General features: G+C 52.2%; 225 protein-coding genes, 2 pseudogenes and 2 riboswitches (2 of these 229 only partly in view). Of the genes and pseudogenes, 158 read left to right on the forward strand and 69 right to left on the reverse strand.

Annotated features, from left to right (window positions below):
* The 5 genes from NSU14_RS32740 to NSU14_RS32760 form a co-directional block, all read left to right on the forward strand.
* Positions 1-423, forward strand: the final stretch of a protein-coding gene (locus NSU14_RS32740; RefSeq protein ID WP_340948546.1) for an amidohydrolase family protein. Its footprint begins 858 nt before the window's first position; the window shows 423 of its 1,281 coding nt (coding positions 859-1,281); its start codon lies off the left edge, out of view; the stop codon is at positions 421-423.
* Between the two features lie 573 nt (positions 424-996).
* Positions 997-1,563: a TetR/AcrR family transcriptional regulator gene (locus NSU14_RS32745; RefSeq protein WP_336103696.1), complete on the forward strand. Its 567-nt coding sequence runs from the start codon at positions 997-999 to the stop codon at positions 1,561-1,563.
* A gap of 121 nt (positions 1,564-1,684) precedes the next feature.
* Positions 1,685-2,806 (forward strand): ABC transporter permease, encoded by a 1,122-nt coding sequence (locus tag NSU14_RS32750; protein ID WP_340948548.1) that lies wholly within the window; start codon positions 1,685-1,687, stop codon positions 2,804-2,806.
* Positions 2,806-3,483, forward strand: a complete 678-nt coding sequence (locus NSU14_RS32755; RefSeq protein WP_340948550.1) for an ABC transporter ATP-binding protein — start codon at positions 2,806-2,808, stop codon at positions 3,481-3,483. Before NSU14_RS32750 ends, NSU14_RS32755 begins: the two co-directional genes overlap by 1 nt.
* 113 nt (positions 3,484-3,596) lie before the next feature.
* A complete protein-coding gene (locus NSU14_RS32760; RefSeq protein ID WP_042140549.1) occupies positions 3,597-4,049 on the forward strand; it encodes a VOC family protein in 453 nt (150 codons plus the stop codon).
* A gap of 108 nt (positions 4,050-4,157) precedes the next feature.
* Here NSU14_RS32760 and NSU14_RS32765 read toward each other — a convergent pair whose 3' ends face one another.
* Both NSU14_RS32765 and NSU14_RS32770 read right to left on the reverse strand, forming a co-directional pair.
* Entirely contained in the window at positions 4,158-5,867 is a 1,710-nt protein-coding gene (locus NSU14_RS32765) for an ABC1 kinase family protein (RefSeq protein ID WP_340948552.1), read from the reverse strand.
* Positions 5,864-6,214 carry an AbrB/MazE/SpoVT family DNA-binding domain-containing protein gene (locus tag NSU14_RS32770; protein WP_076243708.1) on the reverse strand — a complete coding sequence of 117 codons (351 nt, stop codon included), beginning with the start codon at positions 6,212-6,214 and terminating at the stop codon, positions 5,864-5,866. The genes NSU14_RS32765 and NSU14_RS32770 overlap by 4 nt, the downstream gene beginning before the upstream one ends.
* A 292-nt stretch (positions 6,215-6,506) precedes the next feature.
* Between NSU14_RS32770 and NSU14_RS32775 the strand changes: the two genes are divergently transcribed.
* A complete protein-coding gene (locus NSU14_RS32775) occupies positions 6,507-7,682 on the forward strand; it encodes a discoidin domain-containing protein (protein WP_340948554.1) in 1,176 nt (391 codons plus the stop codon).
* Between the two features lie 146 nt (positions 7,683-7,828).
* Here NSU14_RS32775 and NSU14_RS32780 read toward each other — a convergent pair whose 3' ends face one another.
* Together NSU14_RS32780 and NSU14_RS32785 are read right to left on the reverse strand one after the other, a co-directional pair.
* Positions 7,829-8,605: an isocitrate lyase/PEP mutase family protein gene (locus tag NSU14_RS32780; protein WP_340948555.1), complete on the reverse strand. Its 777-nt coding sequence runs from the start codon at positions 8,603-8,605 to the stop codon at positions 7,829-7,831.
* Complete coding sequence (locus NSU14_RS32785) at positions 8,589-9,659, reverse strand: bifunctional transcriptional activator/DNA repair enzyme AdaA (RefSeq protein WP_340949030.1); 1,071 nt, start codon at positions 9,657-9,659, stop codon at positions 8,589-8,591. Before NSU14_RS32785 ends, NSU14_RS32780 begins: the two co-directional genes overlap by 17 nt.
* A gap of 213 nt (positions 9,660-9,872) precedes the next feature.
* On the opposite strand from NSU14_RS32785, the gene NSU14_RS32790 reads away from it, so the two are divergent.
* From NSU14_RS32790 to NSU14_RS32815, 6 genes are all read left to right on the forward strand, one after another.
* Positions 9,873-11,018 (forward strand): hypothetical protein, encoded by a 1,146-nt coding sequence (locus NSU14_RS32790; RefSeq protein ID WP_340948556.1) that lies wholly within the window; start codon positions 9,873-9,875, stop codon positions 11,016-11,018.
* Between the two features lie 187 nt (positions 11,019-11,205).
* The gene (mqo, locus tag NSU14_RS32795) at positions 11,206-12,729 is read left to right on the forward strand and encodes a malate dehydrogenase (quinone) (RefSeq protein WP_340948557.1); all 1,524 of its coding nucleotides are present in this window, start codon (positions 11,206-11,208) and stop codon (positions 12,727-12,729) included.
* Between the two features lie 146 nt (positions 12,730-12,875).
* Complete coding sequence (locus NSU14_RS32800; RefSeq protein ID WP_340948558.1) at positions 12,876-14,132, forward strand: acyltransferase family protein; 1,257 nt, start codon at positions 12,876-12,878, stop codon at positions 14,130-14,132.
* A 104-nt stretch (positions 14,133-14,236) separates the two neighbouring features.
* Positions 14,237-15,091, forward strand: a complete 855-nt coding sequence (locus tag NSU14_RS32805) for an ABC transporter ATP-binding protein (protein WP_042140541.1) — start codon at positions 14,237-14,239, stop codon at positions 15,089-15,091.
* On the forward strand, positions 15,084-15,740 hold the full coding sequence (locus tag NSU14_RS32810) for an ABC-2 transporter permease (RefSeq protein ID WP_340948559.1): 657 nt from the start codon (positions 15,084-15,086) through the stop codon (positions 15,738-15,740). The genes NSU14_RS32805 and NSU14_RS32810 overlap by 8 nt, the downstream gene beginning before the upstream one ends.
* Complete coding sequence (locus NSU14_RS32815) at positions 15,737-16,102, forward strand: GntR family transcriptional regulator (protein ID WP_042140539.1); 366 nt, start codon at positions 15,737-15,739, stop codon at positions 16,100-16,102. The genes NSU14_RS32810 and NSU14_RS32815 overlap by 4 nt, the downstream gene beginning before the upstream one ends.
* A gap of 181 nt (positions 16,103-16,283) precedes the next feature.
* Here NSU14_RS32815 and NSU14_RS32820 read toward each other — a convergent pair whose 3' ends face one another.
* A complete protein-coding gene (locus tag NSU14_RS32820; protein WP_231575256.1) occupies positions 16,284-16,913 on the reverse strand; it encodes a pentapeptide repeat-containing protein in 630 nt (209 codons plus the stop codon).
* A gap of 151 nt (positions 16,914-17,064) precedes the next feature.
* Here NSU14_RS32820 and NSU14_RS32825 point away from each other — a divergent pair, with 151 nt between their 5' ends.
* From NSU14_RS32825 to NSU14_RS32885, 13 genes are all read left to right on the forward strand, one after another.
* Positions 17,065-17,508 (forward strand): SMI1/KNR4 family protein, encoded by a 444-nt coding sequence (locus NSU14_RS32825; RefSeq protein WP_042140537.1) that lies wholly within the window; start codon positions 17,065-17,067, stop codon positions 17,506-17,508.
* Positions 17,498-18,706 carry a hypothetical protein gene (locus NSU14_RS32830; protein WP_076243700.1) on the forward strand — a complete coding sequence of 403 codons (1,209 nt, stop codon included), beginning with the start codon at positions 17,498-17,500 and terminating at the stop codon, positions 18,704-18,706. Before NSU14_RS32825 ends, NSU14_RS32830 begins: the two co-directional genes overlap by 11 nt.
* A 31-nt stretch (positions 18,707-18,737) precedes the next feature.
* On the forward strand, positions 18,738-19,310 hold the full coding sequence (locus NSU14_RS32835) for a hypothetical protein (protein WP_076243699.1): 573 nt from the start codon (positions 18,738-18,740) through the stop codon (positions 19,308-19,310).
* 68 nt (positions 19,311-19,378) lie between these two features.
* On the forward strand, positions 19,379-20,389 hold the full coding sequence (locus NSU14_RS32840) for a hypothetical protein (protein WP_340948566.1): 1,011 nt from the start codon (positions 19,379-19,381) through the stop codon (positions 20,387-20,389).
* Between the two features lie 14 nt (positions 20,390-20,403).
* Positions 20,404-21,150, forward strand: a complete 747-nt coding sequence (locus NSU14_RS32845) for a hypothetical protein (RefSeq protein WP_340948568.1) — start codon at positions 20,404-20,406, stop codon at positions 21,148-21,150.
* A 42-nt stretch (positions 21,151-21,192) separates the two neighbouring features.
* Complete coding sequence (locus tag NSU14_RS32850; RefSeq protein ID WP_340948570.1) at positions 21,193-21,753, forward strand: DUF4303 domain-containing protein; 561 nt, start codon at positions 21,193-21,195, stop codon at positions 21,751-21,753.
* Positions 21,729-22,781, forward strand: coding sequence for a sigma-70 family RNA polymerase sigma factor (locus NSU14_RS32855; protein WP_256703844.1), 1,053 nt, complete (start codon positions 21,729-21,731; stop codon positions 22,779-22,781). Before NSU14_RS32850 ends, NSU14_RS32855 begins: the two co-directional genes overlap by 25 nt.
* 76 nt (positions 22,782-22,857) lie before the next feature.
* Positions 22,858-23,280 carry a VOC family protein gene (locus NSU14_RS32860; RefSeq protein ID WP_340948572.1) on the forward strand — a complete coding sequence of 141 codons (423 nt, stop codon included), beginning with the start codon at positions 22,858-22,860 and terminating at the stop codon, positions 23,278-23,280.
* 177 nt (positions 23,281-23,457) lie between these two features.
* Positions 23,458-23,847 carry a hypothetical protein gene (locus NSU14_RS32865; protein ID WP_042140528.1) on the forward strand — a complete coding sequence of 130 codons (390 nt, stop codon included), beginning with the start codon at positions 23,458-23,460 and terminating at the stop codon, positions 23,845-23,847.
* A 103-nt stretch (positions 23,848-23,950) separates the two neighbouring features.
* A complete protein-coding gene (locus tag NSU14_RS32870; protein WP_042140527.1) occupies positions 23,951-24,886 on the forward strand; it encodes a LytTR family transcriptional regulator DNA-binding domain-containing protein in 936 nt (311 codons plus the stop codon).
* Between the two features lie 104 nt (positions 24,887-24,990).
* Entirely contained in the window at positions 24,991-25,836 is an 846-nt protein-coding gene (locus NSU14_RS32875) for an ABC transporter ATP-binding protein (RefSeq protein WP_042141821.1), read from the forward strand.
* Positions 25,833-26,543, forward strand: a complete 711-nt coding sequence (locus NSU14_RS32880; protein WP_042140526.1) for an ABC transporter permease — start codon at positions 25,833-25,835, stop codon at positions 26,541-26,543. Before NSU14_RS32875 ends, NSU14_RS32880 begins: the two co-directional genes overlap by 4 nt.
* A gap of 158 nt (positions 26,544-26,701) precedes the next feature.
* Complete coding sequence (locus tag NSU14_RS32885; protein ID WP_340948574.1) at positions 26,702-27,127, forward strand: hypothetical protein; 426 nt, start codon at positions 26,702-26,704, stop codon at positions 27,125-27,127.
* A 76-nt stretch (positions 27,128-27,203) separates the two neighbouring features.
* Here NSU14_RS32885 and NSU14_RS32890 read toward each other — a convergent pair whose 3' ends face one another.
* A complete protein-coding gene (locus NSU14_RS32890) occupies positions 27,204-27,749 on the reverse strand; it encodes a MerR family transcriptional regulator (RefSeq protein WP_042140524.1) in 546 nt (181 codons plus the stop codon).
* Positions 27,750-28,210: 461 nt separating this feature from the next.
* Here NSU14_RS32890 and NSU14_RS32895 point away from each other — a divergent pair, with 461 nt between their 5' ends.
* Positions 28,211-28,768, forward strand: a complete 558-nt coding sequence (locus tag NSU14_RS32895) for an RNA polymerase sigma factor (protein WP_076243693.1) — start codon at positions 28,211-28,213, stop codon at positions 28,766-28,768.
* Positions 28,765-29,709: a hypothetical protein gene (locus NSU14_RS32900; RefSeq protein ID WP_340948576.1), complete on the forward strand. Its 945-nt coding sequence runs from the start codon at positions 28,765-28,767 to the stop codon at positions 29,707-29,709. Before NSU14_RS32895 ends, NSU14_RS32900 begins: the two co-directional genes overlap by 4 nt.
* Before the next feature lie 63 nt (positions 29,710-29,772).
* Here NSU14_RS32900 and NSU14_RS32905 read toward each other — a convergent pair whose 3' ends face one another.
* Positions 29,773-30,927, reverse strand: coding sequence for an MFS transporter (locus NSU14_RS32905; protein ID WP_340949033.1), 1,155 nt, complete (start codon positions 30,925-30,927; stop codon positions 29,773-29,775).
* 246 nt (positions 30,928-31,173) lie between these two features.
* Here NSU14_RS32905 and NSU14_RS32910 point away from each other — a divergent pair, with 246 nt between their 5' ends.
* Positions 31,174-31,755 (forward strand): TetR/AcrR family transcriptional regulator, encoded by a 582-nt coding sequence (locus tag NSU14_RS32910; protein WP_042140520.1) that lies wholly within the window; start codon positions 31,174-31,176, stop codon positions 31,753-31,755.
* Positions 31,756-31,796: 41 nt separating this feature from the next.
* A complete protein-coding gene (locus NSU14_RS32915; RefSeq protein WP_336100057.1) occupies positions 31,797-32,804 on the forward strand; it encodes a phosphotransferase in 1,008 nt (335 codons plus the stop codon).
* Between the two features lie 132 nt (positions 32,805-32,936).
* Here NSU14_RS32915 and NSU14_RS32920 read toward each other — a convergent pair whose 3' ends face one another.
* On the reverse strand, positions 32,937-33,584 hold the full coding sequence (locus NSU14_RS32920) for a glycosyltransferase (RefSeq protein WP_197074312.1): 648 nt from the start codon (positions 33,582-33,584) through the stop codon (positions 32,937-32,939).
* Positions 33,585-33,738: 154 nt separating this feature from the next.
* Here NSU14_RS32920 and NSU14_RS32925 point away from each other — a divergent pair, with 154 nt between their 5' ends.
* The gene (locus tag NSU14_RS32925; protein ID WP_076243689.1) at positions 33,739-34,245 is read left to right on the forward strand and encodes a hypothetical protein; all 507 of its coding nucleotides are present in this window, start codon (positions 33,739-33,741) and stop codon (positions 34,243-34,245) included.
* Here NSU14_RS32925 and NSU14_RS32930 read toward each other — a convergent pair.
* The gene (locus NSU14_RS32930; protein WP_042140516.1) at positions 34,238-34,714 is read right to left on the reverse strand and encodes a VOC family protein; all 477 of its coding nucleotides are present in this window, start codon (positions 34,712-34,714) and stop codon (positions 34,238-34,240) included. The two genes, NSU14_RS32925 and NSU14_RS32930, sit on opposite strands and share 8 nt — an antisense overlap.
* 161 nt (positions 34,715-34,875) lie before the next feature.
* Between NSU14_RS32930 and NSU14_RS32935 the strand changes: the two genes are divergently transcribed.
* The 5 genes from NSU14_RS32935 to NSU14_RS32955 all read left to right on the forward strand — a co-directional run bounded on the left by NSU14_RS32935 (position 34,876) and on the right by NSU14_RS32955 (position 38,563).
* Entirely contained in the window at positions 34,876-35,298 is a 423-nt protein-coding gene (locus NSU14_RS32935; RefSeq protein ID WP_042140515.1) for an Lrp/AsnC family transcriptional regulator, read from the forward strand.
* A gap of 45 nt (positions 35,299-35,343) precedes the next feature.
* On the forward strand, positions 35,344-35,757 hold the full coding sequence (locus tag NSU14_RS32940; RefSeq protein ID WP_042140514.1) for a VOC family protein: 414 nt from the start codon (positions 35,344-35,346) through the stop codon (positions 35,755-35,757).
* Between the two features lie 200 nt (positions 35,758-35,957).
* Positions 35,958-36,635 carry a nicotinamide riboside transporter PnuC gene (gene pnuC, locus NSU14_RS32945; protein ID WP_042140513.1) on the forward strand — a complete coding sequence of 226 codons (678 nt, stop codon included), beginning with the start codon at positions 35,958-35,960 and terminating at the stop codon, positions 36,633-36,635.
* Entirely contained in the window at positions 36,632-37,645 is a 1,014-nt protein-coding gene (locus tag NSU14_RS32950) for an AAA family ATPase (RefSeq protein WP_042140512.1), read from the forward strand. Before pnuC ends, NSU14_RS32950 begins: the two co-directional genes overlap by 4 nt.
* Positions 37,646-37,672: 27 nt before the next feature.
* Positions 37,673-38,563, forward strand: coding sequence for an NUDIX hydrolase (locus NSU14_RS32955; RefSeq protein WP_340948580.1), 891 nt, complete (start codon positions 37,673-37,675; stop codon positions 38,561-38,563).
* Between the two features lie 64 nt (positions 38,564-38,627).
* Here the strand turns inward: NSU14_RS32955 and NSU14_RS32960 are convergent.
* Positions 38,628-39,059, reverse strand: a pseudogene (locus NSU14_RS32960) (MFS transporter); the annotation flags it as partial.
* On the opposite strand from NSU14_RS32960, the gene NSU14_RS32965 reads away from it, so the two are divergent.
* The gene (locus NSU14_RS32965) at positions 39,013-39,303 is read left to right on the forward strand and encodes a TetR-like C-terminal domain-containing protein (RefSeq protein ID WP_445670073.1); all 291 of its coding nucleotides are present in this window, start codon (positions 39,013-39,015) and stop codon (positions 39,301-39,303) included. The pseudogene NSU14_RS32960 and the gene NSU14_RS32965 sit on opposite strands and share 47 nt — an antisense overlap.
* A gap of 60 nt (positions 39,304-39,363) precedes the next feature.
* Here the strand turns inward: NSU14_RS32965 and NSU14_RS32970 are convergent, their stop codons facing one another.
* The 6 genes from NSU14_RS32970 to NSU14_RS32995 form a co-directional block, all read right to left on the reverse strand.
* The gene (locus NSU14_RS32970; protein WP_340948582.1) at positions 39,364-40,743 is read right to left on the reverse strand and encodes a HAMP domain-containing sensor histidine kinase; all 1,380 of its coding nucleotides are present in this window, start codon (positions 40,741-40,743) and stop codon (positions 39,364-39,366) included.
* Positions 40,731-41,393 (reverse strand): response regulator transcription factor, encoded by a 663-nt coding sequence (locus NSU14_RS32975; RefSeq protein WP_336100069.1) that lies wholly within the window; start codon positions 41,391-41,393, stop codon positions 40,731-40,733. The genes NSU14_RS32970 and NSU14_RS32975 overlap by 13 nt, the downstream gene beginning before the upstream one ends.
* A gap of 29 nt (positions 41,394-41,422) precedes the next feature.
* Positions 41,423-42,181: a lantibiotic immunity ABC transporter MutG family permease subunit gene (locus NSU14_RS32980; RefSeq protein ID WP_076243682.1), complete on the reverse strand. Its 759-nt coding sequence runs from the start codon at positions 42,179-42,181 to the stop codon at positions 41,423-41,425.
* A gap of 1 nt (position 42,182) precedes the next feature.
* Positions 42,183-42,911 carry a lantibiotic immunity ABC transporter MutE/EpiE family permease subunit gene (locus tag NSU14_RS32985; RefSeq protein WP_076243681.1) on the reverse strand — a complete coding sequence of 243 codons (729 nt, stop codon included), beginning with the start codon at positions 42,909-42,911 and terminating at the stop codon, positions 42,183-42,185.
* On the reverse strand, positions 42,904-43,620 hold the full coding sequence (locus NSU14_RS32990; protein WP_076243680.1) for a lantibiotic protection ABC transporter ATP-binding protein: 717 nt from the start codon (positions 43,618-43,620) through the stop codon (positions 42,904-42,906). The genes NSU14_RS32985 and NSU14_RS32990 overlap by 8 nt, the downstream gene beginning before the upstream one ends.
* 166 nt (positions 43,621-43,786) lie before the next feature.
* The gene (locus NSU14_RS32995) at positions 43,787-44,044 is read right to left on the reverse strand and encodes a GlsB/YeaQ/YmgE family stress response membrane protein (RefSeq protein WP_039296107.1); all 258 of its coding nucleotides are present in this window, start codon (positions 44,042-44,044) and stop codon (positions 43,787-43,789) included.
* A 220-nt stretch (positions 44,045-44,264) separates the two neighbouring features.
* Here NSU14_RS32995 and NSU14_RS33000 point away from each other — a divergent pair, with 220 nt between their 5' ends.
* The 3 genes from NSU14_RS33000 (at position 44,265) to NSU14_RS33010 (ending at position 47,178) form a co-directional block, all read left to right on the forward strand.
* The gene (locus tag NSU14_RS33000) at positions 44,265-44,963 is read left to right on the forward strand and encodes a response regulator transcription factor (protein ID WP_340948583.1); all 699 of its coding nucleotides are present in this window, start codon (positions 44,265-44,267) and stop codon (positions 44,961-44,963) included.
* A 17-nt stretch (positions 44,964-44,980) separates the two neighbouring features.
* On the forward strand, positions 44,981-46,360 hold the full coding sequence (locus NSU14_RS33005) for a sensor histidine kinase (protein WP_340948585.1): 1,380 nt from the start codon (positions 44,981-44,983) through the stop codon (positions 46,358-46,360).
* A 95-nt stretch (positions 46,361-46,455) separates the two neighbouring features.
* Positions 46,456-47,178 (forward strand): hypothetical protein, encoded by a 723-nt coding sequence (locus NSU14_RS33010; protein WP_340948586.1) that lies wholly within the window; start codon positions 46,456-46,458, stop codon positions 47,176-47,178.
* Positions 47,179-47,180: 2 nt separating this feature from the next.
* Here NSU14_RS33010 and NSU14_RS33015 read toward each other — a convergent pair whose 3' ends face one another.
* Complete coding sequence (locus tag NSU14_RS33015; RefSeq protein WP_340948588.1) at positions 47,181-48,266, reverse strand: GntR family transcriptional regulator; 1,086 nt, start codon at positions 48,264-48,266, stop codon at positions 47,181-47,183.
* A 281-nt stretch (positions 48,267-48,547) separates the two neighbouring features.
* On the opposite strand from NSU14_RS33015, the gene NSU14_RS33020 reads away from it, so the two are divergent.
* The 5 genes from NSU14_RS33020 to NSU14_RS33040 all read left to right on the forward strand — a co-directional run bounded on the left by NSU14_RS33020 (position 48,548) and on the right by NSU14_RS33040 (position 55,057).
* On the forward strand, positions 48,548-50,161 hold the full coding sequence (locus NSU14_RS33020; RefSeq protein ID WP_340948591.1) for a xylulokinase: 1,614 nt from the start codon (positions 48,548-48,550) through the stop codon (positions 50,159-50,161).
* 3 nt (positions 50,162-50,164) lie between these two features.
* The gene (locus NSU14_RS33025) at positions 50,165-50,860 is read left to right on the forward strand and encodes an L-ribulose-5-phosphate 4-epimerase (RefSeq protein ID WP_042140499.1); all 696 of its coding nucleotides are present in this window, start codon (positions 50,165-50,167) and stop codon (positions 50,858-50,860) included.
* A 40-nt stretch (positions 50,861-50,900) separates the two neighbouring features.
* Complete coding sequence (gene araA, locus NSU14_RS33030; RefSeq protein ID WP_340948592.1) at positions 50,901-52,325, forward strand: L-arabinose isomerase; 1,425 nt, start codon at positions 50,901-50,903, stop codon at positions 52,323-52,325.
* A gap of 465 nt (positions 52,326-52,790) precedes the next feature.
* Positions 52,791-52,870: riboswitch (glycine riboswitch) on the forward strand.
* Positions 52,871-53,020: 150 nt separating this feature from the next.
* Complete coding sequence (locus NSU14_RS33035; protein WP_042140498.1) at positions 53,021-54,397, forward strand: amino acid permease; 1,377 nt, start codon at positions 53,021-53,023, stop codon at positions 54,395-54,397.
* A gap of 63 nt (positions 54,398-54,460) precedes the next feature.
* Entirely contained in the window at positions 54,461-55,057 is a 597-nt protein-coding gene (locus NSU14_RS33040; RefSeq protein ID WP_042140497.1) for a Crp/Fnr family transcriptional regulator, read from the forward strand.
* Here NSU14_RS33040 and NSU14_RS33045 read toward each other — a convergent pair.
* Positions 55,014-55,721: a DUF4386 domain-containing protein gene (locus tag NSU14_RS33045; protein WP_340948593.1), complete on the reverse strand. Its 708-nt coding sequence runs from the start codon at positions 55,719-55,721 to the stop codon at positions 55,014-55,016. The two genes, NSU14_RS33040 and NSU14_RS33045, sit on opposite strands and share 44 nt — an antisense overlap.
* A gap of 219 nt (positions 55,722-55,940) precedes the next feature.
* Between NSU14_RS33045 and NSU14_RS33050 the strand changes: the two genes are divergently transcribed.
* Positions 55,941-56,762, forward strand: coding sequence for a methyl-accepting chemotaxis protein (locus NSU14_RS33050; RefSeq protein WP_042140495.1), 822 nt, complete (start codon positions 55,941-55,943; stop codon positions 56,760-56,762).
* A 23-nt stretch (positions 56,763-56,785) separates the two neighbouring features.
* Here NSU14_RS33050 and NSU14_RS33055 read toward each other — a convergent pair whose 3' ends face one another.
* The gene (locus tag NSU14_RS33055; protein WP_042140494.1) at positions 56,786-57,154 is read right to left on the reverse strand and encodes a DUF1304 domain-containing protein; all 369 of its coding nucleotides are present in this window, start codon (positions 57,152-57,154) and stop codon (positions 56,786-56,788) included.
* Between the two features lie 145 nt (positions 57,155-57,299).
* Between NSU14_RS33055 and NSU14_RS33060 the strand changes: the two genes are divergently transcribed.
* The gene (locus NSU14_RS33060; protein WP_042140493.1) at positions 57,300-57,803 is read left to right on the forward strand and encodes a GNAT family N-acetyltransferase; all 504 of its coding nucleotides are present in this window, start codon (positions 57,300-57,302) and stop codon (positions 57,801-57,803) included.
* A 118-nt stretch (positions 57,804-57,921) separates the two neighbouring features.
* On the opposite strand, the gene NSU14_RS33065 is transcribed toward NSU14_RS33060, so the two are convergent.
* The 3 genes from NSU14_RS33065 to NSU14_RS33075 all read right to left on the reverse strand — a co-directional run bounded on the left by NSU14_RS33065 (position 57,922) and on the right by NSU14_RS33075 (position 62,162).
* On the reverse strand, positions 57,922-59,328 hold the full coding sequence (locus NSU14_RS33065) for an S-layer homology domain-containing protein (RefSeq protein ID WP_340948594.1): 1,407 nt from the start codon (positions 59,326-59,328) through the stop codon (positions 57,922-57,924).
* A 103-nt stretch (positions 59,329-59,431) separates the two neighbouring features.
* On the reverse strand, positions 59,432-60,355 hold the full coding sequence (locus tag NSU14_RS33070; RefSeq protein WP_340948595.1) for a phosphotransferase enzyme family protein: 924 nt from the start codon (positions 60,353-60,355) through the stop codon (positions 59,432-59,434).
* A 169-nt stretch (positions 60,356-60,524) separates the two neighbouring features.
* The gene (locus NSU14_RS33075) at positions 60,525-62,162 is read right to left on the reverse strand and encodes a histidine kinase N-terminal 7TM domain-containing diguanylate cyclase (protein WP_340949035.1); all 1,638 of its coding nucleotides are present in this window, start codon (positions 62,160-62,162) and stop codon (positions 60,525-60,527) included.
* A gap of 176 nt (positions 62,163-62,338) precedes the next feature.
* Between NSU14_RS33075 and hprK the strand changes: the two genes are divergently transcribed.
* Both hprK and NSU14_RS33085 read left to right on the forward strand, forming a co-directional pair.
* A complete protein-coding gene (hprK, locus tag NSU14_RS33080; RefSeq protein WP_039296145.1) occupies positions 62,339-63,256 on the forward strand; it encodes an HPr(Ser) kinase/phosphatase in 918 nt (305 codons plus the stop codon).
* Positions 63,257-63,320: 64 nt separating this feature from the next.
* Positions 63,321-63,605 (forward strand): alpha/beta-type small acid-soluble spore protein, encoded by a 285-nt coding sequence (locus NSU14_RS33085; RefSeq protein WP_039296148.1) that lies wholly within the window; start codon positions 63,321-63,323, stop codon positions 63,603-63,605.
* Positions 63,606-63,680: 75 nt separating this feature from the next.
* On the opposite strand, the gene NSU14_RS33090 is transcribed toward NSU14_RS33085, so the two are convergent.
* The 3 genes from NSU14_RS33090 to NSU14_RS33100 form a co-directional block, all read right to left on the reverse strand.
* On the reverse strand, positions 63,681-64,259 hold the full coding sequence (locus NSU14_RS33090) for a class I SAM-dependent methyltransferase (protein ID WP_042140491.1): 579 nt from the start codon (positions 64,257-64,259) through the stop codon (positions 63,681-63,683).
* Between the two features lie 24 nt (positions 64,260-64,283).
* Entirely contained in the window at positions 64,284-65,783 is a 1,500-nt protein-coding gene (locus NSU14_RS33095) for a GNAT family N-acetyltransferase (RefSeq protein WP_340948596.1), read from the reverse strand.
* A gap of 64 nt (positions 65,784-65,847) precedes the next feature.
* Complete coding sequence (locus NSU14_RS33100; RefSeq protein ID WP_039296152.1) at positions 65,848-66,645, reverse strand: AIM24 family protein; 798 nt, start codon at positions 66,643-66,645, stop codon at positions 65,848-65,850.
* A gap of 228 nt (positions 66,646-66,873) precedes the next feature.
* Between NSU14_RS33100 and NSU14_RS33105 the strand changes: the two genes are divergently transcribed.
* From NSU14_RS33105 to NSU14_RS33125, 5 genes are all read left to right on the forward strand, one after another.
* A complete protein-coding gene (locus NSU14_RS33105) occupies positions 66,874-68,100 on the forward strand; it encodes an ATP-binding protein (RefSeq protein WP_340948597.1) in 1,227 nt (408 codons plus the stop codon).
* Between the two features lie 89 nt (positions 68,101-68,189).
* Positions 68,190-68,657, forward strand: a complete 468-nt coding sequence (locus tag NSU14_RS33110; protein WP_076243670.1) for a tetratricopeptide repeat protein — start codon at positions 68,190-68,192, stop codon at positions 68,655-68,657.
* Positions 68,658-68,677: 20 nt separating this feature from the next.
* Complete coding sequence (locus tag NSU14_RS33115; RefSeq protein ID WP_340948598.1) at positions 68,678-69,490, forward strand: sugar phosphate isomerase/epimerase family protein; 813 nt, start codon at positions 68,678-68,680, stop codon at positions 69,488-69,490.
* A 289-nt stretch (positions 69,491-69,779) separates the two neighbouring features.
* Complete coding sequence (locus NSU14_RS33120) at positions 69,780-71,486, forward strand: ABC transporter ATP-binding protein (RefSeq protein ID WP_076243668.1); 1,707 nt, start codon at positions 69,780-69,782, stop codon at positions 71,484-71,486.
* Positions 71,487-71,565: 79 nt separating this feature from the next.
* Positions 71,566-72,141, forward strand: coding sequence for a GNAT family N-acetyltransferase (locus tag NSU14_RS33125; protein WP_076243667.1), 576 nt, complete (start codon positions 71,566-71,568; stop codon positions 72,139-72,141).
* Positions 72,142-72,559: 418 nt separating this feature from the next.
* Here NSU14_RS33125 and infC read toward each other — a convergent pair whose 3' ends face one another.
* Positions 72,560-73,072 (reverse strand): translation initiation factor IF-3, encoded by a 513-nt coding sequence (infC, locus tag NSU14_RS33130; protein ID WP_076243756.1) that lies wholly within the window; start codon positions 73,070-73,072, stop codon positions 72,560-72,562.
* Positions 73,073-73,264: 192 nt separating this feature from the next.
* Between infC and NSU14_RS33135 the strand changes: the two genes are divergently transcribed.
* Together NSU14_RS33135 and NSU14_RS33140 are read left to right on the forward strand one after the other, a co-directional pair.
* Positions 73,265-73,846 (forward strand): RNA polymerase sigma factor, encoded by a 582-nt coding sequence (locus NSU14_RS33135; protein ID WP_042140486.1) that lies wholly within the window; start codon positions 73,265-73,267, stop codon positions 73,844-73,846.
* On the forward strand, positions 73,839-74,684 hold the full coding sequence (locus NSU14_RS33140) for an anti-sigma factor (RefSeq protein ID WP_340948599.1): 846 nt from the start codon (positions 73,839-73,841) through the stop codon (positions 74,682-74,684). Before NSU14_RS33135 ends, NSU14_RS33140 begins: the two co-directional genes overlap by 8 nt.
* A gap of 199 nt (positions 74,685-74,883) precedes the next feature.
* Here NSU14_RS33140 and NSU14_RS33145 read toward each other — a convergent pair whose 3' ends face one another.
* On the reverse strand, positions 74,884-76,134 hold the full coding sequence (locus NSU14_RS33145; RefSeq protein ID WP_340948600.1) for an MFS transporter: 1,251 nt from the start codon (positions 76,132-76,134) through the stop codon (positions 74,884-74,886).
* Positions 76,131-77,303, reverse strand: a complete 1,173-nt coding sequence (locus NSU14_RS33150) for a serine hydrolase domain-containing protein (protein ID WP_340948601.1) — start codon at positions 77,301-77,303, stop codon at positions 76,131-76,133. The genes NSU14_RS33145 and NSU14_RS33150 overlap by 4 nt, the downstream gene beginning before the upstream one ends.
* A 176-nt stretch (positions 77,304-77,479) precedes the next feature.
* Between NSU14_RS33150 and NSU14_RS33155 the strand changes: the two genes are divergently transcribed.
* From NSU14_RS33155 to NSU14_RS33185, 7 genes are all read left to right on the forward strand, one after another.
* Entirely contained in the window at positions 77,480-77,938 is a 459-nt protein-coding gene (locus NSU14_RS33155) for an Lrp/AsnC family transcriptional regulator (RefSeq protein WP_340948602.1), read from the forward strand.
* A gap of 138 nt (positions 77,939-78,076) precedes the next feature.
* A complete protein-coding gene (locus NSU14_RS33160) occupies positions 78,077-79,123 on the forward strand; it encodes a DUF4097 family beta strand repeat-containing protein (protein ID WP_340948604.1) in 1,047 nt (348 codons plus the stop codon).
* Positions 79,124-79,147: 24 nt separating this feature from the next.
* Positions 79,148-79,825 carry a response regulator transcription factor gene (locus NSU14_RS33165; RefSeq protein WP_081956746.1) on the forward strand — a complete coding sequence of 226 codons (678 nt, stop codon included), beginning with the start codon at positions 79,148-79,150 and terminating at the stop codon, positions 79,823-79,825.
* Positions 79,826-79,834: 9 nt separating this feature from the next.
* Entirely contained in the window at positions 79,835-81,214 is a 1,380-nt protein-coding gene (locus NSU14_RS33170) for a sensor histidine kinase (protein ID WP_340948605.1), read from the forward strand.
* 162 nt (positions 81,215-81,376) lie between these two features.
* Complete coding sequence (locus tag NSU14_RS33175) at positions 81,377-81,700, forward strand: ArsR/SmtB family transcription factor (protein ID WP_076243660.1); 324 nt, start codon at positions 81,377-81,379, stop codon at positions 81,698-81,700.
* Positions 81,701-81,719: 19 nt separating this feature from the next.
* Entirely contained in the window at positions 81,720-82,229 is a 510-nt protein-coding gene (locus NSU14_RS33180) for an SRPBCC domain-containing protein (protein WP_042140480.1), read from the forward strand.
* 251 nt (positions 82,230-82,480) lie between these two features.
* Entirely contained in the window at positions 82,481-84,211 is a 1,731-nt protein-coding gene (locus NSU14_RS33185; RefSeq protein ID WP_340948606.1) for an Imm51 family immunity protein, read from the forward strand.
* 87 nt (positions 84,212-84,298) lie between these two features.
* On the opposite strand, the gene NSU14_RS33190 is transcribed toward NSU14_RS33185, so the two are convergent.
* Positions 84,299-85,501: a collagen-like protein gene (locus NSU14_RS33190; protein WP_340948607.1), complete on the reverse strand. Its 1,203-nt coding sequence runs from the start codon at positions 85,499-85,501 to the stop codon at positions 84,299-84,301.
* Between the two features lie 303 nt (positions 85,502-85,804).
* On the opposite strand from NSU14_RS33190, the gene NSU14_RS33195 reads away from it, so the two are divergent.
* Together NSU14_RS33195 and NSU14_RS33200 are read left to right on the forward strand one after the other, a co-directional pair.
* Positions 85,805-86,221 carry a hypothetical protein gene (locus tag NSU14_RS33195; protein WP_336102757.1) on the forward strand — a complete coding sequence of 139 codons (417 nt, stop codon included), beginning with the start codon at positions 85,805-85,807 and terminating at the stop codon, positions 86,219-86,221.
* Between the two features lie 113 nt (positions 86,222-86,334).
* Positions 86,335-86,559: a hypothetical protein gene (locus tag NSU14_RS33200; RefSeq protein ID WP_340948608.1), complete on the forward strand. Its 225-nt coding sequence runs from the start codon at positions 86,335-86,337 to the stop codon at positions 86,557-86,559.
* A gap of 68 nt (positions 86,560-86,627) precedes the next feature.
* Here NSU14_RS33200 and NSU14_RS33205 read toward each other — a convergent pair.
* Both NSU14_RS33205 and NSU14_RS33210 read right to left on the reverse strand, forming a co-directional pair.
* Positions 86,628-86,762 (reverse strand): annotated as a pseudogene (locus NSU14_RS33205) (helix-turn-helix domain-containing protein); the annotation flags it as partial.
* A gap of 19 nt (positions 86,763-86,781) precedes the next feature.
* Complete coding sequence (locus NSU14_RS33210; protein ID WP_340948609.1) at positions 86,782-87,129, reverse strand: helix-turn-helix domain-containing protein; 348 nt, start codon at positions 87,127-87,129, stop codon at positions 86,782-86,784.
* Between the two features lie 157 nt (positions 87,130-87,286).
* Here NSU14_RS33210 and NSU14_RS33215 point away from each other — a divergent pair, with 157 nt between their 5' ends.
* Positions 87,287-87,541, forward strand: coding sequence for a hypothetical protein (locus NSU14_RS33215; protein WP_340948610.1), 255 nt, complete (start codon positions 87,287-87,289; stop codon positions 87,539-87,541).
* Positions 87,542-87,543: 2 nt separating this feature from the next.
* Here the strand turns inward: NSU14_RS33215 and NSU14_RS33220 are convergent, their stop codons facing one another.
* The gene (locus tag NSU14_RS33220; RefSeq protein ID WP_340948611.1) at positions 87,544-87,747 is read right to left on the reverse strand and encodes a hypothetical protein; all 204 of its coding nucleotides are present in this window, start codon (positions 87,745-87,747) and stop codon (positions 87,544-87,546) included.
* A 145-nt stretch (positions 87,748-87,892) separates the two neighbouring features.
* Here NSU14_RS33220 and NSU14_RS33225 point away from each other — a divergent pair, with 145 nt between their 5' ends.
* Positions 87,893-88,264, forward strand: a complete 372-nt coding sequence (locus NSU14_RS33225) for a RidA family protein (RefSeq protein WP_340948612.1) — start codon at positions 87,893-87,895, stop codon at positions 88,262-88,264.
* 114 nt (positions 88,265-88,378) lie between these two features.
* Here the strand turns inward: NSU14_RS33225 and NSU14_RS33230 are convergent, their stop codons facing one another.
* The gene (locus NSU14_RS33230; RefSeq protein ID WP_340948613.1) at positions 88,379-89,512 is read right to left on the reverse strand and encodes an SMP-30/gluconolactonase/LRE family protein; all 1,134 of its coding nucleotides are present in this window, start codon (positions 89,510-89,512) and stop codon (positions 88,379-88,381) included.
* Entirely contained in the window at positions 89,512-90,312 is an 801-nt protein-coding gene (locus tag NSU14_RS33235) for an SDR family NAD(P)-dependent oxidoreductase (protein ID WP_340948614.1), read from the reverse strand. The genes NSU14_RS33230 and NSU14_RS33235 overlap by 1 nt, the downstream gene beginning before the upstream one ends.
* A gap of 299 nt (positions 90,313-90,611) precedes the next feature.
* Here NSU14_RS33235 and NSU14_RS33240 point away from each other — a divergent pair, with 299 nt between their 5' ends.
* Both NSU14_RS33240 and NSU14_RS33245 read left to right on the forward strand, forming a co-directional pair.
* Positions 90,612-91,307: a TetR/AcrR family transcriptional regulator gene (locus NSU14_RS33240; protein WP_340948615.1), complete on the forward strand. Its 696-nt coding sequence runs from the start codon at positions 90,612-90,614 to the stop codon at positions 91,305-91,307.
* Positions 91,304-92,062, forward strand: a complete 759-nt coding sequence (locus tag NSU14_RS33245; protein ID WP_340948616.1) for a nucleotidyltransferase family protein — start codon at positions 91,304-91,306, stop codon at positions 92,060-92,062. Before NSU14_RS33240 ends, NSU14_RS33245 begins: the two co-directional genes overlap by 4 nt.
* A 90-nt stretch (positions 92,063-92,152) precedes the next feature.
* Here NSU14_RS33245 and NSU14_RS33250 read toward each other — a convergent pair whose 3' ends face one another.
* Positions 92,153-92,800: a Vat family streptogramin A O-acetyltransferase gene (locus NSU14_RS33250; protein WP_340948617.1), complete on the reverse strand. Its 648-nt coding sequence runs from the start codon at positions 92,798-92,800 to the stop codon at positions 92,153-92,155.
* 146 nt (positions 92,801-92,946) lie between these two features.
* On the opposite strand from NSU14_RS33250, the gene NSU14_RS33255 reads away from it, so the two are divergent.
* Together NSU14_RS33255 and NSU14_RS33260 are read left to right on the forward strand one after the other, a co-directional pair.
* Positions 92,947-94,212, forward strand: coding sequence for a YncE family protein (locus NSU14_RS33255; protein WP_336102749.1), 1,266 nt, complete (start codon positions 92,947-92,949; stop codon positions 94,210-94,212).
* A gap of 33 nt (positions 94,213-94,245) precedes the next feature.
* Positions 94,246-94,467 carry a hypothetical protein gene (locus NSU14_RS33260; protein WP_042140469.1) on the forward strand — a complete coding sequence of 74 codons (222 nt, stop codon included), beginning with the start codon at positions 94,246-94,248 and terminating at the stop codon, positions 94,465-94,467.
* Positions 94,468-94,549: 82 nt separating this feature from the next.
* On the opposite strand, the gene NSU14_RS33265 is transcribed toward NSU14_RS33260, so the two are convergent.
* Both NSU14_RS33265 and NSU14_RS33270 read right to left on the reverse strand, forming a co-directional pair.
* The gene (locus NSU14_RS33265) at positions 94,550-95,815 is read right to left on the reverse strand and encodes a sensor histidine kinase (RefSeq protein WP_076243653.1); all 1,266 of its coding nucleotides are present in this window, start codon (positions 95,813-95,815) and stop codon (positions 94,550-94,552) included.
* The gene (locus NSU14_RS33270) at positions 95,815-96,492 is read right to left on the reverse strand and encodes a response regulator transcription factor (protein WP_336102748.1); all 678 of its coding nucleotides are present in this window, start codon (positions 96,490-96,492) and stop codon (positions 95,815-95,817) included. The genes NSU14_RS33265 and NSU14_RS33270 overlap by 1 nt, the downstream gene beginning before the upstream one ends.
* A 333-nt stretch (positions 96,493-96,825) precedes the next feature.
* Here NSU14_RS33270 and NSU14_RS33275 point away from each other — a divergent pair, with 333 nt between their 5' ends.
* The 3 genes from NSU14_RS33275 to NSU14_RS33285 are packed head-to-tail and all read left to right on the forward strand — an operon-like array spanning position 96,826 to position 100,651.
* Positions 96,826-97,569, forward strand: a complete 744-nt coding sequence (locus NSU14_RS33275; protein WP_042140466.1) for a polyphosphate polymerase domain-containing protein — start codon at positions 96,826-96,828, stop codon at positions 97,567-97,569.
* Complete coding sequence (locus NSU14_RS33280) at positions 97,562-98,245, forward strand: DUF4956 domain-containing protein (RefSeq protein WP_042140465.1); 684 nt, start codon at positions 97,562-97,564, stop codon at positions 98,243-98,245. The genes NSU14_RS33275 and NSU14_RS33280 overlap by 8 nt, the downstream gene beginning before the upstream one ends.
* A gap of 27 nt (positions 98,246-98,272) precedes the next feature.
* Positions 98,273-100,651 carry a carbohydrate-binding domain-containing protein gene (locus NSU14_RS33285; protein WP_340948618.1) on the forward strand — a complete coding sequence of 793 codons (2,379 nt, stop codon included), beginning with the start codon at positions 98,273-98,275 and terminating at the stop codon, positions 100,649-100,651.
* A 100-nt stretch (positions 100,652-100,751) separates the two neighbouring features.
* Here the strand turns inward: NSU14_RS33285 and NSU14_RS33290 are convergent, their stop codons facing one another.
* Entirely contained in the window at positions 100,752-101,666 is a 915-nt protein-coding gene (locus NSU14_RS33290; RefSeq protein WP_042140464.1) for a phosphatidate cytidylyltransferase, read from the reverse strand.
* A 391-nt stretch (positions 101,667-102,057) separates the two neighbouring features.
* Between NSU14_RS33290 and NSU14_RS33295 the strand changes: the two genes are divergently transcribed.
* The 3 genes from NSU14_RS33295 to NSU14_RS33305 all read left to right on the forward strand — a co-directional run bounded on the left by NSU14_RS33295 (position 102,058) and on the right by NSU14_RS33305 (position 104,316).
* Positions 102,058-102,603, forward strand: coding sequence for a hypothetical protein (locus tag NSU14_RS33295; protein WP_039295040.1), 546 nt, complete (start codon positions 102,058-102,060; stop codon positions 102,601-102,603).
* Positions 102,604-102,713: 110 nt separating this feature from the next.
* Complete coding sequence (locus NSU14_RS33300) at positions 102,714-103,190, forward strand: DinB family protein (RefSeq protein ID WP_340948619.1); 477 nt, start codon at positions 102,714-102,716, stop codon at positions 103,188-103,190.
* A 244-nt stretch (positions 103,191-103,434) separates the two neighbouring features.
* Complete coding sequence (locus NSU14_RS33305) at positions 103,435-104,316, forward strand: phosphotransferase family protein (RefSeq protein WP_340948620.1); 882 nt, start codon at positions 103,435-103,437, stop codon at positions 104,314-104,316.
* A 12-nt stretch (positions 104,317-104,328) separates the two neighbouring features.
* Here NSU14_RS33305 and NSU14_RS33310 read toward each other — a convergent pair whose 3' ends face one another.
* The 3 genes from NSU14_RS33310 to NSU14_RS33320 all read right to left on the reverse strand — a co-directional run bounded on the left by NSU14_RS33310 (position 104,329) and on the right by NSU14_RS33320 (position 106,856).
* The gene (locus NSU14_RS33310; RefSeq protein ID WP_336102741.1) at positions 104,329-105,216 is read right to left on the reverse strand and encodes a diacylglycerol/lipid kinase family protein; all 888 of its coding nucleotides are present in this window, start codon (positions 105,214-105,216) and stop codon (positions 104,329-104,331) included.
* A 144-nt stretch (positions 105,217-105,360) separates the two neighbouring features.
* Complete coding sequence (locus NSU14_RS33315) at positions 105,361-106,320, reverse strand: catalase family peroxidase (RefSeq protein ID WP_340948621.1); 960 nt, start codon at positions 106,318-106,320, stop codon at positions 105,361-105,363.
* A gap of 80 nt (positions 106,321-106,400) precedes the next feature.
* Entirely contained in the window at positions 106,401-106,856 is a 456-nt protein-coding gene (locus NSU14_RS33320) for a GNAT family N-acetyltransferase (protein WP_340948622.1), read from the reverse strand.
* Between the two features lie 166 nt (positions 106,857-107,022).
* Here NSU14_RS33320 and NSU14_RS33325 point away from each other — a divergent pair, with 166 nt between their 5' ends.
* Positions 107,023-107,364 (forward strand): zinc ribbon domain-containing protein YjdM, encoded by a 342-nt coding sequence (locus NSU14_RS33325; RefSeq protein WP_042140457.1) that lies wholly within the window; start codon positions 107,023-107,025, stop codon positions 107,362-107,364.
* A 274-nt stretch (positions 107,365-107,638) separates the two neighbouring features.
* Here NSU14_RS33325 and NSU14_RS33330 read toward each other — a convergent pair whose 3' ends face one another.
* Positions 107,639-108,673, reverse strand: a complete 1,035-nt coding sequence (locus NSU14_RS33330; protein WP_340948624.1) for a C40 family peptidase — start codon at positions 108,671-108,673, stop codon at positions 107,639-107,641.
* A gap of 175 nt (positions 108,674-108,848) precedes the next feature.
* Here NSU14_RS33330 and NSU14_RS33335 point away from each other — a divergent pair, with 175 nt between their 5' ends.
* From NSU14_RS33335 to NSU14_RS33350, 4 genes are all read left to right on the forward strand, one after another.
* Complete coding sequence (locus NSU14_RS33335; RefSeq protein ID WP_340948625.1) at positions 108,849-109,535, forward strand: TetR/AcrR family transcriptional regulator; 687 nt, start codon at positions 108,849-108,851, stop codon at positions 109,533-109,535.
* A gap of 68 nt (positions 109,536-109,603) precedes the next feature.
* Positions 109,604-110,530 carry an ABC transporter ATP-binding protein gene (locus NSU14_RS33340; protein WP_340948626.1) on the forward strand — a complete coding sequence of 309 codons (927 nt, stop codon included), beginning with the start codon at positions 109,604-109,606 and terminating at the stop codon, positions 110,528-110,530.
* A complete protein-coding gene (locus NSU14_RS33345) occupies positions 110,527-111,276 on the forward strand; it encodes an ABC transporter permease (protein ID WP_340948627.1) in 750 nt (249 codons plus the stop codon). Before NSU14_RS33340 ends, NSU14_RS33345 begins: the two co-directional genes overlap by 4 nt.
* A gap of 53 nt (positions 111,277-111,329) precedes the next feature.
* Positions 111,330-112,748 (forward strand): DHA2 family efflux MFS transporter permease subunit, encoded by a 1,419-nt coding sequence (locus tag NSU14_RS33350; protein WP_340948629.1) that lies wholly within the window; start codon positions 111,330-111,332, stop codon positions 112,746-112,748.
* 33 nt (positions 112,749-112,781) lie between these two features.
* On the opposite strand, the gene NSU14_RS33355 is transcribed toward NSU14_RS33350, so the two are convergent.
* The gene (locus NSU14_RS33355) at positions 112,782-113,210 is read right to left on the reverse strand and encodes a MarR family winged helix-turn-helix transcriptional regulator (protein ID WP_042140450.1); all 429 of its coding nucleotides are present in this window, start codon (positions 113,208-113,210) and stop codon (positions 112,782-112,784) included.
* A gap of 119 nt (positions 113,211-113,329) precedes the next feature.
* Here NSU14_RS33355 and NSU14_RS33360 point away from each other — a divergent pair, with 119 nt between their 5' ends.
* Positions 113,330-113,914, forward strand: a complete 585-nt coding sequence (locus tag NSU14_RS33360; protein WP_076243645.1) for an NAD(P)H-dependent oxidoreductase — start codon at positions 113,330-113,332, stop codon at positions 113,912-113,914.
* On the opposite strand, the gene nudC is transcribed toward NSU14_RS33360, so the two are convergent.
* A complete protein-coding gene (nudC, locus tag NSU14_RS33365) occupies positions 113,898-114,800 on the reverse strand; it encodes an NAD(+) diphosphatase (RefSeq protein ID WP_340948630.1) in 903 nt (300 codons plus the stop codon). The two genes, NSU14_RS33360 and nudC, sit on opposite strands and share 17 nt — an antisense overlap.
* Before the next feature lie 229 nt (positions 114,801-115,029).
* On the opposite strand from nudC, the gene NSU14_RS33370 reads away from it, so the two are divergent.
* The 9 genes from NSU14_RS33370 (at position 115,030) to NSU14_RS33410 (ending at position 124,328) form a co-directional block, all read left to right on the forward strand.
* The gene (locus NSU14_RS33370; protein WP_340948631.1) at positions 115,030-115,884 is read left to right on the forward strand and encodes an SDR family oxidoreductase; all 855 of its coding nucleotides are present in this window, start codon (positions 115,030-115,032) and stop codon (positions 115,882-115,884) included.
* A 154-nt stretch (positions 115,885-116,038) separates the two neighbouring features.
* Positions 116,039-117,652, forward strand: coding sequence for a copper amine oxidase N-terminal domain-containing protein (locus NSU14_RS33375; protein WP_340948633.1), 1,614 nt, complete (start codon positions 116,039-116,041; stop codon positions 117,650-117,652).
* Positions 117,653-117,911: 259 nt separating this feature from the next.
* On the forward strand, positions 117,912-119,006 hold the full coding sequence (locus NSU14_RS33380; RefSeq protein ID WP_042140446.1) for an iron-siderophore ABC transporter substrate-binding protein: 1,095 nt from the start codon (positions 117,912-117,914) through the stop codon (positions 119,004-119,006).
* Positions 118,999-120,039: a FecCD family ABC transporter permease gene (locus tag NSU14_RS33385; protein ID WP_042140445.1), complete on the forward strand. Its 1,041-nt coding sequence runs from the start codon at positions 118,999-119,001 to the stop codon at positions 120,037-120,039. The genes NSU14_RS33380 and NSU14_RS33385 overlap by 8 nt, the downstream gene beginning before the upstream one ends.
* Positions 120,036-121,067 (forward strand): FecCD family ABC transporter permease, encoded by a 1,032-nt coding sequence (locus NSU14_RS33390; protein ID WP_340948635.1) that lies wholly within the window; start codon positions 120,036-120,038, stop codon positions 121,065-121,067. The genes NSU14_RS33385 and NSU14_RS33390 overlap by 4 nt, the downstream gene beginning before the upstream one ends.
* Positions 121,067-121,885 carry an ABC transporter ATP-binding protein gene (locus NSU14_RS33395; RefSeq protein ID WP_336102729.1) on the forward strand — a complete coding sequence of 273 codons (819 nt, stop codon included), beginning with the start codon at positions 121,067-121,069 and terminating at the stop codon, positions 121,883-121,885. The genes NSU14_RS33390 and NSU14_RS33395 overlap by 1 nt, the downstream gene beginning before the upstream one ends.
* Before the next feature lie 299 nt (positions 121,886-122,184).
* Entirely contained in the window at positions 122,185-122,499 is a 315-nt protein-coding gene (locus NSU14_RS33400; RefSeq protein WP_340948638.1) for a LytTR family DNA-binding domain-containing protein, read from the forward strand.
* A 16-nt stretch (positions 122,500-122,515) separates the two neighbouring features.
* Positions 122,516-122,950, forward strand: coding sequence for a DUF3021 family protein (locus tag NSU14_RS33405; RefSeq protein ID WP_076243638.1), 435 nt, complete (start codon positions 122,516-122,518; stop codon positions 122,948-122,950).
* A 142-nt stretch (positions 122,951-123,092) separates the two neighbouring features.
* Complete coding sequence (locus tag NSU14_RS33410) at positions 123,093-124,328, forward strand: alpha/beta hydrolase family protein (protein ID WP_340948639.1); 1,236 nt, start codon at positions 123,093-123,095, stop codon at positions 124,326-124,328.
* A 17-nt stretch (positions 124,329-124,345) separates the two neighbouring features.
* Here NSU14_RS33410 and NSU14_RS36100 read toward each other — a convergent pair whose 3' ends face one another.
* The 4 genes from NSU14_RS36100 to NSU14_RS33425 form a co-directional block, all read right to left on the reverse strand.
* Entirely contained in the window at positions 124,346-124,633 is a 288-nt protein-coding gene (locus NSU14_RS36100; RefSeq protein WP_445670107.1) for a GNAT family N-acetyltransferase, read from the reverse strand.
* The gene (locus NSU14_RS33415) at positions 124,551-125,072 is read right to left on the reverse strand and encodes a hypothetical protein (protein WP_340948640.1); all 522 of its coding nucleotides are present in this window, start codon (positions 125,070-125,072) and stop codon (positions 124,551-124,553) included. Before NSU14_RS33415 ends, NSU14_RS36100 begins: the two co-directional genes overlap by 83 nt.
* 151 nt (positions 125,073-125,223) lie before the next feature.
* Entirely contained in the window at positions 125,224-126,162 is a 939-nt protein-coding gene (locus tag NSU14_RS33420) for a hypothetical protein (protein ID WP_042140438.1), read from the reverse strand.
* Positions 126,119-126,721 carry an RNA polymerase sigma factor gene (locus NSU14_RS33425; RefSeq protein WP_445670075.1) on the reverse strand — a complete coding sequence of 201 codons (603 nt, stop codon included), beginning with the start codon at positions 126,719-126,721 and terminating at the stop codon, positions 126,119-126,121. The genes NSU14_RS33420 and NSU14_RS33425 overlap by 44 nt, the downstream gene beginning before the upstream one ends.
* Before the next feature lie 224 nt (positions 126,722-126,945).
* Between NSU14_RS33425 and NSU14_RS33430 the strand changes: the two genes are divergently transcribed.
* Positions 126,946-127,815, forward strand: a complete 870-nt coding sequence (locus NSU14_RS33430; protein ID WP_340948642.1) for an AraC family transcriptional regulator — start codon at positions 126,946-126,948, stop codon at positions 127,813-127,815.
* 379 nt (positions 127,816-128,194) lie between these two features.
* On the opposite strand, the gene NSU14_RS33435 is transcribed toward NSU14_RS33430, so the two are convergent.
* Entirely contained in the window at positions 128,195-129,121 is a 927-nt protein-coding gene (locus NSU14_RS33435) for an AraC family transcriptional regulator (RefSeq protein ID WP_340948643.1), read from the reverse strand.
* A gap of 156 nt (positions 129,122-129,277) precedes the next feature.
* On the opposite strand from NSU14_RS33435, the gene NSU14_RS33440 reads away from it, so the two are divergent.
* Positions 129,278-130,012 (forward strand): SDR family oxidoreductase, encoded by a 735-nt coding sequence (locus NSU14_RS33440; protein WP_340948644.1) that lies wholly within the window; start codon positions 129,278-129,280, stop codon positions 130,010-130,012.
* A 188-nt stretch (positions 130,013-130,200) separates the two neighbouring features.
* On the opposite strand, the gene NSU14_RS33445 is transcribed toward NSU14_RS33440, so the two are convergent.
* Positions 130,201-131,292 (reverse strand): GIY-YIG nuclease family protein, encoded by a 1,092-nt coding sequence (locus NSU14_RS33445; protein WP_042140434.1) that lies wholly within the window; start codon positions 131,290-131,292, stop codon positions 130,201-130,203.
* Between the two features lie 140 nt (positions 131,293-131,432).
* Here NSU14_RS33445 and NSU14_RS33450 point away from each other — a divergent pair, with 140 nt between their 5' ends.
* From NSU14_RS33450 to NSU14_RS33480, 7 genes are all read left to right on the forward strand, one after another.
* Positions 131,433-131,882 (forward strand): YdeI/OmpD-associated family protein, encoded by a 450-nt coding sequence (locus NSU14_RS33450; RefSeq protein ID WP_340948645.1) that lies wholly within the window; start codon positions 131,433-131,435, stop codon positions 131,880-131,882.
* Between the two features lie 93 nt (positions 131,883-131,975).
* On the forward strand, positions 131,976-132,818 hold the full coding sequence (locus NSU14_RS33455; RefSeq protein ID WP_340948646.1) for a MerR family transcriptional regulator: 843 nt from the start codon (positions 131,976-131,978) through the stop codon (positions 132,816-132,818).
* Between the two features lie 125 nt (positions 132,819-132,943).
* Complete coding sequence (locus NSU14_RS33460; protein ID WP_340948647.1) at positions 132,944-134,935, forward strand: FAD-dependent oxidoreductase; 1,992 nt, start codon at positions 132,944-132,946, stop codon at positions 134,933-134,935.
* A gap of 74 nt (positions 134,936-135,009) precedes the next feature.
* Positions 135,010-135,558: a hypothetical protein gene (locus NSU14_RS33465; RefSeq protein WP_340948648.1), complete on the forward strand. Its 549-nt coding sequence runs from the start codon at positions 135,010-135,012 to the stop codon at positions 135,556-135,558.
* Positions 135,559-135,729: 171 nt separating this feature from the next.
* A complete protein-coding gene (locus NSU14_RS33470; protein WP_340948651.1) occupies positions 135,730-137,151 on the forward strand; it encodes a hypothetical protein in 1,422 nt (473 codons plus the stop codon).
* A 78-nt stretch (positions 137,152-137,229) separates the two neighbouring features.
* Positions 137,230-137,511 carry a hypothetical protein gene (locus NSU14_RS33475; protein WP_340948652.1) on the forward strand — a complete coding sequence of 94 codons (282 nt, stop codon included), beginning with the start codon at positions 137,230-137,232 and terminating at the stop codon, positions 137,509-137,511.
* Positions 137,512-138,082: 571 nt separating this feature from the next.
* Positions 138,083-138,925: an EcsC family protein gene (locus tag NSU14_RS33480; RefSeq protein WP_042140427.1), complete on the forward strand. Its 843-nt coding sequence runs from the start codon at positions 138,083-138,085 to the stop codon at positions 138,923-138,925.
* A gap of 141 nt (positions 138,926-139,066) precedes the next feature.
* Here NSU14_RS33480 and NSU14_RS33485 read toward each other — a convergent pair whose 3' ends face one another.
* Positions 139,067-139,390: a putative quinol monooxygenase gene (locus NSU14_RS33485; RefSeq protein ID WP_039294950.1), complete on the reverse strand. Its 324-nt coding sequence runs from the start codon at positions 139,388-139,390 to the stop codon at positions 139,067-139,069.
* Positions 139,391-139,471: 81 nt separating this feature from the next.
* Here NSU14_RS33485 and NSU14_RS33490 point away from each other — a divergent pair, with 81 nt between their 5' ends.
* The 8 genes from NSU14_RS33490 (at position 139,472) to NSU14_RS33525 (ending at position 147,956) form a co-directional block, all read left to right on the forward strand.
* Entirely contained in the window at positions 139,472-140,731 is a 1,260-nt protein-coding gene (locus NSU14_RS33490) for a nitric oxide synthase oxygenase (protein WP_340948654.1), read from the forward strand.
* A 451-nt stretch (positions 140,732-141,182) separates the two neighbouring features.
* On the forward strand, positions 141,183-141,731 hold the full coding sequence (locus tag NSU14_RS33495) for a TetR/AcrR family transcriptional regulator (protein ID WP_042140426.1): 549 nt from the start codon (positions 141,183-141,185) through the stop codon (positions 141,729-141,731).
* A 589-nt stretch (positions 141,732-142,320) separates the two neighbouring features.
* Positions 142,321-143,289 (forward strand): NAD-dependent epimerase/dehydratase family protein, encoded by a 969-nt coding sequence (locus NSU14_RS33500; RefSeq protein WP_340948655.1) that lies wholly within the window; start codon positions 142,321-142,323, stop codon positions 143,287-143,289.
* A 109-nt stretch (positions 143,290-143,398) separates the two neighbouring features.
* Positions 143,399-143,755, forward strand: coding sequence for a nucleotide excision repair endonuclease (locus NSU14_RS33505; protein ID WP_340948656.1), 357 nt, complete (start codon positions 143,399-143,401; stop codon positions 143,753-143,755).
* 474 nt (positions 143,756-144,229) lie between these two features.
* A complete protein-coding gene (locus tag NSU14_RS33510) occupies positions 144,230-144,952 on the forward strand; it encodes a hypothetical protein (RefSeq protein ID WP_336102720.1) in 723 nt (240 codons plus the stop codon).
* 5 nt (positions 144,953-144,957) lie between these two features.
* The gene (locus tag NSU14_RS33515; RefSeq protein WP_081970345.1) at positions 144,958-146,265 is read left to right on the forward strand and encodes a polysaccharide deacetylase family protein; all 1,308 of its coding nucleotides are present in this window, start codon (positions 144,958-144,960) and stop codon (positions 146,263-146,265) included.
* 192 nt (positions 146,266-146,457) lie between these two features.
* Entirely contained in the window at positions 146,458-147,555 is a 1,098-nt protein-coding gene (gene rlmN, locus NSU14_RS33520) for a 23S rRNA (adenine(2503)-C(2))-methyltransferase RlmN (protein ID WP_039294932.1), read from the forward strand.
* Between the two features lie 113 nt (positions 147,556-147,668).
* The gene (locus tag NSU14_RS33525) at positions 147,669-147,956 is read left to right on the forward strand and encodes a DUF6509 family protein (RefSeq protein WP_042140422.1); all 288 of its coding nucleotides are present in this window, start codon (positions 147,669-147,671) and stop codon (positions 147,954-147,956) included.
* 150 nt (positions 147,957-148,106) lie between these two features.
* On the opposite strand, the gene NSU14_RS33530 is transcribed toward NSU14_RS33525, so the two are convergent.
* The 3 genes from NSU14_RS33530 to NSU14_RS33540 form a co-directional block, all read right to left on the reverse strand.
* On the reverse strand, positions 148,107-148,820 hold the full coding sequence (locus tag NSU14_RS33530) for an esterase family protein (protein WP_340948658.1): 714 nt from the start codon (positions 148,818-148,820) through the stop codon (positions 148,107-148,109).
* A gap of 49 nt (positions 148,821-148,869) precedes the next feature.
* Positions 148,870-150,039 carry an ATP-grasp domain-containing protein gene (locus NSU14_RS33535; protein WP_340948660.1) on the reverse strand — a complete coding sequence of 390 codons (1,170 nt, stop codon included), beginning with the start codon at positions 150,037-150,039 and terminating at the stop codon, positions 148,870-148,872.
* Between the two features lie 89 nt (positions 150,040-150,128).
* On the reverse strand, positions 150,129-150,566 hold the full coding sequence (locus tag NSU14_RS33540) for a MarR family winged helix-turn-helix transcriptional regulator (protein WP_340948662.1): 438 nt from the start codon (positions 150,564-150,566) through the stop codon (positions 150,129-150,131).
* Positions 150,567-150,823: 257 nt separating this feature from the next.
* Here NSU14_RS33540 and NSU14_RS33545 point away from each other — a divergent pair, with 257 nt between their 5' ends.
* Positions 150,824-152,308 carry a DHA2 family efflux MFS transporter permease subunit gene (locus NSU14_RS33545; RefSeq protein ID WP_340948663.1) on the forward strand — a complete coding sequence of 495 codons (1,485 nt, stop codon included), beginning with the start codon at positions 150,824-150,826 and terminating at the stop codon, positions 152,306-152,308.
* Positions 152,309-152,404: 96 nt separating this feature from the next.
* Here NSU14_RS33545 and NSU14_RS33550 read toward each other — a convergent pair whose 3' ends face one another.
* Positions 152,405-153,844, reverse strand: a complete 1,440-nt coding sequence (locus tag NSU14_RS33550) for an FAD-dependent oxidoreductase (RefSeq protein ID WP_076243626.1) — start codon at positions 153,842-153,844, stop codon at positions 152,405-152,407.
* A 179-nt stretch (positions 153,845-154,023) separates the two neighbouring features.
* Between NSU14_RS33550 and greA the strand changes: the two genes are divergently transcribed.
* Positions 154,024-154,506 (forward strand): transcription elongation factor GreA, encoded by a 483-nt coding sequence (gene greA / locus NSU14_RS33555; protein ID WP_042140416.1) that lies wholly within the window; start codon positions 154,024-154,026, stop codon positions 154,504-154,506.
* A gap of 490 nt (positions 154,507-154,996) precedes the next feature.
* Complete coding sequence (locus NSU14_RS33560; protein WP_076243625.1) at positions 154,997-155,923, forward strand: AEC family transporter; 927 nt, start codon at positions 154,997-154,999, stop codon at positions 155,921-155,923.
* Positions 155,924-156,186: 263 nt separating this feature from the next.
* On the opposite strand, the gene NSU14_RS33565 is transcribed toward NSU14_RS33560, so the two are convergent.
* On the reverse strand, positions 156,187-157,029 hold the full coding sequence (locus tag NSU14_RS33565) for an aldo/keto reductase (protein WP_076243624.1): 843 nt from the start codon (positions 157,027-157,029) through the stop codon (positions 156,187-156,189).
* Between the two features lie 357 nt (positions 157,030-157,386).
* A complete protein-coding gene (locus tag NSU14_RS33570) occupies positions 157,387-158,592 on the reverse strand; it encodes an MFS transporter (RefSeq protein WP_076243623.1) in 1,206 nt (401 codons plus the stop codon).
* Between the two features lie 170 nt (positions 158,593-158,762).
* On the opposite strand from NSU14_RS33570, the gene NSU14_RS33575 reads away from it, so the two are divergent.
* A complete protein-coding gene (locus NSU14_RS33575) occupies positions 158,763-159,155 on the forward strand; it encodes a winged helix-turn-helix transcriptional regulator (protein WP_042140412.1) in 393 nt (130 codons plus the stop codon).
* A gap of 111 nt (positions 159,156-159,266) precedes the next feature.
* On the opposite strand, the gene NSU14_RS33580 is transcribed toward NSU14_RS33575, so the two are convergent.
* The 3 genes from NSU14_RS33580 to NSU14_RS33590 form a co-directional block, all read right to left on the reverse strand.
* On the reverse strand, positions 159,267-160,442 hold the full coding sequence (locus NSU14_RS33580) for an ATP-binding response regulator (protein WP_042140411.1): 1,176 nt from the start codon (positions 160,440-160,442) through the stop codon (positions 159,267-159,269).
* Positions 160,443-160,450: 8 nt separating this feature from the next.
* A complete protein-coding gene (locus NSU14_RS33585; RefSeq protein WP_340948664.1) occupies positions 160,451-164,056 on the reverse strand; it encodes a response regulator in 3,606 nt (1,201 codons plus the stop codon).
* Between the two features lie 168 nt (positions 164,057-164,224).
* Positions 164,225-164,800: a hypothetical protein gene (locus NSU14_RS33590; protein WP_340948665.1), complete on the reverse strand. Its 576-nt coding sequence runs from the start codon at positions 164,798-164,800 to the stop codon at positions 164,225-164,227.
* Between the two features lie 233 nt (positions 164,801-165,033).
* A riboswitch (purine riboswitch) is annotated at positions 165,034-165,137 on the forward strand.
* Between the two features lie 166 nt (positions 165,138-165,303).
* On the opposite strand from NSU14_RS33590, the gene NSU14_RS33595 reads away from it, so the two are divergent.
* The 20 genes from NSU14_RS33595 to NSU14_RS33690 all read left to right on the forward strand — a co-directional run bounded on the left by NSU14_RS33595 (position 165,304) and on the right by NSU14_RS33690 (position 189,520).
* The gene (locus NSU14_RS33595) at positions 165,304-165,933 is read left to right on the forward strand and encodes a xanthine phosphoribosyltransferase (protein ID WP_076243621.1); all 630 of its coding nucleotides are present in this window, start codon (positions 165,304-165,306) and stop codon (positions 165,931-165,933) included.
* Positions 165,927-167,225, forward strand: a complete 1,299-nt coding sequence (locus NSU14_RS33600) for a nucleobase:cation symporter-2 family protein (RefSeq protein WP_039304744.1) — start codon at positions 165,927-165,929, stop codon at positions 167,223-167,225. The genes NSU14_RS33595 and NSU14_RS33600 overlap by 7 nt, the downstream gene beginning before the upstream one ends.
* Before the next feature lie 140 nt (positions 167,226-167,365).
* Positions 167,366-170,437, forward strand: a complete 3,072-nt coding sequence (locus tag NSU14_RS33605) for an ATP-binding protein (RefSeq protein ID WP_340948666.1) — start codon at positions 167,366-167,368, stop codon at positions 170,435-170,437.
* A gap of 40 nt (positions 170,438-170,477) precedes the next feature.
* Positions 170,478-171,614, forward strand: coding sequence for a response regulator (locus NSU14_RS33610; protein ID WP_042140408.1), 1,137 nt, complete (start codon positions 170,478-170,480; stop codon positions 171,612-171,614).
* Positions 171,615-171,713: 99 nt separating this feature from the next.
* On the forward strand, positions 171,714-173,063 hold the full coding sequence (locus tag NSU14_RS33615; protein WP_042140407.1) for an MFS transporter: 1,350 nt from the start codon (positions 171,714-171,716) through the stop codon (positions 173,061-173,063).
* Positions 173,064-173,089: 26 nt separating this feature from the next.
* On the forward strand, positions 173,090-173,308 hold the full coding sequence (locus NSU14_RS33620) for a hypothetical protein (protein ID WP_167549589.1): 219 nt from the start codon (positions 173,090-173,092) through the stop codon (positions 173,306-173,308).
* Positions 173,309-173,337: 29 nt separating this feature from the next.
* On the forward strand, positions 173,338-174,042 hold the full coding sequence (locus tag NSU14_RS33625) for a hypothetical protein (protein WP_042140405.1): 705 nt from the start codon (positions 173,338-173,340) through the stop codon (positions 174,040-174,042).
* A complete protein-coding gene (locus NSU14_RS33630; protein ID WP_042140404.1) occupies positions 174,039-175,262 on the forward strand; it encodes a glutathionylspermidine synthase family protein in 1,224 nt (407 codons plus the stop codon). Before NSU14_RS33625 ends, NSU14_RS33630 begins: the two co-directional genes overlap by 4 nt.
* Entirely contained in the window at positions 175,249-175,902 is a 654-nt protein-coding gene (locus NSU14_RS33635; RefSeq protein WP_042140403.1) for a hypothetical protein, read from the forward strand. The genes NSU14_RS33630 and NSU14_RS33635 overlap by 14 nt, the downstream gene beginning before the upstream one ends.
* Positions 175,899-176,291, forward strand: coding sequence for a DUF350 domain-containing protein (locus NSU14_RS33640; protein ID WP_042140402.1), 393 nt, complete (start codon positions 175,899-175,901; stop codon positions 176,289-176,291). The genes NSU14_RS33635 and NSU14_RS33640 overlap by 4 nt, the downstream gene beginning before the upstream one ends.
* Before the next feature lie 99 nt (positions 176,292-176,390).
* Positions 176,391-177,407, forward strand: coding sequence for a potassium channel protein (locus tag NSU14_RS33645; RefSeq protein WP_340948667.1), 1,017 nt, complete (start codon positions 176,391-176,393; stop codon positions 177,405-177,407).
* Between the two features lie 184 nt (positions 177,408-177,591).
* A complete protein-coding gene (locus tag NSU14_RS33650; RefSeq protein ID WP_340948669.1) occupies positions 177,592-178,755 on the forward strand; it encodes a hypothetical protein in 1,164 nt (387 codons plus the stop codon).
* A gap of 33 nt (positions 178,756-178,788) precedes the next feature.
* Positions 178,789-180,321, forward strand: a complete 1,533-nt coding sequence (gene wsfD / locus NSU14_RS33655) for a glycan biosynthesis hexose transferase WsfD (RefSeq protein ID WP_340948670.1) — start codon at positions 178,789-178,791, stop codon at positions 180,319-180,321.
* Positions 180,318-181,868: a hypothetical protein gene (locus NSU14_RS33660; RefSeq protein WP_340948671.1), complete on the forward strand. Its 1,551-nt coding sequence runs from the start codon at positions 180,318-180,320 to the stop codon at positions 181,866-181,868. Before wsfD ends, NSU14_RS33660 begins: the two co-directional genes overlap by 4 nt.
* Positions 181,869-181,905: 37 nt before the next feature.
* Positions 181,906-183,156 carry a glycosyltransferase family 2 protein gene (locus NSU14_RS33665; RefSeq protein ID WP_076243612.1) on the forward strand — a complete coding sequence of 417 codons (1,251 nt, stop codon included), beginning with the start codon at positions 181,906-181,908 and terminating at the stop codon, positions 183,154-183,156.
* Positions 183,157-183,199: 43 nt separating this feature from the next.
* Positions 183,200-185,296 carry a cellulose biosynthesis cyclic di-GMP-binding regulatory protein BcsB gene (locus tag NSU14_RS33670; protein ID WP_052422155.1) on the forward strand — a complete coding sequence of 699 codons (2,097 nt, stop codon included), beginning with the start codon at positions 183,200-183,202 and terminating at the stop codon, positions 185,294-185,296.
* On the forward strand, positions 185,286-186,140 hold the full coding sequence (locus NSU14_RS33675; RefSeq protein WP_042140397.1) for a diguanylate cyclase domain-containing protein: 855 nt from the start codon (positions 185,286-185,288) through the stop codon (positions 186,138-186,140). Before NSU14_RS33670 ends, NSU14_RS33675 begins: the two co-directional genes overlap by 11 nt.
* A gap of 49 nt (positions 186,141-186,189) precedes the next feature.
* Positions 186,190-186,978 (forward strand): SDR family oxidoreductase, encoded by a 789-nt coding sequence (locus NSU14_RS33680; protein ID WP_076243611.1) that lies wholly within the window; start codon positions 186,190-186,192, stop codon positions 186,976-186,978.
* 242 nt (positions 186,979-187,220) lie between these two features.
* Positions 187,221-187,469 carry a type B 50S ribosomal protein L31 gene (locus NSU14_RS33685; RefSeq protein WP_039304788.1) on the forward strand — a complete coding sequence of 83 codons (249 nt, stop codon included), beginning with the start codon at positions 187,221-187,223 and terminating at the stop codon, positions 187,467-187,469.
* A 476-nt stretch (positions 187,470-187,945) separates the two neighbouring features.
* Positions 187,946-189,520, forward strand: coding sequence for a histidine kinase N-terminal 7TM domain-containing diguanylate cyclase (locus NSU14_RS33690; protein WP_076243610.1), 1,575 nt, complete (start codon positions 187,946-187,948; stop codon positions 189,518-189,520).
* Positions 189,521-189,612: 92 nt separating this feature from the next.
* Here the strand turns inward: NSU14_RS33690 and NSU14_RS33695 are convergent, their stop codons facing one another.
* Positions 189,613-190,650, reverse strand: coding sequence for a copper amine oxidase N-terminal domain-containing protein (locus tag NSU14_RS33695; RefSeq protein WP_340948672.1), 1,038 nt, complete (start codon positions 190,648-190,650; stop codon positions 189,613-189,615).
* A gap of 147 nt (positions 190,651-190,797) precedes the next feature.
* Here NSU14_RS33695 and NSU14_RS33700 point away from each other — a divergent pair, with 147 nt between their 5' ends.
* The 11 genes from NSU14_RS33700 to NSU14_RS33750 all read left to right on the forward strand — a co-directional run bounded on the left by NSU14_RS33700 (position 190,798) and on the right by NSU14_RS33750 (position 202,392).
* Positions 190,798-193,368 carry a DUF2339 domain-containing protein gene (locus NSU14_RS33700; protein ID WP_076243608.1) on the forward strand — a complete coding sequence of 857 codons (2,571 nt, stop codon included), beginning with the start codon at positions 190,798-190,800 and terminating at the stop codon, positions 193,366-193,368.
* Positions 193,334-194,653: a hypothetical protein gene (locus NSU14_RS33705; RefSeq protein WP_340948673.1), complete on the forward strand. Its 1,320-nt coding sequence runs from the start codon at positions 193,334-193,336 to the stop codon at positions 194,651-194,653. The genes NSU14_RS33700 and NSU14_RS33705 overlap by 35 nt, the downstream gene beginning before the upstream one ends.
* 17 nt (positions 194,654-194,670) lie before the next feature.
* The gene (locus NSU14_RS33710; RefSeq protein WP_042140391.1) at positions 194,671-195,384 is read left to right on the forward strand and encodes an HAD family hydrolase; all 714 of its coding nucleotides are present in this window, start codon (positions 194,671-194,673) and stop codon (positions 195,382-195,384) included.
* 30 nt (positions 195,385-195,414) lie between these two features.
* Positions 195,415-196,527, forward strand: a complete 1,113-nt coding sequence (locus tag NSU14_RS33715; protein WP_042140390.1) for an MBL fold metallo-hydrolase — start codon at positions 195,415-195,417, stop codon at positions 196,525-196,527.
* Positions 196,528-196,596: 69 nt separating this feature from the next.
* Entirely contained in the window at positions 196,597-196,875 is a 279-nt protein-coding gene (locus NSU14_RS33720; RefSeq protein ID WP_042140389.1) for a hypothetical protein, read from the forward strand.
* A gap of 280 nt (positions 196,876-197,155) precedes the next feature.
* Entirely contained in the window at positions 197,156-197,356 is a 201-nt protein-coding gene (locus tag NSU14_RS33725) for a cold-shock protein (protein ID WP_019914790.1), read from the forward strand.
* Positions 197,357-197,552: 196 nt separating this feature from the next.
* Complete coding sequence (locus NSU14_RS33730) at positions 197,553-197,783, forward strand: cold-shock protein (RefSeq protein ID WP_039304815.1); 231 nt, start codon at positions 197,553-197,555, stop codon at positions 197,781-197,783.
* A 207-nt stretch (positions 197,784-197,990) separates the two neighbouring features.
* Positions 197,991-198,239 carry a hypothetical protein gene (locus NSU14_RS33735; RefSeq protein WP_340948674.1) on the forward strand — a complete coding sequence of 83 codons (249 nt, stop codon included), beginning with the start codon at positions 197,991-197,993 and terminating at the stop codon, positions 198,237-198,239.
* 155 nt (positions 198,240-198,394) lie between these two features.
* Positions 198,395-200,170 carry a cache domain-containing sensor histidine kinase gene (locus NSU14_RS33740; protein WP_340948675.1) on the forward strand — a complete coding sequence of 592 codons (1,776 nt, stop codon included), beginning with the start codon at positions 198,395-198,397 and terminating at the stop codon, positions 200,168-200,170.
* Positions 200,154-200,954, forward strand: coding sequence for a response regulator transcription factor (locus NSU14_RS33745; RefSeq protein ID WP_042140387.1), 801 nt, complete (start codon positions 200,154-200,156; stop codon positions 200,952-200,954). The genes NSU14_RS33740 and NSU14_RS33745 overlap by 17 nt, the downstream gene beginning before the upstream one ends.
* A gap of 112 nt (positions 200,955-201,066) precedes the next feature.
* Positions 201,067-202,392 (forward strand): extracellular solute-binding protein, encoded by a 1,326-nt coding sequence (locus NSU14_RS33750; RefSeq protein WP_340948676.1) that lies wholly within the window; start codon positions 201,067-201,069, stop codon positions 202,390-202,392.
* A gap of 91 nt (positions 202,393-202,483) precedes the next feature.
* Here the strand turns inward: NSU14_RS33750 and NSU14_RS33755 are convergent, their stop codons facing one another.
* Positions 202,484-203,086 (reverse strand): class I SAM-dependent methyltransferase, encoded by a 603-nt coding sequence (locus NSU14_RS33755; RefSeq protein ID WP_179093495.1) that lies wholly within the window; start codon positions 203,084-203,086, stop codon positions 202,484-202,486.
* Between the two features lie 103 nt (positions 203,087-203,189).
* The gene (locus NSU14_RS33760) at positions 203,190-204,569 is read right to left on the reverse strand and encodes an MATE family efflux transporter (RefSeq protein ID WP_042140385.1); all 1,380 of its coding nucleotides are present in this window, start codon (positions 204,567-204,569) and stop codon (positions 203,190-203,192) included.
* 288 nt (positions 204,570-204,857) lie between these two features.
* Here NSU14_RS33760 and hxlA point away from each other — a divergent pair, with 288 nt between their 5' ends.
* On the forward strand, positions 204,858-205,490 hold the full coding sequence (hxlA, locus tag NSU14_RS33765) for a 3-hexulose-6-phosphate synthase (protein ID WP_042140384.1): 633 nt from the start codon (positions 204,858-204,860) through the stop codon (positions 205,488-205,490).
* Positions 205,491-205,496: 6 nt separating this feature from the next.
* Positions 205,497-206,054 (forward strand): 6-phospho-3-hexuloisomerase, encoded by a 558-nt coding sequence (hxlB, locus tag NSU14_RS33770; protein ID WP_340948677.1) that lies wholly within the window; start codon positions 205,497-205,499, stop codon positions 206,052-206,054.
* Positions 206,055-206,221: 167 nt separating this feature from the next.
* On the opposite strand, the gene NSU14_RS33775 is transcribed toward hxlB, so the two are convergent.
* Both NSU14_RS33775 and NSU14_RS33780 read right to left on the reverse strand, forming a co-directional pair.
* Positions 206,222-206,542, reverse strand: coding sequence for a cupin domain-containing protein (locus NSU14_RS33775; RefSeq protein ID WP_042140382.1), 321 nt, complete (start codon positions 206,540-206,542; stop codon positions 206,222-206,224).
* A 265-nt stretch (positions 206,543-206,807) separates the two neighbouring features.
* Entirely contained in the window at positions 206,808-209,369 is a 2,562-nt protein-coding gene (locus NSU14_RS33780) for a heparinase II/III domain-containing protein (RefSeq protein ID WP_340949036.1), read from the reverse strand.
* Between the two features lie 297 nt (positions 209,370-209,666).
* Between NSU14_RS33780 and NSU14_RS33785 the strand changes: the two genes are divergently transcribed.
* The 8 genes from NSU14_RS33785 to NSU14_RS33820 all read left to right on the forward strand — a co-directional run bounded on the left by NSU14_RS33785 (position 209,667) and on the right by NSU14_RS33820 (position 218,757).
* Positions 209,667-210,563, forward strand: a complete 897-nt coding sequence (locus tag NSU14_RS33785; RefSeq protein WP_042140380.1) for a carbohydrate ABC transporter permease — start codon at positions 209,667-209,669, stop codon at positions 210,561-210,563.
* Positions 210,564-210,608: 45 nt separating this feature from the next.
* Complete coding sequence (locus NSU14_RS33790) at positions 210,609-211,472, forward strand: carbohydrate ABC transporter permease (RefSeq protein ID WP_042141795.1); 864 nt, start codon at positions 210,609-210,611, stop codon at positions 211,470-211,472.
* Between the two features lie 60 nt (positions 211,473-211,532).
* A complete protein-coding gene (locus NSU14_RS33795) occupies positions 211,533-213,296 on the forward strand; it encodes a sensor histidine kinase (RefSeq protein ID WP_076243604.1) in 1,764 nt (587 codons plus the stop codon).
* Positions 213,271-214,932, forward strand: coding sequence for a response regulator (locus NSU14_RS33800; RefSeq protein ID WP_083705479.1), 1,662 nt, complete (start codon positions 213,271-213,273; stop codon positions 214,930-214,932). The genes NSU14_RS33795 and NSU14_RS33800 overlap by 26 nt, the downstream gene beginning before the upstream one ends.
* A gap of 91 nt (positions 214,933-215,023) precedes the next feature.
* A complete protein-coding gene (locus tag NSU14_RS33805) occupies positions 215,024-216,418 on the forward strand; it encodes an ABC transporter substrate-binding protein (protein WP_042140378.1) in 1,395 nt (464 codons plus the stop codon).
* A gap of 156 nt (positions 216,419-216,574) precedes the next feature.
* Positions 216,575-216,958 (forward strand): winged helix-turn-helix transcriptional regulator, encoded by a 384-nt coding sequence (locus NSU14_RS33810; RefSeq protein WP_042140377.1) that lies wholly within the window; start codon positions 216,575-216,577, stop codon positions 216,956-216,958.
* A gap of 46 nt (positions 216,959-217,004) precedes the next feature.
* Complete coding sequence (locus NSU14_RS33815) at positions 217,005-218,138, forward strand: NADH-dependent flavin oxidoreductase (protein ID WP_445670108.1); 1,134 nt, start codon at positions 217,005-217,007, stop codon at positions 218,136-218,138.
* Positions 218,139-218,349: 211 nt separating this feature from the next.
* Positions 218,350-218,757, forward strand: coding sequence for a winged helix-turn-helix transcriptional regulator (locus tag NSU14_RS33820; RefSeq protein WP_063779850.1), 408 nt, complete (start codon positions 218,350-218,352; stop codon positions 218,755-218,757).
* A 45-nt stretch (positions 218,758-218,802) separates the two neighbouring features.
* Here NSU14_RS33820 and pepT read toward each other — a convergent pair whose 3' ends face one another.
* The 4 genes from pepT to NSU14_RS33840 all read right to left on the reverse strand — a co-directional run bounded on the left by pepT (position 218,803) and on the right by NSU14_RS33840 (position 223,405).
* Complete coding sequence (pepT, locus tag NSU14_RS33825) at positions 218,803-220,035, reverse strand: peptidase T (protein ID WP_042140376.1); 1,233 nt, start codon at positions 220,033-220,035, stop codon at positions 218,803-218,805.
* Positions 220,036-220,131: 96 nt separating this feature from the next.
* Positions 220,132-220,791 (reverse strand): class D sortase, encoded by a 660-nt coding sequence (locus NSU14_RS33830; protein ID WP_052422153.1) that lies wholly within the window; start codon positions 220,789-220,791, stop codon positions 220,132-220,134.
* Positions 220,792-220,819: 28 nt separating this feature from the next.
* On the reverse strand, positions 220,820-221,842 hold the full coding sequence (locus tag NSU14_RS33835) for a hypothetical protein (protein WP_340948679.1): 1,023 nt from the start codon (positions 221,840-221,842) through the stop codon (positions 220,820-220,822).
* Between the two features lie 546 nt (positions 221,843-222,388).
* Positions 222,389-223,405 carry an LLM class flavin-dependent oxidoreductase gene (locus NSU14_RS33840; protein WP_340948680.1) on the reverse strand — a complete coding sequence of 339 codons (1,017 nt, stop codon included), beginning with the start codon at positions 223,403-223,405 and terminating at the stop codon, positions 222,389-222,391.
* Between the two features lie 1,531 nt (positions 223,406-224,936).
* On the opposite strand from NSU14_RS33840, the gene NSU14_RS33845 reads away from it, so the two are divergent.
* The 5 genes from NSU14_RS33845 to pgmB all read left to right on the forward strand — a co-directional run.
* Positions 224,937-225,941: a LacI family DNA-binding transcriptional regulator gene (locus NSU14_RS33845; RefSeq protein WP_042141790.1), complete on the forward strand. Its 1,005-nt coding sequence runs from the start codon at positions 224,937-224,939 to the stop codon at positions 225,939-225,941.
* A 435-nt stretch (positions 225,942-226,376) separates the two neighbouring features.
* Positions 226,377-227,807 (forward strand): ABC transporter substrate-binding protein, encoded by a 1,431-nt coding sequence (locus NSU14_RS33850; RefSeq protein ID WP_336101069.1) that lies wholly within the window; start codon positions 226,377-226,379, stop codon positions 227,805-227,807.
* A gap of 239 nt (positions 227,808-228,046) precedes the next feature.
* On the forward strand, positions 228,047-229,162 hold the full coding sequence (locus NSU14_RS33855; protein ID WP_042140372.1) for a carbohydrate ABC transporter permease: 1,116 nt from the start codon (positions 228,047-228,049) through the stop codon (positions 229,160-229,162).
* On the forward strand, positions 229,162-230,253 hold the full coding sequence (locus NSU14_RS33860) for a carbohydrate ABC transporter permease (protein WP_042140371.1): 1,092 nt from the start codon (positions 229,162-229,164) through the stop codon (positions 230,251-230,253). Before NSU14_RS33855 ends, NSU14_RS33860 begins: the two co-directional genes overlap by 1 nt.
* Before the next feature lie 31 nt (positions 230,254-230,284).
* A protein-coding gene (gene pgmB / locus NSU14_RS33865) for a beta-phosphoglucomutase (RefSeq protein ID WP_336101068.1) crosses the window boundary here: on the forward strand, positions 230,285-230,686 show its beginning. The gene runs 2,715 nt beyond the window's last position; only the first 402 of its 3,117 coding nucleotides appear in the window; it begins with the start codon at positions 230,285-230,287; the stop codon falls past the right edge of the window.

The following is a 230,686-nucleotide window of genomic DNA, read 5'->3' on the forward strand; positions in this document are numbered from 1 at the left end:
GTGAGTTCCAAGCTTAGTCCGGAATGGATCGATACTCTGAATGCCTGCTTCAATACCTACCCGCAAGGCAGTATGGAAGACAACTATCGGAACGTAATGGACCTTCACCATGCAGGTGTTGACATTCTGGTGGGTACGGATGTCTCTGTACCGGTACCAACGCTTGGCGGACTTGCCCATGGAGTAAGCGTACACCATGAAATGCAGCTATTGGTGGAAGCGGGATTCACACCTGTAGAAGCCCTTCAGTCAGCAACTTCGAAGACGGCCCGCCGCTTCGGCTTGGATGACCGCGGTCGTATTGTGGAAGGGGCAAGAGCTGACCTGGTGTGGGTTGACGGCGATCCGACGACCCATATTTCGGATACGTTATCGATCCGCGAAGTATGGCAGCGCGGTATTCAAAAATTGGCGAAGGCCTAAAATCATGAAGGCGCAATCTGAGAATGCACAGGCAGATTTTTCATTGCGAAAGATATTACCATATTATTGACTGTCGCCGCAGGCATGTTCCTGGTTATCCTGGATAGTACGGTGATGAACGACAATGATGCAGATTAACACCCATGTTCTCAAGTCGTCGCCCAAGGAGCTTGTCAGTCGTGTAACGCCGATTACAGCCTCCGCGCAGCAAATTATGTCATCATTCGGAATCACGATAACGACTGCTTACCTCACTAGGCAGATCCGGAATTTACCTGTACAGCACACCATAGAGGATGTGGGGCGGGCATTTGGTCATTCCTTCTGGATTACGTTCTCCTTCGCGCTAGTCGCCTTGGTTTTGTCTTTTGGATAAAGGAATAGCCAGTAAGCTTTGGTAAACTTGGAGTGTTAACTCTATTGGACAAGAAGCACCCGCCTCATAGGTGGTATGTAGTTCACTCGGATCATCTCCACCTTGTGGAGAGCAGTGGTCTTGTTTTTGGGAAATGCTTATAAACATATGCTAAACTGATAATAAATAAAATCAGAGATAGGACAGGAAGAGATTCAATGGGAAGAAAACAGTCTTTCACGGAGACAGAGCTGCTGGATATGACAAAAAAATTAGTGCTTGAGCATGGGTATGACGGTTTTCACCTCAAGCTGCTCTCCCAGCATCTGTCAGGAGCCCGAAGCACGATTTATCAATATTACTCCAATAAGGAAGAGATCGTGGCTGCTTGTATGAAGCGCGTAATGGCAACGGTATTAGAAAATGCATTAGCCATTGATGAGGCTGATCCTATGGACGCCCTCGAACAGCTGCTTCTCGTTTATGTAGAAGAGTCTGCACTACATCAGCTTTTAGGAAATGCCAGTAAAATTAATACTGCTAATTCATCTGCAGCCGCCAGAGATCTTGAATTTATTGAGGAAGCACATATGACCCTGAAAGTTCAATTATCACGCTTATTTGAACGCGCACAACAGAATAATGACCTGAGGAAGGATATCCCACTTCCTGTACTTATTGGCGTATTCTTTAACTTAATTGATACACCTAATATGCTGGAAATCCCAGTACCCGCTTGGGGAAAGCTGTTGTTTCAGATGTGGACCGGAGGAGCCAAGAGCTAACCTCAGTCTTGGATTTAATTTGACACAGGTGTCATTTATACTGTTTAATTAATGTTGTGGCGTGATGGCGAGTCTAAATTGACACTTGTGTCGAAAAAAAGGTCGAGGAGTTGGAAAAGGAATGTTTTTAGCTATGAAAGAATTGATGCACAGCAAAATGAGATTTTTGATGATCATCATTATTTTTGTACTGCTAGCCTGGCTGGTATTTATCTTATCCGGGTTAGGGAATGGCCTGTCTACGTTAGCTGCGTCAACCTTTAAGACGATGAAGGCGGATTATGTCATTTTTGAAGAAGGATCGCAGTCCTCCATGAGCAAGTCACTACTGTCTGATCAATTACTGGCGGAGGCGGAGCTACTACCCAATGTTAGTGCTGCCGCACCTATGGGAAGTACGATGGCAACGGCGTTGAAGGAACCAAGCACCAAGAGTGAAGATAAGCTGGATATCGCAATTATAGGAATCAATCCGGGAAGCTTCTTGGAACCGGCTGTCGTGGAAGGGGAAGGCCTATCTTCTGATAACCCTACCGGTGTTGTAGTGAATTCGACCATGAAGGATGAGGGCTATAACATTGGTGACACTTTTCAATTAGATGGCACGATGGAATCACTGACGATTATAGGCTTTGCCGAGAACCAGACCTATAACCACGTTGCATCCGTATTCACTCCGATGGCGGAATGGCGGAAGATTACCTTCGCGGCTCCGGGTTCGGATAAAGGAGTTGCAGGGCCCGTTAATGCGATTATGTTACAAGGCAAAGATATCGATCCTGATGTAATGAATAGCAAGCTGACCAATACGGACACGGTTACCCGGGCGGCCGCAGTTCAAGGAATGCCAGGGTACAAGGAAGAGAATGGTACTATCTTAATGATGCTGGCATTTCTGCTCGCAATCGCCGCATTCGTGCTTGGGGTATTCTTTTATGTAATGACGATGCAGAAAACTAACCAGTTCGGCATTATGAAGGCTATAGGTGCCAGTAACAGGTTCTTGAGCAAAGCCATTGTATCGCAAGTGTTTGTGCTGTCAGTGACTAGTATTGTAGTTGGGGTCTTACTGACTTATGGAACAGCAGCCATTATGCCGAAGGGTATGCCATTTAAGCTGGAGCCTGGTCTTGTCGTCTCGTATTCTGTTATCTTGCTGGTTATCGCTATGTTAAGTTCGCTGGTATCAGTACGAAAGATTACAAAGATTGATCCGCTCAAGGCGCTCGGGAGGGTTGAATAATGAATAAGGGATTACAAATGAGTGATGTTACCAAGTATTATGCCGAAGGAAGCAATCGGATCGCGGCACTCGACCATGTGTCCATTTCAGTGGACCCGGGGGAGTTTGTTGCTGTAGTTGGACCGTCGGGTTCAGGTAAAAGTACCTTTTTGTCTATTGCTGGAGCACTGCTCAAAGCTTCAGAAGGAGAAGCAAAGCTGAATGGACATCCTATTTCTAGGCTTACTGCACAAGAACTGGCGAATATAAGACTACAAGAAATCGGATTCATTATGCAATCATCGAATTTGGTTCCTTATCTAAATGTTCTTGATCAATTGCTGATCATAAAAAAGATGTCGGGAAAGGTTAAAAGAGAGGACAAGGAGTTCGCCACTAAACTGCTGGCAGAGCTGGGTCTGGGCTCGAAATTAAATAGCTTTCCGGAAGAGCTCTCAGGCGGGGAGAAGCAGCGGACAGCGATTGCCCGTGCCCTAATTAATAATCCCAGCATCATCTTGGCGGATGAGCCGACAGCAAGTCTGGATACCAAACGTGCACATGAAGTGGTCAGTCTAATCGCGCAAGAAGTGAATTCGGGACAGAAAGCGGCGATTATGGTTACTCATGATGAGCGTATGCTTGAATATTGCGACAAGGTCTACCGGATGGAGGATGGAAAATTGTCTTTGCAGTAATGCATATCCGGCAATCCTGCTACTACTATTTGTTGAGAAATCAGTAATTATTAAATAGAATAAATTATTAAGAGGATCGGCTAATAAATTTGTACACATAAGGAGATGAAACTATGGCAGAAAATAAATTACTAAGAATGGACAACGTCGGTATCGTTGTCGAGTCTTTGGACGACGCAATTTCTTTTTTCGAGGAGATTGGCCTGAAGCTCGAGGGGCGAGCCACCGTCGAAGGTGAATGGGCAGGCCGCGTAACCGGACTGGGTTCTCAATACGTAGAGATTGCTATGATGGTTACCCCGGATGGCCACAGCCGAATTGAACTTTCGCGATTTATCAACCCGCCTGCTATATCAGATCACCGGACTGCTCCTGTAAATGCTCTCGGTTATCTACGTGTCATGTTCACCGTTGAAGACATTGACGAAATGGTATCCAGACTCACTAAGTATGGTGCTCAGCTCGTTGGCGAGGTGGTTCAGTACGAGGACTCGTATAAGCTCTGCTACATTCGTGGAACCGAAGGAATTCTGGTCGGTTTGGCGGAACAACTAAGTAATAAATAAAGATAAGAGCGGAGCATAAGCTAACAGCTTTATGCCCCGCTCTTATTTACGTTCACTCGTTTTCATGCGCCAGATCCTCTTCGCTCAAGAAAAATAACCCCCGTTTTGCTAGTGCTTAGACTTCGGCGTTTCCAATCTGCTACGCTCACGCATGGCGTTCATCTGCCTGGCGTGTCTTTCGGCACGGCGGCGTCCTCTTGTTTTGAGTTGGCTAAGCATAATGAGTAGCCCCAAAACCCCCAACCCATAAGAAACAAGATGACTCACTTCATTCCACAGGTTTGCCGCAGTCAGAAGGGATACCGCCCCGATGATTGTTGCAATAATCCGCTGTGTATTTTTATTTTGCGTATCGATCAATTTTTGCTCGAAGGAGCTCGATAGCTTTACCCGTAAATTTCCGCTATCCATTTTATCTACCGCAGATATGAACTTCTTGGTCGTAGGAAGGATTCCTTTGAGAATGCTCTTGCCTTCATCTACAACGTTAGAGAAGACATTTCCCCGCAGATCCCTGCGCACAACCTCTTCGACATAAGGCTTAACGGTCCCAATCAAATCAAGTCCGGGGTCCAGTCCGGTACAAAGTCCATACACCGTGCCTATGGCTTTTCCCAAAAATGTTGTGTTTGCCGGTAACTGAAAAGGCTGAGAATAGAGGAAATCACGTAACTCTTCAGCATTGTCACCTGACGTCACGAAGCTAAGGTCAAACGTATCCCCGTTGATTTGTTCAAATAATAACGTAAGGTTCCTTGCGAATACCTCTAAATCTACATTCCGTCTTAAAAATCTCAAACGGGTAAGGGCGTCGATTGCGCCGTGAGCATCTTTTAAATACACCGCCATCAGAAGTGCTACCATTTGCGTCTTCATATCATCGGCAATTCGTCCGACCATTCCATAATCAATTAAGGCTATGGTGCCGTCAGGCTGGACGAGAACATTGCCAGGGTGCGGGTCTGCGTGAAAGAAGCCTTCTAATAGAATCTGCTCTACGAAAATTTCTATCAGCGATGTCGCTAATTGGGTCCGGTCCACACCCCAGGCATCCAGCTGGGCAAAATCATTGATTTTTACACCCTCCAAAAACTCCATGGTTAGAACTTTCGAAGTGGTATAGGACCAATGAATGCCTGGAACCACGATATCATCCCGATGGATAAACTGCATCTGGAATTCTTCTGCATTTCGCCCCTCTTGCTCATAATCGAGCTCGTCCATAACGGTGTCGTGAAACTCATCATACACCGCATCCAGGTCCATGAAGTCTGCAATCTTCGTCTGGCGTTTCAATAACGAAATAGCAACCTGTATGGATCTCCAATCAATGGCGATAATGTCCTCGACCCCGGGACGCATCACTTTCACTGCGACTTCTTCACCTGTTCGTAAGGTCGCCCGATGTACCTGTCCTAAGGAAGCCGCTGCGATAGGAATTGTATTAAACTCAGCAAAAATCTCACTAATAGATACTCCGAGTTCGGTCTCTACCTTGTGCTTAATCTCGGAATAATCTACGAATTCTACGGAATCCTGCAGCTTGGACAGTTCATCAATAACTTCCTTCGGCAAAATATCCACCTGTGCACTAACATGCTGCCCAAGCTTGATAATTAAGCCACCCATATCCATCGCGGTCTTCGTAAAATACGCTGCCTGTTTTCGATATAAGGCTTTTGTTTTCGCCTCTAAGCGCCGTCCCGGAATAAAATACTTTTGCTTGCCCAGCCACCAGAAATCCCAGGCGAACTTAAAAATCATCCGCATGGTTCTTCTGAACCGGACATCCTTCATCAATTTAAAGAATTCGCTCATTCTTTTTCATCTACCTCAGGTTTTTTTTCAGCGGCTGCCGGCTCCTGATCATCATCTTCATCTTCTGGAATCGTAGTGCTTTTATCAAAAATCGCTTGGGCCATGCTTTCAAACTTTTTCGAAGCGCTCATGAAGAAATCCGCAAATTTATTGAACATTTCGGCTTTGACCAGAATGACAGCCCCCTTGCGCTTATTTCCGAAAACGATGAATTTCTCACCTGGCTTGATATCAAGCTCTTCCCTTGCTTCTCTAGGAATAACTACTTGTCCCCGCTCGCCCATTGAGGTTGTTCCCAGCACTTTGCCATGCCCGAATCCGTGACTATTTTCTTTTTTTTGCTGCATTCTAATCTCTCCTTAGATGATGAATCTGCACCAGTATGATGTTTCATACTAATCATATCATCAATGAATGTTGTTTGCTAAAGTCTGCAATCCGTTATTTGTCTGAAATTTGTCTAAAAATACTGTTCTAGCTCGGCGATAAACAAGCATTCTTCCGCGTTACTGTGAATACCCTTATGAATGGTGCAAAAATCCGTAATCATTAAGGTAGGAGAAAGGGGCTCGAATGATGGAAGGCTCAGGAATTAGTGAGGGAAAGAAAAGGATTAGGGCGAAAATAAGAGGTTACTTGATGGTGGTAGCTATCATCGTTTCGTTAATGACGTTAGGGACTCCTGTAATTGCCGGAGGCGATCAAGGGGGGACTCCCACGCAACTAGTCGTAACTTATGAGACGAACGGAGGCTCCACGATTGCCCCGCAACTTGTATCGGCGTCCGGAGGTAAATTGGTGTTTCAGTATACTCCGGTGAAGGAGTGCTACAGCTTCGCAGGCTGGTACTACGACAGTGCGCTGACGCAAGCCTATAGTGGATCAGATCTAATCACCAGAAATCTAACGCTGTATGCAAAATGGGCGGCTACGGGAGCAAATATGCTGTGCGGCGCTACTACATTGACTCCGAATTTGGCATTGAACAGACCCGCGACGGTTGACAGTACGTGCAACGCCTCGCAGACTGCGGCCAAAGCCGTGGAAGGCAGCGTCATCAATGATAGCAAATGGTGCTCCAAGTCCGGCAACCGCTGGCTGCAGATCGATCTTGGCTCCGTGAAGCAAGTGAACCAATTCGTCATCAAGCATGCAGCAGAAGGCGGGGAGACCCCCTCCTATAACACAAAAGCTTACAATATTCAGGTCAGCACCGATGGTACGAACTGGAGTACAGTAGTCAAAGTGACCAATAATATGAAAAGCGTGACAGTAGATAATATCGCTTCAGTATCAGCAAGATATATCAAGTTAAACGTTACAACGCCTACGCAAACCACGAACCCTGCGGCAAGAATCTATGAGTTTGAGGTATACGGGCCTCCAAATATGGCATTAAATAAACCCGCGACGGTTGACAGTACGTGCAATGCCTCGCAAACTGCGGACAAAGCTGTGGAAGGCAGCGTCATCAATGACAGCAAATGGTGCTCCAAGTCCGGCAACCGCTGGCTGCAGATCGATCTCGGCTCCGTGAAGCAAGTCAATCAATTTGTCATCAAGCATGCATCGGAAGGCGGAGAGACCGCCTCCTATAATACGAAGGCCTACAATATTCAGGTCAGCACCGATGGTACGAACTGGAGCACGGTGGTCAACGTAACCAATAATACGCTTGGTATTACGGTAGACAATATAACAGTAGTATCGGCCCGGTATATTAAGCTGAACGTAACGGCGCCTACACAAACCACGAACCCTGCGGCCAGAATCTTTGAGTTTGAGGTATACGGACCAGGTTCTATTTCACCGTAAGGGATTTTTTCGAGAAGTCGTGCGAAGGATAGTAATATAGTTCGCTTGTTGATCTGTAGAATATTTATTAAAATAATCAAAAAACGGCTGGCTCAGGGAAACCTGACCAGCATTTTTTTTTGGAATCTCCTAGGTTAAGATGATGACTATTCCTGTAAATCCAGGGCTCTCACAGTAGCTTGTTTTAAGGCATCCATCAAAATCAAATAAGGACGCGGACCGTAGCTGATGCGGGCAACGCCTAACGATGCCAGTTTCTGGAGAGGGGGTGAATCCGGGGAGATCATAACGTTAACAGGTAGTGAAGACTCCTGGCATAATTTCTCGATCAGCATTTCATTACACAAGCCCGGCACGAAGAATCCGTGAGCGCCGGCTTCGGCATAGGCGTGTGCCCTTTGAAGGGTAGCTTCCAGGTGAGTCTCATCATGCTCGTGGGCGGCGGTCTGTAAGAAGATATCGGTACGAGCATTAATAAAAAGAGGAATCGATGCCTCCTCAGCGGCTTCCCGCACAGCTGCGATACGCAAGACTTGCTCCTCTATGGAGTGTAGTCCCGGTTCATGGATCTTCCGATCTTCAAGATTGACGCCTACGGCTCCGCACCCGATGATTTTCAACACATTGTTCTTGATAATCTCCGGAGAAGGTCCATAACCGCCTTCTATATCAATGGTAATGGGCAGATCTACACTATTGCTAATCCGCTGAAGATTGGATAGAACCAGCTCGAAAGGAAGCTTCTCCCCATCATCGTATCCATGCGCTGCAGCTACAGACCAACTGCCGGTAGCAATAACCTGGCCCCCCGCTCCTTGAATAATTTGTGCGCTTCCGGCATCCCAGGCATTGACGAGGACTAGCGGGCTGCCGCTTCTGTGCAATTCGTGAAGCTCCCGTGCCTGTTCAAGTTGACTTTTCATTGTATTGACCTCCGATTTTCTCATGATTTAGCAGCCATTCTTTGCGTGCGACTCCGCCGCCATACCCGCCGAGTTCGCCGCTGGTGTTAATTACGCGATGACAGGGAATGACGATGGCTATTGGATTGGCTCCATTCGCTTGTGCTACCGCACGATAGGCGGCGGGCTTGCCAAGCGCCAGTGCGATATCTGCGTAAGAACGGGTATCGCCCGGTGGGATTTTCTTTAGCTGTTCCCACACGCTCTTCTGAAAAGACGATCCCACCAGATGGAGAGGCGTCTTAAATTCGGTTAACGTTCCCTCAAAAAATTGACTCAGTTCTCTCTCAATCGACTGAATATGGGGTGTCTGTCCGGGTATAATCGCCGCCTTCAATCTTGTCCTTAACCGTTCAACCTCGCGTTCCAGACCCCGGCGGTCTACGAACTCCAGGAGATACAGCCCACTGTCGTCCGCTACTGCCATCATGGGGCCGAGCGGCGTGTCCAGCCACGATGCTCTAAGAATAAGGCTATCCTCTAACCGAGTAGGCGCTGCGCCCATAATGCGGGAGAAGGCATCCCGGAATCCGCTGCTGGAATCATAGCCGGAGGCTAATTGTGTATCGATAATCTTCCCTCCCGACCGGATGCTCTTCAAAGCGAGTCCCATTCGACGGGACCTGGCGTACTCAACGAAGGTCATACCAAAGCGCTTTTTAAATTGACGGCGGGCAGTGGATTCATCAATGGATAGCTCTTTGAAGTCTTGTCCCTTCCAGCGCTTCTCCGGGTTCTGCTCAACGGCCTCGACAAGCAGCCGGACGATATCAGAGACATGATTCGGATGCGACAAGGGACGGCAGCGCTGACAGGGGCGGAAGGAGGCCAGTAGTGCCTGCTGCGCGGTCTCGTAGAACTCACAGTTATCATACTTTGGTTTCCTGGCTGGACAAGTCGGACGGCAAAATACCCCGGTGGAAGTGACGCCCACATAGAAGACACCTTCGTAGTCAGATTTTTTCTCGAGCAGAGCTTGATAATATTCGGCTTTACGCTCCTCATTATGGATCATGATCACACCTACATATTTAAGGATGAGATTAGTATACCCCTTGCTAACGATAGCCGTAGCCGAAAATCAGGCACTTATTTTGTATTCGAATGGGGAAACACTGGCTTGTGCGTTTTGCTGCAGCGCTAGTGTCTCTCTTATTTTATGATTAATGGTAATGATTTGAAATTGGTATTTAAGAAATTCTTAACCATGAAAGGTTGATCACTGTTTATGAATGACAACAAGTTTACCTGCTTAACCAAAGTGAAAAAAATGCTTGTACGCTCTTTGCTGGTTGCCTTGATCGTTGCAATGGTGGCCAGCAGCCTTGCAGCCTGTAACAATTCCACCGTAGGTGAGACAGCGAGCGTGTCTGCGCAGCCGACTCAGGAAACGCCTATGGTGACGCAAGCCTCCGGCAGCATCTATCTGTACGGTGAAGCACATGGCAATGCCAAGATTATGGACAAGGAGTATGAATTGTGGTCTGAACATTATCATAACGAGGGCATGAGACACTTGTTTGTCGAGCAGTCCTATTTCACCGCTGAATACTTGAACCTATGGATGCAATCTGATAATGACGAACTTCTGGAGGAAATCTATGACGATTGGGAGGGGACAGCGGGTCACACTCCATATACTAAGACGTTCTTTCAGAAAATAAAAAGCGAGTGTCCTGAGACGATTTTCCACGGCACAGATATCGGGCATCAGTATGATTCGACCGGCAGTCGGTTCTTATCTTATCTTGAGGCAAACGATCTGACAGGATCGGAGAGCTATACTTTAACAAAAGAAGCGATCCAGCAAGGGCAGTTATTCTACAGCAAGGAGGACGGCATATACCGGGAAAACATGATGACGGCAAACTTTATCCGTGAATTTGAAAAGCTGGGCAGTGAGAGCGTCATGGGCATTTACGGATCAGCACATACCAATCTTGATGGAATGGACTATAGTACCCAATCCATCCCATGTATGGCCAATCAGCTACAGAAGCACTATGGCGGCAACCTTCATTCCGAGGACCTCAGCTGGATTGCTAAAGATATTGAACCTACCAGAGTAGAATCCCTCATCTTACAGGGCAAGAAGTATACGGCATCGTATTTTGGAAAGGAGGACTTGAGCGGGTTCAAGGATTACGCCTATCGGGAGTTTTGGCGGTTGGAGGATGCGTATGGAGATGTCAAAGACCTGCCACTGGAGGAAAATGTCCTTCCTTACGATCAATACCCAATGCTGATTGAGACAGGCCAGGTCTTTGTGATCAGCTACACCAGAACAGACGGTTCAGTGGAGACTGAATACCATCTGTCTAACGGAAAGATTTGGGAAGGCATGCATTCAACACAACAATTCATTGCAGACTGAGCGGTTTTCATAGCTTTTCCATAAACATTGTTTTCATAAAATATTAGATAAATCTTAAAATTTATATTCAATAGTGATACACTAAGATCAGAATTGATCCCAAGCAGGTGTGTGGCCAAGTTATGCGTGCCAGAGCAGGAGTGCCTGCATCCTTCCTGCAAATCGTAGGGTAGAAGGACGGTAGAATATGAGCAACCAACAGACCAAAACAGACGTGATTTTAATTGGTGCCGGAATCATGAGTGCAACACTGGGTTCACTGCTTAAGGAATTAGTGCCTGATTGGAGAATCACTGTGTTTGAGCGGCGTGCGGGTGCCGGGGAGGAAAGCTCCAATGAATGGAACAATGCGGGAACAGGGCATTCTTCATTGTGCGAGCTTAACTACACCACGGAGCAGCCGGATGGATCTATCGACATTAGCAAGGCTATCAAGGTGAATGAGGAGTTTCAGTTCTCGAAGCAATTTTGGTCTTATCTGGTGAACAGCAGACGCATACAAGATCCGCAGGAATTTATCGTACCCGTACCACATATGAGCTTTGTCGAAGGACAGACAGACGTAACCTTTTTACAAAAAAGATTTGAAGCGCTTTCAGGACATCCGCTGTTTCAAGGCATGGAATTCTCCGCTGATCCGGTGCAACTGATGAAATGGATTCCGCTGATGATGAAGAACCGGACACTCGGCCAGCCGGTGGCGGCAACCCGGATGGAGTCGGGAACGGATGTTAACTTCGGTGCGCTGACACGCATCCTGTTCGGCCACTTGCAGAGCAACAACGTCGATATCCGGTTCAACCATCAGGTTGAGGACCTTAAGCGCACGAAGGACGGCTCTTGGGAGCTTAAGGTGCGGAATGCCGGCAACGGCGCTGCTGAGCGGCATACGGCGAAATTCGTCTTCATCGGGGGCGGGGGAGGAAGCCTGCACCTGCTGCAGAAATCCGGTATTCCGGAGGGCAGAGGGATTGGCGGATTCCCGGTAAGCGGACTGTTTATGGTGTGCCGGAAGCCGGAGATTGTGGCGCAGCATCATGCCAAGGTATACGGTAAAGCAGCGGTCGGTGCGCCCCCAATGTCTGTTCCGCATCTGGATACAAGGGTGATCGACAAGCAAGAATCGTTGTTTTTCGGACCGTTTGCCGGCTTCTCGCCCAAGTTTCTGAAGTACGGCTCGATGTTCGATCTGGTCACCTCCGTTAAGCCGGGTAATCTCGTCACGATGCTGGCGGCAGGCGCCAAGAATATGCAATTGACCAAATATTTAATCGGGCAAGTCATGCTGTCGAAAGAGCAGCGGATGGAAGCCTTGCGGGAATTTGTCCCGAACGCCAAAATCGGGGATTGGGATCTGGTGGTGGCAGGCCAGCGTGTGCAGATTATTAAAGATACAGCTGCCGGTAAAGGTACGCTTCAATTCGGTACGGAGGTGATCAGCAGTGCCGATGGCTCAATAGCCGCATTGCTGGGCGCTTCTCCTGGGGCCTCTACCGCCGTTTCTGTCATGCTGGAGGTCATCAGCAAATGCTTCCCGCAGCATATTGAAGCCTGGGAGCCGAAGATCAAACGAATGATCCCTTCCTACGGCCTGTCTCTGCAGGGCAACACAGAGCTCTTGAACAAAATCAATACTTTAGCAGCAGAGTCGCTAGGGCTGACGAATGGACCAGGGGAGCCTGTGCAGCAGATTAAGGTAAAGCATTCATAGGAGCAGGTGAGAACTTTCCCGGTGCGGAAGGTTCTTTTTTTGTGCGCGGAATTATTCCCTCGAAGCGTTGCAGGGTTTTTCTATTATTTATGGAAATATGTGAGTGCCTGGAATCAAGTTATTGAGGGAAAGAGGGAATGTAGCTGATGTCCAAGATTCAGTTAGGCCGTACCCGGTTAGCAGGAGCGGATGGCATTCGTGCGATCGCCTGCCTGTCCGTCATCCTGCATCATCTGTCACAAAAGCTGGTGATGCCCGCACAAAAGCCCTGGCTTCAAGAAGTGCAGTCGGTTCTCTTGCTTGGGAACAGCGGGGTCAGCTTGTTTTTCCTGTTAAGCGGATTTTTGCTGTCGTTCCCCTTTTGGAGCGCTTACCTGGAAAATAAGCCGTATCCGTCTATCCGGACGTATGCCGTACGCCGCGCTGCAAGAATTATGCCTGGCTTCTATGTATCATTCCTGGTTTGTCTGTTGCTCGTATGGAGGCTGGACATTCCTACGGAGTACCTGTGGCGGAGAATCATAACGGGGTTCACATTTACGTCAGGCTTCCACTATACAACCTTTTTCCCGTCTGACTTGAATGGGCCGTTCTGGTCGATCAGCTTCGAGGTGTTTAGCTACTTGCTTATGCCTGTGTTTATGGCTGTATTGTTTGTGCTCGGCAAGCGGCGTTCGTTCGGAAAAGCGATCTTGTTCTGGGTAGCCGCGTTTGGGTTGGTGCTTGCCATAAACTCCCTCGTCCATCAGTGGTTTACGCCAAGCGGGCAGGGCCGGGGCTGGGATTATGGCCAGATTGGCGGTGCAAAATACTGGATGCCGAATTACAATCCGGTCGGATTCTTCGGCCACTTCGCTATCGGCATCCTGGCTGCTGGTATAACGACCGCGTTCATGCAGCTTGGTGCTAAGGTGGAGCGGCTACGCAAGCTTGGAGTATTCGACGCAGCCGGAGCCGCCGCTTTGGGTCTTGCCGGTCTGTTGATCTGGCGTATGCGCCACCAGGGCGAATTTGACTTCAGCCTCCAGCACCAGCCCTATTACTTCCCGGCTTATGCCATTTTGTTCGGAATCGTACTGCTGTCAGCACCGTTCAGCGTGATCGTAGGGCGTTTGCTGGATAACCGCTTTTTCCGGTTTACCGCGAAGATTTCGTTCGGCCTGTATATTTGGCATTACTTGTTCATCACACTAATCGAGAAGTACGGCATAGCCGATTATCACTATTCCGGGATTAGGGATGTGTGGCGCTGGCTCGGCATCAGTGTAACCGTACTCGTCATCTCGTATGCGGCGGCGGCAGTCTCTTATTATGTCATAGAGCGGCCGTTCATCCATTGGTCCAAAGGCATGCCGTTCTTCCGGCGCAAGCCCAAGGATGCACCATCGGTTAGTGCAGCATAAGTCAGCTCTCATGCTGTGCTGCTTATTGTGCCCGTTGACTTTTGTCGAAGCCTCGTGATACATTGTGTATGTACGGAATACACAATTTATTGAGGAGGTAGGGTATGCTGGCATTAGATATTCGCAATTTAAATAAAAAATATCCGCACTTTCAGATCAAGGATGTATCTTTTCAATTGGAGAAGGGCTACATTATGGGGTTCATCGGGGCCAATGGCGCCGGTAAAACGACCACGATCAAATCGATCTTGAACATGGTTCATGTCGATAGCGGCGAGATATACATTCTTGGCAAGAATATCGCTGATCACGAGATTGAATTGAAGCAGGAAATCGGATGCGCATTCGGTGATATCGATTTCTATACACGCAGCAAGATCAAGACGCTGACCGATATTACCAGGAAGTTCTATAAGAATTGGAATGATGAAACTTACTACAATTATCTCAAACGGTTCAAGCTGGATGAGAACAAAAAAATAGCGGAGCTGTCCCGGGGAATGAAGGTAAAGTACAGCTTGGCCCTTGCTTTATCGCATGGCGCAAAGCTGCTCATCCTGGATGAACCGACCAGCGGACTCGATCCGGTCTCCAGAGACGATCTGCTCGATATCTTTCAGGAGCTCATCATCGGCGGCGAGATCAGCATTCTTTTCTCTACTCATATTACCTCCGACTTAGAACGATGTGCGGATTATATAACCTTCATTGAACAAGGACAAATTATTGCCAGCTCCGAGAAAAATGAATTAAAGGAGTCCTACCGTTTGCTCAGCGGCAGTGAAGCCCAATTAAGCGAAGTGAAGGAGCAGTTGATTTCCTACAAAATCAACTCGTTCGGCTTTACCGGATTGATTCATACCAAAGACATTGATCCATCCTCCAGCCTGAGGGCAACCACGCCGAGTCTTGATGAAATCATGATCTACTTTGCGAAAAAGGAGAATGTATATGTATAATTTGGTGATGAAGGATTTGAAATTAGGCGTAAACCCGTGGTTCTTCGTATTACCCTTAATTATGGGGGGATTGATGCTTATTCCGGGTTGGGTCTACTTTATCGTCCCGTTGTATTTCTGCTTCATAACGATACCGAACATGTTTGGCGGATTCAAAAGCCAGAATGATCTGATGTTCAGCACGATGATGCCCGTGACCAAAACAGACATCGTGAGTTCCCGGATAATCGTTGTCGTCATTCTTGAACTCATGCATCTTCTCGCTGCCATGGTCTTCAGTATATTTACGTTTCGCTTGTACCCTCATCTGACTTATATTTTCTATCCGCCGCATATGGGTTTTTGGGGCTTATGTTTCATCATGCTGGCCATCTTCAACATCCCATTTATATCCATGTATTACAAGACTGCGTATAAGTATGGCGCGGCAACGACCGCATCCACCACGGCTGCCATACTATTTGCCGGATTGGCCCAATGGGCCGGAATCCAAAGTCCCTGGGTAAATGACATTTTCTATGGCTCAGGGACTGATAATACGGCGCTGCAATTATCCATTCTGATCGCGGGTATTATCATTTTCATTGCATTCACGCTGATTGCCTATAAGATAGCGGTAAAGAGATTTCTGAAAGTGGAGATATTATGAATGTAACAATTTCGAATACATCGGAGAAACCGATTTATCAGCAGCTGTACGAACAGATCAGTGCACAAATTCTGAAGGGAGAGCTGGAAAGCGGATATTGTCTGCCGCCCATCCGGCAGGCAGCCCTAGAGCTGCATGTTAGTGTGATCACCGTTAAGAAAGCCTGGGAAGAGCTTGAGCGAAGCAGTCTGATCAACACGGTAACAGGTAAAGGATGTTTTGTAGCCGAATTCTCGCAGGAGGAGATGCTGCGGATACGCAACGAAATGATCCTGAAGCAAATGGAGAGCGACACCTCCTACTACAAGTCCTTCGGCCTCACCCTGGATGAAGTGATGGGGCTGCTGAAGAAGATTTATTGACAGCTAAAGCCGGTATAAGCAAACGCACAAGCCATTCGCTTGTGCGTTTTGCTGTAGGCTGGAGCTATTGTAACGGAGGTGAATTCACAGTTATTCTACTGATTACGTGCTGGATAAGCTGAAGGGTAACTGGTATGGGATGACGCTGAAATAGCAGGCTGCTCATTGCTTCAAGCAGACATCATTCATGGATTTTGACATTGTCCAGTATCGTATTTCCCCAAACAGGGAGCAGGCCTGCCTCTCCCGTAAAGCGGCTTCCGGCTACCGAGCCGTCCTGAAAGAAAGCTCCATCAAAGCTGCATTCCTCGAACCGGCAGTACAACAATAAGGCACCGCGAAAATTAGCATTGGCAAAACGGCAGCGTGTAAAGGATACATCGTTCGCTATCACTTTACTTAAGTTGCAGCCTGTAAAATCGCAATTGTTAAACTCCTTGCTGATCCTGGCATTATTCAGCTTGGCTCCCCGGAAAGAACAGTGGCTGAAGGTATGAGTCACATATCTGCTATCCAGTTTAACCCCGTCAAAGCAACAATTTGTAAAGGTTGAGGTGTTCAAGCTTGCAGAATCATCGAAACGTGCATAAGACAGATCGGCATCCTGTACTGTAAGGTATTGTATGGTCTCAGTCAGGGTAACTCCCCGGTAATCATCAAGCCCAGCCTCATTTTGTCCATAGGGGGAGGATGGAAAAGAGCGGTCTTTTTGATGCAGATTAGGTTTGCCTGTAACAGCGGAGAGCAACCGGTTCACTTCATTAAGCTGGTCATCGTTCCATCTTGCAATGAGTGACTTCTTGTTCAACATAGATCCTCCTCTGATGCATAGCTCTTATGGCGATTATACGTAATAATGCTGACTTTGCCAAAAAAGGTAAAAAGAGCTCCATATAGTTTATATAATTAGTATGACTGTAGCCAGAGGCGCAGGATTACCTGTGGCTGGAAGGAGATTATCTATGAAGGATGCGTTAATGAAGCGATTGGAAGTTTTTCTCCACCGGGAGGATAACAGATCATTACTAGGTATTCCGGCGAGCCCAGAGGAAATCGTTAAAGCACAGCAGCAGCTGAATGTAAGCTTTCATGAGGACTACATAGACTTTATCAAAATGTTTGGGGGAGCATATGCAGGTCTTGCAATACATGCATTTTCGAATGGCTCTAGCCTCGGGAACGAAACAGTTGTTGATTTGACGCTGGGGTTCCGGGAGCAATTTAAGAACCATCCTTTTGCAGAGCTTCTAGCAACCTGTTATGTTATTTCCATGGATGGCTCCGGCGATCCGATACTCATTGACCCGGCAGGACAGGTTACTATCTGTTATCACGATAGCGGGGAGAGCAAGCTATTAGCAGACTCTTTCGAGGAATTGATCGAGGATAATTTCTATGAATGGTGATAACCAAGCTCGTCCTCCTGCTGGTTCGGTTAGAGAAGCTGGCAGTTATCCCATCGACCTGACAGGCCCCCGCAGTCACACTCTCGCCATTCAGCCTGGGGTGGGCAGTCTTTCCATCGGACCTGCGGAATTGGGGAAGAAGGCCGAGCTTCATGTTGAGCCTGACGCGCAGATCGATTGGACCGTATTCGATGCCTTCGCCACACCGGCCGGCTCGCCCTGGCCGCGATTTCTACACTATACAGGAGATAATACGGGCTTCTTTGACTGGGCGCAGGAACGTCCCGTTGAAGAGCTGACATGGACACCCATCCTGTCTGCAGACATGGCAGCAGACGCCAGCAAATCCTCTATTCACGGCTTGCATATCGTGCTGAAACCGTCCGGGGGGCACCTGACCCTGCGGCTTCCGGAGCGTGATTTCCGCCTGAGTGTGTCCGGTAATCTATCACACTTGTCGGCTACGGGCGGTGTGCCATCTTCTCTGACACTGGCGCCACGCACTAGCAGGCGCAAGAATGATGCTCCATTCTTGCTGCCCGGCCTGGGTGAATTGCACCAAGTGACAAGCCTGACGCTACAGAATGCGCCGCTGGGACAGCCCATCTCGCTGGAGTGTCTGGACCGGTTCCCGGGCCTTGACTCACTGAGTTTGTGGGGGAACTTCTGCGGCCTGGACCTGTTGGCCCGTCATGTCCGGTTAAGAAATCTGGAGCTGCGTTTCATGCCGGATTTGGGGGATTTGCCGCCCTTGAGTGCCTGGCCGCAGCTTAGCAGGTTTATCGCCTACAATGTGGAAGAGATTACGGGCAAGCGCCTCAAGCAGCAAATGAAAGCACGCGCTAACACCCGCCCGTGGACCGAGCATGCTTCGGTGAGCCAATTGCGAAAGCCGGAGTGGTGGACGGCCGAGTATGGCCGCCCGTTCTCGTCCTGGCCTAAACGTCTGGCCAAGCTGGCTAACGAAGCTTACAGCACTGCCCAGGCAGCGTTGGCGAAGGCCCGCAGCTTCCACGATGCAGAGGCTGCCATTACTGCTTTTACCGTACGCTTCAATACCCTCAAGGGCATCGAAACTACAGAACGCGAAGACCTTAGCGAAGCGGTATGGCAACTCAGCCAGTCTGAACATCTAATTGGCCAGCCTGTAACAGAGGAGATGGCCCAGCGCTGGTTCGATGCAGCGCGCGATTACTGAAGAATGAGGAAATGAAGGAGGGGTTCACCCCGTGGGGAGATCATTTGCAAATTTGCATATCAAGTCGAACAATCTTGAGAAGACTGTCGAGGCTTTAAGGGAGCTAAGCGAAGGGCATGCTTCAGTGTTAGGCAAGTCAAAGGACGAGGCTCCAGAGAGCAAAGTTGTCATATATGTAAGCAAAAGTAATGAGAACTGGATCAGCGTGCTCCATGACTATTTTGTATGGGGTACGGTCAAGGAGATCGGCAGAACGCTGTCCCGGCTTACCCGAGAGCCAGTAATGACTGCCGGATATATAAATGAGGAGATATTCGAGTTGTCGTTGTTCGAGAATGGAGACATTCAGGCTGAAAGAATCTTTTGTGAGCAGTGGACGAGGGATGAATATGAACAACTTCAGGAAGAGCGCATCGATGATGACTACTTGCAGCGGGCGCTGGATATCCGCCATGAGGATTTTGACGGCTTTATTGGGATTACCAGCCCGGAACAAGCCGTAGATAAGCTGTCAGAGCTTGTAGGCATGTCTTTGTGGTGCGATTGGGAGTGGGTCCCGTACGAAGAAACGCTCGGAGAACGCTTCAAGAAATATGAATTTTGAAGGAGTGCCGGTGAATCAGAAATGGACAAATGAAAGCATAGCGGATTATATAAATAGGAGGATCACGTGTGCGGAAAATATGGAAAAAACGGATTCTGATCAATAATCCGGCTACGCTGGACCGGATACAGATGGAGCAGGATTTGCGCAGTGGCAATCAGGTCATTGTACAGTTCTCACACCCCGAGTTCTATGGCACTATATTGGAAGAAGTGGATGAGCTTTGTGCGCGCTGGGATGAGAATTTCGGAGTTCGCTTCTATGCCCACTATTCGCTGTCTTTTGATTGTCATACGCTCTTGCGGGTCCCTAATGTCAAAATGCTGCACCTCGATAGCCTCACTCAGGCCCATCACACCGATGCCTTGGACCACTTGGAGCACCTGCGCAGTCTAAGTATAGGCATATACGAGCTGGAGAACCCGGAAATTCTGGGGCTTGATACGTTGCGCACTCTGAATAAATTAACCATTATGTCAGATAAAAAAACGCTCAACCTCCAGCATTTCAAAGAGTACTCCGATCTGGAGGAGCTTCATGTAGGGGGCAAGGTTAAAAACCTTGAGGCTATAGGTGCTCTGGAGGACTTGAATTATCTCGCGCTGCATTCGGTCAGCAAGCAGCCCTTGCATTTCGTTAACCGGCTGAGGAAGCTGGAGCATCTGCGCATTCTGCTTGGAGGCCGGGAGAATATTCAGGAAATCGAAGAGAATACCATCGGGAACCTGGAGATCACCCGGGTCCGGGGATTTCATGATCTGACTAATATTGCAGCCTTTCAGGGGCTGGAGAGACTTGTGATTGAGGATCAAATTCAGCTGCAGACAATCAGCTTTGACCGGCAAATGAATGAACTGGAGGAGCTGTCGATCAGGAATTGTAAAGGCTTAACCCGTCTGACGGGAATGGACCAGCTGCCTTCGCTGCACACCCTTCGCATTCTCGGAACAGCGATCAATTATGATTCCTTTATCCATCAGAAACTTCCGGGTTCATTATCCTCTGTAGAGTTTGCAACGTTCAAAAGTAAAGCAGACCGGGAAATACAGCAATCCCTAGCGGCACTTGGTTATCAATAAAGGGGGAAGTATTTATGTACATCGTATCCCGGCCTAAACCGCTGTCTGAGGGCCAGAACCAGGTGCTTGCGAAGGAAGCTGCTACTGTGTATCCACCAGCCTACCTTCGGTTCTTGCAGCGATTCGGTGAAGGGACTTATAGAGGGTGGATGAATGTCCAGTTTCCGGATGCGGAGGTGCTTAAGCCTTTTGCGGAGTACGGGTTATGGGAGCATGACGAAGAGAGTCCCATTACTGAAGAGCAGATCGGCGAGTGTATTGTTATAGGCACAACGGTGGATGGTGATTTTCTGGCTGTGCATCCCCGGATGGCCGGTCTGCTCTGGCTGCCCCGGCATGCGGAGCGCGTAGAGGCGATTTCCCTGCAGGCACGGGGGCCGGAAGATGAAGCGATGTACGTCTTGGTGCTGGACGAAATATATCGTCAGGTGTATGGGAGAAGCCAGGAGGAGCCCGTCTATTATGAACCGTGGACGGGTACCCGGAGCCATCACTTTCTGCGTTTACCGCAAGGGCAGGGACTGCTTACGCTGCCCGGACTGGCCGAATTATGCCAAAAAGAATTTCCGCCGGATCTGTCCATTGAGAATGCCTATGCCTGCTTCCTGTTCTACCGGCAGTTGGGCGGCTATGTACGATTAAATTATGCCTACCAGCAAGAGGTGGCCGTCTTCTATGAACAGGATGCAGAGCAGGCGTTTGCCGTTATGGAGCAGTGGCTCTTGTCGAATGGGTGCGAAGCGGTTTCAGACAATAACTGATCATCCGGGTGCTGCCCGGCTAACGGAAAGGAGAGTCATGTCATGGAGCCGATGCAAGAAATGGAGTCGCTGGCGTTAGCGATTGCCGATGCTGCCAGAACGTCTTTTCGGACTCTTTTTGAAAATGGTGAACGTTACTATTACTGTACGCTATATACTACCGGCGAGGGACATGCGCCAAGCCTCTCCGCCTGGTCATGGGAGGCTTTGGAGCGGGAAGCAGCCAGACAAGGAGAAGAAAGCGGCGCGCCGGAAGCAACAATTGCGGAGCTCATCAAATGGTCCTACGCCGATTCACCCTATTGTAGCTACGGGGATGAGAACTTTGTCGGCGTCAAACAATTGTTTATGGAGCGCCCTTCCATCTGGGAGCTTGAAGAGGACGAAGGTAACCGCGAGTTTGATATGAGGCTGAAGGCGATGGAGCTGGCTATGAAAATGCTCGATGATCAAGGTGTTTTTACCTTGAATCAACCGCGGGAGTCCATATGCGTCCTTGTCGAGGTCATGCCGCCGGATAAGATCAATACTGAAATCGCCCTGCGCTTGAACCATGCAGATTCTCCGGCTATGCAAGCCTGGCTGGCGGAAGCCGCCGAGTAGCAGCATCTGCTTCCGGCAACTCTAGCCGATCCCAAAGGAGGAAACGTAATATGAGCCAAAAGCATGGAATAGACATGCTTGAGGAGCTGCGCTCCGAACTAACCGGATATTGTTACCGGATGATGGGGTCCATCTTTGAAGCGGAGGATGCAGTGCAGGATACCTTGCTCCGCGCCTGGCAGAGCTGGGACCAGATCCGGCAGGATTCTTCGCGTAAGTCCTGGGTGTACCGGATTGCCACTAATGTTTGTTTGGACAGGCTGAGGAATGCCAAGCGGCGGGCACTTCCGATGGATCTCTCTGAACCCGCGGCTATTATTAGGGAGCCCAGTGACAGCTTGCCCCGGAATTCCTGGATATGGCCGGCCCCCGATAACGCTACCGACCCGGCCAACATCGTGGTCAGCAGGGAAACCGTCCGGTTATCTTTTATTGCGATCCTGCAAATACTTCCGCCCCGGCAACGCGCTGTACTGATCCTGCTTGATGTCTTCCGGTGGTCGGCTAACGAGGCAGCACATGCGATGGGAATGACCACGGCAGCCGTCAACAGTGCTGTGCAACGGGCCCGGTCGGGTATCGCCCGGTCCAATCTCCGGTCCGAGGAGTTACAAGGGGGAGATGCCCAGGCAGATCAACAAGTGCTTGCAAGTTATATGGAAGCCTTCGAACAGTATGATATTGATGCATTGTTGGTTTTATTCCACGAGAACGGCAGCTTGTCGATGCCGCCATTTACGATGTGGGTTCGCGGCACCTCTAATTTGTCGTCATTCTACACTATTACACGCAGCCATTGTTTGGGCTCCAGATTGCTGCCGGTCCGGGCTAACGGGGATTGCCCTGCTTTTGCCCAGTATGTACCCGCCGGTCCGGATGGACGGCTGGTTCCGTGGAGCATTCATATTCCGGAGCTGAAACAGGGGAAGATCGCTCATATCCATCATTTCATTGATCCTGAGTTATTTGTGCGATTTGGATTACCGGCAGATTTGGACGCGAGGCAGAATTTTTCAATCGGCCGATGAGTTTGCGGCGGCCGGATCGTCTATACTAATGAATCACAAATGCGGGTTCAATCCAAACTCAAGGAGGAATAATCTTATGACGGTAAAACTTACCCCTTACATTACTTTGGAGGGCCGGGTAAAGGAAGCCATTCAGTTCTATGAACAAGCCATCGGCGCACAAGTCCTCTCTATGATGACTTACGGTGACATGCCGGACATACCCGGCACGTTCACAGACGATCTGAGGAGTCTTGTAGCACACGCCAAGCTCAAGGTTGGAGGTACGGAGCTTATGTTATCCGATGCTCCAGACGGTTCGCCTGCTGGAAACGGAAAACGGGTTACCATCTGCATTACAACGAATGATGTAGAAGAATCCAAGCGGATCTATGAAGCCTTACGGCAGGAGGGCGAGGTCAATATGCCGTTTAAAGAAGAACCCTTCAGCCCGGGGTTTGGTGATGTAACGGATAAATTCGGCGTGACCTTTCAGATATATACGGAGCTTGAAGATTAAATTACGGATAATGAGCTGCACCCGATGAGGGTGCGGCTCTTTTTTGATAGTTGTGGGGTTATTCTTTGTGAAGTCTGAATTTACGTCAGGCGCATGTACACTGGGCATCCGCCCAAGCGCCTTCTCCGCGAATGCATATGATGATTATGCCTACTCACTTGAAAGGAGCGATCACATATGGGATTTTTTCCAACACCGGGAACCGGCGGCGGATTTCCGGGGATTCCGGGAGGACCAGGAGGACCTGGGTTTCCAGGTGGAGGTCCCGGCGGATTTCCGGGCACTCCGGGACCTCCGGGAGGCGGACCGGGAGGCGTTCAGGCGCCGACGTCCCCTCCGCCGCAATTCGTGCCGCAAATGCCGGTTACCACATTCGCCATCGACCCCGGAGGAATCAGACGATGCCTGTTCCGCAACACATACATTTGGCTGAACAATGGCGAGCAATTCTGGTTCTTCCCGATATTCGTCGGGCGCAGTTCAATTGCAGGGTTCCGATGGACCGGTTTCTTCTGGACGTACTTCGGCATTGATCTGAACCGGGTCAGCTCGTTCACCTGCTTCTAATAAGGCAGACAGCGGAAGAGAACAGCATAAGGGCTGTTCTCTTTGTTGCGGTACTTATATAATTGGCATATATATCTATAGCAGCACTGACCAGGAGGACGGTATGCAATTTCAACCCATGTATGAAGGCGGGGAATTATTCCTGCCGGAGATCGAATTCAATATGACACCGGGCCAGCCGGTTGGCATTATAACGGACTTGAAGCGGAAGCAGCTTGTAATGAATCAATTAGCGGAGCATGCCGGGTTTTATTTATTTCGGGTGCAGCAAGGCGAGTACATGCGTTTAACGGTAGAGGAGCTAATCACATTTTTAATTCATGTGTCGGAGAGGCAGGAGCATGCCGCTTCGCTCATGGAGTATTTTGCATTAAAAGAAGAACGGAAGGTAAAGATCAAGGATCTAAGCTCATCCAAAAGGATGTATGTGACCTTGCTGCGCGTCTTTTTTGCACATCAGCCTGCACTTGTCCTGGAGGAACCGTACTTTTATCTGGAAGAGCAGGACCGCCGTCAATTCAAACGGGTTCTGGATGACCTATCGGCAGACAAGCAGATTATAATCCTAACTTCGAATTTAGAGGATGCTCTGATTTCCTGTGATGTCATTTACCGGTTGAATGAGTCCGGATTCCATCCGCTCGATATCCGGGACTCCGAAGAGGACAAGCAGGATGTACATAAACAGGACGAGCCTAATATCACCTTGCAGAAGATCTCTACCAAACGCAATGACAAGGTGATTTTATTTAATCCGCCTGAAATTGATTTTATAGAAAGTGTAGAGGGTTCGATTCTTGTTCATGTGGGCGGGGAGAATTACGATTGTGCGCTGACGCTGACCGAGCTGGAGCAGAGGTTATTGAATTTCGGGTTCTTCAGGTGTCACCGCTCCTACATCGTTAATCTGCAAAAGGTAAGAGAGATTATTACCTGGACGAAGAATAGCTACAGCCTGCGGTTAAACACAAGCCAGGATGCCGTAGTTCCGTTATCCCGCTCGAAATTGCAGGAATTAAAGGCACTGCTGAACATTTAAATGGTACTATTCAGCCGGTTACAGCTACATTTCGGCGGGTTTTGATGGCAGGAAGCGTGCATTCTTTATATATTTATGCCATCAACGCTAAGGATGTGGAGTTCATGGAGGTTATCCAGGTAGAACGTGTCCGCAAGAGCTTTGGACCAAAGGATGCGTTAGCAGATGTATCCTTTTCTATTCCTAAGGGAGAAATTTTTGGGTTTCTCGGTCCGAGTGGCGCAGGCAAAACAACATTAATCAAGATTCTCACGGCACAGCTAAATCCGACAAGCGGACAGGCAAGTGTATTTAACCAGCCGGCGGAGAAGATGCGGCAGTCTGCCCAGAAGATGCGCTTCGGCATTCTGACGGATAACAGCGGCCTCTATGAGCGGTTATCGGTTGAGGAGAATCTGGAGCTGTACCGTAAGTTATACGATCTTCCCAAAGCTGCGGTCGATAAGGTACTGCAGTTTGTGAACTTAAGCGGGGAGCGCAAAAAGAAAGTTAATCTCCTATCGAAGGGGATGCGTCAGCGTGTTATGCTGGCCTGCGCGATTATCCATGAGCCGGAATTATTATTCTTAGATGAACCTACCTCGGCGTTGGACCCGGTGAACTCCGCGCATATTTATAAAGGCTTGCGCTACCTGAATGAGAAAGGGACAACGATTTTTCTGACTACGCATGATATGGCGGAAGCAGAATTGATGTGCAACCGTGTAGCCATTCTGTATCAGGGACAAATTCAGGTTATCGGCTCACCGAAGGAGCTTAAACGGCAGCACCGGAAGCATGCAGTTAGTGTTGACTTAACCAACGGGGAAGCTTATGAGCTTCCAATCGGTGGGGAAACAGCTGATCGGATCGCGGATTGGATGAAGCGGGGGCTCATTGACCGGATCGAGACGAAAGAGCCCAGTCTGGGTGATATTTTCATTAAAATGACAGGAAGTGAGCTGCTATGAGTATCTCATTGAAACGGGCCCGGGCGATATTTGTGAAGGATTACAAAGAGTTCTCGCGCAATTATGCGATCTCCATTATTCTGGTATTTCCCATAGTCTTCGCATTTCTTTTTCGAAGTGCAGGCTCAGCCTTACCTGGAGCGATCGGTTTTCTTCTGAATACATCGTTAGTGATCCTGACGAGTCTGGCACAAGCCTGCCTGATCGCAGAGGAGAAGGAGCGTAACACTTTAAGGTCATTAATGCTGACTCCGGCCACGACCATGGATGTTCTGATCGGAAAAAGCAGCCTGGTTTTTGTCATGTCCGCTGTTGTTCTGGCTATTTCAACGTATATATTGGGCTATGAGCCAGCTAATATAGGAACGTTTACGGCAGCAATCATTCTTTCGATTATTCTATACACAGCAGCTGGTACAATCTGCGGTTTATTCTCCAAGACGGTGCTTGAAGCCTCATTATCTGTACTCCCGGTGGCGTTCATATTCACCGGTGCACCCTGGGGGGCAGTACTGGCCAAGGATTACCCGGTCTTCAAAGTGCTGGATTACATGCCAAGCAGCCAGCTGGTGCATTTGCTGGGTCTAAGCGATACAGGATATACAACGGGCGATGTATTGAAGCCCCTTCTCATAATTTTGGCATGGACAGTTGTATTAACGGTTGTGTCGGTTGTTCTGTATGTGCGGCGGTTGAAGGACGAGTAAGGGAGCTCTGAAGGGACTTTAGCCAGCCTCCGGTGGGTCTTTGGTAGGGCCGAAACAAGCGGCCGGCTGAGACTATACGACGATTATTGTCCAGTTGCAGTTCTGATGTTGTCATAACGGGGCACGCTGGGTAATAAAGATGATTAGAACTTACGAATTTGGCTGAATTTGGAGCAAGAGCCAAGGAAACGGAGGGGAAGATCATGGCGGCACAGACAGTATCAGGCATTAGCTCCGTACAGCCCATAGCGGCCTATGGCGGTACACAGAGTGATGTCAGTTCCCTGGAGAAACAGCGCAACCAGCTGATGATGGAACTGGATAAAGTGAATGCGGCGCAGGGAAGTCAGATGCAGACTCCGTACCGGCGGGAGCAGCTGCAGCGGCAAATCCGGCTGCTGGAGTCCCAGCTCGTATTGAAGAGCGGAAGCAGGACCCCTGCCAATTTCGTACCGGCATCTCCGCTTCAGGATCACCTCCCCCTCTGGCGCAATGAAGGAACGGGAGGCTTCAAGGGTATCGGTCTCACCGATCCCCGGACGGCCACGGTGGACGCGGAGGGCCATTTCAACGCATTAATTTAAGTTAGAGAGTGAAGGTGCGGCGAGCGTCTGGTGATGAACCGGGCTTGTCGCACCTTTTTTGTGTGAATAGGCGGGCCTATAGGAATGGGAAAAAAGAGCGCAATAGACCGCGCTTCCTTGGCGGAGACGTCAGCCTGCCGGCGGCAACCGGATGAAGCTCTTCATACGTGGAGAGGGATTTACTGCCGGGCTTCTGCATCGTTTCCAGCGTTGCGGATAATTGCTTAATCATTACACGCATATCTTCAAGTTCAGCACGCTGCTGGAGCAACTGAATCGAAACCACCTCGTTTGCTTTCTGATCCAGTGCGTGTTCAATATACCCGATCCGGGACCATATTTTATTCATAGGGTCATCGTCTGTATCCGGGCTTAGCTTCTCTTGCAGCGGACCCCTTGGCAGGTTGTCCTTCGTGAGATCCAGATGGATGCCTTCCAGCGCTTCCCCCTGATTAATACGGTCTTTAATATGATTGAGCTGGCTGATCTCCCGCTTCGAGAAGGTATAGTGTCCAAGACGGTCCTTTGGAAAGAAATCGGGGAACATGGCCGCCCAGCGTTTGATCGTAGTCTGGCTAACGGACAGCAGCTCCGCAGCTTCCTTTGTTTTCAGAATTTCCATTTCAATCCCTCCAGTTTAGTAGTCCTTCTATGAGTAATTCGTTGTTCTTTGGCGGCCCCCTGCACAGGTGACAAAGGAAGTGCTGATTCGCTAAGCAAAGTGTTATTACGACTTTTCCTGCTCTCCAGAGAGCAACATCCCGCCAATCATCAGCGACGAGCGGTATCAACCGTTAGCGTGGAGCTCCACGGAGGCGGGCAAGCCGGGAACGTTTACCATTACTGATGTGGGATATGAGGCCGAGTACCTTCCCTCTGTGGCAGGCGCTGGACGCCGAATGATCACCTTTTAAATTGCTCTAAAGAGGCTGCAACCTATAGATAACTTCACAATCCTGGACAGTAAGAAGCTTATCACTTCTTATATGCCAGGGTTTTTTATGAGAGAATTATAGTATTCGTGCAACCCATTTTACGAACTGTCTACTATATAGATAAGAGCTTTTATAAGGAGAATAGCAGATGGAAGATCAGGCAATAGTCCACCTATACTTACAGCGTTCACAGCAGGCCATTGTAGAGACCAAGAATAAATACGGGGCTTACTGCAGAGTAATTGCCCGAAACATCCTTTCGAATCTCTCAGATATTGATGAATGTGAGAATGATACATATTTGGCTGCGTGGAATGCAATTCCGCCAACGATGCCCGGGAAGCTATCTGTATTTCTAGGAAGAATCACCCGTAATATAGCGCTTGATAGATATAGTTATAATACAGCCAAGAAACGCAACCGTCAGTTTGATGCCATTCTAACCGAACTGGAAGGATGCATAGCTTCCCCGGATACGGTTGAAGGTGAATATGAAGCGGGTGAAACCGCAAGCCTGATCAATGAATTTCTATATGGCATAGAGGAGCAAGCCAGAAATATATTTATTAGGCGGTACTGGTATTCAGATTCCATAGAGGAACTTGCTATGAGATTTCAGATGAGCAGCAGTAAGGTGAAGTCCATTCTTTTCAGAACAAGAAATAGGCTTAGAGTTCATTTAGCCAAGGGGGGAGTTCACCTGTGAAAAGAGAAGAGTTATACCGCGAGATCGGACTCATTGATGAAGATTTAATCGAAGCAGCCGGATCGGGCGGAGCGGAGAAAAGGAAGAAGGGCTTTTCTAAAAAATGGGTGGCTCTGGTTGCCTGTCTTGTACTCTATAGTTCAACCGCTTCTGCGTTATTAGCAACCGAATATTATAAGAAGCAGAACGCAGAGCCGTATATCCGTTATCTGAGAGCTGAAGACATGGAGTTACTGCCCGCTCCCAAGTATGATGGGATGAAATTTCTGCAGGCCCTCACAAGTGATAATGAAGAACATGTATATATTGCTATCAACCGGCTGGTGGAAGGCTTCAATGATCCAAGCTTAAGAGCAAAGGCGTTGAATAAACTTCAGCCGTTTGCACGAAATGAGAATCCCAAAATCGCCGGTGCGGCTGCTTTTGCCATAGATATTCTCTCACAAAGTTACCGGAGTCCGTATATTGTTAAACTGGCAGACGGCAGTATGTTATTTACGTTATTTAATCATTATTCGGATTATGGAAGCCAGAATGTCCTATGGAGGATCAAAGACAATAAGCTGGAGGAATATTCAAGCTTCTCTGCACCCTCTATGTATATCACAGAGATGATTCCTTCCCCCGATAAGAGGTTAGTTGCGGTCGTCACCTGCTCTAATAAAAGTGAATTTGTGCAGATTATTAATGTGGAAGCAGGAAGAACCAGTCCGGAATTAATAGAATCCGCAAGAGTCAAATATGGGGCGGAGCAAGAAATAGACACATGGATCCGCCCGGATTATGAAAATTATAGTGATGCCAGTAACATCGTCTGGAAGGACAATGATACCTTGGAGTTCAAGGGTTCCCTGGCCTATCAGGATACGGAGATTATAGAGAATGTCAGTGTAACGTACCAGTTTAGCAGCAAGGTAATGGAAGTGACCAAACTTAACTAGTCTGCGCAATGCACTGAATATAAGAGAGCCGTGAGCCGCCTGTAAGGGCGGCCTTATATTTATCTATTTAAGGCGGCGGGTTAATGCCCAGAACAGCAAAGCCAGGGCACTGACCATTGCACCTAACAAGCATACTCCGTTCCAGCCTGAGTAAGCATAGATGCTGGTAGATGCGATGGACCCGGTGGCGCTGCCAATGGAATAGAAAATCATATAACCGGCAGTAAGCCTGCTGCGTGCCTCCGGGTGCAAATTAAGAATCATGCTCTGGTTGGTGACATGCACAGCTTGTACTGCCAGATCAAGAAGGATAATACCTGCGACTAATGAGGGAAGCGAATGCTCCGTATAACTTATGGGCAGCCATGACAGAAGCAGCAGAATCAATGCAGCGCCAGTAGTCCTCTGCCCTAAACCCCGGTCGGCAAGACGGCCTGCCCGCGCTGCTGCCAATGCTCCAGCCACTCCGGCGAGTCCAAACGCGCCAATTGCAGTGTGGGATAGAGACAGCGGCGGAGCGCTGAGCGGCAGCACCAGGGAAGTCCATAATATGCTGAACGCGGTAAAAATCAGCAGAGCCAGTACAGCGCGGATGCGCAGAATTCGCTCCTGTGCGAATAACGTGAACAGCGAACGCAGCAGCTGCAGATAGGACAAGGCTTCTCTTGAGGGCTCATCCTTGGGCAGCACCCGAAACAATACGCCAGCCATGATTAGTGTTAATCCCGCAGAGACCAGGTAGACAGAGCGCCAACCGGCTACATCCGTCAATACACCGGCGAACGTCCGTGCAAGCAGAATTCCAATAACGATTCCGCTGGTTACCACGCCCACGGTACGTCCGCGCTCAGCCGGGTCTGCCAAAGTTGCCGCGAAGGCAACCAGTGTCTGTGTGACTACGGCAAGCAATCCAACCGCAGCTATAGCTATGAATAATATCCTGCTGGTAGGGGCGGTGCCAACCACAATCAGAGCCAGGACGGATATTAGCATCTGTCCGGCGATCAGCCAGCGGCGGTTCAACAAATCACCGAGGGGCACCAGCAATAGCAGTCCAAGCGCGTAACAGACTTGAGTAATGGTAATAACAAGGCCAACGGAGGAAGGAGTAATCCCGAATTCTTGTGAGATAGCGTCCAGCAGGGGCTGCGCATAATAAATATTGGCGACTGCCAGTCCGCAGGCGATGGCAAATAAGAGCGCAACACTCCGGGACATTGGAGATACTGGAGCAGATTCGGATGCTGCATGCGGTTGTTCGACTACCTTTTCCAAAGAGACACCTCCTTAAATTCTATGTGGGCAAGAGATTTCATACTGAACGGTATAAAATAATCCCTGATAAATGTAACTCTGATAAATGATAACTGTCAAGATCTATTGCATAATCTCAATTAGATTGACAATGCAATCTGTGAACAATAGAATTATAATATACTGAACGATATGAAAAGAGGGGTTATATTGGCCCGGCAACGTGAATTTGATGAAGACAAGGTGTTGGATGCAGCGATGCAGCTATTCTGGGAGAAAGGATTCGAAGCTACCTCTTTGAGCGATTTGACTTCAAGAATGGGCATTCAGCGCCCCAGCCTATACTCCGCCTTTGGAGATAAAAAAGGACTATTCGAAGCTGCGCTGCGCAAATATACGAGTGCTCACGCTGCCTCTATCCGGGGTAAACTCCAGACTAACTCTTCTGTTAAAGAGGCATTCCGCAGTTTTTTTGAGAATCTGGTGGCAAAGGAATATGGGAAAGATCCGAACTGGGGATGCTTTTGCCTCAACTCGATGGTGGAGCTTGCGCCTCATGATGAGAAATTTGCGATCCTGACCAGAGAACATCAGATGTATCTCTCGGTAATCTTCCAGGAAACGGTTGAACGGGGGTTGCGTTCAGGTGAGCTTGATCCCGGCATTAACGCAAAGAGTCTGGCGCAGACACTGGTCATATCATTAATCGGACTGACTGTGTTCATGAAATCCCGGCCCGAGCGGGCCTTTGTTGATAATTCTGTCAGAGAAATATTGACATTGTTGAGATAGAATCATGAATAGGGGAATCTGATTAGAGGGGTTGGCTTAGAATGCTGCTGACGACTGAGGACCAATTAATTGGCGAGATCGCAGGCTGGCTGAAGAAGCATTTTGAGGCTGAGCTGCTGTCTGCCGGGCGTGTGAATCGCGGACTATTGAACGAGAAGTGGATCATCGGGACGAATAAGGGACGGCTATTCGCCAAAAGCTATCACCCCGGGCGGTTCAAGATGGATGATCCGGAGTTTCGCGGCAAGATTGAGAATGCGCTGCAGCTGCAGCTCCTGTGGTATCAGTCGGGAGGCCCGTGTCCCGAGCCGTTAACGCTGGAAGGGCGCTGCATGCACATCCTGCCCTGCGGAAGATACATGACCGTCATGACATGCTGTCCGGGTGCTATGGTACCCGCCGGCAGAATCGGTGAGCAGGGAATGCATTCACTCGGACGGGCTGCTGCGGATATGCATACCGTCTGGGGTGCCGCGGCGGCATCGGGGGTCGGGGCAGCAGTGCCGGCGGGTAAACCGGCCTGGCAGTTGTCGCGCGAGGAGATGGAGCTCGCCTGGGAGGTAAGCTGGGAGGCAGCCCGCGGCTCGTCCGGGCGTGTCCGGGACGCGCTGCAATTACAGAAGGCGGTTACTGATTCACTTGGAGATCATGACTTTATGCCTCTGACAGCGGGCTGGGCCCACCTTGATCTGTGGGCGGACAACCTGCTGTTCGAAGGGGATGCGCTGACAGCCATCGTTGACTTCGACCGGGCACGCTACTCGTTTCCGGCGCTGGACCTCGGGCGGGCGGTCCTCTCCGGCACACTCGGCGGGAGCGGATTCCGCAGGGATGCGGTTGCTGCTTTCGCTGAAGGCTACCGTAGTGTACACCCGCTGCCGCCGGGCGCTCTTTTGCGGGCAGTCAAGTATGTCTGGTGCATCGAGTCGCTCTGGTGGATCAAGCCGCCGCTCGATTCGTCGAGCAGGGTCCCTGCCCGCTTTGCCGAAGAAATGATTCATACTGCGGAGCATTGGGATCAGCTTGATACACTTCTTGGGGATATTTAGCCTGCTGCATTCGTCTGATATGGGGAGGACATATTTGGCGCCAGACCTTCATCCCCATTAAAAAAGCTTTCCACAACCCCCTCCCGGGCGATTATGAAAAGCTGTCTTACATACGGTGTTTATTAAACTCCCCTAGAATTTCTCCGGGAACTGCTTGATAATGCCTGATGATAGAACATCCGCTAAATGAATCATATGGACCTCATTCTTGTCGGTTGCGGCAATATCTGCTTGCCAGTCTCCCTTGAGGCAGCTCAGCACAATGTCTGTAACTAACTGAAGGTGTGTATACAGCATCTCTTGCACCGCTTTAAACGGCCAGTTTGGATTCAATGCGCTTAAAAAAGTTGCAATCTCATCGGCATTCTTATGCCAATCGTCCTGCAGCTTCTTCACATCAGCCTGATTGCCTGCTTTGGCGGCTGCTACAATCTTGCCTGCAATCCCAATATGCTCTTTCAGCAGCTCCGCAAGCTTGTTGCCGGCAGCCTCCCCGTAATACGGTTTGAATACATCGCCAATGTCCTGCTGGTTTCTCAGCAGCCGGTTCAGTACGTCCTTCTGGTCCGGGTTATTAGAGATGGCACTGACAATATAGCTTCGCGTCCATATGGTATGGTCAATCCATACCTTCTGCATATCGCTTTTCAGCTGAACCATCTTGGGGCTGAAGCAAACCGCTTCTTTCTTGTCGCCAGCCTGTGCCTGTAGGGGTCCTGCTGCTTGCGTCAAGGTGAGCATGAGCACCAATGTTAACGCCAGCAGCCATTTGTTTTTCAAATTCATCTGCTCCTTTATGTGTGCGAATGAAATGGCTTGTATTATTATGGCTGAAGCGTGGGGTTATATGCAGAGAAGACTTGTCCACTCCTCTTTTTGCAAATAGTATAGATTCATAAGCGTCTCATTCTGAAAGGGTCAGGCAGGTGGAGCTATGGGCCGCACTAGAATCGTCTTTATAGGTATTGCAGCTGCAGTGATAATTGTGGCGTTAGGGGTGATCATTAACTATAACCATTCCAGCACGAAATATAATGTTTACAGGGATCATCGTGAGCTGTTTGAGGCTGTGAAGGATGAGACCGGGCTTCTTATGACCAGCCGCGATAACCGGAGTGATATAGGAAATACCTTTATCTACTCCAATAACGGAAATGCTGTGGGCCATCAGTTCCTGGATGGTGCGAATGCGGATCTGCAGGACAAGGTAGGACAGATTATTGCGGTATCAGAGGACAAGCTGAACTTTCTTAGGTACAGCAGACAGGATGGGAAGAGCCTCCTAAGGTTCGTGTTTGACTGGGAAGGCGAGAACGGCAACACCTATCATATCGTGTATTGTGACAGTCAGGATCTGGTCGAGAAGGCTTACAATGAGGAGCCTGCTAACTACAAGCTGGATCAACTGGCGGATGGCTGGTACGGGATAGAGATCAAGTGATCTTGCTCTGGGTAGGGTTAAATCCGGACCTGTCAAAATCAACCTCTTCAATAAATTCGATAATTTCCCCGTTAGGGCTGTGAACGAGCGCGTTCTTCACCAGCAACGGCGGTTCGCCAAGTGACAGGGTATCCGGTTCTACGAAAGTCCTTGCTCCGTGAGCAAGGGCTTTTTGATATATTTCCTCCACATTATCTACATAAAAGGCAAAATGCAATAACGCTCCGTGAGCTATCTCTTCTTCGGATGAAGCTTTCTTTCCCTGAGCAGGAATCACGGCATCGTTATCAAAAATTTCAAGGCAGGTTCTGCCGTCCGGTGAAATCAGCATCGAAGCTTCCTGGATGTGAAATGAGGGCAGACTCCAGTGATGGCCCCGCTTAAACCCCAGAACTCCGGTATAAAATGCAATAGTCGCTGTATAATCTCTAGCTTGGATCGCTACATGTGCCAGACCTTTTACGCCCATCTCATTACCGCCCCCTTATCTGATATAGGTTAATTATAGGTAAAACAAAGCTTGAAATACATGTAAATAACAAGGGATTTATAGTAATATGGGCTTATATTATGAGGTATTTCAGATAATTTGGTTTATTAACTAAGGGGGTGTTCAGGATAGATAATCTTATGGATGACATTGATACAAAAATCATGACCTTACTGCAGTACAACGCACGAATGTCAGTAGCTCAAATCAGTAAAGAGGTGGCCATGTCGCAACCTTCGGTGAAAGAAAGAATGATGAAGCTGGAGGAAAAGAATATCATTTCCGGCTATGTCACTACGTTTAGTCTGCGGGAGCTGCACCGGGGGACGACAACCTTTATCCTATTAAAGACGGAGCATTGCCACGAGCTCACTGACTTTTGCCGGGAGGCTATTGAAGTAACGGACTTATTCCGTATCAGCGGAGAATATAATTATCTCATGAAGGTGCAGACTGCATCGATTGAAGAGCTTGCAGAATTTCAGGATTCGCTGATTAAGTTCGGCCCTTCCAAGTCGCATATCAGTCTGAAGAATATACTGGAGAACAGGGTTTTGCTGTAAGAGTTATTAATATTCCCGGATAAAACGAAAAGGTGGGATTATGGCATGAGGATGAAATTAGAGGGGATTACTGTATTGGCGCTGGATGTTGCCGTATTAACCGGCTTTTATCGGGATGTGCTGGGGTTTAAGATTGTTGTGGAAGAGGAGCATTATGCTGAATTTGAGAATGAGGGAGTTCGTCTGGCGGTCTTCTCGGCACCCCTAATGGCAGACAACACGAATGGCCATCATTCTTTCTTGGAAGAGCGAAAGGGACAAGCCTTCGAGCTCAATTTCGAATGTGATTCTCCCGAGACGGTCCGCGTAAAGTATGATGAATTTGTTGCAAAAGGGGCTACAGGGATAACTGCACCGAAGGTGATGTCCTGGGGGCACACTACGGGATTCTTTGCAGATCCGGAAGGCAATATTCATTCCCTCTTTGCGGTTAACCCCGTTAGAGCAGAGAATACATGAGAGACCCGGCTTGGAGAACCATAGCACAGCAGACCGCTATCCAAACAGGAGGGCGGTCTATTTCTATTTTTTGGCGAGAGGAGAATCGGGCTTGCATCCTGCCGCAGTTTCTGTTATCTTGATATTAACAAAATGTAATTATCAAAATGTTAATAAGTTAATCCCATCAAGAATAGGTGCAGAAAGCGGAGGGATGCAGCGTGAAGAGGATTGCAGGGAACTGGAATGGGTTCGAAATCGTCTGGCTGGTTATATTTACTTTGATTGCAATCGGTTTTACAATTGTTTCCAAGGATTCGTTTCTTGGGTTCACGGTCTTTATTACCGGGGTGCTGTGCGTGGTGCTTACGGCGAAGGGAAAGCTGATGAGCTATGCCTTTGGGATGTATAACACCTTCGGCTACGCCTACCTGGCTTATATTAACGGATTATTCGGAGAGGTTATGCTGAATCTGCTATTCTTCGTGCCGATGAATGTCGTAGGCTTCTATATGTGGAAGAAGAATATGCAGAGCGGCAAGCTGTCCATGCGTCAGATGGAGGCCAAAGGCATGCTCCTCACGATGGCAGTCTGTATTTCCGGGGCGCTGCTGCTGGGGTATAGCCTGTCGTTGATCCCGGCGCAGAACTCGCCTTATATTGATGCCATCACGACCGTGTTATCCGTAGTGGCCACGATTCTGATGGTGCGGAGATTCAAGGAGCAGTGGCTGGTCTATATTGTGCTGAATCTGTTCACGGTGCTGCTCTGGGTGATCCGGACGGTGGAGGGCAGTGGTGAAGGTCTGCTGATGATCGTCATGTGGAGTGCCTATCTGGTTAACGCGGTATACGGCTACTATAACTGGAACAAAGGGGTTAAGGAGGCGCTGGCATGAAGACACTTGGATTAACCCTGGGGAAGTTCGCTCCGCTGCATAAAGGGCACCAGCTCATGATCGAAACGGCGCTGCAGGAGGTCGATGAATTGATCGTGGTGATCTATGAAACGTCCGTCTCTCCGGTCCCGCTGCATATCCGGGCGAACTGGATACGCAGGCTGTATCCCTCATCGGTGCGGGTAATTGAAGCGTGGGATGGTCCGGACGGGTACTCCGATGACCGTGAGCATGAGATCCGGGAAGAACAGTATATTCTCGGGCTGCTGAAGGGCGAGCAGGTGACTCACTTTTACTCCAGCGAGTTCTATGGCAGGCATATGAGCATTGCCCTGGGCGCCATAGACCGGCGGGTGGATGAAGCACGTCAGCAGGTGCCGGTATCGGCCACCATGATCCGCTCTGATCCTTTTAAATACCGGCAATATGTAAGCGGCATTGTATACCGGGATCTAATTACGAAGGTTGTGTTTGTAGGAGCGATGTCTACCGGCAAATCGACGATTACTGAAGCGCTGGCGGAACAGTATAGGACGGCTTTTGCCAGCGAGTACGGGCGGGATTATTGGACGGAGCATCAGGTGGACCGCCGGATCGGCATAGAGGCTTTTGACGACATTGCCGTGGGCCATATCAAGCGGGAGGAACAGGCGCTGCTTACAGCAGACCGGTATCTGTTTGTTGATACGAATGCGATTACCACTTACATGTACGCCCTGGATTACCACGGCCGGGCTCCGGAGCTGCTAACCCGGCTGGCGCTGGAGAATGCACAGCGGTACGATCTGTTTTTCCTGTGTGATGACGATATTCCTTATGACGATACTTGGGACCGCAGCGGGGACCAGAAACGGCATGTTTTTCACAAGCAGATCATAGCAGATTTGAAGGAGCGGCGGATTCCCTACATTACGCTTAGGGGGACGCTGGAAGAACGCATGCGTAAGGTAGACGATGTACTTGCGAAGTTCAAGCCTTATGGGAACTATTTCGGAGAGCTGCAGCACTAGAACAAAGAATCGGGGAGGCGGAGACGCTTGGAATTGTTAGATCGTAATGGACTTACAGAACGTGAATTTCTGGAGCAATACCGGGCGGGGGATTATGAGCGGCCTTCGGTGGCGGCGGATATGGTTGTTTTTACGGTTACGGACAAGGAGGCAGACGACTCTCTCAAGCTCCCGGACAAAGAGCTGCGCATTCTGCTCATCCGCCGGGGAGGGCATCCCTGCCTGGGATGTTGGGCGCTGCCGGGCGGCTTCATCCAGCCGGATGAGACCGGGGAGCAGGCGGCTGCGCGTGAACTGTATGAGGAGACCGGCGTTGCTGATGTATACCTGGAGCAGCTCTATACCGTTACCGATCCCGGCCGCGACCCCCGTACCTGGGTGATGAGCAGCAGCTATATGGCCTTGATTGACAGCAGCCGGTTCCAGCTGCAGGCGGGAGATGATGCCGAAGACGCGGCCTGGTTCACGGTAAGCTACCGGCTTCTAGGAGAGCACAAAGAGCTGCTGGAAGAAGGATACGTCAGAACCTTTACTTACGAGCTTAAGCTGGGTGCCGGAGAAGGAGAGCTGACAGCGGTTATAGACCGGAGGGTGACAGCCAAGCCGGCCTCCAGATCAGTCACTTACTCTATCCAGTCCAATGAGGGGCTCGCTTTTGATCACGGGAAAATCATTGCCCGCGCCATCGAACGGCTGCGCCAAGAAACGGAGCAGACCGGCATCGCGCTGCACTTAATGCCTAAGCTGTTTACCTTAACGGAGCTGCAGCAGGTTTATGAGGTGATTCTGGACAAAGAACTGCCGGAGGCTGTCCTCCGGGACAAGCTGGCGGGTCTGGTGGCTGAGACTGACCACTATACGGACAATACGCTGCAGCATGCTTCCCGCTTGTACCACAGGAATTGGGAAGAGGACTGATAGAGAAGCACTTCTTCAACGTACTGAAGAGGTGCTTCTCTATTCGTTGTGATCACAAGCCCGGTTACAGCAGAGGATCTTCCTTGCTGGCTGCATTCGCTTTTTTATCGGGCAGCAGCTTGCTTTTCACCGGCATGAATAAGGTGATTACAAACGCGGCGGCAGCTAGAATCATCATGAAGTAATAGGCGTCACTTGCCCCCAGCATCGAGGCCAGGGATTTAAGGTGCTCAGCTGTAGTAGAAGGGTTGCTGCGCAGGACTGTTGCTGCATGACTTGTAGTCTGCGCGGTATAGATCGTAATGACGACAGCCGTACCAATGGCCCCGGCGATCTGGCGCACGGTATTATTCACGGCGGTGCCATGCGTACCCAGCTGCCTCGGCAGTGCGTTGAGTCCGGCTGTATTGAGCGGCATGGTAATGAAGCTTAGGCCAATCCGCAGTCCAATGGTACGAATCATCAGATACGTATATGTTGTAGATTCCGATAAATCGGTTCTTGCTGTATTGGTGGAGCATAAGGGCTTCGCCAACCACTTGAGCAGCCTGCTCAAGAATACGATCGAGAAACGGCGGAACGCCAGAAATATAAGCGCCGCCAGGGAAGTGGCTTCCGTTGATATTATTACAGCTTCTTTGCTGGGGATTATCATGTGGTGGATTAAGGAGGGTACAGAGTATAGCGCGGAGTACATAGCGGGGCAGATTACTCTGGTGTATAAGAGAAGGTACATTTGACGGGCGGCTGGCGGCTAAAAAGGGGATTAAACCAAGCAACCCTAATTCTCTCAAGGAGAATCAGGGCCGCTTGATTTGTGAAATGCTCAGGGTCACCTTCCCTCCGCCGGAGGGGGATACATTATCCAGACTAAGGCTGCCCCCGTGCTGCTCGGCCACAGACCGGGCGATGTAGAGCCCCATCCCGTGATGGTTGCCGGAGCTTCGGCTCCCGTCGCCCCTGTAGAACTGATGGGTTGCTTCTTTCAGATCGGCCTGCGAGAAGCCGCGGCCGGTATCAGTAATCATGAAATGAACAGTATCAGCACTGCCCTGCACGAGCAGACCGATGCTTCCCTGCGGAGGTGTATGCTCTGCCGCATTCGCGAGCACGTTAACAATCCCCCGCAGCAGCAGCTCTTTATTAATGAAGAGGAACTCGGGCAGGTTCTTCTTCTGGACAGAGGTATGCAGATTCTTCCCGGAGGAGAGGGCCTTCAGCTGCAGCTCCAATTCTTCAATAATTTCCCCTGTTGGCACAAGAGATTCCCGGCGCTCCGCCCCAGCCTGCAGGCTGGACAGATCAATAACCTCCTGTACGAAGGCTTCGATGTCCCCGGCGCTGCGGAGAATATAGCTGTTATACTCCCGCTGGGCATCATCCTGTGAGGTCTCCTGCAGCAGCTCTGCGTTTCCCCGGATGATGGTGAGCGGTGTCTTAATGTCGTGGGCCAGCGCAGAAATCTGTTCTCTGCGGGAACGTTCCAGCTCCCACTGCCGCTTAAGCGAGGTATTCAGGGCTTCCTTCATCCGGTCCAGGGAGGCCAGCACCTCATCGATCTCGCGGATTCCGGAGGGCTTAATGGTGAACTCCAGATTCTCACGCTGGATGTGCCCGGTCGCTTCCTGCAGCCCGGCCATTTTCTTCGACAGTCTGCTGCCGAACAGAGCGGCGAGCAGGGCGGCCTGGAGCAAAACACCGAAGATGAAGAGGAGGATGGCCAGCAGCTGGGGATTCGGCAGATAGCTGCGCAGCAGGGAAGAGGCGTACTGCGGCGTTAGGCTATACCGGAATATCCAGATTTCCTGCCCGTGCCGGGCGGTTGTATAGAAATGAGAGCCCTGGCTATCCCCATGCTGCACGATCTCCCAGGCATGTATTGCTTCCTGGCGTTTCAGGTTACCGGCGAGCAGCTCTCCATCTCCGGTGAATACGGTATAATCCACCCTGTCCGGAACCATCTGCGGCGTTACTGCTTCGCTTGAGGCCAGCCGTTCCTTGAACGCTGCAATCTCCTTCTCGGCATAGTTTGCAGGCAGCACGGCATCCCAGGCAAAAGCCAGTGTGAACAGGCCGAGCAGCACGCCCAGCAGCAAGATCGTTCCCAGGCTTAAGAACAGAAGGTATTGCAGGAAAAAGGTGCGAAGGCGTACAGTTTTGGTTAATTTTACAGCTTCCACTTATATCCGATCCCCCAGATGGTCTCAATGACATCCATTCCATATTTGCTCAGCTTGGCCCGGATATTCTTAATATGCTCCGTAATAGCGCTGCTGTCGCTTTCCCCGTCATACCCGAAGACCGCTTCATAGATATGTTCCTTGGAGAAGACCTGTCCGCGGCTGCGGGCCAGGAATTCGCAGATTTCATATTCGCTTTTGGTCAGAGGCACCTTGTCCGCCTGGACAAACAGCTCTTTGCCGGAGAGATTGAAATGTATGTTCTCCAGATACAGCACCTTCCGCTTCTCCCTGCCCTCCCGCCTGAGGTGGGCATCAATCCGTGCCCGCAGCGCCCCTATACCAAAGGGCTTCACAATATAGTCATCTGCCCCGAGGCCCAGGCCGTACATCAGATCGCTTTCCTGTGTTTTGGCCGTTAAAAAAAGAATGGGGCAGTCCACTGCCGCGCGGATCTCCCGGCAAAGGGTAAAGCCGTCCACCCCCGGCATCATGACATCCAGCATAATAAGATCATACGCGCCAAGGTCGGACTGGCGTACCTGGGTGGAATCAGAGATCACCGTCACCAGATGCTGATCCGTACGGAGTGCATTGCGAATCAGCGACAGGATGGCGGGCTCATCGTCTACTACGAGTATTTTGGCCATATTCATTCCCTCAATTATAAGTTGTAGGTCTAATTCTCCGTTGATCGTCCTTCCCAGCGCCTGAACCATAAGAGGCATAGCAGGGAAGCGGTGATTGTTCCCGGTATGCAGACCGCAATTCCGGTATTCAGGCCGGATACGGCAGGGGATAACGTGATACCGGAAGCGTGGATTGTCCATAAAGAGATGAAGCGGACACCCCAGGCGAAGGGGATATAGGGCCAGATCGAATCACCCAGTCCGGTGAGCATTAAGGCGGACACCAGACTTCCCGCCAGCCCCGTTCCAATAGAAGCCCCCCGGCCAAATTGCAGGCTGGCTGTCAGATGAAGCAGGTATAGAAATATATTGCTCCCGAACAGAATAACTGCCCCGGTGAGGTAAAAGGGTAATCCCAGTCTGTCCTGCTGCAGAATCTTGCTAAAGCCCAGGCCAAAGAGGCTGTAAGCGAACAGGACGGCTCCGAAGCCAAAACACAACAGGAGCAGCAGCTTACTTATATAGGTTGTGATTCTGGCCGCAGGCATAGCAAGCATTCCTTGATACTGTCCTGCATTCGCTTCCTGTTCCGCCGCCATGGAGCAGACGAGCCCGATCAGGGCAGGAAGGGCACAGCCCAGAGACTGCATGAATGCCAATGCCTTGTCTGAGGCGCTCCATGGGGAGTAAGAATAGTAGGCCAGGAACACGGCAGCTCCGGTTAAGGGGGCCAGCAGATGAATCAGCAGAAACGGTGTGTGCCGGGTTTTGAGCAGATCCGCCCGCAGCAATCCCAGTAGTGTGGCCATGTTACTTCGCCTCCTGCTTATGGAACCATAGTGCAGTAAGCAGGAACAGTAATCCGAACCAGACCAGGGAGACCAGCACATCAGCCAGAATCATGTCTGTGCTTCTCAGCGGACTGTCCGCCGGTACCGGGAGGCCATTCGGCAGAATGGACAGCACCGGGCACATGAGTCTGAAAGTAATCGTATAGGGGATGTAATCCCACAGTCCTCCGGCATCGAAGGTAACCACGCCCACGACAGTACCGAACATATTAAGCAGAACAGCGGCGAATAATCCGAGCCGTGCGGCCAGGAACAGACACAGTGGAATCTGCCACAGAAACGTAATGAAGATCAGCGCGCTGCCGGCCAGGCTGTTCAGCAATGGAATGGTCTGGCCAAACAGCATTCCCCCTGCTGTAATGCCAATCAGGAACAGGAGGAGAGCAGCGGACAGCCACTGCGCACAGGCGATGATTTTCCCGGCCCAGAGGATCTTCGGATCGACGGGAAGTGCCAGCAGTCCGCGGTATTTCATCTTGGCATCCTTATGCAGAGCCAGTGAACAAGTGAGTGTCAACGCCCCCGGCAAGAGCATGGTGTACCACCAGTTATAAGCCCCGGTCTGAAAATAGCTTCCTCCCATTAGAATGGCACACAGCAGCATCGTGAATACAGGGGCGATCCAGACCAGACTGGGGATGAAGGTGCGCCGCCATTTTAAACGTTCAGCCCTAATATGATTAAGCATGAGGCGCAACCTCCCTCCGGCCTGCTGCTGCCACCTGCATGAACAAGGCTTCCAGCTCTTGGCCGTGGGGAATGGCACCCTGATATCCCAGCACTCCGCCGGCGATAATCCCGATCTGATCCGCTACCTGTTCGACCTCGGAGAGCATATGACTTGAGAGAATGACAGTGATTCCCTGCCCGGGGAAGGAACGGATCAGCTCCCGCAGCTCCTGAATCCCGATAGGGTCAAGCCCGTTGGTCGGTTCGTCCAGAATGAGCAGCTCCGGCTGGTTCAGGAGTGCAATCGCGATGCCGAGCCGCTGCTTCATCCCCATGGAGAACTGTCCGGCACGCTTCTTCCCCGTCCGGGCCAAATCCACGGTGGTGAGCACCTCTTCGATCCGGGACTGCGGCAATCCGAGGGCAAGTGTACGTACCTTGAGATTCTCACGGGCGGTCAGGTTCTCATATAACGGCGGCGCCTCAATCAGTACACCAATTCTGCGTAAGTCCTTCCGGGTCCAATCATGCCCTTGAATGCGGATGCTGCCGGAATCGGGGCGCAGCATGCCTGCGAACATTTTGAGTGTTGTTGATTTGCCGGCGCCATTCGGACCAAGCAGTCCATAGATCGAGTTGCGCGGTACAGCAAGTGATACATTGCTCACGACGGTTTGATGCTTGAAGCTTTTGCACAGATTCTCGGTTTCCAGAATAATGTCTTGCATAGTATATCATCCTTTCTATCTCCACAGTCTAAGAGGAGATTCTAAGGATTCTATAAGGATAACGGAGGATTCCCCGGCAAGAATGAAGGGTTATGCATGACAGAGACCCTCCCCGGTACTGCAGGAGGGTCTCTGTCATGAAGCTGAAGCTAGAGCCGGCGGGATTCTAACGTTTCCGGAATGCGCCCCCGCGGGCCAGTGCAAAGAATATCAGTAAGGCGATAATTGAACCAACTATGGCTGGAATGATATGAAATCCTCCAACAACGGGGCCCCTCGGCCCCAGCAGCTCGGTACCCAGCCAGGAGCCGACAAAGCCGGCAATGATATTTCCCAGTACGCCTCCTGGAACGTCGCGTCCAATCAGATTGCCGCTTAGCCAGCCGATAATTCCGCCGATAATCAACACCCAGAGCAGATACATTGATTTGTCCCCTTTCCAGTGGTTTATTCAAGGTATGTTAGGAAAGGGAATAGGTGAACTGCTTATTGAATAATTTTTTTGATTTTCACCCTGACTATGAACTTCATGGCTTGTGCGGTTAACCCTATAATGTAGTGTTAATATTAGAAGGGAAAGCCACCAACCTGACTATTGGCGGGAAGCTACCTGTGAATGCTTCTACTGAAGGAGGAAGGATCGATTGAAAAAAATTCTCGTGATTGATGATGAGGCGGCCCTTAGAGATTTGATTGAGCTTGTACTCAGGAGAGAAAACTACCAGGTGCAGACGGCAGAGAACGGAAGCACGGGACTACAGATCCTGGATTCTTTTCAGCCGGACCTGGTGTTGCTGGATTTGATGCTGCCGGATTGCTCGGGCTATGAACTATGCAAAGAAATCACTAAGAAGCAGGCGATGCCTGTGATTATGTTATCGGCCAAGAATGAGATTATAGATAAGGTATTAGGACTTGAGCTGGGGGCAGAGGACTACATCACCAAGCCTTTTGATAACCGGGAACTCCTTGCCCGGATCAAAGTTGTGCTTAGAAGATATGACAATAGTGACCCGAAGCAAAGTGATGAGAATACCAGGATGAAGCATGAAGAACTGGCGTTTGATCTGGAGACCCGAGTGGTGCAGAAAAACGGTGTGCCAATTTCGCTGACGGCAAAAGAATTTAAAATTCTCGAAATGCTGCTGAAAAGGCCGGAGAAAATTTATACAAGGGATGAACTGCTGGAGCTCGTGTGGGGATATGATTTCTTGGGGGACAGCCGCAGCGTAGATATGACCATTATGCGGTTAAGGAAGAAGCTGGAGGATGATGCCGAGAATCCGAAATACGTTAGAACGATTTACGGATTTGGTTATCAGCTTGGAGGTGGCTCCGCCTGAAATATGCAACCCGGCTTTTGTTGAATTATTTATTGTTCTCGGTGTTGTCCTTTGCCGTTATTATTATTTCAGTCAACAAAGCGATCGAATACTTCAGCTTCGTAACCATAGAGAAGAAAATGATGGAAAAGGCGGATTTATGTGAGCTGTCCTTCAGGGAAATTCTCACGAAGCATGATAAAGCAGCGGAGGAAGGCCAGCCCACGGATGTGCCGAGAAGTGCTCTGGAAACGTTAAAGACTTCAGGTAAGGAAGTGCGGATCTATGACAGCAATCAGAAGCTGCTGGGACTAGCTGTGGATGGGATCATAATAAATAACAAGACGCCCCTGATCTTCGCGGGGAATATCCAGAACGCGCTAAAGGGGAATTATTCTTACACGATTACTGATAATCATCTGCTGTATTTCGCCATACCCATTCAGGATAAGTATTATCAGAATAGTTATGTGTTCGAGTTCGTGGAGGACATTTCATATTTCTATGATATTATGGAAAAAATTAGGTATATTCTGTTTGCCGGTGCAGGAGGATTTATTGTACTGATCACGCTCTCCAGTCTATTCATTGCCCGTAATACAACCAAGCCGATCAAATATCTGCTTGGTGCCACGGAGAGCTTCTCCAAACAGCAGTTCCAGCAGGTGCACTTGAACAGGAAGGATGAGCTGGGGATGCTGGCTGAAGGATTGAACCGGATGGGTATCCAGCTCAGCGACTATATACAGTATCAGAAGCAGTTTGTCTCCAACGTATCCCATGAACTGAAAACACCGCTCGCTGCTATCCGGGGATTCTCCCAATATTTATATGAGGGTGAGAATGAGGATGAGGATTTGCAAAAGATATATTTTCATCTTGTAAATGAATCAGACCGCCTGACCCTGCTGATCAATGAGTTATTGATGTTATCCCGGTTTGACAAGGCGGGTCCGGAGGATATGGGTACTGAGAAGACCGATTTAACGCAATTAGCCGTTCAAGTGGCAGCAGGGATGAGAGCCAAAGCCGATAATAAAGAAATAGAGCTGGACATCAGGCAGGGGAAACCGGCCTTCGTATATGTAAATCAAATCCTGATGTCACACGCCATCGCCAATATTCTGGACAACGCCATCAAGTATTCCAATCCCCGTACGAAGATAAGCATTGAAGCCTATATCAGACAGAATGAAGCAGTCGTGCAAATAAGGGATCAGGGGATCGGGATCGGCGAGGATGAGATTGTACGGGTTCAGGAAAGATTCTACCGGGCCAGTAATTCAAATGCTGCCAAAGGATCCGGACTGGGGTTATCCATATGTAAAGAAATCGCCGAGAAATTTGGCGGGTATTTGAGCATTGAGAGCGAAATTGACGCGGGAACCCAAGTGTCCATCGTTTTGCCGCTAATGTGATGTTACATGAATGATACAAGTCTGTTATTACACTAATAAATTGTTTCCCTATACTAACCTCATAAGATAAATAACTTAATTATGGAGGGTTAATAATGAACGCATTAAAAAAACCGGCAGCCCTAATGCTGTCCGCAATATTGCTTATGACACTTCTGGCAGGATGCCAGGCAAATGAGGCGGATTCACCATCGGCAGCACCTGCAACGGCGCCTGCTGCAAGTACCAAGGCTACTGAAGAAGCTGCAACTCCGGCTCCGGTTGAACCTTCACCCGCTGCTTCAGCCGGTAACAACTCCGGTTCCGGGGTAATCAAGGAGGGCACCATTCAAAAGGACGGGAATGTGATATTAAAAGAGCTGGCTTTTGTCCATAAAGACCATACCATTGCCATTTCCGACTTCGTGGACGATACCAAGCTGGAAAGCATGCTGGGGAAGGCGGCGGAGAAGAAATCCCATACCTATTCCGCAGATGACGGGTTGAATATGGATACACTGCTCGGCTTCACGGAGAAGCAGTACAAATTCCCGGGGCTTGAGATCAAAACGATTGATGAAGCGGCTGAAGGCAAGCGGTTCTATATCTTCAGTATTAAAATTACCGATCCCAAATATGCCACGGTCCGCAATATCAAGGTTGGCGACACTGTAGAGACTCTTAAAAAAGCTTATCCCGAGGGCAAGCTGGTCGGAGATGGAGCACCCAATGAAGAGGATGACTACCGGTTTGCACCGGCTAACTATGTGGATTTCATGTCATTTCACATCAAGGACGCAAAGATTGAGAGTATCCTCATCTCCACACTTCTGGACTGAACTCACTCCAGCGCCCTTACCGTCTCCCCCTCAATCAGCACAGGCTGATAATAGGTGCTGTTCCGCAAATCCTTCTTCCCCTGCAGCTTTTTAATAACCCACTCAGCGGCATCACGGCCCATCTGCTCCTGCGGATGGGTTAAGGTCGTGAGCTTGATGCCCGCATTCTTGGCGATATAAGAATTATCCTGGCCAATAATTGATAAATCCCCCGGAATCGAAATCTCCAGCTGTCTGCACACATTTACGACTTCCAGGCCAACCTCATCGTTATAGCAGACAATAGCTGTTAATACCTCTTTGTTATCGGTCAGGAACTGCTTCAGGTTCTCGGACAGGGCTTGCTTGGACTCGGTATCGAAGGACAGCACCTGCTCGGGGTGAAAGCGTAATTTGGCTTCTCCAAGCGCTTTGATATAACCCTTCATGCGGTATTTGCCTTGCAGGTCATCCATTTTGGCAATAATACCGATCTGGGTATGGCCCTTGGAGATCAGCTCTCTGGTCGCCAGGTAACTGGACTGCACATCATCAAGGCAGAAGAAAGGCACCTCCAGTTCTTCATAATAAGCATTAATCATGATAAACGGGACATCCTGTTCTTTGAACGACAGATAGTAGGCGATATTGGGGTTGTACAGATTGCTCTTCGTAGGCTCAATAATCAGACCTTCGACGCCAAAGGACAGCATCATCTCCAGCGCTTTCTTCTCCTGGGCGACATCATTATTGGTACTGGCGAGCAGCAGCGAATAATTATCCTCATTCAGTCTGCTCTCAATCCCGCGGATGATGGAAGGGAAGATGTAATCCGAGAGGTAGGTCGTGATGACACCGATGGTTTTCGTATTGGGGTTGCCCGCCGATTTGGACCGGAACTGGTTGCTTACATAGGTGCCTGATCCCTTCTCACTTCTTAGAAAGCCCTCATTGGATAACTCCAGGATAGCCTTCCGGACGGTTTGCCGGCTCACACCATAGGTGTCCTGCAAGGCTAATTCTGTAGGAATCTGCTCGCCCACACTATAGGTTCCTGACAGTATATTGCTTTTTATATCATCAAAAATAATCTGGTATTTGGTTTTCACCCGGCTCACTTCTTTCATGGTTGTTCATATACGAATCGGTATATCCGCAATAGTTGTACGTACACATTATAGTATGAATATATCGTTATTATAATCCAATGTCTACTATGTATAAGCGTTTCAAGGGAAATGTGGATTTCTCTCTGTAAAATTTGTATGTATATCTTGTGTGTTATGTTGACAAATGTACGAACAAAAAATATACTAAGTCTGTTAATAAAGGAAGCGCCTTCTTTCCATTTCTATTATAACAGTTTGGTTCAGAGAGGAGTAACGTGGGCATGGATCAGAACATCGGGCAAGCGATACTTAAGGGAGAAACTTCACTGGGTATCGAATTTGGATCCACACGTATCAAGGCAGTACTGATTGATCAGCGGTTTGAGACCATCGCATCCGGAAGCTTCGAGTGGGAGAATCTGCTTGAGGGCGGGTACTGGACGTATCATTTGACAGACATTATCAAGGGCCTGCAGGAGGCTTACCGTGAACTGAAGCAGGTAGTCCAGCAGAAATACGGTATTACGCTTACAACCGTCGGTTCTATCGGGTTCTCGGCAATGATGCACGGATATATGGCTTTTGACAGCGCAGGTGAGCTGCTGGTTCCGTTCCGGACCTGGCGTAATGCAACAACCGGTGCTGCGGCCAAAGAATTAACGGAGGTCTTCCAGTTCAACATCCCTGAACGCTGGACCATAGCGCACCTGTATCAGGCGATACTGAACGGGGAAGAGCATGTGCCTCAGGCGGAGTTCGTAACAACGCTGGGCGGGTATATTCACTGGCTGCTGACCGGCAGCAAGGCGATCGGGATTGGCGATGCTTCGGGGGTTTTCCCGATAGATGAGGCCACGCAGGATTACAATGCAGCGATGGTTGCACAGTTCGATGAACTCATTGCAGACAAGGGCTACCCTTGGAAGCTGAAAGATATTCTCCCTAAAGTGTATACTGCGGGCGAGCAGGCAGGGCTATTAACAGAAGCGGGTGCGTTAATTCTGGATGCGTCCGGGGAGTTGCAGCCGGGTATTCCGCTGTGTCCTCCGGAAGGCGACGCCGGAACAGGTATGGTTGCTACGAACAGTGTCCGCAAACGGACCGGTAACATCTCCGTAGGCACTTCCGTGTTTGCAATGATCGTGCTGGAGAAGGATCTTACAGCCGTATATCCGGAGATTGATATGGTAACAACTCCGGACGGCAGTCCGGTCGGCATGGTTCATGCCAACAACTGTTCCAGTGATCTCAACGCCTGGATCGGCCTGTTCCGTGAATTCTCGGAGGCGATGGGCTTTAAGGCAGACCCAGGGCAATTGTTCAGTGTCCTGTTCAATAAAGCACTGGAGGCGGATGCTGACGGCGGCGGTCTGCTGAGCTACGGGTATTTCTCGGGTGAGAATATTACCGGGATTGAGAAAGGCCGGCCGTTGTTTGTACGCTCACCGGAGAGCCGGTTCAATCTGGCCAACTTCATGCGGACGCATTTATTCTCCGCTTTTGGCGCGCTGAAGATCGGAATGGATATTCTGACCAAGCAGGAACAAGTATCCATCGACAGTATTCTGGCTCACGGCGGGTTATTCAAAACTCCTGTGGTCGGGCAGAAAATCGTTGCCGCTGCAATGAACGTCCCTGTCTCTGTCATGGCAACAGCCGGAGAAGGCGGCGCATGGGGGATGGCGATTCTGGCCTCTTACATGCAGAACAAAGCACAGCAGGAGCGTCTTGATGACTTCCTTGACCACAAGGTATTTAAGGATGTGGAAGGACAAGTCATCCATCCGGATGCGGCTGATGTGAAGGGCTTCGAGCTGTTCATGGAACGTTACACTGCAGGGATCGCGATCGAGCAGGCTGCTGTAGATCATCTGGTAGAAAACGGGAGGGGTTAACCTATGTTGGAGCAACTGAAAGAAGAGGTATTCGAGGCCAATCTGGACCTGCCTAAGCATGGACTTGTCAAATACACCTGGGGCAATGTGAGCGCAGTTGACCGTGAGAAAGGCGTATTCGTCATCAAACCAAGCGGCGTCAGCTATGACAAAATGAAGCCTAGCGATATGGTCGTAGTGGATTTCGACGGTAACGTGGTTGAAGGGGAGATGAGACCTTCCTCGGATACACCGACACATGCGGTACTCTACAAGCATTATGCAGAAATCGGCGGCATCGTGCATACGCATTCGACCTGGGCGACCATCTGGGCGCAGGCCGGGCTGGATGTTGCTGTAATGGGCACGACACATGCCGACACCTTCTATGGGGCGGTACCCTGCGCACGCTTCCTGACGCAGGAGGAGGTTGACCGCGGCTATGAAGCGGAGACCGGACGCGTGATCATTGAGACTTTTGAACAGCGGGGCCTTGATATTATGGCAGTTCCCGGCGTCTTGCTGAAAGGCCATGGCCCGTTCACCTGGGGGAAGAATGCCCATGATGCAGTGATGAACAGCGTGGTGCTGGAGGAAGTGTCCAAGCTGAACCATTTTGCCCGCGAGCTGAACCATTTCGCTGAAGAATTGCCGCAGCGGATTCTGGATAAACACTATCTGCGCAAACATGGTAAAGGCGCTTATTACGGTCAGAAATAATCTGATTTATATATTATCCAAGAGAAGAGGATGAAATAATATGTCAACAGTAAGCGCTAAGCAATTCTGGTTTGTTGTAGGATCACAGCATCTGTACGGAGAAGAAGCCCTCGGTGAAGTTAAAGCTCATGCACAGGAGATGACGGATGCCCTCAATAACAGCGGGGTGCTGCCTTATCCGCTGGTGCTGCAGGATCTGGCGGTCAGCGCAGACAAAATCACTTCGATCATGAAAGAAGTCAACTACCGTGACGAGGTTGCCGGTGTCATCACCTGGATGCATACCTTCTCCCCGGCCAAAATGTGGATCCGCGGCACGAAGCTGCTGCAGAAGCCGCTTCTGCACCTGGCTACCCAATACAATGAGAGCATTCCTTGGGCAACACTGGATATGGACTTCATGAACCTGAACCAGGCTGCCCATGGCGACCGTGAATACGGGTTCATCAATGCCCGCCTGAAGAAACAGAACAAAGTGGTAGTAGGGTACTGGGAACGCACCGAAGTCCAGAAGCAAATTGCCGAATGGATGGACGTTGCCGTTGCATATAACGAAAGCTTCAATATCAAAGTGGCCCGCTTCGGCGATAACATGCGTAACGTTGGTGTTACCGAAGGCGACAAGGTAGAAGCCCAGATTCAGTTCGGCTGGACTGTGGATTACTTCGGAATCGGCGACCTGGTTGCATATGTAAACGAAGTGAAGGAAGAAGAAATTGATGCGCTGTTCGCTGAATATGCAGAGCAGTATGATTTCGATTACGGTTCATACAGCAAAGAAGCATGGGAAGCCAGCGTGAAGGTACAGGCCAGCTATGAAATTGCCCTCAAACGCTTCCTGGATGCCGGCAACTACAATGCGTTCACTTCGAACTTCGAAGACCTGCACGGCATGAAGCAGCTTCCGGGTCTTGCCGTTCAGCGTCTGATGGCACAAGGCTACGGCTTCGCCGGCGAAGGGGACTGGAAGACAGCAGCCCTGGACCGTCTGATGAAGGTGATGAGCCACAACCTGAACACCGGATTCATGGAAGATTACACCTATGAAATGGCTGCCGGACAGGAAGCGATTCTGCAGTCCCACATGCTTGAGGTTGACCCGAGCCTGGCAAGCAACAAGCCGAAGGTGCTTGTGTCTCCGCTGGGTATCGGCGACCGCGAAGATCCGGCCCGTCTCGTATTCGACGGCAAGGCTGGCGAAGGCGTCGTGGTATCGATGGCTGACTTCGGCACGCATTACAAGCTGCTGATCAATGAAGTTACTGCCTTCGAGCCGACGGTTCCGGCTCCGAATCTTCCAGTGGCCCGTGTGCTCTGGCAGGTGAAGCCTAACTTCCAGGATGGAATAAAAGCCTGGATCGAGAACGGCGGCGGCCACCATACTGTGGTGTCGCTCAACTTGACTACAGATCAGATCGTTACCTACGCCAAGCTGGTTGGCCTGGATTATGTAATCATTAAATAAATAGCGGAATATTCTTGGATCAAATGAGCGGATGGGCTATTGCCTGTCTGCTTTTTTTTAATGCAGAGCCAAGGTATTACCGGCAAACTCATCCTCCGTGCCCGTGATTTTCTAAAATCCTGTACAAAATACAACATTCGCTTCATTAAATTGGACTAAATCGAAAATTGTTGTACAAAAGGCAGCATTTCTCCTCCTTCATACGGTTTAGCGTGGAAATTCTTGTATTTCATACAACAATCTATCTAAACAACCGGGTATCTGCGCATCCAAGTTGCAAAACGTACAACATTTATGCCGCTGTAGTGCAGGAGCGCACCCTAGACATCTAGCCATAGGTAGGAGACTTTTATCACTGTTCAATACTCACATGCCGAGTAATATGTTAGAATATCAGAATGCATTAACGCTTCACCAATTTAATACATCACACGGGCTATGATTGCTATGGATCACACTATAGCAGGAGCAGCTTCTGGAGAGACTGCGGGAGACCGCAGCGCCGAAGGGTTCACAATCTCAGGCAAAAGGACAGAAGAGTACGGAATTTGTATTTGTTATGCTGATTAATTACGGTCAGCGGCGCAGGTAGCTTATTTTGATATTCTTATGAACCGGGAGATTGGATGATATCCAATCTCTTTTTTATGTTATTTGGCAGCAAAGCGTTGTACACATTAAGGGGGAAAATGGCAATGGCACAGACAGAATTAAAGAGAGATTTGGCGAACCGTCATGTACAGCTGATCGCTATCGGCGGCACGATTGGTACGGGGTTATTCCTGGGATCAGGCAGAGCGATTCAGCAGGCCGGGCCGTCCATTATGATCACGTATTTACTCGTGGGAATTGCCGTGTTTTTTGTGATGAGGGCGCTGGGTGAGCTGCTGCTCTCCAAAGCGGGATATCAATCTTTTACGGACATTGCTGAAGACTATCTGGGGCCGCGGGCTGCGTTCATTACAGGCTGGACCTACTGGTTCTGCTGGATTATGACGGCGATGGCGGATGTGATTGCAGTGGGCGTCTATGTGCAGTACTGGTTCGATATCCCGCAGTGGGTACCGGCCGTCATCTGCCTGATTATTCTGTTAGGACTCAATCTGCTGACGGTCAAAAGCTTCGGCGAACTCGAATTCTGGTTTGCCCTAATCAAAGTCGTCACGATTCTTGCCTTAATTGGCCTGGGAATCATTCTGCTGGTCATCGGGTTCAAGACGGATGCGGGATCGGTGAGCGTCCGCAATCTCTGGGAGCACGGGGGCGTGTTCCCGAACGGTGTCAAGGGCTTCTTATTTTCCTTCCAGATGGTTGTGTTCGCTTATGTCGGTGTGGAGCTTGTGGGTGTATCAGCCGCAGAAACAGCAGATCCGGAGAAAAATATTCCGTCGGCGATTAACAAAATTCCTCTGCGGATTCTCTTCTTCTATGTAGGCGCGCTCTTCGTCCTGCTGTGCATTAACCCGTGGACCCAGCTCAGTGCGGCTGAAAGTCCTTTTGTGCGGACCTTCAGCCTGGTCGGGATTCCGGTTGCAGCGGGTATTATCAATTTCGTCGTCTTAACCTCAGCGGCTTCCGCCTGCAACAGCGGGATGTTCTCGACCAGCCGGATTCTGTATAATCTGAGCAGAAGGAATCAGGCCTCCCCGCAGCTCGGCAAGCTGAACCGAAATCATGTGCCTGCTAACTCTTTATTTATTTCTACAATAGTTATATCGGCCGGGGCGCTGCTTAGCAAGCTTATTCCGGGCCAGGCCTTCGGCATCGTTACAACGATCAGTGCCATTTGCTTCATCTGGGTGTGGGGGGTTGTGCTCGTATGTCATATCAAATATAAGAGGAACCGCCCGGACTTACATGCCTCGTCCAAATTCAAAGCACCGTTCACACCGGTCATTAATTATGCGGTATTAACGTTGTTTGCTGCTATTCTGATCATTATGCTGTTCGCAGATGATACCCGTCCGGCGCTGCTGTTTACGCCCCTATGGTTCATTCTGTTGTTCGTCCTGTACTCCATGCGGAGCAAGAAGGAGAAAAGTGATGCCGATGTCAGTATAATCAATACATGAGTGCAAGAATGTTCAAACGCTACTGACATGTTGTCAGTAGCGTTATAAGGAGGAATCCGAAACATGAAGCATAGATTACTCCAATATATGACCCGGCTGACCTCCCTCAGTGAAGAGCAGCAGCAGGCCATTCTGGAGGAGATTCTTGTTGAGGAATACAGCAAGGGAGCCACGCTGCTTAGGCAGGGGGAGGTTCCCGGTCATTGCTATTTCGTGTTAAAAGGATGCGTACGGCAGCATAGTGTTGACGTCACAGGCCGCGACATCACCTCGAATTTCTACACAGAGGAGCAGGCGATCGCTATCTTCAATGCGCATAAAGAGGATGCCTCGTCGGAATACAGCCTGACTTGTCTGGAGGACTGCGTACTGGTTGTCGGTGCGCTGAATACCGAGAGGGAAATGTACGCCAGACACACGCAGCTGGAGCTGATGACACGCCGGATGATCGAGGAGAATTTCGGACAGGTGCAGGCGGAATTCGCCGCCTTCATTGCGGCATCCCCCGAAGACCGCCTCAAGGCACTGCTGCATCGGAGGCCCGGCCTGATCAGCCGCGTCCCCCAGCATCAGCTGGCCAGCTATCTCGGGATGACACCGGAGTCGCTCAGCCGGATTAAGAAGCGGCTTGAGCGCGAACACGCGCAGCCGGGACTTTGAACAGCAGCCAGATGCCAAGCCCCAGCTCCCCTGCGGTCATCGGCAGCATGAACACCCATTTGATGATTTGGAGGAATTCTCCATACCCGGGCACAAGTGTGCCGCACAGATGAACCATAATATAGCCGAAGCCTGCCAGCAGCAGCAGCACACTGACGGGCTTCGGAATATTCTCCGAACGTACCGCCAGCACACCTATAATCAGCAGATGCCCCCCGAACAGAATCAAACCAGCCGACCATACCGCTTCAAAAGCATGAAGATGAAGCATGACCTCCGCCTGCAGCTCCCCTCGTGTGAAGCCGGAAAGCGCAACCTCCCTGTTACCGGTAAGAAGTGATACCACGATCAGACTGGAGACAGCAACCCCCAACACTGCCGTATAAGCCAGGCGCAGCCATGCTCCCAGCAGGGACAGGCCCGGATGCACAGGCTTCAGCACCAGATATAAGGCCCAGGCAGCTGCCACATCACAGGCCATAATCAGTACCCAGCCCAGAATCCCGGCCCTGAACAGCGACGGAGAGGCCTGAAGATTGGCGAAGGTACCAGCGGCATCTCCATCCACTACCAGATTCCCTTGGACATATCCGTACGAGAGCGCGGCGGCAACCGCCATTACAATGAGCGATATTCCCCCGGTTCGAGCCACTGCAGCAGACATTAGCATAACCCCCTGATTGATTATTGATTGTGGTTATATTGTACTAAGGCGCCTGCAGGGCTTCATTGACTTAAGTTAAGAGGACATGATTAAATTTTAAATATTAAGTTTTTGAATAAAGGATAGTCATTGAAAAATGTCGAACCTTAATCTAGATATTTCTGTACTGTACAATGAAGCGATTTAATGAAGTGATTTAATGAAGGAGAACCCACATCCATGAAGAACATTATCCGCTCCCTTGAAGATATAGTGAACCTGGCACCGGTCCTGAAAGCTGCTTTTCCCTATGATGTATCTATTGCTGTCTGTGATGTGGAGAAGTTCATCGCTTATTTCCCTGGAACGTCCATTGATCTGGGAATTCGGGCAGGACAGATAATTCTTGCGGACGAACCTCTGTATCATGCGCTGAGAAATGATGAATTCTCGAAAGCTAATGTCCCTAAGGACTACTATGGGTATGAATTCGTCGGTACGGTTCTTCCGGTACACGGGGAGGATGGAAGCGTCTGCGGGGCGGTCTGCATCCAGGTCCGCAGACAGACCGAGCTGCGCGAAATCGCTGATCAGATCTCGGTCTCCCTAAATCAGGCTAACGCCCGGATTGGGCATGTGGCAGAGGGATCGGGGCTGCTTGCCGATTTCTCGCAGAAGCTGCTGCTCCAGTCAGAAACGACCGCCGAAAGTGTCAAAAAAAGCGATGAAGTGCTGGCTGTCCTCAGAAAGGTCGCCGACCAGACGAATCTGCTCGGGATTAATGCAGCCATTGAGGCTGCCCACGCAGGAGAGAAGGGGCGGGGATTCGATGTTGTAGCGAAAGAAATCCGCAAATTCTCGAAGGAAACCGAGCAGTCTGCGCAGCGGATCCGGGATACCCTGGGGGAGATCCAAGCCGCGATGAAGCAGATCAGCCAATCCATCCATCAGATTGCGTCAGTCGGGCAGGAGCAGGCTGCTTCAACGAATGAAATCTCCAGCTTCATTGAGGAGATCCGGACGATGTCCGAGCAGCTGAACCAGTTCGCGCAGAAGCTGTGAGGGAAGAGCGGCCATTCTCATAATTACAGATTCGCCAGAATAACGGCAAGCAGAGCAATGAAGGCCGGGAGGCCCTGAACCAATAGAATGGATTTCTTGGCCGTGATGCCGCCATAGATGGCTGCAACCGCAACGCAGATCAGGAAGAACAATTGAAGCTGAACACTGAAGGTATCATTCGGATGCAGCAGGCTCCAGACTAGACCGGCCGCCAGAAAGCCGTTATATAATCCCTGGTTGGCCGCCAGCGATTTCGTTTCCCGGGCGAACTGCGGAGTGGTGCCGAACGATTTTTGCGCCCGCGGGGTAGTCCACAGGAACATTTCCAGCACTAGAATATACACATGCTCCATTGCAACCAAGGCCACGAGTATTAAACTCACGATCATCATAGTAAATCCCTCTTTTCATAATTATGTAAGATTGATTAACGGAGAAATTAAATTGTTCAAAATATAATTTTACACTGTATAATATAGCCAAATTCTGCAATTTTGTCAATTTGGAATCCCTAAATTCCTTGAGGAGGCAAACCTGTTGTACCTAAGAATGCTGACATCCGTGGATGCGGAGGCTTACCGCGAGCTTCGGCTACAGTCGCTGCGGCTGCATCCGGAAGCCTATCTCAGCTCCTATGAATCGGAAAAGAAGCTGTCTATAGTCACCACCCGCATCAGGCTGGAGCCCTCGGAGAATAATTTCACGCTGGGAGCTTTTGATGGTGAGGAGAGGCTGGTGGGCATCGTCACTTTTTTCCGGGAGAGCCGGCCCAAAATTGATCATAAAGCTAATATATATTCAGTATATGTGGATTCAGATGTCCGTAAACAAGGAGTGGGCCGCCGCTTGATGGTGGAGCTGATTGCCCGGGCGAGGCTGTTGCCGGGGCTCGAAATTCTAAATTTAACGGTAACCTCGAATAATGTAGCTGCCAAAAGACTATACGAATCTCTTGGATTCATCTGCTATGGCACAGAGCCGAAGGCGATGAAGCTTGGGGATGAATATCTGGATGAGGCTCTGATGATTCTGATGCTGTAGCTCTATCGTGTTGACAAGCTTCCCGGCGGCGATCATAGAACATGCCAAAAAGCACAAGCCGCTGACATGTGCTTTTTGAGCTGATAATTGCTTGCGGAAAATTGGAATGTTCCGGGTATTATTGATTCGCAGCAGCCCGCTTCAGGATCTCCTGAACCTGGCTAACCATAGCGGCCGCGTCTGTACGGGTGATTCCAGCCTGCGGATTGAACTTGCCGTCAGCATCCAGCTTCACGATCTTCAAGGCGATGGCCGTCTGAATGGCTCCCGAGTTCAGGATATTGATCTTGTCGTTATCCTTGATCTCTACCGGAATCAGATTAAGCAGCGGCAGCTGGCCGCTGGTCTGGAGGGTATGCACCAGCAGGTAGGTGAACGACTCGCGGGTCATGCTGGCTGCCGGATCAATCTTGATCTGCAGATCAGCCTTCGGTCCTGCGGCTTCCTTGATCAACTGAACGGCTTGCTCAGCCGTGAGAACTTCGCTCTCTGCTGCGGGTGCTTGATGAGCCTTCAAGTATTCCAGCGCTTTATTCACGATATCCGTACCGGCGGTACGTGTAATATCACCCTTCGGATTGAAATTGCCGGACTCATCCAGTGTAACGAAGCCAAGCGCCAGTGCGGTTTGAATAGCGCCTGAATTGGAGATATCCATCTGACTCTCATCTGCAACTTCAACTGGAATAAGCTTGAACATCGGCAGCTGGCCGCTGGTCTGGAGGGTATGCACCAGCAGGTAGGTGAATGATTCGCGGGATATGCTGGCAGCCGGGTCGATCTTGATCTGCAGGTCTGCTTCCGGACCTACAGCCTCCTTAATCAATTGAACGGCCTCTTCGGCAGTAAGCGTCTCACTCAGCGCAGCCGGTGCCGGATGTGCCTTCAGATACGCCAGCGCATTGCTGATCGCTACAGCTGCTTCAGCCCGGGTGATTTCCTGCTTAGGCTTAAGCTTGCCACTTTCATCCAGCTTCAGGACACCGTAGTTCAGGGCGCGCTGGATCGAACCGGAATACTCTGCCTTAACTTGATCCTGGTCCTTATAATCAATAACAACCGGCTTGATCATCGGCAGCTGGCCGCTGGCTTCAATCGCATCAATGAGCTGGTGCGTGAATTCTTCACGCGTCAGCTTCTGGTTGGGCTTCAGGTCGGCGGGCAGATCCAGCCCGTGGACACCGGCAATAATGAGCGCCTCTGCATACCAGGCGGAATCATTGGCATTCTTGAAATAGTCGGTAGCATGCGGCTCCTTCACAAACCGGATCAGGTCAAGGTTCAGGTCTAGTGCATTTACGATCATCTGTACTCCTTCAGCCTCCGAGATACTGATATTCGGACCGAACAGGTCTTGGCTGATCCCTTTGATCAGGCCGCTATTCTGCAGAGCGATGATCTTGTCTTTGTCCTGCACATTGTTAATATCCTTGAAGGCTGCCGCGGAAGCGAACTGTTGTCCCGCGAAGCTGAGCGCCAGAGCAGCCGCTGCCGATATAGTAATGATCTTGAATGTATTCTTCATTGTCAGTCACCTCATAGAGTAGTTTGTGGTTTATTTGTGATCTTAGACGTGCCGTCCTGCAAAAAGGTTACAGCAGGTTTGAATTATCCGGAATTCCGGTTTATTAGGGTTTGCTCAGACAAAGCTCCCGCCATTTCATAAGCCAGCCATACTGCTCATCGCAGAACGCCTTGGATACCGACTGCAAACCCTGGCAGCGGACAATTCTGGAGATGATCTGATAATGCCTGACCGCAATGAAATCGAATACGGCTGAACACTCCTTGTCACTCAAGGTCCGTACCTTACTATATCCGGAATAGAACTGCTCAAACAGACGCCGGGTATTATCATACATGGACTCGTGAAATAGATTAAAGTGAGTGTTATCAGACATATAGGCAACATCCATGGCCGGATAATCACCTGAAGCGTCATCGAAGTCCATAAGCACGTATTGCCCGCGGCTGTCCCTGAGCATGTTGCCTGTATGCAGATCGCCATGACAAAAGTGTCTAGGCAAATCTGACATACGGCTCCATAGTTCATTGCCATAGTGTTCGAGCGCAGCAACGGACTCGGAAGCACAGTCCAGTTCGCGCATAATGGAGAGATAGTCACCGATGTAGTCGGTTTTTGTCCGGTGGATCAGTTCATCCGGGTAGCCCTGCATGAGCTGATGCAATTCTCCGGTTTGTTGACCGATAACCTCTGCTTCGGCTATCCCATCGGGCGTAGCCCCCTCGGCATAGCGGAAGAGCACCGCTGCCTGCAAGCCATCCTGAGCTTCAAGAAGGATATGACTCTCCTGCCCCGCCGTCCGCAGAACAGTAACGGCAGGATAAGAATGAGCCTCTAAATAATCAAGAATACGAACGGACTGCAGGGCATCGGCTGTCTTGCAGCTGCGGTATATTTTGAGTACATAACGCTTACCTTCGCCCTCTGCGAAATACACCCCGCTGATCATCTCCCGGTGAAGCCGGATCTGCTCAATATGGAGCGGGTAGGAGCGGTTAATCTCGCGGATAAGATGATCATAATCCATCGGCTGTATCCCCTTTTGACGAATTGTTCTAACTGTTATTCATTATCCTGCTTGGCGAAACCGGATGTATAGAGAAAGCTTAGCTATAATTAAAGTTACAGTAGGGAACAGCCCCGCGGACAAAAGTTAAGCCACCCGTTTCCTGAGCCGGGTGGCTTATGTGCATTCGCTATCTTTTCACGGAAACAATCTGATTGCGGCCCTGATGCTTGGCTGCGTACAAGGCTTTGTCTGCCGATCTGAACAAATCGTTCAAGTAAGTTGTTGTGCTCATGGGCGGGGTGACCTTGAATTCCCCGATGCTGAGCAGTCCTATGCTGATGGTGATGGATATAGGCTCGTCTATATGATCAATTCTGATCTGGTTGGACTCAATGCTTGATTTAAGCTGCTCTGCCAGCACATACGCCTCATCCTCTTCCGTATCGGGCAGGTAGATAAGGAACTCCTCCCCGCCATAACGGGACAGAATATCGGAGTGGCGCAGATTACGCTGCAGGACCTCTACCGTACTGCAAATGACCTCATCTCCGGCCAGGTGGCCGTAGCGGTCATTGACCATTTTGAAATAATCGATGTCGATCAGTATAATGGTCGAAGGGACCCTGGGATCCCGGTCCTTCATTAATTCATTCTCCAGCTGCTGCATGAGATAATGGCGGTTGTAGCAGCCGGTCAGGCTGTCGGTGATGGCCATCTTCCGGAGCTTGGCGTTCGTCTGGAATAGCTCTTCCTGGACTTTAATTAAGGCGGAATTGCGCTCCTGCAGAATGGTGTTCTGCTGGTTCGTCTCATCAATGAGGCGCCGAAGCTCGGTTATATTCTGGAAGGTGACAATCCGGCCCACCCTCACACCGCTCACCATAATCGGTGCGGCATGAATGCTGATGTACATTTGGAGTGCGGGATACATTAGTTCTGTCTCGGCTACCTCAAGCGGATGGTCATGGTAGGTTTGCAGGAACTGTTCAGTCTTCACGATATTGCCGCCGGGCAGGTGGCGGGCCATATCGAACCTCTGCCCGGGATTCAGCCGGATCTGGGGAAGCAGAGCCTGGTTGATCTCGACCACCTGTTCTTGATCGTCGAGGACAAGAATTCCGTATTCCATCGTATTGATAATATCCTGGTGGGCGATAGTTACAATATCAAACACTTTGTCCTGGTGAATGGTAATCACGAAGAAGGTAGCTGACACGACAATGCCTAGCGAAGTAAAGCCCGGAATGACCGGCAGGTAATCGTCCAGCACTACGTTCAGGAACACATCGATCATCAGGAAGACACAGACGGCAAGAATCCCTTTTAGCATATACATGATCTGATTCTTGATTCGCGGCGCCTGATCGGAGACCAGAGCTACATAAATGATATACAGCGATACGATGGCGTGTAGAATAACAATAGACATGTTGATCCAGAAAATAGGTCCGTAGATCCGCTCAACATAACCGCCGTTTACCGGAAGAACAAACCAGCCGTTCGGATTCAGCACCACACCCAGCGACGACAGGAATGCCGGAACGAGCAGGGCGATTAATATTTTGCGGTTAAGAAATTGCGATTGGCCAGAGAGCAGAATGGTGAAGAAGATCCACCCCGTAGTCAGCAGGGAGGCATCGATAAAGGCAAGCTTCACATAGAATAGCTGATAGATTGGATCATCAACGGTCCGGATGGCAAACTGGCAGTAAGGCCAGATCATCATGGAGAAATGAAAACCAAGGTAGACTTTGTGCAAATTGGTTATCGTACCTACAGAAGCAAATATGTATATAAACAAAAGGAACAAGACAAAGCACATCATCAGATCAATCCAAGACTCCAAGGCCAATATACTACACCTTCTTGATATATTTAGTGTTTTATTGATTTTTCTGGGTCAAAGGTCTTATATATTGATTTTAATATATAATTAGCGTGTGCAGATTACAAGATTTTTAAGTGATTCTATCGGAAGAATATGGTTGGGAGGAGAACAATATGAAATCTATCACCGTTCAGAATCTTACGGACAAGTTTCATTTGGAAGTGCTGGCAGGGGCAGAACGCATGGACCGCGTCATTACCCGTCCACGGACGCACAGACCCGGGCTTGAGTTCGTCGGTTATTTCGATTTCTTTCCGATGGCGCGGGTGCAGGTACTCGGCCGCAAGGAGATCAACTATTTATTGACGCTGAGTGTAGAGGAACGCATGCTGCACATCGGCAATATCGTCAAATATCATCCGCCTTGTTTCATTGTAACGAGCGGCCAGCAAGAGATCCCTTACCTCACCTTATACTGTAATCAGGAGGGCATTCCGCTGCTGCGGACACCAGAGGTGACCACGGAGTTTATTGCCAAGCTGGACAGCTATCTGGTAAAAACGCTGGCGCCGGAGCTGTCGATTCACGGGGTATGTGTCAATGTGTCGGGCATCGGGATTCTGCTTCGGGGCAAGTCCGGGATCGGTAAAAGCGAAACGGCGCATACGCTCATCCGGCGGGGCCACCGGTTCGTGGCCGATGATATTGTAGTGCTCAAGAAGCTGGGGCCGGCGACGCTGCTCGGGACGCATAATGAGACGACCCGCGAATTCCTGGCGCTGCGCAGCATCGGCCTGATCAATGTCGTACGCCAGTACGGGCGCAGGGCCTTCCAGGATGAGACGCGGATTGTATTAGATATCGAGCTGGCACCGTGGCAGGAGAATTCACTCAACAATGACCTGGAGCTGGTTCCCCAGTTCACGGAATATCTCGGCGTTCAAATCCCGCATATCGAGGTTCAGCTTCAGCCGGGGCGCGATGTGGCCGGCCTGATCGAAGCTGCTGCGAATAATTGGTATCTCAAGCAGCTTGGATACAGCGCGGTAGAAGACTTCATGAAGCGGATTGAAGACGGGATGCAGTCTTAAGGCGGGATAATCCCATACACTCCAGGGCAACTTAGATAAAAGACAGCAGAGGAGTGTATCCGAAATGGCGAGAAGAAACAGGAAATATGCGGTGCCCGGGTCAGCCCAGGGCATGCAGACCTTCAAAGCAGAGGTCATGAAGCAGGAAGGATACCATGTGGATCCGAATCATCCGGACGATGTGAAATACGAGGTGGCTAAGGAGCTCGGTATCCCGCTGCAGGCGGGCAATAACGGCAATTTGACCACGGAATCTGCGGGGCAGATTGGCGGCAGAATCGGAGGCTCCATGGTCCGGGAGATGGTCCGCCTGGCACAGGAGCAGTTAGCGGATAAGGGCAAATCCTAGAAATACGCGGTCCCTCCATTGGCCCAAGGCAGCGGCATGCTTTTGGGCTATTTGCAGTTTCTACGCAGCTGATATTCAGAAAATGTAGACATACACCTTCGTCCGGAGCCGGTCCGGGCAGGTGATGATGCGGACCGGCTGCTTGTCCGGCAGAGCGAAACAGACACTGATCACGGCTGCGCCCGGCGGCAGCTCCTGCCTGAACTTGGGAGCAAGCCGTTCCATGGCACCGGGGAACAGATAACAGAGCACAATATCGGCATCGCTATAAGAGCTTCTATATATATCGCCCCGCCTAAAAATGACCTTGCCCCGCAGCCGCTCCCGTTCGCCCTTCACTGGCAGGAATCGTGTGCATACTACCGCAAACAGCTGTGAGAACCATAGGGGAAGCCTTGAGTTCTCTATGCCGGTCAGCCGTTTGCCGGGGCAGCGGCGGATCACTTCCAGGCCCAGCGTACCCCAGCCCGACCCTGCCTCCAGAACATTGGCATATCCCGGGATACGGTTCACCTCCCCGGCTACTGCCGCTCTTGCAGCCCTGGACGCGGGCATCGGCGATATTCCGTTCTTCCAGCTTACGAGCACAATCCAGACTACGGATAGCAGAATGAGAAATGCGGCAATCCAGGGAATACTCTCGGTAACGGGCATATATCGCTCCTTCTTAATCTGTGCTTACTCCAGGCTGCCGCTGTAATATTTATACTCGAAATTGATCTTGAAGCCGGCATTGAGGTAGAGGGTCAAAGCCCGCTCATTCTCGGTGACAACACCTAGACGGATCGAAGAGTAGTTCTTCTGCAGCAGGAGATCAACAGTCTGCCGGAGCACCTTCCCGCCATACCCTTGGCCCTGGCAAGCGGGCAATATGCAGAAATTATGGATAAACGCTGTTGCCTCATTCACGTAATTCACCCGGATCAGGCCGATCCGCTGGTTGCCCGTCCAGGCAATATAGGTGATACGCTCCGGTTCATTCGTCTGCAGGAAATACTCCCGGGTGGCGTCTTCGGAGTCTCCGAAGGCCCGGGCCGAGCAGGAGACCATGAATTCGAGGTCCTCCGGCAAGAAAGGCAGCAGACGCAATTCTGCCGGAGCCGCTTCTCTGCCGGATTCTGTATGGGCATATGACATCGAGTATTCAGAGCGGTCATAATCAGCACCGATAGCCTGGGCCGCGCGGAGTCCTGCCTGTGAACGGCTCGGAACCCTGTAGCTGAGCCTGTGTACGGCGAGAGGCGCAATATCTTCCTTGGCCCGCTGCACAAGACTGCGGAATACGCCCTCACGGCGGTAATCCGGATGGACCATGGCATTAATCTGCGCATAATCGCCTTCGGTAGCAAACCAGCTCAGCAAACCTATGAGCTGGTTTCCGCGATAGCAGAGCAGGGCGTGGTCGCCATCCTCTTTGACGAGATGCTCAAGATCTGAGCTTAATTGGACCGAGTCCGCGTGGCTGCACTGCTGCTCCAGTACAGTAATGTCCGCCGCTTGCTGCTTGGAATGATACATCATTGCAATGATGCTATTTAACTTGAGAAGCTTCCGGAACTCATCAACACTGTCAAACACGCCATCCGGCGGGACATCGTAAGCCTGGCTCTGGAAGGTGGACAGCCAGCGGACACCGTAGGTCTGCAGTCCGGCAGCCTTGCCCGCGAGAATATCCGCATTACTGTCCCCAACGAATACAGCATTGGAGGGAGCAATGCCAAGTGTACGCAGCGCCGAATGTATGCCTTCGGGATCAGGCTTAGGCTTAACGACATCATCTCCGGTGATTGAGATATCGAAGAAGCGATCCAGATCCAGCGCCCCGGCCGATATCTGATAGGCCCGTCTGCTTTTACCGGTAATGACGCCAAGCTTCATCCCTTGCGCCTTCAGGGCCTGAAGTAATTCTACAATATGCCCGTCGTTCTGAAATTCTCCGAAATGCCCCTGCTCATATAACGAATAATAATCCTCTATAGCTTGCGGAACGGAAGACGGGTCAGCGAAATTGCCGCCAATGATGTCCTCCTCGGTGGGGCCAAACATGGCGACAAGTTCATCGCGGGTGACTTCTCTATGATCATATTGCTGAAATACGGCCTGGAACGCATGGAAGGATAACGGCAGCGTATCTGCGAGTGTTCCGTCGAAATCAAATAGTACAGCTTGAATAGACATACGGATGGCCCGTCCTTTAGATGAATTTAGGTTGGATGGAGCATTGCCTCAAGTGGCGTCAGAATCAGGAGGTAGGTGCAGCCTGAAACAGGCTGTTCTTGTAATTCATGAGCGGTGCCAGCCAGACCATACCGGTTCCCCGGTAGACATTGACCAGGCCTTCGCCGGAAACGGCAGAGCCCATGCGGGTCTTCCCTGATTTCTCTACGGTAAAGTCAAGCGAGTTCGACCACATCAACGCGAAATTGCCATCTACCTTCAGCACGTCATTCTGCAGCTCGACCACCACGGCTTCCTCGGATGGAATAGGAGCCTCAAGAGCGATAATCCCTTTACCCCGTGCGCTCAGGTTGAACAGCCCTTCTCCGCCGAGGACGGCTGAGGATACATTCTTGCGTGCAGCGACAGCAATATCCAGCGTAGTCTCGCAGGCCAGGAACATGCCGTCATCAATCACGATATGGTCGTTGTCGACATCAATCAGCCAGAGATATTTGTAGGTGGTTTCGAGCATAATCGTCCCTGTCCCTTTATAGAGCGGTTTGATGGCACTCGTGCCGGTTGCTGCACTGGATATTATATTGCGCATCAGGCCGCCGACACCTTTGACACCCGACGTCATCTCGATATTGCCGATCATATACTGCATAGCGCCTGCGCTCAGCATAACCTCGCTATTCGTAAGCTCAATCATCAGCTGCTTGTTGCGCATATTGCTCTTGCTCATGAAGAAGTTGGCCTGGGCTTCCAGCATGGAGGTGCTGCTAAGATCCTCCTTGTATTCAATGACCGAGAATCCGCCAAGCTGTTCTTTAATCACAACATTAGGGTTATCCTTCAGATTATTAATGGTAAAAGCCATAATGCTTCCTCCCCTGAGATGCAGTTATTTAGGCATGTCCATTGATTATAGCAGAGTCCATAACATGTGGTAAAATAATGGAAAATCATAGAAGATTATAATAGTAATCTGGTTTAGCTTTACTTATAATAATAGATTAGCGTAATGTTCTAAGTATAGTGCACAGAACACAAATGCAGATACCATACCAGTATTGGAGCCGAAAGGAAGTTAACCTTGTTTGAGACGTTGCTTCTTAATTTCTTGTTTATGCTGTTTCCGGTACTTATCTTTCTGATCTTCTTTGAGAATAGGCCGCACGCCTATAACCGGAAGATTCTTGTGCTGCTCACAGCTATAACCATGATCCTGTGTATCGCCAAGCCGATCCGGCTGGAGACGGGGTTTATCTTTGACCTGCGGTATATTCCGTTTCTTATCGCAGCTTTGTATGGAGGGTACAAAAATGTTCTTCCGCTCTATCTGATACTAAACGTATACCGTTTCTATATAGGCGGAGAGGGAACGATTCACTCGTTTCTTTTTTCAACAGCAGTTCTGATCGTTGTGCCGTTATTAAGTTCAAGATTTATCCGTTCGAAGCTAAGGACACGGATCAGCTGGGCAACCGTCATTGCCGTGCTTACGATGGGCTGTTATCTGATTGTGCTGAGCATGGTTATGGAGTCGCTGGATATGCAGTTCTGGATGCTCACCTTCTATGCTTTGACCACTCATGCAGCGGTGATGGCGGTCTTAATGATTCTGCTGGAGCAGATCATTACCAATCTTAAGAATCGTGACCGGATTATGCAGTCGGAGCGGCTTAATGTGGTTAGCGAGCTGGCGGCCAGCGTCTCCCATGAGATGCGGAATCCGTTAACCGTGACGAGCGGGTTCCTTCAGCTGCTGAACAAATCGAAGACGCTTACGCCCGAAGAGAAGGGATATATTGAACTGTCGCTGCTGGAGCTGAACCGGGCGGAGAAGATCATCAGCGATTATCTCTCTTTTGCCAAGCCGCAGTCGGAGAATATGGTCTACTCCAACCTCCAGGCCGAGTGTGAGTACACCAAGAATGTCATCATGCCGTATGCCACAATCCACAAAGTAGCGGTCGAGTTCAGCTTCAACAACTCACTCTGCGCCCATTATGACCGGAATCTGATGCAGCAATGTCTGATTAATCTGTACAAAAACGGAATCGAAGCGATGAAGGGAATGGATGACGGCGTTCTGACCATTGATATCTCCGAAAGAAAACAGAATATTATTATTAGCATCCGCGACACCGGTATCGGGATGACGAAGGATGAAATCTCACGTCTGGGCAAACCCTACTATTCCACCAAAGAAGAAGGTACGGGTCTGGGAATGCTCATGGCTTACAGTGCGATCAACAAAGTTAAGGGAGTTATCGAGGTTAGAAGCGAAAAAGGAAAGGGGACCACCTTCGAGATCGCCATCCCGGCTTAGGACGGACAGGGCAACAGTGGGAAACTCTCCGTGAAAATGATAAAGTAACTCTTAGAGGAATGGATATATTAACCGGGAGGCTGTTTGTAATGAGACAAGAGTTAATTGCGCAATTGAATGCTTGGCATGAGGAAGATGAATTCGAACAAATCGTATCCCGCATCAAAGAGGTTCCTACCCCGCTGATCGATGATGAGCTTGCGGTTCATCTTGGCCGGGCGCTCAATAATCTGGGACGTTATAAGGAAGCGCTTAAATGGTTCAATAAGACTGCCGACAAAGGCAAAAAAGATCCGCTGTGGCATTTCCGCGTCGGTTACGCGCATTATTATCTGGACCAGTACGATGAGGCGATCAAGGCTTTTGAGAAGGCCCATAAGCTGGACCCTGAGGATCAGGACATTATTGAGTTCCTAGAATGGAGCCGGAATGAAGCGGGCGTGCAGGAGAGTCCTGACGATTCTGAGGATTCTGAGGATTCTGGGGATGCTGAGGATTCGGCCGAAGAAGCGGAAGGTAACTCGGATTCTAAGGATACAGAGGATACTAAGCGTTAGGCTGAGAGGGGCTGGAGAGCTTGAAGCTATCGGTATTTTACAATCATATTGTGAAGGCAAGCGAGCAGAGCGGCCTGCCGCTTACGGATGTACTGGACAAAGTGTATGCCTATGGCATTGAAGCGGTAGAGCTTGATCTGGAAGAGGCGCTGACCGGTACAGAGGCGATGAAAAAAAGGCTGGATGCAGCGTCGATCTCCGTGGCGTCGATGTATGCTTTTTTTGACTTCGGCAATCAGCCTGCACCGGAGCCGGGGTATGCATTCATTGATACAGCAGCCTATTTGGGAGCCGGCAAGGTGCTGGTCATTCCGGGTTTCATGGAAAAGACGGCCAGCCCGGAGCAGCGGAGTCAGGCTCTTCAGAGCATGGCTGCTGCGCTGAATGCCATTTGTGATTACGCGGAGCGTAAGGGCATCCGTGTAACGATGGAGGACTTCGACGATATCCGGGCGCCGTTCTCGTCGGCGGACGAGCTGCTCTGGTTCCTGGAGCAGGTGCCTAAGCTGGCGATCACGTTCGATACCGGGAACTTCATCTACCGCGGCGAGGATGAACTGGAAGCGTTCACGAAGCTGAAGGACCGGATAATCCATGTCCACTGCAAGGACCGGTCGCTGGAAGACAGCGGCGGGCAGCCCAGAATCAGCGCAAGCGGGATTCCGCTGTATCCGTCCCCTGCAGGCTCAGGCTGCATCCGGATCGCCGAGGTGCTCCGGCTGCTGAAGGCAGAGGGATACGCAGATACGCTGGCCATCGAGCATTTCGATGCTGTAGACCAGCTGGGTTATATGGAGCAATCGGCGGCTTGGCTGCGCTCCATGCTGGATTAGGAACAAGACAATCTTACAATCGGGGTGAAATGGATGCCATACCGTACCGTCGTAAGGAACTAGTTATCGGGCTGGGTTGAACGCGTACCAGCCATCAAGGGGGCAGTCTGCCTTTTTGATCACATGATAACTATAACCTTGGACGGTGCCAGGCATTCATTTTTAGAGCCGGGACACTGAGTTATCCAACGTAAGGACCATACTGCATATGCAGGGGGTTCATTAGCGTTGGGTGGCGAAGCGTGGTCCCGGCTTTTTTATACTCATTTCAAGATTGGAGATTGTAATTATGCTGCGGAAATGTCTTGTCCACCTCAAAGGGTGGATTGCTCTGTATATCCTTCTTGGTTTCATCATTCAGTTCATAAGCAGTCTGGGCATAGTGGTCTTTCAGAAGATTCTCGATCAGGCGGTGGATGGAACGGGCTTCAGTGAAATCACACATTGGATTGTCGTCTACGGGGTGCTGCTGGGCGCGAATGTACTTCTGAATTATGCGGATGAATATCCGGGCGCCCATCTGTCAAACAGCATCACGGAAAGGCTGAAGATCCTGGCCTTGTCCAAAATCTCCAGAATGGATTATACCGCCTATCAGAATATGGGCACAGGCCAGATGATCAAGGTAATTGAGAACGGCGCGGCGGCCGGGAACAGCATTCTGTTTACTTTTATTCTGGGGACACTGCATGAGCTGCTGCCTACCATCCTCTTCAGCTTGTTCTTCATCAGCTATTATGACCTCAGAATCATGCTGGTGATTGCGGGCGGGTATGTGGTGATCTTCGTGATCACGAATGTGCTGCTGAAATACCTCTACCGGATTAAAGCGGCTGTGCTTAAGGAGCAGGAGTCCATGTCCCGCTATTCAATCCGCGGATTCATGGAGCTGGTTGTGTTCCGGACCAATAAGAAGTATGCGCAGGAGATCGGCAGATTGAACGAGACCGCACGGCAGATTATCAGCAAAAGCGCTCAGCTGCAGATGATCCATGAGTCTTTTTTTGCCTTATTCGAGTTGTTCATTACGGTCATTAAAGTGATTGTCCTGCTCTATGGAGTGAAGAATGTGGTGTCCGGGCAGGCCTCGGTCGGGGTGATGGTGGCCTTGTTCATGTTCATTGAGAAAATATATACACCGATTGCCATCTTCAACGTGTTATTCGTCGGCTACAAGCTGAACAGGGTGACCTATCAGCGGTTCGGTGAATTTCTGAACGCTCCGGAGGACGCCAACCTGGAGAAGGGGAAGGCGGTGGCCGGGCTGCAGGGCGATCTTGAATTCAGGGACGTGTCCTTCGGCTACGGGGAGGTTCAGGTGCTGGACCGGTTGTCCTTCTCCATCACGCACGGAACCTCGGTTGCACTGGTTGGCTTAAGCGGAAGCGGAAAGTCGACGGTCATTAAGCTGATTACGGGCCTGCTGAAGAAAAGCGGCGGCAAGCTGCTGGTGGACGGCACGGATATCGATGAGCTGAGCCTGAACAGCTACTATGATCATATCTCTTATCTGTCGCAGGACAGTCCGGTATTCGATACTACGATCAGGGGCAATATGGTGTTTGACCAGGATGTGCCGGATGAGGAGCTGTATGCGGTTCTGGATAAGGTCCATCTGAAGGAGAAGGTGCTGGAGCTGCCGGAGAAGCTGGAGACGATGGTGGGTGAGCGGGGCCTGAAGTTGTCGGGGGGTGAGCGGCAGCGGCTGGCTTTTGCCCGGGCGCTCCTGCAGAAGCGGAATCTGATCATCCTCGATGAACCGGTCTCGGCGCTGGATAATATTACGGAGAAAAGCCTGATGGAAACGGTGTTTGCAGAGTTCAGGAACAAGACGGTTATTATTATTGCGCACCGGCTGAATTTCATCAGCGGAGTAGACCAGATTCTGGTGATGGAGCAGGGAAGGCTGGTAGGGGAGGGGAATTTCGATTCCCTGATCCGCAGCTGTGATTCCTTCAGAACGCTGTGGAATAACGGCAGGGGGCAAACGGATTAAATCATCTTTTACCTTGTGGACCTTCTTTCGCTTGTACTATGCTGGGTTACAGACAGGACTTGAAAGCGGGGCCACCTAAATGAATATAACGTTAGCTGCGATGAGGCTCGAAACAGAGCGTCTGATCATCCGTCCTTATATTGAAAGTGATCTTGGCGCCTCCTTCGCGCTGATGCAGAATCCGGAGGTGCTGGCCTTCATGCATATGGAGGTCATGCAGCGGCATGAATATGAAGGATTGTTCCGCTGGCTGATGTTCAGCTATCATACGCCGTTTGAGCTGCCGTTCAAATATTCGTTCGCGGTTTGCAGCAAGGCAACCGGACAGCTGATCGGCTGGTGCGGCCTCGGCGTACTGGATTTCAGCGCACCGGATACCGAGCTGTATTATCTGATCGGGCGTGAGCATTGGGGCCGGGGGTATGCCACCGAGGCCGCCCGGGCGCTTACGGCTTATGCCTTCAATGTAATCGGGCTGGACCGGTTATATGCCAAGGCAGATCCGCGGAACACAGCGTCGCTCGGAGTATTCCAGAAGCTGGGCTTCCGGTTTGAACGGGAGCTGGCCGGACTAACCGGCGATTATGAGGACTGCAACGGTGAGCTGCTGCATGTGCTGGAAAGGTTGCGGTTTGCTGGGCGGCTTGGCAGTTGAAGATAACCCTAGGATGAGCGGGAGATGTATGGGAGACGAGTAGAAGATGAGCGGCCCGGCGGGGCAAGATGAGTGGAAGAAGATGGGGTTCAAGAATAACGGCTTTGCCGTCCTTTTACAGGACAGCAAAGCCGTTTCCACTTCATAGATAAGAATGTATATGCTTCGAACTAGAGAGAACGAACGGACAAGCTCGGATGCTATGAGGACCGGAAATAGTTGGATATTGTCCACTTGCTGTTGAACGATAGAACCCTGCTCCAATAATAGTTGGACAAACAGCACTTAAATCCTCCCTTTTCACTCACAGTAGCTAAACCTAACAATATTAGATGTTGTTTTTCCACTTGCTTCGGTCCATCCCTCAGAAACAGGTAAATTAAGATACTTTTTTCCACCTGTTGCTCTCACAACAATATTACGTACGCGGATTTACCCGTACCTGTGCACCTTTGCCGCTGGTCTGAATTCCTGTGGTTTTGCTTCCGGCCTCTTTCAGATCTGCAAGCAGACGCTCCAGGACTGCCTTCGCGGCAGCCGCTTCCTTCGCACCGGAAGACTTCACAACCAGCTGCACCGGCTTGCCGGAGCGCAGATGCTTGTCCGCCTGACGCAGTTTCGTGTCGTAGTCATGCTCTTCAATATGGGCGGTGAAGCGCAGCTCCTTCACCTTCTCATGGCTGCCTCCGCCGCCTTGCGGACGGCTGGTATCGCCCTTGCGGGCCGCTTGCGCAGCGGCTTTGCCTTTGCCCTTGGCGACCAGGCTGCAGGGCGGCGGACTGCTCATCAGCGAGGTGCAGACCAGATCGGCTCCTGCGGATCTGGCCATAGCCAGCGCCTCGTCTCTGGATACGGTGCCGAGCTTCTGGCCCTTCAGCCCGGTAAGCTCGACCTCAGCTGCTCTAATCTGTTCATTAATAAGTACGGCCACGGAAATGAATCCTCCCTTTGCGGATATGATATAGCTATCATATATGGAAGCCGGCCTGGCTTCAATTCCGGAGGGCATGATCTTTGATTCAAAGTTGAGCCGCTTGTGCAAAGCGGTTATACTCAGTGAAACGCAGGAAGTTCAGCGCTGGAGTGCCGGGGTACTAAATTTTTGTTGAATGGGGGATGGCAATTGAATGACACAGCTGACGATAAGCAGTTAATTCTGCTTATTGCACAGAAAGACTCGAATGCCCTCGAACTGCTCTATGACCGATATGAACGGGTAATCTATAGTTTCGCTTACCAGATCGTGAAGGATTCGATGGCCGCTGAAGAAGTAATGCAGGAACTGTTCCTGCGGGTATGGAAGAATGCGGAGCAGATTGATTTCGGCAGGGGCAAGCTGCTTACCTGGATGTTCGCAGTTACCCGCAATCTGGCGATTGATGATCTCCGCAAACGCAGCTCCCGGCTGCCGCAGCAATCTGCAGACTCCGGGAATCTGGATATGATTCAGGACCATACAAAGCTGACCGAGGATCTCGTTGAGCTGCAGATGGCCGGGGAACAGATCAGGGACGCGCTGCTGGGGCTCAGCCGGGATCAGCAGCAGGTGATGGATATGATTTATTATCAGGGCTATACCCAGCAGGAAGTAGCGAACCTTGCGGCAATTCCGCTGGGGACGGTCAAAGGAAGGGTCCGATTGGCAATGAAGCAGCTGCACAAATCATTACGGCACTGGGGAAGGAGGGATCATGCGCATGAGTGAACATAAGGATGATCTCTGTGAACTGGCCGAATTATATGTTCTGGGCGCACTGACGCCAGAAGAGACAGCGCAGTTCGCTGCCCATGCAGAAGCCTGCAGTGAATGCAAGGAGCTGGTAAGTGAATACCGGCAGGTACTGGACCATCTTCCCCTTGCTTCCGAGCCCGCAGAGCCGCCTTCCGGAATGAAGGATCGGATATTATCACGGGTATTAGAGTCGGAAAAGTTGAGTACACCGGCTGCTCCGCCGAAAGCCAGCCCTAATATTCAGCCTGCGGCAGAACGCACCATTGAGCGTGAGTCCGTTAAGGTGGCACCTATAGAACAGGGCCTGCCCAAGGCGAGAATCCCGGAGCCTAGAAAGACCCGCTTCTGGGGGTACTTAAGCCTCGGACTGGCTGTGGCCGTGCTGCTGCTGATTGTCTATACCGGCCAGCTGCGCGGCGATGTAGACCAGCTGCAGCGGCAGATTGCCTCCGGCACCGGGCCCTTGCAGGGGCTTAAGGTGAATGAGACGGTGGCGCTTAGCCCGTCGGGAGAGGCTGTTTCGGCCAAGGGTGTAGCGACCATTGTCACTGATACATCCGGGACCCACCTCGTAATCCAGGCGGAGGATCTGCCGGAGCTTACAGGCACAGAGGTCTATCAGGTATGGCTGATCAAAGGGGATACGCCGCAGAATGCGGGCACCTTCATCTCACAGGACGGAAACGGGGCACTCTATTATTCGTTTGATCCGAAGGCCTACGATACCGTGGCAATTACGCTGGAGCCGGATGACGGGGGAGACGCCCCGCGGGGACAGATCATTCTGGCAGCGTCGATTAAGCAGGGGTAGCAGCTGAATTCCGCAATGCCGATATTGGCGGGAACCTAATGTATATTGAAGAACAGCCGGGAGGGTTCCCGGCTGTTTTTGCACAAATATAAGAATTTATAGGTTTCACATGATAACTTATCCTTCTATTTTCTCGTTTCCACTTGTGGACAGAAAGATTATACAGCACCTGCAAATGAGGAATAACGAGGTCGTGAAGTTATTTATCGCGATGGATGTCCATGGTTCCTGGAGGGAATCCATGCGTTCTGCTGCGCCGGACTATCCATACAGAGAGGGCCAGCAAGACAAACAACACCCATGGGAATGACATGACACCCGTTGTTTCAAGAAGAATTCCACCGATTATACCGCCTCCGCCAATGGCCAGATTCCATGCGGTTACAAGCATGGATTGCGCTACATCTGCACTCTCTCCACCTGCTGCAGCCATTGCTGTTTGCAGCAGCGTGGCTGCTCCCCCGAACGTTAAGCCCCATACAGCAGCTACTAGATAGATTACAACAGGCTTGCCGCTGCCTATGCTGAGCAGAACAGATGCCAATGCAAATGCAGTGAGGCTAATCAGAACCAGCAGCCTCAGGTGACGATCTATCCAGATACCTGTTAACCAGATGCCAAGAAGTGCTGTAATACCGAAAATAAGAAGCACCAGGTCCACGCGTCCGGTTAGCCCGGCCTGAGTAAGGTACGGTGCTATATAGGTATACAGGATATTGTGGGCCAGTACCCAGGCCAGCACGACAAACAGGATCGGCCGCACTCCGGGGCTTGTGAAGACCTTATTTAGAGGGAGCCGCTTATCTGCAGCTTCTCCCGGATAGTCCGGCAGCTTCCAGAGTATCCAACTGGTCAGCAGCAGAGCGAACAGCGACAAGACTCCAAAGATATTACGCCAGCCTGCAAGATCACCCAAAAACGTTCCGGCAGGGACACCGAGAGCCAGAGCAAGCGGCGTTCCCGCCATTGCAATAGCCATAGCCCGTCCCTTAAGCTGCTCCGGTACCATGCGCCGTGCATAGCCTGCGATCATTCCCCACAGGACACCAGCGGACACACCCGCGAAGAAACGGGCCGCAAGCGTCAGGGGATAGCTCGAAGATAAGGCAGTAACGGTATTGAATATGAGAAAACCAAGGATGCAAATGAGTAGCAAGGGTCTCCGCCTCCAGCCGCGTGTTACCGTGGTCAATGGAATGGCGGCGAGTAAAGAACCCAGGGCATAGAGGGTAACAAGCTGACCCGCCATGGCCTCTGTTACTCCAAGCCCCTTACTGATCTGAAGCAGGAGTCCGGCGGGAATCGTTTCAGTCAGAATACAGATAAACCCGGTCATTGCCAGAGCAAGTAATCCGGTCCAGGGAAGGCGTACGGAAGCAGGGGCACTGGAGCTTTGCTGCGGGGAAGCAATTGTGCTGCTCCTCCCGGCGTTCTCTTTTATGTTGTTCATGACGGGTCCAATCTGCCATAGATAGCATTGCAAAGATCAACCGTGAACGGACCCGACATGCCCTCCAGTGCGGTATTGGTGAAGGCTACCACGCTTAGACGCTGCCTGGTATCGACGAACCACGAATGGCCATAGGTGCCGCCCATGCGCCATGTACCAAGGGACTCCGCTGTGTCTGCGGCAGCAGGATCTTTAAGGACTGTGATCCCCAGGCCGAAACCCCGTCCCGGCCAGAAGGGCATGGGCAGGTCACCAATCTGGTTGGTGGTCATTTCGCGGACCAGGGATTCCGGCAGCAGGGGCGCTCCTCCTTTCCGCAACGTTTCCAGCAGCTGCAGAAAATCTCCGGCGCTGCCTACCATACCGGCTCCCCCGGAAGTGTAGGCAGTACTGTCTAACGCCCTGCCCGGGGCGAGCCGGAAGCCCGCAGTTCCTTCTACAAAGGCCAGCCTATCGGGATTCTTCATAGGCCGCAGTCCCGGAATGTCATCGGCATAAGCTGTGGTCAGGCGCTTCGGGTCCACGGCTATGAAACTGGTATCCGTCATATCGAGGGGTTGAGTAATAAGTGAGCGGATCGTTTCACTGAGTGTGTTCCCGCTAACGTTAGCAATTACTGCCCCCAGCACATCTGTGGCAATAGAATACCTCCACTGGGTGCCTGGTTTATAGAGAAGTGGAACAGACGCGAGCCGCTTCAGGTTCTCTTCAAGCGTGATACCAGACTGATCCATGCCATCAGATACACCTGCCTGCTCATAGGAACCGCCCTCTTCCTGAAAGAAGCGGTAGGTCAGACCAGCAGTGTGCGTCATTAAGTGACGGACAGTCATTGCTGCAGTCTCTCCGTTCTCCAGCCGTGGCTTAAAGTCCGGCAGCCACCGGTCTACACGGTCATCCAGCTTCAGGCGATCTTGCGCCACCAGAATCAGGGCTGCCGTAGAGGTAATCGGTTTGGAAACCGAGGCAAGCCGGAACAACGCGTCCTCCCGCATAGGGTGGTTTAGCTCACGGCTAGCATAACCAGCAGCACGGCTATAGATGAGTTGTCCATCTAACGCTACCTTTATGACAACACCTGCCAGGCGCTTGTCGGTTAGTGTCTCATCAATGACCTTGTCGATCCGCTCCGGGATACGGTTAGGGTTGATTGTGTTCGAATAGGGCATACTCAACATCCTTTCGCATAGTTAAAGCAGCAACTGCCTTCGCTTTACTATTGTAAGTAAAGTATATAAAATAAATTAACTTGAATACATGAGCCGATAAAGGTAAAACCCACTTATAACATTTAAAATAAAGGCATTTTAAACCGATAATCTTAAAATTAAAGGAGGGGTCAAAAATGGACTCTATTGATAAGCAAATTCTGTTTCATCTGCAAAGTCAGGCGAGAATTTCCATGACAGAGCTGGGGAAAAGCGTAGGTTTGTCTCAGCCCGCAGTAACGGAAAGAGTGAAGCGGATGGAGGAAAATGGGGTGATCAAGGAGTACCGGACGATCATTTCTCCGGAGAAAATCGGGAAACAGGCAGCTGCCTATATCCTTTTCCACTCCAGAGAGTGTCATGCCTTTCTGGACTTCTGCCGTACCCATCCCGATGTCGTCGAATGCTATCGCATCAGCGGAGAACACAATTATCTGTTAAAAGTCATGTCAGACTCCACTCGGGGTCTTGAGGAGTTTGGAAATCAGTGTGATAAATACGGGAATTATACGATTCTAATCGTCATGTCATCCCCTATTGAGCCTAAAAATCTCATTCCTTCGCTGGAGGAAGCAAGCGTAAACCTGCTTAAATAGAAAATAAACAATAGGGCTCTTTAGAACTTGGGGCGGAGTCCCCAGATATTCTCATCAAACTCTAATCTCTCTGCAAAGTCTTTCTCATCAAGGATGGTATACCCTAAGGGTAATCACATGAACTGGAGGAGAGAGAATATGAGAAAGATGTGGAAACGGCTAATCACAAGCGCCTCGCTGGCAGCGGTATTAATGTACATGGGCATAGCGGATGGAGGGAGCGCCGGTGCGCGGCCGCTGACTGAGGCGGACTTTGAATCCGCGCCAGCACAGGCTTCGGTGTCAGCTCCGGCGGCTGCAGTCTCTCTGCAGGCAGCGGGGAAGAAGACGGGGACGGGATACTCTTTTGACAAAGGCATTACCCGCGTCAGCTTGCCGGCCGGCACGCAAAGTGTCTCTATTGCCAACACGAACGGAACCATCGAAATTAAGCAGGGCGATGTCAAGGAAATGGAGGTCCATATGACAGTGGTCGTCCATCAGGCAACCGCGGAAGAGGCGAAGGCCGTAGCGGACAAGGCGGGGATGAAGGTAAGCAAAGGGGCTGATCTGGAGATTAGAACCTACAGCGAGTCTTATGGCAATTGGCGATATCCAAGCCTTGATCTGACGGTTACACTGCCGCAAGGCATGAAGGCCGAGCTTCAGGCAGAGACGGAGAACGGCAATCTTTCTTTGTCAAAAGTTTCTAGTACAGGTAGAATTGAGTTAGCGGCTGTGAACGGAAATATATCTGCTTCCGGCATAGGCAATGCGCTCAAATTACATACGGTGAATGGCAATGTGCAGGTTTCAGAAGCGAAGGACCGCGTAGAAGTCACAGTTACCAACGGCAACGTGAAGGCGGAGCAAATTGCCGGAGCCTTGACCCTGAAGGCCACAAACGGCAATTTGTCGGTGAAGGACGCATTGGCTGCTGTAGAAGCGGTTACCGTAGCCGGGAACATTCATATGAAGAGCCGGAAGGTCGGCGGAGACTGGAAGGTAACTACAGCGGTAGGGGACGTAGAGCTGGCCTGGCCGGGGAATGCGGGAGTCGTGGTCGATGCCGAATCCGCTTTTGAAGAGATTGAAACGGACTTCCCGCTGACAGTGAAGAATCACCGGGCCAGCGGGAAGCTGGGCGCAGGTACGTATCAGATCCGTGCCAAATCTATGGCCGGGTTGTCGCTAATGCAGAACTGATCTTGTGAAGAGGTGGACGAGAGGTTGAAGGAACGCGTATTGGTTATTGAGGATGAGCCTGCCATGATCCGCCTGCTGGAGCTGGAGCTGTCCTATGAAGGTTATGACATTACGGTTGCGTGCGATGGTCTTACGGGTGCCGGGAAAGCGCTGGGGGAGCATTTTGACATCATTCTGCTCGATTTGAATCTGCCGGGCATCAGCGGAATAGAAGTATGCAAGCGGGTACGCGCGGTGAAGCAGACTCCAATCATTATGCTGACTGCCAGGGACACGGTCAGTGACCGGGTCCGGGGACTGGATACCGGGGCGGATGATTATGTGCCGAAGCCCTTCGCTATCGAAGAGCTGCTGGCCCGCATGCGTTCCCTGCAGCGCAGGCTGCACGCCGCAGAAGCCGGAGATGAGGTCCTGCATGCCAAGGATCTGATACTGGACAGGGCTGCGCACCGGGTCAGCCGCGCCGGGCGCGAGATTGAATGCTCACAGCGCGAATTCGAGCTGCTGCACTGCCTGCTGGTCCATAAGAACCGGCTGATGAACCGTGAGGCACTGCTGAACCTGGTCTGGGGCTACTCGTATGAAGGCGAGACGAATGTGGTGGATGTCTATATCCGGTATGTGCGTATGAAGGTGGATGAAGGCTTCAGCGAGAAGCTGATTCATACGGTCCGGGGCAGCGGCTATATTCTGAGAGACTGAGGTGAGCGAATGAAGCCATGGACGTTCTCCCGTAAAGTCAGCGCTTCGATTGCGCTCACTGCACTGGCCGTTGCGGCGGTGGTCAGCGGATTTGTCTATATTACCTTCAAACATTGGACAGACAGCCAGGAGACCCGGCTGCTGGATGCGAAGCTTAGACAGTTCGAGCTGCGGGTCGGTGAGGTGGAATTTCTGCCGTCCCTGCTTCAGCCAGGATTGGGCAAGGGTAGCGGTGCAGCGGCTTTTTTGAAGCCAGATTTCTCTGTCTTTGCCCCTGAGCTGGATAAAGGGCAGGTTCTGCAAATGCTGGATGCACGCGGGCGTGTGCTCGCAGAAGCGGGCGAAGGTGAACCGGCGCCCGGTTCAGATGTTTACAGCGCAGAGAAGGAGCTGTCCTTGCCCGTGTATGGCCTTGTCCGGCTGCAGCTTACGGACAGCGGGCAATCACGCAGCGCCACCGCCGAGAAGGAGGTGGGCAGACTGCTGCTGCTGGGTCTGCTGCTGGCTGCCGGAATGGCTGTGCTTGCAGGGGGAATCGTCTCCCGTTCAGCGCTGAAGCCGATTCGCAGCATGATTGGTGAAGTGCGCAGCATCGGGACGAACAGTCTGTCCCGGCGGCTGCATGTCCCTGCTGCCCAGGATGAGCTCCAGCAGTTGGGCGAGACCTTCAACGGGTTCCTGCATAAGCTGGAGGTTTCCTTCGACCAGCAGCGCCGCTTCATTGCCGATGCTTCCCATGAGCTTAAGACACCGCTGGCCATTATTGAAGGCCATACGCATATGATCCAGCGCTGGGGCAGGCAATCGCCGGAGGTGCTGGATGAGTCGCTGGCGTTCATGATGGATGAGACGCGGAGGATGAAGCAGCTGATCTCCCAGCTGCTTCTGCTTGCGGAAGCAGAGGCGGAGGCCCTGGCCCCGGAGGACGGAGAAGAAACCTGCGATCTGAAGTCTGTGCTGAACGAACTGCTGCCTCAGACTGTTCATGTCAATCCGGGGGTGCGGCTTGATTATGACGGCCCCGGTGAACGGGCGTTACCCATCCGGATGCCTGGCAGCGCCTGCTATCAGGTGCTCCGCAACATCGTGGAGAATGCGCTGAAATATACGCCTGAAGGCGGGGCGGTAATGATCGGGCATTCCCGTTCAGACGACGGGAAGGTGATCCTGACCGTAGCCGATACAGGCATCGGAATATCCGCTGAGCAGCTGCCGCATATCTTCGAGCGCTTCTACCGTACGGAGGCTTCACGCAACCGCTCGCAGGGCGGCTCGGGCCTGGGACTGGCCATTGCCAAAGCAATCATGGAGCGGTATGGCGGCTCCATCGCCATCGACAGCACGCCGGGACAAGGTACAACCGTAACGCTGACGTTTGCAGGAGTGTAAGCGGGTGGCGGTATGAGTAAGGTCTATTCAACGAATCAATAACCTGATGTAGCAGAGTGAATTAAAATATTAATATTCCTTGACTGGAATATTCCGATTGGGGTATATTGTAATTGTACACCACCAATAAATAATACAAGCTTTACTAAAGGAACATCTGAAATGGACACAACGACATTTAGCGCACTTGCCGAACCGACCCGCCTGCGGATGGTAGAGATTCTGAAGGACGGGCCGCTGAGCGTAGGCGATATTGCTGAGCGTCTGGAGCTGCGGCAGCCTCAGGCTTCGAAGCATTTGCGCGTACTGCTGGAAGCCGGACTGGTTGAGGTAGAGGCGGCGGCGAACCGCCGGAATTACAGGCTGCGTACAGAGCCGCTGGAGGCTATGGATGCTTGGCTGGAGGCCTATCGTAAGCTGTGGAGTGAACGCTTCGACAATCTGGATGAGTATCTCCGGAAGCTGCAATCCAAAGACAATTCATGATTATCAGGAGGGATTAGCAATGTCCAGCAAAATGATTTCGAGAGTAGAAGGTCTTGAACTGGTTCTTGAACGTGTATTCGATGCACCGCGTGAGCTTGTATTCAAAGTATTCTCCGAGGCTGAGCATCTGAAGCAGTGGTGGGGCCCGCGCGGCTGGATCGTTCCCTTCTGCAGCGTTGATTTTCGTCCGGGCGGCGTCTGGCACTACTGTATGAAATGTGTGGATGAGAAGCAGGGTGACTTCTTCGGCATGGAATCCTGGGGCAAAGGGGTCTACCATGAGATCACCGACGGCGAGAGTTTTGTCTATACCGATTACTTCTCGGATGCCGAAGGCAACGAAACCGAAGGCATGCCGTCCACGCTGGTCAGCATGTTCTTTGAAGAATACGATGGGAAGACGAAGCTGGTGAGCCGGTCGAAATACGATTCCGCGGAAGCGCTCAAGACGGTGATGGATATGGGGATGGAGCAGGGGATTACCGAAACCTGGGACCGCCTCGAGGAGCATCTGCAAGCGATTCAGTAACCGGACGGGCAGCGGAGCAGATAAGTGTAGTAAGAGCGATAATACGAAGAGGCTGTTTCCTTGCCGGATGTCGGCGGGGGATGGTCTCTTTTTTGAAAATACAGATTTATATATTGGGGGTATATCCCAAGCCTATGTTTAGACCTGTCCATTTAGGGTGAATGGGTAATAGCGATTTAACTGACTGCAAGCAGTCCGGCAGCGATCGGGTACGGGCTTATTTGCAGTGTCACAATGGGGAGGCCGAAGGCATGGATGAGGAGTTGCTGGCACAGCTGAAACGCTGGCACGAAGATAATGAGTATCAGCAGATTGTGGACCGCATTCAGGAGATTCCGCCGGATGCAAGAGATTATGAGACTATCAGCCAGTTAGCCAGAGCCTACAACAACCTGGAATATTACGGGGAGGCATTGGAGCAGCTGCTCATTATTGCGGGGGAGGGCGGGAATGATCCGCTGTGGCATTTTCGCATAGGGTATTCCTATTATTATCTGAAGCAGTATGAACAGGCTATAAGCGCATTTGAACAGGCGGACCAACTGGCTCCCGGGGATGGGGATACCCACATGCTGCTGAAGTGGAGCCGGAGCGGCGCGCAGCGGGAGAAGCGGGAGCAGGCAAGGCGTGCCGCAGCGCTGCGTGCCTCTAATGCACAGGGGGATGCGGACGGAAGAGAGCTGAACTCTTTCATCGAATACTGCGCGGATTTCTGGGAGGACAGCGACTATGCCCGGAAGGAGTATGTGTCGGCGCCGCCTAGTGACGAACTGATTGCTTCTGTGGAGCAGGAGCTGGGCTATAAGCTGCCGTCTTCTTACATCGCGATGATGAAGCAGCAGAACGGCGGGATTCCCCGCAACACCTGCTTCCCGGTGGAGGAATCCACCTCCTGGGCTGAAGATCATATCGCAATATCGGGAATTGCCGGTATCGGCCGGGACAAAAGCTATGCGCTCTGCGGCGATCTCGGCAGCCAGTTCATGATCGAGGAGTGGGGATACCCCGATATTGGAGTGGTTATTGGGGACTGTCCGTCTGCAGGCCACGATGTGGTGATGCTGGATTACCGCTACTGCGGGCCGGAGGGAGAACCCGAGGTCATTCATGTGGATCAGGAGAACAACTATGAAATTACCTTCCTTGCCAAGGATTATGAGACCTTCATCCGCGGGCTGGTGAGCGAGGAGGTCTATGACACATCGGAGGAAGATAAGCAGGACGATCTGCGGAAGGTAGCCGCCGGGCAATTCTCTCCTCTGCTTCAGGAGCTATGCGATAAAGTCACCGGAGTGGACAACATAGAGGGGATCATCCGCAGCATTTGCACCGCCATCGTTGAAGAGAAGGGGCATTTCTCTCTTCATGCAGACGAACGCTCGACCTTGATGTATGATCTGCAGTTCTGGCTGTACACCAGCGCCTATCCGCAGACGAACCGTGACCAATATCTTGAGGACTATTCGAAAATAATCGCGTTCGGCGGAGAATTCAGCACAGGCGGATACGCCCCGGGCTTCATCTCCGACTGGCTGGATGAACGGGTGCGGCAGGGAATGATCGTGGAGAGTGAGGGAGCACTGCGGTTCACGGATATAGCAGAGGAACAATTGCTTGAAAAGCTGAAGGAGGCGGAAGCCACGGAAGCTGTGGATGTTGAGCCTTTTATTATAGTAGAGCAGGAGAATGGCGGGAAATCTGTGATTCTGAACGTGGGCAGCTACAAGGCCGAAGTGTTTGCTGCGCGGGAAGAAGAGGGATTCGAAGGCAATGGATATGACTGGGGCTCTCTGGCTGCGGTATTCCTGGAAGAACAGATGCCTGAACTGGCCGGAATCATCCGGTTTGACCCGGAGGCCGGTATGTTCTGCGCGTATGCCTCCGATGGAGCTGCGGTCGTAGCCTTCGCCTCCGCACTCAAGCGGGCTTGTGAGGACGACGTATTGATCCGGGATCTATTCTCGCGTGCGGAGCTGGATTAAGCGGGGCGCTTGACCGGCATATAGAAACGGGGACTGCCGTTTTATAGGACAGTTCCCGTTTTATTTGTACCATGCGCCAAGGAAGGGTTAAGCGAGCCCCGCCAGCCAAGGCGACAGTAGGATAGAATCGCTCGTATTGATAGATTGGCCTGTTGTAAATCCCGTGAGGTTCTGTGATCTGAAATTAATCGGCGGTGCTGCCAGCCCGGAGGTGCCTGTGCTCCGGCCTCCGAGGTTGGAGCCGTTAACCTGGTTGTAGACAGCAAGCTGATACGTAATATCCCCCGATAACGTCAGAGGTGCCGTCAGCGGCAGAATGAATATTCCAGCTTGTAAAGTGGTTGCTACAGTGGTTACTCCAATAACTGTAGACTGGTTAGTACTGGTCGGCTGCAGTACAGCCATCTGAAAAATACCCGTAGAGCCTAGTTGAGTAACGTAAGCTGCAAGCCTGTTGATCGTTATTTGCGATCCGCTGAATGCGAGCGCCCCAATAGCCTCATTATTTCCGCCCCCGGCATTAAATGGGATCTGGGTGTTGAGATCCCCGATTTTCAGCGTCTCGATGAATCCTGAGCCTGCACCCGTTATACCCGTTGAACCCGTTGCGCCTGCCGGTCCGGTCGCACCAGTGGCCCCGGCCGCACCAGTAGCCCCGGTAGCCCCGGTAGCGCCAGTAGCTCCGGGCGGTCCGGCATTTCCCGGCAAGCCCATAAGGCCCATCGCCCCGGTCGCACCGGTAGCCCCGGGAGGCCCGGCAGCTCCCGGTAAACCCATAAGACCCATCGCCCCAGTAGCGCCAGTAGCTCCGGTTAAACCCATCAAGCCCATTAAGCCCATAGCCCCCATGAGTCCCATCGAGCCCATGAGTCCCATCGTCCCTGTAGCTCCGGTCGCCCCGGTCGCTCCGGTCGCCCCCATGAGTCCAATCGAGCCCATAAGCCCGATGCTGCCCATCGGGCCGGTCGCTCCGGTCGCCCCCATGAGTCCAATACTGCCCATGAGCCCGATGCTGCCCATCGCGCCCGTGGCCCCGGTCGCACCCATAGCGCCAATGTTGCCCATAAGCCCGATGCTGCCCACCGCACCCGTGGCCCCGGTCACGCCCATGGCTCCAATGTTGCCCACCGCACCCGTCGTGCCGGTCACGCCCATGGCTCCAATGTTGCCCATAAGCCCGATGCTGCCCACCGCACCCGTCGCGCCTGTCGCGCCCATAACTCCTATACTGCCCATGAGTCCTACAGCGCCAGTGGCTCCCTGCATCCCCATTGCAGCCATGTTTTGCATGAGTTCCATCATGCTCATTGGACCTGGTGAAGCTGCTCTCTCACTAGGCGGGCACTTAGCGTTTTGGGAGGCAGAATCTCCTTTAGCACTTCGTTTCCCTTTTAGCATCCTGCTTTTTTTCAGATACCTTTTGTATTTGTAGGTTGTAGTGCTGTAGAGCGGAAGCTTTATCCGTTTTCGTTTGAATTGCTGCAGCTTCAGCTTTCTGTGCTTATTTGCATCCGACTTATTCACGTTATCCCACCTTCTGCCGGTCAGGTTTATACATAACCACTCGGGCTTCTGTATAACGTATGAGGGCTAGTGTGGAATGGACTAGACGTATGCCTCGGTGATTCCGGTTTCTTTTTACAATGGTACAATCGCTTTGAATTCCTCCAGCCTGCAACCGGCAACACCATCCAGGACAGCACCTACTCCGGAATCTTCATCGAAGAACCGGCACCGAATATCTCGGTGACCTATGCTTCGAACAACATCATTAACGACGGGACTTATGGCGTGTACATCCAAGGCTCCGCTACCGGTACTTCGCTGTTCAACAGCAATACCGTGAACGGCGCGCCTTCCGGGAAGTTCCTGAATACTTCAACGGGCTTCACAGTGTCGGGGGCGGGAATAACTGGTAGGTGGGAAAAGGAAAAGGCCTCCAAAATAGAAGAGGATAATATTACAGAAAATGGTAGTTCAATAGAGCTTGAGAGTACTGCCCCCAGATAATCGGGAGATTATTTGGGGATGTTTGATGTGTTTGATTTACACGCAGCGCGGAATAATCAGGGCTGAAGGGTCAATGATTAAACTTGCTTATCAAGAGCAGAGTAACTCCAATTATGAACAGAATGGCGGCAAGGACTCTTACCATTATAAAATACGAGCCCGAAGGTTCCCGGTCCGACTTCCACCCCTGTAAGAACTTCCACGACCTCTTGGGAAATATGGTTATAAATAGAGTGCCAATAACCCATAATGCCAGAAATATAGTGGATATTGCTGAGAAAATAATCATTCCATCAGGTGAGCCCATAGTTTTCCTCTTTTCTAGAAAGCAATTATAAACAAGCATACCGGAGTGTTTCTCTGTGTTTCAGGGGACCGATGTAGCGGAATGATTCCTCTAACGATAGTTGCGGTCCCCTCGTTCAACCCCGCCGATATAACTGTAATGAAGTGATGCTGCTTCCGCCAGTTGTTCCTGGGTCCATCCTTTGGCTTTTCGAAGCTCACGTATCCGACTTCCTACACTTTCTGGTAAATTCACGGGATCACCTCAGATATGCTCAATCCTCAAAAGCTCGCCGTACCTCTCTAACAATCTTATTCAAAGTGTTTATTTGCTTAACACTCAACTCACTAACAGTAACCGCATACTCATCAATGGCTCCCCGCTGCGCAGCTTCCGGCTCGCTCAAGTCATCCTTATTCTGAAATAATTCTGCGGGTTGGATTTTTAGTGCTGTCACGATTTTCTCCAGTGTATCTATAGAAAAATTCCGTTCGCCGCGTTCTACGGCCCCTATGTATGCATCATCCAAGTTGGAGAGTTCTGCTAACTGTTGTTGTGTTAGTCCTTTTGCTTTTCTTATAGCACGAATTCGATCTCCGACAGTATTCCGTAAGTCTGTCATAGTAATCACCTTTTCCAAAGGTTAAGAGAGCAAAATACTACTAGCGGAGAAGAAACCCATTATCGATATTAAGCGGGGAGTTATAATCTTTGTAGCATTTTTAATCCAGAGGAGCTGCTGCCAGGTCTCGGTGTAATTTTACAGGCTGCGGTTCAGTATGGGCTTGATGTCGATGATCTGCTGTATAGATTCGCGGAATAGAGCGCCGGAGGCGCTGGACTGGACGATGCATTCTTTAAGGCTGGCCCACCAGTCCAGGCATGACGGCAACTTCAAACGCTGTGTGGCGTTGTTCGAATCACTGCGTGAGGAAGTGACGATAGAAGAGGAGCGGCGGTATCATGAGGTACTGGCAGCGTGTCTGGGACAGGTTGTTATGGAGCTTCCAGAACTTCCGCATGCGGGAGTCTAGAATCAGACCGTCTTCTTCTTCTGCACAAGAAAGATCAGCCCGCCAACCAAAAACCCGCTGATTACCCCGGCTAATATGGATTTAAGGATACTGATTACAATATCTGTAGCCGTGCTGTCAGGAGTTGCCGTCAGATTCACAATAAACAGCAGGTTAAACAGAACAGATGTAATCAGGAAAGATTTTGAGGTGAGAAATCGTTTCATGGTTCTTCTCCTCCGTTTCAGGTGAAATCCTTTTTCAGTCAGTTTAATATTACCATAATTATCCTACAAAACCACGACACACAGCTGTCCGGTTTCCAACGTTATACTGGGCTTATCTCAGATGACAAGGGGCGAACCAGCGGACATGGGCAAAATCATCAGACATGATGTGAACAAGGACTATGCGTATTCAGGTTTTGTTGAAGCGGGAGATTTCATCTTCCTCAGCTTTTGTGTGGGCAATGTAGGCGGAACGGTGGAAGAGCAGGTAGAAGGTGCGCTGAATGATATGAGGGACCGCTTGGGGCAGGTGGGTCTTACGCTAACAGATGTGGTGAAGATGGATATTCTGCTGCGGGATGTATGGGATATTCCGGTCATGGAAGAGGTGTTCAAGCGCAGATTCCAAGGCAATTATCCGGCACGCAAAACCATATCCACCGAGTTCGCGCATATTGGCGGCCCGGATGGACTTAAGGTTCAGATCGACGGTGTGGCTTATCGTTCACGCGCGTAGTGCTTGGTTAAGAAGAAGATGCCTCAAGCCAAACAGCAGCCCCTCCTGTCAGAGTGAGCTGCTGTTTGGGATACTACAAGCGGCAGTGGATAGATGAATGCAGCAATCCAATCCCTATGGTTTCAGAAGCACCCGATGAACACCCTGGCTTCCTCCCGGTGCGGTTCCGAGATATAAATATCCTCCCTGGCTTACGGCAGTGGTGATGCCAAACAAGGTTCCTTCAGGATCATGCCAGCTGTTCACAAGCTCTCCTTCGGGTCCATATTCTGCGACAAGTCCGTGCTTCACCGGCGCACTTGCTCCATTTAACAAGGCCTGCGGAACTTTGGACATCGTCGCTGCTACCCAGGGATGACTATGCATGTAATCGGCAAAAGCCAGACGGGTTGTGAATACCCCCACCCAGAAATGTCCCTGAGCATCGCGGGTGATATTGTCTGGAAACCCCGCCAGGTTCTCCGCAAAAATATCAGAGGTGCCTTGTTTGGGCCCCTTCAGCCAATACCTTGTCAGCTGGTAATGGTACGATTCAGCAACAAGCACGAAATCTTCTTCAGCAGACAATACGACTCCGTTGGCGAAATATAAATCCTTCAGCAGAACGGTTGTCTGTTTGGTCTGCGGATCATATTTCAACAACCGTCCATGCGGTTTGTTCTCGGCAATTTCTTTGAACATGACCTTACCATAGTTAGAGGTATCGGAGAAATAGACCGATCCGTCTTGCGCGATATCCAGCTCGTTCGCCAGATAGATCGGTCCTCCATCTACTTCAGTGGCCAATACTTCAATCTTTCCATTCGGGTCGATCGACAGCAGCCCCTTCTGAATATCCGCCACAATCAAATTTCCGTCAGCATCGAATTTCAGCCCGTTAGGTGTTCCCTGGGTATCGGCGAACACTTCGGCTGGCTGCGCCTTGCCTTCCGCATCGAAGGCCACTCTGTAGATTGTGCCGTCAGAGTCGCCTGTATACAGCCGCCCCGTAGAATCAAAAGTGATAAATTCCGGGAACTTCGCGCGGTCTGTCACAAGCTCTGCGGAGCTAAGCTTGCTGTTCTCTTTCCAGGGACCCTCCTTCTCAAAAGAAGGGGCGGCAGGTGCAGACCATTCAGCAGGCTCTACCGGGGCAGGCATCAGCAGGAATCCGGCTATTCCCAGCACAATTACCCCGAGCAGGATCAAGCCCCATCTGCGAATGTGTTGACCGGTGGAACGTTTACGTGGATTGGTTTCTGTAGACATTATAGATCCTCCTTAGGGTGTGTGGGGCGAAGCATACCACCGACCAGCCGCAGACTTTGTCTGCGGGTCATGAACCGGGTAATCTGGGCACTCAGGTAATTGCGGAGTCCCGGAACAATGTACTGTTTCCCTCTGGCCATAGCGCGCAGTGTAAGGGCCACTACCCGCTCCGGTGAGTCCTTCGCGCCGCCGACAGAAGCATCCTCCGTACCCACCACGTTGAAGAAATTGGTCTCCGTCGAGCCTGGACACAGGGCGAAGAATTGTACGCCGCGATTACGATTCTCCCACCACAGGGCGTCGGTAAAGGACAAGACAAAAGCTTTGGTCGCCCCGTAGACGGCCATATAAGGCAGCGGCTGAAAGCCTGCGGTAGACGATACATTGATCACAGCGCCTGCCCCTCTGTGGAGCATTCCGGGAAGGAATAAATGAGTCATATCGACTACAGCGGTGACGTTGAGCATCACTTCTTCATGCTGGCGTTCGCCGGAGACCTCCTCAAACAGGCCATGGGTAGCAAACCCCGCATTGTTAACCAGCAGATCGATACTCAGGCCAAGCTGTTGGCATTGCTGGTACAGATCTCCGGCAGCGCCTTCGAGCGATAGATCCAGGGGAATGACCCGGCACTGGACTCCATGGCTGCGCGTCAATTCGGCTGCGAGCGCATCGAGTTTGCTTTTGGTTCTGGCTACAAGCACCAGATGACTGCCTTCCTTGGCTAATTGTCTTGCGAACTGTTCGCCAATTCCCGAAGAGGCTCCGGTGATTAGCGACCATTTCCCTTTAATATTCATAGTTTCCACTCCTTCTGTTACAATGTTTTTTAACGGAAACAATGTTACCGGATTTCGAAAAAAAATATGACCGATCTTAACGGCCATAATGTCCGTTCTCAATGGCATAAGTCCGTTCTCAGCGGTATGAATACAATTGGTAACAGTGTTTCCTATGTGAATCATAGTAACCAACATAACACCCCTGTGTCAACTCATTTTTTTCAGCGTGAAGGTTCAATTGACAACCTATGTTCAAATGTTTAGAATTCCTGTTAGAACCCGGCAACTCTGTTGCTGGTCAATAACATGATAACCGGATGAAGGTGATTCTTATCAGTACCGAAGACAAACCCACACCCTCCACGGGGCGGGTATTAAAAACATATCAGGAAGCCCGTCTGCAAAATACGGAGAATCTCCGTAAGCTTGTGGTGGATGCCGCCGCTGCCATTCTGCAGGAAGAGGGGCCGGAGGCCGTCACTGTGCGCAGAGTATCGCAGAAGATGGGCTGCTCCACCAAGATCATTTACAGTTTGTTTGTCAATAAAGAGGGACTGGCCCAGCAATTGTATCTGGAGGGCTGCAAACTGCTGGCCCAGCGTTTTGAAGAAGTGCCGCCATCATCGGATCTGCTGCAGCATTTGCTGGATCTGGGCGAAGCCTTCTGGCAGTTCGGACAGGACTACGCCAGCTACTATAAGCTGATGTTTGGGGGGGCTTTTGCAGAGTTCAAGCCGGATGCGGAGAGTATGCAGGGAACGATGACAGCTATACACCGTCTGCTGGTACTAATCAGCACTGCCCAGGAACAAGGACAGATTTCGGATCAGGAAGAGACGGGGACCCTGGTCAGTACGATATGGGCATCGCTGCACGGTGTAATCCACCTGTATATGGGCGGGTTCCTTGGTGATGTAGCGGCAGCCCATACCATATACAGACAAACAATGGGTTTGCTGTCTAAGTCCTTGTTTGCGTCATCAAGCCAGGGTAGAGGAGCGAACAAGGGATGATTGCACTAATCTTGGCTGCGGGATATGCCACCCGCCTCTATCCGTTAACCCGGGACACACCCAAGCCGCTGCTCCCTGTTCAAGGGAACCGGACGATTCTGGATCTGCTGATCGGCCGCCTGGAGGTGCTGGAGGACATCACGGAGATTCTCATTGTGACGAATGCCCGTTTCTTTCATGCTTTTGGGCAGTGGCATCAGCAGTATCAGGGAGAGAAGCCGATCCGTATTCTGAATGACGGTACTTCCTCCCCGGAAGGACGTTTAGGTGCAATTGGCGATATCCAATATGTGCTGGAGCGGGAGCAGCTGCAGGAGGATCTGCTGGTACTGGCAGGCGACAATGTGCTCGGATTCGGCCTGGAAGGGTATTTGAACTATTTTCATAAAATAGATAGGGACTGTATTCTGGTCCGTACCGTGGACAATATAGAAGAGCTTCGCAGTGTCGGTGTAGCCGAGCTGGACGCAGAGATGCGGGTCCTGTCGCTGGAGGAGAAGCCGCAGGAGCCGCGTTCCAACATCGGCGTGTTTGCCCTCTATATCTACAAGCGGACTACCCTGCCGCTGATCTCCCGCTATCTTGCCGAGGGAGGCAACCCGGATGCGCCGAGTTATTTCCCGGAGTGGCTGCATTCCCGCCAGGAGATGCGGGCCTATTATACGGAGGGGACGATCGATGATGTCGGCACCCCGGAGGCGTATGCGGAGATGCGGGCCAGACTGGGCGCGGGCGAGGATAAGGCATCTTACTGAACTTAATAGCAGAAAAAAAGGCTGTCCGGGAAGGTAGTAATACCCTTGGACAGCCGTTTTTGTATTTAACTGTAGTCCGGTGCTGCGAGTTTAGCTGCCAGCCGCAAGACTTCTGATCCGCTCCAGATCACTGCTGCACAGCACCTCAAGATTCGCCGTAATCTTCTCCGGGCTCCAGTCCCACCATTTCAGCTCCAGCAGCAGCCGGATCAGTTCATCGCTGAAGCGCTGCCGCAGAATCCGGGCCGGATTGCCCCCGGCGATATGGTACGCGGGAACATCCTTGGTGACAGTAGCATTAGCGGCGATGATCGCCCCGTCGCCAATCGTCACGCCCGGCATGATCGTAGCATTCTGGCCGATCCAAACATCGCTTCCGATGACGGTATCGCCTTTGTAGGGCAGATCCGCCAGCTCAGGCGCCGCCTGCTCCCAGCCGCCGCCCATAATATTGAACGGGTAGGTGGTCACCGAGCCCATCCGGTGGTTGGCCCCATTCATAATGAATTCGGTACCGCGGGCGATGGCGCAGAATTTGCCGATGATCAGCTTGTCCCCGATGAACTCATAATGATGGGTAACCCGGCTCTCGAAGGATACCGATTCGTCAGGGTCATCATAGTAGGAGAAATCTCCCGCAATAATGTTGGGACGTGTGATTGTATTTTTGATGAAACGGACTTGCCTGATATGGGGATTGGGATGGACCTCGTTCGGGTTAGGGCCAATAGAATGCATAGAGTCACACCTTTCTTGGATAAATGGGCAGTCGAGCCATAATTTAATTCTAGCTATAGTATAGTCCAATCCGGACTCCAGTTCTTACATACCTTATGAGAGACTGGTAGTTTTTAATCTCTGATTACAAGGGAGGATTCGCTAGAATGGCTATTCTGTCAACAGGACCTATTGAAAATAATGAAGTGAGCGGTGTCAGGCCTACTGTGCAGGTGACGGTTAAGATCGATAACCGGAACGCGGTGAATCCGTCCGCTATTCTGATCCAAGGGTACAATCTAACCCTCACAAGGACGCTATATGTGAGCGAGCTTATTACGGTTTCCCCGGACGAGGTGATTACAAGAAATTATTTTGCCAATCTGGATGCCTATGAATTTGTCTTTACAACGGAAGGTCTTGCCGAATTGCAGACGGAAACCTCAGTGTGGGGTAAAAATTCAGCCGGGCAGCTGGTTACCGCCCACCGTCTTGTCTCAGCCGAGCTGCTGGGTGCTGAAGAGGGGGGAGTCACAGGCTCCGTCAACCGTATCTATGTTGCCAATTTCAACAGCAATGATGTTTCTGTGATCAACGGCGCAACAAATGCGGTGATCGCAGTCATCCCTGTAGGTGTGAATCCTGCAGGAGTCGCGGTGAACCCGTTAACCAACCGCATCTATGTTGCTAATTTGAACAGCGATAACGTATCCGTTATCGACGGAGTAACCAATATGGTGCTGGCCACCGTTCCTGCGGGGGACGGAGCAGGCGGAGTTGCGGTCAATACGGCTACCAATGCCATCTATGTTGCGAATTTTAATGATAATACGGTCACTGTCATTGACGGATTAACCAACACTGTGGTGACTACCATTATTCCCGCTGGCGGTTCTCCTTTTCCAACGGGAATCGGCGTGAATTCATTAACCAATACTATTTATGTAGCTGAATTCAACTCGGATATTGTTACCGTCATTGACGGGGCTACGAATACGGTTATTACACAGATTCCCGTGCAGGTGAACCCGTTCCGGGTGGGTGTTGATCCCTTGACGAACCGGATTTATGTCTCGAACCTAACCAGCAACACCGTTTCCGTGATTGATGGAGCAACCAATACGGTGATAACTAACGTACCCGTCGGTACGACTCCGGGTGAATTGGGAGTGAACATCTCTACCAATGCCATCTATGTACCGAACCGGGATGACGACAATGTATCGGTGATTGGCGGATTAACCAATACGGTGATTACTACCATTCCGGTGGGGAATAACCCTAATGGTGCAGGCGCTAATCCATTGACGAACCGTATCTATATTACTAATCAGGATGATAACACGGTATCGGTTATTGATGGGGTCACCCAGGCTGTAATAAGCGTTATTCCGGTTGGTGCGCGTCCGTTCTCCGTCGGTGTCAATCCGTAGGCGTTCATCATCTTACCGCAGGGGGTGAAGGATATGATAGAAATAAACTCGGCAGAAGACATTATGATCCAGCTGTCTGGCATGGACCAAGTGAATTCTGAAGCCCGGATCTACGTTCCCGGATTAGGTGAATTCACGATTGTATTGCAGAAGAAAGAGGAACGCATGGCTGAAGATCCGGGCCGCAGCAGCGGGGCTGAAGCAGATGAACGTATAATGCCGGCAGCGGGATTAACAAGGAACCCTTATCTTTAGAGATAATCAGTAAATGAGCCTCTTCCGGTAAGGGGGAGGCTCATTTACTGGGAATATAAGATGGGTATGCTTGTCGCAACCCTCAAGGCAGCTGCACATAGAACGTCGTTGACTCTCCTATCACACTCTTCGCGTAAATCTTCCCTTTGTGCTGATCGACGATCGACCTCGCGATAGCCAGACCCAGGCCGTAGCCGCCCTGCTTGCGGGCTCTGGAAGTGTCCGTCCGGTAAAAGCGGTCAAAGATCCGCGTCAGATGCTCGGCAGCGATGCCTTCCCCGGTATTCGAGACGGAGAGGAGGACATCGTTATTTTGCTTTTTGAGTAAGATGGTTACAGCGCCCTTAGGATTCGTATATTTCACTGCGTTGTCCAGCAGAATCATCACCACTTGCTTAATCTGTTCGCTGTTCCCCAGTACGGTAAGCTCCGGTTCGATGTTGTAGTCGAAGGAGATATTCTTCTCGAAGATAACAGCCTCCATGGTCAGAATAATATTCTCTACCGCATCGCTCATATTGAACTTGCTGTGGATCATGCCTGTCCGGGAATCATCCATCTCTGTCAGGTACAGCAGGTCGTTGGTCAGCCGGGTCATGCGCTCGGTTTCCGACTTGATATACTGCAGCCACTTCGCCTGATTGCGGATCGTATCGTCGCTGTTCGAGAGCAGCACATCCGCGTTGGTGTTGATGATCGTCAGCGGCGTCTTCAGCTCATGCGAGGCATCGGCGATGAACTGCTTTTGCTTGTCGAAGGCCTCCCGGACCGGCGCGATCGAGCGGTTCGCGAAGAACCGGCTGGTGAAATAGAGAATGATCAGCATCAGCAGGCCGACAGCTGTGAAGGTGTAAATCAGGTTGGTCAGGATCTTCTGCTGGGAAGAGATGTCCATGAAGACGATCTGCTCCTTATCCCCCGTATGCTTAACCATGAAGATCCAGCGGCTGCCGTCCAGCGTGAAGCGGCCGATGTCCTTGCCTGAGCTTAGGGCTTCCTTAAGTGCAGCGGTATAGAAGTCATCATCCATCGTGAATTTGGAGTCCTTGCTGATCAGCGTGCCGCTTGCATCGGTCTGTATGGTGAACGAGACGGAACGGTCAGGCTGGTAAGCATCAATTGGCCCTTTATCCATGGGCATGCCGCCGTCTGCTGCACCGCGGGGCCCTCCTTGTGCGCCGCCGGGTCCCTTCTGCTCATTGTCCGCAATCCGGTGCAGCGCCATATTAATATCGCTCTGCACATTGACGTACATGATGATATAGATCGTGGCGAAGGCGAGCAGCATCATGATGGAGATGGTAGCGAGATTGACAATCAGGAACCGGTTTCTGAGTTTATTGAACATTAAGTATTCACCTCTAATACATAACCCACGCCTCTAATCGTGCTGATGCGTACCTCTGAATTCAGGAAGGTAAGCTTTTTGCGCAAAAAAGAGATGTAGACCTCCACGTTATTATGCTCCGCTTCGGAATCGAAGCCCCACAGCTTCTCAATGATCTGCTCCTTCGAGGTTACGGCCTGCTTCCTTAAGATCAGCAGCTCCAGCAGCTCGGTTTCCTTAAGGTTGAGCTTGATTTCCTTGCCCTTCACGGTCAGCTTCGGATTCGCTGTGTTCAGTTCAATATCTCCGAACTTCAGGCCATCCTCAGGAATCACTTCCCCTTTGCGCCGCAGGGCGGCCCGGATTCTGGCTAGCAGCTCCTCCGAGGAGAACGGCTTGGCGATATAATCGTCCGCTCCGTGATCGAGTCCCGTCACCATATCGGTAATCTCGCCTTTGGCGGTCAGCATGATCACCGGTGTGGAGATTCCGTCCTTCCGCAGCTCCTTCAGCACGCTGATTCCATCCATCTCCGGCATCATAATGTCGAGCAGCAGCAGGTCATAGATCCCGCTCTGCGCATAATCGAGACCTGATCTGCCGTCATGGACGGCGTCCACCGAGTAATTGTGCTTCTTCAATATTTGGGTCAAGGCTTCCGCCAGATGAATCTCGTCTTCTACAATTAATATTCTCATGGGATGAATCATCCTCTTCATAAGTAATGTACTTGCTGCTGAAGTCATTATAGCAAGATTACCTTTAATCAACCTTAACTGTACTGCTGTTCAGGTGCTGCCGGAGGTATTCAGGGCGAAATCATCGGATGAAATTCCAATCGTTCCAGGGCACTTATATAGAAGATACATCCGGAAGTGTTATCCCTGTGTTAAAAAGTCAGCGCAGTGTAAAACCATTTAAGATTCATTAAAGGTTCGGGGGCTAAGATACATTCATAAGCAAGCGAGGCACACACGAAAGTGCAGATAAAGGCAGTCTCCATTACACAACCCGAAAGGATCTGAACCCATATGGCGATCGAAGTGTTCAACCGTTACGAGAACAAATATCTGCTTGGCACTGAATCCTACATGAAGCTCTATAACGAACTGCTCGAATACATGGAACCCGATGAGTACAACAAACAGCATGAGTACTACTCCATCACCAATCTATATTATGACACACCCCATGATTCCCTGATCCGCAGCAGCCTGGCCAAGCCGAAATATAAGGAGAAGCTTCGCATCAGAGCATATGGCATTCCTACCGGCGAGACCAAGGTCTATCTGGAAATTAAGAAAAAGGTGTTCGGCCTGGTGAACAAGAGAAGAACCCCGCTCAAGCTGAATGAAGCCTATGAGTTTGTCGCCAGCGGGATCGAGCCTGAATTCAAGAGCTACATGAACAAGCAGGTGATTGAAGAAATCAAGTACATGCTGACCCGCTATGACCTGCAGCCGAAGCTGTACCTGTCCTATGACCGCAAGGCGATGTTCTGCAAAAACAACCGCGACCTGCGCATCACCTTCGATACGAACATCCGCTGCCGGCGGTACGATCTGAAGATGGAGCACGGCGTATACGGCGAAGAGCTGCTGGAGCCGGGCCAATGGCTGATGGAAGTGAAGGCCGAGAAGACGATTCCGGTCTGGCTGGCCAAAATGCTCTCGGAGCACCAGATGTACCGCACCAGCTTCTCCAAATACGGCAACGAATATAAAAAAATGCTGAAGAACAGCAAAGCAGAAAGAGAGAGTGCCCTATATGCTTGATTCGATTTTTTCCGCAGCCCTGACCACTACGGAGCTAACCTTCACTAATGCAATTCTAACCATATTGATCTCGATTGTACTTGGCGGACTTATCAGCTTCACCTACATGAAGACGAACCCTGCCGGATATTCGCAGAGCTTCACGCTTACGATGGTCCTGCTGCCGGTCATTGTGGCCATCATCATTCTGCTCATCGGCAGCAACGTGGCCCGGGCCTTCAGCCTTGCCGGCGCCTTCTCTATCATCCGGTTCAGAAGCGCACCCGGCGATCCGAAGGATATCACCTTCGTCCTGTTCACTATGGCCTCCGGCCTGGCCTGCGGGGTTGGATCATTCGGATATGCGGTACTCTTCACCATTATTCTCTGTATCCTGATGGTCGTGCTGAACCGCACAGGCTTTGGCCTCAGAAAGTCGATGCAAAAGACACTGAAAGTGACCATTCCCGAGAATCTGGGGTATGAGGAAGCTTTCGCGGAAGTCTTCAACAAGTTTGGTGTGGCTTACGAGCTTAAGAAAATCAGAACCACCGAACTAGGCAGCCTGTATGAACTGGTCTATGCCGTAACGATTGATGAGCACACCAGCCAGAAGGAACTGCTAGATGCTATCCGCACACGCAACGGTAACCTTGACCTCTCACTGACCATGGCTCCTGTCATGAATGACTATTAATGCTGGACTAGAAGGGAACGATGACAGATGAAGAACTTAATCTTAGGCAGTAAAATAGGACTGGTACTGTTATGCGCCGCAGTCATGTCGGCTTGCAGCACAAACGCCGATACGCAAAATACTGCAAGTAACAACGCAGGTACTGCAGTAACGGCTGAGCAGAGCAGTACGTCTGCCGCAGTGCAGCTGGCAAGTGTGAAGCTGACGGATCTGGTAGCTTTTGATGAAGACGATGCTGAGACGGCCTGGACGGAGGCGGATTCGACCGCGGTTACACTGGCCGGAACGAGCGCTGCTGTCGACGGCGCCGGTGCCACAGCTGCAGGCGGAACAGTAACGATTACGGAAGCAGGGACTTATGTACTCAGCGGCACGCTCAGTGACGGACAGATTATTGTAGACGAGCAGGCGAAGGGAACCGTACGGCTGATAATGAACGGTGCACAGCTGACGGAGAGCGACAGTGCACCCATCTATATTAAGGAAGCGGGTAAAGTAGTGATTACCCTGCAGGAAGGCACAGAGAATAGCGTGACTGACGGAGCGGCTTATGTGTTCGCAGATGCGGCTACCGATGAACCAGGCGCGGCCATCTTCAGTAAAGCTGATCTGACCATTAACGGTACCGGCAAGCTGACGGTAACCGGTAATTACAACGATGGTATTTCAAGCAAAGACGATCTGAAGATCATGTCCGGCACGATTGAAGTGAAGGCAGCAGATGATGGCATCGTCGGCAAAGACCTGATCGCCGTACAAGACGGTACGATTACGATCAACGCAGAGGGCGATGGCATTAAATCGACCAACGACGAAGAAGCGGACAAAGGCTTCATCGCGATTGCAGCAGGAACCTTTGATATTACCGCAGGCAATGACGGCATTCAGGCCGAGACGGCGGCTGTAATTGACGGCGGAACCTACACCCTGGTAACCGGCGGCGGCAGTGTAAATGCGGAAGTGAAGGCTGGTGAAGGCGGAATGGGCATGGGCGGCGGTGGCTTCGGCGGCCAACGTCCGGGAGCAGAGACTTCCGGGGATCAGGCAGCAGCAGGAGGAACTCCGCCTGCGATGGATGCAGCGGCAACAACAGACCAGGCTGCAGCTGCCAGCACCGGTGCCGCTACCACCACGGAGACTGAATCGACCAGCGCCAAGGGGCTGAAAGCAGGCGGGGACCTCACCGTGAACGGAGGAAGCTTCAAGATTGATTCCGCAGATGATGCGGTGCACAGCAACAGCAATGTCTCCATCACGGACGGACAATTCGAAATTGCCGCAGGCGATGACGGAATCCATGCGGATTCCCTGACCTCCCTGTCCGGCGGAACGATCAACATTACGAAGAGCTATGAAGGGATTGAAGGAGGAAATATTACCGTATCCGGCGGTGAGATTCATGTAGTCGCGACGGATGACGGCGTGAATGTGGCCGGCGGCAACGATGATAATGCGGCTGCTGGGGGAACCCAGGCACAAGATCAATTCACTGCCGGCACCGGAAGCAACCTGCTGACCATCAGCGGCGGGACCCTGACCGTGGATGCAGCAGGCGACGGCCTGGATTCCAACGGGTCAATCACGATGACCGGCGGAACCGCAATTGTGAATGGACCTGAGAACTCGGGCAACGGCGCACTGGATTATGACGGAACCTTCAACATGACGGGCGGATATCTGGTGGCAGCAGGCGCTTCCGGTATGGCACAGGCTCCTGGTGAAGAATCCAGCCAGTATTCGGTAGGCATGACCTTCTCGGAAACCCAGCAAGCGGGTACAATGGTTCACCTGGAAGACGCTGACGGAACTACCATCCTGACCTTTACTCCATCGAAGAGCTTCCAGACGGTAGTTGTGAGCTCCCCTGAGCTGAAAGAAGGCTCATACACTGTCTATACCGGAGGCAGCTCTACCGGAACAGCCGTAGACGGATTGTATACGGATGGCGAGTACAGCGGAGGCAACGAATTCGTGACCTTTGATATCACCGGCAGTGTAACCTGGGTCAATGAATCCGGTATAACCACTGCCCCAAGCGGCATGGGCGGCCCTGGCGGCGGAGGCGGATTCGGTGGTGGAGGCGGCAGAGGCAACGGTCAAGGCGGCACACCGCCAGCTGACGCCGGCACGACCAAGCCAGCAGACGCAGGGACAACGAAACCAGCGGATGCAGGCACCACCAAGCCAGCGGATGCAGGGACTACCAAGCCAGCGGATGCAGGCACCATGAAGCCAGCGGATGCAGGAACTACCAAGCCAGCTGACGCAGGGACTACCAAGTCAGCGGATGCAGGCACCACAGCTCCTGCGGATGCAGGCACCACGAAGCCAGTAGACGCAGGAACTACTAAACCAGCGGATGCAGGCACCACAGCTCCTGCAGATGCAGCGGCCAGCACTAAATAAGCAGGCTGAGCATTTGTAGCCTGACAGCACAACAGAGACTATCCATTAGCGGATAGTCTCTGTTTCTGTGTTCCCGGGCGGCAGCAGGCCTGCCGGACGGCTACATGAAGTCGAAGAAGTAACGGATCACATGGAAGAATACTGGAGCGGTATAGGTAAGACTGTCGATGCGGCTGAGGTAGCTTTTCTTCAGCGCAGCGAATTTATCATCATCGCCGATCAGCAGATCGCGCTTGAGCACAGATACGGTCAGGCTGCCGAAGAAGCCGCTGAGGCTGATCAGCATGCCGGAGAGATACCCGAAGGCCGGGTTCAGCGGTGTGAGGTGCGGATAGATCAGATAGGAGACCGCTGTAGTCACAACGAACGCGCAGGCGAATCCTTCCCAGGTCAGGTAGGGGTTGGAGGTAGGGACGATTTTGTGTTTGCCGAAATAGATCGACGCCAGATAGTGAACGGCATCATTCAGCTGGGTCAGCACGACCAGAAACAGGACAAGACCGGCCCCATACTCCGGCGACGCAAACTGGAAGTAGGCCAGATGGCTTAGCCCGAAGACCATGAGCATCAGTCCCCACTGGGTAGCGCTGACACTGCGCAGGAAGCCGAGCGTTCCTTTGTTAATCAGCCGCGGAAGCGGCAGCAGCAGGAACACATAGACCGGAATGAAGACGATGAACATCCCGTACCACTCGATATAGACCCAGTAGAATTGCAGCGGAATAGACAGGTACGCCCAGAGGAACAGCCTGCGGTCCGCTTTTCTTGTCCGGATCATGGAGAAATATTCTTTGAGCGCGAAGAAGGCCAGTACCATCAGGGACAGCAGGGAAACGACGGAATTGGACAGGGTAGCCAGGCAGAAGATGAACAGCATGCCCCACCAGGTTTTGATCCGGAAGCCGATTCCGGTATAGTCCTTGTCCTTCTGCAGTCTGCTGACAGCAAGATACAATAAGTGTATAACCGATAAAGCTGCGAAAATAAGTACGAGCGTAAATAACGAGCGGTTCATCAGCAATCACCAACTTATCTATGGGTGGAATTTCAATAAAGGAATTTTATGTTAGAATAAACAGAGTGTCCAGCTTATTTTGAAGCTTACACTTGATCTGATTCGTTTCCGGCAGTCTGTAGCCTTCTTAGTAGGCACTGCAGGCATGAATGTTGTACGTTCTACAACTCAGAATCATTAATAGCCGGGTGTACGGGAGAATTGTTGTATGAAATACAAGAATAAGTCCCGCTAAGCCGCTTGGAAGAGGCGAAATGCTGCCTTTTGTACAACAATTTTGAATTTGAGCCGATTTAATGAGGGAAATGTTGTATTATGTGCAGGATTCTGGCGAGTTACCGGATCACTGCCACATAAGGCCTATATACCAGACTATAAGGGGAAAATTGTAATGTCAGCTGATTCTTCGGTCTATATTCTGCTCACCAATACAGGTACGCTTTTTACGAAGCTGATCCAGGGCTACACCAAGGCTCCGTATAATCATGCCTCCATCTCGTTTAACCGGGAGCTGTCAGAGCTGTACAGCTTCGGGCGGAAGCATCCGGCCAATCCGCTGAACGGCGGGTTCGTGAAGGAGGATATCCGTACAGGTACATACAGCAAGTATCCGGGTACAACATGCGTCATCTACAGGCTTCAGGTTACAGACCGTGAGGTGGAGAAAATGAAGCGGGTTCTGCATGTCTTCATCCGCAGCCGCCAGAAGTATCTCTATAATATTCTCGGCGTCATCGGCATAGCGCTGAAGGAGCCGGTTGAATTCAGCAACTCCTACTTCTGCTCGCAGTTTGTTGCCGAGATTCTGGAGCGCTCAGGGATTAAGCTGTGGAATAAGCTGCCTGCACTCGTGACCCCGGATGATTTCCGGCAGAGCGACCGGCTGGAGCTGGTTTATTACGGTAAGTTAAGCGATTATCATCCTTCTGGGATGTAGAGAAAGTCCTCGTTCCCGTTAAGGGAAGAGGACTTTAATTATAGTTGAACCCTGCCTGGCTTAGGATGTCCGGTTTGTGGTATTTTCAGTAAGAAAAGGAGAGTGGAAGTATGGTTCATGCCAAGGATGTGCTTGCCAATCAATTATTGGCGAATGCCAATGACCCCAGCTGGCATCTTCCGTTCATTCAGGCGGTAGAGGCGGTTACAGAGGAAGAAGCTTTCTGGAAGCCCGGAGCGGGCTTGAACAGTATTGCTGAGCTTACCGGGCATTTGCTGTACTGGAATGAGACCTGGCAGAGCAGGTACCGGGCGGGGCGGGTGGATGCTGTCCCTCCGGTTGGTGATAACAACCGCAGCTTTGTGGTTCCGGAGGGTACTGCATTCAGCGAGCTGCGGGGAAGCCTGCTGCAGGTCTTGCTGCAATGGCAGACCCTGTTGTCCGAAGAGGGACTGGAGGAACAGGTGAAAGGATTCCCTGAACCGGCTGCCTGGTGGGAAATCATCAGCAATGCGGCTACGCATAATGCCTACCATATCGGCCAAATGGTTGTGTTACACAAGCTATACATCACGCTTCGGCAGTAACCTATCTGCGTAAATACTGCCGGAACGATAAGAAGCATCCCGAACAGACCCGTAAAGTTACTTGCGGGTCTGTTTATGCTGCAAAGATAAGAATGTATATGTTGCACACAATTTCCCCTGAAGCTTGATACCTGAAGTTGACCGCCGGGCTGCTTGTGCAGAAAGCCTTAATCTGTAATAAACTGGAGCATGTGATATTCTTGGATTATTGTCTACTGAAGGAAAAAGAGAGGGATTTCATATCATGAATGCTAATATCATCAGAGCGCTGGAAATAAGATATGCCTGCCGGTTGGAGCGGCTTACAGGAGGGTATACAAATTTCGCCTATCTGATGGCGGGGGCGGAGCCTCCGCTTGTAGCCAAAGTAACGAATCTGTCCAACGAAGACACGCTCAATGAGATCCAGGCAATGAAGCTGGTGCAGGGAAGCTGTGATACACCCGCCATACATGAGGTGTCAGAGATGGACGGGATGCGGATACTCGTGATGGACTGCATGCCGGGCGTAAGTGCACAATCCGTCCTTGATGCAGGAGACTGGGCAAGAGCGGAACAAATATACAGCAGAATGGGCCAGCTGCTGGCTTCCCAGATTCATTCGCAGCCGTATCAACTGCTGGAGCAAGGTCTGCGCCTCAGCAACAGGTCCGCACTTAGTCAGATGATTAAGAGGTTAGAATTCGTATCGAGTCCCCTGAGCAGGGATTCGCTCCAGCTCCTGTCGGCTGCCGATGCCCAGGACCAGCCTTGGGTTCTGACGCATGGGGATTACGGGGTACATAATATACTTTGTGAACCGGAAGGTACACTTCATGTGCTGGACTGGGAATGGGCAGAATGGGGCGGTCCGCTTAATGACGTGGCCTGGGTCTGCTGGTTCACGAAGCTGCATTACCCCGGGCAAGCCCAGAAGCTGAATGCAGCCTTCATCCGGGGCTACCTGTCCGGGAATCCGCTGTCGTTCACACCGCAGCAGTTGAAGGCATCCAGCCTATATAAAGTATGGAATGTGCTGCACCGGCTGCGGATTGCTCCCAAAGAGGTGCAGCGTGAGTGGGTTCGGCGTCTGGAGTGGACGCTGAATGAGGATTTCAGCGATCTGCACGGGAGTAGCCATTCGTAACCGGTTGGCCAGTCACTGCTCCGGAACAATAACCCGGATGTGACGCGGAATCGTGCTTAGCCGGATTGGGAGCGGCGGGCCTTCTTCACCATCGACATTGGTCTTCACCGGCTCTGGAGAGTGCACCGCGACTTCTCTGGCCGTGAAGTAGATAACATCTTTATGATTTCTCAGGTTGCCGAGCAGCAAAGAGATGCTGACTGTAACGGTGTTCAGCAGATTAAGATCCTTGACGATGAAGCAGTGAAGCAGCCCGTCATCTACAGCAGCACCGGGCGCAAGCTTCTCGAAGCCGCCTACTGAATTCGTAAGCGCCGCGATAAACAGCGGCGAAGAGCCTTCCCAGATCTCCCCGTCATGCGTAATGGTCAGAGCGTGTGCGCTGTTGCTGGCCAGCTCCTTAATGCCTTCTTTCAGATAAGCCAGGAAACCCAGCCGGGTTTTGTCTTCGGTGGTAACAGAAGAGAGTGAGCCGGCCAGTGAGCCCGCAGCAACCACATTTACGAACAGCCGGTCGTTCAGCCGGCCCATGTCGACTCTTTGCGTACGGGAGGAAGAGAGCGTCCGGATGGCATCCGCAGGACTTAGCGGAATCTGCAGGGCACGGGCGAAGTCATTCACCGTTCCCATGGGCACAATCCCCAGCGTAGGGCGGTGCTCCTGATCGGCAAGCCCGTTCATGGTCTCGTGAAGGGTGCCGTCTCCGCCGATGGCCACCACCAGATCATAGCCCCCGCTGCATGCCTGCACGCAGAACGCAGTGGCATCCCCCTCCCCGGCGGTTTCATGGATGGTAACCTGATATCCTGTGCTTTGCAGAATCTCTTCCGCACTGCGGATATAGTCCCGCGCGTCTGCTTTGCCGGACGCGGGGTTGATGATAATCATAGCCTGCTGCATACTGCACTCCTCTCTGTGTGTCTGGATTATTATCCATTACCCAACCAGGCCTAGCGATTGAATCAAAAGCGCCAAAGGGCAGCAAAAAGTCCCTTTGGCGCTTAATTTGTATCCGGGCATCCTCCGCCGCAGCTCCGGCCGGGATTACCTTCCTTCACTTCGTCTATGATGAGAATCGGCATAGGCTGCGCTGCGGAAGTTAAGTATCGGATCGTCCGACAGCTGTATCCCGGACGTGATTGCGGTGGGGTCCATTACCAGCCCCTCCGGTTCCGGAATGATCTCCGAGATATGCAGCCGGCCGAGATCGATTCTCCGGCGGTCCTCAGGCCAGGCACGGGTAGGGTCATCCGTCGGGTCCCCTTCTTCACCGAGAACAGCTACAAGCTGGAAGATGGCCGACTCATCCTTGAAGCGAAGCTCAAGTTCATCCTCCAGATAATGCTCCGGCTGCTGCGCCGCATCCTCAGCTGATAATGTACGCACTCCCGTCTCGGGAATCCACTCGAACCGCACGGGCTGCTGCCTTCCCTCTGCATTCACCAAATAATAAGCATGAATGCAGTAATAATGGCTCTCTGCGTAGCTGGCAGGCGGCTTCAGCCGTTTCACGGCCAGCAGACTCGTCTTGCTCTCGCTGAAGTGGACCGTGATCTCCTTGATCAGCTCCAGCGTCCCGAGTGTGCCAGCCTGTGCGCGGTGGGCCGTACGGACAATATCTATGAATGACTCAGGGGTGCGGGCAAAAAAGACAGGTATCGTCACTCCGACCAGATTGGTAATCCCTCCATCCGGCAGGCTAAACTGGACCGCCATTCCTTTGGCGGGCGAGAGAAGGTCCGCCAGCGCCGGATCGGTGGAGCTGCCCGAGAAACGGACCACTGCGTCCACCTGCTGCTCCTGTAGGTGTGCAGCGGTGGTGAATTCCATGCCCAGGCCGCTTGGCCGGAAGAAAGCACGGCAGCAGATTCCCTTGGCATGCGCGCGGCGGTATCCGGGATGAACCCCGGACAGATCCTCGATCGCGTCTACGGCCTCAGCGGCCAGGCTGGAATATTCCTCCCCGCTTGCGGGAAGATGGCTGATCCGATCAGATGTATTCATGCCCTACTCACTCCTCGTAAGATCATTTGTACCCGGACAAGCTGCATCAGTTGGATCATAGTTATTACCACACCGGCTTTTTACTTAAACTGCTTCTCGTAGACATCCACTTCATTATTGTGGTTATCCATGGCACTTCTGATCCGGACATAGCCGTTCGCAGTCCAGAATGCTTCCCCGGCCTTATTCTCCAGCTGAACCGCCAGCCTGACCGCAGGTAAGCCCTGCTGCTTAAATATCTGCTCCAGCTTATGAACCGCAGTCTTCCCGATACCCTGCCGGCTATACTGCTGGTGAATAACCAGAAGCCCGATCCATGGATGATGATCCTGTCCGTAATCGGGAAGGTAGGTAATTAGCCCGGCGTAACCGCTATGGGCCTTGATGTACAGCATCTTTTCTCCCATTTCGAGGTTCTTCCTGTTGTCTTCGCGGATCTCCAGCGGATCGAGGTACGCTTTATGCTCCACCATAAGGTTGAAGGCAGGCTGGGAATTAAGGATTGAGGCTTGAATCTGAAGGCTTTCCGGAGACAAGGGGTCGGAAACTTCTTCTAATTGGATGATGATAACCACCAGCTTTCTATTAGATGAATATCTAATTAGATGATAATATAATTGTCGCTGGCTAGCAAGCTATATGCTAAAATTAAGCAGGATTATCCCAAAAAAAGTGCTTAAGCAGAAATGGAGAAAAGAAATAATGAATGAATTACCAAACTGCCCGCAGTGCAGTTCCGTGTACACCTATGAGGACGGAGCGCTTCTGGTATGCCCGGAATGCGGACATGAGTGGTCTTTGAACACAGAGAATGCAAGCAACGTGGACCAGAAGGTGGTTAAGGATTCGAACGGCAATGTTCTGGCTGACGGGGACACCGTAACGGTGATTAAGGACCTCAAGGTAAAAGGCAGCTCATCCGTTCTGAAGATAGGCACTAAGGTGAAGAACATCCGGCTGGTGGAAGGCGACCATGATATCGACTGCAAAATCGACGGGTTTGGTGCGATGAAGCTGAAGTCGGAGTTTGTCCGCAAAGCATAAAACAGAAGAACCGGTATCTGAACCCCAGCGGGCAGCAGATTCCGGTCCTTTTATTTCTTGCTGATAATCGATTATCGCCCCGCATTTCTTCCATTACCATTGCTGTTTCCGCTCCGGGCAGCCCTGCGGCGGTTGGAATAGAGGGCATATCTGAATAAAACAGTCATGAGCAGGAAGAACAGCAGGTGATAATTCAGGCTTTTCTCCGACCGTGTCACGCATTGCATGGATTCCAGCGCCCTGCCTTGGTAGAGGAGTAAGAATGTACTTGATGTTATAAAATTCTGCGTGCGGTAACGAAACGTTTCTTCCACTGGCTGCCGAACGCCTCGATATGTACACCGAGGTCTTTGGAATAGGTATGCAGCATCTGATTATTTCCGGCATAGATAGCCACATGTCCAATATCAAGCCCGCGGGCGCTGAAGAACAGCAGATCTCCCGTGCGCAGCTCGTCCACTCCAACCTCAGTGCCTTCCAGCGCCTGATCATAAGACACCCGGGGAAGCTCAACCGACAGCGTGTCCGCAAATACCCGTTTCACAAAAGACGAGCAGTCGAACGTGTCGGTCTGATCGGGCGAAGCCCCGAATACATAAGGTGCATTCAGATATTTCTTCCCGTAGGCAATCAGTGCGTCCCCTTGCTTCTGCAGCAGAGAGGCACTTCTGTAATCCGTATATTTCGGCTTGGAGGACAGATATCCGGTCACATGATCTTCCGTCCGCACCTCCAGCCAGAGGGCATTCACTTCGCGGATGACCTTGATTTTGCTGCCTGCGGGTAGCAGGGCAAGCGTGTTGGCTTCACTGTCTGAGTCCGGGGAGCTGCGCAGATTAACCCCCCATGTAATCGAGGTGTTATAGGCTGCGGCTGAGGAGATTAAGACGGAACCTGTGGATGCTTCCCAGGTGACGGTGCTGCCCAAGGCCTCACTGACGAAGCGCAGAGGAATCATGCTGTAGCCCTGCGACAGCTGCCCCGGTACGCTCAGGGTGAACGGTTGCCCGTTCAGCCGGGCAGTGGCTGAACCAAGGGTGTAGGTCAGGGTAGTGCCGCCTTTGGTGGCCGTCACGGTCTTGCTGGTATTATTCCAGGAGAGCCCGGCGCCCTGGGCTTCAAACAGGTTACGCATGGGTACGAGCACAGTACCGCTGATATTCAGCGGCCGGGCTTCGGGCTGAAGCTGCTGCCCGTCCAGATAGATGGAGATAGGCTTAATCGTAGTGGCTGCTTCTGCATGGACAGAGGCTGGAGCTAACAGGGTCAGCCCGAGCAGGGAGAGCAGCGCAGTTCTTCTTGTTGTCATGGATTCATCACCTTATGGATAGATTTAACTCTATACATTGGACGTTGCCGGGAAGAAATGGTTCTGTGCCAATTGTTGGAAGGGGAGGCCGACCCAAGAGGAATGGGCCAGGCCTAATTGAGCTGCACTTGACTTCTGCAGGAATTCATCATAAAATCTAACCAGTTAGTTATAAATGGAGGTGGCAAGTATAGCATCAGCAGAAAGTAAACGAAGCCCCAAAATTTACGATGCTGCCCGAACCAGAGGGATTATTCTTGATGCTGCCGAGAATATCTTTGCCGAACTTGGCTATTCAGCGGCAAGGATTGATGTCATTGCGAAGGCGTCCGGGTACAATAAAAGTCTGATTTATCAGTATTTTGGCGACAAACTGGGTCTATATACAGAAGTGGTCAAACGCGCGGACCAGATTGGCGAACAGATTACAGGCACGTTCGTTAGCGGATTATTGAAGAATGAGAAGCTTGCATCGGACCCTGAGGCGTTCAGGAGCTTCCTGGAATCTATGACCCGGGAGACGGTGTCCTTCCTCCTGGAGCACCGGAGTTACCTGAGAATTCTATTCTGGGAGGCCGCTGAAGACTGGAAGACCTGGAATCAGATCACCTATCGTCCGGACGATGCTACACAAATGCATGAATTGGCCTTAGCTGCACAGAAGAACGGAATCCTCCGCCAGGATCTGGACCCGGCATTGTTTCCGATTATGATTATGAATGTGACTACAGCTACCCTGCAGTCGTCTTCACGGTTTGAACATTTGCTAGGGACACTCGATTCCCCGCAGATGAGAGAAGAGACCACCCGGCAGATCGTGCAATTTATTATCCATGGCGTTATGGAGCCGTCTTTGCTGTAAGAGGCGGCTGTTCTTTTGGACAAAATATAAACAACTAGTTAGTTTTAAAGAAAGGCAGGAGTGATGTTATGACCGCAATGATTCAGACGGAACGATTAACGAAGCATTTTGGCAGCAATCATGCTGTGAATGGACTGTCGCTGGAGGTGAACCAGGGCGAAATCTACGGCTTCCTGGGACTGAACGGTGCCGGCAAAACAACAACCATCCGCATGCTGCTGGGCATGATCCGCCCTGATTCGGGGTCCTCCTATGTATTCGGACAGCGGGTGGATGCGGGCAGCCATAAGCTGTGGGCAAATGTAGGGTACATGGTCGAGACGCCCTACTCCTACCCTGAGCTGACCGTCCGCGAGAATCTGGAGATTATCCGCAGGCTGCGGAGTATTTCTGACCGCAAGGCCATTGACAGCATCATCGATAAGCTTCAGCTTACCGCTTACCGGGACCGCAAGGCAGGGACGCTCTCCCTCGGCAACGGGCAGAGGCTGGGTCTCGCCAAGGCCATGCTGCATCATCCGCAGGTGCTGATACTGGATGAGCCGACGAACGGGCTTGATCCGGCCGGGATTGTAGAGGTGCGGGAGCTGCTCCGGGAGCTTGCACTTCAGCACGGCGTAACGATTTTTATCTCCAGCCATATTCTCGGTGAGGTCTCCAGGCTGACGACGCGGATTGGCATCGTGCATCAGGGCCGGCTGCTGCAGGAGGCGGATGTGAAGGAGCTGCAGCATCTGCTCCGCAAGCGCCTGCTTGTGCAGACCCGGGACACGGCCAGTGCCCGGAAGAGGCTGATTCAGGCCGGATATGCTGTGCAGGAAGCCGGAGAGGGAACGCTGCTGCTTGCCGATGAACGTGCTATCGCGAACCCGGACCATATCTCCAAGCTGCTTGTGTATGCGGATATGCCGCCCACGCTGATTCAGGTGGAGGAAGAGGATTTGGAGGCTTATTTTCTAAGAATGATTGAGGCTGAAGGAGGAAAGAAAGGATGAATCAATGGATATCAGCCTTGGGGGTAGAGGTGCTGAAGCTTCGCCGTTCCAGGCTGTTCTGGATCTCGCTTGCCGCCAGTATGATGGTGCCGGTCATGATCGGGCTGGTCTTCTCGGGAACGATTGGCTCCCAGAGCAGCTTCGAGGGTGAGATCAATATGGCGGGACTCCTGAAGGAGCTGGGTATTGTGATCTCTATGGGGGGCCTCATCGGATTCGGATTTGTGTTCAGCTGGATCTTCGGCCGGGAATATTCCGACCGCACGCTCAAGGATCTGCTGGCCCTGCCGCTGTCCAGATACGGGGTGGCCGCCGCCAAGCTGCTTGTTGCCGCTGTCCTCAGCATGGGGCTGGCGCTAATGGTGTTCATCGTCGGCTGCCTAACAGCAAGGACTGTCGGCTTGGATGGATGGAGCCTGGAGGTCATTCTTCATGGCTTCGGACGTTACGCGGAGGTCAGTCTCATGGTGATCTGCCTGAGCATACCTGTGGCGTGGATGGCTTGTATCGGCCGTGGTTATATGACTCCGCTAGGTGTGGTTCTGCTGACCATTGTAGTGGCCCAGTTCGGCGGGGCGCTCGGCATTGTGGAATATATTCCATGGGCCATTCCCGGATTGTTCAGCGGCGCTTCGGGGGAGGAGAGCTCCCATCTGGAGGCGATTAGCCGTATACTTCCGTATCTCACCGGCGGCATTGGCGTAATAGGTACTCTTGCCTGGTGGCGTTATGCCGACCAGACATAGATCAGGCGGACTTTTAGAAGGTTATCAATACGTATCAATGGAGGGGAATTAATATGGAGAAAATACCAAAGGGAACCGTACTAATCATGGCTATTCTAATTATCGGGACTATGCTCGGGCTGCTGAATCAATCTTCACTGAATACAGCACTGCCGAACATTATGGGCGATTTCCAGGTGTCCACGAGTACTGCCCAATGGCTGACAACGGCTTTTGCACTGGTTACAGGCATTGTGGTTCCAATTACGGCTTTTCTGATTCAGAGGTTTACAACCAAGCAGGTCTTCGTCTTTGCCATGGGTATGCTGACTGCGGGAACGCTCCTGTGTGCGGTCTCGCCGAATTTCGGACTGCTGCTCACCGGAAGAATCGTGCAGGCCGTCGGAGTGGGCATCATGCTTCCCCTGGTGCAGACGTTAACGTTCATCCTGATCCCGGTTGCCAAGCGGGGGTTCACGATGGGGATGATCGGGCTTGCAGTTAATTTCGCCCCGGCCATCGGACCTGTATTGAACGGGTGGCTGGTAGAGGATCATTCCTGGCGTTTGCTGTTCTATATTCTGGCTCCATACTCGCTGCTAATCACCGTCATTGGAGTCTTTCTCGTTAAGAATGTTACCCCGCAGGTGAAAAGCAAGGTGGATGCGTTATCCATGACGTTATCCTCGCTTGGCTTCGGCGGCGTATTATACGGATTCAGCGTCTCCGGCAGCAGAGGTTGGGGAAGCACGGAGGTGCTGATCTCCCTGGCGGCCGGGTTCATTGCGCTGGGCCTGTTCGTCTGGCGGCAATTGACCATGGAGAATCCTCTGCTGGAGCTGCGGGTATTCACCAGTCCTGCTTTTACTATGGCTACAGTGATCAGTATGATTCTGATGATTATCATGCTGAGTGCCCAGCTACTGCTGCCTATTTACATGCAGACCATGCTTGGTTATACCGCGCTCAAGTCAGGTCTCATGCTGCTTCCCGGTGCGATTCTCATCTGTATAATGTCGCCCATAGCGGGCAGGCTATTCGATAAAATTGGTGCCCGGACGATGGTTATCACCGGACTCGGCTTGACGGTCCTCTCTGCCTTGCTGTTCTCGAATCTGACAGAGCATACGACCTATACGTTCCTGATGGCCGGTTACTCTCTGCGGATGGTCGGCGTCAGCCTGACCTTGCTGCCGGTCATCACCAGCGGGATGAATTCCCTGCCGCCTGCCCTGATCCGGCATGGGATTCCTGTGAATACCACGCTGCGGACCGTCGCCGGTTCCATCGGAACAGCGCTGCTTGTCACCATAATGACCCATAGCGGTGGCGGCCAGAAACAAACGGGAGATGTCCACAGCTTAATTCACGGGATGAATGTGGCTTCTATGGTAACGACAGGAGCCGCAGTAGCTGCGCTGATCCTGGCTTTCTTCATCAAACGCAAGGAAGCCCCTGCCGAGATTCCGGCGAAGGGCGTTGCTGTGAAATAACCAATGGTGTAATAGGGATAGGATAGTCTAGGCTTAATAAAATACTTTCTGCTGCAAGAGATCGAGCGCCTGCTCGATCTCTTTGCGTTCTGCAGCCGTTATACCCGCAATACGCTGCTCGAACCGGACGGCGATCTGCTGAAAGGCTTCGTTCATCAGCGCTTCGCCTGCGGCAGAGAGCATAATACCCTGCTTGCGCCGGTCATCCGGGTCGGTGATCCGGGTACAGACGCCCTTTTGGCTGAGCTTTTTCACTTCACGGCTCGTATTGGGCATCGACATCTGCATACAGTCACTGACCTCGCTGAGTGTTACCGGCTGGCTGACGGCGATGTATTCGAGAATTTTATATTGCAGCGGCGTTAAGGCCTCTGATTTCACATCTTTGGTTATATCGTTTGTTATTTGATGGACGGCAGCACTGAAGGCTACGAATTTCTGGAACAGCTGGTTGTTGTCCATAAGATCACCTCAGAGGAAAACATACCAAATTAATTATCAAAAAACAATTATCATTTGACAACTAAATTAAAACTATGCTATGTTTTTGTTATCAAATGATAACTAAAGGGGATACACTGATGAACACACTCGTTATTTATACACATCCGAACCACCGCAGTCTCAGCTATGCCTTTCTGCAGGAAGTGCTGCGCGGCAGCAAGGAGAATACGAAGATTAACGAAGTCAAAGTGCTTGATTTGTATGAGGCCGGATTTGATCCGGTGCTGGTGTTTAATGAGAATAAGCGCAGACGCGATATGTACCGTGATCCGGAGCTTGAGGAATACAGGGAACAGCTGCTGTGGGCCGATCAGATTGTGCTGGTCTATCCGATCTGGTGGGGAAGACCGCCGGCGATGCTGATGGGGTACATTGACCGCATGTTCGCTTCAGGCTTCGCGTACCGCGATAAAGGAGGACTATTGCCGGAAGGGCTGCTCAAGGGGAAGCGCGTTATCTGCATCTCCAGCATGAAGGGGCCGGCCCATTATCCGCTGCTGTGGCTGAATAACTCCCACAAGGCGCTGATGCGCAAAGCCCTATTTAATTTTGTGGGCATCCGCAAGGTGAAGTTCTTCGAGTTCGGCAGCATGGAGAGTCCGAAGGGCAAGCAGAGCCGTAAGCTGGAGCAGATTTACCGCTATTTCAAGACGGTAGGCTGAATGGGGTCCCGTCTATAATTTCCTTGTCCGCAGCTGCACCTGACTCAGATTGCTGCTCTACGACCCAGTCGATGATTTTGCGGGCGATGCTGACCGGCGGCGGAATAACGGGTAATTGATCTGTAGGGAACCATGCGGCATGATCAAGCTCTTCGCCGTCGACCGTTATTTCCCCGCTCTCATACTCTGCAAGGAAGCCGACCATCAGGGAATTGGGAAAAGGCCACTGCTGGCTGCCGAAATAGGTTATATTCTTGACCTTCAGGCCGACCTCTTCCATAGTCTCACGCCGCACACAATCCTCCAGGGTCTCACCCGGCTCGACAAAGCCGGCAATCAGCCCGTACATCCCGTTCTGGAAATGCGGAGCATGGGCGAGCAGAAGCTGATTATCTTTCAGAATTGCTGTAATGACGGCAGGCGCAAGCTGCGGGTAACTAACCAGCCCGCACTGCGGGCAGATCCGGGACCGTTCCGTCAGAGAGTGGGCGGTCTCGGTTCCGCAACGGCCGCAGAACCGGTGATTGCCGTCCCAGACCAGCAGCTGGAGCGCTTTCCCGGCAAGATGGAACAGGTCTTCCTCCAGCACCTCATATAAGGAGCGCAGCGGACGGAAAGCGAGGCCCGGCGGCTCGGGAGCTTCCGCGCTTACCTCTGAGGCGTAGCAGGGGAGACCCGCGAAGGTGCCTAGGTAGAGTATGCGCAGCGGCGTAACCGCCAGCTCTTCAAGGGAGCGGGCCATAGGGATGCCAGGAGGGGAGGAAGGCTCCGTAACAAGCAGCTTGCCGGATTGGAAGATGAGCTGGCAGGCCTCGCCGGTGAATTCAGATTCCGGAGTCAATCCCGGAACATAACGTGTATAGATGCTTTCTCTCTGTTTCTCCATTATGCAGAACCTTTCTGAAAGGGAATTTGTCTATTAAGAATAGCATGATAAGGGAATGCTAACCATTCAGCGTTATGCGCATCCCATACCTGTCATCAGCTGATGAAACAATCCATTTGACATTCCGTCAACATGTAACTACAATGGTTACAGGAGAGCGAATCACCTATGTTTACGGGAAATAACAACTGCTATTCAAATAAAAGATACTCATAATGGAGGAATTGAAATGAAAATCGCATTAACAGGAGCAACGGGTCAATTTGGTTCCATCGCAGCAGAGACCTTACTCAAGACCGTACCGGCTGAGAATATTGTAGCCAGTGTCAGAAACCCGGAGAAGGCAGCTGAGCTGCAAGCACGCGGAGTCGATGTCCGTCATGGCGATTTTGATCTGCCGGAGACGCTGGATGCAGCCTTTGCCGGAGTAGAGCGTCTGCTGATTGTCTCGGCAGACGGTGACAATGATACACGTATCCGCCAGCATAAGGCCGCTGTGGATGCCGCTGTCCGTGCGGGTGTAGGCTTCATCGTCTATACCAGCGTAGGCGATGCCGATAACAGCTCCCTGTTCCTGGCACCGGTACACCGTGCTACCGAAGAGTTCATCCGTGAATCCGGCATTCCTTATGCCTTCCTGCGCAATAACTGGTATCTGGAGAATGAAGCCAGCTCCATTCAGGCCGTGAAAGCCGGCGCACCTTGGTTGACCTCCGCGGAAGACGGCAAGGTGGGCTGGGCCACACGCAGCGATTATGCCCAGGCGGCTGCTGCGGTTCTGGCCGGTGAAGGCCGTGAGAATGTCATTTACGAATTGTCCGGAAAGCCGCTCACCCAGGCTGAACTGGCAGCCGTGATTGGTGAGGTGCTCGGGCAAGAGGTTAACGTACAGCAAGTAGATGACGCTACTTATGCGAAGATCATGGCCGGTGCAGGCGTACCGGAAGCTGCGCTGCCGATTGTAGTTGCCATCCAAGGCGCGATCCGCGACGGTGCACTGAATATCGAGAGCGGTGACCTGGAGAAGCTGCTGAACCGTCCGCTTACACCGCTTAGTGAAGGTGTACGCCAGCTTTTGGCCTAATCTCCTATCCCGGCATAGCAGCCTATGATGCCTATTTTCAAAAAATTCCCCACTTGCTAAATTTAGCGTGTGGGGATTTTTTTTGATCTATGGGTGATCCATACCTGAACTGTCCGCGTAACACTCATAACACTAACCTAAGGAGTGAAGCGAGATGACAATGAAGAAATGGATCGTTCCCATGTTAAGCATGACCTTGCTGATGCCGGCAATGGCGGGTGCAGCGTCGCCGGCTGCTACAGCAGTGAAGGCATCGGTCAACACACCGGCAGCTGAACTGAGAGCCGGACTGGATTATTTGCTCTCCGAGCATTTCACCCTGGCGGTAACGGCCATGACCAAAGCCTATGACGGAACACCGGATGCGGCGGCCGCCTACAAGGCGCTTGATCAGAACGCACTCGATATGCAGCCGGCTATTGCTTCGCTGTATGGCGATGCAGGCGCAGCTGAATTCGAAAGAATCTTCCGCGCCCATAATCAGTACACAGAGGATCTTGTGAAGGCAACGAAGAACAAGGATACAGCCGCAATTCAAACGGCAGAAGATAAAGTAAGCGGCTTTGTAGACGAATTCGGCAATTTCCTCGGCACGGCGACAGAGGGCAAGCTTCCGGCAGCCGCAGCGAAGCAGGTCATCCGCAGTCACGAGGATCATGTCCAGGAGGTATTCGAGGATTATGCAGCGGGCGATTACCAGGGCGCCTATGAGGCCTACCGTAAAGGCTACGCTGAAATGTTCGGCATCAGTAAGGCATTGTCGAGCGCAATCGTTACCCAGATGCCTGCCAAATTCGAAAGCACCAAAGCCGATACCAAAGCAGCTGATCTGAGATCCGCACTCAATCAATTGGCTGGCGAGCATTTCGCCCTGTCAGTTCTGCAAATGCAGGAGCAATACGAGGGAAGGGCCGCTTCAGATGCGCTGATCCGCGCGGAAGCCATGAACACGGCTGACTTCAAAGCAGCCATTGCCTCCATCTATGGGGCAGAGGGTGCAGCGGCATTCGAGCAAATCTGGGTAACGAACCATGTCAACGCCCAAGCTGATTTTGTATCGGCAGTCAAAAATAAGGATGCAGCAGCCAAAGCCGCGGTAGAGACGCGTATCGCCGGATTCACTGCTGAATTCGCCGCGTTCCTTGATTCGGCAACCGCAGGCAACCTGCCTAAGGCTGCAGGCCAAGCCGCGCTGACAACCCATGAGAATCAGGTACAGCAGGTGCTTACGCAGTATGCGGCGGGCGACTACACCGCTTCTTACCAGACGAACCGCGAGGGCTACAAGACCATGTTCAGTGTCGGACAAGCGCTGGGCAATGCGATTGTAACGCAGTTTAACGACAAGTTTCAGGAAGCAGCTACACCCGCTACAACAGATCCTGCAGCAATGACCAAGGTCTGGATGAAGGTAGGCAGCGGCGTGCTGAACATTAACGGCACTGTAACGCAAATGGATACAGAGCCCTTCATCTGGAGCGGCATGACCTACATTCCGCTTCGTTACCTGAGCGAAGGCATCGGGGCTGAAGTGAAATGGGATAAAGGGGCGCAGCAGGTCACGATTAAGGCAGGCAGCGACACACTGGTATTCTGGATGAACAAGGACTTCATGGAGGTCAACGGGATGAGACAATCTGTTGGCGCCAAAGTATTTGTGAACGACGACAACAGAACAGTCGTACCTCTCCGCTTTATTACGGAGCTGCTTGGCTGGGATGTACAATGGGGTGGAGATAAATCCATCACGCTAACTAAAAGCATGTAGGGTGAGGCCATAAACCCTTCAGCCTAACCGTAGAATCCCCGCAAACGGAGCACTTGAACAGTGCCCGCTTGCGGTTTTTTTTCGTGCGAAATCCATTTTTTACATTGACAACCTGTCCAGGCAACTATATATTTATCGATAATGATTCTCATTATCGTATAAAGTTGCACAATGTTATTTGGGATGAGGGGTCACTCCGCCGTTTAGTCAGCAGCAGAACAACAAAAATACATTATAAGATAAGGAAGGGTCCACACGCATGAACACAACAAGAAGGTTCTCTTTGAAAACATTATTAATTCCATTTGCACTTACTATAGCGCTGGTTGGATGCTCGAATCAGGAGTCTAATTCAGCCGCTTCACCATCTCCGGCTGCAACTGCTGCGGCATCTGCTGAAGCGGCTGCTACAGAAGCACCAGCCTCCCAGGATGCTACGCAGTATCCGATTACCATCAAGCATGCGCTTGGTGAAGCTGTACTTGAGAGCAAGCCTGAACGCGTAGTGACCATTCAATGGGCGAACCATGACGTGGCTCTCGCGCTTGGCGTTGTACCTGTAGGCTTCTCGGCAGCGAACTTCGGCGTTCAGGATGACAGCGGACTGTTGCCCTGGACAGCAGATAAGCTGAAGGAGCTTAATGTAACCGATCCGAATGTGTTCCAGGATACCGACGGTCTTGATTTCGAGGCCATCTCGGATGCAGACCCGGATGTCATTCTGGCCGCATACTCCGGAATTACACAGGAAGACTATGATACGCTTAGCCAGATCGCTCCGGTAGTCGCTTATCCGACGGCTCCTTGGGCAACCACCTGGCGCGAGCAGGTCCTGTTAAATGCAGAAGGGATGGGCATGAAGGCAGAAGGGGAGCAGCTGATCAAGGACACCGAAGCCCTGGTTAACGAAAAGGCGGGCAAATATCCGCAGATTAACGGTAAAAAAGTGGTTTGGGTTAACTTCTCCGCTGAGGACCTGTCCAAACTGCATATTTATACGCCTGTGGATTCCCGTGTCTCGTTCCTGTATGAGCTGGGAATGGTTTATCCGGAAAGCATTACCTCCCAGATTACGGACCCTACCAGCTACTCTTTGAGCTTAAGCGCAGAGAATGTGGAAGCCCTGTACGATGCTGATCTTATCGTCGGATATGGGAATGACGAATTGCTCAAGACACTTCAGGCAGATTCGCTGCTGGGCAAAATCCCTGCCATTGAAAGAGGTTCGGTTGCCTTCATCGACAGTGATACACCGCTGGTAGCTGCCGGAACGCCTAACCCGCTGTCCATTGCATACACGATTGATGAATACCTTGCCTTAATTGGAGGAGCTATTGATAAAATAAATGAATAGTTCACCGCTTTCGGACGATAAACAGCTAAAATTGCATATCCCGAAGAACTTTACCCCGGTCCTGATGAGTTGCCTGGTATTGCTTGTCTTGTGCGTGATAGCCTCCCTTGTACTGGGAGCGCGTCACGTGGGGTGGAATGAACTGATCGATGGTTTATTTCATCCGGAGGTGGACAGCTATGGGGCAAACGTAGTCCGCAAGCGGATTTCCCGGACGGTATTCAGTTTAATGTGCGGCGGGGCACTCGGAGTATCGGGAGCGCTGATGCAGGCGGTTACCCGCAATCCGATTGCCGACCCGAGCATACTGGGAGTGAACACGGGGGCATCCTTGTTTGTGGTTTGCGGAATTGCATTCTTGAACATAAGCTCCGCGAACCAATATATATGGTTAGCTCTGGCCGGAGCTGCGATTACTGCTGTATTCGTATTCGGAATCGGCTCAATGGGACGTGGCGGAGCCACGCCCATTAAGCTCGTTCTGGCGGGTGCTGCCATAAGCGCTGCCTTATCTTCTCTGGTCACAGCCATCATGATTCCGCGTTCTTATGTTATGGACCAGTTCCGGTTCTGGCAGGTGGGGAGCGTCGGCTCGGGAACCTGGAGCAGCATTACGACATTTATCCCGTTCCTGCTCGCAGGTATGCTGATCGCGTTCATTACGGCCCCGGCCCTGAATGCGCTGGCACTGGGCGATGATGTGGCGACGGGTCTGGGTGTGCGGACAGGCACACTGCGGCTCATTGCGGCGCTTGCAGGTGTTCTGTTATGCGGTGCCGTTACGGCCCTGGCCGGGCCGATCGGCTTCATCGGCTTGTTATCAACTCACGTCATACGTCTTATCCTTGGATCAGACCTGCGTTTCGTTATCCCTATGTCAGCGGTTACCGGAGCCATTATTCTGACGATATCGGATGTAGGCGGCAGGCTTATTGGAAGCCCCGGGGAGCTTGAAGTCGGTGTAGTTACAGCGTTTGTAGGGGCACCGATCCTAATTCTATTAGCGATGAAATCGAAAGTGCGGTCATTATGACAAATCAGGCGATTGAATATATTATTGCAGGCAGACGCCGCAGGCACCGCCGGGGCATACTGGTGACCAGCCTCCTTGCAGTGCTTGCACTTATTCTGTGCTGTGCGATGCTTCTGCTCGGGAACACGATCTATCCGGTGACAGATGTCATCCGGGCGCTCTCCGGAGAGGAGCTCAAGGGAGTCTCTTTCGCGGTGAATATCATCCGGCTGCCGCGGATGCTAGCGGGACTGTTCGCCGGTTTTGCCTTTGGCATTGCCGGGTACACCTTCCAGACCATGCTGCGTAACCCGCTTGCGAACCCGAATGTGATTGGCATTACGTCCGGCTCAAGCGCAGCTGCGGTGTACTGCATCGTCATACTTCACGCAAGCGGAGCAGTGATATCCCTTGCTTCGGTAATTGCCGGTCTGGCCACGGTGCTGCTGATTTATGTACTATCCAGAGGGAAGACCTTCTCCATCGGGCGGCTGATCCTGATCGGGATCGGCTTGCAGGCTATGCTGGATGCTGTAATCTCCTATCTGCTGCTGATTAGCTCCGAGAAAGACGTTCCCTCAGCCATCAGATGGCTGACCGGCAGTCTCAACGGCTCGCAAATGCGCGAGCTTCCGCCGCTGGTGATCATCGTAATCGTCTGTACGCCAATCATCATCCTGCTGGGCAAGCATCTGAGTATACTGGAGCTTGGAGAACAATCGGCCACCTCGCTCGGCATAAGCACAGATAAGACAAGAATTGCGCTGATTGTCAGTTCTGTCTGTATGGTTGCGATTGCTACGGCTACAACAGGACCGATTGCCTTTGTCTCCTTCCTGTCGGGGCCGATCGCGAAGAGACTGGTTGGAACAGGCTCCTCGAATATCCTTCCGGCGGGTCTTGTCGGAGTTAATTTGGTTCTGGCGTCCGATCTGATCGGACAATTTGCTTTTGAGTATAGATTCCCTGTAGGCATCATTACCGGATTACTCGGAGCGCCATATCTGATCTTCCTGTTAATCCGGATGAATCGAAAGGGAGAGTTATAATGAACAAGGCACATCATTTCGGGGCCGAGCAGCTCGTAGCGGGCTATGAGAATAAGACGGTTATCCACGGTATAGACCTGGTGATTCCTGATCATAAAATAAGTGTGATTATCGGCTCGAACGGCTGCGGCAAGTCCACGCTGCTCAAAACAATGGCCAGACTTATCAAGCCTGCCTCGGGTAAGGTTACCCTCGACGGCAAGCCGATCTCTAAAATGCCCGCCAAACCATTGGCCCGCGTAATTGGGCTCCTGCCGCAGTCTCCGATTGTTCCGGAAGGAATCTCTGTCGCCGACTTGGTGGGACGGGGCAGATTTCCGCATCAGTCCCTGCTTGGCGGATGGTCCAGGAAGGATTATGAGGCCGTTGCCGAAGCGATGGAGATTATGAATATCACCGAGTTCGCCAATCATAATATTGATGAGCTCTCCGGCGGACAGCAGCAGCGCGTCTGGATCGCCATGGCGCTGGCCCAGCAGACAGACATCCTGTTTCTCGATGAACCGACGACCTTCCTGGATATTACCTATCAGGTTGAGATTCTCGATCTGCTCACCGACCTGAACCGCAAGCACGGAACGACAATTGTAATGGTGCTGCATGATATCAACCTGTCCGCGCGGTATGCCGACCATATTTTTGCGCTTCACACGGGTAAGCTTGTCGCTGCCGGTACGCCTGCAGAGGTGATTACAGGCACGCGGGTCAAAGAGATCTTCGGGCTGGATTGCACGGTAATCGCAGACCCTGTCTCGGGCTCTCCGCTGGTCGTACCCAGAGGACGGTATCATGATAGGCAGGCGAATGCTCTAAAGTAAGGAACTGGCAGGCCTCACATCCCTGGCAGGTCCCCGTTTCATACCAAGCTGTCCGACCGGTCAAACCGGAGGACAGCTTTTTGTGTATCCTTCCCCTTGTAGCCGTAAGACCGTTCCCTTATCATGAGAATGAAACAGGCAACGGGAATTGAATCTGAACTATTGCAGGTGATCCTATCAAAATTTCCATCGAGCAAATCAGCAGGGAGCAAGAAGAGGAGATCCGCATCCGGTGCCATGAAGTCGATGAAGAGATCTCTGAAATCGTAAATAAGCTCAAGACAGAGACCCTCATCATAATGGGGTATCAGGAGGACCATCTCAGCCGCATCAAGCTCAGTGATGTCTATTATTTTGAAGCCGTGGACGGCAAAGTATTTGTCTACAGCGAGAACCAGGTCCATGAAGTGAAGCAGAAGCTGTATGAACTGGAGGAGCTATGCAGAGACAAGAACTGCTTCCGCGCCTCCAAATCCACGATTCTGAACATCGCCAAGATTGCCAGTGTGCATCCGTCCCTCAGCGGCCGGTTCACTGCTTTGCTTGATAACGGGGAACGTGTAGTGATATCAAGACAGTATGTGCCGGCACTCAAACAAAGACTTGGATTATAGGGGGAGGGATCACAGCATGAAGTTATCTGAATTTGTCAAAGACATCATCCGCGATTTTCTGATCATCTTCGCATCCATCATGATTATCATTACAGTGCTGCGGCAGATTTATATCCCGGAGCTCGCATTTGACCTGATATCGATCTATACGATCATGGGCTTCTCCCTGCTTGGGGCATTAACGGGAATCATCTGGTACACTCCACATGAGATAAGCGAGCGGGCCATGCGTGTTAGAATCGTTGTTCATTTTCTCACCCTGGAGATTCTGTTAATTGCCCTTGCCAGCCTGATCGGAGTTGTGACTGGTGTATCCGGCGCACTCCTTCTTGCCCTCCAAATTGCCGTGGTATATGCCGTAGTCCGGGTGCTGTCCTATGGGAAGGATAAGAAGGAAGCAGAGCAAATTAACGAGAGACTTAAGGCTGTTAAGCAAGAAATTCACCATTAATCCCGAAGCCAGTGCCCCACTTTGTGGGGTTATTCTGCATCTTATTGCCCTGTAGCTACAGCTTACCGTAAATCTATATACACCCTTTTCGCAGTTTTTTATGATGAGGTCATAACTTAACTGGAAGAGGAGAATCCCCCCTATGCACAGCCTTGGCAAGCTCAAAAGTTGGATTAGAATTACCCTGTTTATCGTATTCGTTATATTGACGCTTTCTCCCGTTATCGATTGGAGCTTCAGCTGGGTACTGCTGGCAGCACTGCTGTTCATGTTTGCGCTGAAGGGTACGATTGATCTTATCCGAAGGAAGGCGAATGCAAGTACGCCCAAACGTTCATTCAGGGTATTGAAAATCATTATAACCGCTGTGGCACTGCTAATCGCACTTATACCGCCCATTCTATTCCCGCAGTACCGGGCACCTGAAGTGACCGGGGAATATGAGGTCAGAACGGCTGTTTACACATATACGGACCCTAACCGGATTGAAGAATTCACGGATACCGGGGACAACCGGTTTGTGAATGTGGAATTCTGGTATCCGGGCAATGCCGGGGGAACCTATCCGCTGGTGGTCTTTTCCCATGGGGCCTTCGGAATCAGGGAGAGCAACAATTCAACCTTTACGGAGCTGGCCAGTCACGGCTATGTAGTGGTTTCCATTGATCATCCTTACCATTCCTTTTATACACAGAGCGTGGACGGGAAGATCACTATGATTAATGCAGATTATCTGCGGGAGTTTAACGACTCCAACAAAGACGGGATTTACACCATGGAAGAGCTGTACGGCTTTACGCAAAAATGGATGAAACTGCGGACCGGGGATATGAATTTCGTGATCGATACGATCCTGGAGAAGGCAGTAAGTGAGCAGGACCCTGTGTACCAACGGATCGACACTGAGCACATTGGCGTATTCGGCCACTCCATGGGTGGTGCGGCAAGCGTGGCGCTCGGCCGGGAGCGCAGCGATGTGGATGCCGTCGTGAATCTCGATGCCCCATTCTTCAGCGAGCTTGTGTATGACCCTGAGATTAAGGATCTGGCGGCAAAAAATGAACCGTATCACGTACCGCTGCTGAACATTTACACGGACGATGTATGGAGACAGCTCGGGAAGAACTCGGCTTACGCGGCGAACAAGACCGATAATCCAAACTTTAAGGATGCGTATGCCGTTCATTTTCAAGGCGCCAAGCACTTAAGCCTGACCGATCTTCCGCTGTTCTCGCCGATCCTGGCGAATAAGCTGCAACGCGGGCAAGCAGATATCGATAAGTATTACTGCATTGAGACGATGAATGCGCTGATTCTGCAGTTTTTTGATTATACGTTAAAAGATACCGGCCGCTTTGAGCCGCAGGCGGTGTATTGATGGTAATGCAGCGGCGGCTATAAGGTGAACCCCGGGAACATTGTCCGTTGCTCCACCTCGGTGAATCCCAAGGATATATATAGCCCGGCTGCGCGGGTATTTAATTCCCAGACCTCAAGCCGGGCTATGTTCAAATCGTAAGCTAAAAAATATCTGAATATGTAATTCAAAATCACTTTGGCGATCCCGGTTCCGCGGACGTCGGGCGACACATATACCGTTTCAATATGACCGCAGCCATCCTTCGCGAAAAAGGTGCAGCCTCCCAGCAGTTTGCCTTCTCTCCGTAAGCTCTTGGTCAGAATTAAGGTTCACCGGTGTAACCTCTATATCTTCCGGCAAGGTATAGGTGAAGCCATCTTGAATGGAAGCCTCCATAACAACGCTGTAATTGGCCTCCAACCCGTTGCCCATATAGAAGCGCAGTTTCTCCTGATCCGGCTCAAATCCGGCGTATATTCTGGCGGTTAGATCCGGCCGCAGCCTCCGCAGCTCTTTAGCCCTTGTAAGCACTCCGTCAAATAGCCGCTGGCTAACCTCATTATTCTGTGATTCGGCTAAATGATCAGCGGGATTCACACTTATATAAATCAGATAAGGGGTATCGGGTGTCTGATGATGATTGATTGCCGGATACGTAAAGGCGCTCCCTAAGTAGTCCCCATGTTCACCGAATGCAATAAATATATTCTCTCTGCAGTTGCCGTACTGGTCTTCTTCCGGATTGATTATTTCAATATTCATCTAGCGCCCTCCTATATATCGTGTGGAGCTACCCCAAGAGGCAGCCCCTATACGTATTATGACATGATTCGGCCGGAGGCTGGAGGTAGAGTATTTCTTAAATAGTTTGCGGAAACCTGGAGGTTCATCCGGGAAAAGAATTCGTATTCTTTCAATGCAGAAGCGGCTTCGCGATGGCGATCAGTGCTTCTTTGCTTAAGAATTGTCCGCTCATCTCGTCAATCTGGTACTGGTAGGTGTCCCTACTTCCCGGAACCGCGGCTGACCACGTTAGGCTATTGCCGCCTTTATACTTGGTGTAGATCATTTCAGTGCCGTTGACAACGGCTTTTTCTGCGGTGAAATCTACTTGTTCATCTACATAAGCCGTGAATTCGCCTTCGCTTCTTGTTGTTGTCACCGTAATTTCCTGTTCTCCCTGCCTATAGACCGCAGTTAAATTAAGGATTTGGTCCGACAGCTCTACCGGCATTATCCCGTAGTTTCTGCCCGCTGCCTCGGCCTGCTTGCGCAGCTGATCAGCGATAGCCTTTTCTTCGTCCGGGGTAGGCGGGTGGAGCAGGGTGACCGGTTTGAAGTAAGCGGTGGCTGTCTGGAATTCATAACCTCCCGGAAGCTTGTCGGCTACGGTCAAAGATTGAGCCGATAACTTATTGCGGAGCGAAGACAGGTCGGTATAGACTAACGGTTTGTACTCCGTATCCAGCTTCCCGTCCGGATTATGGTCCAAGACGTAGAAGATAGCAGCGGTACCCTTCTCAAGCATAGCTTCGCCTAATTCATGGCTGAGGTTCAAGCGCTGCAGCTCCTCCTCCTCATAGGCAGGGAACGCCTTCGCGGGCTTGACCTGATATACAACCTCACCCTGCTTGTTCTTCAGCGACTGATATTGAACGGCTGCAAATCCGGTGGAAGCTGTGAGCAGCATGCCCGCAACCACCAATAAGCTAATTTTATGTTTCATCCAGAAGACCCCCTTCACTTGATGTCCTGTCTCTAACCTCTTCATCACTTCCCCGGATATATCCGGATGGGAAAAGCGCGGATTATGAAGAAGTTCCTTCAGCTCCTGATCCTTGTCCGTATCCATAATGCTTCACTCCTTTCGCCTGAGCGTAATACTTCCTGAATTTCCTGGCGGAACGTTCATACCGTTTGCGCAGCCGCGCGGTATTCTGGTGAAGCATCCGGCTGATTTCCTGATAGCTCAGCTCCTCCACGGTGCGCAGCAGCAGTAAGTTACGCTCCTCAGCCGTTAACATAGCCATCGCCTGCTGCACCGGAGCGTCCGGGTAATTAGCCTCCATATGCTGATCGACCGGCCGGTTCTCCTGGTCATCACGGTAGAACAGACTCAAGTATTTCGTCAGCTTGCGCTTGCGGATCACATCAATACACTGGTTATAGGCAATGGTGTACAGCCAGGCGCCGAAGGGGAGATTAGGATCATATTGTCCCAAAGAGCGGTATGCCTTCAGGAATACTTCCTGTCCGCAGTCCTCAGCCTCGTTATATTGGCCCAGCATATGATAGCAATAGAAGAAAATCGGCCGCTGATAAGCCTGCATAATGGCCTCGAATTTCTGGATATCCCCTGCCAGCACGGCTGCAATCCGTTCCTGCAGATCGGCGTTCTCCAAGCTTCTCACCCCCTTTATGCTCTGTACAACGAACCATCTGTTCATATTGTGACATTGCCGGCTAAATTTTTGAAAAAGATACGACAAAATAACGCCCTAGCCTTGCGGCTGGAATAAACGTCCCGGTTAGAGGATTCTATAGAAGCAATATCGAACATGATATTTCGGTGCATGGATTGCAAGGTTTCCTGTCTCATCCTCCCCTATAATCAGACTTGAAAGGAGGGACCGGTATGGATTGGCTGGACCGCATGAATAACGCAATGGAATATGTAGAAAAACATCTGGCGGATGTGATTGATTTCAATCAGGCGGCCAGGATTGCCTGCTGCTCAACGTACCATTTTCAGCGGATGTTCTCGTTCATAACTGATGTGCCGCTCTCGGAGTATATCAGGCGCAGAAGGATGACCCTTGCAGCCTTTGAGCTGCAGCAAGGCGGAACCCGGATTATCGACATCGCTATGAAGTATGGTTACGAATCGCCCGAAGCCTTCTCCAGAGCGTTCAAAAAAATGCATGGTGTAATGCCAATGTCAGCGCGCGACAAGGGCGTCTCACTTAAGGCTTATCCCCGGTTATCCTTTCAACTTTCAATTCGGGGAGATGTAGAAGTGAACTATAAAATCGAAGAAAAACAAGCTGTTGAAATGTTTGGCGTATCTACTGTAATTAATGCCGATGGCGAGAATCCGTTTATTGAAATCCCTGCCTTTTGGACCCGGTGTATTGCTGGCGGAGATGTGGGCCGGATTCGGGCTGCGGCAGGACTGGGGGAGAACGGCCAAATTCATGCGGTAATGTATAACAAGCAGGGTGAGAAATCTTCATACATGATCGGATATTTTGTACCCGAAAGCGGCTTGCCTGAAGGCTTTGAACAGCTGCAGATCCCTCCGCAAACCTACGCAATTTTCACGACCGGCGTTTATCCTGATGGAGAAAGCAATATTCATGATTTATGGAAGCGTATTTGGGGGGAATGGTTCCCGGGCTCGAATTATGAAGCCACAGAGGGTCCTGAGTTTGAAATGACGTATGACCGGGGCAATAACATGTATGAAATGGAAGTCTGGATTCCCGTTGTCAAAAAGTCCGCTTAATGATAGTTGTATTTTGTACAATTATAAACAGCGAAAAGGGTTGCTTGCCTCATATAACTGCAGTCTGTACAACTAAATCTGCCCTAAAGGGGAGAATCAAGGTTAAAATGGCAGTTTAATTGTACGAAATACAACTAAACGGATAATCGCTTATAAATCAGCCGATTTAGTTGTACAAAGTGCAATTAAGCCTACCGCATATACCGTAATAAGGTTACTCAAGCCCTCATATTTCTTAAACAATCTGCTGAAATAATGTGTATCTGAAGAACCGGCGCCAGATAGCTCGTCTTCTCGTAACGGCTGTCCTGCAGAATCTCTGATTCTTGCTTCCAAAACTCATAATGAATTCAGCGGCTTCTGTCCTGCGGCAGTTCATCTATTCATCCGCGTGAACACTTAAGGTATTGCGCAGATGCTTAACATCGTTCATGGGCGGACGCCCGAACATGCGGACATACTCCCGGCTAAACTGGGAAGGGCTCTCATAGCCCACGCGAAAGCCCGCGTCAGCGGCTTCTAATCCCTCTGACAGCAGCAAACGGCGTGCGTTCTGCAGCCGGATCGCCTTCTGATACTGCAGGGGGCTGATTGCTGTGACCTTTTTGAAATGCTTATGCAAGGAGGAAGGGCTCATATTGGCTTCCTTCGCCAATTCTTCAATCACAAGGGGCTTGGAGTAATCGCGGTTAATCAGATGTATAGCTTTGGAAATGTTATACGAATAGCTGCCGGCAATGGAGAATTGGCTGATGATTGCCCCCTGATCACCCTTCATCACACGGTACAGAATCTCGCGGATCATCATCGGTGCGAGGAACTCAATATCCTCAGGGGTATCCAGAAGACGGACCAGGCGGACCAGCCCCTCCAGCAGCGGTGTATCGGATTGGCCCAGCAGGATCCCGCGTTCCGTCTTTGCTTCCCGCTGCGGACCACTGCTGTGGATGATGTCCAGTATGACCTCCGGACGAATAGATAACTGCAGGCTCAGATAGGGAAGCTCCGGCGTGGCTTCCGTAATCATCCCGACTACAGGCAGATGCACCGGGCTGACCATGTAGCTGCCCGGACTGCATCTGTAAGTATCTCCCGCCAGCGAAGCTGTCTTGGAGCCTTGTACAATCACGTATAACGAAGGCGTATTGACCGAATGTCTCGGCTCGGACACCTGGCTTGCGCGTCTGAAGCATAGCTCCGGCACGTCTGAAGCATGTGTTCCTTCTGAAGGCGCATGACGCTGAATAAGCAGAATCAGTTCTTGTAAATGAGCAGGGAGAGTAGAGAGGGAGGAGATGTCGTTCATGCTTCACTGCTCCTTTACGCGTAGGTCTAATGGCTAATTATATATACACCGGAGAGGATTAGGCAAGGATCGGAGGCGATCTGTCTACCTGATTGGGCCGCTGTTTACTTACAATGAACAGGCAAGGCCATTAGACCGTAGAGAGAAGGATGCAGTATGAGCATTGAGAATAAAGTTGTCGTCATTACGGGTGCGAGCAGCGGGATCGGGGAAGCGGCAGCGCTGCTCCTTGCGGAGCGCGGGGCAAAGGTAGTGCTTGGAGCGCGCGGAGCAGACCGCCTGGCGGCGCTGGCGGCACGCATTGTGAACAATGGCGGCGAAGCCGTTTATGCAAGCACGGACGTGAGACAGCGGGAGGATCTAAGCAGACTCGTTGCACTTGCCTGTGAGCGGTACGGGAAGATAGATGTGTTCGTCAGCAATGCCGGAGTGATGCCTATTTCCCCGCTCGACGACCTGCGCGTCGAGGATTGGGAGGACATGATTGACGTTAATATCAAAGGTGTTCTGTATGGTATTGCCGCAGCGCTGCCGGTCTTCCGCGAGCAGGGCTTCGGACATTTCGTGAACACTGCGTCTACAGCGGGACACAAGACGGTTCCTAACCAGTCGGTCTACTCTGGAACGAAATTCGCCGTGCGTGCCATCTCGGAGGGACTGCGCCAGGAGGCGGGCGACAAGCTGCGCGTCACCATCATTTCGCCCGGTATCGTCAAGACCGGCTTCACGGACAGTGTGACAGACCCGGCAGTGAGAGATCAGCTTGCCGCCGTCCGCGATAAGCTGGCGATGACACCGGATGCAGTAGCGCGTGCCATTGCCTACGCGATTGAACAGCCGGATAATATCGATGTGAACGAGATCGTGATCCGTCCTACTGCGCAAGTGTAACCTATTAGTCAGGACTGCCTGCGGCCCTCGAGCAGAGGAAGGCTGCAGCCGAATGCTCCTCTATATTAGAAACCAGGACCGCTGCTTGCATGCAGAGGTCCTGGTTTATTGTTGCAGCGATTTATTGTTACCGCGAGTAGGTTAACGGTCCATTCCTGAATCACCTGGAGAGCCGGTATCAGCGCTGATTATAATGCGCTCCCGATCAGCCCGTTAATCCCTTCCTCCAGCCCGGCGGTATCCTTATCCTCCAGCCATTCCTGCGGAACCAGCAGATAATTGCCGGAGCTGCTCTTAAGATAGCTGTAGATGATCTGGGCCTCATCGATCTTATGACGGCTCATTTCTTCTGTAGCCGCAATCAGGCTGCTGCTGCGGAAATGCTCCAATGCGGCAGTGGTAATCATCTTGGTAAGCTGTCCGCTGTCCAGCGCTTCAGTCGCCAGCCGGGTGCGGTAGAGAATCACGCTGCCCTTGATGAGAATCAGCTTGTGGGACTGCCCGTCCACCGGCTCCAGCACGATAATATTCTTGTTCTCCCCGGTGAAGCCGATCACCTGCTCCTTGTGCAGCAGCGAGTGGACCGCCCCGAGGTAATCACGGTACTTGGCAGCTGCTTCGAAGTCAAACCGCAGCGCAGCCTCCTCCATCCGGGCTTCCAGTCCGCTTACGATTGAATTGCCGCTCCCGTTCAGCAGTGCAATGATCTGCCCGATAATCTCCTCATACCGCTTCAGAGCCTCACCGCCCCCGCACATGCCGATGCATAAGCCCAGCGAATGGTTGAGACAGCGGGTGGTCCGGGAATGGGGGCTGCTGCAGAGAATTCTCTGCGATTCCTTAATGCCCTGTACAGCCCGCTCCACAGTGCTGCGGCTGGTGTAAGGACCATAGGAGAGACTATTTGCCTGTGTGCTGGGCTCATAGCCGATTTCGATCTGCCGGTACGGCGCAGTGCCCACGATGGAAATATAGCTGTAGGCGAGCGGATTTTTCATTTTGCGGTTGTACATCGGCTTGATCTCTTTGATCAGCTGGCATTCCAGCATGAAGGCTTCGAATTCCGTATCGGTCAGCCTGTATTCGAGATCGCGGATATGCTTGACAAGCTGCTTCACCTTGGGCGAGTGTCCTTTGTTATTGTAGAAATAGGATTGGACCCGCTTCTTCAGCTGCTTCGCTTTGCCGACATAGATGATATGGCCCAGACTGTCCTTCATCAGATACACGCCAGGCGATAAGGGAAGGTCTGCTACCTTTTCAGTTAAATTCGCTGGCATGGCGGCCGCCTCCGTTCGTCACATTCTTCAGTACCTTTAAGTATAAACCATGCCGCCCTCACCGGCGACTGGAAAAGCCCCATTCCCTGCACTACAATGGGTATAAAAATGGCTAAGCGCCTATCCAGGAGGTAATAAATATGAAATTCCGGACAACCGTTATACTTGGCGGCAAGACGGCAACGGGAATACCGGTTCCTGCCGAGGCGGTGGCAGAGCTAGGGACAAGCAAGAAGCCGGCGGTGAAGGTAACGATCGGGGAATATAGCTACTCCAGCACGGTGGCGACGATGGGCGGACAGTTCATGATTCCGCTCAGCGCGGAGCACCGCAAGGGTGCCGGTGTCAGTGCCGGAGAGGAGATCGAGGTAGAACTCAAGCTCGATACCCAGCCAAGGGAAGTGGAAGTGCCGGCTGACCTGGCTGCGGAGCTGGAGCAGCATGCCGGAGCGAAGCAGTTCTGGGACGGATTATCCTACACGAATAAACGGCGGTTTGTCCTCTCGATTGAGGATGCCAAGACGGCAGAAACGCGGCAGCGGCGGCTCAATAAGACGATGGCAAGCCTGAGCGAAGGCAAGGCGCAGTAGCACCCGTGTGACATAATCCACAAAGTCTCCCGGCCAAACCCTCTATCATTGAACTGATGAAAGAATGGGATCAAGTAAGCTGGGGGGCTGCTGATGAAATATTCTATCGGTGAATTCGCGTCAATTCTAGGGGTGACGGCAGATACACTGCGCTTATATGAGAAACATGATATTGTCCGGCCGATGAAGGATCAGCATAACAATTACCGGTATTTCAATGATCTGGACGCGCGCAATTTACTGTCGAGCAGATGGTACCGGAGCATGCAGATTCCGCTTCAGGATGTGGCCGGACTGATTAAAGACGCACCTTCCGAGCAAGTGGTAGAGTCGATAGCGGCTGCCGGAATGCAGCTGGAAGAAGAGATACACCGCAGCACGCTGCTGCTGAATAAGATTCAGGAGATCCATGCCGAGCTTGGGGGGATCAGCGAATCCTTTTATACCTGCAGAATCAAGCAAGTGCCGGGTATGTACCGGATTCAGCAGACGAACAAGAACCATTTGCTGCAGAAGGATGGCCTCAAAAGAACCGTCCAGTCCTGGATGGAGCTGCTGCCGTTCACCTTCTATTCCTTCCGTATTGAGAATACAGAATGCATCTATGGAACCGAAGAGCTGGATTACAGCTGGGGGCTTGCCCTGCTGGAAGAGGATCAGCAGAAGCTTGAGGTCTGCCTGAATGACAGTGTGGAGTATCTGGAGCCGGCAACCTGCATCTCTGCAGTGATTGTCAGCACCTATGAGGAATACCTCGAACGGGAGTCCTTCGGATTCATGCTGGATTATGCGAAGGCGCAGAAGTATACGGTCAGCGGGGATATCAGCGGTAAAATCCTGTTTACAGAGCGCACGAACAGCTGCAACAAAACCTATCTGGAGATCAATATTCCGGCAAAACAAGCAGAAACGGAACCGCCCGCTTTCATACTTTGAGAAATATTTCACATATATTTCATTGACCTTGGTGCTGTACCAAGGTTTACACTCTGTGCGTAGTCAGCAGTTCTTAGAGAGAGAGAGAGAAGCGGGGCTGCACTAACCACACAGGGGGAGAAATAATGCATAAGCAAGCAGTACGGCCGTTGTTAAAAGTAAGCGTATGTCTGATCCTGGTTCTGTCGCTCATCAGCGGCTGCAGCGGCAATAATTCAGCCGGACCGGCAGCATCGGAGCAGCCTTCAGCATCACCGGAGGCTACGCAGCCGGCGGATACAAGTGCGGTACCGGATACTTTTAAAGCGGGAACCTATAAAGCGGAAGCTGACGGCAAAGACGGCAAGATTCAGGTTGAGGTTACACTCGACGCCGAATCCGTAATCACGGATATCCAGGTGGTCAGCCAGAACGAAACGGCCGGCATCGGCGTGGAGGCCATTAATAAGATTAAGGAAGAGATTATTGCCGGCCAGACTCTGGCCATAGATGCAGTCAGCGGTGCTTCGGAGTCGAGCACGGCGATCCTGACAGCCGTTGAAGATGCGGTGAAGCAGGCGGGCGGCAACGTGGAGGCTTTTAAATCGAGGGCTGTAGTGAAATCGGGAGAAGGCAAGACGGAGCAGCTGTCTGCGGATGTCGTTGTCGTGGGTGCAGGCGCATCCGGCGTATCTGCAGCAGTCTCAGCAGCCGATAAAGGCGCAAAGGTCATTCTTATTGAGAAAACAGCTACGATTGGCGGAGCAAGCAATCTGTCCTGGGCAGGTAAGTTCTACAACTCTTCAGCCGCTGTCAGCAGCGGACTTAAAGTGGAAGTAGAGAAGGAGATTGCCGACTGGATCGTTAATAATCACTGGAGAGTAGACGCAGCGGCAATCCGCCAGTACGTGACCAAGTCGGGTGAAACCTATGACTGGCTGACAGGCAAGGGCTACACCACTACCTTCCTTAACTTTGGCGGAGAACAGCTGCATATGTTACCGGCCTATGACACCCGCCAGGATCTGCTGAAGGCGATGCTTGCAGAATCCGTGGAAAAGGGCGGCGGACAGGTAATCACCGAAACAACAGCCCAGAAGCTGATTACAGGCAGCAATGGTGAGGTTACCGGAGTGGTTGCCGGGAAGGCGGATGGAACTGTGCTTGAGATCACCGGCAAAAGCATTGTCATGGCTACCGGCGGTTATGCCGGCAACAAAGAGATGGTCAAGGAAGCCTTCGGCTTCGAAGGCGTCAATGGCGGACTAGGACAGAATATCGGCGAAGGGCTGCAAATGTCCTGGGATATTGGGGCGAAGGTTCCCGATAACTTCGGGGGACAAATGCTTCACCAGACCCTGGCCAGAGCAACGGACAAGCTGAAGGCGGAGTATGAGCCGTTCGAAGCCAGTTATCCGCTGATGCTCTCCTACCTGCCAACGCTGATGAATGTCGGCCCTTCCGGGGCGAGATTCCGAGATGAAGCGGCAACACTAACCGCAGTAGCAGCGGCGAACACGAGTGCTTTTAACGGAGCCTATCATCTGGTCATTCTCTCGCAGGCGCAGATTGATGCCCTCAAGACCAAGGGGATGAATGGCTTGAAAGCACCCGGACTGCCGGGAATGCCGCCGGAATTCTATGCTTCTTTTGCCGATAAATTCACGCTGGACCAGCCTTGGAAGGATGCGGATAAAGTCTTCGAGTCCATGGTTGCCAACGGTGACGGCTTCAAGGGTAATACCATTGAGGAATTGGCAAAAAATGCGGGAATGGATGCTGCAGTATTCGCTGCCGACTTTAAGCTGTATCAGGAAGCGGCGAAGACCGGCATCGATACCGAGTTCGGCAAAGCGAAGGAATATCTGCTTCCGATGGGTGAGAGCGGCCCGTATTATGCAATTATTTCCGAGATCAATAATCTCTGCTCGGTGGGCGGCCTGCTTGTAAATACCAAGTTCCAGGTGCTGAATGACAAGCGTGTGCCCATCAAGGGACTATATGCCGTGGGCGTGGAGTCCGAAGGCGTACTCTTTAACGATACTTATGTAGGAAATGGCGTCGGACTGGGGTATTCCTTCACCTCCGGGCGGCTTGGCGGCGAGGATGCAGCGGCCGGGGCACTGGGCACAGAATAGAACGGTTTAAGCAATCTTCTTCTTTTCACCGATAAAGAGTTGTCCTGAACTTTTATCGAGAAGAGGAATGTTCGATGTATATTCCCATTTCCCGGATTCAAGCCGCTTCACTGACCCGTTCACCGCATCAGGAGGCCCATGATCCGGCAGAGTCGTCTGTGCTTAGTTTCTCGGAGACTTTGGCAGCTGTTGCTGCGGCCATTGAAGATCAGGCACGCAGAATCAGGAAGAAATACGGCCTGCCTGTCCGGATCACAGCGGTGTCCAAGGACGGGAGCAAGGGTGCGGACAGTGCCGGCAAGGGAGCCAGGGATGATGTGCGGGAGATTGTGATTGCCCCGAATATCCTGCAGCAGATGAGCAAAGATCCTGTGACCTTAAGAAAAATATACGGCTACATCGATGAGTATGTCGCCAAAGATCACCTCTCTGCTGATCATAGCCTGATCATCTACAGGGATGGTACTTGTACCCTGTCCCTTTCTGCCCCTTCACCGGAAGAAGCAGGGAAGAGCAGCGGGGGCCCTACCGGGCAACTTGGTCTATGGAGCGGAAGCTCTACCCAGGACCGGCTGCAGCAGCTGGCCTTCATCCGGGCGCGGAGGGCTAACCGGCAGCCTTAATAGGGAAACACCTATATATTGATCTCGGAATCCGTGGTTTGCGTGGATTCCGGGGTCTTTTTTTTTATAAGGATGGTGCAGCCGTGCCCGGTTGTACGAACACCAGCCTATGCCCCTGCATAGCATATAGCACCTACTTGCTATAAGTAAGTGGAAAGGGGGCGCAGGATAATGGGTATCCAGCTTACGGCGATTCATTGGGTCTATTTAGTGTTCATTGTGTTCATTCTGGCGCTGTTGATCCGGCGGCGTGATACGACAATGATCTGCGTGACCGGGATTTTGGCGCTGGGGCTGTTGGCAACGGCCACACTCAGCGGATCGGTGTCGGGAATCTTCAACTCCTTCGTATATGCTACCAAAGAGCTGCTCGGCACCATTATGATTATCTCCATTATTGTGGCGATGAGCCGGATTCTGATTATTACAGGCATCAACGAGACAATGGTATCCCCGCTCACCCGGTTTCTGCGCACACCTGCAATGGCCTATTGGGGGATCGGGCTGATCATGATGGTGACCTCTTTCTTCTTCTGGCCTTCCCCTGCGGTGGCACTGGTCGGGGCAGTTCTGCTGCCTGTGGCTGTCCGGGTGGGACTGCCCGCACTTGGTGCGGCGATGGCAATGAATCTGTTCGGGCACGGGATCGCCCTCTCCGGCGATTATATTATCCAGGGAGCGCCGAAGCTGACTGCAGATGCTGCCGGTCTTCCGGTATCCAGCGTCATGCAGGCAAGTATTCCGCTGGTTATTGTGATGGGGGTTGTAACTACTGTCACTGCCTTCTGGATGATGCGCAGAGACCAGAAGAACGGAACGTGGAGAGACGGCCTGGTCACTGCCCAAGGCACAGCAGGGCCTTTGTCTGCAGCCGGGACGGGCGATGACGGGCAGGTACACATGAGCGCCGGGCTTCGAAAAGCGCTGGCTATCGCCATCCCGCTGCTCTTCCTCCTGGATGTGATAGCCATGTTCATGCTGCACCTGCAGGGCGGTGATGCTACAGCTCTGGTCGGCGGAACCGCCGTGCTGATCCTGATTGTCGTTACCCTGCTGGCCCACCGCAGCCAAGGCCAGGGGCTGGAGAAAATCACGGCTTATCTCATTGAAGGATTCATATTCGGCTTCAAGGTCTTCGGACCGGTCATCCCGATCGCCGCCTTCTTCTATCTTGGCGACTCGGCCTTCACCGTGCTGTTCGGCCAGGTGCTGCCGGACGGCTCGCATGGCATCGTGAACGACCTGGGCGTTGCCCTGGCGGATCACGTGCCGCTTAATGGCGCCGTGGGAGCCGTGACGCTGACGGTGATCGGCGCGATCACCGGTCTCGACGGCTCCGGCTTCTCCGGCATCTCGCTGGCCGGCTCGATTGCCGGGCTGTTCGCCGCCGCGATCCATTCCGGCGCGGCGACCCTCACCGCCCTTGGGCAGGTAGCCGCCATCTGGGTCGGCGGCGGCACCTTGATCCCGTGGGCGCTCATTCCCGCCGCGGCGATCTGCGGCGTCAGCCCCTTCGAGCTGGCCCGGCGCAATCTGAAGCCGGTCCTGCTGGGTCTGGCGGCGATGACTCTCACCGCCATGTTGCTGGTGTAGGAGATGTCTGCATAAGAATACGGCCTCCAATCCATCCTAGAGAAGAACAGAAACCGTGATTGAGGGGGAAGTATACTTATGAAGCATTACGAATCCAGTCTGCGGACGAACAGCACGGTGGATCAGGCACAGGATTCTGTGACCAAGCTGCACAACGCTGTAACTCAGGCGTTAAGCCATCCAACGGAGCAGATGATTGACCAGGCGGAGAATAGCCTGGAGCATGCCGAGGAAGCCGTTCGCCATGCTCCCGAAGGATCGGTCGGCGGACACGGTGTAGACTTGTCTGAAGACAGGCTGGCCGAAGAGAAACGCAGACTCGCTTCACTGGACGAACCTGGCGCCAAGGCCCGCAGCTAAAGCCAGAGCTAAAGCCTGAGCAATAGCCCAGCGTGATCTGCACCGAGTCTGAAGCCGGCCTGAATTCGGCAGGCTATTAAGCACCTGCGTTACTGCTGCAACAGGCATTTCCGGATTTACTCCGGGAATGCCTGTTTGCTATATAAGAAGCACTAAAAAAATAACAAAAAGCGAAAGAAGCGGAGGGGAAATTTGGAACTGTAGGAGCGATAGCGCCCGCCTGAAAGCTTTCCGCAGGAAAGCTCGCTACGGAAGCATACCCAGTCACCGGATTTCCACTGCGAACAGCGGTAATAATCAAGAAATCTGGGGACAACAGCGGCCGGAAGTCCAAATGTTCACGCAGTGACGACTAAGCTTCACGTTCAAATCTTAAGTGCGTCTTATATATTTATCTAATTCGGGGCCAGCATATACAAACTTGTGCAATCATTCGGAGTGAATAAGGTTATAAGGTATCAGGCACATCTATAATTTACGTGAACCGGATCAGGGGAAGGCTACGTAGTAATACCACTAAGACGCAGACGCAACAAACATGACAAGACCATCATTCAAGGGAGGCATAAATATGCCGGAAGCTAATGATTCACGGGTACCGCTGGAGACACCGGAGATACTGCATGCCGAGCTTGCCCGGATTGCCAAGTGGGAGAAAGAGCAGAATAAGCTGATGATCTGGGACCGGATTACCCGCCTGCCGTTCAAGCTGCTTGATAAAATCACACCGAAGATTATTCATGAGAAGGTAGGCAAGCTGCTGGATGAGCTGGGCAGCTACATCCAGAATGGCGGCAACTATCTGGTTGCCGGGCGCAAGGTAGGCACGCTGATCGGGGAGGCAAGCGTGGCAGCCGGGGGGACGGGCAACGGGCCGTATCCGCTGGCTGTAATGGATGCGGCAGCGCTCCGGCTCTCAGAGAGGAGCCGGAATACGGCAACTGCCCAAGGGGCAACTACCGGCTTCGGCGGAATCTTCACCCTTGCTGCCGATATTCCGGCTGTGCTCGGCCTTTCATTGAAGGCCATCCAGGAGATTGGCCTATGCTATGGCTACGATCCGACGGATAAGGCGGAACGGATATTCACTGTGAAGGTGATGCAATTCGCATCCTCCGATATTGTCGGCAAGCGGACGATTCTGCGGGAGCTGAATTTGCAGGCCGGCGGGGACGGCAACATCATTGCCGGAACGAACGCGGCAGTCTCGAAGATTCAGGGCTGGAAAGAGGTTGTTATGGTATACCGTGACAATTGGGGCTGGAAAAAGCTGCTCCAGACTGTTCCGGTTGCAGGCATGTTCTTTGGCGCGTATCTCAACCGGAAGACGCTGGAGGATGTGACGGAGGCTGCCCGTATGCTATACCGCAAAAGACGGATTATCGCCAGGCTGGCTGAGCTGGAGCTGAAATAAGTGCTCTGATTGAAGCGGAACTGCGCATGGATGGCAGCGGGGCTGCCGGCAAGGCGGGCATCATGAGATAGAGGCAAGGATTACTGCCCTGGGGCTGCATTCCTTGCCTCTATTTCAGGAAAGGTATAAGGGTTCAGCCGCCTATGGGGCAGTTGAACCGAACGCCAGCCCTTTTCCGCCCACAGGTATTAGCTTGACCGGCTCGACTCCGGCAATCAGCGGCATGGCCCGCTGGATCGTGGCACGGGTGGCCTCCAGGGCAAGGGAAGCAGCATGGGCTTCCGCACTGCTCCATACTTCTGTGACCCAGAGGATATCCGCCTCGGATTCCGAGAGGTTCACGATATACAGCTCGCATTCTTGGACAGGCTCAGCCGCCGCTGCGGCTTCCAGCAGAATGGCAGCCAATGCCTCCCGTTCACCCGGTTTAGCGGTGAATTTCGCGTACATTCCGAATTTGCTCAACCTCATCACCCCAGCATGTAGTTATCCGCTCCAATAGCGGAGTTGATCAACATTATTTTACCAGAAACAAGGAGGGAAAGAATGAATCGAATAGATCAGCAGCCTAACATTGATGAATTAATCGGGCAGGCGGAAGCCTTCATCACTGCATGTTACCAGGAGCTGGACAAGTCAGAGAGTGAGCGGGAGCGGCGTCTTGCACATATACGCGAAGAAGTGATTCTTACGGGCACCTATATACATACGGAGGAAGAACTAACCCATGGGGCGAGGATGGCCTGGCGTCATAACAGCCGCTGTATCGGAAGGCTGTTCTGGCATTCGCTTACAGTGCTTGACGCGCGCGGGGCAGAGACTGCGGAGGAGGTGGCCGAGGCGCTATTCCGGCATGTGGAGCATGCGAATAACGGCGGCAGGATCCGGCCGGTCATAACCGTATTCCGCAGCGGAGAGCAGCCGGATAGAGCTATCCGGATCTGGAATCACCAACTGATCCGTTATGCCGGCTATCCCGGGGACGGGGAGCAGCCGCGTGCCGGTGATCCGGCTTCAGATGAGTTCACTGCGGTCTGCCGGAAGCTGGGCTGGCAGGGGACAGGCGGGGATTTCGATATTCTACCGCTTGTCATCAGCATCGGCGGGGAGGAACCCCGCTGGTTCCCCGTCCCGCCGGGACTTGTGCAGGAGATTCCGCTCACTCATCCGGAGATCGGACGGTTCCCAGAGCTGGGCCTGCGCTGGTACCCCGTTCCGGTTGTCTCGGATATGTGCCTGGAGATCGGCGGCATCCGTTACCCGGCGGCGCCCTTCAACGGCTGGTATATGGAAACGGAGATCGGCTCCCGGAATCTGGGGGATACAGAACGTTATAACCGCCTGCCGGCAGTGGCCGATCTGCTGGGCCTGGACCGTTCGGCTAATACCTCGCTGTGGAAGGACCGTGCGCTGCTGGAGCTGAACCGCGCGGTACTGCATTCCTTCAAGCAGGCCGGGGTCAGTATTGTCGATCACCATACAGCGGCAGATCAGTTCGTCCGCTTCCAGGAACAGGAGAAGCGGCAGGGGCGTGAAGTATCAGGCAAATGGGGCTGGCTGATCCCCCCGATGTCGCCTTCGTCCACGCCGATCTGGAACGATAACACCTTGAGAGATTTGCATCTAAGTCCGCGCTTCATGTACCAGCAGAAGGCGTACGCGGACAGGTTAGATGCAGCAGCCGGTCCATCCAGTGAAGCTGGCGGCTCTGCCTCGTTGCATGCGGGGACGGATGATCCGGCAGCAGAGTCTGAGCAACAGGGCGCTGCCGAAGCGATGACATGTCCTTTCCATCACCTCCACTAACTCCGGTCCGGCGTCCGGTCCGGCAAAATAAATAATTATATGGGAAATAATTGGCTTAGCGCCGCGTGCAATCTCTCTGCACGCGGTTGAAAGGGGGGCTGGTGCGGCGATGCGCGATTTGATTCAGGCGGCACGGCTGTCTAGGCGAAAGGGCTTGGCAGTATGGCGGCCGGCAATAGTTGCTTTTGTTTTCATTTTTGCAGCTGCTAATCCAAAGTGAAATTTAGCCGGAATGGTGAGTGAGGTCTAAATTAACCTTAGGGAGGTGCTGATTGGTGCTGATTCGTGCTGATTCGCCTTCCGGGAGATTTTGTTCAGTAATTATTATTTTTCAGGCTGTGGTTGATTATTTAAAGATTGAAGTATATACTGCTAAACAAGAGAGTGATTGATCAATAACCTAAAGACAGCCAGACGATCACCTAACATTCCGGCAGAAAGGGAGACCTATATGAACAAGCAATCGGGCACTATCCGTTCCAAAGGAGAGGAGACCATTCCGGTAAACCGCAGGGAGCAGATTCTGGAGTCGGCTGTGGTTGTGTTTGCAGAACATGGCTATTACCGGGCTACAACCGCGCAGGTGGCCGAGAAGGTGGGGATATCCCAGCCGTATATCTTCAAGCTGTTTAAGAATAAGGAAGAGCTGTTCATTGCTGCGCTGGAGCGGGCTTTTGAACGGATTCTCCGCACCTTCTCAGGGCTTCAGGCTCCCGCAGACCAGCTGCTTGCAGAGGCCATTCAGCTATACGAGCAACTGATGGAGACCCATCCGAATGAGATTATTCTGCAGGTACAGGCCATCGGCATCCGGGATGAAGCTATCCGCCAGTCGATGCAGGCTGGAATTCTGGAGGTAACCCGTCTGATGGAGAGCAAGTTCTCGGCAGCAGGGTTTGCGCACCCGGAGGTGGAGGTGAGCACCTTCATGGCTAACGGTATGCTCTGCAATATCGCCCTCACGCTGGGAATGCCGGAGCTGAAACCGAAGCATCTGTAAGCACCGGTGCGGGCAGGAGGATGATCGGGAGTAACGGTGCAACAAGCGCGGGAGGAGGATTAAGCAAAATTCACAGCCACAGGCAAGAGTCAGCTGCATAATTCCCGATCCAGCCGGATCATCATTTTTTCAGTTTTCGAGTAGTGACTGATCAATAACTTAGTAATGCAATGGATAACTAGCAAAGAATTAAGCAAAGAACAAGCAAAGCTTGAACGAAACGAAATAGTGGTACGTGTCCATCATTTTCATTATGAACGCAGGTAATCGGCCATGAATAGATAATGTTGTACGTATTACAACTTGAGCTCATGAATATGGTGGGATTCGTAATTATTGTTGTACGAAATACATGAATTGTTCCGCTTAGCGGCTTGAATCAGATGGAAATGCTGCCTTTTGTGCAACAATTTTCAATTTAGCCCGATTTCATGGGTAGAATGTTGTATTTCGTGCAGGATTTCAGTTAACAGCTTAAATTTAGTTCGGCTATATACCATTTATTTTTATTTTTATTATTTAGTTAGTGATCAATCACTAATAAAAATTAACAATAAATAAAAATTCATTATACCAGGAGGAATTTCAAATGATAAACAAAGCGATGGTACTGGGAGCAACCGGAGGAACGGGAACGGTGATTATTGCCGAGCTGCTTCGAAGAGGGATCGAGACTGTCGCCTTTGGGCGCTCCATGCCGAAGCTGGAACAGCTCGCGGCCAAGCTGGGGAATCCGGCAGGGCTGAGCCTGCAGACCGGTGATGTGTTCCGTGCGGATGATGTATTCAAGGCCGCGCGCGGGGCTGATGTTATTTTTCACAGTGCATCAGTGCCTTATCACGAAATGGCCGCGAAGCTGCTGCCGATGGGTGAAGCTGTAATGGAGGCTGCGAACCGGCTGGGGGCGAAGGTAGTGGCTGTGGACGGGATTTATCCGTATGGAAGACGGGTGAACGAGCAGCCGCTTGACGAGAACTATCCGAAGAATCCGCATACCCGCAAGGGGAAAATAAAGCTGGAATTCGAGCGGATGTTCTTCAGCCCGCGCTGGAGCGGCACGAAGGGAATGATTGTCCGTCTGCCGGATTATTACGGCCCCACGGCCAATGAAGCCTCTTACCTCGGATCAACGCTGGAAGCCATAGCTGCCGGTAGGCCTGCGATGTTCATCGGCAATATGAACGTTCCGCGCGAATACGTCTATCTGCCGGATGCGGCAGTGATGATGGTGGAGCTGGCCCTCCGCGAGGAGGCCTACGGGCAGAACTGGAACATTCCTGGAGCCGGCGTGATCTCCGGCAAAGAGATCGTCCGGATTGCCCGCGAAGCCGCCGGAAGCTCGAAACTGGTGATCCCCTTAGGCGCAGCAGGTCTGTCACTGCTCGGCCTGTTTGTACCGGTAATGAAAGAGATTGTCGAGATGCTGTATTTGACGAAGGAGCCGCTGCGGCTCAGCGGTGCGAAGTACGAGCGGGTAGCCGGGCCGGTTCCGGCCACGCCTTTTGAACAGGGGATAACAGCGACGATCCATTCCCTCCAGAACCGTGCAGCCAAATAAGTGTAACTCCCCCTCATAAAACACAGGTTATCTGCAGAAGATAGAAATAGTCAGGTTTCCCAATCTGTGATACTATTTATTTCTATATACAATGAGGAAGTGAAGCTTAATGATCAGCATTACCATTCCGGCACCGGAAGTTACTATTTTTAAGCAGGCTAACCCTGTGCTCAGCCATATTTACGGATTTACGGATTTTCACCTGATCACCCGCGAAGCCGGCGGCATCTTCATGTTCTACAATGACAAGGATGAGCTGCTGTTTGTAGGCAAGGCACGCAAGCTCAGACCGCGGATCAAGAAGCACTTCGAAGATAACGTATCGGTCATGAAGCCACACCGTGACGAAGTAACCAAGATTGAAGTCTGCATCGTGGAAGACCCGGTCGACAGAGAAATTTATGAGACTTACATTGTGAACAAGCTTAAGGCCAAATACAATGTGGAGAAAGTACTGTATAAATAATGGTTTGGATGAAAAGCGTGGTCCCTGCTTCCTGCGGACTGCGTTTTTTTGTTGTTCAGGAAATTATGCTGTTTGACCTTTTGCAGGCGGGGTTCCCGATGTAACTTGGATAATGATGCATGAAGGTGCCGTCCGGTCAGGATGGTGCCTGTTTGCTGTACAGTTAAGCGTTAAATCCCGGATTTGAACCGGGAGATGTATTACTCTGGCCTTAGGATGCTATGACAACACGCAGGAGTAATCCGGGATTTTCAGGCGCGTTATGGTCCTTGTTTTTCGGGAACGACCAGTACAAATGGCAGGGGTAATTCATCCTGAAATGGGCCAGGCAGCAGCTTGCTGGCGCAACTTGGGCCTTTGGATACATTTAGTAAAGTTAGATACTAAGGCTCACTAACGCATCCGCTAAATCAACTATAATAAACTCGTACATGCTCGACATATTTTGACATTTATAATGAGGTGATTATATAGATGGCTGCTCCGTTTTTTAAGAAGAAAGAAGCTGTGGACAAACCGGCCAAACCGGGTATGGTTCAAAAGGTTCAACTGGCCGAACCTCCGCCCGAAGATAGCGATAATTATGAGAAGGCTGAAAGTGCCCCCGGCCTCGTGTCCGTCGGCAAAGCGCAGCTGGATAAAAAGTCGCTGGATCTGGTCTTCGCAGTAGAGCAGATGATTCAGGCCAGAGCGCATGCTGAAACGAACAACCATGAACTGCAGGACCGGCTGAATCATTCCAGCAGTCATGTGGAGAGGCTGGGACGGGATCTGAGGAACCTGAACAAGGTAATTGAAGAGCGGGAGAAGAGCATCCTGGAGCTAGAGCATAAGCTGGTGGAGAAGAATCTGAAGGTGGACCAGGTACTGGAGGATTACCGTGAGCTGCACACGACCCTGTCAGGAGAAATGGATGAGCTCAAGAGCACCATTGATCTGGAGCAGCAGAAATATGCCAATCTTGTACAAAAACATAATGATGCCATCTCGGAGAAGCTGAAGCGGATGAATGAGCTCGAAGAGAAGATCGGGCGCCTGGAGACAGAGAACAGTCACCTGAAACAGAAATACGATACGGTCCGGCAGGAGAAAACCTACCTCTCCAGCATGATCAGCGATTTCACCAACCGCATGACCGTACCCTTTGGCGGAAGCACTCCGCCGGCAGAGCGTAACGACAGCAACGGAGATACATAGGACTTATGCCAGTACACCCGGCGAACACTGCTCGGATGGTAGAGCTGCTGTCCCTTGAGCAGAGGCAGGGCGTCTATCAGATGGAGGTAGGTTTAACCCACAGCAGCGGTTCCGCCCGCCATATACTAATCATCGATGAATATACATATGTGCAATTGAGTATGCTTGGCCCCTTCGCGGGTCAGCGTGTGCGTCTGTCTCTCTATCCCAAATGGGACCCCTTCCGCCGCAGCTTTTTCAGCTCCCTGATCAAAATGAACCAGACGTTTAGCGAAACGCTGTATTATGCCTGCTCTGAGGAGTATGCCTCGCAGCTTGTAAAGGCGCGGCAGGAGGAAGAACGTCCAGCCGGGCCCGGGCCTGCTGCTCAGGTACCGTCACTTGAATTGCCGCAGCACAGACCTGGACATCTGAAGCGCAGCCGCAGCCTGCGGCCTGTCCGGGCCATACTGCTGCGCGGTATTCTGTTCAGCTGCCTCATCGCATTGTTCCTGCTGCGCATGGACGGCAAGCTGTTCAGCAACAGCGCAGAAGCCCATGAGGACCCGTTGCAGGCGGCCGTAGCTGCGGACGTCAGCAGTAGTCCCCTTATTAATGTTATACCGGTGATCCAGACGGCGGCCTACCAGAGCAGCGAAGTCCAGGCAGTCCCGGAAGAGGCTCCGGAAGATCCCCTGGAAGATACCCCGGAAGATACGTCTGCAGCGGCTCCGGAGACTTCGGTTGAAGAGATTGAACTGGACGGGAACAGCTATGAATACAGCCTGCCTCAGGGGTATGTGGCCTTATCCTTCGATGATGGGCCCTCGCAGTACACAAGGCAGATTGTAGATATTCTGGACGAGTATGGTGTGGCGGCGAACTTCCTGTTTATTGGACAGAACGCCAGCAGCCGCCCGGCAGAGGTCAGCTATGCTAATGAGCATGGCATGCCAGTAGGCAGCCACTCCTGGGATCACAGTGATATGACACGGAACAGCCCTGAGGAGAACCGCAAGAATCTGGAGCGGGCCAGCCGGGAATTGGAGTCGAACATGAACTCGGCGGTAACTATCTTCCGTCCGCCTTATGGTGCAGTTAATGATGAGCTGGCCGCTGAGGCGAAGCGGCAGCATATGAAGCTGCTGCTCTGGAACCGGGACCCCGAGGATTGGAAAGCCGATAATGCCCCGCAGGTTCTCCGTTATTTCCATACAACGGACCCGTCCGGCGGCATCTATCTGCTGCACGAAAAAGCAGTTACGGTCCAGGCGCTTCCTGAGATCATTGAGTATCTTCAGGCACAGGGACTGAAGTTCGCCGTCTTCAAATAAAAAGCAGGAAGCGTATCCCGGATCGCGGGGTGCGCTTTTCTGCGTATGTGCACGGAAATGACCCGGAATCGGCAGCGTTTCCCCTTGTTTTAATAAACAAAATTTGAGACAATAAGTTATTGTTGTTGCTAATGTCCCCCGCAAGGTAGAATAGATTGATTGAACTTTAAAGTTTTGAAAAGAGGATATGAAATGAATAAAGAATCCATTTATGGATTGACTTTGGAACAACTGACCGCCTGGCTGCTGGAGCATGGGCACAAGAAATCCCGTGCATCCGCTGTCTGGGAATGGCTATACCGCAAGCGGGTTACCAGCTTTGCAGAAATGACGGGGATGAACCCGGACTGTGTACAGCTGCTGGAAGAGCATTATGTCTTTCAGACGATGGAAGAGCATGTGAAGCAGGAATCGGCTGACGGCACTGTCAAATTCCTGTTCCGCTTACAAGACGGCAACCTGATTGAAACGGTGCTTATGCGGCAAAAGTACGGTCTGTCCGTCTGCGTCACCACTCAGGTCGGCTGCAATATCGGCTGCAGCTTCTGCGCAAGCGGGCTGCTGGCGAAGAGCCGCGATCTCACCAGCGGCGAGATTGTCGAGCAGATTATGAAGGTTCAGCTTGATCTGGATCAGGCCGGTCTTGGGCAAAAGGTCAGCCATGTAGTCGTAATGGGCATCGGTGAGCCGTTCGATAATTTCCGGCATCTGCTGAATTTCCTGATTACGATCAAGGATCACAAGGGTCTGGCCATTGCCGGCAAAGGCATTACCGTATCCACCAGCGGTCTGGCTGACAAAATCAGAGAATTCGCCGACGCCAATATGCAGGTCAATCTGGCGATCTCCCTGCATGCGCCGAATAATGAGCTGCGGACACAGATCATGAAGATCAACCGTGCCATTCCTATAGAGAAGCTAATGCCGGCGATTGATTACTACCTGGAGAAGACCAACCGGAGAATTACTCTGGAGTATATCCTGCTGAAGGATATCAATGACCGTGAGGAGCATGCCCTGGAGCTGGCCGAGTTAATCGGAGACCGGCGTCAGCTGGCGAATGTGAATCTGATCCCTTATAATCCGGTAGATGAGCATAGCCAGTATCAGCGGAGCGAGCGGGAATCCGTACGTGCGTTCTTCGACACGCTGAAGAAGCAGGGCGTCAGCGTCAGCACCCGGCTGGAGCACGGAGTCGATATTGATGCGGCCTGCGGACAGCTTCGCAGCAAGCAGATCAAGAAGACCAAAGGCAAGGCAGAGGTGCCGGCAGCGCAGTTTCCCGGATAAATTAGGCAGCAGTTTGTCATCATAAGTACGATGCTGTCTTGTAAAAGGAAGCAAAGGCGTTTCTACTTGTGTTACAATAATCTGGCAGTGATTTGAGAAATGAGGAATGCGACGTGTTGACATTTACAAGCTACACCGTGGAGAACGTAAGAGATCCTTTTGGAATACTAAGCGGCAAGCGATATGAGTTCGTCATTAACCTGGATGTGCCGGAAGATGATGAGCTATACGTAGAGAACGGTGTTTCGGCCCGCGTAATTGTGAAAGTGGAAGAAGAGCAGACAAGCATTGTCAGCTACGATCTGCAGGAAACCTCGTCAGGCCAGCTGCTCGATTTCGATATGGAAGAGGACGAGGAAGCAGCACTGGTTCTGTTCTGTTCAGAGCATTTGCCTGAATAAGACTCGGCTGTAAGTGCTGGAAGGAAACTGCTGAACCTGGCGGTTTCCTTTTTTATTGCCGTGAACCGGGTGAACGCATGCCAAAAACGGGGCTGCCGCAGTCATCTGCAATGATGGCTGGACAGTCCCGTTCTTTTTTCTATAAACGTGCTATAGGCAGCCTTCCACATAATAATGAATCTGCTTGTTCCACCACGGCCAGTCATGACCGGCATCATGCCCCCAGTAGTCGATCCGTGCGGGAATGCCTTTGCGTCCGAGCACATCCTGAAGCAGCCGGGTCTCATGCAGCATTTCATCCTCATACGCGCCTTGTCCGACGCAGACGATGATGTTGCTGCTGCGGTACTGGTTCAGATAATAATCATCCGTCAGTCCCGGCAGATAATGCAGCGGTGAATTCAGGTAGATCTGCTCGCTCATATAGTCGCCGAAGAAATAATAGGTGGAATAGACGCCGCTCAGGGCGATTAAGGTATCGAAATATTGCGGATAACGGAAAAAGAAGCTGGCACTGTAATAAGCGCCCATAGAGCAGCCTGAGATCAGAATGCGCTGATCGGTCCCGCCGTTGTTCTGCTTGCTCTGGTGGAGGATGCCGGGAATCAGCTCATGCGCGATATATTTATCATACTGCTCATGACGGTGCACCCGGTCCTCGTTATTCCAGTGAGTGGAGAAGAAGGTCTCTTCATCAATACTGTCGCAGGCCCATATCTGCAGCTTGCCCGCTTCAATGAAGGAGGAGAGCGTGTCAATCATGCCCGAATCCTCATATTGATAAAAGCGTCCAAGCGACGTGGGGAAGACGAGCATCGGTTTGCCGGCGTGGCCGTATATTTTATATTCCATGTCTCTGCCCAAGTTGTGGCTGTACTCCTTATGGTAGCTTATCCTCATCCGTTAACACATCCTATCCCTCTTCTTGGTGAATATAACCTCTGATGTCCCTGACCTCCGAAAGCTCGGGAGAACGGAACTGATAAGCGCTGTTACCCATCGCTCTGCTGAATACCTCTTCGATCTCGGCATAATTCACAATCTGCCCGCCGAATGTGCGGTAGATGTCCTCGTGGCTGTGAGCGTAATGCTTATGACTCTTGCGGCTGGCATAGCCGGTGTAATATTTGCCTTCGTAAGGACCGCCGACCTCATTGTGTACGATCATGCTGGCCCATTCTTTATAGACATCCACATCGTATGCGAAGTTAATGGCATCGGTCATCCAGGCGCCCGGGGGACGCATATTCACTTCCAGGGCAATGATCCGGCCATCCTTGTGTGATTTGAACAGCTCGATATGGAAGAACCGTTCCCGGATGTCAAAAGCCTTCAGAATATTCTTCCCGGCCTCTTCTACCTCGGGGCTGATATCTCTCAGACAGAAATAGTAGAGGTGGTTATCCGTGTTGACGACCTCCATTACACTATTCTCGAACAGGTGGCTGACCGCGAACCGCACATTACCGTCAATATCCACCAGCCCGTCATAGGTGAGGATAACGCCATCGATGAATTCCTCAATAATAAAGGCTACATCCTCCGGCTTGGTGTCAAAAAAGTGCTGCAGCTCCTCTTCGTTATTAATCTTGTACGTATTGCTGGCACCGGAGCCGAGATCGGGCTTAACCACCAGCGGGAAGCCGGCGCTTTGGATGAAGCTCTCCACGCTTTCACGCGTAGTCCCGGTGGAGAACTGAACGGTGCTTACACCGCTTTTATGGAAGAATTCTTTCATCTTGGACTTCTGCTTCAGGTTGGAGACGAAATCGGACTTGGTGCCGTAAATGTTGAAATCCGTGCGGATAGCGGCATCCTGCTCCAGCCAGTATTCGTTCAGCGACTCGAAGCGGTCAATCTTACCGTATCTATAGGTGAAAAAAGCAACGGCCCGCAGGATCTCCTCGTAGCTCTCCAGATTGCTTACTTTATAATACTCCGTCAGTGCCGACTTCAGCTTGTCCTCCAGCTGGTCATATTCGGCATCGCCAATCCCGAGCACCGTCGCCCCCTGCTGCTGCAGCTGGGTACAGAAATCAGCGCTGTTCTTGGGGAAATGCGGGGAAAAGAAGATAAAATTCATGCAGAACCAGCCCCTTTGGCTAAAATATAATTCCGAGTTAAATTGTATGATTAATTCAATCTACCAGTTTCGTCATTATTCGTCAATCCTTAGTCTGGCTTTTGCTGCAGTTTCCGGTTGAGCCTGGCCAGCAGCCCGCTGAAGGTCTGGCAGTCCACGGGAGACCAGCCTTCAAAAATCTGCTCATAGCGCTGCAGCCGGATGTCCCGGGCCTCGGCAAACGTCTGCGCACCCAGCGCGGTAATCTGAAAATAGCTCGATCTTCCATCCTGCGGATCAGGCACCTTTACCACATAATCCTTCGCCTCAAGGACGCTCGTCTGCCTGCTGATGGTAGAGGTATCGAGGCCGAATTCTTCGGCGAGCGCTTTAACGCCTACCTTATCGTGGTTCGACAGATGGTGGAGCAGGGTGTAGGAGGAGCGGTCCAGGCCGCCATGTTTTTTATCCAGCGAGCCGAGGCGGATTAGCGTAATGAGCTCATGGTTCAGGGTTTCGAGGTTTTTATCAGTCTGTTCATCAGCCATAGTTAGTATCCGTCCTTTATGATTGAGTAATTCTTAAGGTCCAGCCTTATATGTCTCCATATTATAAGTGATAATACAGCCCTAAGCGAAAGCTGCGGTTATTTATAAAAGCATAATGAAACTCTAATGAAATAAGTCATATTGACTTCCAGGATGATAGTTGTATAATACACGTATATTGAAATGATTGTATCATACACCTATATTAGTGTGAAGCTAATGTTTATAGTGGTGGCAGTGCAGAGGAGAGAGCATACTTGGGTAATCAGACGGCAAAAAATTCATCATTCTGGCTTATTATTCTGGCCATCTTTTTCGGTAATTTCATGGCCATTCTCAGTACAACAACGATTAACGTTGCGTTCCCGGTGTTTCTGAAAGACTTCCATGCCGAGATCAGCACGGTGCAATGGATGATTACGGGTTATCTGCTGGCTACCGGCGTAATTGCTCCAGTCGTAGGATATTTCGGCGACAAGTGGAGCTATAAATATCTCTATGTGTTTGCCCTGTCGGGCTTCACCTTGTTCTCCGGGCTGTGTACCGTGGCCTGGAGTATTCATTCCCTGATTATCTTCCGGACCCTGCAGGGAATATTCGGCGGGCTGATTATCCCGACGACGATGACGATGATTTATCAGTTTATCGAGAAAGAGAAGCAGGCTTTCGCCATGAGCCTCTGGAGCCTGTCCTCCATGCTGGCTCCTGCCTTCGGGCCAACGCTCGGCGGCTGGCTTACCGGCTACTTCGGCTGGAAATCGCTGTTCATGATCAATCTGCCGATCGGCATCATCGCGATTGTGGTAGCGCTGAAATGCCTGCCGTTCCAGCGTCAAACCGCCAGCAGCAGAAGCTTCGATCTGCCGGGATTCGTAACCGTGATTCTGAGCAGCGCCTTTATTATTCTCGCTTTCAATAAGGGGAATGCCTGGGGCTGGACCTCATGGAAGACCTTATCCCTGCTGCTGATTGGCGCAGCGGCCTTAACCTACTTCATCCGCCGGGAGCTGTCTCTGCAGGAGCCGCTGCTGAACCTTAAGGTGTTCAAGCAGAACCGGTTCACCTACAGTCTGATCATTAACTGTATTATTACCGTTGCGTTATACTCGGGGACCTTCTTAATTCCGGTCTTCCTGCAGGACATCCAGCAGTCCACTCCGCTGAAGACGGCACTTGTACTGCTGCCCGGCTCGATCGTAATGGCAGTCATGTCGCCGGTCGTCGGCAAGCTATATTCCCGGATCGGCCCGTTCTGGCTCATTCTCAGCGGTATTCTGCTGCTGAGCGCTTCAACCTGGGAGCTTAGCCATCTTACGCTGGCCGTTACACATACCCGTGTGGCGATGCTGATGGCCCTGCGCAATGTTGGCATTGCCCTGGCCTTCATGCCGGTGACGAATGCCGGGATGTCAGCCGTACCCAAGCAGATCACAGGGCATGCTTCTTCTGTGACGAACTGGGTCCGCCAGGCTACAGGCGCGTTGTCCATTGCCGTGTTCAGCTCTTTGCTCGCCTCCAGATCACTCGCCCATCAGCAGGAACTCAGCGGCGGAGCTTCTGCGGCAGGTGCGCTGATCAAGGCGCAGGGAATGACCCTGGGCGTACAGGATATTTTCCTGATCGCTACGGTGGTTGGACTGCTGGCGATTCCGCTGACCTTTCTGCTGAGAAGGGGAAACGGCAAGGCAGCGGCAGCTCCTGTGCTGCAGGCCGGGGCCGGGAAGCAGAGGGCGAACAGGTAAAAGGGCTGCCGCTGGATATACAAACAACCGTCACTCCAGATTCTCGCGGATCAGAATGGCGGTTTGCTGTGTATACATAATATAGATAGAAAGTTTCTACTGTAGGACAATCTGATAATCTTGTTTCAGATAGGCTCGAATCCGCTTGAAATCCGCCTCCGTAAGGTTAGCCAGCGGCTTGTTGCGTTCCCGCCCAAGAATGATGCCGATGGTCTGTGCTGCCAGTGCGGTGGTCGGCATGATTCGTGCACTGCCGTAGGCCTTGATGCTGGCGCCGACATTTTTTCCGGTCACCAGCACATTGTCATAAGACTTCAACTCGAAGGAGCGCAGCGGCAGTCCATAACGGTCCGGCTTGCCGTAGCCAATACCGGTCGGAATTGCCCGGGTACCCTGCAAATCTATGGAGTAGCCGCCGATACTCACATTATCCCAGAACATCCGGCTATTCATCAGATCCGGGTAATCCAGGACATATTTAGTCTCATACCGGTTATAGTCACGAATATAGAGGTACTCCGGAAAGCCATTCAGCTCTGCTTTGGCGAAGCCGGGAATATTCTTGCGCAAGAAGCTTAGAATGAAAGGTGCTTCAGCTTGCCCCCTCTGAACTGCGGACGCTACGGATTTGGGGTCTGAGGGGTTTACATCGTAAATGAGCAGCCCGTTGATGATTACCTGGCCGTTTTTTTGGTAGGTGGCATTCAATCCTCGTAGCCTCAGCTGCTTGTCCTTAGTGATGTAGGTATTGGTAATATTGCTGAACCCGGTAGCGAAATGCCAGTCCACATAGGTATTGGGGCCATATTTCTTGCGCACATTCGTAAGCGGATAATCCTCCAGAATACGCTGGTGCAGCAGATTCCAATCTACATTTTTGAAATTGAGCATATAGGTAGCGGCCATATAATCCGGTTTCTTACCGTTATATATAGTTTCCATTCCCGGAATCCGGGCTTCCTTCAGCTGACTGCTTAGGGCGTTGTAATCCGTATTCTCCACCCAGTAACGGGACTGAATTGTAACTTTGTTGCCGTCCTTGCCGTGGTATGTAAGCGAGCTAAGTGTTTTGCCGCTGCCTGCTGTCTTAGTGTCTACATGATCCAGAACGACCCCGCTTTTCAGCGGAATTCCTTGAATGACCTTGTCAAAATACGTCTGGAAATCCGCAGCCTTGCGGATGGTTCCGGCTTTGTATCCGTTGAACAGGTTCTTGATTTCGCCTTGTACGAGACTTCGCTGCTTATTGTCATTCACGTCATCGAGGAAGAACATTTGTCCTTGGATCAATTCACCGCCCGGTTTGCTGCGGGGATCAAGCATCAGCACCTTAAGGCCCGCCTTAACGGCTTCCTTGGCGAGCAGTACGCCTTGAATTTCACTTCCGATAACAACGACATCATAGCTTGAAACCGCTGGTGAAGATGACGATGGCTTTGCTGCAGCTGCAATGGACAGGCTCGAACCCGAGAGCAGAATCAGTGCGGCGGCCAAGCAGATTGTAAAGCGGTATACTTTAGAGGATTGCATAAACATCAATTCTAAGTGCTCCTGACTGTGGTTGGATTTGGAATCTGTCCCTATTGTAAATGATAATGGGTTATTTTTGCTGTGCTGGAATTGTGGCGATTTGCCGCTGTAGCGCTTTCTCTTCGCATGTTGGGCGAATATGAGTTAGAATACAATAAAGCGAGCAAATAATAGGAGTTGTATACATGTCCAACAATGACGAAGTGTTTTTGACGAAAGAAGGCTTGGCCAAGCTCGAGGATGAGCTGAGAGAACTTAAGGGAGCAGGGCGCAAGGAGCTTGCAGCCCGGCTTAAGCTGGCGATCAGCTACGGCGATTTGAAGGAGAACAGCGAATACCACTCCGCGAAGGAGGATCAATCCTTCATGGAGACACGGATCATGATTCTGGAGAAGATGCTGATCAAGGCGCAGATTGTGGATTCAAGCAATATGGATCTGAGCACAGTCAGCGTAGGCTGCATCGTCATTCTGAATGATGTGGAATACTCCGAAAAGATTGAATATAGAGTGGTTGGTCCCGCAGAGGCTGATGTGCTGGACAACAAGATTTCTTACGAAAGTCCGCTCGGCAAAGAGCTGATCGGCAAAAAAGTGGGCGACATTATCAGCGTTAATGCCCCAATGGGCGTCATCAAATATGAGCTGCTTGAGATTAAAATGCTATAAATCTTAAATCCTGTAATTCTTAAATCCTGTACCCTGCTTTGATAAGGGTACAGGATTTTTTGTCTAAAGATAAGAATTTATACGCTGCGCCTGATAACCGGTGGTGGAGGTAGAGCCAGTGGATCGAAATAGATGGAATTCAGAATAGAGAAAAGGCAGGAAATTAAATGACGTTAATCCACTTAATTGCGGCAAAGGATCATAAAAAGCCGAATTAAGATACGTTTTTCCAACTATTATCTCAGAGTGGGATGCCTATGCCGTCAATTCCAGGTGAATGTCATGCACCTTGGCAGAGCAGGGTAGTGAGGTCTAATCTATCCTTTGGTAAGGTGCCGATTCTGCCCTTCGGGCGGAAATTGTTGCAAAGACTGCAAGCGGCGGGCTGCCATAGGCAGTTTCTATTAAGGATATTGATTCCGGGTCTTAGACGCTCCTTGCCCCAAAGGGTATAGTAGGGAGTAACTAAAGAACAGAGGGGTCCTGGCGTGTGATTCAGACTGTACTATCGACACTTGTAGAGGTTATTGTGCCGCTGTCCATTCCGGTGGCCGCCGGGGCGCTGCTCGGACGTTATAAGAATCTTGACACGAAGCCCCTGCTGACGCTGTACCTGTATTTTCTCAGTCCGGCAATTATCCTGGATACGCTTGCTACGGCGGAAATCTCCTTCGATGATGTCTATAAGACGCTCGCATTCTCGCTGCTGAATCTGTTTCTCTTATGGGGGCTGGCTACCCTGATCGGTAAAATCCTGAAGCTGGCTCCGCCGGAAGCCGCCGGCCTGACGCTCATCTCCACCTTCACGAACAGCGTCAATTACGGTCTGCCGCTGGTGCTGCTGGCCTTCGGCCAGCTGGGCCTGGACAAGGCATCGGTCTATGTCATCGCCCAGATGGTGATTGTGAATACGATCGGCGTGTATTTTGCCGCCAGATCACAGTTCTCGGTGCGCAGCGCCGTGAAGTCAGTCTTCTCGCTGCCGGCAATCTATGCGGCCATTCTGGCCCTGCTGCTGCGGGCGCTCGGTCTGCATATGCCGCATGAACTGGCTTCGGGCGTATCGATGGCTGCAGGAGCCTACTCGCCGGTAGTGCTGGCGATTCTCGGCGCGCAGATGGTGAAGGTCCGGGCTGCGCATACGGAGCGCAACGTGCAGCTTGCATTCTGGACGGGGCTGACCGTCCGGCTGCTGCTGGCTCCGCTGCTGGCCGCACTGGTGCTGCTCGCGCTGAACATTACGGGCCCCTTATTCTCGGTGCTGCTGATTCTGGCCTCGATGCCGGTAGCGGTCAATTCCGTGGTGCTGGCCGAACGCTTCGGCAGCTCGCCATCACTGGTCTCGCGCTGTATTGTCTGGACTACGCTGGCGTCCTTCCTGGCTCTACCTGTGCTTATTGCTATGGTGGGCGGTTAGGGTTGCAGAGACGGCAACGAAGGGGAAAACGGGGCAAGGAGTGAGAGTAAGGAGTAAGAGTAAGGAGTGAGAGTGAAGAGTAGGAGTAAAGATTGAGAGTAAAGAGTGAGAGTAAGGAGTAAGAGTAAGGAGTGGGAGTAAAGAGTAGGAGTAAAGAGCAAAAGAAGCTCCCGCCTTCAAACTGTGAAGGCGGGAGCTTCTTCTATTAGCAGATATACAGCATGCTGCACATCAGGCTGGACACCAGGCGGAACGCCAACCGCTTAGAAATCGAAATTGTCCGGATCGGGACCGGTCCGCTGATCACGATTGAGGCTGTCAATGCGGTCCATGTCGGCGCTGCTTAGCTCAAAATCGAACAGGGAGGCGTTCTCGATGATCCGCTGCTCTCTGGTTGATTTCGGAATGGTGACGATCCCATGCTGCAGATCCCAGCGCAGGATGATCTGGGCAACGGACTTGCCATGGCTGGCGGCGATTTCCGTTAGCACCGGCTGATCCAGTAGCTGGCCCTGCATCAGCGGAGCCCATGCTTCGATCTGGATGCCATGTGTCTTAGCGAAGCTCCGCAGCGGCTGCTGGGACAGATAAGGATGCAGCTCAACCTGATTGACCATCGGCTTGATCTCCGCATCCTGCAGGATATCCTCCAGATGATGAATCTGGAAATTGCTGACGCCGATGGCTTTGACGCGGCCTGCTGTATAGAGGGCTTCGAGCGCTCTCCAGGACTCCTTGTATTTGCCCTTCACCGGCCAGTGAATGAGATACAGATCCAAATATTCTAGACCCAGCTTCTCAAGACTGGCCTCGTAAGCGGCAAGGGTCTCTTCATAACCAAGGTCTGCATTCCAGACCTTGGAGGTTATGAACAGCTCTTCGCGGGTCAGCTTGTTCCCGGCCATAGCTTCCTTGACCGCTTGCCCGACCCCGTGTTCGTTGGCATAGACTGCGGCTGTATCAATACTGCGGTAGCCGTGGGCAATTGCGGACTTCACCGCCTGCACCAGCCCGTCGCCGTCCTCTACCTGAAAAACTCCGAGTCCAACCCACGGCATACTCACGCCGCCCTGAAGTATTGTTCTATCTTGTAAATGCTGTGCCATATCGAATGACCTCCTGAAGGAATAGTGTAGTTACGGGCAAAATGTTGTACGTAGTGCAGCTTTGATTCCTTGATATCCGGATTTACTAAAGGATTGTTGTATTAAATACAATAATTTCTTCGATAAGCCGCTTAGAAGACAAGAAATGCTGCATTTCATACAACAATCTTAAAATTTGCCCGGAATAAAGAGGGAAATGTTGTATTATGGGCAGGAATTTAAGAAGCAAGATGCTCTCCCCGTCACAGCCAGCGAGGTATTACGAGAAAGGGATTGCGGCAGCTATAGCCTATAATCAGACCATGCATACCGCTTGACTGCGCACATTTCCATTTGCGGCGTACACAGCACTTAAGCTTAAGCAGCTTCCGCCCGCTGCATACGTTCGTCCCTGTTCTCCAGCGCCCGGCTCCAGGCCGTGAGCAGAACGGCCCCGAACACCATGACAGCGCCTACCCAGGCGGTGTGGATCAGTCCCATATGATCGGTGACCAGGCCGCCGAGGTAGGCTCCGATGGCAATGCCTGCGTTGAACGCGGCAATGTTGACAGCAGAGGCGACATCTCTGGCGCCGGGCGCGAACCGGTCAGCCAGCATTACTACATAGACCTGCAGCCCGGGGACGTTCATGAAGGCGAGCAGCCCCATGAAGAAGATGGTGATCAGGGCGGCGGTTTTGAAGGGAGCCGTGAAGGTGAGGATTAGCAGCACGGCGGCCTGCAGGGCGAACATATAGAATAAGGCGTTCATCGGCTTGCGGTTCGCTGCTCTGCCGCCGATCACATTGCCGATGGCAATGGCAATACCATAGACGAGCAGGATCACAGCGACCGTCTTCTCCTGGAAGCCGCTGATCTCATGCAGCAGCGGGGAGAGATAAGTGAAGACGACGAACGTTCCGCCGTAGCCCAGGGCTGTAATGGCAAAAGCCAGCAGCAGCCGGCCGTTCGTCACCAGCTTGACCTGCTCGCGCAGCGGCGTGCGGGTCCCCTTGCGGAGTCCGGCGGGCACTAGAATCAGATTGGCGATCAGCGCTAGAATGCCGATCACCACAATGGCGGTGAAGGCAGCCCGCCAGCCCAGCTGCTGTCCGAGGAAGGTGCCGAGCGGCACGCCAGTGACCGTGGCTACGGTAAGGCCGGTGAACATAATGGAGATGGCGCTGGCCCTGCGGTTCTCAGGCACCAGGTCGGCGGCGATGGTGGAGGCGATCGACATGAACAGGCCATGCGAGAGGGCGGATATTACCCGGGCGGCCAGCAGGGTGCCGATTCCGCCAGCAGCGGCTGCAAGACTGTTACCGGCGATGAATACGAGCATCAGCAGGAGCAGCAGTGTTTTGCGGGAGACTCTTGTGGTCAGCGAGGTTAGCACAGGCGCACCGAAGGTTACGCCGAGCGCATACAGAGTTACGGTTAATCCGGCGGTGGTCACGGATATATTCAGGTCATCAGCTATGAGCGGCAGCAGCCCGACACTGATAAACTCGGTTGTTCCTATCGCAAAGGCGCTGATCGCCAGAGCCAGCAGCGCGAGGGTACTTCTTTTTGTGTCCAGAGACATGTTCTTCACTCCTACTATGGTAATCACCGGCCGGTAAGTGCTATTATGGAGTACAGATACGAAAATGGATAGTACGTACTTTAAAGTACTATAGGTACCAAAAAGTACCCATAACTACCCGCTGGGAGACACATACAGGGATGTAAAGTGAGCATACAGGAGGCATTATAATGGCTAAAAAATATAATATTTCAGTCGAGGCTACGCTTGAGGTCATCGGGGGGAAGTGGAAATGCGTTATTCTCTGCCATCTGACGCATGGCAAGCTGCGGACGAGTGATCTGAAGCGCCATATGCCGAATATTACGCAGAAAATGCTGACCCAGCAGCTCCGCGAGCTGGAGCAGGACGGCATTGTCAACCGGATCAGCTATAATCAGGTTCCGCCCAAAGTGGAATATGAGCTGAGTGAATACGGACAGACACTCGGCTCCATTCTGGACTCCCTGTGCGCATGGGGAGAGCAGCATATTATTAAAGAGTATGGCGATAAATTCGCCGTGCTTGAGGACAATGTGCTGAATAACAAGAAGGTGGAGCTGCTGCCCGGCGGCGTGGAATAAGGCGCAGCAGACCTATGACCGTACACAAAGAACCGCAAGCCCCGAAGGCTTGCGGTTCTTTGATATGCCTGGTGTCCGGCCAGCTGCCGAGATAAACAGCTGGACAAGGCGCTAATCCGGTTGTCCTTCACTGACCTGAATCGTGAAGATAAAGACGGCCCCTTGCTCAACATCCGGCTTAGCGTAGATTGTTCCGCCCATCAGATCGACCAGCATTTTGCAGATGGACAGCCCGAGTCCGGTACCCCCGAACTTACGGTTGATCGTAGCGCCGATCTGGGTGAACGGCTGGAACAGGTATTTCATTTTGTCCGCAGGAATGCCGATGCCGGTATCTTCAATAATGAACTCAAGCTCCATTACCCTATCCATCGCTTGCCGGAGATGAACCCCTACCTTAACGCCGCCCGAGTAGGTGAATTTGATTGCATTGCCGATCAGGTTGTTCAGTACCTGGCGCAGACGGTTGGGATCGCCTATGAGCAGTGCGGGAATGGCTGGATCAATGAAGGTCTCCAGGACCAGATTGCGTTCCTTGGCGAGTGCCCGGAAGAGATCAACGGTTTCCTTGATGCAGGAGTGGAGGTTGAACAGCTCATAGTCCAGCTCCATTTTGCCGGATTCGATCTTGGTGAAGTCCAGGATATGATTAATGACAGACACCAGTGCGTGGCCGCTTGTATGAATGATTTCGGCCATTTCCAGATCATCCGCCGCCAGCTCAGAGGTCCGCAGCACATCCGACATGGCAATAATTCCGTTCAGCGGTGTGCGGATTTCATGGCTCATCATGGCGAGGAAGCCGCTTTTGATCCTTAGAGCGACTTCGGCAGTGTCCTTCAGCTCGGTCAGAACACTATTCGCCGCCTCCAGCTCCTGGGATTTAAGCTGCAGCTCTTTGCGGGTCCGATAGAGGCGGACGAAGCCGTCAATTTTGCTCTTAAGCACGATCGGATGGAAAGGCTTGGTCAGGAAATCTATAGCTCCGGCTGAATAGGCCATCATATAGTTCTCCAGCTCTGAAGTCAGCGCGGTGAGGAATATAATCGGGATGTCACGTGACTTTTGACGCGCTTTGATCCGCTTCGCCGTTTCGAATCCATCCATGTCCGGCATGAGCACATCCATAATAATCAGGGCGAACTCCTGCTCCAGCAGACATTTCAGGGCCTCCATGCCGGAGGTTGCACCAATCAGCTGATAAGGTGTGTCGGCCAGCAAAGCCTGCATAGACAGGAGCTCATCCGGCCGGTCATCGACAAGTAAAATATTAATAGGGTACTCCATAATTCCTCCTACTGAATCAACCATAATTTCAGCACACTCACCAGCTGTGTCGTATTGATCGGTTTGGATATATAATCGTTCGCTCCGGCCTGCAGGCATTTGACCCGGTCTTCCTCCAGGGCGCGGGCGGTCAGCGCGATAATTACCAGCTGGTCATACTCCGGTCTGAGCCGGATATGCTTCATGGTCTCGTAACCATCCATCTCAGGCATCATAATATCCATGAATACGAGCTCAACGCCCGGGTGTGTCTCCAGATGCTCCAGGGCTTCTTTACCGTTCTGGGCAAAGCTGATCTCCATATTATAACCTTCGAGCACACTGGATAACGCAAAAATATTACGCATATCATCATCCACAAGCAGAATGCTTTTTCCGGCAAAGGCCGACTCCGGATTGTGCAGATTCTCGATCAGCTGCTGCTTATCCAGCGGCAGGTCAGCATGCTTGCGGTGGAGGTATAAGGCTGTGTCATCGTAGAGCCGTTCCATAGACCGTACATTCTTGATAACAATGCTCTCGGCGTAGTGCTTGAGGCGCTGCTCATCGGTCTTGCTGAGATCCTTGCCTGTATAGATAATGACCGGCAGGGTTTGCAGCTTACGGTTGGTTTTGACCTGCTCCAGCAGATCGAAGCCGGAAATATCCGACAGGCCTAAGTCCAGCACCATGCAGTCAAAATGATGACTGGCCAGATGCTCCATAGCTTCCCTGCCTGTGCCGACCGCAATAATGTTCACATCGGGATGCGCGATGAATTCGACAAGGCTGCTGCGCAGAATCTTGTTGTCTTCAACAATCAGCAGGCTCTTCACCGGACGGCGGATATACGTCTCAATCTGCAGGAAGGCTGCCTCCAGTTCGGCATAATCACTTGGCTTCTTCCAGAAGGACAAGGCGCCCATCGCCAGGCTCTGCTGATTCTCCTCGGCTGTCGAGATGACATGCACCGGAATATGGCGCAGCTCCGGCCGGCTCTTCAGCCGGCTGATAATCGACCAGCCGTCCAGAACGGGAAGATGCAGATCCAGCAGGATGGCATCGGGCTTGTAGGCATGTGCCAGCGCCAGACCCTGATCGCCCTGGAAGGCAACGATCGCCTTGAAGCCCCGGCTGCGCGCCAGTTCAAGCAGCATAGTGGCGAATTCCGCATCCTCCTCTATGATCAGCAGGAGAGTGTCGCCGGGGAGCAGATTGCCGCGGTCATCCTCCATCTCGGCATATTGCAGCAGCTTCGGATTGGTGATGGAAATATCGGGAACGAACGATTCCCGGAAAGCCGGATTCTCCCGGCTGCCGGTCTCGGAACCCGGCATATCCGCAGTGGCTGCGGCTGCAAAGGTAGCGGCAGCCAGCGCCTGTGCGTCCTCTCCCGGCTCAACTGCAGGAATGATCAGCGAGAAGGTACTGCCTTTGCCTTCAACGGAATCCACTTCAATTCTTCCCCCCAGCAGGGTAGCCAGCTCGCGGCAGATCGTAAGTCCAAGACCGGTGCCGCCGTATTTGCGGCTGGTGGTGCCGTCCGCCTGCTGGAACGCTTCGAAGATGCTCCCCAGCTTGGAGGCGGCAATGCCGATGCCGGTATCGCTGACAGCGAAGACTACTTCTTCGCCGCTGGTGCGGATGGACAGGGAAACGGAGCCTTGCTCCGGGGTGAACTTAATAGCATTGGACAACAGATTATTCATAATCTGCTGCAGTCTGTGGCCGTCGGTCATCAGATGGTCAGGCAGCCTGTTGTCTGAATGGACATCGAACCGGAGATTCTTTTTCTTGGCCTGCTGTTCAAAATGGCGGAAAATATGGTTGCTGAGGTCCTGTAAAGAGACCGGTTCAAGAACAGGAGTCATTTTGCCGACCTCCAGCTTGGCCAGATCGAGAATCTCATCGATCAGCTGCAGCAGATCCTTGCCTGCTGAGAAGATGGTATGCACATATTCCAGCTGTTTCTTCTCAAGATTGCCTTCCTTGTTCTCGGCGAGGATCTGCGAGAGAATCAGCAGGCTGTTCAGCGGTGTGCGCAGTTCATGCGATACGTTGGCGAGGAATTCCGATTTATACTGGGCAGCCATGAAGATTTCCTGGGCCTGCGCCTGAATTTCTTCCTTCTGCTGCTCGGTAAGCCGGACTTGGAGCAGCAGCTGATCATTGGAGGCCGCTAGCTCTTCTTTCTGGGTCAGAAGCTCGTCGGCCTGAGCCTGGAGCTCGTCGGTCTGGGCCTGGAGTTCTTCCGTTTGAGCTTGAAGCTCCTCAGTCTGTGCCTGGAGTTCTTCCTTCTGATCCAGAAGTTCATTCGTTTGGGCCTGAAGCTCTTCAGCCTGATCGGCAATCTCGGCTTTTTGGCGTTCTGTAAGCTGGAGCTGCTTCTGCATATCGCGGTTCGCGGCAGATATCTCATCGGCTTGTGCCTTGATCTCTGTCGATTGCCGGCTGGTAATCTCCATTTGCTGCTGGAGCTCCAGATTGGAGGCGTACAGTTCTTCCGTCTGCTGCCTCAGCTCATCGGCCTGGGCTTCAATCTCGGCTTTTTGTTCCTCTGTCAGCTCCATTTGCGCCTGAAGCTCTTCATTGGAGGACAGCAGGCTCTCGGCCTGCATCTTCAGCTCTTCTCCCTGATCCTGCAGCTGATCCGTCTGCAGCCGCAGCTCCTCGGTTTGGGCCATAAGCTCTTCGGTCTGTGCCTCCAGCTCTTGGGTCTGTGCCGTCAGTTCCTCGGTCTGCGCTTCCAGCTCGTCCTTCTGCAGCCGGGTTTCGCTCAGCAGCTCTTCAATTCTGGCCACGCCGGCCAAAGTATTGATCAGCACCCCCATGTTTTGACCCGCCCGCTCGATCAGCTGATGCTCCTTATAACCGAACGGGTGCAAAGCGGCCAGCTCCATTACGGCGACCACTTCCCGCTCATGCATGATCGGAACTACGATAAGCGAAGATGGGGAAGCTTCACCCAGCGCGGAATGGACTTTGATATAATGCTCCGGAAGATCCTCCAGCACGATGGTCTGATGATCCACCGCGCATTGTCCGACCAGTCCGCTGCCCAGCTGAATGGGTTCGCGGCGGCCTGCCGATTCGTCAAAGGCATAGCCGGCTGCGAAGTTTAGCTGACCGCCCTGCTTCAAATATACGGCTCCATAGCTTCCGCCGACAGCGGCAGCCAGCCTGCCGATAAATACACGCGCTGCCGTCTGCAGATGCACCGATCCCTGAAGCTGCATTGCCATCTCTGACACTTGCGTATTAATCCAGGCCTGCTCCTCCGCTTTCATGCGCAGTTCGCGTTCTTCAGCGGACCTGTGGTGAAGATCGGCTGCCAGCTTGTAGTAAGAAGCTGCGAGCAGTCCGAATTCATCCTTGCGTACGGTTGCCGCGGCTGCAGGATTAATTGTCCCGTCGGCGATATCCCGGGAGATGTTGGTGATCCGGTCCAGCCCGTGGTCAATATTCCGGTGAATGCTGAAGATGAGGCCTATTCCAATCAGAATCCCGCCCCCGCTTAATCCATTAATGAAGATACGCGGAATGCCTTCCAAATAGAGTGAAGATATAATAATCATACTGCCCAGCAGCAGTATAGTAACCGATGTTGCTAACCAAACCTGTTGTTTAATCCTCATAGTTCGCCGCCTTTGTTCAGTTAATACTACTAAATATATATAAGTATACTTTTAATAGACGCCCGGCGATATAGAGGACACAGAGAAAACACCGGAAAACCTGGTTTTTACAAGGTTTCCGGTGTTATTTGCCAGTTTAAGCGTGATTGCATTTCCCGGCAGGCGGCGTCAGCGCCGCCGCCTGCCGCCCTGACGCCGCCGGGCAGCAGCCCGGTTCGAAGCAAGGCCGCCTGCACCGCCGCCGACCGCCTGCTGCTGCTTGGATCCGGGACTCTCGATGGCGGCATTGGTTCCGCCCGAGCTGTAGGTTCCGCTGCCGCTGCCGACCTGTGTGGCCGAGGAGCTTCTGCTGCCCCCCGGAAGCTTCACGGTCTGGTTGTTCACGACGATGACAATCTCCTTCCCCCAGCCGTGCGGATGAATCAGGGGGGCGTGATGTCGTCTGCCACGCTGTCCCTTACAGCCTTTATTGCCCTTACTGCCCCTGCTGCCTATGTTCGCCGACGTCCCCCCGGCTCCGACACTCTCCTGCTGGCGGGTATAGGGCGAAGCAATGGCAGCATTGCTGCCCGCTGCGCTGCTCCGGCCGGCGCCGCTGGCAATCTGTGTGGTATTGGCTGCGTTGGTATATTGGTTATTGATAACAAACACCAGCCGGCTGATGCCGGCCAGCGGGGTGCGGGTAACAATCCGCTGCTTCCCTTTTTGAATAATGACAGTTATCCGGTCTTTTTGCTTAGCCATCCGTATCATGCCTCCCTGCACAGGTTTTCCTTATCATTAATGCGCAGAGGAAGGAAGGGTGAGGAATACAGGCGCTGTCCCCCCATAAACAAACGGTTGCCTAGTGAGCAGGGAGAATCGATGATGAAATACGCGTGTATTTCATGAAACACTTTGAAATTCACAGCAAATATACTTAAAATTTTGCTTGTAAGGATCATACAGAGCGTGTAAGATATACGAAGGTTTTTAAAAACAGACTTATCATAATACCTCATATAATCTTGGGAATATGGCCCATAAGTTTCTACCGGATGACCACTGTAATTATCCGACTATGAGTGAAATAGCGCATCTAGGGTTCCGTTTCTTGTGCTGCGGCAGGGGAAGGACTGGTCCAAGCGATGCGGACACGCTTATGTGTTACACCACTAAGGGACAAAAACCCAGAAGGACAGATTCACTTGAGAGAAACACTCAAGGGGATCTGTCTTTTTTATTTTAAAGGAGGAAGAATCGCTGTAATGAAAGTACTGGAGGAACGCATTAGACAAGAAGGCTTAATTCTATCGGAGACTGTGCTGAAGGTAGATTCGTTTCTGAACCATCAGGTGGACACGGAGCTTGCGCTGCAAATCGGGCAGGAATTCAAAGCTATCTTCGGAGACCAGCCCATCACCAAGGTGCTGACTGTAGAGGCCAGCGGCATCCAGTTCGCCATGGCTGCAGGCATTGCGCTGGGTGTGCCGTTTATTTATGCCAAGAAAAAGAAGGCTGTTACCCTCTCCGAGGCAGTCTATTCCGCACCGGTGCATTCCTTCACCCGTCAGGAAGACTACCTGATCAGCATCTCGCAGAAGTATCTCGGACCTGGCGACAACGTGCTGATTGTCGATGACTTTCTGGCTACCGGCGCAGCGCTTGTAGGACTTTGCGATATCGTGGAGGAGTCCGGGGCGCAGCTGATGGGAGTCGGCTGTGTCATTGAGAAGAGCTTCCAGGAAGGACGCAGCCTGCTGGAGCAGCGCGGAATTCCGGTACATGCCCTGGCGCGGATTGCTTCGATGTCTCCGGGGGAAGTTCACTTTATAGATGATTCCCGCACCGGCACTGCCCGTGCGGAAGAATTAATTAAGGAGAGTGCAGGATGCTAAGCAAACAGAAGATATTCGCCCTCGGGCTTCAGCATGTGCTGGCTATGTATGCCGGAGCTGTGATTGTGCCGCTGGTGGTCGGCGGGGCACTGAATTTGAACGGAACGCAGATGGCGTATCTGATCGCAGCAGATCTGTTCACCTGCGGACTGGCAACGCTGCTGCAGATTATGGGCAGCAAGTATTTCGGAAGCGGCCTTCCCGTTGTACTCGGCTGTACCTTTACCGCAGTCAGCCCGATTATCGCTATCGCTTCAGGCTCCAATCTCCCGACAGCGTACGGGGCTATTATTATCTCCGGTCTGTTCGTTGTACTGGCAGCCCCGATATACGGGAAGCTGCTGAAATTCTTCCCTACAGTAGTAACCGGCTCCGTAGTAACTATCATCGGGCTCTCGCTGATCCCGGTAGCGATGAATAATGTGGCCGGAGGACAGGGCAGCGCTGATTTCGGCCAGCCCCGCAATCTGCTGCTGGCCCTGATTACACTGCTCGTAATTCTGGCGGTGAACCGCCTGACTACAGGTTTCCTGCGTTCCGTATCTGTACTGGTAGGTCTGGTTGTCGGAACCGTAATCGGCTATGCCATGGGCATCGTACATTTCTCTACAGTGACTACGGCCTCTTGGGTGAGTGTGGCCCAGCCATTCTACTTCGGCTGGCCGCAGTTCAGTATTACGGCGATCTTCACGATGATTATCGTTAATATTGTGTCCATGGTGGAATCGACGGGTGTGTACTTTGCCGTGGGCAAGGCAACGGATCAGCAGGTAGAACAGAAGCAGATCGTGAACGGCCTGCGTTCTGAAGGGCTTGCCATCATGCTCGGCGGATTGTTTAATGCGTTCCCTTATACGGCGTTCTCCCAGAATGTCGGCTTGCTGTCGCTGACCCGGGTGAAGACGCGCAATGTTATTTTTGCCGCCGGCGGAATTATGATCGTGCTCGGGCTGCTGCCGAAGCTGGCAGCGCTGACTACAGTCGTGCCAAACGCGGTGCTTGGCGGGGCGATGATTGTCATGTTCGGATCGGTTGCTGCATCCGGCATGTCGATTCTCTCGGATGTTGACCTGCGTAAGGACGGCAATCTGCTGATTGCCGCCTGCAGTATTGCTGTCGGTCTCGGCTCTGCTGTGCTGCCGTCTATGTTCGACCAGCTGCCGGAGTTCGCCAGAATGCTGCTGCAGAACGGGATCGTCTCCGGATCTCTGACAGCAATTATTCTTAATATCTTTCTGTCCAAAACCCAGGAGAGCACAGCTTCCGCAGTCGCCGCTCCGGAGGTAAAGTAAAATATTCCTAAAATTTTAACCTAATAAGATAAGCAGCCGATTCCGAAATAAATGGGAATCGGCTTTTTTTATTGCACTTAAATAAACAGAATTTAATGTATAATTTATACAATGACAGCTAGAAGGGAATGGCATGGGGCATGAAAAAATATTGGCTGAGTATTCTAGGCAGTCTGGTGCTGGTGTTGATCATTCCATTGCTCTCTATCCTCCAGACTCTCCATATAAACCGCGGAATGCCGCAAGCCCGGCAAGGGATGATCGATCTGCGCAGCTGGGACTTCCGCAAAGACGGTGTTGTGAAGCTGAACGGGGAATGGGAGCTGTACCGCGGTGCGCTGCTTATGCCTGAGGCGTTCTCCCCGGAGCGGAGGAACCCGGTCATGCCTGCCGTGTCCGGAATGGTTCATGTTCCCGGGAAATGGAATCCTTATATATCCGTCACCGGTGAACCCGCAGCCAAAGGGTACGGCACTTACCGTCTGCAGGCCAGGATTGCCTATGGGGAAGCCGTAATATACGGTCTGCGCACCAGCAACATCCGTACGGCAAGCCGGGTCTTCGTGAACGGGCAGGAGATTGGCAGCAGCGGCAGCCCCGCCCCCATGGCTTCTGAGGGGAGGCAGAATAATATACCCTATACGGGGTTTGCTTCGGTGACCGGAGATACCATGGAGATTATTGTACAGGTGGCGAATTACAGCTACTCCTCCGGCGGTATCGTTCTGCCGATTGTCATCGGTGATCAGGCCTCTATTCTGAAGCACCGCGAATTTGCGCTGTTTGTAGACGGCGGAGCGCTGTTCGGATTTATTATTCTTTCTTTATTCCTGCTGATGTTCTCCAAGGTAAGAGAGAGCCGGGGGGTCACCCTCTATCTGGGTCTATTCTGCATGGCGGCCTTTGTCTACATTCTGACCCACGGCGAGAAGCTGATCGCGGCTGGGCTTCCCGGGCTTCCGTATGAAGTTGTGCTCAAGCTGCAGCTGGCTTCTTCCACGCTGGTCTACTATTATCTGCTGCGCTATGTCGCCAATTCCGTGAATTACCCGATGTCTATTGCAGTCATTAAGGCCTCTAAAATGATTACGAGCGTGCTGCTGCTGATCTCTATATTCATGCCGGCCTATCTGTTCAGCTATCTGGAGGGCCTGCTGCTGACCTGGGGCTCGGTAAGTATCGGCTTTGTGCTCTACTCTATGGTTCAGGGGACAAGACGGAATCCGAAAAATATGTTCCTGATGATGGTCAGCATTGAGAGTCTCAGCGTCGTTATTATCTGCTATCTGGTCAGTTTTATGAACCTGTCATTCAGCTATTTTATAATCTCTTATGAAATTGTCCTGTTCGGATTCGTTCAGGCGATTGTTATGACCCGGCAATATGCGTCGTCTTTCCTTGAGGTGGGGCAGCTGTCACGCAGGCTGCAGACACTGGATGGCTTGAAGGACGACTTCATCTCCGATACTTCCCATGAGCTCCGCAAGCCGCTGCAGGGAATGGTCAACATGGCCCAGACACTGGCGCAGGGTGCGGCAGGTTCCGTGAGCAGTGCCCAGAGTGAGCAGTTGCTCATGATTGTCTCGACGGGCAAGCGGCTGTCTGCCTTAATCAATGATATGTCTGACTTCGCGAAGCTGAATCACGGTTCGCTGTTTCTGCGCCGGCAGGCGGTGGATCTCCGCACCGCGGCTGTCTCCATTATGGAGGTGACGCGCCAGGTATACGGAAAGGACAATCTTGAATTCCGCCTGGACCTGCCCGGCAATCTTCCCCTGCTGGAGACGGATGAACAGCGCCTTGCTCAAATTCTGCATAATTTATTGGCAAATGCCGTCAATTATACGCCTCAGGGCGTGATAACGCTGTCTGCAGAGGTTAAAGAAGAGTATGTTGCCATTCTTATCACGGATACGGGGCAGGGGATTGCTCCTGAGCGTTTGCATTCCATCTTTGATGCCTATGATCCAAGCGGACCCGCAGCCCAGAAGGCCTACCGGGAAAACGGCCTCGGTCTCAGCATTACCCAGAGGCTGGTTGAGCTGGCCGGAGGAGAGATAGAGGTGCATTCGGAGCTGGGGCAAGGCTCTGTCTTCCGCTTCACGCAACCTATCCTGCGGAGAAGCAAAGCTCTGCTGGAGCAGGAGTATCTGGAAATTACCGGATGGGAGACGGCAGCGGCAGTCCAGCTGCCGGGAGAAGAGCCGGTCCTTCCGCCGCCTGCGGAATGCTGCTTCATTCTGGTTGTGGATGATGATCCTGTCAATCTTCAGGTGCTGGTTAATGTGCTGCAGCTGGAGAATCATTCGGTGATTACGGCCAGCAGCGGGACCGAAGCTATAAGTAAAATACAGCAGTACCCTGAACTCGATCTTGTCATTGCAGACTGGGTGATGCCGGAAATACCCGGATTGTTATTATGCAAAACGATCCGTGAACGGTTTGTTCTGTCGGAGCTGCCGATTCTGGTGCTGATGGCGAGCAGCCGTCCCGAGGATATCCAGGCTGCGTTCGAGGCCGGAGCCAATGATTATCTGAGCAAACCGGTGGAGCTGCGCGAGTTCAGGGCGCGTGTGCAGACACTGCTCGATATGCGCAAGTCTGTCCGGATATCCGTTCAGGCGGAGATTGCCTTCCTGCAGGCCCAGATCAAACCGCATTTCTTGTATAATGCGCTCAATGCGATCATCTCCGTATGTCCGGTAGACCCGGATAAGGCCACAGATCTGCTGCTGGATCTCAGCCAGTACCTGCGGAGCAGCTTTGACTTCCAGAACCGGGGACAGACCGTTCCTGTTGAGAAGGAGCTGGGGCTGGTTCAGTCCTATCTTGCCCTCGAGCAGGCGCGGTTTGACGAGCGGCTGAATATCGAGTTCGATGTCCCGGACGATATTATGGGGCTGGTTCCGCCGCTCAGCATTCAGCCGATTGTAGAGAATGCCGTCAACCACGGGCTGATGCAGAAGGAGGCTGGAGGGACAGTGCGGCTGTCGATTCAGCTGCTGCCCGGCCAGCTTGTAGTTGCCGTCAAAGATGATGGTGTCGGGATGTCTCCGCAGCGGATAGCGGAGGTTCTGTCAGAAGAGCGGACAGAGGGCGGTATCGGATTGCGTAATATTCAGCGCCGGCTGCTCAAAATGTACGGAACAGGCCTGAGTATTCACAGTGTGCCCGGCCAGGGGACGGCGATATCTTATACAATTCCCAGGTAAGCGACAACTCGAGAACGATGACATGAGGTGAGTCCTTTCAATGAAAGCGATACTAATCGATGATGAAAAGCCTGCATTGCAGCATCTGGAGCGCCTGCTCCTGAAAGACGGACGTCTGGAGATTACCGGCAAGTATACGTCGGCTAGACGGGGACTGGAGCATCTGGAGCAGGAGAAGGCGGATATCGTCTTCCTGGATATAGGCATGCCGGAGATGAACGGGCTGGAAGCCGGCGAATATATTGCCGGTCTGGACCGGAGCACGCGGATTGTCTATATCACAGCATACAGTGAGTATGCTATTGAGGCTTTTGAACTGAACGCCGCCGACTATCTGCTGAAGCCGGTAACCTCCCAGCGCCTTAGCAAGACGCTCGAACGCCTGGAGGTTCGCATAGAGCAGAATGAAGCGCGTGTGGAGACGCTCCCGGAGCCTGCAGCTGCCGTCAAGCAGCTCTCGATTCTCTGCTTCAAACGTCTCGAGTTCATGGACAGCACGGAGCCCGGGCGCAAGATGCAGTGGAGAACCAGCAAAGCGCAGGAAGTGTTCGCCCTGCTGCTCCATAACCGCGGCCAATGGATTCTTAAGGATACCATTGTGGATTGGGTCTGGCCGGACTTCCAACCGGAGAAGGCAGTAACCAACCTGCATACAACGGTGTACCATATCCGTAAACTGCTTAAGGCCTGGGATATGGACGTGCAGGTTGAGTTCTCGCAGGAGCGGTACAGGCTGACCAAGGAGAATGTGCTGCTTGATCTGGAAGAGTTCGAGCAGGGATACTGCAGTACCTCTGTGGAATCGGAAGAGGAATGGGTGCGCAGAGAAGCGGTGCTGAGTCTGTACCGCGGAGATTATCTGGAAGAACATCATTATGACTGGGCAGAAACGCGGCGCAAGGAATTGCAGGTCCGCTTCATCCGCATGTCGCTGCATTCGGCCGAATATGAATTATCCTCCGTACGTCCCCGGCAGGCACTGGACAGGCTGCTGGTTCTGCAGGCACTGGACCCGTATTCCGATCAAATCTGCCGGCTGGTGCTGAGAAGTTACGCCGACCTGGGAGATTTCATCGGGTTTAGGAAACACTATGATAAATATAAGGAACTGCTGCAGCGGGATTTAGGCATCCGGCCGGATCATGTCATAGACAGCTGGGTCCAGAAGGTGCTATAAATCAGCCGGGGGCATTCATCCTAAGGACATTGCCATTATTATTTGTTAGGCATAGAATTTAGTTGAGCCTGAACAGATAATATAGATAGGGATGGAGTAATGAACGACAAAGTTGTAATGCCCCTATGGACCTTTTGCCTGTTTATCGTTGTTATGAACACCACTATGTTTAATGTATCGCTGCCCACAATTATTCAGGATCTGCAGATATCAGCGGACCTGGGCTCGTGGATCATATCGAGCTATTCCATCGGTTATGCCCTGTCAACTGTAATCTACAGCAGGCTATCTGACCTGGTGCCGATCCGCAGACTGCTGACCATCGGCCTGACTACGCTGGGTCTGGCCTCCGTCTGCGGATTATTCGCGCACAGCTTCAGCATCCTGCTGTTGACCCGTATCCTGCAGTCTGCAGGAGCAGGAGTTATGGCAGGCCTCGGACTTGTGCTGGCCAGCCGCTATGTTCCTGTCGGGAGACGCGGCGCAGCTATCGCCATGATCTCCGCAGGCAGCGCGATGGCATTCGGGCTCGGGCCGATTATCGGCGGTCTGATCAGCCAGTATTTCGGCTGGAACGGCCTGTTCGGCATCACCTGCCTCGTGCTGATCGTTCTGCCTGTGCTGCTGCATCTGCTGCCGAAGGAACAGCCCCAGCCTGCCGCTTTTGACGTGACGGGGGCGGCCCTGACGGTTCTTAACGCAGGCAGCCTGCTGCTGGCGGTCACCAGCCAGTCCTACCTGTGGCTTGCGGCCAGTGTAGTGTCGCTGCTTATTCATGCCCGCCATCTGGCCCAAGCGGAGAACTCCTTCATTAACCCTCAGCTGCTGCGCATGCCCGGGTATCTGAAGCTGACTGCGATCGGGTTCTGCATTCTGGTGCTGAACCTCGGCAATCTGTTCCTCATGCCGCTTGCCCTGGCGGGCCTATTCCATGAATCGGCGCTGAGCATCGGCTTGTTCATTGCGCCCGGAGCGATTCTGTCCGCGATTCTGACCCGCTACGTCGGCCACTGGATAGACCGCTACGGCAACCTCCGGTTCCTGGTTATCGGCCACGGGGTGCTTGCCGCTGTCCTGGCCGTCTTTGCCATGAAGCTGTCCGTTTCCCCGTTCATTCTGCTCGCGGGTTATCTGTGCTTCTCGCCGTCATTCTCGGCGACCATGGCTTCCCTGAACAATGAGGCGTCGGGCATTCTTCCCCGCAGCTGGATCGGCTCCGGCATGGGGCTGCTGCAGCTGATCCAGTTCTTCGGCGGCTCCGTTTCTGTCGCCGCCCTCGGCTTGCTGCTGCATGCTAAGCGGAACCTGGAGCCTGCCGCCGCCTACAAGCATGTTTACATTCTGCTGTTTGTGGTGAGTTTATGTTCATTAAGCCTGGTGCTGTGGTACAGATATTCCAGGCTGCGCGAGTTGAAACGAAATAATAGCGGCAGCGTATCAGAAGCATAAGATCGTTCAGAAGGGATTGGTATGGAGTGGATAATGGAATGAATGTCATCCTGTTTGAGAAGATGCCCGAAGGCGAGCTGCAGATTATTGAGGAGCGCGTCTGGAGCATGAACATGATTACGGCCCTGGAGCATGTGAATTATATAGTCGTAGGCGGCCGTGAGTTCGAGGCGGTAGAGGGCCGGCTGAATGTGGACGAAGGGAAGCTTGAGCTTCTGCTGGTTCCGATGCGTACCGAAGGTTAAAGAACATTATCAGGAAAGGAGGGCCCAAGTTGGCAAAAGACGAAAATGTTAAAGAACCTGCTGTAAGCAGGCTGTTCACCCCTGACGGCAAGCCGATCCGCGTATTGTCGACCTCGCTCGGCATTGCCCTGCTGGCCAATGCGTTATTTATTCCCGGAGGCGCTGGTGCCAGCGGGAGTACCGGCGGTACAGGGGATGAACCGAAGCTGGTGTCCTGGTCTACCGAGGAAGTTAAGAATTATTTCGACAAAAATGTTGACTGGAATATTCCCTATCCGGATGAGAATCAGGAAGAGACTGTCCAGGAAGGACAGGGAGCGGTAACATCAGGCGGGACAACAGTAATCAACAACTATGGCGGTTATAACTCGGGATTCGGCTGGGATGATGTGCTTCTGTACCACATGCTGTTCAACAGCGGCTCTTTCTACTCTTCAAGAGGGTGGTACAATGACCGGCCGACTTATTACGGAGGCACACGCACTGCCTATAAGCCGCCAACCTACAGCAGCGGCAGCTTCCAGAACAAGCCTGTAGCCGGATCAGTGGTGAAACCGAAGACCTCGACTTCATCGACCGGCTCCATCACCAGAAGGAAAACCTCTTCGAAATCAGGCGGAATCGGCGGCACCTCCAGCGGGCTGGGCTCGGGCAAATCAAGCTCATCCACGTCCAAATCCAGCTCCAGTAAAAGCTCCGGCAAAAGCTCAAGCAAGAGCGGCTTCGGCGGATGATCCCGGCAGAGAGCGTCTTCGAATATCTGGACCAGTCCGCTCTGGAGCGGGCACCCCGGGTACAGCAGCTGCATGAGCTGGGCTTCACCTGGGCTGACCTGGAGGAAGAGGAATATTGGCTGGATGCTATAGCTGTGATGCGCGGTGAGACCTACCGGGAACTGAAGGATGCCTCATCAGGACTGTGGATGATTCTGGATAAGGCGGTCCGCTACGTCCATCTTAAGCATGACCTGTATGATCTGCTGGGAATTCCCCCGGTGCTGTGGCAGATGCTCGACGACTGTCCTGTGCCGGAGCCGGGGCTGATCAGCCGGTATGCCCGATTTGACTTTGCTGTAGCCGGTGACGGAACCATTAAGCTGCTGGAGCTGAATGCGGATACACCGACCGGCTATGTGGAGGCCTCTATCGCCACGCCGTGGATCTGCGCAGAGGCGGGTATCGGGAATCCGAATGCCGCAATGAAGCAGCAGCTTGCAGCAGCCTGGGGCGCTGAACGTCCGGATACGGCAGCCTGTGTTGCCTATGGCAGCCATCAGGAGGATACCGGAACGATAGATGCCCTGGCAGCGCATAGCGGACTGGATATCCGCTGCGTCGATTGTCTGGACCTGTGGATTGATGAAGGTGTAGTGAAGGACGCAGAGGACCGGATCATTGAGCGGATGTTCGCGCTCTATCCGAAGGAGTGGATGGCAGTGGATGAAGGCGGCGACGCCCTGGCTTACGCCATCGAGACCGGGAAGCTACAGCTGTTCAACGGGCCGCATAGTATTATCCTGCAATCCAAGGGGCTGATTGCTGCGGTATGGGGGATGTATGAGCTGGGTCTGCTGTTCAGCGAAGAGGAACGCCAGGTCATCTCCCGTTACATACTGCCTACGTACAATAAGGCGGTATTCTCCGAAAGCTTTGTGTCCAAGTCTGTCTTCGGCCGGGAAGGCGGGTCCGTGCGGATTTTTGATGATAGCGGAACGCTTGAAATAGAGGATGAGGAAGGGTATGACAGCAGTCAGCTGTTCCCGGTGGTCTATCAAAAAAGAGCCGAAATGGCCCGGATTCAGACCAGCGAAGGGGAGCTTCACCTGCTGACCGGTATGTTCGTGATTAACGGGAAGCCCTGCGGGCTGCTCGGCCGGGCTGGCGGACCGATTACAGGCAATGCCAGTCATTTTATCGCGCTAGGAGTGAGGGGGCTTGAAGATGAACAAGGGTAGAGAGGGACGTGCCGCCGGACGCAGATTCCGGGCCGGGGCGCTGACTGCAATGCTGCTTCTGGCAGTCATGCTGCTAAGCGCATGCTCGGGAAACAGTAACAGTGTGTTCCACACCGATACCGAAACAACGGACAGCGTGTCGCGGGTGCCGTGGGATTACCGGGTAGTCGAAGGCAAGGTGGGTGATCTGATCGGCAGCGACATGACCGTACTGCCGGATAACGAGCTGCTGCCGAACGACGGCAATTATGCTACAGGCGACACCGTATGGACACTGCAGTTCATGGATGCGGAGCTGGTAACAGATGCTGATCAGAAGAATGAGATCCGGCTGTCCTCCTGGACCACGCTGAAATCATACGGTGACCAGAAGACGGCAACGGAGGATCTGGCGAATCTGAAGGTGTCCATCACGACGGATGTGGATCTTGTCGGGGTGTACAAAACCCAGTATCAGGACAAAACCAGAAACTTTGCCGTACTCGAGCTGCCTTCCGGCAACCGGATTAAGCAGCCGATTGATGACAAGCGCTATACCGCGCTGGAGAAACAAAAAACAGCCTCCGTGGTGCTGGAGGAAGTACATGATTTCGCCGACTATGATTCGGCCTATGCGAAATTCCGGGGGTGGGCTAATTGACGATCGTTATTAATCTGGTGGTTAGTATTCTGACCATTGTTCTGCTTCAGGTGCTGGGTATGGTTATATTCACCCTGATGACTCCTTTTAAGGATATGGAAGAGCTGAAGAAGGGGAATGTCGCTGTATCGCTGGCCTTTGGCGGCAAGTTCCTGGCCACGGCGATCATTCTCGGCGTAGCGGCATATACCAATACCTCCATCTGGTTCATGATGCTCTGGTTTGCGGTAGGCTATGTCTGTCTGGTTGCCTCTTACTGGATTTTTGAGCTGTTCACTCCGGGCTTCCGGATTTCGGAACAGCTGCAGAAGGGGAATGTTGCAGTAGGCGTAACACTCTGCATGGTATTCATCGGAACAGCGTTTGCGGTCAGCAGCCTGATTATTTAAAAGGACCGGCCAGACAGCAGGGCAGCTGCCGTGCCTCGGATGTTCTGGCAGCAGCTGCCCGGCCGGTTTAAGCTAACTACCCGAAAGCAGGGATGAGCGTTGCACTTTCTAATCCGAATTTCCGGTAAGCTGCTTCATCTAAAAAAGAAGTCTATAGGTCTGATCATCCTGGCCTTTGTCATTCTGAGTGCATCCACTGCCTTCCTGCTGGAGCCGGATACTTTTCATAGCTGGTTCAACGCCTTTTATTGGGTGATGACCACCATGGCAACCGTAGGCTACGGTGATTATTTCGCTACTACAGTCACCGGCAAGGTGTTTACGATATTTTTATATATCTTTGGCATCGGTCTGCTCAGTTTGGTTATCGGTAAGATTATCGATGCCATGGGAGAGATGCAGCGCAGGAGAGGAGCCGGAACCTTGAGCTTTCACGGGCATAATCATGTCGTACTGATTAACTGGAACCGCAAAACACAGGCGGCTGTGGATGAAATTCTGTGTTATGACGGGAACTGCAAGATCGTAATTATCGATGAGAACGGCCGTCATCCGCTGGAACAGCTGGAGCAGGTCCACTTTATTAACGGTGATGCCTCCAGTGATGATATCCTGCTGAAGGCGAATATCGGGAGCGCCAGAGCGGCAATTGTGTTCGGCGATACCCGTATAGACGAGGCCTCGCTGAGCGACGGCAAGACGCTGCTGATCGCCTCCAGTATTGAGCGGATCGCCCCGCAAGTACATACCACCGTAGAAATCATGCAGGAGAAGAACATTCAGAACTTCAAGCATGTTCAGGTGAACGAGTTCGTACTCTCCCATGATGCCATCTCCAGACTCGCGGTAAGATCTGCCCTGCAGGAAGGCAATTCTGAAGTGATTACCCAGCTGCTCAGCCGCCAGCATGGTGATGATATCTATGAGATTCCGCGCAGCCGTGCGTGGAATACCTATGGAGATGCCTTTCAGGATCTGCTGCGGCAGGGGGCTACCCTGCTGTCCGACCGCGGTGACCTTGGCATTAACCGTAAGCTGGGGCAGCCGATCCCGGATGATGCCAGGCTTTATATCGTCGCCGATGAGGAGACTTACCGCAGGATCATAAGAGGCTGAACTATATACCATAAGCAGAGCTGCCCGGATCGGAATGATCCGGGCAGCTCTGCTTTTTTTGAAGAAATGGCATAATTTATGAATTAGACACATAATGTTCGCAGAAACAGTAAACAATGTGACATAAATTACCGTTATATTATTATGGCCAATATAAGGACTTGTCTTTTAAGGATGTGATGAATTGGGGAGTACACTCAGCAAGGCGGCTGCAGTGGGTATATCGCTGCTTCTAATCACCTCATGCAGCAGTAATCAGGCCCGGCCCGTACCTTCCGCGGCTACTTCTTCTCCGGCAGTTACTCCTGCGGGAACGAACGTGCCGGAGGAGCCGCTGCTTGACACAGCGGACGAAGAACAGCAATTACTGAAATTCATAGATACGCAGCTCACGGGACCCTATGGGGTATATACGAATTTGCAGGAAACCGGTGAAGCGGCGGAGATGGCTACAGGCCATGAGGTTCTGAGCGAATCGGCCTCGCTTCTGATGAGGGCGGCCGTGCTTAACGGCGATCAGGAGAGATTTGACCAGCAGTGGACGCTGGCCCGCGATACCTTCGATATGGAGGGCGGTTTCAGCTACCGGTTCAGTCCCAAGCAGCAGAAGCAATACACTGTGAACGCAGCGGTAGACGACCTGCGGCTGATCGGCGCGCTGTATGAAGCAGGACAGGCATTTCATCAGCCGGAGTACACGGAAGCAGCCGATAAATATAGCCGGAGATTCTATGATAATAATGTAAAAGATGGATACATGTATGATTTTTATGACAATATTTTCAAAACCACCAACGGGTTCGTAACTTTGTGTTATATTGATCTGAGTGTGTTGCGAAAATTGTCGATATCTAGCGAATTAAGCGGGATATTGTTGAATAATATGGGCGGGATTCTGGAAGACGGATATTTGTCTGACTCCTTCCCGTTCTATGAGACAAGGTTCGATTACAAGACTGGCCAGTACAGCTCCGAACACATCAACACCGTAGAGTCGCTGCTGACCATTCTTCATTTGGCCGAGAGCAACCGGCAGAAGCCGGCGAGCATCCGTTATATCAAAGAGCAGGTTACGGCGGGCACACTGTACGGGCAGTATACACGTGACGGCCAGCGGACGAATGATATCCATTCTACGGCGATTTATGCGCTCACGGCCATGATCGGTGCTGTGCTGGGCGATCAGTCTCTCTATACGGCCAGTATTGAACGGGTGAATGAATTCAGAGCCGTGAATGCTGCAAGTCCGCTGTATGGCGGATTCGGTGATGAGGCTGCCGGGCAGGCATATTCTTTTGACAATCTGATGGCGCTCCTCGCTTATTCCTATTCCAACCAACAACTATAGTAACGAAGGTGAATCGGTATGATAGACAACCCAGTGAAAACATCAACCCGGCCCGGCATAACCCTTGCCAGCCTTCGGATTACCCCGGCGTTTGCCGCGGCTTTTGGCGTCTTGCTCGTAACAGTCATCGCGCTCTTTACCGCTCCCTATGTGGGAATGGCAGATAACGGTGACTTTTTCCGGATTATATATAGCAATGGACTGTACTTCAACCTCCCGGATTATGACAGCCAGTATTTCGGGTATTTCATCAAGCAGTTTGGAATCTACCAATACTATAACGAGAACAGCTCGATGCTGGTCTCCTCCCAGTCCCTGTTTATCAAGCTGGCGCTGTTCGTCAATAAGCTGGTATTCAGCAAGGAAGTGTTCGATATCCGGTTTCAGGCCGCGATCTATACGCTCCTGTATGTGGCTGCTGTCTACCTGCTCATTGAAGCCGTTACGTTCAAGATGTCCCGGAAGCGGGGGATGATTGTTGCGGTTCTGGCAGTTTTTATCTTCGGGGACACGGGGTATACCGCCTACTTCAATTCGTTCTTCGGCGAAAGCCTGGTAATGGTCACGATGATTCTGGTGTTCGCTTCATGGCTGCTGCTGTACCGCAAACGATACAACGATTACGCCATGCTGGCGGTACTTCTGGTCAGCACGCTGATCCTAACGACCTCCAAGCAGCAAAATGCTCCTGTGGGCATGGTGATTTCCCTGCTCTCTATCTCACTTGTCTGGATCCGCCGGGATAAATTGTTCCGCTGGGTCACTCTCCTGTCCGCCGCCCTGATGATGTTCGCCGGTATTGCCACCTATCTTAATATCTCCAAAGAATTCGTGAATATTAACCAGTATCATGCCATGACCCGCGGAGTACTGATGGAATCAGAGAATCCGGAGACCGCGCTTCAATCCTTCGGGATTAATGAACAGTACGCAATCCTCAAAGAGAATACCTATTATGACCAATACGGGACCGTGGATGTGAAATCGGATCTGCTGGAAAAGGATTTCTACAGCCAATACGGTTTTGTCTCGATTCTGAAATATTATGTTACGCATCCGGACCAGCTGGGCTCGATTCTCGATACGGCTGCCGAAAGCGCCTATACGATCAAGCCGGCGGCGATGGGGAATTATGAGAAATCTGCTGGCAAGGAGTTTCGGGCGCAGAGTCATTTCTTCAACGTGTACAGTACGCTGAAGGAGAAGCTGGCTCCCCGCACCTTTGCCTTCATCCTCCTCTGGATGGCTGTGATTACAGGTGTCTATATGCCTTCCTTCGTGAGCGCGGTCCGGGCGCGGGACTACCGGGGAATGCAGCGGTTGTTCGTGATTCTGGCTACAATGCTAGTCGGATTGTCCGGCATTGTAGTCTCCATTATCGGAGCAGGCGATGCCGATATTGCGAAGCATGAATTCCTGTTTACCTTAGCCTTTGACCTGATCACTTTCCAGGTTATATCGAGCGTCATTGGCCGCGGAATCTCCTCCCGGAAATCCATGCCGGCTGCACCGCCTTCCGTGCCGGCCCCAGAATACGCTGCCCTGAATAATGGGGTGAGTATTTGAAACGCGGAGGAATTATCGTTCTGCTGCTGCTCCTGGCAGGGAACCTCCTGCTGCCCGCCCCGGCGGCTTCCGCCGCCGCGTCACCTGCCGCTGCGCAGCATATTCTGCTGCTCTATGACAGCCTGGCGAAAGGCACGGGGAAGGAAGGGAATGTGGCAGAGCTGCAGCGGCTGCTTGCCGCCTACAGTGCACAGGTTACGCTTAAGAATATATCCGATTATGAGCAAGGCAGCCTGACTGCCTACTCCGGAATGATCACCGTCATTAACAGTGCGGAGCTGAAGATTACGAATAGCGCTTATCTGCAGGACGCAGGGGGCTATAAAGGATCTGTGATGTATGTCGGATACCGGCCGCTGGACCGCGTGCAGCAAGCCTTGCAGCTGAAGACAGACATCTGGCATGGAGCCAGCGCAAGCCTCTCCATCGGCGGGTTCACCGGCATTCCGCTGGAAGTGGAAGAAATGCCTTATATTACTGCTTCACAGGGCGGCCGTACGTACGGCGGGTGGTCTTTTGAGGATGGCGGGGTGCAAATGCCCTACGCGGTAAGCCTCGGCGAATTTACTTATATGCCTTATCTGAAGCAGGGGGATTTAAGCAGCATGGCCGCGGCTTATGTATTGAAGGATTGGCTGAAATCCTCCGCCCGGCCCCGTACGTATCTGGTGCTCAAGGAGATTTATCCCTTCTCCGATCTCGAGCTGCTTGAGCAAACGGCAGACAGGCTGTACCAGAGCGGAATTCCATTCATCGCCAGTGTCCGGCCGGTGTTCGGAAATACCGATTTTCCGGCGATGAAGCGGTATCTGGAAGCCCTGAGAACGGTGCAGGCCCGCAATGGGAGCATTGTTGTCAATGCTCCGGCGGTCAGACCGCCGATCAGTCTTAGTGACCGGTCGCTGCATGTCAAGATGAACAGCTTCATCAATGTGCTGGCAGAGGCCGGTGTAGCCCCGCTGGGGATGGCTGCAGAAGGCTACTGGACGTATGACAAGGAGTATTCTACGGCGGGTATGGGCTTCTTCGACTCGGCGGTACTCTACGCGGATGAAGAAACCAGATATATGGAACAGACGGACACCTCGGTGACCTTCCCGTCCACCCTGTACAGTCTGCCGCTGGAATTCCTGCAAGGGATCAGCAGGACCGGCAAGGCGATGCCGGAGCTTCCGCTGAATGCGGCAGTTACTGTCGACTTGCCTGAGGATGAGGCTGCACTGGACAGTCTGATGCAGAATCTGGAGGAAGAGTGGTATACGTTCGCCGACTATAAACGGGAGGCCCATAACGTTGTTACAGATATCAACACTATCGAATCAGCGGATGGGGTAATTTACATTAACGGCAACAATCTGAATGTCGATTATACCCCGCAGACAGTCGCAGCCGATTACCAGTACCAGGAGAAGCAGGCTACAAGCTTCAACAGGCTGTTCAGCGTGCAGAACCGGTTTTTTATTATTGTGATCCTGATTGCCCTGCTTCTGTTCGGGGGTCTGCTTACCATCGGTTACCGGCTGTACCGGAGGAAATATTTGAAATAAGGAATCCGGAAAAATCAAACAACATTAGGAGAAAAATATGACGGTCTCAGACGTGCTGATGGTCATTGCGGTGATCTGCATCTGGTCACTGCTGCTGGTGAATGTAGCGCTGATTATAGCGGGCTACCTGTACTATATTGAAACTGAAAATAAGGCAGTGCCGGAGATCAGGGGTGAGTATCCGATGGTGACGATTATGGTTCCTGCGCATAACGAGGGCGTGGTCATCAGCAAAACGGTGGAATCCCTGCTGGCGCTGGATTACCCGCATGACCGGTATGAGATCATCGTCATCAACGATAATTCCTCGGATAACAGCGCGGAGCTGCTGGGCGATATCCAGCGGAGGAACCCGCAGCGCAATCTGATCATCATTAATACGGATGCAGTTACCGGCGGCAAAGGCAAATCCAATGCGCTGAATATCGGCTTCACCCGCAGCAGGGGGGAACTCATTGCTATCTACGATGCCGACAATACACCGGAACGCACCGCTTTGCGCTATCTTGTGGCTGAGATCATGAATGACTCCACCCTGGGAGCAGTGATCGGCAAGTTCAGAACCCGCAACCGCGATGCAAGCCTGCTGACCCGGTTTATTAATATTGAGACCTTATCGTTTCAATGGATGGCGCAGGCCGGCCGCTGGAAGCTGTTTAAGCTCTGTACGATTCCGGGAACGAATTTCATTATGCGCAGGTCGATTGTAGAGAGTATCGGCGGCTGGGATGTCAAGGCAATTGCCGAGGATACGGAGATTAGCTTCCGCATTTATATGATGGGGTACCGGATCAAGTTCCAGCCGAAATCGGTCACCTGGGAGCAGGAGCCGCAGACGGTGAAGGTCTGGTTCAAGCAGCGGACACGCTGGGCGAAGGGGAATATCTATGTCATTGTGAAGAATCTTCCGCTCCTCTTCGACCGGAAGGCGGCGAAGATCCGCTTCGATATCCTGTATTATGTCTCGATCTATTTCCTGCTCCTGATCTCGCTGGTCACCTCTGATGTTCTGCTTGTCCTCCATGCGATGGGGTATGTCCATACGACCATTGCCGGACTCAGCAGCTTCCTGTGGCTGCTCGCCATTGTTCTGTTCGTGGTCGGAATCTTCGTTACGCTGACTACGGAGAAAGGCGAGATGAGCCTGTCGAACCTGTGGATCATTCTGCTGATGTATGTTTCGTACTGCCAGCTGTGGATGGTGGTCGCCGCTTACGGACTGTATAACTATCTCAAAGACGTCATTTTCAAACGGGAAGCCAAATGGTACAAAACCGAGCGCTACTGATGCGCCGGAGGAGAAGAAATAAGCGATACAGGAGATACGGAACATGATGAAAAAACAGATAATGATAGGGCTGATTTGCCTCTCCCTTTTCCTGGTTCAAATTCCTGCGGCACTGGCAGCAGCAGTGCTTCCCGGTGACGCCACGATGACTTACGAGACTTCATTTACGGGCAGCGAGATCTCTCTAACGGGGACAAGCTCCCAGCAGCAGTATTTCACAGTCATGGATTACTGGAACGTCGATGCGGTGAACATCAGGCTGCATTTTCAGGTGTCACAGATTAATGCGGAACAGCAGTCAAGTGTGACACTGTCGCTTAACGGCATTCCGTTCTACTCCTTCAGACCGTCCGCTGAGAATAACGGGGAGCAGAGCCTGAGCGTTCCGGCGCCTAAGGGCTTCCTTAAGGAAGGCAGCAACACGCTGAGTATCCAGGGGAATCTGAAGACCGATACGGAGGGTTATCAGCTCTGCAGTGTAGACAATACGCAGGACAGCTGGCTGCATCTGTTCAATACCTCCAATATATCCGTGAAGTACGCGCCTAAGGCGATTACGGGCGGGATTGCGGATTTCAGTGCCAGATTCTCGGGAATGGATACGGTGAAAAGAGGACAAAGCCTGCTGGCCGTGCCGGAGAATGCCACCGGCTCTGAACTGGAGAGCGCGACCTACGCCCTGTCGGGCTTCGCCAAAGGCAATACGCTGAACGATAAGACGATTCCGCTGCTGCCCTACCGTGAGGATACCCTGAAGGACAAGCGTGCAGTGGTGCTTGTAGCGATGTATGACCATCTTCCGGCCACCTTGAAGAATCTGGTAAGCACTACAGCTGATCTCAGCACCCATGCCGTGATCCAGCTGGTGAACAAGGATTCCTCACCGGTGCTGGTGGTTACCTCCAGGGATGAGAGCCTGCTGATCAAGGCCGGACGCTTCATGGCCAGCGGGGAGCTGCTGAGCCAGATCCGCGAAGACCTGAAGCTTGTGGATGATGCTACCGATGTAGCAGACCCGGCGCCGCCCATCAGCTCCAATGTTACGTTCACGGAGACCGGGGATAAGCTGACCGGACCGAATCATCAGGAGCAGACTTATTTCGTTTCGCTGCCGTCCAACCGCTCGATTGCGGATGACGGCAAAATCAGCCTCGATTTCCGCTATGCGGGGAATCTGGATTTTGAGCGTTCACTGGTGACGGTGAGCATCAATAATACGCCGGTCGGCAGCAAGAAGCTGACGAAGGAGCTGGCTAACGGTGATGTGCTGACTCTGGATGTGCCGCAGAGCCTGAACATCTCCGGCAATTTCTCGATCACGGTGGCGTTTGATCTGGAGATGGCGAATGCCATCTGTACCCCTAATACGGAGCAGATGCCCTGGGCCTATGTCAGCAAGGAATCGATGATGCGCCTGAACACGAAGGACCGCACAGAGCTGCTGCTGAGCAACTATCCGTACCCGTTCCTGCGCGACGGCATTTTCAACCGTGTGGCGGTCGTTCTCCCGCAGGAGATGGATGACTATGCCTATCAGAGTCTGGGCAATATCTTCAACATGCTTGGCCAATATGCCGGAGGCAACACCGGGGATGTCCATTATTACAGCGATGATGTAGCTGCGGATAATCTGAAGGACAACAATATCATTGCCATCGGTACTTATAAGAACAACAAGGTGATCCGCGACAACAACGACAAGCTTTTCTTCAAATACAACAAAGACGGCTCGACCCTGCTGTCCAATGAGAAAATAGCGATTGAGGAGCAGTACGGTGCCGGCATCGGTACGCTGCAGCTGCTGGACTCACCCTACGAGAGCGGACGGGGCCTGCTTGCGGTTACAGCAGTCAGCTCCGAGAGCTACTATCTGGTCTCGAAGCTGATTGCCAGCGAGAAAGACCGCTGGAAGGTCTACGGGGACGGTGTGGTTGCAGACAAAGACGGCCAGGTTAACGCGTACCGCTTCAAAACCCTCTCAGGCGCGGCGAAAGAATCAACAGTGGCGCAGATTATTGAGCGTTCAGATGTGCTGGGCTTTGTGGTTGCGGCTGTTCTTATGATCACGCTGGTCATTGTATCGCTGCTGCTCCTGCTCCGCAAACATATGAAGAAACGTGGTGATAAGCGTGAGACGTAACCGCAGCAGCCTAATCTCTGATCTCGGGTTTCTGGCCTTCCTGGTCCTGATGTTTGCCTGCACCGTATTCATTGCCGGCTCTCCGGATCACTATATCCAGAACATCATTATTCTGAATGTGGCCTTCCTGCTGGCGCTGGTCACGTATTTCACCACGGTAACTGCGGGACTGACGCTGAATCTGGCGTTTATCTTCGGCTACGGCTTCTTCGTGGTCTATCAAACGGTGTCCGAAGGGGCATCGATTGGCGTTAATACGTACTTCTGGCTGATTATGACTCCGCTGATTACAGTCGTCCTCTGGGTGTTTACGTCCAGCAGCCGTGAGCTGCAGGCCGAGAATGAGCGCTTGCAGAAGCGGACGGCCAATCTCGCCACGGTGGATGAGAATACGGATCTGCGCAACAGTATCTCTTTTCAGAAGGATGCCAGCCTGTTCACCGGGATATCGACACGGTATCACATTCCGCTTACACTGCTTGTCGTCAAGGTGAAATACTGGAATGAGATCCGCCGTCTGATTCCGGAAGAGCAGCTGTCCGAAGCGATCTATGATGTCTCCCAGCTCAGCCAGTCCAGTATCCGCACCAATGATGCGCTGTATCTGCTGGACAAGGAGGACGCTACCTGGGGGCTCCTGCTCTTCACAGACCGTGAAGGGGCCAAAATTGTCATTGAGCGGATCAAGCTCCGCCTGCAGGAATTGAATGATACCGAATTCTCCGGCAAGTATAAAGTGAACCTGGGGCTGAAGATTGGGGCAGTGGAGTATGAGGCGGACAAAATTGAGAATCCGCTCGATTTCATTGTTCAAGCCAAAAATCAGCTTGAATACGATGTATAATGCAGATTAGGGTTCTTGCTTCAATCCAATCTGACAGGAGGATATCATTATGGATTTGGGTCTTGGAGGAAAGTCAGTGCTCGTAGCCGCCGCCAGCAAAGGGCTGGGGCTGGCAACCGCACTGGAATATGCGCGTGAAGGCGCGCGCGTGACGATCGCGAGCCGGAGCCTGCCGCAGCTGGAGGCGGCGCGGCAGGCGATTCTGGAGGCCACGGGGCAAGAGGTTGCCGTGGCGGAGATGGATGTGACCCGCCCGGAGGATATTGAACGGGCGGTCCGGACGGCCGCCGAATATGGAGGCGGCCTCGATGTGCTTGTCACGAACGCCGGCGGGCCTCCGGGCGGCAGCTTCGGGGATATGGCCGACGCGGACTGGAGCGGCGGCTTCGAGCTTACGCTGATGAGCACGGTCCGCCTGATCCGCGAAGCGCTGCCGCATATGCGCAGCGCTGGCGGAGGGCGGATTGTCAGCATCAGCTCGGTCTCGATCAAGCAGCCGATCCAGGGGCTGATTCTCTCGAATGTGTTCCGCGCAGGGGTGAACGCGCTGAACAAGAGCCTGGCCACGGAGCTTGCGCCCGAAGGCATTCTGATCAACAGTCTGGCGCCCGGACGCATCGGTACAGACCGGATTCTACAGCTCGACGGCAAACGGGCGGAAGCGGTGGGGACTTCGCTTGAGCAGGTCCAGGCGGAGGCGCTGAAGGGGATTCCGCTCGGCAGAACGGGAACCCCGGAGGAGTTCGGTAAAGCGGCAGTATTTCTCGGTTCTTTTGCCAATACTTATATTACCGGCCAATCCCTGCTTATCGACGGCGGAATGGTGAAATCGCTCTAACGTTCATCCCTAAGCCGATTGCAGGACAACCTGGTCCGCGGTGCCTGAATGCAGGGTGACAAACCCCCTTTTTTCCGGCTCAAAAGGTTGACTCCAGGCCCGCTTTCACGTATGATAGTATGGCGTGTAAAAATCGGAAGATTTACGCATCTCCCTTCGTCTAACCGGAATTATTAAATAGACCAAGAGATGGCTTCATAATACCATAGAAGTTGTATTAGTACGGAAAGGAGGTTATTACAATGAAAGAAGGCATACACCCTAAGTTCAACCAGGTTATCTTCTTCGATGCAAGCGTAGGCTACAAATTCCTGAGCTCGTCCACCAAGTCTTCCGGTGAAACGATGGAATGGGAAGACGGCAACACTTATCCAGTGATCCGTGTAGACTCCAGCTCCGCATCCCACCCGTTCTACACAGGTAAACAAAGAGATACCGAAACTGGCGGCCGTGTTGACAAGTTCAAACAACGGTTGGCACAGAAGAAATAATGGTATTCCTACTATAGAGGATATTCCCGCATCCATGCAGATGGTGAAGGAGTATCCTCTTTGTTTTGTTTATGTACGCCTGTTTAAGCGGCCTGCGCAGGGGGTATTAATGCTTAGGTGGGAAGTGGAAGGTATCAATTAGACGTTTGGAAGGGCATGCCTGCGTGTTTTCCGAAAGGTAGTTGATTAACCCATGTACTACTTGAAAAGACGGAGAAAATCGAGATTACGCCGATTCTACTCCGGTTTAGCACCCTAGCAACTGGAATCCTGCATAACTATAAATTCGCTTCTCACCTTTTGAAGACTCTACGGGCTGCCCGTAGGGTCTTCGTGTATGTTCAGGCATCTCCATGGAACGGCGGGCGGACGCCTATACCTTGGGTACAGATAGTATTTTTGGAAGAAAGATTCATTTGTACGAAAGAGTAGGATATAATAAGGCAAAGTTATCTCAAAAATAGGAGAAATATGACATGCCGTGGATGCAGGGTTATCCTTATTATTTAGTAATGGGCAGCGTTCTAAGTCTCTACATGGGCATCGGTTCTTTCAAGCACCGCCACACACCGGGAAGATGCTATTTATGGATATTGATGCTGCTGGTCAGCCTGATATTCGCGGCTACGGCCGGAGAGATTCTGTCGGATTCCTTTCAAGCCAAGCTATGGTGGAAGAACTTGCAGCAGGGCCCGCTTTTTTTGAGTGCTATCTTTACCTATGCCGTTATTAAAGAGTATGTTTCCCGTTCCTCTGAGGGTTTGGCCAAGAGGCTTATTTTCTTTTGTATTCCGGTCGTGCTCGATGTTGTGCTGATCTTCACCGATTCCTATCATCATCTGATGCGCAGTGAGGTTGGGCTCGCAACAGTGGCAGGTGTTACCGGAATTGCAGTGAAGCCTACAGTGTTAAGCATGATCCTTATTGCATATGACCAGCTGTTCGGGTTGTATGCAGTCTATTTACTGGCGATCTCCCTCCTGAATGCTCCTGCATATTATTTCCGCCGTAATCTGATGCTGCTGCTCGGGCTGGTAATTCCGGTACTGACGGTCCTTCTGCTTCCGCTGCTCAAAATTACGATTACCGGGTTCACAGCGTTTACCTATCTTCCGCCCATCATCGTGGCGTACCTCTCCTTGTTCCGTGATCCACGGCTCTCCTTGTATCCGCTTGCCAAGAATAAAATCTTCGAGAATATGAAAGACGGCATTGTACTGACGGACCGCTATGACCATATCATTGATGTCAATGAAGCTGCGGATGCGATGCTCTCCGGGCTGCTGGAAGAGAAGGCGGACACCTGGAGGGGCCGAAGCATACATCTGCTGCTGAAGCAGTACGGGCAGATTTCGGACCATTATGCCAAGCGGTTGGAAGGCCAGTTCGAGATCGAGCCTTCCGGCAAGGACGGTGCCTGTTTCGGCGTCGCACTTATTGCCACGGAGCGGACCCGCACAGAGAACACAGGCATGCTGATGGTCTTCAGTGATCTTAGTGAGAAGAAGAGGTATGAACGCGAGCTGCTGCATCAGGCTACCGTTGATGATCTGACCGGCCTGTACAACCGCAGGCATTTCATGCGGCTGGTGCAGAATTATTCTGCGCAGCACGGGGCGGGAATGGCGCTGCTGCTGTTCGATATCGATGATTTCAAGTTAATTAATGATACATACGGACATCTGGCCGGTGATCAGGCGCTGGTAGATTTGTCCCGGAAGATTATGAAGGTGTACGAACATAACGGGATTTCCGGCCGGGTGGGGGGCGAGGAGTTCGCGGTCTGCTTCTTTGCCGGCAGCGAGGCCGAGGCCTTGAGAGAAGCGGAGAGTTTCCGCGCTTCCCTGGGCGAGCACATCGTCCTGCTGGACGGGGGGCACAGCATCCAGCTGACCGTCAGCATTGGCATCGCCTTCACTGAGCGCAGCGATGTGACCTTCGAGGATCTATACCGCGAGGCGGACGAAGCCCTGTATCAGTCCAAGGCTAAGGGCAAGAACAGAGTAACCCTCGGCCGGCAGCCTGTCGTGCGGCAGGCGGCCAAGGGTTAGCCGGGCACCCGGACATTATACAGCAAAGCCCCCGGTTTCTGCCGATGCAGAAGCCGGGGGCTTTCTATTGGAACTGTAATTATTCATATTCTTTAGGGTTGAACGGTCTCCACGACGACTTTGAGCGCGGTTCCGATTGGCGGCAGACTCCGGGTCATTACAGGGGAGTAGAAGCCCATAACCGTAGCGCCCTGCACCAGAGCAGACTGTTCTACAGCTTCTCCGCTCGCGTTCACCAGCAGAGTATCCTCCGTCAGGCGAAGCACGATCTCGCTTTGCGACAGATCGCTGAGGGCGCTGCCCTTGATACGGAGGCTGAGTGAGCCGTCTTCGGCCTTGATGATCTCTTCAAGAGTGCCTTCCGTACCCAGCATATCAGCCTGAGCCTTGGTATCCTGGACCGTTATCCGGTAAGCGGGCGTCTGCGGCGGCAGGCTGCGGGTGGAGAACACTGCGTGCTCGGCCTCTACCGTCATACCGATCTGAAGATCGGCTAAGGCCAGCTTGGTACCGTCGGTCTTCTCATATACCGTATCTCCGCTGACATTCAGTACGAGCCCTGCGGTTCCGGTGCCCTTGATCTGAATGGAGGAAGTGCCGCCGGAATTCCGGATGGCGGTGATGACGCCGGTCTCAAGGACATGCTCTGCGGCTGAAGTGATCACGATATTCTTCCCCTCCACACTAACGGTCTGATGCAGTACCTCACTTACGAAGGATGCGGGGACATACATTTTGTCTGCCTTAGTCAGCGGAGCCGTTCCGAGTGAGGTGTACATTTTATTGATCACATAGCGGTCTTCGCCGCTCTTCACAGCTGTGTATATATTTCCTTTATTCAAGTCGACAGCTTTGGTTGCCGTGTTCCAGGTTATCTTGAAGCCCAGTGACTCAGCGACGGTACGCAGCGGAATCAGCGGCTCCTTGGTGCCGGAAGGCAGAAAGCCGGTCTCTGTGATGGCTGTACCGTTAATGGCAATGGCGTACGTGCTTAGTGAGGCGCCGGCTTTTTTCTGGGCAGCCTTGGTCTGGTTTGAACTGGTTGCTGCAGGGGCAGCGGAGACCACTCCGGTAGTGAGGGCCAGCGACAGCGTCAGGAGCGCTGCGCTTGTTCTGAGAGAAGTTTTCATGGGACAGCTCCTTTGGTTATGTTAGTAGGTAAGTATGTGTTATTTCTCTAACGCCGGTTGGACCCATTATGTTGCACTGGAATACCTGGGCAGATATAGTAAAATGAAAATATTAACAATTGCTGATAGCAGGCACTGGGGGGCGCTATGGAGGATTTCAGAGATCGGCTGAGGGCTGTACAGCAGCAGCAGGACGGGCTTTTGAAAGAATACCAGGCTTTGATTGAGGAATATGAGAGCAGCGATCTGGTTCATGAGAATGAAGCGCTGAAGAAGGAGAATGAAGAGAACAAGCTGATCCTCAGGGAACTGAAAATTCAGGCTTCAATATTGCGGCAGGATAACTCCGAGCTGCGGACGGCACTGACGGAGCAGATTCTGGATGAGAAGCTGGGTATTCTGCGGGTATCGCGGCAGAAGCTGCAGACCTACTTTGGCTCGCAGAATAATGCCTACCTCGACAGGCTGACTTCCTTCGAGCTGGAGACCAGGCAGCGTATTGATGTCACGTTCAGACGTGCCAAAGCTGAGCTGGGGCAAGACCAGGCGCAGATAGCCGCCATGCTGGGAGAAGTGCAAGGGAGGCTGAATGAGAGTATTCTCCTGCGCAGAAAGCGGCAGCGTGAGGTGGAGCAGTCACTGACAGGGGCGCTTGACAGCCGTATGGATGTCTTTGCCGCTGAGGGGGTCAGCGAGGAAACGCTGCTGCGCCGCCGCAAGCAGAACCGGATTGAAATGAAGATCGGTCTGAACTGGATCAACCGCCTGGGGATTCTGCTGCTGATTCTGGCAGTGGGGGCCGGGTTCAGATACAGTTATTCCACCTGGTTCAATGACTATATGAAGGGCAGCGCCTTCTTTCTGCTTGGCGCTATCATGCTGGGCGGCGGCGAGTGGCTGTTCCGCAAAGGCAGGGGAGCCTTTGCCCTGGGTCTGATCGGAGGCGGGGTATCCGTACTCTACGGCTCGGTCTTTTACAGCTATTTTTTATTGGAGATTATCGGTTTATGGGCCGGGATCGGTCTATCCGTACTGGTCACTCTATCCGCTGTGCTGTTATCGCTGCGCTATGAGTCGCGGACGATCTGTTCCATGGGGCTTGTCGGCGGTTATCTGCCGCTGTTCTCTTATATAGGGGCGTTCGGGCTGGAAGGCAGCGCAGTGTACGCGGCTATGGGGTATCTGTTCGTGCTGAACCTGCTCATTCTGCTGGTCTCCTTGCGCAAGCGCTGGGTGATTGTCAATTACATCAGCTTCCTGTTTAATATACCCTCCATGCTGCTGCTGATTAATCTGTCGGACAGCAGTGCAGCGGGCATGCTCTGCGCTATATTAACCTTTGTCATGTATCTGGGCATCACACTCTGGTACCCGTTCAAATACAAGTCGAAGCTCGCCTGGCTGGATTTCTGCCTGCTGGGCTGCAATACGGCCATCAGCTGCGCAACCTTGTATATTCTTTTCCTGGATGCAGGTCTGGGCGAGTTCAAAGGCGCGCTTGCCTTGTTCTTCTGTCTGATGTACCTGGGGCTTGGCGTTCTGCTCGAGAAGCGGATGCCGCAGGAACGGGAGAGCAGAGTGCTCTTCTACGCCACCTCTCTGACCTTTGCCGTACTGATGATCCCGTTCCAGTTAGGAGCGGCCTGGTGGTCCATCGGCTGGCTGATTGAGGGAGTGCTTCTGACGGTCTACGGCCAGCTGTACCGCTTCAAGGCAGTGGAACGCTCGGGCTGGGGGATTCTCCTGCTCTGCCTGGGGACGTTCTTCGGCATCGACGGGCTGCTGCGCGTGTCCGAGCTTAATCCTGTGGTCAACTACAGCAATCCGTATTTTGAGCTGAAATATACCTTTATTACTGCGGGGATGGCTACTGTAGCCTTGTTCTATGCAGTCCGCCATTCCCGGGAGGAGATTCTGCTCCGCAGCTCACCTGCTGAGGTGCAGGGTGTAGTCTGGTTCAAATATGCGGCGATCCTGAATTTCTATGTATATCTGGTGTATGAAGCCTTACGTCTGTACGACCGTGCAGTCCCGGAAGATATGGCACACAGTACATTCTACAAGCTGCTGCTGGCAGCCTTGCTCACGGCCGGCCTTGCCTATGTGCTGCCGAAGGTTAAGGTGCTCTATGATGCGGTGGTCGGCTACATGGTTATGCTGATGTACGGGATCACTTATGCTATATGCATCGGCATCACGCTGGGTCTGCCCAGCCTGCAAGGCGGATTGTCCGGAAGCTCCGGGGCAGATCTTCTGGTGCTGGGTCTGCTTATCCTCTTCAATCTGTTCGTGTGGTTCAGCGGCGGAAGACTGCTGCGGACAACGCTCCTGCGCGACTACAAGAATATGGAGCTGGTCCCGGTCGCTATGGGCATCTATCTGCTGGTGATGATTACTGCATTCCTGGGTGTGCAGATCCGGCTGCATGATGGCGGGCTGGCTTTCAGTCTGGTCTACCTGCTGCTCTCGGTGCTGTTCATTATATACGGCTTCCGCAAGCGGTACCTGTACATCCGCCGTTTCGGACTGGGTCTGTCACTGCTGGCAACCGGCAAGCTGCTGCTCTATGATCTGACCCTGCTGAACACGGGCAGCAAGATCATCGCTTATTTCAGCTTCGGACTCTGCCTGCTGGGGATTTCGTATCTCTATCAGCGGATATCGGCCAGAATGGAGGAAGCCTATGCGCTCGCAGAGAAAGACCAGCCGGAGAGCTAGGGCGGCAGTGCTGCTCGCGGGGCTGGGAGGATTGCTGCTGTTCACCTCCGCTTATCCGGCGGAGGGCACGGCAGCGGCAGCAGGTGGCTTGGCGGAGAAGGCTGACAGCGGGCAGTGGAAGTTCTCGCGGGCCATCGGAATTCCGGAGCCGGCCCCTTATTATGAGGTATATCTGGATGAAGGCGTGTATGGCTCGGCAGCAGAGGATTTGCGCGATCTGCGTATTACCGGCAGCGCCGGCAAGCCGGTTCCTTATTATCTGGAGAGCGGAGAGGGAACGGTAGAGGAGCGCAGCACCGCCTATTCATCGATCCTGATCCGCCACGCGGATCAAGGGCCGGACACCCTGCTGGATTACCGGATTACACCGCTTGCCGAGCATGTGGATATTCAGGGGAACAAGCTGGTGTTTGAGCTTCCGGATGAGTCTTTCCTGAAGCATGTGGAGGTGTGGGGAGGTTATGACGGGAATGCCTGGGAGCCGCTGGCCACAGGGGATTTGTACGCTACGAACGGGTTAAGTGCGGACAGCATTGAGCTGGAAGGCAGCTACAAGTTCAGCTTTTACCGGCTCGTGGTAAAGAGTAATCCGGAGAGGCTGGATTTTCCCGGCCTGACCCTGGTGGACAGTAGCCGGGAGGTGAAGATGGCCGGATTCATGAGGCAGAAGACGCCGGAGTATGAGATCCGCCAGGTGGAGAACCGCACCGAGATCGTCATCAGCAACAAGGACCGGCTGAAGATTGCCAGGCTGACACTCGGCAGCACCGGGAACTTCTCGCGGCGGTATGAGCTGTATGACAGTGACGGTATAAGGCTGCCGGTGGCGGGCAGCGGGGAGCTGTACCGGCTCGATTTCAAGGATACCCGGATTTCGCGGACGGACATCCAGCCGCTTCAGGCCTCCTCTTCGGCTGCCCTGCGGATTATAATCTATAATCTGGATGATACCCCGATATCAATTACCGGCCTGAAAATAGAATATCTGGTGGACCGCCTTGTCTTTGCAGGAGGAGAGCAGGAGCAGGGAACGTATTCGCTGATCTATGGCAATGCCCTGGCACTTGCTCCGCAGTATGATATTATTAATTTCAAAGACCAGATTGCCGGGGACAAGCGGGTTACAGCTACGCTTGGTGCAGAGAATATGATACCCGAAGCACCGTCAGAGTCTCCGGCACAAGGCGGATGGTTTCAGAGTGAATGGGGATTCAACCTTATTATTATCGCGGTCTCCCTGCTGCTTATTCTCATCGTGGCCCGTAAGCTGGGCCGGACTAAATAGGAAGGGATGCCGGATCTATGTACCAGACTTATATTTTTGACCTATACGGAACCTTAATTGATATTGAGACAGATGAAGAGCATCCGGAGGTATGGGAGCGGCTGGCGCTTCATTTCAGCTATCACGGGCTGCGCACGGCAGGGGCGGAGCTGCAGTCCCGTTTCCTTGCCGAGCGTGATCGTCAGCTTCAAGCTGCTGCACAGAAATGCCAGTTTCCCGATTTCGTCATGGAAGAGGTCTTCCGTGCCGTGGCCCGTGACTTAGGCGGGAATCCCGGGCAGGCCTGGCTGCATGAGACTGTCCGCTGGCTGCGGACCTTATCCATGAACCATATCGCGCTCTATGACGGAGTCCCGGAGATTCTCCGGACCTTGCGGTCGCACGGCAAGAAGGTCTATCTGCTCTCGAATGGCCAGAAGACCTTCATTGAGGCAGAATTAACCATGCTGAACATTCTGCATTTATTCCATGGGATAGCCATTTCCTCCGAAGCCGGCGTAAGCAAGCCGGACCCGCTATTTTACCGGTATTTAGCAGATAACTATGGTGCCGAGCTAAGTTCGGCAATTATGATCGGTAACGATCCGCGTACGGATATGGCCGGAGCGGACACGATCGGCATGGATTCGTGTTATATTCATACAGCTTCCTCTCCGGATAACGTTCCGGTGAAGAGCACGGTGCAGATCTGGGATGGGGATCTGCGCAAAATTCCGGGCTGGAGCCTGTAGAAATGAACTGGCAGAAAGAAGGTTTACCGCATGACTCTGATTATTTTAGATATTGCAGCTTCACTGGTGATACTTGTTGCAGCGGCGTATCTGCTTATGACCCTCTATCCGGCGTTTGGACGGAGGGCGGGGAAGCAGGAAAAGGCGCTGAACAGCCGCTCGCTTAATTATAGCAAGGGCAAATTCGCTTATCCGCAGACGGCTGAACTCATCGGCGAGAGAGCTGGCGGTAGCGGCCTGTCCATTCTGAAGGATTTCATTAAAGGCAATCCCCGGTCCAGACCGGCCGAGCCCCTGCAGCCGCTGCCGCTGCCGCCTGCATCCATCGGCCAAGGCCCGGGCACCCGCGTTACCTGGTTCGGCCACTCTGCGGTATTGCTGGAGATGGACGGGGTTACACTGTTCCTGGACCCTATGCTGGGTAACGCCCCGTCTCCGTTTCCGTTCATCGGCGGCCGCCGTTACAGCAAGCAGCTGCCGCTGGAGATTTCCCAGCTTCCGCAGATTGATGCGGTTGTGCTCTCCCATGATCATTATGATCATCTGGACTACGGCACCATCCGCAAGCTTAAGGATAAGGTAGGCCTGTTCATTGTGCCGCTCGGTGTCGGCGCCCATCTGCGCCGCTGGGGGGTAAGCGGAGAGAAGATCCGCGAGCATGACTGGGGAGACGAGCTTGCGTATGCAGGCCTGACCTTTACCAGCGCGCCGGCCCGGCATTTCTCCGGCCGGAGTCTGCTGGACCGCAACACCACACTGTGGTGTTCATGGATAATCCAAGGAGCGGATACGAAGCTCTTCTTCAGCGGGGACAGCGGCTACGGGCCGCATTTTGCCGAGATTGGACGCAAGTATGGCCCATTCGATCTCACGCTGATGGAATGCGGCCAATACGATCCGCGCTGGGCCGATATCCATATGCTGCCGGAACAGACGGTTGAAGCACATATAGATGTGCGGGGAGGTCTGCTTATTCCGGTTCATTGGGGGGCGTTCACCCTGTCGATGCATGACTGGACCGATCCGGTGGAGCGCATTGCAGCTGCGGCTGCAGCTAAAGGGGTACGGCTGGCTACACCAAGAATAGGGGAGACTGTAGTGGCCGGAGCTGCGGAGTATCCTGCTCTTCCCTGGTGGAGATGAGGCTGCGCGGCCGGAAGGGACTTGTGGTACAATCATTGTGCATAAATGCCAAGGAGCTGACTAACGAATATGAGTAACGAAGTGAACGAGCAGGAACTGGTGGAAGTATTGTCTGCACAGACGAAGGTGGATGCAGCCGTGATCCGGCTGGTGCTGAAGCATGAGCAGGCCTTCATCAACAAAGCCAAGGCCAATGCCAAGGGCGAGATTGATATTGATAATGATGATCTGGTCGATTATGTTACTGCGCAGCGCGATGTTAAGCTGGATGAGCTGACTGTAGAGACTATTCTCGATGCGGAAATGGACTATCTGATGGACAAGGGACTGGCCGGATATATCGACTAAACCCTGCAGCTGCCGGGTGCGCGGTGCGGTTGTTCATGGAGCACCGTGCGCCGGGTACGATATAATTCCACTTGTTTTTAAGTAATTTTAAGTAATCCTTTGCTTTTAGAGAAATAGTGTGCTACAATGAAGTCAATCATAAATTTAACCCTTAATTCACATATTGTAAAAGGTTATCATTTGTGCGTATGAATCCTTTTCCAATGTGTGAATTTTTATTTGTTCGTACAATACGTAGGAATAAAAGGACATGTGTTAAATAAAACTTGGAGGTAATATCATGCAAACAGGTACAGTAAAATGGTTCAACGCAGACAAAGGTTTCGGTTTTATCGAGGTTGAAGGCGGAAGCGACGTATTCGTACACTTCTCCGCAATCACTGGCGACGGCTTCAAATCTTTGGACGAAGGCCAACGCGTTGAGTTCAACGTAACTCAAGGCGCTCGTGGACCACAAGCCGAAAACGTTGTAAAACTGTAGTATTAAAAATAGACTGCCCTTAACACAAGTTGAGGGCAGCTTTTTTTTTGAACAGGCCAGAACAAGCTACCATCCTGCCATAACAGTCCGGTTGGGCTGGAAATATGTCTTTATTCGAAGGGTATGCTTCCGAAGCGGGCTTTGTACGAACCGATTCAGGAAGTATATGCTAACAAAGCTATTAGGAGGGGTACTTATGTATTTTCGTAAAAAAGCGCTGGAGGATCTTCCCCAAGAAGACACAGCCATTTGGTCCTGCACTAAGGAAGATTGCTCCGGGTGGATGCGCGACAACTTCGCCTTCCAATATGTCCCTACCTGCTGGCAATGCAACTCGCCGATGACCAGAAGCATGAAGATACTGCCTATGCTTGTGAATACGAATTTTGACATGAAGGCGATCAAGAAGGGCATTACCATCCGGTAATCTGCCAATTCCTGAACGCTCTGTACAGAATCAGATTATAGCAGTAACACCATAGCAGTCAGTTCCCTGTGGGGAACGGGCTATTTTTTTTGTCTTGGCAGCGGATGGGTGTCCGGGGTTGACAATAGCGGGGAATCAAGGGATATTAGAGATGAGGATGAAGAATACATAATTGGAAAATGGTCTCAATGGCAAGGAGGTTGTGGTATGGCTATGAACAAATATCTTAGGCTTCTTCTTCTGATTATGGTTATCTTGAATACAGTAAATATTAAATATCGCAATCCAGTTTTGTTTGTTGCCGTACCTGCTATAGCAATTATAATCTTTATTCTGGATATTTACCTGGAGCCCACCCGCCGGAAGGTACTGATGTACAGCATCGGCGCCGTCCTGCTGGCCTTACTGTGGATAGCCCTGGACCGGGAGTGGATCACTCCGCTAATGTTCATCTAGTCCCTTCTGCTGCAGCCCTTAAACAGCTCCTGGAACAAGGAGCACTGCTTAAGGGCTCTTTGCTGCCCTGTGCCGGGCAACTAATTTCTCTTGACAAACCCCGGGACTTTTGGAGAATAGAGTTGGAAACGCTGCCAAGGAAAGAAGGAATTCCGATGTTCCAGAGATTCAAAGAACTCAACACGCTGCGCAATCAAATATTCATCGGCTTTGTGCTGGTTATGCTAATCATTCTTCTGGTTTCAGGGGCGTTTGTATATGACCGGGTATCTATTCTGCTCAAAAATAATGCCGAGCGGCATATCCAGCAGACGGCGGTTCAGGCGAACGGACGGCTGAATGCGCTGATTGGCCAGATTGACAGCCTGATGGAGCAGGTGGCTAATCATCCTACGGTGCAGCAGCTGCTGCTGGAGGAGCTGAACGGCAATGAAGTGTCATTCAATCAGCGGCAGTCGCTGCTGCAGATTATCTCCAGCTATCAGGCGTATATGCCGAGCGTAGGATCTCTTGAGCTGTATACCGCCGATTACCGGCTGCTCTTCCCGATTAAGGACGGCAGTCTGGGGACGAGAATCAACGAGCCATATATCAGCGAGGCTAATATCCAGAAAGGGCGGCTGGTCTGGATCGGCGTCGATCCGCATGACAGCCAGAGCCTGCTGGCCATCCGCCAGGTTAGCCTCATGGACCGCTGGTTCTCGCGGGGAGGGTATCTGATGGCGCGCATCCAGCGCAGCTACTTCCAGCTGGATGATCCGATCTCCGGCAGTGAAGGAGGCGAGTCTGTGCTGCTGGTGAATGATGAAGGCCGGCTCCTGGGCAGCAGCGGAACACCGGAGGCGGACCTGCTGCCGCTGCTGGAAAGTGTGGACCAGACGGTCAGCTTTCACGGCAAGGAGTATGTACAGGTTAAGCTGCGCTCGGACAAGACCGGATGGACACTGCTTGTGCTGACCCCTGTCAGCTATGTCACCAAGGGGTTATCTGTGCTGCGGACGGTTCTGCTGCTGTCAGGGGGGCTGGGAGCCCTGCTTTTCCTGATCATGTCGTTTCTATTGTCAACGATGATCACGAGGCCGATTATTCATCTGATCCGGGCTATGCGCAAATCGCGCTTAGGCGTGCTGACGCCCAACTCGCAGAAGGTATCTACGATGGAGCTGCGGGAGCTGAATTATACCTATAACGGCATGGTGGCCAATATGAATGATTTGATCCGGGTCGTCTACGAGAAGGAAGTATTACAGAGCCGGACCGAGCTCAAGGCGTTGCAGGCGCAGATCAACCCTCATTTTCTGTTCAACACCCTGGAAGCCTTTAACTGGTCGCTTGAGGAGAAGGGGGAGGAGGAATTGGCCGGATTGGTCGTAGTAATGTCCAGGCTGTTCCGCTATATTATTGGCCGTCCCAATAATAAAGACGAGTGGGTTGCGCTTAGTGAAGAGGTTGAACAGATCAGGCGTTATCTGAAGATCATGGAGATGCGGATGGGCGAGCGCCTGTCCTGGGATATTGTGCTGGACCCGCGCGAGGCGGCTGTTCCGGTACCCAAGCTGCTGATTCAGCCGATTGTGGAGAATGCCATTCTTCATGGAGTGGAGAGCCGTGTCGGCAGCGGCAGTGTGGAGGTTACGATCACCCCATCGCCACGCGACGGCTGGACCTCGGTGAAGGTATCCGACAATGGTCCCGGCATGGATGAGGATACTCTGCGGGCGCTGCGCAATACACTGGAGGGCGGCCCGCCGATCTCCGCCAAAGGCAACGGGGTCGGCCTGGTGAATGTGCAGCGGCGGCTCCAGCTGTATTACGGGCAAGAGGGCATCAAGTCGGAGGGTCTGATCATTGAGAGCAGATTATCCGAAGGGACCGTTATTACTTTTGAAATTCCAAGCAATGGAGGATATACCTATGAGCCTGAGCAATAGGACGATTCTAATCGTGGATGATGAACCGAGAACACGGCAGGGCATCAAGCAGACGCTGGAAGTATGGGCAGCCGGCCGGTATGCCGTGGAGACCTGTGACAACGGGGTTGAGGCGCGCGAGCGGCTGCGGCAGGAGCGGGTCCATCTGCTGATTACAGATGTGCGCATGCCCGAAGTAAGCGGACTGGATCTGATCCGTTCCCTGCAGGAGTCAGCCTGGAAGCCCGTTATTATTGTCATATCCGGCTATGCCGAATTTGATTATGTGCAGCAGGCTATGCGGCTGGGGGCGGTCAACTACCTGCTTAAGCCGCTGGACAAGTCCGAGCTGCTGTCCGTGGTTGAGGATGCGCTGAAGCGGGAGGAAGAGCAGCAACGCCACGTGAAGCTGGAGAAGCTGGTGGATCATAAGCTGATGGAGATTGACCCGGATCAGGCGCGAATGGGGCAGCCGGTCAAAGAAGCGATCGCCTATGTGGAGCAGCACCTGCATGAACAGCTGACAATGGCAGAGGTAGCGGGCCTCATCCATCTGAATGCCAGCTACTTCAGCGTATTGTTCAAGGAGCAGGCCGGAGTATCCTTCAGCGAATATTTGGCACGTCTGCGAATTCAGCGGGCTAAGGAATTACTGCTGCAGACCACACTGTCTATAGGGGAGATCGGGGAGCGTGTAGGCTATAGGACGGATAAGTACTTCATTAAGGTGTTTAAGTCGCTGGAACAGTTAAGCCCAAGCCGCTATAGGCATAAGATGAAGGGCGGATCGCAGGAAATCCATTAAATGTGGAATTTTAGCCAATAAGTGTAGTCTTATATCCCTCCGGGTACGATGCTAGAATTTGATTGGTAGCGATTACATCAGGCCGCGTAATGTGAAATGGGAGGCTATAGCAATGTTGAGGAATAACATAATCAAGGGACTGTTCCTGACACTTACATTGGCCCTTGTTCTGACAGGCTGCAGCTTCACACAGGATAATAATAGTGCGGCGGCAGCCACCAATGCTTCGGCCCCAAAAATAACGATTCATATGATGCACTTATGGCCGGCCGGCCTCTCCGCCCAGCAGAATAAGCTGGTTAGCCAGATCATCGGGGAATACGAGAAAGAGAATCCTAATATTATAATCCAGCAGGGCGTGCTGGAGAATGAACAGTACAAGAATAAGCTGAAGGTGCTCTCTGCCTCGAATGACCTGCCGGATGTAGGAATCACCTGGGCAGCGGGCTTCATGGAGCCTTATGTAAAGGGCGGATTATTCGCTCCGCTGGATGACATCCTGAATGGTACGCGGTTAAAGGGTAAATTCGTAACAGGCACTACCGAAGCCTATGTGGTCGATAATAAGACCTACGCACTGCCGATTGAGCTGAACATTTCACCGATATACTATAATAAGGATATTTTTGCGAAATATAATCTCCAGGTGCCTGCTACATACGAGGAGTTCAAGCAAGTGGTAAGAACGTTATCCCATCATGGCGTGGCTCCGGTTGCCCTTGGCAACAAGGACCGCTGGACCGGCTCGTTATGGTATATGTACCTTGCTGACCGTATCGCCGGCAGTGATACACTGAAGCGCGCAACGAAGGGGACAAGCTACTTCGATAATCCCGGCCTGGTCCGGGCTGCGGCTGAAGTGCAGACGCTGGTGGATATGAACACCTTCAACAGCGGTTTCAACGGGCTATCCAATGATGAGGGCAAATCGGAATTCTTGAATGAGAAGGCGGCAATGTATCTGACGGGTACCTGGGAGCTTCCCAACTTCACAACGAATCCGGAGATTCCACAAGACTTCAAGGATAAGGTAGGGTTCTTCAAGTTCCCGACTGTGGAAGGCGGAAAGGGCAATATCAACAGCTGGGTTGGCGGTCCCGGTGTCGGACTGTTCGTAGCCGAAGCTTCCGAGGTTAAGGAAGAAGCAAAAGCATTTGTCGAATATTTCGTATACAAATGGGGAGAGGCCTCTGTAACCAGTGCAGGTGTAATTCCGGCGACCAAAGTGGATACCACGAATGAAGAGCTGCCGCAGCTGTATGTCGAACTGCTGAATGAATTAAACCATGCGAGCAGCATCACCCTGTTTGCTGATATCCAGATGAAGCCGAACGCCGCCCAGGTCCATCTGGATATGATTCAGGCGCTGTTCGGCAAAGCGATTACACCAGAGCAGTTCGCCGCCAAGCATAAAGAAGCAGTAGCCAAAGGAACCTGATAAGCGTACAGCCTTATCACAAAGGGATGCCAATTAGCCGGATTACACGGCCGGGGCATCCCTTATTTGCGGAGGCGGATGATTAAGGAAGTCAGACGTTCCTGCGGCAGGAGAAGCAGAAGAATACCTCATCGCTGTATTCAGCCTGTCCGAAATTATATTTAGCCGCAAGCGCGGCCAGCGCTGCATCCGCAGGGATCGGCTCACGCTCATTTGTATGGCCGATCCGCGCATGATGCTCCCGCAGACCCTGGCGGGTTCTGGAGTGGGCAATCATGAAGATTCCTCCGGCTTGCAGATTCTTCCCTGCATTGGCGAACAGCATATCCAGATTGGAGAAATGGGGGATGCTGTTGTAGATCAGCACATAATCGAAGGGTGTTCCGCCGGAGAATGGCTCCTCGAAATCCGCGCATGCGGTCCCGGCATCCGGGAAGCTCTTGTGCAGTTCTTGCAGCATGGCCGCTGAGATATCGAGCGCAAGGTAGCGGCTGGGGTCTATCTCAAGCTTATGGAGTGCTGCGGGGATAACGCCTGTGCCGGAGGCCACATCCAGCAGGCTCTGGCCACTGCGGATGCCAAGCATCTGCAGGACCTTCCCGGCCATGGCCACATCCTCTTCGCTGTTGCTCCATATTGGGGCCATTGCGCTGAAATGTGCCAGGTCTTCCTGTTTGTGCGGATTCGTTGTCATAGTCTTCCTCATCCTTCCTGCCAAATGAATAGGATTATGTATTCAAAAGGCGGCCCGCCTGAGTTGCAGAGATCAGGGTGAACCGCCTGTTTGTTGCTGCAGATTAATGCGCCGGCGCAGCGCTCAGCGGTTCTGCAGGTTCATGCTGGATCAAGCCGTGCTTCTCCCAGGCTCTGCTCTTCCAGCGGAAGTACATAATGACCGCCCGCACCCATTCATCGAATGCAGTGGCCAGCCAGACTCCGGCCAGACCGAGATCAAGCGTGAACACAAGGAAATAGCCCAGCGGCAGACTCATGCAGACCATGGAGATCAGGCCCATGTAGACCGGGAACTTGGCATCGCCGGAAGCGCGCAGCGAGTTGATAATGACCAGGTTGCAGGTGCGTCCGGTCTCAAGGAAGAAGCTGAGCAGGATCACTTGTGCGCCCATAGTTATAATCGTTTGATTATCCGTGAACAGGCCCATTAGCGGTGCGCGGAACAGAATAACAACCGCGTCCATAATTACGGTGACCAGCAGCGCCCATTTCACACTGGAGAATACCCGCGTGTAAGCTTCCTTCGGCCGCCTTGCGCCCACGAGATGGCCGACAATGATCGAGGTGCCCATGGATACGGCTACGCTGAAGAGGAAGATGTAGCTGGAGATATTCAGCGCGTATTGGCGGGTAGCCATGGCTTCAGCACCCAGATAAGTGATGTATAAAGTGAAGACCAGCTGGCAGCACTGATAGATCACCGATTCAAAAGCGGACGGGATACCGATTTTGAGAATCTGCAGCACATATTTTTTGGAGAGATGAGTGTAATAGGTCCATTTAACCCGCACATCCATGATCCGGTAGAGTAGCAGGAAGAACAGGACCAGACAGATCAGGCGGCTGGCAACCGTTGAAATGGCTGCGCCTTCGACACCGAGTGCCGGCAGTCCGAAATGTCCGAAGATCAGCAGATAATTGCCCCCGACGTGGATCACGTTCATCAGCAGAGAGACTACCATCGTCTGTTTCGTGAACCCGTGCGTCCGGATGGTGGTGGCCAGGGCGTTCAGCAGTGCCTGGAGGAAGATTCCGCCCCCGACAATATGCATATACGATTTGGCGTAGACGAGAATTTCGCCCGTCACGTTCAGCGCGCTCAGCAGACTGCCTCCGAACAGCAGCAGAATTGTACTCAGAATAATTCCGACCGCAAGATTGAGCGTTATGGCATTGCCCGTTACCTTAGCTGCTTCTTTGGGCTGCCTGGAACCGAGATACTGCGACACGACAATGGCCGCGCCGTTCCCGATAACACTGAGCACGAGAATGGCTATGGCAATAATCTGATTGGCCGCCCCGACACCGGAGACTGCATCATCCGATACGGAGCTGATCATGAATGTATCTACACTCCCCATGAGCATAAACAGGAACAGCTCGAGGAAAATCGGCCAGGTCAGCTTAATTAAATTGAACTCTTTGGGTTTGCTTGCTTCCATAATAAACTGTACACCTTCTTGTTGTTGAAATAGGATTGCCGCCGGAGAATTTGTAAATCTAATGTATGGTAGCACAGCTTTTGTGAAAATGCAGTAAATTTAAGAAAATCCTGAATAAATTCAACCTTCCTTTTCAAAAAGACGCACCAGACAGCCCGGCCCCCGCCCAATAGTATCCTTCAGGTAACTACATCACAATAAAGTGCCTACTTCCCTTATCGGCAGTATATCCCTAAACTTAGTACATCACTTACTAAAATATATTAATGACGAGGAGATTCTAAACCTATGAAATTACAGCTAGCACTCGATCTGGTGGATATTGCGGGAGCCAAGGCCATTGTTGCGGAAGTGGCCGAATTTATAGATATTGTGGAGATTGGAACACCGGTTGTTATTAATGAAGGTTTGCATGCGGTAAAAGCGATCAAGGACGCTTTTCCGGCACTTACGGTCCTGGCCGATCTCAAAATCATGGATGCCGGCGGCTATGAAGTAATGAAAGCTGTAGAAGCAGGAGCGGGAATCGTTACCGTGCTTGGCGTGTCCGATGATTCAACGATCCGCGGCGCGGTGGAAGAGGCCAAGAAGACCGGTGCAGAAATCCTGGTCGATCTGATCAACGTGAAGGATCTGAAGGCCAGAGCCGCTGAAGTGGACGCACTTGGCGTTGATTATGTCTGTGTACATTCGGGATATGATCATCAGGCAGAAGGCAAGAATTCCTTCGAGGATCTGAGAGCGATTAAGAGTGTGGTTACAAAAGCAAAAACAGCGATTGCTGGCGGAATTAAACTGGGCACGCTGCCTGAAGTGATTGCTGCGAATCCTGATCTGGTAATCGTGGGCGGCGGCATTACCGGCGAAGCGGATCAGAGAGCGGCTGCGGCGGAAATGAAGCGCCTTGTAAGCCAGGCCTAAGCAGCTATGGATACGCTGGATTACGCACGTGAAATTGTGAAGGAGCTGCAGGGCTCGGTCTCCGGACTGAACGCCGGAGAAGGCGAAGCCATGGCGGAGCTGCTGCTGCGCTCCGGGCAGATCTTTGTAGCCGGTGCCGGCCGCTCCGGCCTGATGGGCCGGGCATTCGCGATGCGGCTGATGCAAGCCGGGCAGGCTGCGTTTGTCGTCGGAGAGACGGTCACCCCGGGGATCGGCCCCGGCGATGTGCTTGTGCTGGGCTCCGGCTCCGGCGAGACCAAGGGGCTGGTATCCATGGCGGAGAAAGCCAAGGCGATCGGGGCAGCTGTGGTGCTCGTGACCATCAGCCCTGATTCGTCACTGGGGCGTCTCGCTGATTATATCGTCAAGCTGCCGGGTTCGCCCAAGGATCAGACAGACGGGAGCTATGCTACGATCCAGCCGATGGCCTCCTTGTTTGAGCAGACACTGCTGGTATTCTACGATGCCGTTATCCTGCGGATGATGGAGCAGACGGGGCAGACCACCGGCAGGATGTTCGGCAAACATGCGAATCTGGAATAATGTAACGTAAAGACAGCCTGTCCGGAACTTCCGGGCAGGCTGTCTGCATTCTAAGGGTGCCAGGCGATGGCGCTGCTGATGCTAATGCTGCAGCCGGAATTGGCAGCAGCACTGTCTATTATGGCAGGTGCAGGCGGGATGTGCCTGTCCTTGCCCCTGCACTCAGCTTAACGCTTAAGCAGATCCTCACGGATCGGTGTGAACACATCCAGCAGCGCCGAATTGGCTTCAAGTGCGGTTACCCCATGCTTGGCGTTAGACGGAATAGCTATGCTCTGGCCTGCGGACAAGGCGTATTCCTTGCCGTCGATGCGGAAGACGAAGCTGCCGCGCAGACAGTAGCTCATCTGCTCATGCACATGGCTGTGCTCGTAGCCCTCGGCGCCTTCCTCAAAATGAACCTCCATCATCATCAGACTGGCTGCCGCATTCAGAATGCAGCGTTTGACGCCCGGCTCAGCCGGTTCCCATACTCCTAGATTACTCATACTTTATTTCCTCCTTGTAAGTGTTATAGGCATAAATGTTGTACGTTTTGCAATAATGCTTCCTTGATAGCCGGGTGTTCGGGACAATTGTTGTAGAAACTGCAAGAATAATTCTGCCAAGCCGCGTGAACGGGACGAAATACTGCCTTTCATACAACAATTTTGGATTTGGGCAGATATTATCAGGAAAATGTTGTATTCCGTGCAGGATTTTATAAAAGGTACTGGAGCTCTGCCGTGAATAGCAGATGAATCGGGAAATTCCTTATTGCGGAACGGCAATCTGAATCATTCCCGGCTTAAGAATCAGGGTATCGTCCGCCGCGTGGCCGCCGCCCTCTGCTTCCGCACCCTCCGTGCCGAGTACCCGGAGCGGGACGCCGCCGGGAATACGGACGCGGCGGCTTTGCCCTGAGCCGTTGATGGCGGCAACGAACCATGCACCGTCTGCGCGGGAAATCTTGTATACCCGCACGCCTCCGCCGGCGTCTTCGCACAGCAGCGGCTCCAGCCGCAGCGGGGGAGCTGCTGCTGTGCGCGGATGCAGCAGCACCACATAGTCTTCGCCCGCCTTGCCGTGCGCACGGAAATGCTGCTGCGCCGCCAGCGGGTAGGCTCCGCCTACGGCACCTTCTCCGGCAGTGATGACCGGACTGGACGGCTCTGCAATATGCGCACTCAGCCTCATGCCGCCTAAGGCTGCTACCTCAATATTCTGCCCCGTGATCTCAGCCTCTGTACTCAGTGTATGCAGATTCCATACGCTGTCTGCTCCGCCCTCAATCCGGTCCCATACCAGATAAGCGTCAAAGCCTGCCTTGATATACAGGAAATTCCGCTCATACTCACCGGCACGTGTATCCGGGATCAGGCTTCTGGCATAATCCAGCTCGTCTGTGAAGATGACCTCCCGGCAGACGCTTTGCAGCGGACCGTCAGCATAGCCGCCTGAACCATCAGCGAATTGAACGATATTATGCGCCGCGCCTGATACATACCAGTGCCGGTCCCCGTTGTAATAACCGCCGGTTCCGGCATCAAGCGTCAGCGGAACCCCGTCTGCCCAGATGGAGAAATGGCCTTCGTCATGATGGGCGTGATAGGTCAGCGGCGAAGCCTCGTAGATGGCATAGTTCCGCAGGTTCTGCTCCCCGCTACGGAAGATGACGTAGCCGATGCCGGGATAATGGACGGAGCGGAGGGCGGGCTGCTGCTCCGGCAGATCCGGCCGCGGATACAGCAGGGCGACCAGCGGCAGCGGGAAAGCCCCGGTATCCTGGACCGGTGTGCCGCCGTGCTTCCAGGTCCAGACCATTTCCGCCGACAACTGCGGATCTTCCTCTGCATAGAACGGGGCCGCGTAGCCGAGCAGGCGGAACCACTTCTCCTGTACATTGGCATCGCCGACGGCAGGAGTCAGCAGAACAGGTCCGGCGTCATGACCGCCCTGGATGATGTCCTCTGCGGTGACGATGCCGATCAGGAAGCGGTACATCGCTTTTACCTTAGGGTGCCTGAAGTAATCCATTCCCTGCAGCCGCTTCAGCAGCACGAAGAACAGGAAATACCGGTGCAGCACGGCGCCGTGATAACGCACATTCTCCGGCCAGGCCCCCTCCTGATCCACTACTTCCGCCAGCTGCCAGTCTACTACGGAGCAGGCATGCTTCAGATAGCCAGCACTCTCAGGCTCCTGCGGGAAGAGCAGCGCATAGACACCAAGCCCGGTCGCCCGGTCCGCATTCCAGTTGCTGCGTTTGCCGCCCTTCTCATCAGGGAAGGTCTCCAGATCGAACCGGTAGTAGGCGGTGTCCATCATCATCGCTGCAATATAGCGGAGATCGGAGAGCAATGCCTCTATTTCCCCGGCAGTTAACACTCCGCTCCCGGCAATCTGGTCATAGATGACCGAGACGGCAGCCAGTCCGCGCCCGATATGCACAGCGCCGTAGGTGTCATCATCATGCCAGCCGTCCCGGCGGAAGATATCCATGCCCTGCCGCATATCGGACAGCATGTACTGCAGCTTGCGCCCCGCCCGGGCGGCATAATGATCTTCACCGCTTACCTTATACAGATTGGCGTCCGCACCGGCAGCCTCCAGCAGATAAGCCCAGTTGGTCAGCGTGGGCCGGTTGAAAAGCGCTCCGGACTGCTCCGGTCCGAGCGGCTGTCCGTCTTCGTCCAGGAACGTAACTCCAGTGCATACGCCGCCGCTGCCAAGCGGAGCTTCCAGGCTGAGCTCCGTCTGGATGCCGTAATAATCGCCTGCGGTTACCGGCAGGCGTTCTTCGTAACGCAGCACGGTAATGCCTTCCTCCGCTTCATTGCTGATGCGTACACAGAGCACATCCTCCTCCTGCGCACCTCCAGCCGGAGTGACGCCGGAAGGCTGCAGTCCGCTTCCGCCCCCGGCCAGCCGTTCAAGCGCCACTCTGCTGCCGCTTCCCGGCTCCTGCGTCCAGCCTTTCAGCGACTGGCGGAAGCTTCCATTAATCAGCGTCACCGGCAAGCCGAGCTGGGAATGCGTCAGCTGTACACCGCCGATCCGGGCAACGCCCTGCCCCCGGACCTGTACGGACAGCTGCAGACAAGCGGCCTGGGCGGGCACCTTGAAGACGAACGGCTCCACCCGGAATACACCGAGACGGCTAAGCGGAACCGCTTCTTCGCGTGCGGCGAATTGTGCGGACAGCTGCTGCTGTCTTACATATTCCTGCGAGATCGCCGGATACTGCTCTATTCTGGCGCGGAGCCCCTTCTGCTGCTCCTGGTCCTTGCCGCCGAAGGGGCCGTTACCGGCGGTGCCATGATTAGATGAATGCATAGGCAAATTTGCGGCCTCCCTGTGAATGCGAGTTCATTAATTAAACTAACTTAATTTCTTTCTACCATAAGTATAGCTGCCCGGGGACGGGACCCGGGATGGGTAAACGGAGGGAGGAGAGGGGACAAAGCAACTGAAATCACCCTTCAAGGCAGGGCCCCCGGCTTTGAAGCCGGATTTCATGAAAAAGTGAATTTCTCCCCCTTAGAGCAGTTGCTTTCTCCCTAACTGTGTCTGCACAGCGGGATTTATGATTAAGGAAAGAAACGCGAGCCGAATAGACAGGAGGAACAATCAATGAATGGAACGAAACGGCAAATAAACGCCTGGACCTTTGTAGCACCCAGTTTGATTCTGACGCTGATTTTTGGAGTGTATCCCGTCTTTTGGGCATTGAAGTACATGTTCTATGATTATCAGGGTTTTGGTACACCGCTCTTCATCGGCCTGGATAACTTCGAACGGTTGTTCCGGGATAAGGATTTCTGGCAGTCAGTGGTGAACACCTTCGTTTACGCAGGCGGCAAGCTGATCATTACGATCCCGCTGTCCTTTGTACTGGCTGTAGTGCTCAACCGCGCCCTGAAGGGACGCCAGCTGCTGCGGGCCATTTATTTCCTGCCTACCGTAATCAGTGCTTCGGTAATGGCGATTGTGTTCTACGTTATTTTCAACTCCTACAACGGAATGGTGAATCAGCTGCTGATGGGCGCCGGAATTGTATCCGCTCCCATAGACTGGCTGGGCGCCAAGCATGCCCTGGTCACGGCAATTATTATCGCGATCTGGGGCGCAGTCGGCAACTATATGCTGCTCTTTATCGCGGGGCTGCAGAATATTCCGGAGGATCTGTATGAAGCCGCTTCCCTGGACGGTGCCGGGCCGCTGCGCAAAATGTGGAGTATTACCGTCCCGATGCTGGGACCTGTGCTGCAGATGATCATCATGCTGGCGATTACTGTATCGCTTAAGGGCTACGAGAGCATTATGGTGCTTACCGAGGGCGGTCCTTACGGCAAGACGGAAGTCATGTATCTCTATCTCTATAAATTGTTCTTCCCGGTATCCAGCGGAGGATCAAGCATCCAGCAGTTCGGTTACGGCAGCGCGGTCGGATTTGCTACGGCGGTTATCGTCGGCATCATTACCCTGATTTACTTCTATGTCTCCAAGAAACTGAATGATATCTACTAAAAGAGAGGAGAATGAACAGTGAGCACAATGCATGCGGAAACGAAAATGGCTTCGGCGCAGACCAGCCGTTCCTTAAAGAACAAGGCGCTGCTGTCCCGGGTACTGTTGTGGATTTTCCTGCTGATCGTAGCAGCGTTTGCGTTATTCCCCATCATATTGGCGTTCTTCGGATCGCTTAAATCAAATCTGGAGCTGACTACAGGAACTACTCTGCTGCCGAAGGAATGGATCTTCGATAACTATGCCCAGGCCTGGACATCCGCCAATTTCGCAAGGTTTACCTGGAACAGCGTATTTATAAGCACCTTTACGACGTTAGGGACTTTATTGATAGGAACGATGGCTGCCTATGCGGTAGCGAGGGTGGATTTCTACGGGAAACGCCTGTATGTGGTCATTCAGTCCTGCACCCTGTTCATCTCCATCGGTGCCGTTGTGCTGCGCCCACAGTTTGATCTCATGGTCTCACTGAATCTGCAAAAATCGCTCTGGGGCGTCATCATCATCCTGATCAGCGGTCATGCCACAGCATTCTTCATGCTGATCGGGTTTGTGCGGGCAATCCCGAAGGAACTGGACGAGGCAGCGTTTATTGACGGCTGCAACTTCTATAGCGTATACTTTCGTGTTATCTTGCCGCTCCTGACACCGGCCCTTGGGGTCACAGCGCTCTGGACCTTCCGCGGCGCCTGGAATGAATACATTCTGCCGCTGGTATTTACGATGACGCAGCCTGGATTACAGACGCTCACCGTAGGCCTGGCCGGATTGAAATATGGTGTTGGTGATGCGGCACAGCCCCAATTAATGCTTGCCGGCGCATGCCTGTCGATGCTGCCGATGATCATTGTCTATATTTTTGCCAACAAATCATTCATGCAGATGACAGCGGGCTCCGTGAAGGGCTAAGCGGGCTAAGGCTAACGCGGCGGTCCACCGGCAGCCAGTCTTAACGAAGGGTGTGTAATCATGCTGAAGGCCTGGCTGTACCGGACCTCGCTGAAGAAAAGAATATGGCTGACATTCACCGGGCTGACCGTCTTTTGTATCTCGGTCACCGGCCTGTGGGCCTACTCGATTGCTTCGCGGGCCATGGAACGCAACTCCATCGACCTGAACCGCAATGTGCTGAACCAGTCCGTTAACGTGCTGGACCAGAAGCTGAAGCAGATCATTGTGGCGTCCTCCACCATGATGCTGAGTGAAGCGTATAAGCAGACGATGCGGGATATACAAGCGGATAATACCGACCGGTTCTTTGCGAACTTCTCCTTATTGCAGGGCCCCTTCACACAGGCGGAGCTGACAGAGAACTCCATTGAATCGATCCTGGTCAGTACACCGGACGGGGATTTCTACTCCGCCGGCAATCTGCGCAGAACAGCGACTCCATTTATGGAGTCTTTGCTGTATCAGCGGATCAAGGATAATCCGGAATCGAACTGGGTGGAGAGCCATGAGGACGAGCTGTTCGCGGGCAAGCATCATGTAATCTCTCTGCTGCTGCAGCCGCTGACGGAGAGCTATGTGCCCGATGTCTTCCTGACCGTTAATGTGAAAGAGGACATTCTGGAGGATACCGTCAGCGGAGGCGCGAGTCTCGGCAGTGCGAAGTTTCTGCTGATCAACAAGGGCGGAGCCAGTGTCTTCGGAGATAAGGAACGGCCAGACTGGTCCCGCTCAGTGGTATTTATGAACAAGCTGCTTCAGGCGGACAGCGGCAATTTCGAATATTCTGCGGGCGGCGGGACGATGCTGGTCAGCTACGCAGATTCGCGGTATGCGGGGGACTGGCTGCTGGTCAGCTACCAGTCGAAGGAGGAGCTTCTTCAGCCTGTACGCAGCATTCAGTGGCTGGTGCTGATGATTATGGCCGTGTGCATTGTCATCGCGCTGCTGCTGGCGAGATACCTCTCGGCATTGCTGCTCGGGCCGCTGCTGAAGCTGCAGAAGACGATGTCGCGGGTGGAGCATGAGGATCTGGATGCCCGCTTCGAGAGTCCGTTCCAGGATGAGATCGGGGAGGCGGGCCGCAAATTCAACCAGATGCTCGACCGGATCGGCGGGCTGATTCTTGAGGTCAGGGATACGGAGAAGGAAAAGCGCAAAGCGGAGATCAAAGCGCTGCAGGCGCAGATTGAACCCCATTTTTTATATAACACGCTCAATACAATCTTATGGAAATGCGAAATGGACGAATATGAAGATGTGAAGCAGATGGTGATTTCCCTGTCCGCGCTGTTCCAGCTGGGCTTGAACAACGGGCAGGAGATTACGACACTGGGTAAGGAGCTGGAGCATGTCCGCCAGTACCTGAATCTCCAGCAGCAATGTTATGAGGGCCTATTCGAATATACGATAACTGCTGGAGCGGAGCTGCTGGAGCTGCCTGTTCTGAAAATTATCATTCAGCCCCTTGTGGAGAATTCCATTCTGCACGGGCTGAAGGAGCTCCGGGGCGAAGGCATGATTACGATCTCTGTGGCAATAGAGGCGCAACATCTCGTGATCCGGGCGGCTGATAACGGGTCGGGCATGGATGCGGAGCAGCTGAATGCCCGGCTGAAAGAGCCGGCCGGCAGCGGGGGATATGCCCTGACCAATATCTGCAGCCGCCTGCAGTTATATTACGGCAAGGAAGCCTCTTTAACCTTCCGCAGCCGTCCGCACATAGAGACTGAAGCGGTTCTCTCAATTCCAATGGAAGGTGGAGTTTATCCTGAGCCACGCTGAACCTGTAAAAATATGCATTGTAGATGATATTCCGGCTGTGGTCCGGGGCTTGTCCCAGCGGATTCCCTGGGAGGAGCACGGGATCGCCGTCGCTGCAACGGCGGCCAACGGAGAAGAAGGGCTGCTGCAGATCCGTAAACACCGTCCGGATATTGTTCTGACCGATATCCGGATGCCATTCACCGACGGGCTGGAGATGATGAGGATGATTCTGGCGGAGCAGCCGGGGATCAAGCTGATCTTCCTGACGGGTTATTCGGATTTCTCTTATGCCCAGGAGGCGGTGAAGCTCGGGGCCTTTGACCTGATCGTCAAGCCCTTTACCAAGCCGCAGGTGCTTGAATCCGTCCTGAAGGCCAAAGAGGTGCTGGAGCGTGAACGCTCGCAGGCTGAACAGATGCGGGGGATGGAGCAGAAGCTGCGGGAGAGTATGCCTTATCTGCGTCAGGAGTATATGCGTCTCCTGATCCGTTACGGCAGCAGGCAGCAGCACCGCAGCCAGCAGTGGGATTTCTATGCGATTACAATGAACAGCCGCGACTTTTGTGTGATGGTGGCGGAGATCGACTTTTTTGCCGAGCGTACGGCCGCGCTGGCGGTCTCTGAGGTTGAGCTGATCCGATTCGCGGTGCAGAACATTCTGGAGGAGACGATTGGCGGGTACACGCAGGGTCTCGTGTTCCGCGAGCGTGTTAATCAGTTCATTATCGTGATGAATCCCCCGGCGGAGCTTGATGCGGAGCAGCTGGCCGAGCAATGCCGGGAGAATGTCTGCCGGCATACGTACCAGACCGTGTCAATCGGACTCGGCGGGGAAGTGGAGGAGGCAGGCCAGCTGTCGGTATCCTACGCCCAGGCGCTGTCTGCGCTGACCAATACGTTCCTGACCGGCGGGAACAGTGTATACCGCTATGTGGAATCGCCGGAGAGGGATGCTGCGCTGCCCAGATACTCTTTTGACAAGGAGAAAGAACTGCTCTATTGCTTGCGTTCGGCTAATCTGGCTAAGGCGGAAGAGCAACTGGACAATATTTGGAATGAGTGGCTAAGTGCCCCCGTGCTGCCCGATCCGGCGATCGTCAAGACGATGTGTCTGGAGCTGGCCCATTCGGTCCACCGTGTCTTCTCCGACAAAGCTTCAGACGCAGAGGTCAAGCTGCTGGAGAAGAAGCTGGCCGATATGAATACCTCCGCCTCATTCGAGGAGCTGCGGGGTCAGATCCGGGAATTCTGCCGCCAGGGCTGCTCCTACGTGCAGATACGCCAGTTCAGTGAAGCGCGTGTGCTGGTGGAGCGTGCCATCGCCTACATCAATGAGAATCTGCACCGCAACCTTGCGGTTGCCGATTGTGCGAGGGAGGTTCATCTGAGCCCCAGTTATTTCTCCAATCTGTTCAAGAAAGAAATGGGGATGACACTCGCCCAGTACATTATCAGCCGCAGAATGGAGAAGGCCAAGGAACGGGTGCTTGAGGGCATGCAGGTTCAGGATATCGCCATCTCGCTGGGCTACGAGGACCGTCCTTATTTCACTGAACTGTTCAAGAAATATACCGGCATGACGCCGACCGACTTCCGCTCCAAATACACTTCGGAGGTGCAGCGCGGAAACAGTGATTTCGTCTCCCCTGAATAGTTGTTTTCTCCTTCACTTACAAACGCGCAGTCATTCTATAATTTTTATATGAAATGAATGCGATTACACAAAGAAAAGGGAGGGTTTCAAGATGAAAAGAAATCAATGGATGCTGGCAGGAGCTTCGCTGCTGCTGGCAGGATCGCTGGCTGCATGCTCCTCGTCAACTGCTTCAAATAATACAAAGGCGGAGGGCGGGGATACCTCCGCTGAGCAAACCAAGCTGGTCTACTGGTCCATCGACCGTCATGATTCAGATTTTATTGAGCAGAAGATCAGTGAGTACGAGGGGCTTAACCCTAATGTGGATATTGAATTCAAAGTGATGGCTGACAACTACGCCCAGTCAGTGGATATCGCCTTCTCCAGTAAACAGGCGCCGGATATTCTGCGCGTGGATACAGGCAATGTACCGGCCTGGGTCAAGAAAGGGTATCTGGAATCGTTCGACAGCTACATCACACCGGAAATGAAGAGCCGGTTCGAGAGCGTGCTCATTAATGAGAAGAATATGGTTGACGGCAAAATCTACACCCTGCCGAATATTGGCCAATTCTGGCGCCTGATCTATAACGTGGATCTGTTCGAGAAGGCCGGGATTACAGAGCCGCCAGCTACACTTGCCGAAATGGTGGAGGATGCCAAGAAGATTACTGAGGCGGGTAAAGACAGCGGTGCTTACGGCTTCGCCGGTAATTTCAAGAGCGGAAGCGGGTTTGAACGCATTGCCCATCCGATCACAACCCTCAGTAAGACAGAAGGAACGGAAGGCTTCAACTTCCAGACCGCTAAGTTCGACTTCGGCATGTACAAGGAGACGCTTGAAGCCCTGCGGCAGATCGTAGTGGACGGCAGTATGATGCCGGGTTCGGAATCGCTTGATATTGACCCGCTGCGGGCACAGTTCGCTCAAGGTAAAATCGGGATGTATTTCAACCATTCTGTTGAGCCTAGTGTGTACAAAACTCAATTCCCGACCGAAATCCGCTGGGCGGCAGCACTGCCGCCAACCGTGGACGGCCAGCAGAACGGCGCCAGCCAGGTCATCTCCGGCAGCTATCTGGCGATGAGCAAAGACTCCGGGCAGAAAGAGGCCGCCTGGAAGTTTATCGAGTGGATGTACAGCGATGAGGTGCAGATCGCTTACCAGGAAGGCGGATACGGGGTTTCTGTTATTCCTTCTGTTGCTGCCGCAGCGAAAGCTCCGGATATCCCGGGAATTGAGGACTTCCTGCCGACCAAGTATGACGGAATCTATCCGGCAACTCCGTTCACTGCTACAGAAGGACGTCTGGAAGGAACGAAGAAGATGGATGTGTTCAACAGATATATCTTTACCGGCGGAGATTTGGACAAGGATCTTCAGGATCTGAACACGCGTTATAACGCCGCCCTGGACAAAGCCAAAGCTGCAGGCGACACTACGATTGAAGCCCAGCCGGACTTCAGTGCAGCCAGCCTGCAGGGAAGCCTGGTCAAGGAATAACAAGGGAAGAATAATACCACATGCAGCATACAGACCGCAGGCCATAGGCCTGCGGTCTGTTACGTTATATGGGTCTGCCCCAGGGCGTCTGCTGGCGATGTGCAGCCCCCGGGTGTATTGTAGTATGATATTAAAGAACGAAAGGAGGGACTTATATTGGCGACTGAGATTAAAGACCGTATCAATCTGAAGGAAATCAACTGCGAGAAGGAGCTTACGCTTGCTGTCATCGGCGGCAAATGGAAGCTTATCATATTGTGGCACCTGGGTCTGGAAGGGACCAAACGCTTCAGCGAGCTGAAGAAGCTGATTCCGCATATTACGCAGAAAATGCTGACCAATCAGCTGCGTGAGCTGGAGGAAGATCAGCTGGTATTCAGGCGGGTGTATGCTGAAGTCCCGCCGAGAGTAGAATACTCTATGACGGAGTATGGGCATACGCTGATGCCTGTGCTGCGCATGATGTATGACTGGGGCAAGAATTACGGGGAGAACGTCATTTGGAAAGATGACCCTGACCGCGACAGATCGATGAAATGAAATTCATATAGATTTAGACAAATGGAGGAGATTGATAATTATGCTGCTGAAGACAGAATATAGCCCGCTGCTGGAGACGTTTAAGTTCGCGAACGGCATTGAACTGAAGAACCGTGTGGTGATGGCGCCGATGACTAATTTCTCCTCGAATGAGGATGGAACCGTCTCAGAGCCGGAGCTTGATTACTACATCCGCCGATCCAAAGGGGCAGGAATGGTTATTACCGCCTGTGTATATGTATCACGCGGCGGGAAAGGCTTCCCGGGTGAATTCGGTGCTGACCATGACGGGCTGATTCCGAGCCTGCGCGGGCTGGCCGAGGCCATTAAGGGTGAAGGGGCGAAGGCGGTTCTGCAGATCTTCCATGGCGGGCGCCAATGCCCCCCGGCACAGCTGCCTGACGGACAGACGGTCAGCGCAAGTGATGTGCCGTCGGAGCTTCCGGGCGGCGGGCAAGGACCGGTTCCGCGCGCACTGACTGATGAAGAAATTACCGGAATTATCGCTGATTTCGGAGAAGCTACACGCCGGGCGATCGAAGCCGGATTCGATGGTGTGGAAATTCACGGTGCCAACGGCTATCTGCTGCAGCAGTTCTTCTCCCCGCATTCGAACCGGCGCGAAGACCGCTGGGGCGGCGATCTGCAGAAGCGCCTGGCCTTCCCGCTGGCTGTTCTGCGCAGTGTCAAGGATGCGGTGAAGCAGCATGCACAGGGGGAATTCCTTGTAGGGTACCGCTTCTCGCCTGAAGAGCCGGAAACACCGGGAATTACGATGGCTGATACCTTTGCGCTAATCGATGCACTGACAGGGGAAGGGCTTGATTATCTGCATGCTTCCCTGATGGAGCTGTGGTCGCAGCCGCGCCGGGGTACCGAGGACAGCCGTCCGCGGATCGAGCAGATTGTAGACCGCGTGGGAGGCAAGGCTCCGGTAATTGGAGTAGGCTCGCTCTATACCGCCGCTGATGCCCTGAAGGGTCTGGACAGCGGGATCAGCCTGGTCGCTCTGGGCCGTCCGCTCCTGATTGAACCGGACTGGGTTCAGAAGGTTGCCGAAGGGCGTGCAGCTGAGATTAAGACTGAGCTGGACCCTTCCGCCCAAGCTGAGCTTGTAATCCCGGACCCGCTCTGGAATGCACTGATTCATACGCCGGGCTGGCTGCCGGTGAAGCAGTAAATAGCAGGAGGGCGTCTGTCCTGCGCCTGTAACCTATTCATGACCTCTGGGTGCCTATATTTAAGGCTTCCAGAGGTTTTTTGCCATATTGGCATAAACGTGGAAATGTATATATGATACAATCGTATTAATTAACGGAACATCCTACAATGAGGAGTTTGCAGATATGAATGTACAGGGGAGAAACGATAGTTGCGGCGATGCGGAAGAGATGAGGCGTGATGAAGAAATGGATTCTTTTCAGCGGACGCTCGAGGTCATCGGCGGTAAATGGAAAGGAGTCCTGCTCTACCATCTAATCAGCGGTACAAAGCGGTTCAATGAACTGCGCAGATTATGTCCGGGAATTACCCAGCGGATGCTGGCCATGCAGCTGCGGGAGCTGGAGCGTGACGGTCTGGTTCATCGTGAGGTGTACCCGCAGGTGCCCCAGAAGGTAGAGTATTCTCTGACCGAGTGGGCCCGGGGCCTGGAATCCGGCCTGCTTAGTATTAAACACTGGGGAGAAGGATACAGGGAGGTGCTGGCCCAGAGTGAACCTGAGCTGCAGGCTGCCGGCGGCCGGGCCGGAGAAGACTCCGTGGAAGCAGCTCCGCGCAGCACAAATACCCCCGGATAAGCGGGATGCGCTTTATCCGGGGGTATTTGTGCTATGCAGGAGGCGTTAAGCTTTTTGCTCAGCCAGACGGGCAATCTCTACGATAACCTTAACAGCCATCAGCATTACGTCTACAGAGGCGTATTCGAATTTGCCGTGGAAATTCTCGCCGCCGGTGAAGATATTCGGTGTCGGCAGGCCCATATAGGACAGCTGTGAGCCGTCAGTCCCTCCGCGGATCGGGCGGATCACCGGAGCTATTCCCAGACCCTCCATCGCTTCCCGGGCGATGTCAACGATGTGGCGCACCGGCTCGATTTTTTCACGCATATTATAGTACTGGTCATTCATCTCCAGCACTACATTGTCTGCTCCGTAAGTAGACTTGAATTCATCCACAATGGCAGCGATATGGGCTTTGCGGTTCTCGAAATTCTCGCGGTCAAAGTCACGGATAATATACTGCAGCTTGCTGTGCTCGGCATTGCCCTGCATGGAGATCAGGTGGTAAAAGCCCTCGTACCCATCCGTGAATTCAGGCGCTTCACCGGCAGGAAGCCGGAGATGGAAGGCCATGGCGATTTTGGAAGAGTGGATCATCTTGCCCTTGGCTGTACCGGGATGTACGTTGACCCCATGGAAGCTGATTTTGGCGGCAGCGGCATTGAAGCTCTCATACTCCAGCTCTCCGAGCGGGCCGCCATCAACGGTATAGGCATAGGAAGCGCCGAATGCTGCAACGTCGAACTTATGCGGGCCGCGTCCGATTTCTTCATCCGGGGTAAAAGCAACTCTGATCTTGCCGTGTTTGATCTCCGGATGCGCGAGCAAATACACCATCGCCGTAACGATCTCCGCAATACCAGCCTTGTTATCTGCCCCCAGCAGGGTAGTGCCGTCGGTGGTAATCAGGGTATGCCCCTTGTAGCCGCTCAGCTCCGGGAAGCTCTTCGTAGTCAGAACAATGTTAAGCGCCTTATTCAGCACAATATCATTCCCGTCATAGTTCTCGACAATCTGCGGCTTCACATCCGTGCCGGTGAAATCAGTCGCCGTATCCAAATGGGCCAGGAAGCCTATTACCGGAACATCCTTGTCCGTGTTCGCCGGCAGTGAAGCCATAACATACCCGTGCTCGTCCACTGTGACTTCCGTCATCCCGATCTCCTGCAGCTCCTCTACCAGCTTATGGGCAAGCACCATTTGGCCGGGGGTGGAAGGGCAGGTCTCGCTGTCCTCATTCGATTGGGTATCCATTTCAGCATAAGAAATAAAACGCTTGATCAGCTCTTGTTTCAATTCAGGTCATCTCCTCTTCATCTTCGTATGTCTATATTATCACGATCCGCCAGAGGTCTCATCCCCGTGCGGACTTCCGAAGAGAGAAATGTCTGCTTACGGCTGCCGTACCAGCGGCTTGCTTGCAATCAGCCTGGCCGAGAGCAGATAGCGGTCAGGAGCTGAACCAACGTAGGAGAAGGGATAACAGGTGATCAGGGTAAGGACAGCTTCTTCGCTTGGCTTAATCGCTCCCCGTGCTTCTGCGTCTACAATCCTGCTCCCTGTGATCTCATAGGTGAACTTCCCCTCCGCCGTTTCGAGTTCAATGATATCGGACACCTCCAGATCCCCAAGGCTCCGGAACACTGTGTCGCGATGTCCTGCCAGTACGCTGTTGCCGGGGGAGCCTATGGCTGCACTCCCTTCGTCATGCCCTGCCCCTTTTTTTAGGGCTGTCCGTCCCGTCCCCTCCAGAATAGCCGCCCGTTTGTCCAGCTTTGGAAAATAGATCTCTCCAATAACCTCCCCCTCCGTATATTCGGGGTTGACGCTGCCTTGTTCTGCTGGGGGGCTGATCATGCCGTCAGGCAGCGGAGTCTCTTCCTCTGTTGCGGGGGATGGCTGGGCTTCCTCCCTCTTTTTCTCCCAGGTTTGCAGGGCTTTCCGGGCTTCTGCTGGCGCTTTGAAGATCTGGACGGCCGAATACAGCATGACGCATAAAGAGAGTATGAAGATCAGCTTCACGGCTAAAGATATACCGGAACGCTTCTTCATACTCTCTCCTCCAGCCTTGTGTGAAATATTATTTCTTCGATCCGAGCTTGCGGATGGCGATCAGACTGAGAATGGCTACGGCCATGCTGCCCAGAATCAGATTGTACCAAGGTTCGGCCGTATCCGGCAGCTTGCCGTCCTCATCCGGTCCGGCGAGCGGAAGCTCGTCATCGGTAAGGGTTACCCCGTTATCCGGTGAAGGCGCTGGTGTACTGCCGGCGGTGACAGCTCCGGCATCTGGTGTAGCAGACGGGCCGCTGCCTCCATTGTTATCCCCGCCGCCCAGCGGTACCGGTGCTTCACTTACAGCTACCTCATCTACTGCCGGTGTTGCCGCAGCGGTTGGTGAAGGAGATGGCGTTAGGGCAGGTGCCGTGCTGCTGGATGGCAGATCCGTCGGAGCCGGTGTTGCTGTTGGTGTGCTGCCTGGTCCCTCTGGTGTTGCCGTTGCAGTCGGTGCTGCCGTAGGCTCAGCTGTAGGGTCTGGTGTAGCAGTCGGTATCGGCGTTGCTGTTGGCTCAGCTGTAGGGTCTGGTGTAGCGGTTGGTATCGGCGTTGCTGTTGGCTCAGCTGTCGGCGCAGGATCTGCCGTGGCGGTGAATTCAAAGGCTACGCTCACCGTCTTCCCCTGAAATTCATTGCCGGCTTCAGGCGGGAATAACACATCCATCTGGATGTCCTCTTGCGCAGCGCCCTCAAGCGAGCCGATAGTCACCCGGCCTTCTGCCTCGCTCATTACCCCTGTATAGATGATTACTCCCTCTTTTTGCAGGGTCATTTGCAGGATTTTGTACAATTCTGCGTCCCCGGAGAGGAATTTGAAGTCTACAGAATAATCAAACGGGTCATTTCCGTCGTTGATCACCGTATAGTCTGAAGCCATAGTATCTCCCGGCTGCATGTTGTTCATGGTCGCAGTGCTGGTCGTATGCGAATTCACGGTCAGCTTAATCGTGTCCTCGGCGCTGGCCCCACCGGCATGCCATACGACACCAGCCAGAACAACTAGAATATAAGCGCCTAGCAAGGACGCGCGATAGCTCTTTTTCACATTCCCGCCCCTCTCTTCTGGGAAGTCATCTTTACTCTGTTTCTAGTTCACTCGCCCGCCTACAACCCGTATTTCCTAGCCTATAACCGCCTAATTCTGCAGTTTCCAGCCACGATTCGCCGCAATTCATGCTTATTACGCATGTCATGTCGAATAAAGTGGTTTTTAATAGAACCACTACGAAACAGGGCGATAGTACCCGAAAGAACGAACCTGAAGAATGCAATTGCGCATTTGTTCGTTATAACGAATAACTACAGTATAATCAAATTTAAAGATAAATAAAAACATTCAAATCGGTCTAAATGAGGTATAAATGGAGGTTTGATTCACATTATAATTTGTTTTCTACAGTTTACTGCTGTTCACTCATTATTTCTCCGTATATTAATAAATACGTAGTATTTTATAGAGAACGGTTCATTGTTAATATGTAAATGAAGAGACTAGCGGTATTTCTTGCATACAAATAGCCCATTTAAGCTACAGGCACGGATCTCTCCGTGTGTAGTTAAATGGGCCGGGTATTTGATGGGCGGTATCGGTTTATTGCTCCTGCAGCAGCTCGGATACCAGCTTATAAGAGTGCAGGCGTGCGGAGTGATCATAAATCTGTGATGCAATAATCCACTCGTCGGCAGCCGTCTCCTCGAGAATCTCCAGCAGCCGTTCTTTGATTAGCGAAGGATCGCCGGCAATGGAATATTGTTGTTTGCTTAGCAGCATGGCTTTCTCCTGCGGTGTCCAGATTCCATCCAGGCTGTCCACCGGAGGCTGGAGCTTGCCGGTACGGCCGCGGATGATATTCAGGAATTGCTGCTGCTGTGAGGTAGCCAGTCTGCGCGCTTCCTCCACCGTATCTGCGGCGGTTATTCCCAGTCCGATCATGACATGGGGCTTATCGAGCACTGCGGAAGGCTTGAAGCTGCTGCGGTACAAATGCAGTGCCGGCAGCAGGTAATCCGGTGCAAAGTGGCTGGCAAAAGCAAACGGAAGACCGAGCTGGCCCGCAAGCTGGGCACTGAAGCCGCTGGAGCCCAGCAGCCAGATCGGAATATTCAGTCCTTCGCCGGGAACGGCGCGTACACCGAGCGGGCGGCTGCCCGCCCCGTTAGCGTCGAAATAAGCCCGGAGCTCGCTGAGCTGCTCGGGGAATTCGCTGCCGTCGCTGCCAAGACCTCGTCGCAGCGCTCTGGCGGCCGCCTGGTCGGAGCCGGGGGCCCGGCCGAGGCCAAGATCGATGCGTCCGGGATATAAGGACTCCAGCGTGCCGAACTGCTCGGCGATAACAAGCGGTGCGTGGTTGGAGAGCATGATGCCTCCCGAGCCGACGCGGATACGCTTGGTTCCTCCGGCTACATGTCCAATCACAAGGGACGTGGCAGAGCTGGCAATGCCGGGCATATTATGATGCTCCGCCAGCCAGTAACGGTGGTATCCCCATTCTTCGGCATGACGTGCTAAATCAAGTGTGTTATGAAATGAATCCGCCGCTGTTCCGCCCTCGCGAATAGGGGCTAAATCCAGCACGGAGAACGGAATGTCGTGCAATTGCTTCACCATAATCCCTCCCATAATGGATGCTTCAGCATCAGTAAGCAGTATTTGCAGCTATAGATTGATCTACCCGCCAATTATAACATGAAATAATATTATTTACACACTTTAAGTAAGCGGTGTGGATGAAGAGAGGATATTACGGATGGAGGGATATTGCGGATAGAGGGATTTGCGGATGGAGGGATATTGCAGATGGAGGGATATTGCAGATGAAGGGATATTACGGATGGAGGGATATTGCAGATGAAGAATCTATATCGTTTGATCCGGTATTCTTCTGGATCAGTAACGGATTAGTACCAGATCAGCACCGGGCTCATTGCTTGATCTGCAGGCTGGCTGCGACGGCCCCTTATCCTAAGCATTGTATAGACTGAACTCAAGATTTCACCATAAAACTCCAACATAAAACTCCAACATAAAACTCCAACATAAAACCAATCCTAACTAAGCCTTTATTCTGTGATTATTTGAACTTCTAGGCGGCTACCGTTGACGCAGGAATTTTCCGATTTAATCCGCCTCCGTGGCAGAGATCCAGTAACTTATTGAAAAATCCTGCACCAAATACAACATTTCTCCTCTCCTATCGGTCCTAATCCAAAATTGTTGTACAAAAGGCAACATTTCACCTTGTTCAAGCGGCTCAGCAGGATTATTGTTGTATTTCATACAACAATACGCCCGATCACCTGGCTATCCATCAATCAAAGTTGTAAAACGTACAACATTTTTGTCTGCAGTGTCTAAAGTGTCTGCAGTTCTGCAGTGTCTAAAGTGTCTGTAGTTCTGCAGTGTCTGTAGCGTCTACAGTGTCTGCAGTGTCTAAAGTAGCTTAAGTGCTTCCTAAGAAGTCTTCACTCTACCGCAGAAGTCTCCACTCTGCTGCTAAAGAATCAAGTATAAGGCATTGATGTGCTCAGCCAGTCCCGCAGTGACTGACCGGTAATTTGAATGGTTGTTGTCTTACGTGCGGTTTATCTAACTGTATTTTGTGCAACTAAAGCGAACACTCATTGCGGTGCGGCATTCCACACTCGCTACTCTCAACAGATATGCAGGGGTTGTTCAGCAAGTTAGATCCATATACGTAAGTTCACTCCATATAGGTACAGCGATTAATGTGTTATAGCTACATAATGATCAGCTGATCAGCAGAGTAAGGGACAGCAGTGAATTGAGAAGCTTTTCAGATGGACGGAGGTGATTAAGAAAATGGCGTTGTCCATTAGCCCAACAGGTAAAATCCGCAACCGGTGAACAGCATAACGGGAATTAATCATCAGAAAAGCCTCCCACGTGAAGTTTAATGTAAGCGCATAACAAAGATCTTGCCAATTTACGGGAGCCTTGCTATAATCGCTTTGAAAAGCTTTTCTAAATAGAAACGGCTACGCTGTGCTTCAGGAAAGCCGATGCCTCCGGAGCAGCGATAGTACATATCGGCTCAGGTATCCGTTTCAGCGAGAAAGATAAGGAACATTTATTGCATAAGCATATAAACTCTTATCTTTATAAAAAGGAAGTCAGAGCTATGAAGCCAACAATCAGAGATGTAGCCAGAATGGCCGGTGTATCCATCAGCACGGTTTCCCGTGTAATGAATGCGCCGGACACAGTAGTTGAGAGTAAACGCAGCCGGGTGATAGAAGCCATAGAAGCGCTGAAGTATCAGCCTAATGCGTTTGCGCGCGGTTTGATTTACAAGAAGTCTTTTACACTGGGCCTGCTTATTCCCGATATTGAGAACCTGTATTTCGCAGGGGTGATCCGGGGGATGCAGGATGCCTGCATTAAGCTCGGCTACAGTCTGATGATCTGCAATACAGACCGTGACAAGGAGCGGACGCTGTCTTATATCGATACGTTCCATGAGAAGCAGGTGGACGGAGTCGTGTTCGCCAGTGATGTGCTGTACCCGGAGTATTATGAGAAGCTGGTAGGCTGCAGAATTCCCTTCGTGCTGGTCTCCTCCCATTCCGATGAGTATGAGGTGGCTTCGGTGGAGGTCGATGATGAGAAGGCAGCGTATGATGCGGTGAAATTCCTGATTGAGCTGGGTCACCAGGAGATCGGAATGATCGGCTTCAATCATGATAACTCGGTGTCCGGGCCGCCGCGTGTTGCCGGATTCGTCAGAGCGCTCAAGGAATTCGGTCTGGAGCGCAATGTGGAGAAGGTCAAATACGCCAATCACCGCTTTGAACAGGCGTATCAGGCATCGCATGAGCTGTTCAGTGAGTATCCGGAGCTGACTGCTGTATTCTGCGTAGCCGATGAGTTCGCCATGGGAACGATCTCTTATCTGAAGGACCGCAATATTCTGGTGCCGGGTCAGGTGTCGGTAATCGGTTTCGACAATCTGCGGATGTCCGGCATGTTCATTCCGAAGCTGACGACGATCGCCCAGCCGATTTATCAGCTGGGTTACCGGGCTGCAGAGAAGCTGCATGAGTTATTAACGACCGGCTCTGTGGCTGTCATGAAAGAAAAGATGGAGCATAAGCTGGTTGTAAGAGAATCCTCACGTGAGAAATGAAATCTGCTTGCGGGCAGGGTTGAAGCGCTGCTGCCTGGATTGTGGAGGGGCAGAGCGGTCTCTTTTTCTAAATTTGAAAAGCTTTTCACAGGGGTTCGGCAGATTGATGTAAGTTATTATGGTTAGTTTACACGGAAATCCGCTATAAATACGGTTGCCAGAGGTAGAAAGGTGCAGGAATATCACAAATTAAAAATAAAACATAGGAAAAGATGAATTTGCAGTATTGGAAACGCATTCAGCATGTGATATTATGGAAATGTAAGCGCTATATCGATGTTCCTGACTCAGGAATCCCTGACATTAAACTGTACAAATTATCATATTCTGAAAAGCTTTGCAAGGAGGTGGTCCAGTGCTCAGCCGGTAGTCATTCCGGGAATTAAGCTGACCTAATGCAGTCTCTAAAAACAATTAAAGGGGATGTATGAAACAATGAAGAAAGCTCCAGGACGTAAACTGTCACTCGCTATGGTGCTGTGTTTATCCTTCACCATGATGCTCAGCGGATGCGGCGGGAATAACAATAATGCGGCACCGACGGATGCACCGGCGGCAACAGAAGCTCCGGCAGCAACAGCAGCTGATAACAACCAGAAATCGACAAATAATGCAGAGGCTACAGCTGACGGCAGCCCGCTGGACTTAGCTATGAAAGGTGAATATAAAGGGACTAAGGTAACGATGTTCGGCCCGTTTGTGGACGCCGACCAGGTGAAATTTGAGAGCAGCATCAAAGAGTTTGAAGAAAAAACCGGCATTGATATTCAATATGAAGGCTCCAAGGAATTCGAAGCTACGATTAATATCCGTGTTGACGGCGGCAATGCTCCGGATATCGCTGACTTCCCGCAGCCGGGTCTCCTGGCTTCCATTGCGAAGACCGGCAAGGTAGTCGATCTGACCGGTGTGCTGGATCAGGAGAAGCTGACAGCCAATTACAATAAGAGCTGGCTGGATATGTCCACCATGGATGGTAAAGACGGCAAGATTATGGCCGGGATCTGGAACCGCAGCAATGTGAAGAGTCTGGTCTGGTATCCGAAGAAGCAATTCGATGATGCCGGATACACGGTTCCGCAGACTTGGGATGAGATGATGGCGCTGACAGAGCAAATTGCCAAAGACGGTGATCCTGCCTGGGCTATCGGTATTGAGAGCGGCGCGGCTACCGGCTGGGCAGCCACCGACTGGGTAGAGAACATTATGCTGCGTACCACAACTCCTGAGAACTATGACAAGTGGGTAGCCGGAGAACTGCCGTTCACTTCTCCTGAAGTGAAGAATGCAGTAGATGTGATGTCCAAAATCTGGCTGAACAAGGATTATGTATACGGCGGCGCTAAATCCATCGTAACCACGGCTTTCGGGGATGCTCCGAAACCAATGTTCGAGAATCCTCCCAAAGCCTGGTTCAACCTGATGGGGAACTTCATTACGAGCTTCTTCCCGGAAACCGCCAAGGTTGATGTAGATTATGACTGGTTCTACCTCCCGCCGATTGATGAGCAATACGGCAAGCCGGTTCTTGTAGCAGGCGATATCTACGCGATGTTCAATGACCGTCCTGAAGTACGTGCAGTCATGGAATTTTTCACCACCGGTGAATCGATCAAGAGCTGGGTACAATCCGGCGGTGTAGTGGCGCCAATGAATGATGCCCCGCTGGACTGGTACCAGTCCGAATCCGACCGCCGGATGGCGCAGCTGGTGCAGGATGCTTCAACCCTGCGGTTTGACGGCTCTGACCTGATGCCGGGCAAGGTGGGTGCAGGCACGTTCTGGAAAGGCATGACCGACTATGTGAGCGGAACGGCTACTCTGGATCAGGCACTGGAGCAGATCCAGTCCGGCTGGAACAACTAAGGAGCGTGTAAGCGGGACTTAGGGGGACGCAAATGATGAAGAGGGGCAGGGCAGCAGTGATGAATCCTGCCCCTCTTTTTCTTGAAATATAAGAATTTATATGTTTCACACCATAATTTATCCTTCTATTTCTCGCTGAAACGATACCGTCCTTATAAGGACGGCAAAGCCGTTTCCACTTGTTAAAGAATGCTTATGTAGAGAGTTTTGCTGCGCAAAACTTATTAGGAGGAACTGATATGGATGCACAAATAAAGCCGGAGGCCGGTGCCCCAGGTACGCAGGTCAAGCAGAGAATCAGCGGCCGGGCGGTGCTTTTATCGCTGGGGGTGCTGCTCGCTAACATTGTGATCAACGGGCTGATCTTCTTGTTTTTCCGCGATTCTACGCTTAATCCGCTGCTAACTGCGGTGCTTGCCGTGCTATGGGGTGTACTGGGTGTATATCTGATCTATTACACTCTGACCTGGGCGGTTGAGCAATATCCCGATCGTATCCGCAGGAAAGTGCTGCCCTACGTATTTGTCGGACCCGCGGTTATTATTCTCGGCTGGCTGTTAATCCTGCCTGCGCTGCGGACCTTGTACTTAAGCTTCTTCAATGCTTCTTCGGAGAAGTTCGTCGGACTCAGCAACTATGCTGCAATCTTCAGCGACCATCTGATGGCAACCGCACTGCGCAACAATCTGCTCTGGGTGTTTGTGGGGACGCTGGCCTGTGTATGCTTCGGGCTGCTCATTGCCATCCTTGCCGACCGCAGCAGTTATGAACGTATCGCCAAATCGATTATTTTCATGCCGATGGCCATATCCTTTGTTGCCGCAGGCGTGATCTGGAAGTTTGTCTATTATTATCAGCCGGGCGATGAGCAGATCGGACTGCTGAATGCGATCGTAACCTATTTCGGCGGCGAACCGCAGGCCTGGACGAGTATGCTGCAGCCCTGGAATAATTTCTTCCTCATTATTATCCTGATCTGGATGCAGACGGGGTTTGCCATGGTCATCTTCTCTGCAGCGATCAAAGGTGTTCCTGACGATATTCTGGAAGCCGCACGGGTGGATGGCGCCGGTGAGGTGAAGATTTTTTTCGGTATCATGATTCCGTTTATCTCCTCGACCATTCTGACGGTAACCACAACCATTATTGTCTTTACATTGAAAATATTTGACGTCGTCATGGTGATGACGGGAGGTCAATACGATACAGAAGTAGTAGCGACACAGTTCTACCGGCAATTCTTCATGTACCGCAACTTCGGTTACGGCTCAACACTGGCTATCGTACTCCTGATCGCGGTATTGCCTGTTATTCTTATTAATCTGCGTCAGTTCCGCAAGCAGGGGGGATTCTAATGGTCGGCAAAAAGAAGAGAAAAAGCAGCAAAACCGTTGTTAACCTGATACTGGGCGTCATCTGCTTCATCTGGATTCTGCCGACGTTCGGGCTCTTTGCCTCCTCCTTCCGTCCGGCTGCGGATATTCTGCACACCGGCTGGTGGAAGGTCTTCCCCCATCAGGAGTGGAAGGCCGGCGAAACGCTGCAGCTGTCCAAGGATGTGGATCTGCGGCAGCCGATTGAGGTGAACGGTAAAACCTACAGTGATGATCAGCTCAAAGCAGGTGTAAAGGCGGATGACAGCCGCCTGATGTGGGAGAACCGCAGAGCGCGCACGGTCAATATGCAGGAACAGGGCTGGAAGACTACGCCTGACCTGACGCTTGATAATTATAAGAATGTACTGTCCGGCAAGGAATACAAGCTTAAGGAAGCCGATGGCAGTGAGACGGTGCAGAAGGGCAGCGGATTATCGCAGGCGTTCTGGAATACGCTGACGATTGCTGTACCGGCTACGGTGATCCCGGTGCTGATCGCTTCTTTTGCCGCATACGCCTTCGCCTGGTTGCGGTTCCCTGGACGCAAGACGCTGTTCGTTATTATTATCGCGATGCTGGTCATTCCGATACAGGTTGCGCTGATTCCGGTGCTGAAGGATTACACGTCGCTGGGGCTCAACGGCAGTTATCTCGGAATCTGGCTGGCGCACACGGCCTTCGGCCTGCCGCTGGTTACGTACTTTATGTATAACTTCATCAGCCAGCTGCCGAAGGATCTGTTTGAATCAGCCTTCATTGACGGGGCCAGCCACTTTACCATTTTCAGCAGGCTGATTCTGCCGCTCTCTGTACCTGCGCTCGCCTCCATCGGAATCTTCCAGTTCCTCTGGGTGTGGAATGATTATCTGGTGTCGCTGATCTTCATCGGCAACCAGCCGTCGGTGCAGGTAATGTCCATGAAGATCGCCGATCTGGTCGGATCACGCGGCAATGACTGGCATTTGCTGACTTCGGCTGCGTTTATCTCAATGCTGATGCCGCTGGCAATCTTCTTCCTGCTGCAAAAGTATTTCGTCAGAGGTCTGATGGGCGGCTCGGTGAAAGGCTGAGCCTGTGGCTCAGAGCAGGTACCGGGTGTGCATGAGTACCGCCATTTCCGGCGGCAATGTAAAGAGCGGAGGTCTGTCCCCCGGAGATCCGATGCGGCGGTCAGGAGAAATTCGCAATCAGGAGGAGAATATAGAGATGAAGATGAAGCCCTATGAACATCCGCCGGCATTATATCCTTACCGCGAGTGGAGTCTCGGTGAGGAACATTACGAGGATGAGTATAATCAGCGGAGCGAGAGCGTATTCGCGCTCGGCAACGGATATATCGGTATGCGCGGTAATTTCGAAGAAGGCTACCACGGCAAGGCGGGCACTTCCGTAGCCGGGAACTATCTGAACGGATTCTATGATTCTGAGCCGATTGTCTATCCCGAAGGGGCCTTCGGGTTCCCTTCCCGGAATCAGGCGATGCTGAATGTGACTGATGCACGT

The sequence above is a fragment of the Paenibacillus sp. FSL R10-2771 genome, assembly GCF_038000205.1.
GTDB lineage: Bacteria > Bacillota > Bacilli > Paenibacillales > Paenibacillaceae > Paenibacillus_AQ > Paenibacillus_AQ phytohabitans.

Bases quoted from the DNA above. Each gene is read 5' to 3' on its own strand.
- NSU14_RS32745 (WP_336103696.1), top strand. From the start codon at position 997: ATGGGAAGAAAACAGTCTTTCACGGAGACAGAGCTGCTGGATATGACA.
- NSU14_RS32750 (WP_340948548.1), top strand. From the start codon at position 1,685: ATGTTTTTAGCTATGAAAGAATTGATGCACAGCAAAATGAGATTTTTG.
- NSU14_RS32755 (WP_340948550.1), top strand. From the start codon at position 2,806: ATGAATAAGGGATTACAAATGAGTGATGTTACCAAGTATTATGCCGAA.
- NSU14_RS32760 (WP_042140549.1), top strand. From the start codon at position 3,597: ATGGCAGAAAATAAATTACTAAGAATGGACAACGTCGGTATCGTTGTC.
- NSU14_RS32765 (WP_340948552.1), bottom strand. From the start codon at position 5,867: ATGAGCGAATTCTTTAAATTGATGAAGGATGTCCGGTTCAGAAGAACC.
- NSU14_RS32770 (WP_076243708.1), bottom strand. From the start codon at position 6,214: ATGCAGCAAAAAAAAGAAAATAGTCACGGATTCGGGCATGGCAAAGTG.
- NSU14_RS32775 (WP_340948554.1), top strand. From the start codon at position 6,507: ATGGTGGTAGCTATCATCGTTTCGTTAATGACGTTAGGGACTCCTGTA.
- NSU14_RS32780 (WP_340948555.1), bottom strand. From the start codon at position 8,605: ATGAAAAGTCAACTTGAACAGGCACGGGAGCTTCACGAATTGCACAGA.
- NSU14_RS32785 (WP_340949030.1), bottom strand. From the start codon at position 9,659: ATGATCCATAATGAGGAGCGTAAAGCCGAATATTATCAAGCTCTGCTC.
- NSU14_RS32790 (WP_340948556.1), top strand. From the start codon at position 9,873: ATGAATGACAACAAGTTTACCTGCTTAACCAAAGTGAAAAAAATGCTT.
- mqo (WP_340948557.1), top strand. From the start codon at position 11,206: ATGAGCAACCAACAGACCAAAACAGACGTGATTTTAATTGGTGCCGGA.
- NSU14_RS32800 (WP_340948558.1), top strand. From the start codon at position 12,876: ATGTCCAAGATTCAGTTAGGCCGTACCCGGTTAGCAGGAGCGGATGGC.
- NSU14_RS32805 (WP_042140541.1), top strand. From the start codon at position 14,237: ATGCTGGCATTAGATATTCGCAATTTAAATAAAAAATATCCGCACTTT.
- NSU14_RS32810 (WP_340948559.1), top strand. From the start codon at position 15,084: ATGTATAATTTGGTGATGAAGGATTTGAAATTAGGCGTAAACCCGTGG.
- NSU14_RS32815 (WP_042140539.1), top strand. From the start codon at position 15,737: ATGAATGTAACAATTTCGAATACATCGGAGAAACCGATTTATCAGCAG.
- NSU14_RS32820 (WP_231575256.1), bottom strand. From the start codon at position 16,913: ATGTTGAACAAGAAGTCACTCATTGCAAGATGGAACGATGACCAGCTT.
- NSU14_RS32825 (WP_042140537.1), top strand. From the start codon at position 17,065: ATGAAGGATGCGTTAATGAAGCGATTGGAAGTTTTTCTCCACCGGGAG.
- NSU14_RS32830 (WP_076243700.1), top strand. From the start codon at position 17,498: ATGAATGGTGATAACCAAGCTCGTCCTCCTGCTGGTTCGGTTAGAGAA.
- NSU14_RS32845 (WP_340948568.1), top strand. From the start codon at position 20,404: ATGTACATCGTATCCCGGCCTAAACCGCTGTCTGAGGGCCAGAACCAG.
- NSU14_RS32850 (WP_340948570.1), top strand. From the start codon at position 21,193: ATGGAGCCGATGCAAGAAATGGAGTCGCTGGCGTTAGCGATTGCCGAT.
- NSU14_RS32860 (WP_340948572.1), top strand. From the start codon at position 22,858: ATGACGGTAAAACTTACCCCTTACATTACTTTGGAGGGCCGGGTAAAG.
- NSU14_RS32865 (WP_042140528.1), top strand. From the start codon at position 23,458: ATGGGATTTTTTCCAACACCGGGAACCGGCGGCGGATTTCCGGGGATT.
- NSU14_RS32870 (WP_042140527.1), top strand. From the start codon at position 23,951: ATGCAATTTCAACCCATGTATGAAGGCGGGGAATTATTCCTGCCGGAG.
- NSU14_RS32875 (WP_042141821.1), top strand. From the start codon at position 24,991: ATGGAGGTTATCCAGGTAGAACGTGTCCGCAAGAGCTTTGGACCAAAG.
- NSU14_RS32880 (WP_042140526.1), top strand. From the start codon at position 25,833: ATGAGTATCTCATTGAAACGGGCCCGGGCGATATTTGTGAAGGATTAC.
- NSU14_RS32890 (WP_042140524.1), bottom strand. From the start codon at position 27,749: ATGGAAATTCTGAAAACAAAGGAAGCTGCGGAGCTGCTGTCCGTTAGC.
- NSU14_RS32895 (WP_076243693.1), top strand. From the start codon at position 28,211: ATGGAAGATCAGGCAATAGTCCACCTATACTTACAGCGTTCACAGCAG.
- NSU14_RS32905 (WP_340949033.1), bottom strand. From the start codon at position 30,927: ATGTCCCGGAGTGTTGCGCTCTTATTTGCCATCGCCTGCGGACTGGCA.
- NSU14_RS32915 (WP_336100057.1), top strand. From the start codon at position 31,797: ATGCTGCTGACGACTGAGGACCAATTAATTGGCGAGATCGCAGGCTGG.
- NSU14_RS32925 (WP_076243689.1), top strand. From the start codon at position 33,739: ATGGGCCGCACTAGAATCGTCTTTATAGGTATTGCAGCTGCAGTGATA.
- NSU14_RS32930 (WP_042140516.1), bottom strand. From the start codon at position 34,714: ATGGGCGTAAAAGGTCTGGCACATGTAGCGATCCAAGCTAGAGATTAT.
- NSU14_RS32935 (WP_042140515.1), top strand. From the start codon at position 34,876: ATGGATGACATTGATACAAAAATCATGACCTTACTGCAGTACAACGCA.
- NSU14_RS32940 (WP_042140514.1), top strand. From the start codon at position 35,344: ATGAGGATGAAATTAGAGGGGATTACTGTATTGGCGCTGGATGTTGCC.
- NSU14_RS32950 (WP_042140512.1), top strand. From the start codon at position 36,632: ATGAAGACACTTGGATTAACCCTGGGGAAGTTCGCTCCGCTGCATAAA.
- NSU14_RS32965 (WP_445670073.1), top strand. From the start codon at position 39,013: ATGGTACGAATCATCAGATACGTATATGTTGTAGATTCCGATAAATCG.
- NSU14_RS32975 (WP_336100069.1), bottom strand. From the start codon at position 41,393: ATGGCCAAAATACTCGTAGTAGACGATGAGCCCGCCATCCTGTCGCTG.
- NSU14_RS32980 (WP_076243682.1), bottom strand. From the start codon at position 42,181: ATGGCCACACTACTGGGATTGCTGCGGGCGGATCTGCTCAAAACCCGG.
- NSU14_RS32985 (WP_076243681.1), bottom strand. From the start codon at position 42,911: ATGCTTAATCATATTAGGGCTGAACGTTTAAAATGGCGGCGCACCTTC.
- NSU14_RS32990 (WP_076243680.1), bottom strand. From the start codon at position 43,620: ATGCAAGACATTATTCTGGAAACCGAGAATCTGTGCAAAAGCTTCAAG.
- NSU14_RS32995 (WP_039296107.1), bottom strand. From the start codon at position 44,044: ATGTATCTGCTCTGGGTGTTGATTATCGGCGGAATTATCGGCTGGCTA.
- NSU14_RS33010 (WP_340948586.1), top strand. From the start codon at position 46,456: ATGAACGCATTAAAAAAACCGGCAGCCCTAATGCTGTCCGCAATATTG.
- NSU14_RS33020 (WP_340948591.1), top strand. From the start codon at position 48,548: ATGGATCAGAACATCGGGCAAGCGATACTTAAGGGAGAAACTTCACTG.
- NSU14_RS33025 (WP_042140499.1), top strand. From the start codon at position 50,165: ATGTTGGAGCAACTGAAAGAAGAGGTATTCGAGGCCAATCTGGACCTG.
- araA (WP_340948592.1), top strand. From the start codon at position 50,901: ATGTCAACAGTAAGCGCTAAGCAATTCTGGTTTGTTGTAGGATCACAG.
- NSU14_RS33035 (WP_042140498.1), top strand. From the start codon at position 53,021: ATGGCACAGACAGAATTAAAGAGAGATTTGGCGAACCGTCATGTACAG.
- NSU14_RS33040 (WP_042140497.1), top strand. From the start codon at position 54,461: ATGAAGCATAGATTACTCCAATATATGACCCGGCTGACCTCCCTCAGT.
- NSU14_RS33045 (WP_340948593.1), bottom strand. From the start codon at position 55,721: ATGTCTGCTGCAGTGGCTCGAACCGGGGGAATATCGCTCATTGTAATG.
- NSU14_RS33050 (WP_042140495.1), top strand. From the start codon at position 55,941: ATGAAGAACATTATCCGCTCCCTTGAAGATATAGTGAACCTGGCACCG.
- NSU14_RS33055 (WP_042140494.1), bottom strand. From the start codon at position 57,154: ATGATGATCGTGAGTTTAATACTCGTGGCCTTGGTTGCAATGGAGCAT.
- NSU14_RS33065 (WP_340948594.1), bottom strand. From the start codon at position 59,328: ATGAAGAATACATTCAAGATCATTACTATATCGGCAGCGGCTGCTCTG.
- NSU14_RS33070 (WP_340948595.1), bottom strand. From the start codon at position 60,355: ATGGATTATGATCATCTTATCCGCGAGATTAACCGCTCCTACCCGCTC.
- NSU14_RS33075 (WP_340949035.1), bottom strand. From the start codon at position 62,162: ATGATGTGCTTTGTCTTGTTCCTTTTGTTTATATACATATTTGCTTCT.
- hprK (WP_039296145.1), top strand. From the start codon at position 62,339: ATGAAATCTATCACCGTTCAGAATCTTACGGACAAGTTTCATTTGGAA.
- NSU14_RS33085 (WP_039296148.1), top strand. From the start codon at position 63,321: ATGGCGAGAAGAAACAGGAAATATGCGGTGCCCGGGTCAGCCCAGGGC.
- NSU14_RS33090 (WP_042140491.1), bottom strand. From the start codon at position 64,259: ATGCCCGTTACCGAGAGTATTCCCTGGATTGCCGCATTTCTCATTCTG.
- NSU14_RS33095 (WP_340948596.1), bottom strand. From the start codon at position 65,783: ATGTCTATTCAAGCTGTACTATTTGATTTCGACGGAACACTCGCAGAT.
- NSU14_RS33100 (WP_039296152.1), bottom strand. From the start codon at position 66,645: ATGGCTTTTACCATTAATAATCTGAAGGATAACCCTAATGTTGTGATT.
- NSU14_RS33110 (WP_076243670.1), top strand. From the start codon at position 68,190: ATGAGACAAGAGTTAATTGCGCAATTGAATGCTTGGCATGAGGAAGAT.
- NSU14_RS33120 (WP_076243668.1), top strand. From the start codon at position 69,780: ATGCTGCGGAAATGTCTTGTCCACCTCAAAGGGTGGATTGCTCTGTAT.
- NSU14_RS33125 (WP_076243667.1), top strand. From the start codon at position 71,566: ATGAATATAACGTTAGCTGCGATGAGGCTCGAAACAGAGCGTCTGATC.
- NSU14_RS33140 (WP_340948599.1), top strand. From the start codon at position 73,839: ATGAGTGAACATAAGGATGATCTCTGTGAACTGGCCGAATTATATGTT.
- NSU14_RS33145 (WP_340948600.1), bottom strand. From the start codon at position 76,134: ATGAACAACATAAAAGAGAACGCCGGGAGGAGCAGCACAATTGCTTCC.
- NSU14_RS33150 (WP_340948601.1), bottom strand. From the start codon at position 77,303: ATGCCCTATTCGAACACAATCAACCCTAACCGTATCCCGGAGCGGATC.
- NSU14_RS33155 (WP_340948602.1), top strand. From the start codon at position 77,480: ATGGACTCTATTGATAAGCAAATTCTGTTTCATCTGCAAAGTCAGGCG.
- NSU14_RS33160 (WP_340948604.1), top strand. From the start codon at position 78,077: ATGAGAAAGATGTGGAAACGGCTAATCACAAGCGCCTCGCTGGCAGCG.
- NSU14_RS33170 (WP_340948605.1), top strand. From the start codon at position 79,835: ATGAAGCCATGGACGTTCTCCCGTAAAGTCAGCGCTTCGATTGCGCTC.
- NSU14_RS33175 (WP_076243660.1), top strand. From the start codon at position 81,377: ATGGACACAACGACATTTAGCGCACTTGCCGAACCGACCCGCCTGCGG.
- NSU14_RS33180 (WP_042140480.1), top strand. From the start codon at position 81,720: ATGTCCAGCAAAATGATTTCGAGAGTAGAAGGTCTTGAACTGGTTCTT.
- NSU14_RS33185 (WP_340948606.1), top strand. From the start codon at position 82,481: ATGGATGAGGAGTTGCTGGCACAGCTGAAACGCTGGCACGAAGATAAT.
- NSU14_RS33190 (WP_340948607.1), bottom strand. From the start codon at position 85,501: ATGCAAAACATGGCTGCAATGGGGATGCAGGGAGCCACTGGCGCTGTA.
- NSU14_RS33200 (WP_340948608.1), top strand. From the start codon at position 86,335: ATGAACAGAATGGCGGCAAGGACTCTTACCATTATAAAATACGAGCCC.
- NSU14_RS33210 (WP_340948609.1), bottom strand. From the start codon at position 87,129: ATGACAGACTTACGGAATACTGTCGGAGATCGAATTCGTGCTATAAGA.
- NSU14_RS33215 (WP_340948610.1), top strand. From the start codon at position 87,287: ATGGGCTTGATGTCGATGATCTGCTGTATAGATTCGCGGAATAGAGCG.
- NSU14_RS33220 (WP_340948611.1), bottom strand. From the start codon at position 87,747: ATGAAACGATTTCTCACCTCAAAATCTTTCCTGATTACATCTGTTCTG.
- NSU14_RS33225 (WP_340948612.1), top strand. From the start codon at position 87,893: ATGGGCAAAATCATCAGACATGATGTGAACAAGGACTATGCGTATTCA.
- NSU14_RS33230 (WP_340948613.1), bottom strand. From the start codon at position 89,512: ATGTCTACAGAAACCAATCCACGTAAACGTTCCACCGGTCAACACATT.
- NSU14_RS33235 (WP_340948614.1), bottom strand. From the start codon at position 90,312: ATGAATATTAAAGGGAAATGGTCGCTAATCACCGGAGCCTCTTCGGGA.
- NSU14_RS33240 (WP_340948615.1), top strand. From the start codon at position 90,612: ATGAAGGTGATTCTTATCAGTACCGAAGACAAACCCACACCCTCCACG.
- NSU14_RS33245 (WP_340948616.1), top strand. From the start codon at position 91,304: ATGATTGCACTAATCTTGGCTGCGGGATATGCCACCCGCCTCTATCCG.
- NSU14_RS33250 (WP_340948617.1), bottom strand. From the start codon at position 92,800: ATGCATTCTATTGGCCCTAACCCGAACGAGGTCCATCCCAATCCCCAT.
- NSU14_RS33255 (WP_336102749.1), top strand. From the start codon at position 92,947: ATGGCTATTCTGTCAACAGGACCTATTGAAAATAATGAAGTGAGCGGT.
- NSU14_RS33260 (WP_042140469.1), top strand. From the start codon at position 94,246: ATGATAGAAATAAACTCGGCAGAAGACATTATGATCCAGCTGTCTGGC.
- NSU14_RS33265 (WP_076243653.1), bottom strand. From the start codon at position 95,815: ATGTTCAATAAACTCAGAAACCGGTTCCTGATTGTCAATCTCGCTACC.
- NSU14_RS33270 (WP_336102748.1), bottom strand. From the start codon at position 96,492: ATGAGAATATTAATTGTAGAAGACGAGATTCATCTGGCGGAAGCCTTG.
- NSU14_RS33275 (WP_042140466.1), top strand. From the start codon at position 96,826: ATGGCGATCGAAGTGTTCAACCGTTACGAGAACAAATATCTGCTTGGC.
- NSU14_RS33280 (WP_042140465.1), top strand. From the start codon at position 97,562: ATGCTTGATTCGATTTTTTCCGCAGCCCTGACCACTACGGAGCTAACC.
- NSU14_RS33285 (WP_340948618.1), top strand. From the start codon at position 98,273: ATGAAGAACTTAATCTTAGGCAGTAAAATAGGACTGGTACTGTTATGC.
- NSU14_RS33290 (WP_042140464.1), bottom strand. From the start codon at position 101,666: ATGAACCGCTCGTTATTTACGCTCGTACTTATTTTCGCAGCTTTATCG.
- NSU14_RS33295 (WP_039295040.1), top strand. From the start codon at position 102,058: ATGTCAGCTGATTCTTCGGTCTATATTCTGCTCACCAATACAGGTACG.
- NSU14_RS33300 (WP_340948619.1), top strand. From the start codon at position 102,714: ATGGTTCATGCCAAGGATGTGCTTGCCAATCAATTATTGGCGAATGCC.
- NSU14_RS33305 (WP_340948620.1), top strand. From the start codon at position 103,435: ATGAATGCTAATATCATCAGAGCGCTGGAAATAAGATATGCCTGCCGG.
- NSU14_RS33310 (WP_336102741.1), bottom strand. From the start codon at position 105,216: ATGCAGCAGGCTATGATTATCATCAACCCCGCGTCCGGCAAAGCAGAC.
- NSU14_RS33315 (WP_340948621.1), bottom strand. From the start codon at position 106,320: ATGAATACATCTGATCGGATCAGCCATCTTCCCGCAAGCGGGGAGGAA.
- NSU14_RS33325 (WP_042140457.1), top strand. From the start codon at position 107,023: ATGAATGAATTACCAAACTGCCCGCAGTGCAGTTCCGTGTACACCTAT.
- NSU14_RS33330 (WP_340948624.1), bottom strand. From the start codon at position 108,673: ATGACAACAAGAAGAACTGCGCTGCTCTCCCTGCTCGGGCTGACCCTG.
- NSU14_RS33335 (WP_340948625.1), top strand. From the start codon at position 108,849: ATGGAGGTGGCAAGTATAGCATCAGCAGAAAGTAAACGAAGCCCCAAA.
- NSU14_RS33340 (WP_340948626.1), top strand. From the start codon at position 109,604: ATGACCGCAATGATTCAGACGGAACGATTAACGAAGCATTTTGGCAGC.
- NSU14_RS33345 (WP_340948627.1), top strand. From the start codon at position 110,527: ATGAATCAATGGATATCAGCCTTGGGGGTAGAGGTGCTGAAGCTTCGC.
- NSU14_RS33350 (WP_340948629.1), top strand. From the start codon at position 111,330: ATGGAGAAAATACCAAAGGGAACCGTACTAATCATGGCTATTCTAATT.
- NSU14_RS33355 (WP_042140450.1), bottom strand. From the start codon at position 113,210: ATGGACAACAACCAGCTGTTCCAGAAATTCGTAGCCTTCAGTGCTGCC.
- NSU14_RS33360 (WP_076243645.1), top strand. From the start codon at position 113,330: ATGAACACACTCGTTATTTATACACATCCGAACCACCGCAGTCTCAGC.
- nudC (WP_340948630.1), bottom strand. From the start codon at position 114,800: ATGGAGAAACAGAGAGAAAGCATCTATACACGTTATGTTCCGGGATTG.
- NSU14_RS33370 (WP_340948631.1), top strand. From the start codon at position 115,030: ATGAAAATCGCATTAACAGGAGCAACGGGTCAATTTGGTTCCATCGCA.
- NSU14_RS33375 (WP_340948633.1), top strand. From the start codon at position 116,039: ATGACAATGAAGAAATGGATCGTTCCCATGTTAAGCATGACCTTGCTG.
- NSU14_RS33380 (WP_042140446.1), top strand. From the start codon at position 117,912: ATGAACACAACAAGAAGGTTCTCTTTGAAAACATTATTAATTCCATTT.
- NSU14_RS33385 (WP_042140445.1), top strand. From the start codon at position 118,999: ATGAATAGTTCACCGCTTTCGGACGATAAACAGCTAAAATTGCATATC.
- NSU14_RS33390 (WP_340948635.1), top strand. From the start codon at position 120,036: ATGACAAATCAGGCGATTGAATATATTATTGCAGGCAGACGCCGCAGG.
- NSU14_RS33395 (WP_336102729.1), top strand. From the start codon at position 121,067: ATGAACAAGGCACATCATTTCGGGGCCGAGCAGCTCGTAGCGGGCTAT.
- NSU14_RS33400 (WP_340948638.1), top strand. From the start codon at position 122,185: ATGGGGTATCAGGAGGACCATCTCAGCCGCATCAAGCTCAGTGATGTC.
- NSU14_RS33405 (WP_076243638.1), top strand. From the start codon at position 122,516: ATGAAGTTATCTGAATTTGTCAAAGACATCATCCGCGATTTTCTGATC.
- NSU14_RS33410 (WP_340948639.1), top strand. From the start codon at position 123,093: ATGCACAGCCTTGGCAAGCTCAAAAGTTGGATTAGAATTACCCTGTTT.
- NSU14_RS33415 (WP_340948640.1), bottom strand. From the start codon at position 125,072: ATGAATATTGAAATAATCAATCCGGAAGAAGACCAGTACGGCAACTGC.
- NSU14_RS33420 (WP_042140438.1), bottom strand. From the start codon at position 126,162: ATGGATACGGACAAGGATCAGGAGCTGAAGGAACTTCTTCATAATCCG.
- NSU14_RS33430 (WP_340948642.1), top strand. From the start codon at position 126,946: ATGGATTGGCTGGACCGCATGAATAACGCAATGGAATATGTAGAAAAA.
- NSU14_RS33435 (WP_340948643.1), bottom strand. From the start codon at position 129,121: ATGAACGACATCTCCTCCCTCTCTACTCTCCCTGCTCATTTACAAGAA.
- NSU14_RS33440 (WP_340948644.1), top strand. From the start codon at position 129,278: ATGAGCATTGAGAATAAAGTTGTCGTCATTACGGGTGCGAGCAGCGGG.
- NSU14_RS33445 (WP_042140434.1), bottom strand. From the start codon at position 131,292: ATGCCAGCGAATTTAACTGAAAAGGTAGCAGACCTTCCCTTATCGCCT.
- NSU14_RS33450 (WP_340948645.1), top strand. From the start codon at position 131,433: ATGAAATTCCGGACAACCGTTATACTTGGCGGCAAGACGGCAACGGGA.
- NSU14_RS33455 (WP_340948646.1), top strand. From the start codon at position 131,976: ATGAAATATTCTATCGGTGAATTCGCGTCAATTCTAGGGGTGACGGCA.
- NSU14_RS33460 (WP_340948647.1), top strand. From the start codon at position 132,944: ATGCATAAGCAAGCAGTACGGCCGTTGTTAAAAGTAAGCGTATGTCTG.
- NSU14_RS33465 (WP_340948648.1), top strand. From the start codon at position 135,010: ATGTATATTCCCATTTCCCGGATTCAAGCCGCTTCACTGACCCGTTCA.
- NSU14_RS33470 (WP_340948651.1), top strand. From the start codon at position 135,730: ATGGGTATCCAGCTTACGGCGATTCATTGGGTCTATTTAGTGTTCATT.
- NSU14_RS33475 (WP_340948652.1), top strand. From the start codon at position 137,230: ATGAAGCATTACGAATCCAGTCTGCGGACGAACAGCACGGTGGATCAG.
- NSU14_RS33480 (WP_042140427.1), top strand. From the start codon at position 138,083: ATGCCGGAAGCTAATGATTCACGGGTACCGCTGGAGACACCGGAGATA.
- NSU14_RS33490 (WP_340948654.1), top strand. From the start codon at position 139,472: ATGAATCGAATAGATCAGCAGCCTAACATTGATGAATTAATCGGGCAG.
- NSU14_RS33495 (WP_042140426.1), top strand. From the start codon at position 141,183: ATGAACAAGCAATCGGGCACTATCCGTTCCAAAGGAGAGGAGACCATT.
- NSU14_RS33500 (WP_340948655.1), top strand. From the start codon at position 142,321: ATGATAAACAAAGCGATGGTACTGGGAGCAACCGGAGGAACGGGAACG.
- NSU14_RS33505 (WP_340948656.1), top strand. From the start codon at position 143,399: ATGATCAGCATTACCATTCCGGCACCGGAAGTTACTATTTTTAAGCAG.
- NSU14_RS33510 (WP_336102720.1), top strand. From the start codon at position 144,230: ATGGCTGCTCCGTTTTTTAAGAAGAAAGAAGCTGTGGACAAACCGGCC.
- NSU14_RS33515 (WP_081970345.1), top strand. From the start codon at position 144,958: ATGCCAGTACACCCGGCGAACACTGCTCGGATGGTAGAGCTGCTGTCC.
- rlmN (WP_039294932.1), top strand. From the start codon at position 146,458: ATGAATAAAGAATCCATTTATGGATTGACTTTGGAACAACTGACCGCC.
- NSU14_RS33535 (WP_340948660.1), bottom strand. From the start codon at position 150,039: ATGAATTTTATCTTCTTTTCCCCGCATTTCCCCAAGAACAGCGCTGAT.
- NSU14_RS33540 (WP_340948662.1), bottom strand. From the start codon at position 150,566: ATGGCTGATGAACAGACTGATAAAAACCTCGAAACCCTGAACCATGAG.
- NSU14_RS33550 (WP_076243626.1), bottom strand. From the start codon at position 153,844: ATGTTTATGCAATCCTCTAAAGTATACCGCTTTACAATCTGCTTGGCC.
- greA (WP_042140416.1), top strand. From the start codon at position 154,024: ATGTCCAACAATGACGAAGTGTTTTTGACGAAAGAAGGCTTGGCCAAG.
- NSU14_RS33565 (WP_076243624.1), bottom strand. From the start codon at position 157,029: ATGGCACAGCATTTACAAGATAGAACAATACTTCAGGGCGGCGTGAGT.
- NSU14_RS33570 (WP_076243623.1), bottom strand. From the start codon at position 158,592: ATGTCTCTGGACACAAAAAGAAGTACCCTCGCGCTGCTGGCTCTGGCG.
- NSU14_RS33575 (WP_042140412.1), top strand. From the start codon at position 158,763: ATGGCTAAAAAATATAATATTTCAGTCGAGGCTACGCTTGAGGTCATC.
- NSU14_RS33580 (WP_042140411.1), bottom strand. From the start codon at position 160,442: ATGGAGTACCCTATTAATATTTTACTTGTCGATGACCGGCCGGATGAG.
- NSU14_RS33585 (WP_340948664.1), bottom strand. From the start codon at position 164,056: ATGAGGATTAAACAACAGGTTTGGTTAGCAACATCGGTTACTATACTG.
- NSU14_RS33590 (WP_340948665.1), bottom strand. From the start codon at position 164,800: ATGGCTAAGCAAAAAGACCGGATAACTGTCATTATTCAAAAAGGGAAG.
- NSU14_RS33595 (WP_076243621.1), top strand. From the start codon at position 165,304: ATGAAAGTACTGGAGGAACGCATTAGACAAGAAGGCTTAATTCTATCG.
- NSU14_RS33600 (WP_039304744.1), top strand. From the start codon at position 165,927: ATGCTAAGCAAACAGAAGATATTCGCCCTCGGGCTTCAGCATGTGCTG.
- NSU14_RS33605 (WP_340948666.1), top strand. From the start codon at position 167,366: ATGAAAAAATATTGGCTGAGTATTCTAGGCAGTCTGGTGCTGGTGTTG.
- NSU14_RS33610 (WP_042140408.1), top strand. From the start codon at position 170,478: ATGAAAGCGATACTAATCGATGATGAAAAGCCTGCATTGCAGCATCTG.
- NSU14_RS33615 (WP_042140407.1), top strand. From the start codon at position 171,714: ATGAACGACAAAGTTGTAATGCCCCTATGGACCTTTTGCCTGTTTATC.
- NSU14_RS33630 (WP_042140404.1), top strand. From the start codon at position 174,039: ATGATCCCGGCAGAGAGCGTCTTCGAATATCTGGACCAGTCCGCTCTG.
- NSU14_RS33635 (WP_042140403.1), top strand. From the start codon at position 175,249: ATGAACAAGGGTAGAGAGGGACGTGCCGCCGGACGCAGATTCCGGGCC.
- NSU14_RS33665 (WP_076243612.1), top strand. From the start codon at position 181,906: ATGACGGTCTCAGACGTGCTGATGGTCATTGCGGTGATCTGCATCTGG.
- NSU14_RS33670 (WP_052422155.1), top strand. From the start codon at position 183,200: ATGATGAAAAAACAGATAATGATAGGGCTGATTTGCCTCTCCCTTTTC.
- NSU14_RS33680 (WP_076243611.1), top strand. From the start codon at position 186,190: ATGGATTTGGGTCTTGGAGGAAAGTCAGTGCTCGTAGCCGCCGCCAGC.
- NSU14_RS33685 (WP_039304788.1), top strand. From the start codon at position 187,221: ATGAAAGAAGGCATACACCCTAAGTTCAACCAGGTTATCTTCTTCGAT.
- NSU14_RS33690 (WP_076243610.1), top strand. From the start codon at position 187,946: ATGCCGTGGATGCAGGGTTATCCTTATTATTTAGTAATGGGCAGCGTT.
- NSU14_RS33695 (WP_340948672.1), bottom strand. From the start codon at position 190,650: ATGAAAACTTCTCTCAGAACAAGCGCAGCGCTCCTGACGCTGTCGCTG.
- NSU14_RS33700 (WP_076243608.1), top strand. From the start codon at position 190,798: ATGGAGGATTTCAGAGATCGGCTGAGGGCTGTACAGCAGCAGCAGGAC.
- NSU14_RS33705 (WP_340948673.1), top strand. From the start codon at position 193,334: ATGCGCTCGCAGAGAAAGACCAGCCGGAGAGCTAGGGCGGCAGTGCTG.
- NSU14_RS33710 (WP_042140391.1), top strand. From the start codon at position 194,671: ATGTACCAGACTTATATTTTTGACCTATACGGAACCTTAATTGATATT.
- NSU14_RS33715 (WP_042140390.1), top strand. From the start codon at position 195,415: ATGACTCTGATTATTTTAGATATTGCAGCTTCACTGGTGATACTTGTT.
- NSU14_RS33720 (WP_042140389.1), top strand. From the start codon at position 196,597: ATGAGTAACGAAGTGAACGAGCAGGAACTGGTGGAAGTATTGTCTGCA.
- NSU14_RS33725 (WP_019914790.1), top strand. From the start codon at position 197,156: ATGCAAACAGGTACAGTAAAATGGTTCAACGCAGACAAAGGTTTCGGT.
- NSU14_RS33730 (WP_039304815.1), top strand. From the start codon at position 197,553: ATGTATTTTCGTAAAAAAGCGCTGGAGGATCTTCCCCAAGAAGACACA.
- NSU14_RS33735 (WP_340948674.1), top strand. From the start codon at position 197,991: ATGGCTATGAACAAATATCTTAGGCTTCTTCTTCTGATTATGGTTATC.
- NSU14_RS33740 (WP_340948675.1), top strand. From the start codon at position 198,395: ATGTTCCAGAGATTCAAAGAACTCAACACGCTGCGCAATCAAATATTC.
- NSU14_RS33745 (WP_042140387.1), top strand. From the start codon at position 200,154: ATGAGCCTGAGCAATAGGACGATTCTAATCGTGGATGATGAACCGAGA.
- NSU14_RS33750 (WP_340948676.1), top strand. From the start codon at position 201,067: ATGTTGAGGAATAACATAATCAAGGGACTGTTCCTGACACTTACATTG.
- NSU14_RS33755 (WP_179093495.1), bottom strand. From the start codon at position 203,086: ATGACAACGAATCCGCACAAACAGGAAGACCTGGCACATTTCAGCGCA.
- NSU14_RS33760 (WP_042140385.1), bottom strand. From the start codon at position 204,569: ATGGAAGCAAGCAAACCCAAAGAGTTCAATTTAATTAAGCTGACCTGG.
- hxlA (WP_042140384.1), top strand. From the start codon at position 204,858: ATGAAATTACAGCTAGCACTCGATCTGGTGGATATTGCGGGAGCCAAG.
- hxlB (WP_340948677.1), top strand. From the start codon at position 205,497: ATGGATACGCTGGATTACGCACGTGAAATTGTGAAGGAGCTGCAGGGC.
- NSU14_RS33775 (WP_042140382.1), bottom strand. From the start codon at position 206,542: ATGAGTAATCTAGGAGTATGGGAACCGGCTGAGCCGGGCGTCAAACGC.
- NSU14_RS33780 (WP_340949036.1), bottom strand. From the start codon at position 209,369: ATGCATTCATCTAATCATGGCACCGCCGGTAACGGCCCCTTCGGCGGC.
- NSU14_RS33785 (WP_042140380.1), top strand. From the start codon at position 209,667: ATGAATGGAACGAAACGGCAAATAAACGCCTGGACCTTTGTAGCACCC.
- NSU14_RS33790 (WP_042141795.1), top strand. From the start codon at position 210,609: ATGGCTTCGGCGCAGACCAGCCGTTCCTTAAAGAACAAGGCGCTGCTG.
- NSU14_RS33795 (WP_076243604.1), top strand. From the start codon at position 211,533: ATGCTGAAGGCCTGGCTGTACCGGACCTCGCTGAAGAAAAGAATATGG.
- NSU14_RS33805 (WP_042140378.1), top strand. From the start codon at position 215,024: ATGAAAAGAAATCAATGGATGCTGGCAGGAGCTTCGCTGCTGCTGGCA.
- NSU14_RS33820 (WP_063779850.1), top strand. From the start codon at position 218,350: ATGAGGCGTGATGAAGAAATGGATTCTTTTCAGCGGACGCTCGAGGTC.
- NSU14_RS33830 (WP_052422153.1), bottom strand. From the start codon at position 220,791: ATGAAGAAGCGTTCCGGTATATCTTTAGCCGTGAAGCTGATCTTCATA.
- NSU14_RS33840 (WP_340948680.1), bottom strand. From the start codon at position 223,405: ATGGTGAAGCAATTGCACGACATTCCGTTCTCCGTGCTGGATTTAGCC.
- NSU14_RS33845 (WP_042141790.1), top strand. From the start codon at position 224,937: ATGAAGCCAACAATCAGAGATGTAGCCAGAATGGCCGGTGTATCCATC.
- NSU14_RS33850 (WP_336101069.1), top strand. From the start codon at position 226,377: ATGAAGAAAGCTCCAGGACGTAAACTGTCACTCGCTATGGTGCTGTGT.
- NSU14_RS33855 (WP_042140372.1), top strand. From the start codon at position 228,047: ATGGATGCACAAATAAAGCCGGAGGCCGGTGCCCCAGGTACGCAGGTC.
- NSU14_RS33860 (WP_042140371.1), top strand. From the start codon at position 229,162: ATGGTCGGCAAAAAGAAGAGAAAAAGCAGCAAAACCGTTGTTAACCTG.